Origin of the sequence: Prosthecobacter algae, from assembly GCF_039542385.1 — a bacterium.
Lineage (GTDB): Bacteria > Verrucomicrobiota > Verrucomicrobiia > Verrucomicrobiales > Verrucomicrobiaceae > Prosthecobacter > Prosthecobacter algae.
In genome coordinates this window covers 346,029-576,714 of sequence record NZ_BAABIA010000004.1, presented here as the reverse complement: position 1 = coordinate 576,714, position 230,686 = coordinate 346,029, and the positions used below count along the sequence as shown (strand labels likewise).

Here is a 230,686-nt window from a genome sequence, read left to right as displayed (position 1 = left end):
TTCGACATGCACGGCGGCCTGCTCCTGCAAGGCGGCGTCAAACTCGGGCGAAGACAGGTTTCCTTGAGCAGCGAGCTGGCCGATTTTTTTCCGTGCCGCCACCACTTTCATGCACAATGCCTCGCAGGTGGGCTTGTAGGCGAGGTGCTGGGCTTTGACCTTCTCAAACTGAGTGTCGTCGAGCTTGAGTTCCCGGTGCAGCCATTCCAGCTCGGGAAGCATTGTCTCGCCATCATGAGAGGTGGCGTCCAGACGGGTGCCGCACTGGCATTGGTTGCGCGTGATGAAAAAAGCCGCCGTGGAGGCTGCCACGGCAAGAATGAGGATGAGGAGTCCGCGTTTCATTCCTGGGTGGGCAGATGCGCTGGGTGCAGCGGATTGATGGAGGCGAAGTAGGCGGTGCGCTGGGCGGATGCGCTGCTCTCACTCACGGTAAAACCGCCGAGTCCTGCGCCTGCCGCGAGCATCACGGTGACTGCTGCAACGGCAGGGACGGGCTTGGCGATCCAGAGTAGCAGCGCATCCACGATCTCGCGCCATCCGCCGAGGGCGGGCACCGGAGAAGCCACGGAGACACGTTCCCAGACCTCGCGATTGAAAGAGGCAGGCAGTTCCATTTTGGGATGAGACTGGCGAATGAGGGAGTCGAGTTCGTGATCGTTCATGACACGGGAAGATGTCGGATGATGGATGGAAGATCAACCTGCCAGGTCATCCGTTCCTGGCGGGTTGCTGGTTTGGCGGCGGGTTAGTTCGCGCATTGCGTGCGCTCGGCGGCGGTGCAGTTCTTCCCGGCGTGTGGCGCGTCGCAGCCGGTGTTGCACACGATGCTCTTGTTCACCACGATGCCGTTCTTGATACCGTTGGTGGTGTAGCGCGTTTTGGTTTCGCAGCAGGACTTGAACGCGGGCTTGGCGGGTGCGCTGGCTTTGGCGGTGAAGCCCGGAGGCACTCCCTTCCAAGGGTTGGCGCTGGCGCTTGTGTAACTGAAGCCGACGAGGATCGTGACGGCGAGGAGGGCGAGTTTCGTTTTCATGGTTGGATTTGGTTTGGTTAGTTTGGTTGGACGCGATGTTGTGCGTTCATCCAGTGCAACTCCACCCCTCGCCAAACCCCTCCAAAAAATAAAGATCACTCGTCGCAGGTGCAGGCGTATTCGGGGTTTTTGCAGGGGCCGCCGCAGATGTGGAGCTGGAGCTTGATGCGGAAGTTCTTGGTCTTGGCGTCGGGGGTGGACTTCGCTTGGAGGACGACTTGATAGCCTTCGCCTTCGGGGAGCTTGGTGGTGGAGACGAGTTTGCCGTCTTTGACCTCGAAGGCCATCTTGGCCTTGCCGCTGGGGGCTTCGGCGGTGGCTGTGATGACTTCGGTGCTGGCGGGCTGGGCTTTCAGCGCGGCGTCATAGACGGCAATGCTGATGCTGCGGTCTTTTTCGACGAAGAACTCGGCTTGTTTGCCGCCGAGATCGAGGAGGAGGCCTTTGCGGGGACCGGCTTTGACTTTGGCGTCGGCAAAAGCGGACGTGGTAGCGAGGGCGGCGATGATGAGGATGTTGAGCAGTGTTTTCATGGTGTGTTTGTTTGGGCTTTGGTTTTGCGCTCAATCCAGTCGTAGAGCACAGGCACGACGAGCAGGGTGAGGAAAGTGGAGGTGATGATGCCGCCGATGACGACGGTGGCGATGGGGCGCTGGACTTCCGCACCGGCACCGGTGGCAATCGCCATGGGGACGAAGCCGAGGCTGGCGACGAGCGCGGTCATGAGCTTGGGCCGCAGACGAGTGAGGGTGCCTTCGACGACGGCCTCGCGCACCTCGCGGCCTTCGCCGCGCAGTTGGTTGATGTAGCTGATGAGCATGATGCCATTCAGCACGGCGATGCCGCTCAAAGCGATGAAGCCGACAGCGGCGCTGATGGTGAAGGGCATGTCGCGCAGATACAAAGCGAAGATGCCACCGGTGACGGCGAGCGGGACGCACATGAAGATGAGCGTGGCCTGCCGGAAAGAGCCGAAGCTCAGGAAGATGAGGACGAAGATCAACGCGAGCGCGAGCGGCACGACGATCATGAGGCGGGCTTTGGCTTCTTGCAGGTTCTTGAACTGGCCGCCGAACTCGAAGTAGTAGCCGTCGGGGAACTTCACTTTGTCATGGATGGCCTGGGTGGCCTCCTGCACGAAGCCTTCGGTGTCGCGTCCGCGCACGTTGATGAGGATGCTGACTCGGCGCTGGGCATCTTCGCGGGCGATCTGCACGGGCTGGGGGACGAGGACGATCTTGGCGACCTGGCCGAGGGCCAACATGCCGCCGCCTTCGGTGCGGAGGGCGAGGCGTTTGATGCCTTCGAGGTCGCTGCGGCGGTCTTCACCGAGGCGGACGACGATGGGGCTGCGTTTGTTGCCTTCGATGACGAGGCCGACTTCGGTTCCGGCAAGCGCGGTCTCGATGAGGCGGTTGAGTTCATCGGCGTGGACGTTGAACTTGCGCATGGCCTCGCGGTCGGGCTGGATTTCGATCATGGGGTTCTTGCCGATGCTGTCGAACTCGGTCTCGCCGCCGCCGGGGATGGCGGTGATCGCGGTGCGGACTTCTCCGGCGAGGCGTTCGAGTTCGTCGTAGCTGTCGCCAAAGATTTTGCACACGAGGTCGGCGCGTGCTCCGGCCATGATCTCGTTGAAGCGCATCTGGATGGGCTGGGTGACGAGGATGTTTTGCCCGGGCACTTGATCGAGCAGAGCTTTCCGCATGAGTTCGCCGAGGTGTTCTTTGCTGATGGGTTTGCCGTCTTCTTTGCGCCACTGATCACGCGGCGAGAGCATGAGGTAGGTGTCGGCCACGTTGGGGTTCATCGGGTCGGTGGCGATCTCGGCGGTGCCGATGCGGGAGAACATTTCTTTTACCTCGGGGAAGTCGCGGCGGATGACGGCCTCGCTCTGCTTTTGCAACTCCAGCGAGGAGGACAAACCGGCGCTGCTGCTGCGGATGAGCTGGAAGGCGAAGTCGCCCTCGTCGAGCTGCGGGATGAACTCGGAGCCGAGACGTGTGAAGACCCAGAGCGAGGAGCCGAACATGATGAGCATAGGCAGCACGATGAGCGGCTTGAACCGCAGGCCGAAGCGGAGCAGCGGCGTGTAGAGACGTTTTGTTAGCGTGACGAGCCAGTTGTCCTTTTCCTGAATCTTCCCACCGAGCAGATACGAGCACAGCACGGGCATCAAGGTGACGGCGAGCACCAGCGAACCACCGAGCGCGAGCATGACGACGAGGGCCATGGGCTTGAACATCTTCCCCTCGATGCCTTGCAGCGCGAGGATGGGCACATAGACGACGGTGATGATGAGCACGCCGAAGAACATGGGGTTGGCGACTTCTTTGGCGGACTTGAGCACTTCGTCGGTGCGCTCGCGGAGGGTCAGGGTGCGACCGAGCGCGTGCTGCCGCTCGCCGAGATGACGCACGATGTTTTCCACCATGACGACCGCGCCATCAATGATGAGACCGAAGTCGATGGCTCCGAGGCTCATCAAGTTTCCGCTGATGTGATAGCGCACCATGCCGGTCATGGCGATGAGCATGGAAAGTGGGATGACGAGGGCGACGATGAACGCGGCGCGGAAGTTTCCCAGCAGCGCAAAGAGGACGACGACGACGAGCAGTGCGCCCTCGGCCAAGTTCTTCTCAACCGTGGCAATGGTGCGGCTGACGAGGTCACTGCGATCATACAAAGCGCGGATGACGATGCCTTGCGGGAGCTTGGGCTGGATTTCGGCGAGCTTGGCCCGCACAGCCTGGGCGACGAGGCGGGAGTTTTCACCGGCAAGCATGATGGTGGCTCCGATGAGGGCTTCCTGCCCATCATCGGTGGAGGCTCCGGTGCGGAAGGCGCTGCCGATGCTGACGGTGGCGACTTCGCTGAGCAAAATGGGCTTCACCCCGCCTGCGAACTTGAGCGGGATGCTGAGGATTTGCTCGATGTCATTCACGCGGCTGGTGGCGCGGACGATGAGCTGCTCGCCACCGATCTCGACGTAACCGCCGCCTGCGTTGCGGGTGTTTTGCTCCACGATCTCCGCCAGCATGTCGAGCGACATGCCGCGTGCGGCGAGGCGTGCGGGATCAGGCTGAATGACGATCTGCCGCTGATAACCGCCGCTGGTATTGACCTCCGCGACACCGGGCGTGCCGCGCAGCAATGGCTTCACTTGGTATTCCTGAATCTGCGCGAGGGCCATGAGCTGGGCCTCGCGGGTGGCGGGCTTGTGGGGTGCGTCGGCGCTGTAGTCGAGGCCATAATAAAAGATTTCGCCAAGGCCGGTGGCGACGGGTGCGAGCTTCGGCGTGAGGCCGGGCGGGAGTTCATCGAGCACGGCTTGCAGCCGCTCGGTGACGAGCTGGCGGGTGCGGTAGAGGTCCACATCGTCCTCAAAGATCATCGTGACCTGTGAGAGGCCGAACTTGGACAGAGAGCGCAGCTCCACCATCTGCGGCAGGCCCGCCATTTCGCTTTCAATGGGGAAGGAGACGAGCTTTTCGATCTCCTCGGGGGCGAGCGCATTGACGGCAGTGTTGATCTGCACCTGCGGGTTCGTGATGTCCGGCACGGCATCAATGGGCAGATGAATGGCCGACCACGAGCCGATTCCGATCAAGATGAGCGTGGCAAGCAGCACAGCGGCCCGCTGCCGCATGGCGAAGGTGATGAGGTGTGAGAGCATGACGTGCTAGTGGCCGCAGGTGCAGGCTTTGCCGCCGCGCAGGACTTGCAGCTCGGCGAGCCACAAGGACATGACAGGCGTGGTGACGATCTCGTCGCCGGTGTAGAGGCCGTCGGTGATTTCGACATGATCGCCACTGCGTGCGCCGACTTTGACGGGCGTGCGGAGGAAGAACTCGTCGTTCTTGGCATAGACGAAGGTGCCCTCGGCGGTGGTGAGCAGTGCATTCGCAGGAATGGCGGTGACGGCATCGCCAGCGGGAAAGCGGAAGGTGGCGTTGATGGCGCTGCCTGGCTCGATGGGAGCGGCGGTTTGCACAGTGACTTCAAAGTCGCCGAGCGTGGCATAGGCTGCTTTTTCAATGCGGAGCACGCTGCCTTTCGCGGTGCCAAGCCCGACCTCCATGCCGGGCTGCACACGCGCGGCTTGATCGGCAGTGAGCCATCCGCTGGCCTCGGTGCCACGCTGCATGGCCTGCACGTTGATGGTGAAGGCAGGGGCGATCTTTTCCTCCTGCACCTCGGCGGTTTGCAGGCTGATGGACTGCGCCATGAGCGCGGTGAGGGCCACGCCTTTGCCGTCCTTGAACTGTGCGCCGTTCTCCGGTGCGGTGGTGTGTTCGGTGGAAGGACTGGCGGCGGATTCGCTGCAACTGGTGAGCGCTGCGGCGGTGACGACGAGAGACAGGATGAGCAAGAGTTTCATGATAAGGTGAAGTTAGTTTTTGGTGGTGATGAGGCTGCCGGGTGCGCCGGTGAGTTCTTCGAGGGTGAGCGCGGCCTCCAGCGCCTCGGTCTGGGTGCTGTGGATGGCCTCGACGGCTTCGAGATACTTGTCCTGAAGCTCGACAAAGGTGCTCATGGGCACGGCACCGAGTCTGAAATGGCGGTCGGCAAGCGCGGCGGCATCGCTGAACTTCGTGACGGCATCGCCCTTCCACACGGCGAGGCGTGACTGCTGCGTCTGGTAGATGAGCATGCTCTCCGTGACCTGCCGTTCCACCTCGCGCTGTGCGGCGGCGAGCGTGGCCTGCGCCTGCATCTGGCGTGCCTCGGCATTGGTGACCTCTGCTTTGCCATTCTTCCAAAATGGCAGCGGGAAGGAGATGCCGATGCCTGCCACGGTCTGGTCATCGAGCGTGCGGGTGTTTTGCACCTCAACAAAGGGGCCGATGGTGAATGCGGGGTAGCGCTCGTTCTTCGCCAGCTCGACCTTGAAGCCCTGCTGCTCCAGCTCGGCACGGCGCAAGCGCAGCTCGTAGTGGTTCTTCATCGCGGAGCCGAGCAGGGAGAGCAGCGCAGGCGCGGGCCGTGCATCCAGCGGGCCGCGCTTCACGATCAGCGGCGCATCGGCGCGGCGACCCATGAGCTGGTTCAGCTCCAGCAGTGCCTTTTGCACCTCCACGCCTGCCTTTGATGCCCGTGACTCCGCCACGAGCGCCGCCGCCTCGATGGTGGCGATCTCAAGCTGCGGCGCGATGCCCGCAGGCTCACGCTGCACCATGACCTCACGCAGCGAGGCATAACGTGCGGCGACTTCATTCGCGGCATTAGCGAGATCTTGCTGCGCGGACAGCGTGAATGCCAGCACGCGGACACGGGCCGCGAGATGAAAGCGAAACCGCTCCAGCCCCAGCTCCGCCATGGCGATGTCGCGGTTAGCGATGGCCTTGCGCAAGCCAAGTCTGCCGGGCCACTCGATGGGCTGCGCCAGCTCGGCAGAGAAAGCGAGACCGTTCGAGCGGCTGTCGGCGTTGCGAATGCTGTTGTTGCCGACTTGCAGGCTCAGCTCCGGGTTCGACTGCCTGCCCGCCGTGCTGCGAGTCGCCTTCGCCGCCGCGACCTCCGCCTCATAAAAGCGGATTTCAGGATTCCCCGCGAGCGTGCGACCCACGAGACTGGAAATGGAGGACGGCTCCGGTTTGGAATCCGCCGCGAGAAGCTGCGGCACAGCGGCCAGCAAGAGAGATGATAGGATGAATGAACGCATGATGAGATGGGATTGGAGTTTCGACGGAGGCACGGCAAAGCCACGATGCCGCTAAGCGAGCGGTCGCGGTGGGAAGCTCCTGCGTGGATGTCACCGCCAACATGGGCGGACCAACGCACGGGACTTTAAGCCTGGATCGAAGGCGCACGCACAGGCAGTGCCGTGCGTTGTGTGAAATGCCACGTCGCTCGCAGTTCCGGCGGCGCGGTGGTCATCGGCAGCCCAGAAGACTCCGTGGCCGTGGCGAGATCGTCTTGAAGACGAATCATCGCCTGAATCAACTCCGCCAGCTCCACCATCTGCATCGCAGGAAGCATGACCGGCGCGGGAACTTGGCTGTGGGCAATCGTATCGCTCGGGCAGGAAACGGGAGCGGGATGTTCGCCGTCGTCGTTGGCATCATGGCATTCAGAGCAGCAAGCCTCGACCGTGCATCCACCTGCCCCATAACAGCACACCGAAGCCGGGACCATCAAGGCCAGCAGCAGAAGTGCGAGGATTTGCCAGAAGCGTTTCATTGAGGAAGCGGCGGCAAGACTCGCCGACATCATCAGATGGTCAAGGTGGGACTTTATTCCGACAGGGACTCGCTCCTGTCGCCGCACCACGGTCGCGTCCTTGCATCTGAGCGGCATTGATCAGTTTCTTTATCACGCAACTCTTGCCAAGATTGAATTCCCGGCACTCGAAGTTCCGGCCGCCCGTGCATGTGCCTGCCTGTTGCTGCCGAGTCGTGCAAGGAAATCTCTTTTCGAGATCGTTCGTGACCCTGGGTTCGGACACCACCACGCAAATTCCATGCAAACGCGAATTTCAGCTTTCCACTTTTTTCACCGCCGGATTCGCGTCTAGCGATTCAGAATCAACGATTTGCTGATTTTTGACCAAAGTGGATTCAGTGGAAAACCGCCTTATTTCGTCACGCACCTGTTCAGCCATGCGCTCCACGTTCTCCAACGTGATTTGATCCGGCCCGAATCGGAACACGCGCCAGCCAGCGAGTCCTGCGGCGAGGTATTTCTCCAGATCGGCATTGAACCCGGCAGCACGGTTGTGGCGACCATTCACCCAGATGCCGCCCTCGATCTCGATCAACACACGAGCGCCTACATGCGCAAAATCAGACCTCCAACGCCGTTCGTGGTGGAAGCGATACTCCTTCTCCAAGTCTGGCCCCTTGACGTGTTTCCAGAGCATCAGGAAGCGCGCCTCCAGACTAGAGGGAGATTTCGGGGCACGGTAGCGCAGGCGAGGCATGGCCTGCGCAGAGAGTCAACTTTACGCCTCGGGTGGAGACTGCTCTTTGAAGCGACGTTCCAGTTCTTCCAATCGCTTTTCCAAGCCTGTGTTGCGCACTCGGCGCTGCATATGCAGCTCGATCCAGCGCTCGATAGGGATGCACAGGGCGAGAACGACCCAGGCGAGGCCGAGGGCGAGCGCCCAAGCGATGATGTCTGCGGGTGTCATAATGATTTTCGGGGTGTGGGATGGTATTTGGGTTACAGCAGTTTCATCTGCTCCGGGTCGTCCACCTGGCTCTCGATCTCGTCGGTGATGGTTTTGCTGATGCTGCACTTCACCTTGAGCTTGGCGGGTGCGCCGTTGAGAACGGAGATGCGCAGGCCGATGGCGAACTTGCCGTCTTCGTCGGCGGAGTCCTTCGCTTCGCGCCAGTGGGTGGCGAGCAGTTCGCGGACGTGTTCGATGGCTTGATCTTGGAGGGGTTGGTCTGTGTCCATATCGTGGTGGGGTGGTTTAGTTGGAATCGAGTTCGCGGATGATCCGCACGACCATGCTGAGGTCGCGTTTGAGGGTTTCCTTCTGCTCGCGGGTCGCCCGCTTGAGCCAGCCGTTGTCCTTCATCTGCGCCCACCAGGCGTTCAGGCGGTTGAGGAACGGGATGTGATTGAGGCGGCCACGGTCGGCTGGATCGGAGGTCATCTCCTCGGCGGTGAGCAGGCGACCTGCGGTGATGCTCTTGCGCAGTCGTCGGGTGGACACTGCGCCGTGCTCGTCGTCGCCTTCAGCCCCGGCGATCTGGAGCCAGCGTTGTTGGTCTTCCTCCTTCAACTTCGCCACCGCCTTGTGATGCTCCCAGGAAAGCTGCTCGTTGCGCAACGAAGCGGGCACGCGTCGCGCCACATAGGCGTAGGTCACGAGGGTGCTGCGGTCCAGGCCAGTCAGACGCAGGGCTTCGTCATAGATCTCGGAGGACACTCTTCGGGTGCTGATGGATTCGTCTTCAAAGCCAGGAAGGCGTTTCTGGCCACGGAAGTGATCCTCGCCATACACGAGCCAGTCGCCGATGACGAAGGCCGCGCTGGACATGGCGGCTCCGAAACGGGAGGCCATGGACTGCCACTCCTCGAAGCTGAGGTCGGCTGTCACCTGCAACCCTGTGCGGGTGATGGTGATTTTCGGGTCGATGCGGGCGGGTTTCATGGATTCACGCGGAGATGATGGATGCGGGCTTTGCGGTAGCTCTCGCGGGCGAGCAGGGAGCGCATGGCACGGCTGGGTTTCAGATTGAGTGACTGCGTCAACTCGACGCAGCGTTTGGAGACGGCAGCGCGGGTCACGTCGTGGCGCTTGGCGATCTCGGTCATCGAGTCGCCGTCATAGGCAAGCCCGGTGACGAGGGCGAGGCAGTCGAGCGAAAGGCGAGCGTTGCTCTGGCTGACCATCTCGCCCACCAGGCGGCGCAGTAGATCGTGCAAGCCTTCAGTGTCCGCAGGCTGCGGATGATTTGAACATGGCTCAGTGGCGGAGGATGCCTGGTGGGCAGGTGCATCGGAGGCAGGTTCCTCAGGTTCTTCGTAGCTGTCCTCGCATCGGGCGCGGGAGGATTCGGCGGCGTCCTTGGTGGCACCACCGGAGCCTGAGGGGAGGTAGGCTTTGTCCAAGCCCATCTCCTTGACCTTGCGACGCTCCTCGGGCGGCAGGGATCTGATCCACTGCTGGTATTCCCGGCGGTAATCATCGTCCATGTCGCGCTGGCGGCTCTGGTACGAGCTTGGCGGCAGTTCTTCATCGTCATCGAAGTTCATGGGGGTGGCTCCTTTCATTTCTCGCCCCAGTTGGCACATGACCCCGCCTCGACCTCGATGGGCACCTGCGGGAACAGGGCGGCCATCGCTTCGATCATGGTGGCTTGGACCAGATCGCAGACTTCATTCGCCATCGCCTCGGGAGCCTCCACGAGCACTTCATCATGCACGGTGGAGATGATTCGGGCCTCGTTGGGCAGACGTTGGGCTAGGAGCACGAGCGCCTGCTTCATGCCATCGGCGCAACCGCCTTGAACGGGCGTGTTCACCAGGGCGGTGAAGCGTTCCCATTCGGAGGCCGTTTCCGGGATCAAGCGGCGGCGACCCAGCACGGTTCTAACTTCGCGGGCACCGGCGTCCGCCTGGTTGTGACTGACACCATGCCACTGGCGCAGGCGGTCGTAGGTGCGGAAGAACTGCCGGCGGATTTGCTCGGCCTGGTCCAGCTCCATCTGCACGCCGTAGCTCGATGCGGCGTAGCGCACGAGGCCCGGAGCGCTCTGACCGTACAGCAGGCCAAAATTTGCCGATTTGCTAATCTGCCGATCTTGCTTGGTGACGTCCTCCAAAGGCTTGTTCAAGACTTCGGAGGCGGTCTGCTTGTGCAGGTCCACGCCGTTCTTGTAGGCCTCGATCATCTTCTTCTCGCCAGCGATCACGGCAGCAGCGCGCAGCTCGATCTGCGAGTAGTCGGCGACGATGAGCTTGTTCCCAGGCTCAGGCACAAAGCAGGTGCGCAGTTCACCACGCCCCACGTTTTGCAGGTTCGGGTCCTTCGATGAGAACCGGCCTGTGGCCGTGCCCGTGGGATCGAAGCGGCCATGGATGCGTCCGTCCTGCTTCACACACTCCAGCAACGAAGCCGCCTGTTGAGCGAGCTTTTCAGCGCCCCGGTAGTCGAGGATCAGCGGGATGATCTCGCCATCGTCCGCCGCCTTGAGCGTTTCCTCGTTGGTGTTATCCAGCTCGATGCCTGCCGCCTTGAGCGCTTCGAGAAGCTGCTGAGGACTGCCAGGGTTGAGCTTGGGCAGGTTGAGCTTTTGGCGCAGCATCCCGGCATGATCGGAGGCAGAGGAGCGTGCCCTCGTTTCGATCTCCCGGAGCCTGGCTTTGTCCACGGCAATGCCGGCGGCTTCCATCTCGACGATGACGGGCACGAGATCGAATTCGAGCCGGCCCACCACATCGAGCTGATCGCTTTCCAGCAGGCTCCAGAGCTTGTTGGAAAGCGCCTGGAGATGGAGCACATCACGAGCGGCATAGGCGAGCTGATCTTCGGTGAGGAACATCGAACCCCAGTCGGAGCGGCTGTGATCAGGGGCGGGAGCAATGCCGAGGTAACGCTCCAGACACTTGTCGAGGTCGTTGCCTGGTTTGGTGCCAGCGCTGAACAGGCGCGCTGCCACCAGCGTGCAGAACACGCGCGTGGCACGGAGGCCACATTTCACGCGCAGCCAGAGCAGATCGAACTTGGCGTTGTGGGCGATGATCTCGACGGATTCGAGAGCTGTCTTCAGCTCACCGAGATCGTAGCCGATGGCGCGCAGATCCAAGATCCAGGGCTCCTGACCTTCCACGCAAAGGGAGAGCAGTCGGATGTCACCCGCCCATGGATCGAGACCATCGCCTTTGCGCGGGCCGTAGGTTTCCAGATCGAGCGCGACGGAGCGTGATTTACGGATCGCGGCAGCGATGGCCGGGAGGTCCGACGCGCTGCGCATTTGACGCATTTCACGCATTGGTTCCCCTGTGTGTGTACTGTACTCTCTTTTATTCTCCCTATTTTTATTATTTTCTTCTGATTTAAAGGTCTGGAGTTTTGGCAGAGCTACAGAATGCGATAAATGCGCCAAATGCGCCTGATTTACACCCTGGAGAGCGGTTTCAGAGGGCTGACGCATCCCGAATAGCTCACCCAGAACATCGTGACGTGAACTCTTCTGCTTGGTGAACCTGAAACGATGTTTCTGGGACTCTTTGGCGTGATCATCAATCATGAACAATATCCCGTCCAATTCGCGGTCCTTGAACTGCCGCAGGTCTTTGCCAATGCGGTGCTTGGCTCCCTTTTCGGCCAGATCACCGAACCATGAAAAGGCCTCCGTCTCCGCGTTGCTCTCGATGATTTCATAGATCTGAGCCTTACCGACCCACTTGTCAGGATGTGCGGCGTAGCCAATGACGAACAGCATCCGCATGGCCTCTGTTTGACGGTCGGCAGGCAGCCCGCCATCATCCAGATGCGGTTCGCATGGATCACCCAGGTTGTGGAACCCGAGCACTCCGCCCACGACGGTGGCCCACTCAGGAAAGCTGTTGAAGGGACGTTTGCCGGCGGGGCAGCCTGCCTCTACCCACATCGCGACCAGTGAGTCGATGGCTGACAAGATTTCACGGCGGTGCTGGCGCACCCAGTCATGCAGTTCCGGGTTGGGGAACTCGCGGCCATTGGCGTTGTCCTCGGGAAACTCCAGAGTGATGCGGCGTGTGCGCGGCTCGACATCGGGCCGGAACGTGAGGCCAATGTTAGCCGAGATGGAGAACTCGATCTCGTTGGGCAAGGTGAGGTCAGAGCGCGCGTCCGTGCTGCCGAGATTGCGAGCGCCAAAGGTCTTGCTGGTGATCGCGCCGATGAAGACAGCGTCTTGAATGTGGCCCTGGCAGTTGGCAAAATGCAACATCCGTCGCCCACTCATCAACGCGGCCGTGATGCGCTTGCGCGTTTCCTCGGACTCACGTTCCAGCGGAGCGTCTTCGATGCTGCGCCCCTCATAGACGATCTGAGTCACTCCTGCGAGGTAGTCCTTGCCTGCCCTGGGGCGGTTGCCTGAAAAGTGCCAGAGCGGGAACCGGCCATCCCAACCCATGAGACCTCGGCAGTAGGGCGTGATCAGACGAGCGATGGCATGGACCAGGCTTTGCTTGTCACGGAACCCAAACCCAACGTGCGCCTGCTTGATCCACTCAAAGGCCTCGTCCCGTGACATGCGCCTCAGTTCTGGAGCCGCAGGGTCCGTGTAGATGCGGAAGCGCGGATCGTAGCCAGATTTTGGCTGAGCGATCTCTCCGCCCGGCAGGCGGATGGGGAGCGGGAAATCCAGGATGCGGATGATCTCGGGCAGCTTCCGCCGGAGTTGTGGGGCGGCCAAAAGACCAGCCGCGCACTCACGCGTCATGGTGCGCGCTGAAAACACCGGCTGGCTGGTGTCTCGGTCCATTTGCACCAAGCCCGTCTGCACATGATCCTCAATGGCTGTGCGGGCTTCGATGGGTTCCAGCGCCTGAAACCCGAGTGACTGTGCCTTCTCTGAAAACCGCAGCAGGCGAACTGAGACGACACGCTCGGCCTTGTTGAACCAGACTTCCTTTGGCGCGATCACCTCGGCCACTTCGGTGGCGAACTCGGAGTCTTCACGATCAGGTCCAGGCAGAACGATGCGCGGGCGACCTTCGCGATCCTTTTGACCGTCCTTCCACACACGCTGCTCGCGACAGTGTTCATCCACGATCCCAGACTGCTGCGCTTCAAACCACTCCAGCACGTCTTTGATGCTGCGTTCGGCGCAGTGGGCGTGCAGGCATTTGAATCCAGGAGGCTCGGAGGCAAAGATGGCCGTGTCGGTGCCGATGCCGTCATGCTGCTTGGAGTGATCATGATCCCAGGGGCACCGCACTGCCCACTTCTGCTGATCTGGGTCGATGCAGTCGCCCAAACGGCCCGCACGACGAAACAACGCCACGATGTCCAATGTGGCGAGATCACCATTGAAGGCGGACCACCAGGTGGAATCCTTCTTCGGGCGGCCACGTTTGGCGGCCTCGGGAGTTTCAAAGCCGAACCAATGACACAACTGCTCCCAGCTCACCTCGGGAATGGTGCCAGTGATTTCCCAAACGTAGCGATGGCCGCTTTTGTGAACCGATGGACTCAGCACGATGTTGAGGCCGTCGAAGTAAAGCTCGGCACTCACCTTGTCATTGATCTGACAGGTGATGGCCTTCTTCGACTTGAGCACTGATTCAGGCAGGTCACGGCAGATGAAGGACAGATGCGCACCACCCCCGGTGCGCTCGCGTGGCGCATGATCAAGCTCGGGCTTGGTGGCAAGCCAAGCGCGGACGGATTCCCCAGCGTCGGGTTTGCTGTCCAGATCGACATGGATGAACGGTGGACGCACCACGCACCCCACATTGGTGTGAGAAGTGCCATTGAAATGTCGGCGGATGAAGTCCTGGGTGACTTCCTCGGCGCGGTGGTTGCGCCAGCCTTTGAGGATGGGCTTCTTGCCACGCTCCTGCTCATCACCACGGTCAGGTGGCATGAGCGGATGCACAGCCCAGCCAAGCTGGTCGTGGTAGAACTGAGCTGCCTGCAGGCGGTCGAGCTCGTTGATGTTGGACGGAATGGAAAAGCTCATGCAGCGACGGGTTTGGGCGTGATGGATTGGTAAAATTGGATGGCTGCCTGGCTGACGAAGATGCCGCTGAACCAGGCTTTGATGTTGAGGCCCGCTAGGGAGCGCACACGGGAGACGGCGACGTAGGCCTGGCCAGGTTCACGGGCGGCACGCACGTCGATGTAGGCACTGTCGAGAGTGAGGCCTTGGGACTTGTGGATAGTGAGCGACCAGGCCAGCCGCAGGGGGAACTGGGTGAAGGTGGCGCTGTGCTTGTCGCGCGAATCAAACCGCCATTCGTAGGGCGCGACACGGATCGGCATTCCATCGCAATCGACGAGCACTTCGTCACGCCCGCAGACGATCACGGTGCCGGTTTGACCGTTCACGAAACCCAGGTCAGGCTGATTCACCGTGAACATCACCCTGGCTCCCGGTTTGAGCACGAGCTGCTCAGGCGTGAGCAGGTTGGTGCGAAGGAACTGAACTTGATGATCTGGACCCGAAGTGCGTGCCGGGTAGATCGTCTCGTCAGACTCAATGCAGGCGAGACGATAGGCGTTCCATTTATCCACCTGGCTGTTGTGGGTGAACAGGCGTGGTGTGTCAGCGTCCGGAAAATGCACCACGCGTGAGGCAAGCAGTGCCGCACTGGCCGAGGAGATCTTGCCCACGCGGAACTCCCCGAAAGCGCGCAGGAGGTCAGGTTCGTCCTGTCGATGAACCTTGGTGAGGTGGATGGTGGCGAAGTCCGCCTCGATCCAGCTTTGAGTCAGGAAGGCCCAGTCATAGACCTCACGCGGATCAGTGCGAACCGGGGGCAGTTGCAGGAAGTCGCCTGTGGCAATGATCTGGATGCCACCAAACGGTGCCTGATCACGACGAACCGTGCGACACAGCAGATCGAAGAAGGCGAGTGTGATGCCCGAGAGCATCGACACCTCATCGAGGACCAGCAGACGACAGTTGCGGATGCGATCCAATCCCGCGCGAACCGAATGGCGATTGTCACGCATCAGTTCGCGGAGATAGCCACGCGGATCTTCACCACGTTTGGGGCCCAGCATCATGCCGCTCCAACGGTGGATGGTGCTACCACCGATGTTGAGCGCAGCAATGCCCGTGGAGGCAGTGATCGCCACCTCCTCGTCGTCAGCGTCGATCTCGTTGCGCAACAAGGTGCTCTTGCCAGTCCCAGCCTGACCGGTGAGCAGGACATTGCGGCCCTGCTTCACCAGCCGATGAAACCTCTCGGCGGTTGGATCAAAGCTCATGAGAGGTGTGGGTGAAGAATCCAGCCCAGGGCGAGCCCAAGCAGGAAGGTGATCCACGGCCATGCCCCGTGAGGCCAACGGCGATGGGTGGTGATCAACGGGCGGCGCTCATCGAGCAGTGTCATCAGGGTGGGCATGGGCTTGTCGGGTGAAAGGTTCATGCGCTGAGGAATGGCTCGGCGGGTTGCGGGCGGTAGCCCTTGATGAAGCACCACAGTTCGCGGGCGTTATTAAAAGCCTGCCAGAGAGACTCGTGGCCCTCTCGCGGCCAGACCTTCACCTGCACGGGCGTGGGTTCGACGGAGTTGATGACGACAGATGCGATGTCCTCCAGACGGCGCGAACATTCACCGGCGCTGTTGAGCGCCTTGAAGTAGGCCATCAATTGCAGCGGCCAGGTTTCGTAGTAGCTGGCCTGATAGACGCCCTTCTTGTCGGGCTTCATCTTCTGCGTCTTGAAATCAATGACCGCCCAGGTGCCCGTGCTCTTGAGCCTGGCCACCAGGTCGATGCGACCGGCGAATCCGAACTGCGTATGCACCGCCACGGTTTCGACCAGACCGATGCGCTCGACGTGCTCGTCGATCCACAGCTTCACTGGCGCGAATAGGCGCAGGATGTCAGGGTTTTCCGGGGATTCGCCGGTTTGCAGATAGACCTCAATGGCGGCGTGAACAGAGCTGCCGAGATCAGCAGCGGACCGGACCTGCTCGCCCATGTCTTCGACGACACGGCGGGCAAAGGCATCAAGGGGCTCGTCCTCACGCTTGGGCAGCGTCAGAGCAGCCATGATGGCCTGCTCCTGCTTCCAGGCATCAAGACCAGGCTTGGCCAGCACGCTGAGGACGTTGGTGACGGAGGGCAGGGCATTAACCTTGCGGGCGTCACGCAGGGTTACGGAACGCATGCCGTTGCCATCGGCCCGGACCACCTCGTGATACGGGGTGCCGTCTGGCAAATACCAGTGCGAGGGAGATTCGCGTTGAATGAGGATCATGGGATCGGATTCGAATGAAGGTTTGATCTCAGTAGGGGATGTTCTCGGAAGCCTCTGCCGGCTTGGCGAAGCCGAACTCGGCGGCGGCCTGCTCCACGGCGAACATCAGGTCGCGATCTGCCTTCAGTGGCTTTGGGAGCGCTTTGGCGATGGGCAGCCAGTTGTCGTAGAGCCCGCGCACCGCAGCCTGATCGAGTTCACAGATGTCCAGCCCCTGATGCTTGCCGACGTGAACCTTGGTGAAGTGCCAGTCATCCGCAGCTTGCGTAGCATCAGACGCGGGTTGGCTGACCCGGTTGTAGGAGGTGTCTTTGTCCTGGCGATCCTTGACTCGGATGTATTTGCCGGAAGGAGCCATCGTGCTGCCAGACTTGTCCGGACGGATCAGCCCGATGTTGGCATAGGTTTCGCCATTGCGTCCCTCCGTGTGGACGATGACGAGCTGAGCCATGCGACCGATGAGCGTGTCGGTGTCGAACTCCTTCTGCTCGGCGGCAGTCAGATCACGACCGAACCACTGCTTGAGAAAAGCCCGCAGTGCCGCCTTCTCGCCAAGGCTGGTGGTGAAGCCGCGAGACCAGACCAGATAGGGCCGACCGTCCTCGCGGAGCTGGGTGGTTTCAAAGACGAGACGGAACTGCTCCTTGGGACCGTAATCGGTCTGCACTGTTTTGGGTGGAGTGACATCCACACAGACGGCGAGGCCGTTGTATTCAGGATGAGTGTCGAAGGGTTTGTTGGCTTGAGCGCTGAGTTTCATGGTATTGATTTGAAGTGCGTTTGTGGATGTATTGGGATCGAAAGAGACTTGTTCATGGTTTTGAAGTGGCCGCGCCGGTGGACCGTTTGGGCTGTGCACTGCTTTTTTGTTGAGCGCCGAGCCAGCGCCTCACGGCTGCGAGATCGAATCTCACCATGTCGCCAATCACGATGGCTGGCAGGCCACGCTTGCGCAGGTTGTAGATGTGCCGCTGGGTGCAGCCGAGGTATTGGGAGAGCCGACCCGCGGTGAGAAGATCACCGTGGCGGTTACTTTGCGAATTGGGTTTGATTGGACTCATGGCTGTCGTGTGATTTTGATTCGGGTGCCGCGCTCACAATTTGTGGGTTGGCGACACAGGACGATGACCTGTCAATTAAGTCTGTATGCCGGGTAATTGATGGAAAGGGCATGTCCGTATGGGAACCCATGGCTTATCCTTTTATCACCCGTCCGACCCGCTGGTGGCCCATATGGGAACCGCATGGGAAACCATATGGGAAAAATTCAACCCGTATGGGAAAACGCCGCTATTCGGAGGCAAGGAGCGGGTAAGCTGAATAGAATGGAACTACTATGAAACGCCAGAAACCACGCACATTGCCTCACCACCGTATTCAGCGTCTCCGCATTGTCGGAGGATTCCTTGACGGGCTGGACATCAGCTTCGCCGACGGCCTCAATTGCATCATCGGCCCCCGAGGTGCCGGTAAAACCACGATCCTTGAAATCATCCGCTTCGCCCTCGACGCCATGCCAGGACGCGAGGGCGACCCACTTCGCAAGCGCATTGAATCCGTCGTCACATCGAACCTCGACGGCGGCCGTGTTGAACTGATGGTTGAAACCAAAGACGGGCAGATTTACAAAATCATCCGGTCACCGGGCGAACCGCCCATCGTGTTGGATGCTGGGGGTGAACCATTGCCAGGTGTGAAAGTGCGCGGCGGGCGTCTCTTCCAGGCGGACATTCTCAGTCAGAATCAGATGGAGAGCATTGCCGAGAACCCGCACTACCAACTCGACCTTATCGACAAGTTTAGCGATGGCGAACTGGTCGGAATTGATGGGGAGATTTCGGCCACCCAGGGGCAGCTTGAATCCAACGCGCGAGAGCTGCTGCCACTGCTGGCTAGGCAAGCGGCGCTGGTGACCGAAACGAAAGAGCTGCCTTCGGTGGAAGCTAAGCTCAAGGGCATGCAGCAGACTGCCGGACCCAATGCTGAGGCCATCAATGCTGGACATGCGCACAGAGCCCTTCGCGAACGCGAGGTTATGGCGATCGACGAGGTGCGCAGGATGTGCGCGGAAGCCGTCAAGTCCGTGACCAGTGCAAAAAACCGGCTGGGCACTGAGATTGACTCTCTGATCAATGCTGAAATCACGGGAGGGCCGAACGGGGCTAGAATGCAGCGTATTGCGGAGGCGATGCACGGAGCGATCCGGGAATTTGACCGCCTGCTCGACGAGGCCGTGATCGCGCTGAGAGTTGGCGGCAAGACACTGGTCGCTGAAAAGGAGGGGCTGGAACAGGATCATATCCGGCAGGAAACTGCCTTCCGGCAACTGCTCGACAAGCACAAGGAGGCGCAAACCTGTTCAACGGCGCGCACCATGGAGGAGAAGCGGCGCAACGAACTAATCTTCAAACAACGCGAACTCGCGGACGTGACCCGGCAGGTGGCGCAGCTTGATGATGAGCGCCGCTCACACCTTGGTCATCTTTCCAGTCTCTTTGACAAACGATTTCAAATTCGCCACGAAATAGCTACCACGCTGACCGATGATCTGGCACCGTCCATTCGCGTCACCGTGCGACAATGTGGGGATCGCGACGCCTACCGGGCTCACTTGGAGACTGTGTTCCGCGTTCCTACGATCAAGGGAGGCATCGTGGCCCGCAAGGTTGCCGAAGCACTCCCGCCGCAGGAGCTGGTGCAGATGGTGCGCAAAGGCGATGGCCAGGCCATCGCCGAGGCTTGCGGCCTGAACTCCAACCAGGCTGAGGCCGTGATTTCGATCCTGTCCCAGCCGCAGAATCTTTTCGCTCTGGAGCTGGTCGAGATGCATGACGCCCCTTCCATCGAGCTGTCGGACCGTGGGGAATTTCGGGACTCCTCGGCATTGTCCACCGGACAGAAATGCACAGCCATCCTGCCGATACTTCTGTTCGATAGCGTCAACCCGCTGCTAATTGACCAACCAGAGGACAACCTCGACAACAGCTACGTTTTCGAGACGGTGGTGCAATCTATCCGTAAAGTGAAAGCAGGCCGCCAGATGATTTTTATCACCCACAACCCAAACATTCCCGTCCTCGGCGAGGCGTCCATGGTGTTCGTCATGGATTCCAATCGCACCCAGGGCGGTGTGTCGCGCTCGGGTGATGTGGACAAGTGCAAACGCGACATCGTGACAATCCTTGAGGGTGGCGAGGAAGCGTTCATGGCCAGGAAAGAGCGCTACAATTATTGAACTCTGACATGGAAGCTTCAGCGGACGATCTCGATTCATGGCTAGGCAGGCTCCAGTCTGATGCCGGAGACGTGCCGTGGCAGCAGCGCCAGGAATGGGCGCAGACAGTTTCAGATTATGTATGCAACATGCCCGTCACTGCGCCAGTGCTGGATCTGATTCTGAGACTGGCGCAGGATGCCAAGTGGGATGTCAGGCTTGTGATCGCACGCCGCCTGTTTTCGTTTCCAGAGGAAATCTTTGAGTCGCTCGTCAGCTTGCTGGCACAGGACACCAATGCCTATGTGTCCGAGGCCGCCCGGCTAGCGATGGCGCGGCGCATTCCGCGCGACAAGAAACCCGCGCGCAACCGGCACAAGGGGCTCCAGTCTTTGGTGGCTGAGATCAGCCGCAGCCACGGTGCCATGGCTGCCAAAGCGGCCTCAGCATTTGCCGACCGACAGACAAACGAGGTGCTGCTGTCCGTGGCACACGACATCAAGACCATCCTCACCCCAGTGCTTTCAAACCTTGAATGCCTGACAGACACGGAAGCCCTTCCTAAAGCGGATGCAGCACGTCTTACGAAAATTCGCCGGGGGCTCGATGATCTCCAGGGATTGCTCACGGCCATTAATGCGTTTTCGCGCACAATCCGGATCGAACTGCGTGAAGAGGACATCGCCTCACTGGCCGCCGAGGCTGCGGAAAAGGCGCGCGATAACGTTTCTTCAGACCACAAGGACGCCACTGTGGTTGAAGTGCTCCTCGACATTGCTCCGGGACTGAGGGCACGGGTGTCACGTCCACACCTGATGATGGTGCTCACCAACACGATACAGAACGGCATCGAATGCCATGAGCAACGATTTAAGTTCCGACCGGGCTCAGTGAAGGTATCTGCAACCATTGATGCGGACACCCTTCGCATGACCATCGCAGACACGGGAGGCGGCGTCAGTGCGCGCGATCTGGAGAAGTTGTTGGATTTCATCCCCGGCCATAGCTCGAAATCCAAGGGCAACGGCTACGGATTGCCCATTGCCAGGCGCTATGTGGAGGACCACGGGGGCACGCTCATGCTGTCATCGGCAGAAGGAGTCGGGCTCACCGTTGATATTCAATTACCAATTCAGCCGTTCACCTGACTCGCATCATGCCGCACGCACTCGTAATCGAAGATGATGATGGAGTTCTCGATGTCGTTCGAGAAAAGATGATCTCGATGGGCCACTCCCACGATGTGGCATGCTGCCAAACGGAGGCGGAGGAGCACCTGCTCAAGACAGCCTATGATTACATCCTGCTGGATCTGGCTATCCCGGTAGCCTACAAAGGGCGGCCTGATCGCGAATACGGGCGCAATCTCCTCCACAAAATCAAAGGTGAGCTTGGCCATTCTCTGACGCCTGTTGTTGTCATGACCGCAAATGACATCGACTCCTACCACCTTGCCGTGGAGTTACTGAAGGAGGGAGCCGAGGATTTTGTTGGCAAGCCCTTTGGGGAAAAGCATCCGCTGGAAAAGAAGATACGGACTGCATTGGAGAAGCACCCGGCCAGGGATGCCTGTGCCGAGAAGAGTGATCCGGTCACAAAAAGCGACAGGCCTTGCCAACCCTTGCGAGAGGTGTTCCTCGATTTCTATCCTGACCGCGTCGAGTTATCCGGTCACAAGTTGTCGGGGCCGGCTAACTCGACGCAGACGCGCAAGGTTCTTGATTTGCTCAAGCACAAGACGCTGACCGCTGACCGGAAAGCCTACGACGGAAACTACATTGGAAAGCATGCTCTCGGAATTCATGACAACGGGCAGAAGGCGGCCGCTGACGCGGTGCGGCAGATTCGCGAGGCGGCTCAAAGGATTCTGAAAGAAAAGCAACACCTGGAATGCGGAGGAAGCGACATCATCACCAACCGCGACAAGGGCTACGCGTTCGGACCGAAAATCCGCGTCCGCGATGGAGGCCCTGATGCCGAGGAGGCAGAAAAGAAAAAGTTCACGCAGAAACAGATTGCCGCACTCCGTGAACTGCGACGGGACAGATTGCTGACCAGAAAAATGCTTGGGCAACGGCTCAATATCAGACTGGATGCCCTGGACAAGGAGATGGGACCTCTCGAACAAAAGGGGTTGGTGGGCAGAACCGGGGCAGGAGCCGCAATGAGGTTTGAACTGAAGCTCGATCCACTTGCGGTTGGCTCACCACAAAATGCTATGAAATGAAACTGCTCGCCCTTGTCATTGATGACAATGTCCGTGCTCGTGAAGTGGTGGAGGACTGCGTCGCAGAGCTTGGGCATTACTTTCATGCCGTCGGCTCCAAGAGCAAAGCTTGCGCTCATGTCGAAGTCGATCAAATCAAACGAGCAAGAATTTCACCTTGAATCAAAGCTTTGAAGTAAGTGCTCAGAGCCTTGGGCTCATAGGAACCGGAAAGTTCAATTCCCACTTCAATGTTCTTCTTCTGGGCGGCTTCGGTGAAATTGGCTGAGGTGACGAAGCAGCGCTCTTCGTCAGCGAGGACGAACTTGCAATGCATGGAAGCCCTGTCACTGGCTTTGAGGTGTAGGGATGCTGGGAAGTGATAAACTTTTGGGCGAATCTCCCATGGCCAATGCTTAGTCAGGAAATCTCGGCGGTAGGCTTCGATCACTTGCTCTGTGAGCGTGGTGTCTCCGTATTTCCGGGGCACGTTGAGGATCAGAGTCACGTTGAGTTTGGGGTTCTGAACCATCGCTTGGTAGATGGGTGCAAGGATCTGGTCCCCCTGGTAGAGCGCGAAAGTGGCCAGCATCAGCTCACGGCGGGCATGTTGCACCACTTCGATGAATCTTGAGCCCGTCTTGAGGATCTCTGTGTTTTCGATCTCGGGGCCGGTCACCACTAGGGTTTGTGCGAGAGCCAGATTACTCGCGCCTTCACGAGTTTGCAGGATCGCTTCAATGATCGCGATGGAGGCAGCAGGTGATAGCTCTCGCTCCTTCAGATACTTGTCCAAGTGCTGCGCTTGTTTGGCAGAGAGCGTTTGCTGACGGAGGCCTTCGGCATTGGCACCATATTTGAGCGCTCCATTCTGAAAGGCTGAACGGAGGGACTCCAACTGACTGAGGCTCAGTTCAACGAATGGGTTCATAATGCTTGGGAAGAAAAGAACTCACAGCCGAGGTCTTCCAGAGTGGGGATGACGAGCGCACGGTCGAGGTATTGATTCATCTGCTCACAACAAGTTTCCGGCAGGTGGGTGCAGCAATGGCAGGCGCTGCCCAGGAGCAGATGGTTGGGATTGTTCGGTTGGGGCTTGGCGTTGGAGCAGACCGGGTCAGCAGAGCATATGGCTGCGCTTTCGAGCGTGGAACGGAAGATGCCACGAATGCATTTCGCGGCTTCTACTAGGCCCCCCAGTGTGCCTTCGGCATCCGAAGTGCCGGTGTAAAGCAGGATGCCATAGTGCCCAAGCGCCTGGTTGCAGTAAATGCGCTCTTTGATGGAACTCGCCGGGTATCCGCATTCCAGGGAAATACGCTGAAGAATCAGGTGGGAGAAGGTGTGAAGGAAGTAATAGGCCACTCCATGAAACTGATTTGGATCGCGTTGTTTGGCCTCCGCGTGCAAAGCGTATCCGGCCCGCAGAATTTCTGCTCGTTCTTGGACAGGCTTCCGCGCCATCCAGGCGTTGATTCGTTCCGGAGAAAAGTGGAGGAAAAAGCCTTCACCTCGGTTCTCGAAGGCCGGGATGATATTGATCTTATCCTTCGCCAGCGGGGCCGGAGTGATGTTGAGATCCATGTCGAGTTCTCCATCCAGGCGTTTGCCTGCGGACTCGAAGCGGGTGAAGCCAACCTGCGCGACGACTTCGCGCAACCTGTCCACCAGCACCACCTGCTGAAGGCATTCTGCGAGCAAGGCATCATCCTGCCACAACTCAGGCGGCAGGTGGCGGATAAGGAAGTCACCGTCATGCTGGTCGTTTTCCATCGGCTCCACCGGTCCGGTGATGGCGGCGAACTCTAGGGTCTTTGCGCTCATATCCTGCTGGGAAGCATTGGACCGCAGCAGTTCGAGCGCTTCGAAGACCTCCTGATTGGATCTGCCTCCCAAGCTCGCGTTGAGCGCGCCGTTCATCAGCCTTGCCATCGCCAGGATTTCCACGCTCGTGACGATTTGGAGGTCGGCCTCAAACTTCCGCAACACTGTCGCCAAGGCTGATGACCGCTCGGGGATCGAGATCACCGAGTAGAGCTGAGGGAAGTAGGCGTTGCTGGCACTGCGCACGAGGAGCCTGGATACCCGTCCGCATTGTTCCCGGCTGAGCGGCCCGAGCCAGGGTCGCCTGCCGGTACAGCTTCCCAGGGAATGCTGGTCCTTCTGCGCGGCGGCCAGGGTCCGGCTCTCTCCGCATTCACAACTGATCACAATGTCCGACAGCGCGCCGGAGTTGCCCCGCTCCACGAGATACAATCCCTGCATGGCCTTCGGACAGTTCCGTGAGGTTTTGTGATGTACGAAGGCTAGCCAGTCGATGTCATCCACATGTCCGCTTTCACACGCCCGCACGAATCGTATGGGCACCACCTTGTGACTCTTCCCCTGTTGGTCGCGGTAGTCGCCGTTCCTCTCCAGCAGATGCTTGCCTACCAATCGTCTGCCCTTAGCTCCCTGGCGATCTTCGATTTTCTGCACCACATACCACTCTGGGAATTTCCAACCTGTCACCAGTGGCGTCGCCCCGGTGTATTGGAAGGATTCCCTCATGCGCGGTGGCCGGCGCAGTTCCACGTCAGACAGCGTGTGGCCGAAGGCTTGGTTGAGATACTCTGCCACGCGTTTGCTCAGCCGAGGTTCGCGGATCAAGTGATCGGCAATTTGATCCTCCCGGTAGGTCCAATGGTCAGGACCGCTGATGATGACCGCCGCATCTGGCAGGTCCACCATGGCCCCGGTGCCGAAGGTGGTGATGAGTTGGCTTGAGCGAAGTTGCTGAATGGACATGCGGGTTAAGCGTTTGGTTGGGCGGGAACGGGAGCGGCGTGGATGCCTCCCGTGATCGGCTCATTGAGTTCCTTCACGGAAAGCTCCGTGCTCGTCTCCACATCACGCATAGAGCGGTTAGCCCGGAACTTGCGGAACTGCTCTGGCAGGTTCTCCACCGCCGTATCCAGAAAGTCATGAAGCAGAGCCGCCGCACCGCTTTGGCGATCCTCACGCTGGTATTGAATGCTAGAGTTGTGCTGGTTACGCCATTCCGTTGCGATAGCCTTCCAGTCATCCACCATCACCCGGCAGCGGTTCAGGACATAATGATACACCTGGGAGGCGGGCATGGATGGCAGGTCGTCAGGTCGGTGATCACGCGCACGCTCCGCCATGAGCTGGCAGAATTGTTCCAGCCGGGCATTGAGCTCCGGGGAGAGGATGCGCTGCGCCCCGAGAGCCGGTGTCATGCTCTCCACCGCATGGCGGATCATACCCACCATTGCCGCCCCGAGAGCGCGGTCCAGTGCTCTGGGGGAAAAGGGCGTGACGCTCGTAGCTTCCACGGACCGATAGAACGACTGGTGATAAAGCTGGAACTGCTCAAAGTGAGATCTGTCCCTTGGCTTGTGCGGATTCAACAGGGTGATCACCAGGCCAGGGCGCGTCACCTCACGTCCCACGCGGCTGGTCGCCTGGATGTATTCGGAGCTGCCTTTCGGCTGCCCCAGAACCAGCATCAGGCCCAGACGGGTCACGTCCAGACCCACGGAAATCATGTTCGTCGCCAATACCACATCGCAGCCTTCTCCATCGGAGTGCGGCTTGCCCATTTTCTCCTTCGTCGCGGCGATGTCCTTGGTGGAGACTCGGGAGGTTAGCTCGCGGATCTGGCTCATGTCGATACTCCGGTTCGAGAAAATCGGATCAGCGGGCTCCAACCGCTGGCGGTTAGCGAAGCGGTCCAGTTGCATCAGCACTTCATCCTCCACGATGCGCCTGCTACCACCCAGCTCTCGCAGACTGTTGAAGTAGCCAAGCAGCGTCATGTAAGGATCGGCGCAGGCTTTCGCCTCGGGATCGCTGCCGGAATAAAGCGTCTGCGTCCGGCTCATGATCGCCAGCGCCACCCGCAGGAACACCTTCTTCAAGCTGCGTCCTTGGGCTGCCACTCCCAGATACAGCCGCCCGTTGGTCTGGCCGTCCTCGGGGTTGATTGCGACCGTCTTGGCGAAAAACGAATCGTGTCGGCTGGTCCCTGGCGAGGGGAAAATGCGCGTCGTTGGCCTGCCAAAGAGCGCCTGAATCTGCCGGTTCGCCCGTCGCACCGTGGCGGTGGAGGCGATGATCTTTGGCACCCGCACCTTCTGGCCGTCGATGGAGAAGCGCTCGCACAGCTTCTCGATGGCGACCTCATAGACCCCGGCGATGGTGCCCAGCGGACCGGAGATGAGGTGAAGTTCATCTTGGATGATCAGGTCCGGCCCTGGCAGCACGTCTTCCATTTTGGTGCCCTTGGGGGCGTCCATCGGGCCGTAGAAGCCAAGCGCGTCATAGTAGTTAACGCGTCCCAGTAGCGCCCCTGCACGCCCTTCCCAGGGCAGCGCGGCGAACTTATCCACCGTGGCGATCAGGAAGGCTGGTAGTCGTCGGTAGATTGTTTCGTCCACAGTCAGGATGGGCAATCCCGTGCCTTGGGAAAACTGACACTCATAGTTGTGGCAGGTGATTTGGAGGTTCGTTGGTGCTTTTTCGGTCGGCACCATGCGGAAGCTGGTTTTGCCAAATCGCGTCTCACACCACGGACAGCTTTCCAGCGGGATGGGCGCAGGATTGGCCAGGTCATTTTCACGGAAACGTTTGGTCTTGATGTAGGCCGTGTCATCCTTCCCTGGCCCGCTGTAGCCCTGGTGGCCCAGACGATTCGGGGTCGCGCCGGAGCCCACCCAGAGCCCGATCTCAAAGGGCCATGTGCCCAGAGTGGCGGGATCTTTCCGCCGTTCCAGTTCTAGGGCACAGATCAGTGCGGCGGCGCGGCCTAGCTGGTCCAGCGTTAGCAGCCGCAGCGTGTAGCGCATCAGCACACTCACTCCGGCGGAGCGGATGCCGGGGTAAGTCAGCCGCCGGTGCAGGAGTTGGAAGGCAGCTAGGCCCAGATACGCTTCCGTCTTGCCGCCCCCGGTTGGAAAGAATAGCAGTTCCACCATGCGCCGTTGATCGTTGTGCGGATCAGCCAAGCCCGGCAGGTTGAGCAGGATGAAAGCGAGCTGGAAGGGCCGCCACTTGATCTTCTCCCGTGGCACCTCCTTCAGGCGGCGCGCTGCGGCCTCCAACATGCAGTGGTTCGCCAGCGTGAACGCACGGAAAGCCTCAGCATTCGTTTCCAGCAGGGCGATCCCCTGCTCGATGCGGTCCGCCGCAGCACGGGCTTCATTGACCAAATTCAGCGCCACGTTCCGGCGCTTTTCCGTCGTCAGGCTTTGAGCCTCGGCCAGCCGAGCCTCAAGCCATTGACGGTATTGCACCACCAGCGGGCGCAAGGCAGCGCCCAGTAGGCCAGCATCCGTGAAGCTGGCCAGCGCCTGCATGGAGAACTCCACCTGCGGGATGTCACTCGCCACCACCCGTTCCACCTCGTAGCGCGGCACCCAGCTTGTCTCCACACTGTTCACCATCGCAGCGGGTCGGCTGTCATACACCACGCTCACGCCGTGACCGATGCCGTAGTCCAGCACATCGCGGAAATGCAGGTCCGCCAGATCATGATCCGGGTCCGAGTGCAGGGTCGTGGCCAGACCGCGCAAGTCGGGGCGTCCAACCAGTCCCTCGGCGCAGGTCACGCGCAACACCGCCTGGTAGGCGCAGGCGCGGTAGGAGTGGTCCTTGTCCGCCACCCGGTTGTTCACCAGAAACACCGTCACCGCCCGGCACCCTGGCGGGAGCGCCCCATGGCTTTGGGCGGGCCTGGCGATGCAGGTCAGCATCATACCGCCCGCGTCCCCAGTTTTGATCTTGCTGCCAGGGATCTCCAGCTCCTCAGCCTCACTGCTGTGCAGCGAAGGCAAGGCTATCGACATCGTCACCGCTCTAGGCAGCCGCCGGTAGCCATACAGCTCCTTCGGCTCGCCCTTCTCCCCCTTCGCTAGATATTTTTCCTCGATGTAGTCTCCCCACTCCACCGCCACCGAGATCTCTTTCGCGCCCGCAGGCACGATCACTGTCAGGCCCATGGAGGCGGGCAGGTAGTTCCCGCCGGAGGCGGAACGGTCCACGGGTGCATTGTCATCGTAGCCGCCGGAGACGGGCGCTTCGTCGATCTCATCCTGCACCGTGTCATCCAGCTTCGTGTCCATGTCCGCCTTCACCGGCACCAGGAACCCGGTGAGATACCACTGCGTGGGGGAGTCACTTAACAGCTCGTTGGCGCAGGCATGACTGTTGCGCGGGCCGATCAAGTCCAGTTCAAGGTTTTCGGCGAGGTCCGTGCGGGTTTGGCTGGGAGTCATGGTTTTCGAGAAGGCAAATGCATTCGTTCTTCAGCTTTCAGGCAACACCTCATAAAGCATTGGGCTACTCCAGATTTACCCCCAACAACCTTCCCTCGTCCGTCGAAGCGTCCAAGACTGGCGTGAGTCTCCACGGTGCGCGGTTAAGGTGATCAGGTGGAGCTTCAGTGGTAGTGATGATGTATTGAAATGGTGGCTCAGTGCCAAACAACTCCGCCCATTTTTGGACTGTGGTGAAAATCGACGAATAAATCCCTCGGGCGAGATCGGACTCGCGTGGGCTGTCGTGCATGAGGAACCGAGGATGATGGCAGTCCCGATTGGTGGTGCCAAACACCATGGCCGCTAAGTCGAAAGCTAACCATTTGCTTACCTTCAAGGCCGCACTTTCACGCTTCCCTCCAAACACAATTTCTGGATGGATGGATTTGCCAGCCTTGATTTCCACCTCGCCGGTCACTTGCCTCCCAAGCAACTCTTTGGCGAAGTAGTCATAAAGACGTTGGAAGGCACGCACTGCTGTGTCGTGTTGTTCAGACAGTTTTTGTAACGCGGCGGTCAGCTTTTGTTTTTGATCATGATGTTCATCAATCGCCGCATCCCATGTCTTCAAGTCTGCATACGACTGTTTGAAAGACGAAAGATACGTTTCGATTTGACCCGCCTGTAGGTTTGGAAAGTTGATCTGAGCAAGCTCCGCAGCGTGACGGGTTCTTAGTGCGTTCACTTTCGCCTGCGCAGTGTCTAGCAATGCTTTGCGTTCAGCCACCACTTTGTTGCGACGCGCTAGTTCCACCTTGTCGCGAGAGATCTCGTCTTCCTTCGGACTCTTGGGCGAAGCGGCAATCTGCTTCACAGCATCAACAACTTCGTCATCGTCAGTGGGCCGTTGTTTGGCGATTGGGCATTTGGCTCTCCATGCATCGTTCATATCATGCGAACAGTAGCCAGGGAATGGTCCCAGCCCTTTCATCATGTTGTTCATCACGTCCCGCCTTTTCGGCTCAATTCTCGGGGCAGCCGGAAGGGTTTCTCCTCTGAGTTCGGCCTCTTTTTTCGTGATCACATCTTCAAGTTCCCCAGCCCATTCATCTGCGAATGCCCACGCTGCCCGAGCCAAGTCGAGTTCCTTGATGAAGGGGGCAATTTCCTCCTCATGCCGAAGCTTGGCGGGCTCTAAGTTGACGCTTTCTCGGAGCTCTTTGACATGCTGATCCAGGTTCGCCTTCAGCAGGTCAGCTTCCACATCGTCTGGATTGGGAATCTTGGACCCTCCCAGAACCTGGGAGAGACGGGAGCGGTCATTCTCGACGATGCTTTCTTTTCGAGGGCGCTCACGGACCTTCTTTTCGTGCTGCTCGTATTCACGCGCGTATTTTTCCAGCAGTTCCTTCTCCTGACTGTTCAAAAGCCCCAACACCAGACGAAGGATGTGTCCTCGGTCATCATGCGACGGAACTGGGCTTTTGTGTTCACTGTCCTTATGTCGCCATTCCAACAGCCCACTGTAGTGGGCTTCTTGATCCCGTGAAAGCCATGGAATCAGGCGCTGCCAATCCAGTTCCTTTTGCGAATCAGGCAAACGCTTTTGAACCACCCCTCCAAGTGCAGCAGACTCCAGCGCTTCTTGATACTCCTTATATCCCTGGCGCGGCGGCTTTTCGGGGTAATCAAAGCTCAACGACTCACCTTTGAAGGCGAATGAGTGGTGCCCGTGATCACTGAGCGGGCGACCCACCAGCCAACGCTGGCCGCTGACCCAGACCTCGCCCACCAGCCATGGATTATCGAAACGCTGCCGCAAGCCTTCAAGGAACGCCGCTGTCCCAGCAGCGTCTTCGTTCAAGAGATGGCGTATGAGACGGCAAAAGGTTGATTTCCCCGCACCGTGGCCGCTGAGCCGATTCTCTTCTGGATTGGCCCCGTCTGGGTTCGCCCACAGAATGTTGAGCCCTCGGTGGAGGGTGAAGACTCGGAGCTGATTCTCCTCCACAGGTTTCCAATTTTTGAACACGCCAATCTTTGAAACCCAGATGGCAGGCTCTTCACGCCCTGGCAGAGGAACAAATGAAATGGGAGGCTCTTTCAGAGTCAGTTCCAGTGATGGCTGTGAAGTGTCGGTCTTCATGGGAATCAGGCGGCGAGAGCAAACACTTTTTGATCAAGTTGAGCCAGATCGAACTCCTCCAATTCAAGCTCCACTTCTTCTGCAAAGGGTTCGGAAATTCTAAGTGCTAACCAGGCATCATAGCAAACGTGTGGTTCGGGGTTCATGACGAATCCATCCTGAAGTTGGAAGACAGGCTCGCCCGACGGGCGTTCTTCCACTGCAAGTTTCCTCCCACCGAGGTTGATGAGCGCTTGCAGCAGGTGTTCTGGGCCAGCGACTTGATCCCAAGTCTTTCTCCAGGACTCTACTCGTTGCCTATCATCTGGCAGAGCATGACTCGCCATCAGTCTTGGGATTGTCGCCAGGATGTAGGAGTCACGAAGGCGCTTCCATGGCAATGGGCCTTGAGCTTCGTGAAGCAACGCCGCGACCAATGCTGTTGCATAGATGTTGGGATCACTCTCCTTGATACGAGGAGCCGAAGGCGGCCGGCGACCGTCTGGAACAACCGGTGCCTGGAAAAGAGCAAGATCCTCAGGTCCAAATTGCAAGGAGGCCTGCGCTAGGCGCGGGGTGTCTTCCTGGTTTGAAGCAGGTTGTTTGGGGACCTCTTTCTTCGCCGCCTTTTGGGTCGCTTTCTTGGCCGGGGTTTTCTGGGCGGCTTTCTGAGCGGTGCTGCTGTGGAGTCCTTGGCGGACTTCTTGGGCGTGGCGTTCGGCGTTGAGTTTCAGGAGGCGGGCCAGGACTTCGTCGCGGGTGGCGTCGGGCCAGCGGTAGCGGATGCTTTTGGGGACGGGGTCGCCGCCTTCTTCCTCGGGTTCGTCGTAGTAGTCGGGGATGAAATCGCACACGGTGCGGCCGGTTTCCATGAGGTCGCTCCAGCCGTAGGCGGTGAGGACGGCGTGGTCCATGGCCGTATGGAGTTCGCGCAGACGGAGGATGCCGGGGGCGGTTTCCTCGGGGTCGTGGAAGCGATTGTAGGTTGACGTCAACCCCTCGCTGTTCGTCACCAACAGCTCAGCACGGAACTCGTAGTACGCCTGACCCGCTGCCTCTAACGCCGAATCGGTCTCCCACCCTACTGGGAATGGAAAGGTTTCGAAGCAGTCGCTCGGGGTGTAGCGAAGGCCATCCTGGAATGATGAGCTCATCATTTGAACCCACGTCATGTGAACTCTCGATTGGAGACATGCAAACTGCGCGTTTCCTCTGTCCAGGATACACACATGAGGACCGCCAATTATGATGTTTGCGGGTATCCTACAGAAGGCGAGGTGTGTGAATGGTCCAAACGAATGAGCCAGTTGTGTTTTATAGGATGCCTTTGCTTCAAACATTTTGGTGGCCAACTCGCCGAACCTCCACCAATTCAACTTACGGGATTCCCGATTATTAGTCTCGCGCTCGGGCTTAACTCGTTCTTCGATGAGGGCGAACAAGTCACTAAACTGTCGTGCGCTCTCTTCAGACATTCCCCCGAAATAGATTACATGCCGGTGGGGGGTATGAGTTGGGTTGTTTAGCAATTCCGACCCTCCAATATACGGCAATACAACGGACCCATTGACAGGAGTCCTGTCCAGTAAGTGATGCATTAATGACACTGGCCAACTGCCTTTATCCACCTTTGTATCGTCAAAGAAAAAGCCGTTGCCTAAAGGGATTGCCCCCTGAAAACTGAGGGTAGAGTTTTCGATCAACGTTTCGGGAGAATTATGGCTCCCGCCGTGAAACAGATACGCACTGATGAAAGAAGTTTTTTTCCCATCCAAATATCTGTCCCCGGTGAAGATGCCTCTATGAAGGTGAACAGTTGAGACCGTGACTGCCGCAATTCCCGGCCATTTGATGCGGCGTTCAGCACTATAAATTTCTGCGTTGGGCGAAGCTTTCGTGCAAAGCCAAGCAAGACCACTCTCGCGAGTATCACCTTGTCCTATCGTATTTGTAGTGACAAAACCAACATTGCCATGCTCTCGAACATGGTTGTATGCCCTTCGAAAGAAGTGGGCGGCTAAGTCGGCGTTCCCGTGAGAGTTGAGGTGCTGGTGTTGCAGAAAAGGTGCATAGTTGTCTGCATTACCTGCCGATATTGTGTTTTTGCCGGCATAAGGCGGGTTTCCCACAAATGCGTCAAATCCAGCGTTCCCGCGTGCGAAGATTTCAGGGAACTCGATTTCCCAATGGAACGGGAGGACAGGATGCGGCGCGCCTTGGCGGAGCTGGGCGACGATGGCTTTGACTTCGTTGGTCTTGGTGAAGTTCTCTTTGGCATCCTTGGTGGAGGCGATCTCGATGAGGGTGTCCAGGTAGCGGTCCCGCAGCTCGGCGCGGGCGCGGGGTTTGTCGCCATTGAAGAAGGCGGCGACACAGAGGTCACCGGTGCGGCGTGCTTTTTCGAGTGCGGTATCTGCGGCCTGAAGGAGTTCGGCTTTGAAGCCGGGGAGCATGTGGTCGCCGCCCTCGAGAATGCCAATGCGCTTGTTGATGGCGACTTCAATGCTTTTCTCAAGCTGGTCTTCGCCGAGCTGGCGTTGTTTGGCCTGATCTGAGCTAAGATCCCAGTGGAAGGCGATGATTTGCTTCTTGCTCAATCCGACGAGAGCGTCGCCGGAGCGCAGGGAGTGATCCAGGAAGGTGAAGGGGTGATCCTTGGCCAAGGTGGCGAGCCAGAGGGAGAGCTTGGCGAGGTCGGTGGCCATGGGGTTACGATCCACGCCGTAGAGGCAGCGCTGGGCGACGAGGCGGCGGGCGTGTAGTAGCTCGTCCTCATCCGGCGGGATGACTGGCCTGTCACCGTAGTGCTGCCAAGCGGACACAAGGGCATCCCCGAGCTGGCGGCAGCCCTCTACAAGAAAAGCACCAGAACCGACGGCGGGGTCGCAGACTTTGAGGTCGAGGATTTGCTGAGGCGTGGGCTTGTCCCCCAACCGCGCGAGGATGGGCTCCAGGGTCTTTTTGACAATGGGGGCGGTGAGGGCGCGCGGAGTGTAGTGTGAGCCGGAGCGGCGGCGCTCATCGGTCGGCTGAAGGATGAGGGAGCCAGGCGGTGCCTTCTCCGGGGAAGCGGCGTGGGCGATCTTGCGCTCCAGTGCAGCAATGAGGTCGTCATGGCTTAGGGCGTCCTTCAGGGCGGTGGCGGCCTTGCCGGTGATTTTATGGTCAGTGGTCTTCTGGAGTTGCTCGGCGCGTTTGCCAGGCTCGGCAGCCAGCAGGGCGTCCAGATCCAGGAAGGCGGGTACGCCTTTACTCTTGGCAGGCTTCAAGGCGATGGAGGTGCCCTGGGCAATCTCCAAGGTGAAGCCGATCATGGTCTGATACACTGAGCCGATCTGCTCCACATCCAGCGTGCGGTAGGAGAGGCGCTCCCCCTGGAGGATGAGGAGCTTTTCCAAAACCCGGTAGAGCGTGCCATCGGATACAGTGGGCAGGCTGTGGGCGGGATCACGGACATCGCTGCGGTCATCGGAGCGACCTTCCAGGAAGGGGAAGCGCTGCGGATCAAAGAGGTGCCCCAGGCGGGCGGGCATGGCGAGGTCCCGGTGGTAACAGCCGCTGTGTATGAGGCGGGAGAGGGTGAGTATCTGCGGCCAGGAGCCGAAGCGCTGATCCATGGTGTCGTGATGCAGGGCGGCATCCCGGCGCAGGCGCTCAAAGAGGGCGTGGAGGGAGTAGTGCTGATTGAACAGGGAACTGGAGGGCAGCAGGCCGCGATCCTCCGCAAAGAGCAGGAAGACGAGGCGAAGGAGGACGGTGAGCAGGCCATGATATACCTCGTCAGGATCACGCGCCATCGGCCCACGCAGCAGATCACCATGGACACGGGCATCGGCAGCCTGGAAGCCGCGCACCAGTTCGTAGAGACTCTCCAAGACCTGCTCTGCCAAGGCGGTGGAGACGCTGGCCTGCATGGTGCGGCTGTGCTGGAGCAGTGCCGGGAGTTGGTTCCTAGCATCCCCCAGGAACAGCATGGGGCGGCCCAGCAGCAGGTCCAAGGCACCGAGGATAGGGCGGCCCATGGTGCTGAGCATGTCCGCGTAACGGAAGGTGAGGTGGCCGGGATTTTCCCCTTTAGGGGCATAGACCAAGCGAATGGCACTCTTGGAATACAGCAGCCCGATGGGGATGCCTGTCTCACGCAGCAGGCGCTCCAGACGCCGAGTGGCGGTGGTCTCCCAGGTGTTGGCCTGGTTTTCATAGACCTTATCAAACTCGCCCTCGGGATGGCCGGAAGGATAGAGCAGAAGCTGGAACGGTGACTGGTCTGCCGAGAGTTGCTCACGCTGGCTGCGAGGGAGATGCAAGGCGGCGAATGGCGCGAGAACCTCTGTGCTTTCCTTCAGCAGGATGTGGCAGGAGTCAGGCAGATCGGCGGCGTTCACCCACTCCTGGGCGGGCCATTGCAGGAAGTCGATGGCGAAGGCCTTGAAGTCGGTGACTTCCACGGTGCCGGTTTCTTCATCGTAACTCTGAGCGGTGCTGAGGTGATCAATGAGTTCGATCTGACGCTGGCGCTGGGCTTCCTGATAGTAGTGGCCTTTGTCCACCAGGGCAGCGGCGGAGACGACGAGGCCGTCCGGCTGGAGGTAGCCGAGCCAGCGCTTGTGGGCTTCAAGGGAACGAATGATCTCTGGGGCAGGCATGAGCGGGGGGATCAGGATTTCTGAGGCCAGAGATAAACGAGGCCCACGGGCTCGATGCGGGGTGTCTTGATCTCGTAGAACTCGCGGATGCGGGCGGGCTCCTCGACGATCTGGATGGCGTAGTCTTCCAGCCACTTGCGCTGAGCCTTGGCCTCGCGCTCCACCTGGGCAATATCATCAGCGGAGAAGCCGAGGGCGAGTTCGAGCTGGTCGGGGGGCAGGGTTTCGGAGAGCTTGGCTTCGACGCGCTTTTTCTGGGACTCTAACAGGTGGATCATGGCCTTGGCCTCGGCTTCGGCACGGTCCTGGAGCTTCCGGCGGGCGTCGGTCTCGGCCTCTTTGGCCCTTTCTTCCAACGCGGGAAGCAGCGCTTTGATGTCAGCGGGGATGGAATCTAGGAGGAGCTGCTGAGAGGCGTCCTGAATGGGTGCGGACTGACTAAGCAGGGAGCGCTCCAGGATCTCCATGGTGCGGGCCTCGGCATCGCGGCCATAGGGCTTCAGAGGAGCATCGCCACGCTTCGCAGGCGGCTCCCAGCGGGCGGTGACGGTGATGATTTCCTCATGCAGCCGGGTGGCGTGCTTTCCAAAAAGGCCAAGCCGCCCGAGAAGGACCACGCGGGGAACGGAATCGTCCGACTGCGCCAGGCAGGCGCGGGAGAGGTCGTGATTGACGAAGCCCTGGGAGAGGAAGCGGGAGAGCAGCCGCTTCGCGACGCGATGACCGAGATGAAGCTGGACGCTGGAGTCATCAATCGTGGGCGGCGCAGTGAAACGAATGGGCCGGACAGGGCAGTCCTTCCGCCACTGGTGATCCCGCCGACCTTTCTCTGGAGCGACGCGAAGGGTATCCAGCGTGGCGGTCCAACTGGGGTCAAGAGCCTGCTCAGTGGCGACATTGGGGAAGCGATAGCAGGTCGCGCCATCGGCGGCAGTGGTGTCCGCGACGAGTGGTGAGTAGCGGTTCAGCTTCAGGGAGGTGGAAAGCGCCTGCTCAAAGGCAGGGTGCGAGTAGTTGATCCAGCGGCGGGCCTGCTCGATGCGATTTTCCAGCATGGTCACCTGGGTTTGCAGGACATCCTGCCGCTCACGGGCGGCTTCGAGTTCCGCCTGGGATGCGGCCTGCTCTGCGGTGGCGTCTTCGGCGTCGATGCTGGCGACCAGCTTCGACACATCTGCCATGGTGATGCCGAGTTCGAGTTTCTGAGCGATGCGGCGGTCCAGCACCTGGGAGAGGCTGCCGAGTTCCTGCTGGATGCGGGCGGTTTTTTTCACCAAGGCCTCCAGCACGCGGTCTTCCTGGCGCTGCCGATAAACGAAGTAGTGGCAGTAAACCGTGGGCTCCGGTTGGAGCTTGCGATCAATGCGGCCATTGCGTTGCTCCAGGCGGCCCGGATTCCACGGGATGTCGTAGTGGAACAGGTGGTGGCAGTGGGATTGGAGGTTGATGCCTTCCCTTGCCGCGTCGGTGGCCAGCAGGATGCGAATGGGGTGCCTGTCCGGGGCGGCATTGAAGGCAGCTTTGATGGCCTCACGGACGTCAGATCCGGTGGAACCTCGGAAGATCTGGATGCGCTGATCCGAGCGGTCGGTCCCGCCGATGGCTGCCAGGAGCATGTTCCGCAGGTAGGTGAGGCTGGCCTCCCACTCGGTGAAAATGATCACCCGAATGTCTGTCCAAGCCGCGCCTGTCTGAACGGGCTGACCGCGACGGGCAATGCCGGGACACTGATGCTGGGCGATCCAGTCGAGGAGCTTGAGCACCTTCGCATCCGGCTGATAACGGGCTTCATTGGCGAGCCCGACCATGTCGCGGAGGAGGGTGGTGGCTTCTTTGTCGAGTGCGATGATGGGATCGGCTTTTTGCAACTCGGAGGCGAGCAGGTTTTCCTGTTCCTCTTCATCGAGCAGCGCTTCCTCGGAGTCGGGGTCGATGCCTTTGGCAAGGAAGGCGATGCTGGCCTTTGGCGAGAATTTCCGGTCGGCTGTCTCTGCGTGCTTGCCGATGGTGCGAGCGAAGGCTTCCGGGCTGGAAAGCAGGCGCTGCTGCAAATGGGAGAAGACGATGAGTGAGCGGTTGCGGATGTGCTGCTTCTCGTTTTTCACCTGCTCCTCCCGGATGGCCTGATAGCGGACCATCATTTCGCTCAGGCGCAGCTCGGGTGCATTGGCAGGCAGGCCATCAATATCAATCTGACGGACCACGCGGTCCGGGAAGCCGCCTTTGAGCGCACGCACATCGCCTTTGAGACGCCTGACCATGACATCGGTCAGATGGGACTTGGTAACGGGGACGCCACGGACAAAGCGCTGCGGGTCGAGAATCTCCAGGAGGGCTGAGAAGCTGTTGGAATGGCCGTTGTGCGGCGTGGCGCTCAAGAAAACGCGATGCTCGAAGCACTGGGCTAGATCCCGAATGACGCGGGTGAAGCGGGAGTCGATGGCGTATTTCGAGCCACTGGCCGGGGCTGCATGGTGCGCCTCATCCAGGATGAAGAGAGACTGAGCCTTGTGCCCACCGAGCCATTCCCGAAGCGGGGCGGCATAGGTGTCGTCAATCAGCAGGCGATGGGAGACGAGGAAATGCGGGTAGGTAGTCCAGGGATTGATGGCGAAGCCCTGCTGCTGGCGCACGTTTTCGATGTATTCCCGGTCGAGGATCTTGAACTCCAGGCCGAAGCGGGAGTCGAGCTCGGCGCGCCACTGGTGAAGCATGGAAGGCGGGCAGGAGACGACGACGTTTTGAACCCGCTTCCGCAACAGCAACTCGGACGCGATGAGGCCCGCCTCAATGGTCTTGCCCAAACCCACGTCGTCCGCGATAAAGAGATTCACACGAGGGAGGCGAAGAGCTTTGTGCAGTGGCTCAAGCTGGTATGCGTCCAGGTTGATGCCTGCACGGAAGGGAGACTGGAAGAGGTTGGGGTCCGTCGCGGTGACGCAATTCCAGCGGAGCGTGTTGTAGAACGAAGCGAAATACTCGCGTGAATCGAAGTCGCGGTTCCCATATTTCAGGCCAATGGATTCCCAGGCCTGCTGAGTGAGAATGCGGGTGTCTAGCTCTGCTTCCCAGAGGACGGAGGTCAGCTCCCCCTGCGAAGCGTCCTCCAAACAAGCCAGCTCCACCGTGGTGCCGTAGGGTGCCCATTGAGCAGACTCGACCACATGAACACGGGACCGGACGCGAACGATGTCACCTGTGGACGGTGCCTTCCGTGATTCGGTGTTATTAATGGGTGGGGAGGGCGGCATTCGATGCGTATCAGGTGGGTCTTAATGCGAATCTAGGCAGTTTTTCAAAGATTGTGGGGCTTTATTTTTCGCCTGTTCTTAAATGATGCCTATGCCGGTTTTCCCTCCGCCTGAGAGGATGGTCTGGGGCCGATTCGAGCCTCGAGACTGCGCAATCGTTTGTCTGCTGCTCTAGGGTAGCTTAGACAGGCAAATCGGATGCATTGGCACCTTGTAAAACCATGCGAATCACAGCGCTGGAAGCCCATTCGTGCATGACAAAACATGACAACCGAAGCTCAATACCTTGCGAAATGGTTCATTGGCACCCGCGATTACCCTTGAAGGAACGCCCGGAAATACGAACATTCACACATGGACCAAACACCCGCGCAAGCCCAACGGGATTCCGCACCCTAGCGAAGGGTTAGAGCGAGTCTCACGAGCTCAACCCTGGTCCCCGCAAATCGGACACCCCCTCCCGTCGAACCCCAACGGGGTTCCGTCCCTCCCATCATACGCCCCCGTCCACCTCGCCAGTGCCTCGAGAGGAGCGTGGACACTCCTGTCCGCATCTAAACCCACCGGATGCGCAGCATCCCACTCCCATCATCCGCCCCAAACACAACATCTACGCGCCCCATGCATCCCACATCCGCCCCCTTACCACACATCTTGTTAATCCTGTCATCCTGTTAATCCTGTAAAAAAAGCCCATCCCCACCCCCGAGTCCCGTCCGCCCCAAATCACCCCCTCCCAAAACTCCACCCTCAATACCCATCAATTTATCACTTTTAACATCGCTAAACATCATTTACAATGATCCAAAACCTGCTCTTCCGCCATGCACCCGCTCACCCTGCCAGATCCCCGCCACGAAGCCTTCGCCACTCATCTCGCCTCCGGCCACGATCCCGTCACCGCCTACCTCCAGGCCGGATTCAGCGCCAAAAATGCCAATCTCCGCAGCCGCCAGCTTGCCCGCTCACCGGAAATCGTCCTCCGCACTGCCCACCTCAGGACCTGCCTCCCCCAGATCGCCGAGCTCCGCGACCGTTTCGCGCCCTCGCTTCTCCTCATGCCCCAGACCCGCGAAGAAATGCTCGTCTGGCTCTGGCAGATCATGAATGGCAGCCGCCCCGCACTTCCCCTCCAGTTCCGCGCCGCCGCCCTCTACTGCCGCCTCCAGGGCTGGCATCTCAACCGCCCAAACCGCAGCAGCCAGACCGAGGCCATTTCCCCAGCCGAATCAGCCTCATCAGAACCCGCCCTCTCCGACACCCAGCGCGCCCTGCTCGCCAGCCTGAACCGCCAAACCCTCGCCAGCGACCTCACCGGCCTCCCACCCGCAGAGGAAGCCCTCACCCGGTTCACCTCCCTCATGGCCGACCTTCATGGATTAACCGCTCAGGCCCCCACACCGCAACCCGCCAACCCCTCGCTCACGGAAGCACCTCCTGCCAGCCTGGCCGACCACCCACCTCTCCCCATCTCGTCCCCATCCCAATCGCCTGATTCTCAGGCACTTGCCCCTACCCCATCCCCAAATGGGGAAAAATCCGCGCTTCCATTAAAGACTCCTCATCTCCCCACGGCAGCCCGGCCAAAGCCACCCATCCCCGCCCTACGCCTCATCGCACACCCATCCTCCTTCCCCGACCTCCACCAGCCGTCCAAGCTGCCTCCGCGCAAGCTTTGCTAAACACACTTATTGTTATAAAAAATCTAAAAATAGGGCGGATGGCAGACTCGCTCAGGCGCGAATCTTTGGTAAAAAGAGGGGAAAGAACAACGACCTCCATCTTTCACCAAAAATCTTTTTGCCATCCTTCTTCGTTAGGCTCAAGGCCACCAGAGGGAAACATTGCTGCTTTCAGGATCCGTGTCCCCCACGGCATTGCTGATGGAATGACCATGCGCTCCCTTGTAAGTACCTTTTTGGATCAGCAGGCCCGTGAATTTAGGCAGGGCTTTCGCAGGCTGGCTCCAGTTCGGCGCAAAGGTACCCTGCATCAGCCCCGTCTTGGCATTGAAAGTCAGCGTATAGGTCTCGTCGGCCGCATCCAGCTTCAAGAGCTTGTTGCCGTCCACATTCAGCCGCCACTCTTTCCCTGCGGAAAGCCGCCCGGACTCCACCCCCAAAATGGCATTGCCAGCCTCGTTCATCGCGTCCAGCCCCAGGGCAGATTGAAGGGTCAGCAAGGCATCATACCGCGCCCCCGCACCATCCAGGCTCACCCCTTCCGGCCAACCTGCCGTGTAGAGCTGGGTGGCCAGATTTTTCCCCTCAGTCACCGCCGGGCGGAACCATTGTGCATCGGTGCAGATGATATCGTCATCGGGCCGCCCTGCAGGTTTGAAGACCAGCGTCCCAGACAAGCTCCCCAGCTTTGTGGCGGCCCCCGGTGTCGGCTGTTGCAGGAAGAACGCGCTGCGCGTGGACGTCGTCAAAAAGCTGCTCGCCGTGATCTTGCTGCCATCAGCCAGCAGACCCGCCAACTTCACCGTGCCATTGGCAGAAAGCGTCAGGGTCACATAGCCCGTCCCCTGGGGATAGCTGGCAAGGCTGCGCGGAGGCTCCTGCCCCATCGCCGCCAGGGCCATCGTGTAGATCCCCGTTTTGCCCTTGGCATCCAGCAGGTCCGCCGTAGCCGCTTTCATCGGGCCCGCAGTGCCGGAACTTTCAGCCCCCGCCGGGCCGTTCAGCGCCAGGACCAGCCCCGTTTCAGTCCATTCCAGAAACAGCTCCTTGTCCTGAAAGCCAAAGCCCCGGGCATATCCCGCACCCTTTTTAAACCACACGCTGCCATCCCCCCGCATCACCGCCGTGAAAGGCACGATGGCACCCCCGGCATACACCTTTCCGCTCAGGCTACCGCTCGTCGGCGTCAGTGTGGCACTCACAAAACCCGTCGTCTGAATGTTGGCAGCCGTGCCTTCTTTAGGCCGCAACAGTCCCTGATGAACCGCCGCCTTGCTTCCAAACAAGGCTGGCAACGGGTTTTCCACAAACACTGCTTTCACACCCAGCACATCCCTCTCAGGCATGGTGAAAACCACCGTCTGCGCCACAGCCAACGCATCCTCCGGCAGCTCTTCCCAGTGGCTGAACAGATAGCCCGGCCGGGCCGTCGCAGTCACCTTCAGCACCGTTCCCGGCAGCACGGCCGCAGTCTGTGGCAGAGGCGCTTTGACCAGCGCCGTGGCAGCTTTGGCGGGCGTCGCCAGCAGGGCCACCGTCCCCACTTTGTCGGGTGTCTCAGATTGCGCAGCCGGGACCTCGCGGACCAGGCTCAGTTGGAAACGCCGCTCAAAGGTAAAGGTGTAACTCAGCGTGCCAATGTTGCCAGACGTGTCCTCCACCGTCAGGAGCAGCGTGTTGGCTCCGATGACGGGTACCAGACTCGCAGTGAATGGAACGGCGGTCGGTTTGGCACTCGTGCCCAGAGTCGCGGTCACGGCCTCAGCCCCGTTCAAGGAGATCTCCACCTTCGCCACACCCACATTGTCGCTGGCAGTCCCTGCCACCAGCAAGGGCGAAGTCTGGCTCACCACTTTACCCGTCGGCGTCGCCAGCCTCACGCTCGGCTTTTGCAGTTCCGGTTCTTTGAGGGTGCCATAGCCCTGAACATTGAAGGTGAAGGGGGCCTCATTGACATCAGAGCTGGTGATGGTCACTTGGGCGGTCCGCAACCCTTCAGCCGAGGGATTAAACAGAAGGCCAAAGCCCGTCCCCACCCCCGGCTGCACCGAGGCCGACGGCGGAGAGCTGACCGAGAAATCTCCCGCATGCTCTCCCGAAAAAAGGATCTGCGAGGCATTCCCCAGATTCAGCAGCATGGTCCCCTGATTGCTCAGCGTGAAGGCCCGGCCCGCGCTGCTGCCTTCCACTTTCACTCGGCCAAAATCGCGGTTGTCCGACACCAACGGCGGGTTGTTACCTCGGACGATGGGCACACCATTGCCGCTCACCGCAATCGCTGTGTAAAGATTCAGTCTGAAGACACTGCCACCACCCCGGCTGCCACCTTCCGAAGTCATGCCATAAAGATGGCCGTCAGCCCCCGTGATGAAGTGACCCTCCAACGGAACGGCCCCCTCCTCAGCCCCTTCCGCACGGCTGCTGCCTTTGAAATCGAGAAGCAGCGAGTAGCTGCCCGAAGTGGTCAACGCAAAGGCAACGCCCAGGTTCGATGTCCCCCCGGCCGAGGTCATGCCATAGAGACGGCCATCCGGCCCCTGGGTCAGGCTGCCGCGCGGCTCCGCTCCCTTTCGGCTTCCCGTCATTCCCGTGAACTCCACCAGCGTCGTAAACTGGCCCGTTGGGGTGATTCTAAACACCGTGCCCATATCCGACGCTCCTCCATACTGGGTCATGCCGTATCCATTGCCATCGCTCCCCAGGATCAGGCTGCCACAGGGACTGGCACCTTTGGCACCGGGCTCATCTCCGGTAAATTCCACCACCGTGGTGATCGCCCCAGTGGCCATCAGTTGGTAAATGGTTCCATAACCATAGCTGCCGCCAGCCGACGTCATCCCATACAGGTAACCGTCTGGGCCCACCCCCAGGCTCCCCACCGGATAGCGGCCATTGAGCCAGGTAAAATCGGCCAACTCCGTCACAGCTCCCCCTGCCGACATCTTGAACACCGTTCCCGAATCCGAAATGCCCCCCCGATAGGTCGTTCCATAGAAAAATCCGTCTGCCGCCAGCAGCAGGCTGCCAACCGGGGCATAACCGCGATAGGGCCCGCTGTAGGAGGAGAAGTTAACCAAATTTGTGGCAACGCCTTCAGGAGTCATTTTAAAAATGCTGCCATCGCCTCCGCCGCCTCCACTGGAGGTCATCCCATAAAAAGCCCCGTCATTTCCCCGCGTCAGATGACCTCGGGGGAAAGTTCCCGGAAGACCGGCCGTATCTCCAAAACGCACCAGGGTCGTCAGTTCGCCTTCAGACGTCAGCCGAAAGATGCTGCCCATACCATACTGCACTGTGCTCGAAGTCATCCCATACAGATCTCCGTCGGGCCCCAGGGTCAGACTGCCACGTGGTCCATAGTGGCCCACCCGGCCAAAGTCGATGACCGTCGCCTGGGCCCCCTGCGCGGAGATCGAATAAAAGCTGCCCAGATTGAGGTGCCCGCCTTGCGTCTTGATCCCATAATAAAGACCATTGTCCCCCTGGACAATCCCCGTGGAGGCATACGTAAGTCCCTCGAAAAACGTCGTGGCCGTTCCTTCCGGGCTGATCCTGTAAATGCCACTCTCCGTTACCAGACAAAGGTTCCCCGCATCATCCAGGGACAGGCCCTTGAATTCAGCGATGTTGCCGGGAACACGACTAGGCACGGAATAGTGATTGGTCAGGACCCCGGCGGGGGTAACCTTGAAGACATTTCCCCACCATCCCCCCTGGGCCAGGCCATAGAAGTTGCCATCCGGGCCCAGCAACAAATCTCCAAACGGACGCTGCCCGGCGCTGCCTCCATCAAAAGCGGCGATTCTGGTAAACAACCCCGAGGGCGTCATCCTGAACACCGAGCCTTGGTCATTCGGTACACCGCTGGTATTGCTCAGCCCATAAAAATTGCCATCAGGTCCCAGGGTCAGTTGTCCCCAGTAGCTTCTCCTGACCACTTGGCTGGCAAAGCTCGCCACCACACTGTGAACGCCCGCAGAGGTGACTTTGATCACACGCCCATATCCCTTGGTGCCACCCGCATCGCCCAGGGTGTAGAACTCCCCATCGGCACCTTCGGTGAGTTTGCCCACTGAATAGCCTCCACCAAAGCTGCCCAAAGAAGTGTACACGCCTTCAGGGCTCAATTTGTAAAAGCTGCCCACGCCCACCTCGTCCACAGGATTGATGACCCCGTAAAAATGACCATCACGCCCTATCGTCAGTTCCAAAGATGGAGCCGTGTTAAAATCCTGCGTGTCCTGAAACACATGAACCGGCTCAAACTCCCCGTTGAATCGAATTCGGAACATCACATAACGGCCAAGAAAGCGGCGTGTGGTGATGCCGTAAAACCAGCCGTTGCCAGGATGCTTCACCAATTTCCGCGCAATGTAATCCGCCCGTGGAATCGCCGGGAACGAGCATATCTCCTCAGCCTTCGGTTTGAGGGCGGCCAATGCCGTCTCCATCGAACCCACCAAGACGCTCAGCACAGCCAGCAAAGTCACAGAAAATGATTTCATCAAGATCCCCTGGAGATAAAGCGAGGGAACTTCCCCCGCAACTCAGATTAAGCATTGGCACTATTTTCCCTCCCATATTTCACTCCTCCCACCCCATCAATTCCTGACCCCTATCAGAATTGTGCTTTCGCCTGAGAAACAGAACGCATTGCAATCCACGCCCCAGGGTTTAAAGGGAAGGTTCGCTGTGACATTCGCCACTCAGATCACCCTCTTCCGTATCCTCCTCATCCCGGTTTTCATCGGGCTGGCGGTGTATTATGGGGAAAGCGTGGCCTCTGGAAAGGCCAATGAGACGCTGCGCTGGTGGACCATCGCGGTGTTTGCCATCGCGGCACTGAGCGACGCGGTGGACGGTTACGTGGCTCGGCATTTCAATCAGCGCAGCCGCCTGGGGGCCATTCTGGACCCGCTGGCAGACAAACTCCTGCTGCTCTCCGGTATCATCACCTTGAGCTTCACCGGCTGGCGGCAGCACTTCCCGCTGTGGTTCCCCACCCTGGTCATTTTCCGCGATCTGGCCAGCATCGGCGGGGCTTTCCTCATTGATTATCTCACCGGCAAGTGTGTGATCAAACCCCACTGGACGGGCAAGGTGGCCACCTTTGCCCAGTTCGCCGCCGTGCTGTGGCTGATGCTCGACATCCCTTTCCTCATCTGGCCCACGGCTCTCGCCGGAGCCTTCACCGCCATCTCAGGCTTCCTCAATCTTGCTGCTGGCGTACGCCAGGTGCAGGAGCATTCAGGCAAGCACGACTGACCCGGCCCCATCCCTTTTTAGAAAAACACATCCCATGCGTAAAACCGTCGCCATCGTAGGCCGCCCGAATGTGGGCAAATCCGCCCTCTTCAACCGCCTTGCCGGCATGAACATCTCCATCGTTCATGACCTTGCAGGGGTGACCCGTGACCGCATCACGGCCGAATGCCGCCGTGGCCCCCAGGTCTTCAACATCATGGACACAGGCGGCATCGGCGCCAATACGGAAGACGTCCTGACCGAGCAGGTGCAGGTGGAGGCCGCCATCGCCCTGGATGTTGCGGATCTGCTGCTCTTCGTGGTGGATGTGACGGCAGGCATCACCACCATTGACCAGTCCCTCGCCCAGATGCTGCGCCGGACAAACAAGCCTGTCATTCTCGTCGCCAACAAGTCCGACTCCGAAAAACGACGCCTCGGCTCCGGAGAGTTTGCCAAGATTGGTTTTGGCGATGCCGCCGAAGTCAGCGCCGTCCACGGCTACGGCATTGATGATCTGGTGGACTCTATTGTCGAGAAGCTGGAACTGACCGAAGAAGAGACGGAGGAAGCCCGTGAAGAACGCCTTTCCGCGCGGCCATTGAAGCTGGCCATCGTGGGCCGCCCAAACGCCGGCAAGTCCTCCCTGGTGAACGCCATCATGGGCCAGGAACGCGCCATCGTCAGCGACCTGCCCGGCACCACCCGCGACAGCCTGGACGTTCACTGCACGTATAACGGCAAGCATTACCAGCTCATCGACACCGCCGGCATCCGCAAGCAGGCGAAGGTGGAAGACGCCGTGGAAATCTTCAGCATCCAGCGCAGCTATGCCGCCATCAAGCGCGCCGACCTCTGCCTCCTCGTCATTGACTGCGCCGAAGGTGCCAAAATGCAGGACCGCAAGATCGCCCAGCTCATTGTTGAAGAACGCAAGCCCTGCATCCTGGTCATGAACAAGTTCGACCTCTTCCATCCCCATGCCCAGCAGAAGGATCGCCTGGAAGAACTGGCCGAAACCATGCGCCGCGAGTTCTTCTTCCTCAGTTACGCTCCGCTGGTGGCCACCTCTGCCAAGAACAACGACAACGTCGGCAAGCTCTTCGTCCAAATCGAGCGCGTGCGCAAAGGTGCCCAGGGCCGCATCGGCACCGGCGTGCTGAACCGCCTGATGCACGAGACCATCGAGAACACCCCCGGCCCGTTGGGACGCAGCCCGCAGACCTTCAAGCTGCTCTATGTCACTCAGGTGAACGAGACCGAAGACGTCTCCATCCCGGTGCCGCACTTTGTCATGTTCGCCAACCGCGCGGCCAAGATGACCGATGGTTATCTCCGCTTCCTGGAAAGCGTGATCCGCAAAGAATGGCCCGCCCCCGGCGTGCCCTTCCGCATGAGCGTGCGCGGCAAGCAGCCCAAAGAGAAGAAGCGCTAGTCTTCACCCAAAGAGCTGAGGGCAGGTGCCCTCAGCTCTGGATGGGCAAACGGCTTCACCCGTTATTTGCGCAGCACCTGATAGCCTTCTTTGCTGTCCTTGATGATCCAGCCAGCGGCATCGAGTTCCTTGCGCAGAACGTCAGCCGCCGCCCAGTCCTTGGACTGCTTGGCCTGCCAGCGCTTCTCCGCCAGTTCAGCGATGTCCGCAGGCACCTCGATGGCCGCTTCATCCGCCAAGACAGGAAGCTTCAAACCAAGGGCACGAAGCAGGAAGTGGAAGCCCTCGAGAGTCGCCGTGGCTTCGTCCTTGGACAAGGAAGCAGCCTTGGTCTTGTTGATCGTGCCGAAGATGTCGCCCAGGGCTCCGGGCACATTCAGGTCATCGTTCAGCGTTTCCCAGGCGGTCGCAAACGGGCCGGGCTCATTGCTTGTCACATCTCCTGTTAGGCCACTAACCTCCCGCAAAGCCTTGTCAAACTTGGCCATCTTTTGCAAAGCCTGACGGGCAGATTCCAAAGAGTGCACCGTAAAGCTGAGCGGTGTGCGGTAATGGCCGCTGATAAGGACGTAGCGCACCTCAACCGGAGTGAACCCACGGGCACCCAGATCCTCAAGCGTGTAGAGATTGCCGAGGCTCTTGCTCATCTTACCGCCGTCCACCATGAGATGGGTGACGTGGAACCAATGGCGGGCAAACTTGCCATGGGTGGCGCAGCAGCTTTGGGCGATCTCATTCTCATGATGCGGGAAGATGAGGTCCACACCGCCACCATGGACATCGAAGTCTTCGCCCAGATACTCCAGGGACATGGCACTACACTCCAAGTGCCAGCCAGGGCGGCCTTCGCCCCAGGGGCTCGGCCAATGGTTAGGCCCGTCTTCGGCCTTCTTGCCTTTCCAGAGGGCAAAGTCAGCGAGGGAGTCCTTAGTGTACTCATCGCTGTCTGTGGCGCTGGCTGCGCTCGATGCCCCCAGCTTGAGCTCGCGGTCCTCAAGATGGGAGAGACGGCCATAGTCAGCAAAGGAGGCGACCTTAAAATAGACGCTGCCGTCCGGGGTGGCATAGGCATGACCGCGCTCGATGAGCGTCTCGATCATGCGGATCTGATGCGGGATGTGGGCTACGGCGCTGGGCTCCACATGCGGGGGCAGCAGATTGAGGGCGGCGCAGTCGGCGTGAAACTTCTCCGTCCAGTGGCGGGTGAAGTCGGTGAGGGACTGGCCGGCCTTTTGAGAATCGCGGATGGTCTTGTCATCCACGTCGGTGAGGTTGCGCACATGCAGGGTGGCTAGGCCGCCCTGCTCGATCACGCGACGGAACACGTCCTGAGCGACAAAGGTGCGGAAGTTGCCGATGTGGGCCGGGCCATAAACGGTGGGGCCGCAGCAGTAGAAACGCAGGGTCTTGCCATCCAGAGGCGTGATCGCACGGGCGGTACGGGAAAGGGTGTCGTGAAGAGTCAGCGGCATGAAAAGGGAACGCGGGGGATAATGCGGAGCGGCGAGTTGTGCAACCGCTGGCGGAGCAAAAAACAGGACGAAAACATCCGTCCAGGGTCCGCATCAACAGTCAGCGGAGGCGGCTTCGCGCTGCTGTTCCTGCTCGGGCGTTTCTTCACCTTCCAGGTCTCTGGCGGCCCCGATCTTGAGGCTGACGCGGATGCCATGCTTCTCAGCCGCCGTTGTAAGCAAGGAGCGGATGGAGCTGGCCGTCATGCCGTTTTTGCCGAGGACGTGCTTGACGTCTTCCGGGGCGAGCTGGACTCTGAACGCCAAAACGCCATTGGCATTGTGGCCAATGGCGATGGAAGCTTGCTGTGGGTGGTCAATCAGATTGGCCACCACATAAGTCAGGAATTCGCGAAGAGCTTCGGGGGCGTCCATGACAAGCAATTAAAATGTTTCCGTCAGCCCGAGCAACAACGGAAACAAGAAATGTCTTTCGGCCAATTACTTGGCGGCAGCGACCTTTGCGACCTTTTTGATGAGGCTGCGAACGGTCTCAGTCGGCTGGGCACCCTTGGAGATCCAGGAGTTCACCTTGTCGAGGTCGATGTTGATGTTGCTTTCTTTTTTCTGGGGATCGTAGGTGCCCAGGATTTCGAGGAAGCGGCCATCGCGCTTGAAACGCTGGTCAGCGGCGACGACACGATAGAACAGACGGCCTTTGGAGCCTTCTTGACGGAGACGGATTGCTACTGCCATGAGATCAAATATATTTCGGACTTTCGGGGAGGCGGAGGGTGCTGGATAAACAGGGGAAATCAAGGTTTATTTTCAAGATTCTAAACATTCTTGAACAAATATTGGCTTCAAAGGGGCTTATCCGGGACCTGATGGGGTTTTAAGGCAGACAACCAGTGCTGCCGAAGGGAAGAAAAAAGCGGCCTCCCATTCAGGAGACCGCTTTTAAAAGAGGCCTAAAAGGCAGCCAGCTTACTTGCTGCTGGTGTAAGGAGCGGCCACTGGGGCCTCTTCCTGCACGTAAACGACCTTAGCGCGGTTCTGGCGGAAGGCCACCGGAAGGTGAGCCGTGCCCTGAAGGCGCTCCTGCCAGGTGTAGTCGTATTCACGGACTTCACCCTTTTTGTGGTAGCCAGCACCCGGGGTGCGATAGCGCTTGTAAAATTGTTCATTCACGCTGCCCACCATGTAGGGCTTCGTGGTGCAGGAGGAAAGAACAGCGAGGGTGATGAGGGAGAAAATCCATTTCATAGGAACAATGAGAGTTTGGCCAGAAACGAGTCCAGTTGTCAAAAAAAATTTCGTAAATGCTGCCTTTGCTGGTTGCCTCAAAATCAAACTCCTTTAACGCATAGGTCTTCATGAAGCTCTCCCGTAAAGCCGAGTATGCCATGCGTGCCTTGCTGGCGATGGCTCGCTCGCCTGAGACATCCACCTTTTCCATTCAAGACATCGCCGCGAGTGAGCGTATCCCGCTGAAGTTCCTGGAGCAGATTTTGCTGGTCCTGAAAAATGGAGGCCTGCTGCGCAGCAAGCGTGGCGTGGGCGGCGGTTACCAGTTTCAAAAAGCACCGCTGCGGATCAGCCTGGGGGAAATTGTGCAGCTCATTGACGGGCCGTTTGAGCCCATCCACTGCGCCACGATGACGGATCAGCCAGGGGCAGCCTGTGAATGTGGCATTCCTGGGGGATGCGGGCTGGGGCAGGTATTCGGTAGCCTGCGGGATGACGTCAATGAGTGGCTGCAGAAGACGACATTGGCGGATGTGCTGGAGCGCGACCGGCTGCGCCAGCCGCTGTCATTTGAGATCTGAGCTGGCCACGAGAAACTCGTCCAGGTTAGTCTCGGGTGAGTCGCCCAGCATGACATAAACATACTTGCGGCAGGACCAGGAGGCGACGGGGTAGCCTTCCACTCTTTCCACCTTTTCCGGGTTGAGCTGGTCAGGCGAGTCGCGAAGGGACTCTTTAAGCACGACAAAAAGGTGGGCTTCCTGATCACCCCGACCAAAACAGACCATGGCGACTTTCTGGCCGCGCCAAGTGACGGTGCGGCAGCCGAAGGGCCGGGCTTCCTTGGTGCAAGGCTTGACGACGTAGGGCTTGGGTGCGCCCTGGGTACCCAGCCAAGCGCTGACATTGGCTATCTCTCCGGTGACATGATCCAGGCCAAAGCCCTGGTTTTTCATGGAGTCAAAGATGTCCACGATCTCGGTCTCGAACTGAGCGAGTGTGGGGGTACCAGCTGAGGCAGGTTCGGAGAGAGTGAAAAAGATGCCCGTGAGGGCGATGGCGGCAGCGGCGGCCAGCCAGGGGAGGCGCTGCCAGCGGGGGACAGGAGCGGTCAGTTTGGCGGCGGCGAGGATCTCTGATCGCAGGGTATCCGGCACAGGCACATCGCAGGTGCATTTGCACATCTTGCGGTCGAACTCCTGCTCCTGGGCAAACCATTCCATGAGGGCTGGGCGCTGAGGCAGCGTCTCCAGGGCCTCTTTGAGGAGAGGATCATCATTGTCCTGGCCGTGGGGGCGGCAGGCACTCAGACGAAGCTGGATTTCAGAGTCATCCATGGCGGTTAGCACGTGGGGGTTCAGCAAAAGGAATCACTTTGGGTGAGGCGGGGGAATCGGTGTCTTCGCGGACGGAGGTGAGTTTCTGGCGGAGCTGGGCTTTCCCGCGAGAAAGGCGGGACATGACGGTGCCGATGGGGACATTCAGGATTTCGGCGATTTCTTGGTAGCTGTGCTGCTGAAGATAAAACAGGGTGAGCGGAGCGCGATAAGTTTCATCCAACTGACCGAGGGCATCCAGGGCGGACTGGCCATCCATCTCCTCCATCGTCCGATCCTGCACGGCAGGTAGTTCAGGTTCCGCATCGGAGAGTTCCACATGGGGAAAACGAACGGCGCGACGGCTGCCGGTGAGAAATTCGCGATAGAGGGTGGTGAAGAGCCAAGTCTTGGCCTTGCTGCGGTCCCGGAGCTGGAAGCCCCGAGTGGCCCAGCGAAGAAAGGTCTGCTGGGTGAGGTCTGCTGCGTCTGCCTCCCGCTGGGCAAGGCTCAGCGCGAAGCGATAAAGCCCCTGGTAGTGCTCTTGAACGAGGTGTTCGAACTCCATGACGCAGCAGATGAGGGCAACGGACGAGAAGGGCGGGAAAACCCAACGGGGCCATCCTACATCTTCTTGGTGTCACAGGACGCACATTTCGTGCAATCAGCCGGTTTCTTTTTGCAGCAGTTGGCGCAACTGGAGAGACCAAGGGTGAAGGCGGCGAGAGAAAGAAGAAGGAGAGCTTTCATGATGGGGTGGTAGAGAATTGAGTTTGAAAAAGCAGCCCCGGTATCGTGGCCGCCTATTGATCAGAGTACTCAGTGCGAGGGTTATTCCTTGCCCGATCCGATATTTTTAAGGCACCAGCGCCTCATCCCAAATCCACAAGGGTGTGAGAGCCCCGCCTTCCACCCAGCCGCGCAGGGTTTCGGTGCCGGAAGGAATCTCCACATAGGTCCAAGTGCTGCGCTTTTCCAAAACACGGACCTGGGAACCTGGAGGCAGATCCATGACGGTGCCGGAGGTGACGGTGGCGGCAGTGTAGGCCTTCACCTCGGGGACCGTGACGATGGAGATATCATGGACGCGCTCCACACCCTCGGGGCGGATCGCGGCCATGGAGGCAGCGGGGAGGAAGAGGAGCAAACCCAGAACAGAGAGGGTAATAGCCCCGCCGATGGCGCGACGCCCAGCGAGGATGCGCCAGAGAATGGCGAGGGCGACCAACCAGAATCCCACTGAGGCGAGGATAGCCCATTCATTGGGGGTGAGCCAGAGGCTCCACTCGGCCAAAGGCGATTTCACAGTAAAGGAGAGAAAACGGAGACGCTCATGGAGGTGCAGGAGATTCTGCCGAAGTTCAGGGCCGCGGGGGTCAAAGAGGTGGGCACGCTGATACCAGAGTACGGCACGGCCTAGATCATCCTGGCGGTAGCGCGCATGGCCGATGAGCTGGAAGACTTCCGGGCTGAGCTGTGGCGGCTTCTTTTTCACCAAGGATTCGGCGAGGTACTGGGCGCGAGCAAAGTTGCCTTTGTCCATTTCCGCTAGGGCCTCGCGATAAATATCGTCGGGAGAGGTGGCCGCTGGTGTGGCCGTCTGGGCCTGGATGCTGGAGCAAGCGAGGAGGCCGATGAGGGCAAGCAGGCTGACTTTGGCAATCACCTGTTTGAAAAGGCGGCTGAGGGCTTCGGTGATTTGGCGGCGTTCTGTCGCAGGGAGTGGCGTAGCCCCGGTGCCGGTAAAATTGGAGGTTTCGTATCGGTTTAGAATGGCCTTGAGGCCGGGATCCTCCACAGGGTGACCGGCCTCGGCCACATGGATGAACTGGGCGGCTTGGCGAAGGAAGTCTGCATCGGAGGAATGGCCGCTCTCAAAGGCAGCCCAGGCAGCGCGGATCTCCCCTGCCCTGCCCGCCATACGCGCCTGGCGACGTCGGTGGGTGATGGCAAGGATGCCGGCCAGAAGGACCAGGCCCACAGGCAGGGCCTGCAAGGTCCAGAAGGAGGAACTGCGAATGAGAAGGGTGCTGGTGGGGGCGAGCCAGCGGGACTGTGGGGAGGGCTTGATGACGATGTCCGTGATGTCGGGCTGGGGATCCAGCACGGGAGGTGGCACGGGAGCAGTAGCACCAGCAGTGCCGGTGGTAGCCTCCGTGGTGGCCGTGGGCGCAGCGGGCTTCATGTTCAGCGGGATGGCCTCGGTGCGGAGGGTGATGTACTGCTTTTTCGAAGAGCTGAAGTAGCTCATCTCAAAGGGAGGCAGGGCGGTGTGAACGGCCTCTGGTATGAAGACCTGAGAATAACCAATTTTGCGTTCAAGGGTGGGCACCTGGTTTTGATCGAGCTGCCCCTCGACGTTGTAGCGCTTGGGCGGATAGGTTTTCCAGCCACTGGGAAGTGTGAGGGCAGGCGTGGTGAGGGCATCGAAATTTCCGGTCCCCTCCACCAGGAGCTCCACGGCCACGGGATCGCCCACGGTCAATTCGGTAGGAGTGGCGGTTGCGCTGAGAGCGAAATCACCGACGGCACCGCTGAAGCTGGCGGGCTTGCCCTCAGTCGGGAGAGGCAGAACCTTGAGAGAGACCTGGGGGCTTTTTACGACCAACTTCCGAGGTTCCGTCTGCACGCCAAAGTACACCTGGGGAAACCCCGGGGGCAGACGGCGGTCCATCTGAGGGCCACCTTCGACGGGGACTTCCACCAGCATTTCGAGCGAGGCCGGGCCTACCTTGAGATCACCAGCGCGAAGGGAGGAAAGCGTGCTACGAAAGGTGTAGACGATGTAACCCACGCCATCAATGACGGTCATGGTCTGATCGCTCTGCTGAGGGAAACGAGCGATGGCGAAATCGCTCTTCACAATGTCAATGAGGCCGAGACGGCGGATCTGGGTCTGACGCGGGACGTAAAGACTGCAGGTCAGGGGCATGACCTCGCCCTGGTAGATTTCCTTTTTACCCAGTTCGATCTGGAGGATGGGCTGATTGGCATCTTCGCCACTGCCGGGGCCGCCGAGGCTGGAGCCGGCCTCGACGATGAGCTTGACCTCGTTGGTAGAGACCTCCTGGCCATCAATGCTGAGAATCTGCGAGGGAATGACAAACTCCCCTGGCTCTGAAGCTGCGACACCCCAAGTAAGCTGGGTAGAAAGACTGCGGCGGCCTGTGCTATCCAGGCTCATCTGCTGAGAGGGTGAGACATTCGTGCGCTGGACGATCTGCAGTGGCAGGCGAAGCTCTGGAACACTCTGGATGCTGCCGTCCTGAATGGCGATGACGTAAGTCACGATCTGGTTGGGCCGGGCCTTGTCTGGCTGAATGTAGGCACGCACAGTGGCGGCATGCGAAATGCCGGTGAGGGCCAGCCAACAGAAAGCCAGCAGCCGCAAGGCTGAAGACGATTCGCAAATCACTTTTGTCATGGGTCCCATCATGTTCGTTTCCAGTTACCAGTCCTTGCCATTCACTGCCGGATCACGCGGGCGCAAGATCAGGGCTCTTTTTTGGTCGTCGGCATATGAGCGGAGGAAGGAGCGGGCCTCATTGCGGCTGAAGCCAGTGGCATCGTCCTTCTCGTTTTCAGCAGCCTCGATCTCCTTGGCCAACAGGGCTTCTTTTTCCTTATCTTTGGGGTCACCTTCTTTAGCCGCTTTCAGCTCACCTTCAGGCAGTGCCACCTCTTTCTTTTCACCCTTCTGTTTGCCGAGGCTTTCCTTGCGGCTGAGGTCCTTGTCCTTCTTGCCTTCGCCGTCCTGATCGCCTTCCTCGCCAGAGTCGCCTTCTTCCTCCTCACCCTCTTCCCCTTCCTCGCCCTTCTGGCCTTTTTTGCCTTTCTTCTTGTCGCCTTTTTTACCTTTGTCGCCCTTTTGCTCCTCTTCCTCATCAAGTTTCTTTTGCAGCTCGACGACGCGCTTTTTGATGAACTCGCGGTTCTCAAGGACTGGCTTGTTTTCGGGGTCCATTTTCAGAATGGCATCAAAATGCTTCACGGCATCGCGCCAGGCCTTGAGGGTGAATTTGGGCTGCTTGGCGAGTGAGCGATCCCCCTGATCATAAAGGCTGTGAGCGAGGCCCTGGTGGGCCTGCTTTTGCACCTGGGGCTCGCCTGATTCCAAAGCCTGGCTGAAGGCGCCGACAGCGCGATCATAGTCCTTGAGCTGGTGGGTGGCATAACCCAAGGCTTGAGCATAACGATGACGCAAGTCGGGCGGGAGGCTGCCCTCCGCAAGCAACTTGCCAAAGAGTTCGGCAGCCTGTTTGTGGTTGCCCTTTTTCATGGCTTCCTCGGCGGCTTTGGGGTCGACCTCGGTGCGGTTAAACAGAGCGGCCCACAGGGGTGACTGCTGAGCAGCGGGGGCGCTTTCGGCAAAGAGGCCGAAGAGAACCAGGGAGAAGGCCAGCGCAGGCTGACGCCGAGCGGGGGAAGGACGGAGGAACCACGCGATCATAAGAAACAATACACCCATAGACAACGGCCACTGAAAACGTTCGATGGGTTTGACGAGTTGTTTGGCTTCATTAGCCTGGGCCTGGAGGGCGGAGAGGAGATCCCGCACGACCGTAGCGGCCAGGGGCTGAGAGCCAAGCTTTAGATATCGGCCTCGGGTGGCCGTGGCCACTTCCTGAAGCACAGCTCCCTGGAGGGTGGTCTTCACCACATTGCCGCTGCGGTCGCGCACGTAGTCGCCCTGGCGGTCAGGATCGGGATCAGGGATGAGCGAGCCAGCCTCCGTGCCGACGCCGACGGTGAGGATGAGGATGTTCTTTTTGGCCGCCTGCTGGGCGTATTCGCGCACCTGGGCATCGGGCTCGCCACCATCGCTGAAGAGGATGAGACCGTGATTGCGAGCGGGATTTTTTTCAAAGGTTTCCATGGCCAGTTTCAGGGCCTTGGAGATTTCGCTGCCGCCCCTGGGCACGGAGGTGAAGTCGAGCGACTGAATGGCCTCCACGACGGCCTCGTGATCCGTGGTGAGGGGGGCCTGGAGGTAGGCATTGCCCGAGAAGGCGATGAGGCCGACGCGGTCTGTTTTTAACGAATTGAGGACATCCTGGGCGGCCAGCTTGGCGCGGGTGATGCGATCAGGCGTGACGTCATTCGCCAGCATGGAGCGGGAGGTATCCAGAGCGATGATAATGTTTCTCCCGGACTCGATCTGGGTGACCTTGTCCTCGCCCCAGCGAGGCTGGGCGATGGCGAAGATGAAGCAGGCGAGGGCCAGGAGCTGAAGGGTGAAGATGATGCCAGCACGGGCGGCGGAAACTCCGACCAGCAACTGCGGACGCAGGCGGGGGGCAGTCATCTTTTCGACGATCCGCCCGGCACGCCAGCCTGACCAGAGGCGCAAGGCCACCAGCACGGGCAGCCCGAGCAGGTAGTAGAGCAGATCTGGAGAGGCAAAAGTCATGGAATGAAATCAGGTGGCCACCGCGACGGGGGCGGCATTCAGGAGGGTGAGGCGCAGGAGCAGGGCCAAGGCGAGGAGGACGGCGGCGAGGGCAGCAGGATAGAAAAACAGCTCTTCCGTTTCAGAGATGCTGCGGCGTTTGATCTCGGTCTTTTCAAGCGCATCGATGGTTTCAAAGATGCCTTTCAGGGCGGTGAGATCCTGGGCCATGTAAAAGCTGCCGCTGCCTATGCGGGCGACTTCCTGAAGGGTGCCTTCATCAAACTCCTGCCGGCCGCTGGTGATGACGCGGCCATCGGGAAGCGGAATGCGGTGAACGCCGGGGGTGCCGATGGCGATGGTGTAGATCTTCTGGTTCAGCGTGGCGGCGAGCTTGGCAGCATCGAGAGGGCTGAGCTTGCCACTGTTGTTTGCCCCATCGGTGAGAAGGATGATGACCTTGCTGGGCACGGTCTCCTTGTCCAGACGGCGGGAGGCGGCAGCGAGGCCGGAGCCGATGGCCGTGCCGTCTTCCATGACGCCAGTCTGGACGCGGTCGAGATTCGATTCGAGCCATTCGTGATCTAGGGTCAGCGGGCAGGGCTGATAGGGGGCCCCGGCAAAGGCGACGATGCCGACGCGGTCGCTCTTGCGGCCCCGGATGAAATCCCGCATCACGCGCTTGGCTGCCGTGAGGCGATTCACAGGTGAGCCGCCGATGTAAAAGTCCTCGATCAGCATGGAAAGGGATACGTCCACGGTGAGGCAGATGGCGATGCCTTCGGTATTGTCCTCCTCATGGGAAGTGACCTTCTGGGGCCGGGCCAGGGCGATGATAGCGGCAGCGAGGCTGAGAAGGACCAAGCCAAAGGTGAGGCCGCCGGAAGTGGACTTGGCCTTGAAACCGAGGTCCCGCAGGATGAAGGCGGTGGGGAAGGCCACGGCGGGCGCTTTGCCAATGCGACCGCGCCACCACATCATGAGAGGCAGGAGGAGCAGGGCCAGAAGCCACTCCCACCGGCCCAGGATGATGTCAGTCAGAAAAGGAATGTTCATTCAGACCGGGATGGTAGCTGCGGTTCAGCGGGCTGGGCGGGCCCATCTTCCTCAAGGGCGGTGATGGCCTTGGCCAGCAATTCCATGGACTCCTCCTCAGAGGCAGGGACGGGGGCAAAGGAAAGCTGATCCCACAGGGAGGCTAGGGCTGCGTATTTATGCACGCGCTGCTGGAGCGGAGTGCCGCTTTCCTGGAAGATCTCCTGGGTGGTGCGGAAGGGTGCGGGGATGCGGTAACGCGCCATGAAGTAAAGGCGCAGGATTTCGGAGACCTGGGCGCTGACCTCGGAGGGGGGCAGGCTGCGGGCCTTGGAAGACAGGGTCTTGAGGGCCTGCATGGCGTTTTTCCAAGGCCGTTTAGGCTCTGGCAATCCGGGCTGGCGGGGACGTAGAAGAAGCCAGAGAACCAGGGATAGCAAAGCGACAAGCGCGACCAGGGCCACGACATAGATCCAGAGTGGCGGGGGCACGGGCGGCAGAAAGACCTCCGGCAGATCCGGATGGGGAAGCGGCTGGGGCGGCGGGGCGGCGGGGGCCTGGGCTAACAAAAAGCGTGTCATCAGCGCTTCCTCCTTCTGCGGGCCCGGAAGTAGGCCTTCATGGCGGGTGCGTAGTCGTCATCCATGCGCACATCGATGCGCTCGACCCCGTTTTTGCGCAGCACGCGGGTCAGTGCGGCCTGGCGGTCGCTGATGGCCTGGGCGTACTTCTGGCGGACGGCGGGATGGGAGGTATTGACGATGAACTGCTCCCCGGATTCTGGATCTTCCAGGCAGATGCGGCCTGACTCTGGCAACTGCCATTCGCGGGGATCACTGATCTGCGCGGCGACGACGTCATGCTTGGCCGCCACGGAGCGGAGGCTGGCTTCCCAGGCGGTGTCAGTCGTCAAAAAGTCTGAGACCACCACGACGAGGGCGCGATGGGCCACGCGCTCCAGGGCAAGGTCCAGCGCCGGTGCGAGCTGGGTTTTCCGGCTTTTAGGCTGGATGGTCAGAATGTCACGCAGGATGCGCAAGGCGTGGGCGCTGCCTTTGCGGGCTGGCAGGTAATGCTCCACCCGGTCTGAGACGAGGATGAGGCCGACCTTGTCCTGATTTTGCACGGCGCTGAAGGCGAAGACGGCGGCGACCTCCGCTGCGCGTTCACGTTTGCTGTCCTCCTGGCTGCCGTAATCACCGGAGCCGCTGACATCCACGACGAGCATGACGGTGAGCTCGCGCTCCTCAATGTATTTGCGGACGAATGGCTCGTCCATGCGGGCGGTGACGTTCCAGTCCAGGAAGCGGACGTCGTCACCGGCCTGGTATTCGCGGAAGTCATCGAACTCGATCCCCTGCCCTTTGAAACGCGAGTGGTACTGGCCGCCGAGGGTCTCCTTAACCATGCCACGGGTGATCAGCTCAATGCGGCGCACCCGCTTGAGGATGCGGGTGAGCTGTTCATCGTTGTCAGGAGTGGTGGCAGACATGGGGGAGATCAGGCTGCGGATTTAGGCAGCGTGGCGGGGAGGTGAGTCACTGGGGCCGCATGCTCACGGCACGGGCAGCTTGTCGAGGAGCTGCCGGATGACATCCTCACTGCTGACGCCTTCGGCCTCGGCCTCATAGGAAAGGAGGATGCGATGGCGTAGGATGTCAGGGGCCAAGTCTTTGATGTCCTGAGGGGTGACGTAGTTGCGCCCGGCGAGGAAGGCATAGGCCTTGGCTGCGAGGGCGAGATTGATGGTGCCACGGGGGGAGGCGCCGCAGCGGATGAGCAGCTTCAGGTGCGGGGCGTAGGCCTCCGGCGAGCGGGTGGCCTGGATGATGGAGACGATGTAATCGCGGATCTTTTCATCCACGTAGATCGCATTCACCAGTGTGCGGCTGGCCACGATGTCTTCAGTCTTGGTGATCTGGTTCACTTCCAGCTTTGGCGCGCTGGTGGCCATGGCATCGAGCACGCGACGCTCCTCCGCCGGAGTGGGGTAGTCCACGCGAACCTTGAACAGGAAGCGGTCGAGCTGGGCCTCGGGGAGGGTGTAGGTGCCTTCCTGGTCGATGGGGTTTTGCGTGGCCAGCACCATGAAGGGATCTGGCAGCTTGTAGGTGTTTTCGCCGATGGTCACCTGACGCTCCTGCATGGCCTCCAGGAGGGCGCTCTGTACCTTGGCGGGGGCACGGTTGATTTCATCCGCCAGGACGAGGTTGGCAAAAATGGGCCCCAGGCGGGCGGTGAAGGTGCCTTCCTTCGGGTGATAGACCATGGTGCCGATGACATCGGCAGGGAGGAGATCGGGCGTGAACTGGATGCGCTTGAACTGGGCGTGGAGGGCGCTGGAAAGGGTGCGCACGGCGAGGGTCTTGGCCAGGCCGGGGACGCCTTCCAGAAGGACGTGGCCGTTGGTCAGCAGGGCGACCAGGAGGCGGTCCACCAAGGCCGTCTGGCCGACGAGCACCCGCCCGATCTCCTGGCGGAGGGGCTGCACCCATGTGGAGGCTTTCTCGATGGAACTGGCATCTGGGATGGCGGGCGAGGGGACGGGTTCAGACATGTGTGAAGGGAAAAGTCAACGGTGGCGTAGTGAGAGTCAAGACAGGACCTCTATGTTCAAAACGACATAGCAGGGTTTTTCTGCCGCAAAAGATTGCCTATTTTCCACCCTGGCGGCGTTCTCGAGGCTCTAGTTCGTGATCGGGGTCGCGGCGCTTTTCGTACTGGCGGACCTGGGCGCGGAGTTCGCGCTTGGAGCGACGCTCGACGGTCATCTGGCGTTTTTTGCGGCTGCGGCGCAGTTTTTCGATCTCATCGTCCAGTTTGAGGAAGCCTTCGTAGCGGCCGGGATCCAGCTTGCCGGCCTCCAAGGCGGCACGAATGGCGCATCCGGCGTCCTTGCTGTGCTTGCAGTCGCCAAACTTGCACTGGAGGGCGAGCTGCTCGATATCGGCAAAACCTTCCCGCAGGGTGATTTCATTGGTCCACATCTGGATCTCTTTGATCCCTGGATTGTCGATGAGGATGCCGCCTTTCGGCAGGATGATGAGCTCCCGCGCCGTGGTGGTATGGCGGCCTTTGCCGGTGAGTTCGTTGACATCATCGGTCCACTGGTATTCGTCCCCGAGAAGCTGATTGAGCACGGAGGATTTGCCCACGCCGCTGGAGCCGATGAGAGTCACGGTCTGGCCTTTTTTCAAGTACTGGCGCAGGACGGACAGGCTGCGTTTTTTGGTGGCGCAGGTGATGTGGACATCGGCCTCGGGATTGAGGGCGCGGATTTGTGCCGCCGCGTCTTCGTTGTCTTCCTTTTCGTAGAGGTCGGACTTGTTGACGAGGACGACGGCCTTGGCCCCGCTGCGCGCGATGATGGTGAAGTAGCGTTCCATGCGCCGCAGGCTGAAATCGGTGCCTGCATCCGTGACGACGACGACGACATCCACATTGGCGGCGATGACCTGCTCTTCGGTGCTTTTGCCGGCCATCTTGCGAGAGAAGCAGGTCTGGCGCGGCAGGCGGGCACGGATGACGTGCTCCTGGTCCTCATGGCCCACCTCCAGCGCCACCCAGTCGCCCACGGCAGGGAGGTCCGCATCGGTTTCGGCATCATGGTAAACTTTGCCGCACATGACGGCCTCGAACTCGTCTCCATCGCCGACGAGGGCCCCATAGGTGATCTTGTTGTCGCGGGTCAGGCGCGCGGGCACCCAGCCCTGTTTGAGGTAGGGAGCAAAGGCTTCTTCGAAGGCGGCATTCCAGCCGATGTCTTGCAACGTCATCGCCGCAGTGTAGGACGGGAAAACGAAAGGACAAATCCGCGATGCAGGAAGTACAGCATGGCGCTAGGCCAGGATTTCCTTGGCCACAGTGCCATAGACATCGGTGAGGCGGAAGTCGCGACCGGCATAGCGGTAGGTGAGTTTTTCGTGATCCAGGCCCATCAGGTGCAGGACGGTGGCGTGCCAGTCGTGGATGTGCATTTTGTTTTCGACCGCTTCGTAACCGTACTCGTCGGTCTTGCCGTAGTTCATGCCGCCCTTCACGCCGCCGCCGGCCATCCACATGGTGAAGCCCTTGTTGTTGTGGTCGCGGCCGTCCTCGCCCTGGCTGTGCGGGGTGCGGCCAAATTCACCACCCCAGATGACCAGGGTGTCCTTCAGCAGGCCACGCTGGCGGAGGTCCTGCAGCAGCCCGGCCACGGGTTTGTCGATGGCGTCGCAGTTGCGCTCCAGGGCGGCCTTGAGATTGAAATGCTGATCCCAGTTGCCATGGGTGATTTCGATGAAACGGACTCCTGCTTCGACCAGCTTGCGTGCCATGAGGCACTGCTTGCCAAAGGTGGCCGTGGTTTCGTTTTCGATGCCGTACAGCTCCTTAGTGGCGGTCGTTTCCTGACTGAGGTCGAGCACCTTGGGCACCTCCGCCTGCATGCGGAAGGCGAGTTCGTAAGATTCGATGACGCCTTCCACCTCGGCGCTGACGCCGCCATCCTGGGCCATGCGGGCCTTGTTCAGCGACTGCACCAGATCCATCTGCGTACGCTGGGCCTCGGTGGTGTAACGGTTGTTTTTGATGTTAGCGATGGAGGCCTGGTCCGCGCCACCGGCACCGAAACGGCGCGCCAAGGCACCACCGCCTGGGCCGGCATTGCCGCCGATCTTGGTGCCCTGATAAATGGCGGGCAGAAAGGCACTGCCGTAGCTGCGGGTGGCATTGCCCGGCGGATTGATGGTGATGAAGCCCGGCAGATTCTCATTCTGCGTGCCCAGGCCATACAAGGCCCATGAGCCCAACGAAGGCCTAACAAATTGCGTTGTACCTGTGTGCAACTGGGTGAAGGCCTGCGGGTGGGCTGGAAGGTCCGTGGCCATGGAGTTGATGACACAGAGGTCATCGGCCTGTTTGGCCAGATGCGGCAGCAGCTCAGAGACCCACAGGCCGCTCTTGCCATGCTGGCTAAATTTCCAGGGCGAGCCCATGAGCTTGGCCTGCCCGTAACGTCCGGCAATCGAGGGTGCGGCCTTGCCGTCATCGGTCGCCAGCTTGGGTTTGTAATCCAGAAGGTCCACATGCGAGGGAGCCCCCTGCATGCAGAGGAAGATCACATGCTTGGCCCTCGGGGCAAAATGCGGGCTCTTGGCGGCCAAGGGGGCGCTGGCGCGAAGGGCTTGCTGCTGAGCCAACGCGGCAAAGGCGAGGTAACCAAAACCGCTGGAGGTGGTCTTCAAAAACTGGCGACGGTTGAAAGGAGAGGTCATGGCGGCAAAGGGCTGGATTGACTAACCAACGATCAGTTTAAATAACGAAACTCGGCACTGGCGAAGAGGCTCTGGCAGAAAGCGGAGAGGGCGGCATACTGCGCCTGATCCCGGGCCTGCTGCGTGCTTTTGCCACCGGCCACCTGCGGGGGAAAGCGCATCCAGAAACTGCGGATGGCGGCGAGTTCAGGTTCCGTGGGGGCACGTGAAAAGACGAGTTGATACGCGTAGGCCAGACGGTCCATCGGGCTGCCCGGCTGCTTGGCGATGCGTGCCGCCAGCGCATCGGCAGCGCTGAGGACCTGGGGGTTGTTCATCAGGAAGAGGCTTTGGCTGGGTACATTGGTGCTGTCGCGCTCGCCATTGACCAGGCTGGCATCCGGGAAATCGAAGACGCTAAGCGCTTCCGGAATCAGGTCGCGGATGATGGGCAGGTAGATGCTGCGATAGTTGTAGGGCTTGCCCACAAGTTCGCGATTGAGCATCAGCAGCCCTTCCCTGCCCTCAGCCGCCCTGGCCACAGGAGAGCCGTCCACCGGATAGAGATTGAGGTTGCCGGAAACGGAGAGCATGGCATCGCGGACCGCCTCGGCCTCCAGTCGCCGCTGGTTCATGCGCCAGTGGAGCTTGTTGTCCGGATCCACCGCAAAGTTATGCGCATCATAGGTGGAGGCCATCTGATAGCTGCGGGTGAGCATGATCTCGCGAATGAGCTGCTTCACCGACCAGCCCTGCTGCATGAATGAGAGGGCCAGGAAGTCGAGAAGCTCAGGGTGTGAAGGCTTCTGCCCCATGATGCCGAAGTTGTCCGGGGTGCTGACGAGGCCGCTGCCCATGAGCTTCAGCCAGATGCGGTTGGCCATCACCCGGGCGGTCAGCGGATTTTCCTTGGAAGCAATAAACCAGGCCAGATCCAGACGACCGCTGCCCTCACTGATGTTGTGAGGTTCGCCCTCGGCACAAAGCACCTCCACGAGTCCGCGCGGCACGATGTCGGCAGGCTGTTTCAAATCACCGCGAACGAGCAGAGGGCTGTTTACCGGACGCGCGCGGTCCAGCATGCCCATGGCCAGTGTACGAGGAGTTCCATCGTCATGAAATTGGTCCAGATCAGCCTTCACGGATTCCGCCCGGTCGCGTGCTGCACGGATGCGTAGGAAGCTGGCAGCGCCATTTCGCTCCCGATCTTCTCGGCTCAGGCTGGTGATGTCGCGCTGGGCTTCTTCAGCCGCCTTTTGCGCCGTGTCATACCGCTGCTTCAGTTCGACGGCTTCCGCCGGTGCGATTTTGGCAAGGGCGGAGACCTGCTGGGCTGCGGGGTCCAGTTCGATGAGCGTACCTGGATTGTTATTCTGCAATTGCTGATGCGTCCCGTAGAGGGTTTCGCTGCTGAGGAAGATGCCTGCCAGGGCGTAATAGTCGCGCTGGGTCACGGGATCAAACTTGTGGTCATGACAGCGGGCGCAGGCCAGCGTGAGGCCTAACATGGATTGCGACAAAGCGTCAATCTGCTCATCCACCAGGTCCATATTGAACTGGCGGCGGTCGCGGTTGTTATGCCCCTTGGAGCCAATGGCGAGGAAGCCGGTGGCGACGATCTTTTCGGCCTGGTCGCGCTTGTTTTCAAAGCGCATCAAGTCCCCGGCGATCTGCTCCTTCAAAAACTGGTCGTAGGGTTTATCGCGATTGAAGGCATCAATGACGTAGTCGCGATAGCGCCAGGCATGGGGATAGAGGAGATTCACCTCCTTGCCGCTGCTCTCGCCATAACGCGCCACATCCAGCCAATGGCGGCCCCAGCGTTCGCCAAACCGGGGGGATTCCAGATACTGGTCCACCACGCGCTGGGTGGCCTGTGGAGAGGTGTCATTCACGTAGGCTTCCACTTCCTCTGGGGTGGGTGGCAGGCCGGTGAGGTCAAAGGCGATGCGGCGGATGAGGGTGCGGCGGTCGGCCTGGGCGGCAGGTTTCAGCCCGGCCTGCTCCAACCCCGCGAGCACCCACTGGTCAATCTTTGACATGGCCCAGTCTGGGGTCTTCAGTTCAGGCACTGGGGCCTCGGCAGGAGGCACAAAAGCCCAGTGCTTGCGGCCTTCGGCCATGTTGATCTCGCGCCTGCCGCCTGTTGCTCCGGCCACCTTTTGCTCGCGCGGGTCCGGGGCCCCCATCTCTATCCACTTTTTGAAGTTGGCGATGACTTCGTCCGGCAGCCTGTTTTTCGGTGGCATCTGCATGTCGTCATCCGCCCAGGTCATGGCGTGATAAAGACTGCTTTCCGAAAGGTTCCCTGGCGTGACGCCCGGGTGGCCGGATTCACCGCCGAGGACCGTTCCCTGCCGGGTGTCCAGCGTCAGGCCACCCTTCACCTTTTCAGACTCGGTGGAGTGGCACTTGTAGCAGTGCTCCACCAGCACAGGCCGGATGTGCTTTTCAAAGAACTGAAGTCGATCCGCCGGAATGTCCGCATGGGCGGCGGCCATCTCTTCCGCCGCCGGAACGGCGCGAAGTGACAGGCAAAAAAGTAAAACAAGACGGACAATGACCTTCATGACCTAGGGTGGGTTTCAGTGGTCTGAAACCCGGTTAGGCCATGAAGGTTGCGCAGCTTTTTAGATCAAGCCCAGCTTTGTCAGCGTGGCGCGCAGCTCTTCATTTTTGGCCTCTTCCATGGGCACCAGTGGCAGGCGCAGCTCATTGCTGCAATGGCCGGCCATGGCCATGGCGGTCTTGATCGGGATCGGGTTGGTGGCCAGCTTCAGGAAGGCGGCGAACAGCGGGTAATACTGCTGATGGATGCCCAACGCCCCGGCATAGTCGCCCTTCAGCGCCAGCTTCACCATGTCGCTGATCTGCTTTGGGATGAGGTTGGAGGCCACGCTGACGATGCCCACGCCGCCCACAGACATGAAGGGCAGAGTCAGACCGTCGTCACCGGAAAGGATTTCAAAATCAGCCGGCAGCACCTGCTTCATCTGGCTCACGCGCTCCGGATTGCCGCCCGCTTCCTTGATGGCGCGGATGTTGGGGCAGTTCTCAGCAAGACGCACCAGGACATCCAGACCGATCTCAATGCCGCAGCGGCCAGGGATGCTGTAAAGCATGATCGGCAGCTTGGTGTTATCGGCGATGGCCTTGAAGTGCTGATAGAGACCTTCAGGCGTGGGCTTGTTGTAATATGGAGCCACCTGCAGCGAGGCATTGGCCCCGGCAGCTTCGGCTTCCTGCGTCAGTTCGATGGCCTCACGGGTGCTATTGGAGCCCGTGCCAGCCATGACGATGCCGCGGCCTTTGGCGAATTCTACCGTCAGCTTCACCACCTTCTCATGCTCATCGTAGTCGAGCGTGGGCGATTCCCCGGTGGTGCCGCAAGGGACCACACCGGACACTCCGTTGTCGAACTGGAAGTCGATGAGCTTTTTGAGGGCTTCCTCATCGAGCTGACCGTTACGGAAGGGGGTGACAATGGCGGTGTGGGTTCCTGCGAACATGAGGGTGGGGATGAAAATATTTTAGAGAGCAACGGTGCCTTGGAAAACGAAATCCGCCGGGCCGAAAAGCGTGACGTCGGTGTATTCGTGGGGAGCGGTTTCGGTGAAGCCGACGTGCAGCGTGTCGCCACCCTTGACCAGAACGGTCACGGGGCTGGGTGCGCCGGTGAGTTCGTGGTGAAGCAGGGCGCAGGCGACCATGCCGGTGCCGCAGGCCAGGGTTTCATCTTCCACGCCGCGCTCATAGGTGCGGATGGAGATGCTGCCCGGAGCCAGCACTTTGGCGAAGTTGGCATTGGTGCCTTTGGGCTTGTAAGCCTCGTGGTATCGCAGACCGGCACCCCATTCACGGACGGGCACATTTTCCAAATCCTCGACAAACACGACGGCATGAGGCACGCCCGTGTTCACACTGTGGACGGTGAGAGTCTCTCCGGCGACAGGCAGGTCGGTGGAGAGCTTCAGGCTGTGAGGGGCGCTCATATTGATGCGCACCTGACCGTCTTCAAACTCGGCGGAGATCATGCCGGCCAGCGTTTCAAAACGGATCTTCGCCAGCTTGTCATCATGCAGGCGATTGACGAAGCGACCAAAGCAACGGGCACCATTGCCGCACATTTCAGCCTCGCCACCATCGGCATTGTAATAACGCATTTTGAAATCGCCGCCATCGGCCGCAGGCTCCACGCAGAGGAGGCCGTCCGCACCGATGCCGCGATGACGATCACAAAGCTGGGCGATTTGCTTCGTGGTGAGAGCCAGGGAGAGGTCGCGATTGTCCAGCATGACGAAGTCATTGCCGGCACCGTTCATTTTCCAGAAGTTAAGGGTCATGGGAGGAGAGGGAGAGGGGGACCGTGAGGAGGTCAAACGTCAACGGTCAAAGGTGGGGAGTGGCTGTGCGGAAGGAATCAAGAAAGGGCTTTAACAGCGGCGACCAGAGGCTTCACAAAGGCTTCCACCTGGGCGGCGAGATCAGGCGCAGCGCCGTTCTTTTCGATGAGCTTTACGATGGCACTGCCCACAACGACGCCATCGGCCATGCTGGCGACGGTCGCAGCCTGCTCAGGATTGGACACTCCGAACCCGACACAAACGGGGACTTCGGTGGACTGTTTGATCACGGCCACCTGTTCGGCGATGCCTGTAGCGATTTCCACCTGCGCCCCGGTGACGCCCAGGCGGGAGACATAATAGACAAAACCTTCCGCATTCTTGGCGATGAGCTCGATGCGCTCGGGCGGGGACGTGGGGGCGATGAGCTGAATGTGGGCCAGTTCCGGGGCGGGCTTCAGTTCGGCATTCTGCAGCGCCTCCTCAGGCGGGAGATCCAGCACCAGCACGCCATCCACACCGGCAGCAACCGCATCCGTATGGAAGCGTTCATAACCATAAGTGTAGATAGGATTCAGGTAGGTAAAGAGGACCAGAGGAATCTGGGACTTCGTCCGCAGGGTGCGGATCATTTCCAGCACCTTCGGAAAGGTGGCTCCGGCCTTCAGGGCGCGGTCAGCCGCCATCTGGTTCACCACGCCATCGGCGAGGGGATCTGAGAAGGGCACACCGAGCTCGACGATGTCCACCCCGGCTTTTTCAAGGGCCAAAACAACGTCAATGGTGGCGTCCAGAGTTGGGTCACCGGCGCAGATGTAGGCGACAAAGGCGCGCTTGCCGGAGGCGCGGAGCCCGGCGAAATGACGATCAATGCGGTTGGTGGGGTCGGACATGAAGGGCCTGTTATCTAGCGCGTCCTCTCCACGTGTGCAACCAAACGGCACAACTTCTGACGGACACAAAAAGCTGAATGCAGGCCACTCCTGAGCGCATAATGGCCCGCCTTGGCTTCGTTACCCCCCTACGATCCTTTATGAAATGCCCGCCTTTCTCCCTCCTCGCCGCCCTTTTGGCGCTCGCCACCCTGCCCCTTTCCGCCAACGAACCGACGCCACCGCCCGGATTTAAAGCCATCTTCAATGGCAAAGACCTCACTGGCTGGCATGGGCTGAACCCGCACTCGGTGGTGAAACTGAGCGGAGAGAAAAAAGACGTCGCCCTGAAAAAGATGCGCGAGGAATTCGCCCAGCACTGGCGGGTGGAAAACGGCGAGCTCGTCAACATCGGCACCGGCCCCTATGCCACCACGGATGCGGCCTTTGGGGACATGGAGTTCCTCATCGAATACAAAACGGTGGCCAAGGCCGACAGCGGCATCTACCTGCGCGGCAATCCCCAGGTGCAAATCTGGGACATCAACCAGCCCGACGATGCCAAAAAGCCGGACCGCCATCCCAAGCTGGGCTCAGGTGGCCTATTTAACAACACGCCCAAAACACCGGGTCGCGACCCGCTGGTGCTGGCGGACAAACCTTTTGGCGAATGGAACAGCTTTCGCATCCGTCAAGTCGGTGACATCACCTGGATCTGGCTGAACGACAAGCTGGTGGTGGATGGTGCCAAGATGGAAAACTTCTGGGACAAAACCCAGCCCCTGCCTGCTAGCGGTCCCCTCATGCTACAGACACACGGTGGTGAGATCCGCTGGAGAAATCTCTTCGTGCGAGAGATTGGCAAAGAGGAAGCGGCGAAGATTCTGGCCGAGAAAAAGTAACTGTGAATGACCAGCCGATGGCCTCCTCTTTAAAGAAGGTCATCGGCTGTTAAACACAGACTTAGCGGCGAATCGTCGCTGGCAGCGCCTTCTCGAGCGAGGCCAGAATGCGAGCGTGGACGGCATCCACCTCGGCGGTTTCCAGGGTCTTTTCCCCGGAACGGTAGGTCAGCGTCCAGGCCACGGATTTACGGTCGGCCGGCAGCTTGGTACCAGTGGGGTCCAGGAAGACATCGAAGAGATCAGCCTTGACCAAAAGAGGCTCTTTGAGGCCCGTGAAGAAGGCGTTGACCTTGGTATTGGCCAGATCCGCAGGAAGCTCGAAAGCGACATCGCGGGTGATGGCCGGGTAACGGGGCAGTTCCTCAAACTTGGCCGGGCCGCTGCTGCCCTGACGCAGGGCGCTGAGAAGGAGCTCAACCACGTACACCGGATGGCGGGCATCCAACTGGCGGGCACGGGACGGGTGCACCTGGGCGATCCAGCCAAGCACACGATTGCCGACCTTCAGCTCGCTGTGCAGGAGGAAGGTGCCGTTGTCGGCCAAGGGCTTGATGTCCAATGCCGTGACACCGGGCAGGGACTCGACGACCCCACGAAGATCAAAGACATCCGCAGCCTGAGGCTCGCGGCCATGCCAGGAGCTGGTGGCCACCGGACCGCTTAGCAGGATAGCGAGGCGATCTTCCTCACGGGTCTGGCCATTGGGCAGCTTCAGAAAAACGCGACCGGATTCAAAGAACCGCAGGCGCTGTAAACCCTGGCGATTGTTCAGCGCCGCCGTGGCCAGAAGGCCAGGGATGAGGCTGGGACGCAGGGTGGTGAGGTCCTCGCTGAGGGGATTCTTCAGGGCCACGCTGACGGCGGCCGGATTGACACTGCCCAGGCTGTCGCTGATCTGTGCGGTGGAGACGAGGCGCAGGGTCTGGGCCTCATTAAAACCACGATTGGCCAAAGCCTGACGAAGCTGCATGACGTGGTCATACTGGCGGTCCGTGGCATCGCCGCTGGCCATGACGGCGGTGAAGCGTGAAGGCACACGATCCAGGCCGACCACACGGGCCACCTCCTCCACGAGGTCCACGCTGCGGACGAGGTCCAGGCGGTAGCTGGGGATGGACCAGACGGTCTTTTCAGCATCGCCGCCTGTCTTGTTCAGCCCCAGCTTGGTGAGGATGCCGTGGGCTTCCTCCGTGCTGAGATCCGGGATGCCTAACAAACGATGCGCACGCCCTTCATCCAGCGTGACCTCCTGCAGGAGGACTGGCGCGGCACCGGCGGCGGCGAGGGTACCCTCCACCTTGCCACCAGCGATTTCGAGAATGAGCTTCACCGCCAGATCCGAGGCCCCCTGGACCTGCTGCGGATCGCAGCCGCGCTCAAAACGGTAGCTGGAATCCGAATGGATGCCGAGACGACGCGAGGTGCGGCGGATGCCTGAAGGTGTGAAGTAGGCGCTCTCCAGCAGCATGTTCACCGTGCTGTCGGTGACGCCGGTTTCTTCACCGCCCATGACACCTGCAATGGCGACCGGACGCTGGCTGTCGGCAATGACGAGGTCTTCTGGAAGCAGCGCTGGCTCTGTTCCATCGAGAGCGAGGATCTTTTCACCTTCGGCCGCACGACGCACGACAATGCCGCCATTGAGTTTGTCGAGGTCAAAGGCATGCAAAGGCTGGCCCATTTCCATGAGGACATAGTTGGTGATGTCCACGATGTTGTTGATCGGACGCAGACCGATGCTCTCCAGGCGGGCTTTGAGCCAATCCGGACTCGGCGCCACCTTGATACCTTTGATGACACGCGCCGTGTAATACGGGCAGCCATCGGTGGCCTGCATCGCGACTTCAGAATCTTGCGCAGGGCGCGACTGGGACGTAGCGGCAACATGATCGCGCTGTCCCTTCAAAGGAAGGCCAGTCAATGCGGACAGCTCGCGGGCGAGGCCCAGATGGCTGAGAAGGTCCGAACGGTTCGGGGTGATTTCCAGATCGAAAACCGTGTCCGAAGCGATGACTTCCTTGAGCGGTTTGCCGACCGGCAGCGATGCATCCAAGATCAGCAATCCGCCGGTGTCTTCGCCGAGGCCGATTTCCTTGCCGCTGCACATCATGCCGTTGGAGATGACATCGCGAAGCTTGCCTTCCTTGATGGTGAAGCCCCCTGGAAGCACCGCGCCCGGAAGCGCCAGGGGCACCTTGTCCCCGGCCTTGAAGTTCTTCGCCCCACAGACAATCTGGCGCAGGGTGCCGGAGCCGTCATCCACCTGGCAAACGCTCAGCTTGTCCGCATTCGGATGCTGCACAAAGGAGTCAATCTGCGCCACCACCACCTTGTCAGAAGCAACGCCTGTTTCCTCAATGCCTTCCACCTCAATGCCCGCAAAGGTCAGGAGGTCCGAAAGCTGGGCCGTGGAGTAAGCGCTGAGATCAAGATGGGTGCTGAGCCAGGAGAGGGAAACTTGCATGGGAGACGAGGGAGGAAAAGGGAGACTGAGATGAAGGGCGGGCCTATTTTACAGGATTAACAAGATTTCAGGATTAACAGGATTTTGGTTTTCTTGTTATTGGATATCGAAGGGGGCGATGCACGATTGGCTGGGGCGGTAGAGGCGGAATTTGCGCTTAAACTGGAGGCTGGGGGCACCGAAGTTGAGGATGAGGCCGTCATCAATGCCGGTGGCGGTGAGGTAGTTCACGGTCTGGGCTTCGTGGGCTTTGACGATGGTCTCGCAGGACTTGAGTTCAATGAGGAGCTTCTTGCCGATGGTGATGACCATATCCGCTTCAAATTTGCCGACGATTTTGCCTTTGTAGAAGACATTGATGGGCACCTCGGATTCAAAAGGAATTCCGGTAGCAGCGAGTTCCACTTCCAGGCTTCGATGATAGATGGATTCATTGTAACCAGGCCCCATGTGCCGATGAATCTCCATGGCCATGCCAATCACGCTTTCGGTGAGCTGGTCAATCGTCATAAGCCAAAAGATAAATCCTGTTAATCCTGAAATCTTGTCAATCCTGTAAAAGCGGGGTGCCCCTGTCCTTAAAACTGCTGCAAAAAGCGGGCGTCGTTTTCGATGAGGTGGCGGATGTCGGAGATGCCATGGAGGATCATGGCGAGGCGGTCCAGGCCCATGCCGAAGGCAAAGCCGGTGACCTTTTCGGGATCGAAGAGGTCATCGCCACGCTTCTTGCTGACTTCGGCAAACACGGCGGGGTCCACCATGCCGCAACCGGCGATCTCGATCCAGCGGGCTTCCTTGCCCTTGGCTTCCAGCTTCACGTCAATCTCGAAGCTCGGCTCCGTGAACGGGAAGAAATGCGGGCGGAAACGGACGACTGTTTTCGGGCCGAAGACTTCGCGGAAGAAGAACTCCAGCGTGCCTTTGAGGTCGGCCAAGCTTACGTCCTTGTCCACATAGAGGGCTTCGATCTGGTTGAAGACGCTCAGGTGCGTGGCGTCGATTTCATCGCGACGATAGGCGGCCCCGGGAGCGATGATGCGCACCGGGAGGGCTTTCACGGTTTCCATGGTGCGGATCTGCACGCTGGAGGTGTGGGTGCGCAGCAGGCGGCCATCTGGAAGATAGAAGGTGTCGCTCTCATTGCGGGCCGGGTGGTCCGCCGGGGTGTTCAACGCATCAAAGCAATGCCACTCGGTCTCGATCTCCGGGCCATCCGCAAGGGTAAAGCCGACGCGGCGCAAGGTGCGCACGGCGAGGTCGCGGATCTGGGTCAGCGGGTGCAGTGTGCCCACCCCTGCGCCAGGGCGACCAGGAAGGCTCAGATCAATGCCCGCCACAGAGGCGGCGTCCTTGGCCGCTTGCAGGGCTTCTTGACGGCTGGTGAGACCACCGGTGATCGCTTCGCGCACTTCGTTCAGCTTGGCACCCACTTCCTTTTTCAGGTCGGGGGCCACATCGCGCATGCCCGCGCTGAGGGCGGTCAGCTGGCCTTTTTTGCCCAGGTAATCAATGCGGAAGGCTTCCAGCGCAGCTTCATCGGACAGGGTATCGAGCGCGGCGAGGGCTTCGGTTTTGAGGGAGTCGAGTTGTGCGAGCATGGGAAAAGAAACGGCAAAGGGCCAAAGGGGGCCGCGATGATGGGCGCGAAACTGCCGTTGCGCAACCTGGAGCTGAGGGTCCGCGTGGCACAAAAAAGGCCGCCGGACCCACGCCAACACGCCCCAGGGGGCCGTGGACAAAAACTTCCCGTGTTTTTCTCGCTAGGTTTTGGGTTTTGCCGCTGTTCTTTGATGCCCTTTTGACTTTGTGAGTTTAAGGGCGAGGCGACAGTGAGGCGGTGAACAGCCCCTTTCCAAGTCTGAACGTTTTTTGACCCCGCAGTGAATCCCACCACCGAATCCACCCTCCGCTTTACCGGGGACTACCCTGCCCTGGCGGTCTGGGTGCTGGCCTTCGTGCTGGCTGCGGCCATGTGGTTTCTCTACCGCCGCGAATCCCGGCGTCTGGCTGGGGCGGCCTCATGGCTACCGGCGGCGCTCCGTTCCTTGGCTGTCTTCATTTTGGTCCTCGCCCTTTCGGGGCCGGTGCTGCGGCGCGAGACCACCCAGCGTCAACTGGGCCGGGTCGTCCTCGCCGTCGATACCTCCTCCAGCATGAAACTGGAGGATGAACGTCCGTCCGCACCGGGACAGGAGGCTCCCCGCTCCAGCGATTCCCGGCTCACCCGGGCCGAAAAGATGCTGCTCAGCGGCACCACCCCCCTGCTGAAAAAACTGACTGAGACCCAAGACGTGGAACTGGTGCTCCTGCGCGGCCAGCAGACCCAGCGCCTGTGGTGGCACCGGCAAAAGGGCAAGGACACCTCCGGTGACATGCCTTCGGAGTTTGACCTCCAGGCCGATGTGCCGATCACCAATCTCGACAGCACCCTGCGCGAGGCCCTCGGCCCGGCCAATCCCGGCACCGCACTGGTCGTGCTCACCGATGGCCAGCACAATGCCGCCGGTTCCCCGGAGGAGTTTGCCGCCACCATGAAGCAGGCAGGCACCCCCATCTTCACCATCGGCTTTGGCAGCGAGATTCCGCCGCCCGATCTCAGTGTGCTGAATGTCCTCACGGCGGAGTCCGTTTTCACGGAGGAGAATCTGCAGGGCCGGGTGATGGTCAGCGATTCCCTGCCCTCCGGCACCCCGGCCCAAGTGCGAATTTCCAGCGGTGGAAAAACAATGTGGGAGCAAAACTTCACGGCGGAGGGCAAAGGCGAACGCCGCTTTGACTTCACCTTTCCGGTCAAGCAACTGCCCGAGGCCGCGGCGGCTGAGCGCGACAAAACCCTGCGCCTTTTGCAAGTGCAAGTGGCCGTGCAGGGCGAGCGATCCGGCATTGAAAAAACACGCGCCAACAACACCCGCGAGGTGGCCTTGCATCTGCTGAGCCGGAAACGCAAGGTGCTCATCCTCGATGGCCGCCCGCGCTGGGAAACCCGCTACATCCACAACCATTTCGACCGCGATGACCGCTGGGAAGTCAGGCTGCTGCTGGATGATTATGCCGAGAAACCCCAGGACGGAGCCCTGCAAAAGGACTTCCCCAAAACGCGGGAAGATCTGCTCAGCTATGACCTGGTGCTGCTCGGGGACGTGCCGCCATCACGCTTCAGCCCGGCCCAAACGGACTGGTTGCTCGAGTTCGTCGAAAAACGCGGAGGCGGCCTCATCCTCATTGATGGTGTGCGGGGGCATCTGAAGCAATGGGCCCAGGGCAAAACAGCCTCCCTGCTGCCGGTGACCTGGGCTGCCACAGCCGCTCCGCCTAACCAAAAGATCGTCTGGAGCCTCAGCTCCGAAGGGGAGCGCGAATCGGCCCTCCGCCTGAGTGACAGCCCGAGCGCCAATAGCAGCCTCTGGCCCACTCTGCCAGACATGCGCTGGGCCTCCAGTGTGCAGGCACAGCCCGGCGCCACCACCCTGGCCTATTTCCAGACAGGCACCGCCCCATCTGCCAAGGCCGGCAGTCCCGCCGCCGTCTTCCGCCCGGTGGGTGCGGGCGCGGTGCTTTATCTCGGCACCGATGATCTCTGGCGTTGGCGCTATCAGGTGGGGGATCTTTACCATCAGCGCCTGTGGATGCAGCTCGCCGCCTGGATCGCCGCGCCGCCCTTTCAGGCCGAGGACAAGCAGATCTCCATCGGCACAGACAGGCTGCGTTACACCCCGGGAGAACAATCCGAACTCCGCGTGCGCATCCGCAATGCCGCCGGAGATCTCGTCAGCAATGCCGAACCCCGGGCCTTCCTGCTGCTGGATGGCAAGGAAGTGGCCACCCTGCAACTGGAGCCCGACCCCACCCACTTTGGCATCTACCGCACCCTCACCCCGCCGCTGAAGGCAGGAGCCTACGAGATCGCTGTCGCGGAAAGCCCGACCGCCACGCGCAGCAATCTCCGGTTGTCCCTTCGCGTCGCGGATGCGGGCAATCCCGAATGGGCCACCCTGACCATGAACCGCCCTCTTCTGGAAGCCATGGCCACAGCTTCCGGAGGCCGTTTCCTGCGTGAAGAACAGGCCGCCACCGAACTGCCCAATCTCCTCCAGTCCATTGACCGAAAACAAACCACCATTGCCGAAACCATCTTATGGTCTAGCTGGTGGTGGTTCGGGGCGGTGATCGCGCTCCTGAGCATCGAGTGGTTGCTGCGCAAAAAGATGCGACTGGTGTGATCCGTCTCCGGAAACTGAAGCTCTTCAACGCTCCGTGTTGAAGCGTCCCACCTCTTTTCCCGAAGCCACATTCCACACGTGCAGCACGCCTTCCTCGCCGCCTGCCACCAGCCACTCGCCCATCCGGCTTGAGGCCAGCGCATTCATGAAGTCCTTCACACCAGGAAGAGACTTCACCTCGGCCCCGGCACTGTTGATCAGCCGCACCTTGCCATCCCCCGAGGTCGTTGCCAGCACGTCGCTGCTGCCCAGGTAACCAATGGCCGTGATCTCCTTGTCCCAGCCGTCCACATTCTTGCGTCGGTCCCCCACGGTCCAGTCCCAAATTTTGACCACATTGTCTGCCCCCGCAGTGGCCAGCATCCGGCCATCGTAACGCCAGGACAGGCCTAACACATGATGCGTATGGCCTTCAAAGACCTTCACCACCTTGCGTGTCGCCAGATCGGTGATGCGCGCCACTTTGTCGGCCCCGCCGGAGGCCAGCAGCTTCCCATCGGGGGAAAAATCCAGGCATAACACGCTGTCCAGATGGTGCTCCGTGAAGTTGGCCATCACTTGATTTTTATCCAATGCCCAAAGGAGGATGTCGCCACTGCGCGAGGGTTCGCCGCTGCCAATCGCCAGCGTCTTGCCATCGGCTGAAAAGGCCAGGGCATTCACCCGGTCCGTGATCGCAGATTTGTCATCGCCGCTGCCCAGCGTGCGTTCCAGCTTCCACGCTGCCTGCGCCTCATCGGCATGCAGCACACTGGCATTGTCCCCGGTGATCACCCATCCGGCTGGCGTTGGCCATGATATCGTTTTTGTCTGCCCGACTTCAGTCACCGTTTGCTGGCTCACCGGCCCGCCTGTCTGGGTGGACCAGACGCGCACCTGCCCCCCAGCATCCAGCCCCGCGACCTGTAGGCCATCCGGTGAAAAACAAAGGGATGTCAGGGTTGGGATGGCACCGGCTTGCGCCTTGGTGGCTTCGTTCTTCGCTGCAGTGGCCGCCGCCGTTTCCTTCTTCGCGGTTTCCAGTGCCAGCTTGGCTGCTGCCACAGCCTCTGTGGCCTGGGCCATCGCTGTCGTCACCAGCTTGATTTCAGCCTCCGCATCTTTGATTCCTGCCTCGGCCCGCATCAGTGCCTCCTGCGCTTCCGCCAGTTGCATTGACGCCGTCTCAGACTTGGCTCCGGCCTCCTTGTTTTTCTGGATCAAGGCCACGTCAGGCTTTCCTTCAGGAACCTTGGCCAGCAGGCTTTCAGTTTCGGCCCGTGCCTTGTCTGCTGCCACCTTCGCCTCCTGTTTCGGTTTCAGCATCTTGGCTTTGTCTTCGTGTTCTTTTCTGGCGGCATCGGCCAACTCCTTAGCCTTCTTCAATCGAGCGGCGAGATCCGTGCCCTCCTTTTCAGCTTTGGCAATCGCCGAGGTTTGCCAGGCAGCTTCAGAGGTTGTTTTGGCAATGGCATCCGCCTTTTCCATCAGGGTCACCGCAGAAGCCAGATCCCCCTGAATGCCCAGCAGCAGCTTGCCCGTGGCCACCTCCCAAATCTTGACCTGGTGATCCGCCCCGGCTGTCGCCAGACGCTGGTTGTCCGCACTAAGCACAAAGGCGGAAACGGCCGCGCCATGCTTAAAATCACGCAGCTTTTGGCCCGTCGGTTTATCCATCAGAGCCACCGTATCTGCGACGGTGCTGGCCAAACTGAATTTCGTTTCCGCCAGAGCTGCCGGAGCATTTACAGGCTTCGGCTTCGACTCTTCACGCCGCCAGATCTTCACCTCACGGAAGCTGCCAGTCGCCAGATGGCTACCATCTGGGCTGAAGGTCATCGCAGGTACAATGTCGCGATGGGCCACTCCCGGCTTTTGATACAGGCCGGACTTCAGCAAGGCCTCATCCGTCAGGCGCGTCATGGCCGTGCCCGTCGGCAGATGATACAGCGTCACCTGATTGCCGCGTGCCGCCGCCGCATAACGGCCGTCCGCCGTGATGGCGGAGGCATAGATGGGCCGGTAGCTCTCAGGCAACGGCTCCCAGGCAATCACCTTTTCCTGCCGGGCCGAGTAAAGCGCCCCTTCATCAATCCATTGCTTCAGCAGGGCCAGCTCTCCTGAGGTCAGCTTCACCGCCCCCACCTTGTTGTTCTTCGGTGGCATCTCCGAATCCCATTCACCGACGGCGGCCAGATAGATCAGGCTCTTCTCACCTTGCCCGGCCTCGATGCCCTTGCCATTTTCCCCACCCTGAATCATCAGCGCAGGGGTCTCCATGTTCAGTTCCCCTTTGGTCGTGGTCTTGTTGTGACAGGCCAGACAATTGTCCTTGAGCACAGGCCAGAGCTGCTTTTCAAAGTTGATCGTCGCGCCCTGGATCAGCGGCCCGCAGGCCCAACAAAAAGTAAGACAAAACAGAACACGTTTCATTTCTTGGCGGGCTCCTTCACTCGGATGCGGATCGGGTTGGAATACACGATGAAGGTCGTGTCCTTGGCGGGATTTTTCGCAGCGAGATCTTTCGCGGCCTTCTCCGCCGTCACCTTCATTTGATCGGCCTGGGCCAGCTTCTTGGCCGCTGCATCGGCCTTGGCCTGGGCGGCAGCCAGCCCTGGTTTGTCCTCAGGCTTGATGGCCTTCAGGGCAGCTTTGGCAGCCTCCAGTTCCTTCTTCGCCTCTGACTGCGCCTGGGCCGCTTTCTTGGCCGCCGTATCTGCGCCAGCCACCGCCGCAGCTTCCCGTCGGAACGGCATCTTGGCCGGTCCTTGAAGAATGAAACCATACTCTCCGGGAGTCAGCTTCAGGGCCTTCATATCCAGTGTCAGCTTGCCCTCGTTGGCTTTGGCGGGAATGGCCAGTTCCGGTGCCTTGGCCACATCCACCAGCCCCAGGACTTTCAGTTTCAGCGCATCTGTGAATGAGCCATGCCGCACGGCTTTGAAAGCCAGCTCCAGCGTGCCATCGGCAGCCACCTCCTGCACTCCCGTTGTCGCCGATTCAATGAGCACCGGTGCCTGCTCAGCCACCACGCCCAACGCAGGTGCACCGGCGATGCGAGTGTGCATGGCCTCCCGTCCTGTATCCTTCACCGCCCAGCTCAGGAAGGCCGTGCGTTTCAGCCCGCCCAAGATGGCCGCTCCCATCGGGGCATCTCCCGAAGCGCGAAAACCAATGTAACCCAGCGACTGTCCCGGGCCCACAAATCCGCCCAAACACGTCACTCCAGCAGGCAATTCCGAGACCGTCAGTTCAGCAGCCGCACTCTGCGGCGTGCGACCGGGCAAAACCACCTCCAGCGCCGTCATGCCTTGCCGCCAGACATTGGCGCTCGCCATTTCATAAGGGCCCACAGCGGCCACCGGAGGCAGGGTAGGATGAAGGGCGATGGCATGGTCCAGCCTGTTGTCCCCTGCCTTGGATATCCGCAGGCGATAAGGATAACGACGCCCATTCGCCGCGTTCAAAGGATCGCTCAATGAAAGGCGAAAAACACCATCGGCCTTGGCCTCATACGCATACAAAGGATCCAGCCTCATCATCCTTACCCCAGGCGCAGGCAGGCTGGCAGCCGGGTCATTGACATCCGCCTGCAAGGTCAGGGTCTCTTTGCCCGCCGCATCCTTCTTCACAGATTCGATGGCCAGGATCGGATCCGTCGGCAAGCCGGATTGCTGGGAGACGACCTCGATGGTGAAACGGTCCCCCGCCTTGAAGGCCAGATCAAACACACGCGCCGTCCCTCTTGCTGGAAACCAGCCGCTGAATTCTTCCCCCACCTGAACCGCTGTCACGCCGGCCTGCACTTCGGGTGATTCCGTTTCTTTCCCCAGCAGATAGGGATGAAACGGGCTGTCGGCCATGAGCCTGGACACCAGCGAAGCTTCGGCTTGAAGCCGCTGAAGAGGTTGGCCCTGGCTTACCTTCAGTCCCTCCACCACCTTGCCGCCGGGCAGATTCCATCCATAAACCATTTCCCCGGCGACACCCCACACCACCGCACCTGTGGTTAGGCTGAGCCGATAACCAAACTCATCCCCGCTGCCATACATCAGATCATTCACCCGCAGTTTGAACACGCCGTCCGCCGGTGCTGCAAAGTCCAGCAAACCGTCGCGCATCCTGGCCACCTCACGGCCAGCTCCATCCATCACGGTCCCGACCAAGGACACCCGTGAATTGAAAGCAGCTCCGACAAAGACCGCCAGCACCCGCTGCCCCTTTTTGGCATCAAAGGCAAACCAATGCGGCACACCGTCTTTGAAGACGCCTTGAATGGCCGAATCCAGCGGCACTTTCAAGGCCGTGGCCGCTTTGACATTCGTTCCCGGAGACTCCACGACTGCGAGGTTACTAACCTGGAAAACCCGTGGATTGGACACTCCATATCGCCCGGTCAGCCGCGCATCATAAAGGTCGTGAGGCAGATCATCCGGCAATTGAACCGTGAGCACGCCTTTCTTTCCCGCCTGCGCTTCCAGCGGAAGACTGCGCGAATAGGCACTCCTCAAACTGCTGAGCAGAAGCGTTTTGGCCCCGTCGAGATCAGCCCCTTTAAACTGCATCTCCACCTTGCTTCCAGGCTTGCCACCCAAAGGAGCCAGCGAGGTAAGTATCGGCGTGGGAAAAGTGGCCTGGGCCAGGAGAGCCATCACTGGGCACAGGAACAGCGCCGCAATGGCAAGGGCATGACGATGCATCATCGTCGGTCTTGGGAAACGCATCGGCTTAATGGTTAAACAGAAACTCTTTCGTGTTCATCAAGGCCCATAGAATGTCCTCGAAGGCTTCCTTGCGGCTGTTCAGCGCTTCTTGGTCCTTTTTTCCTGCCAGCTTTTTGGCCAGATGAGATTGGGCCAGTTGCAGCTCTTTCGCTGTCGGCTCCCGGCTGAGTGCCAGGTGATAGACATCGGTGATCTTGTCATCATCTGGCCGGGCATCTTTAGCCATTCGGTCAGCCCGGCCATCGCCACGGGCAAGCTGGGTCTGGATGTCCGCCGCGTTCAGCAGGTGCAGACTCTGTGCCAGGCTCGCCTCCTGCGTGCGTTCGCATTCACAGGCGCTCGATGAATCCGGCCGCCCAAACACCGTGAGGAAATACGTGCTTTGATTGTAGCTGTTGTCCGGCAGCGCCACCGCACGCGTGCCTGGGGCCTGCCCGGTAAACTTGCTTTCGTTTTCCAGCAGGTTGTTCACCGCATCATACAGCACTTCGGCATTCAGGCGTTTGGGGTAATAGCGGCTGAAGCTCTGGCGATCTTTGGCATTCCACTGGTTAGGCTGCGCACTGAGCTGGTAGGTGGAGGAGTTGGTGATCGTCCGTACCAGTTGTTTCAGGTCGTAGCCGCTCTTCACAAAATCAGCCGCCAGGGCATTCAGAAGCTCTGGGTTCACCGGGGGATTCGTTTCGCGCATGTCATCTTCCGGCTCCACCAGACCGCGATTGAAGAAATGCTTCCAGTAACGGTTCACCAGCGTGTGGGCAAAAAAGGGATTGTCCTCACGGCTCATCCAGTCGGCCAGGGCCAGACGCGGATCCTGCTCCGGCCGCAGCTTCATCGCCTCGCCCCCCAGGCTTGTGGGTGCCACAGGCTGCTTGGTGCGCAGGTTTGTCATCTGGGCCGTACCGCGCTTGCTGAAGACCAGTTCCTCATCCTTTGCCCCTGCTGCCTTGCGACTGACATTGGCAAAGAACGCCGCGAACCCATAGTAGTCCTGCTGGCTCCATTTTTCGAAAGGGTGATGATGGCACTGGGCACACTGCATGCGCGTGCCCAGGAAGAGCTGAGCCACATCCTCCATCTGCTGTTTCGGTTCCTTCACTTGCCGATACCAGGCCACGGGCGGATGCTGATCCAGACTGCCGGAGGCCGTCACCACCTCACGCGCAATTTGGTCGAACGGTTTGTTATCCGCCAAGCTGTCACGGATCCACGACCAGAACAGATAGCTGCCGCGTGCATAGGCCGGTTGCGTGCGCTGATTGCGCAGCAGGGCGCTCCACTTGTTGGCAAAGTATTCGGCATACTCAGGACTGTCCGTCAGCTCATTCACGCGCAGCGCACGTTTGTTGCTGTCTTTCGAGGCCAGGAAGTCTTTCATCTCCTCCGGCGTCGGCAGTCTTCCCGTGATGTCCAGGGTGGCACGGCGCAGGAAGGTGGCATCGTCACACACTTCAGATGGCGGCATGCCGATGGTCTTCAGTTTGGCGATCACCAGATCATCAATGTAGTTGCGTACCGGCGGCAGTTTTTCCACCGGAGCCCCCAGAGGAATCGTGGCCCGGAAGGTCGTCACCTTGCCCTGATAACGCACCATCACCGCCACATCACCCGGCAGGTCAAAGAGCGTCACCTTGCCAGTCTCACTCGTCTCGGCCATGGCCTTTTCATTTGGCTCATAAAGCGCGCGTTTCGTCACATCGCGGGTTGAACCATCGGTATAGTGAGCGGTGACTTTGAGCTGTTGGCTGCCTTTCAGTGGCATTGTCAGCACTGCCGGTTCCACACGGATGTGGGCCATCTTCGGGTCCGTGTCCTTGCCATAAGGCATGCCTTCGCGGATCCAGCGCACGAGGTCCTGGTAGTCTTCCGATTTGGGATCCAGCTTCTTGCCGCCGCCATGCGGCAGTTGTGCCGTTCCCTTGGTCAGCAGCAGGCTCTGTTCGGGCGCAGCAGGAAAAAGACGGCGGCCCCGCGCCTCCTTCACGATGTGCTCATAGTCCTCCTGCGGCTCAAAGCCCAGGAGTGAAAGTTTGAAACCGTTCTGTCCGCTGGCCTTGCCATGGCAGCCGCCGGAGTTGCAACCGCCCTTGGTCAAAATGGGCATGATGTCGTTGGCAAAATTCAGCTTGCGCGGTGCCTCGGCGGCCAGTCCAGAAGCCGTCGCACCCAGTCCCAGCATCAGCGACAAAAACAGGCGTTTGAGTGGCATACTCCCATGAGACATGACTGCCCGCCCACGGGCCACAGCTCGGCTTGTGCCGATGCCATCGTGGTAGAATGAGGAGTCTTGGATGAGGAACATGTGTGCGGTGTTATTTCGAACCCAAAACAATACGGCCACCTGCAGGCCATTTATATCAACGACCTGCCTCAGATCAGCCCGGCGATGGGACTTCCCATATAAAGCGTGTGCGGCCTGCCGGTGAAATCATGCCACATTTGCTCACGCGGCAGCCCCAGGGCCTCATAGATCGTCGCGGCCAGATTTTCCGGTGTCTGCGGATCACTGTCCGGATAACCGCCGATTTTGTCGCTGGACCCAATCACACGGCCTCCTTTCACACCGCCGCCAGCGATGAGCAGGCTCTGCACACTTCCCCAGTGATCCCGCCCCGGGAGGGCCGTGGCGCTCAGTTTTGAAATTTTCGGCGTGCGACCGAACTCGCTTCCCACCACCACCATCGTCTCATCCAAAAGCCCGTTGGCATCCAGGTCTTCGATCAGGGCGCTCACCGCCTGATCCATGGGCGGTAACAAAAGGTTCTTCAAATTGGGAAAGGCCGACTGATGCGTGTCCCAGCTCTCATTGTTCCCCAGATTCACCTGCACCATCCGCACGCCGCTTTCCACCAGACGGCGCGCCATCAGCAGGCTCCACCCAAAGCTGTGGCGGCCATAGCGGTCCAGCCACTTCGGGTCCACCTTGTCCAGGCTGAAAGCCTCATGCACCTTCTTGTTGCCTAACAACGAGACGGCCGCCTGGCGGGTAGCATCAAAGGACACATCCCCGGCGATGGCCGTCAGGTCATCCGTCTGCTGCTCCAGCGCATTGCGCAGGGAGACGCGGTCCATCACACGGTCCAGGCTGAGGCCCTGTGGCAAAGACAGATGCGGAGCCTGGAAACGCAGGCTCTCATCCACTTCAAACCCGCGCTCATGATGAAACAGGTACTGCGGGAAGGCCCCATAGTGTTTGGGATGGTAAGGTGACATCTCCAAAAACCACGGGTCATGCTTGGCCCCCAAGGTGGCACCAAACTGGCCGGGCAACACACTGCCCGTGCGGTGGATCAGCTTGTCCGGCAGCACGATCGCCGGAGGCAGGTTGTTCGTTCGTGGCAGCAGCGCTGTCGCCAGCGAGGCCATGCTCGGGTGGTCGGACTTCTGCGGCTTCGTGCGGTCAATGCCCACCGGCAGTTCGCTGCGCCCCGTCAGCATGACATGATGGCTGAACGAGTGGTCATTGCTGCCATGCGTCAGCGAACGCACCAGCGACCACTTGTTGGAGATCTTCGCCAGCCGGGGCAGATGCTCGCAGATGTGCAGGCCCGGCGTGCGGGTGCGGATGGGTTTGAACTCCCCGCGAATCTCCATCGGCGCATCGGGCTTCAGGTCAAAGCTTTCATGCTGGGCCAGCCCTCCTGAAAGGAAGATGTAGATCACCGACTTGGCCCTTGGCGGTTTGGCCGGAGCCGCTAGTGATTGAAGGGCTGCCAGATGATTCATCCCAAGCCCCAGGAGGCCGACTGCCCCCGCCTGGATCACCTCCCGGCGTGTGTGCCTGCGTGTTGGATGCAGTGACGACATGCGCATTGATACGCATGTCTTCCTCAGACTCTTGCTGATTTGTCTCTACACCAGTTCCGGCATCGCCTGCCAGCCATCCACCAGATACTGAGGACGGCCCGAAAGATCATCCAGGGTGTTCTTGTGCGGATCAATGCCCATGAACTGATACAGCGAGGCAAACACCTCGCCGAAGTGGACCCCGCGCTCCGTCGGCTCACCGCCCAGGCGGTCTGTCGCGCCGATCACCTGCCCGGTCTTGAACCCGCCGCCTGCCAGCATCGCCCCGCCCACGCGTGGCCAGTGGTCGCGACCACCTTGGGCATTTACAGTTGGCGTGCGGCCAAACTCACCCCAGGCCACCACGGCCACATCCTTGTCCAGGCCGCGGTCATGCAGATCCTGCACCAGCGCACTCATGCCCTGATCAAACAAAGGCAGGTGCCGTAGCAACTGCGGGTAATTGCGGTCATGGAAATCCCAGCGGCCAAAGTTCAGCGTCACCACACGTGCACCAGCTTCAACGAGGCGGCGCGCCATGAGGAAATGCTCCAGGTTCAGCGGTGCACCATCGCCGTAGTTTTTCGGGTCGCCCTTGCCATAACGTTCACGGATCTTGGGCGACTCCTTCTCCAGGTCCAAGGCATCCAGCAGCTTGCTGGAGGTGAGCACGTTAAAAGCCTGTTGGTTAAACGAATCCATGCCTTCCACGAGACCCGAGTGATCCAGGTCACGGCGGAACTGGTCAAACCCGGTCAGCAAAGCGCGGCGATCATCCAACCGGCTCATGGAGATGTTGTTCAACTTGAGGTCTTCCACCCCGGCCCCGTTCGGGCGGAAAGCGGAGTGCGAAGGTCCCAGATATCCAGGATGCCCAGGTGAGCCATAAGGCGGATGACCCGCTTTCGGTGACAGGCCGATGAAGGCAGGCATCGCGGGATCCCCCTGCCCTTTCAAACGTGACACCACGGAGCCTAGCGAGGGATGGTCGGCCTGCCGTCCTGTGGGTGCTGCACCGCCCGCCGGATTGGGCGCACGCCCGGTATAACAAATGAAGGAATCATGGGCTCCCGTGGGGGATCCGTACATGCTCCGGATGGGCACCAACTTGTCCATCATCTTGGCCAGCCGTGGCGCATGCTCAGAGATCTGAATGCCTGCCACATTGGTCGAGATGGGTTTATAAGGCCCGCGAATCTCCAGCGGTGCATCCATCTTCAGATCCCACATGTCCTGGTGCGGCGGTGCACCGCACAGGTAGATCATGATGATGGATTTGAAGCTGCGACCTGCCTTGGCCTCGACTTCGGCCTTCAAAAGGTCCGGCAGAGAAAGCCCACCCATGGCTAGGCCACCGATGCGCAGAAAGTCACGACGCGAGTAACCGTCGCAAAGTTTGCCATGGGAAGGACCGGAAAGAGTGAGCATATCCTGAATTACGCCGCTTGATGCAGGAATCTTGCCAGCCTCTCGACTTGTTGTTTTGAGTGGGGCACTCTCTCTGTTGAGAAGAGTGGTGCTCGGGAAGGGACTCGAACCCTTAAGCCTTTCGGCACAAGATCCTTAGTCTTGCGCGTATACCAATTCCGCCACCCGAGCAGGGCTGCTGATTTGCAGGGCTGGGAGTATAGCCAGCGGTTGAAACATGCAACAGATGTTTTGCTTTTTTGAGCAAAAAATTGAGAGCCGCTTCGCATGTCTTCACTCTTCCCAGGGCAGGTCCCAGGCTTTCACCCATTCAAGCTTTTCACGCCGGTAGCCCTGGGCCAGTAAACGCTTCTCCATGTCGGGCAAATGGGCGGCCCCGTAAAAGATGGCCAGGCGCTTTTTGCCTGCCTTGATTTCCTTCTCCAGGACTTCCAGGGCATGGCGGTTGCGCTCGCCAATGATGCTGGTGCCGCCATTGGATTCCATGCCCATGATCAGCTTCTCCATGCTGTCGAACTCCTGCCCCACGAGGCGCTTCAGATCCATGGAGGGATCTTCCTGACGCAGGATCATGAGCAGTTCCACCATGCTGGGTTGCGGACGGTCGCGGTCCAGCGCGCCCTGGGCCTGCATGGCTTTGAACCACAGGGTGATGAAGGTTTCCTTCTTCGCTTCCTGGGATTCAAAGAAGCCTTCCACGCTCATGTCAGCATGGACAAAGTTTTTGGCCTTGTAATCAATGCCCCGGAGCTGGCTTTCCAGCTTCAGGATCTTGCGCATCATCTCTTGTACTTGGCCCAGCCACTGGAGTTTTTCGGACCCGTCTCCCGGCTTCAGGTCTTCCCGCAGTTCGATGGGGCGGCCCACGAGTTCATAAAGCACGGCCTCGTAGGTTTTGAAGCGGGCGTTTAGCGCATCAAAGTACGCCTTGTCCGCAATGTGAACGGCCCCAACGAGGTCCACCTTCACCCCGGCGGGTGAAACATAGGTCACGATGGCCGTTTGCAGAGATTCGCCGTCGTCGTTTTCGACGAAGCGAAGGAAATCCGTGGCCTCCTCTTCCACCAAGCCGCCCAGCGGTGCGGGACTCGCAGGCGCGGGCTTGGTCTCAGCCGCAGGGGCTGAAACCGTGGCCGTCACTGCGACCAGGAGGGAGAGGAATCGCAGCGTTTTCATGGAAGCTTATTCAGCGAAGATGCGGCCAAAGAAGGCCTTCATTTCATCCCAGGAGGCTTTGTCCGCCGCCTCGTTGTAGGCGGCGCCTTTGCTGTTGTCATTGCCAGCTGCCTTTTGGGTGAAGCTGTGCACGGCACCTGGGTATTGCACCAGCTTGTAATCCACCCCGGAATCCTTCATCTCCTGCTCAAAGGCGGCCAGATCCTTGACTGCGACGAATGGATCATCGGCACCATGGAGGGCCAGCACCTTGGCCTTGATGTTCTTGCCATCCGCAGGATTTGGGGAGTCCAGGCTGCCATGGAAACTGACGATGCCTTTCACGGCGGCACCGCTACGGCCGAGCTCAATCGCGGCGGTGCCGCCAAAGCAGTAACCGATGCAGGCCACCTTGGAGGTGTCCGTCAACGCATCCTTGTTCAGCAGGGCCAAGGCAGCGTTCACGCGGTCGCGCAGCAGAGGGCGATTGGTTTTGTACTTGCCGGCCTCCTTGCCCGCCTCAGGCGGCTGGGGGCGGATGCCTTTGCCATAGACATCGGCCACGAGGACGTTGTAGCCCAGTTCCGCCAGCATCTTGGCGCGCATCTTTTCATTGTCGCTCACCCCGGTCCACTGGTGGACGATGAGGATGGAGGGGCGCTTGCCCTGGACGGCGTCGTCATAGGCCTGCCAGCCTTCGCAAACGACATCGCCCGCTTTGTATTCGACAGGTTTTTCGACGATGGCAGCTCCTGACATGGCGGTCATCAGGGTAAAGAGGGCGATCAAGGCGGGTTTCATAGAAGGTAGGTTCGACACGATATTAAGCAGAACGTTGGATGGTAACCAAAACACTCTTGGAAGTGGGGGTGAGACTGACGTCGGCGAAGCTGCCGATGGGGACCAATACGTTTGCTTCGGGGAAGTAGGCGGCGCAATTGCCGGGCGGCTGATCATAGGGCACGGCGAGGAAACGCGGGGCATGCCTTGTTTCGCCCTTGAAGTGGCTGGTGATGTCCACCGGCTCCAGCGGCCCGATGCCGCGGTTCTTCATGTCCTGAGGGTTCATGAAGATGATCCGGCGCTCATTGCCGATGCCACGATAACGGTCATTCAGACCATAGACTGTCGTATTGAACTGGTCATGGCTGCGGAAGGTCTGGAGGACAAGCTGGCCTGGTCCCGGCACCAGGACTTGAAGGTCGTGGGTGTGAATCTCGGCCTTGCCGCTGCGGGTTTTCCAGATGCGCTGGCGGGCAGTGTTGGGCAGATAAAAGCCGCCGGGTTCACGGATGCGGCTGTTGAAGTCCTCAAAGCCTGGGACCACGCGCTCAATGAGGTCGCGAATGCGGTCGTAATCTTCGGCCAGTGCGGCCCAGTCCACCTTCGATCTTGCGCCAAGAGTGGCCGCCGCCGTGCGGGCGACGATGACCGGTTCGCTCAGCAGATGCGGTGAAGCGGGCTCCAGATGACCATGCGAGGAGTGCACCACGCTCATGCTGTTTTCCACCGTGCAAAACTGGGTGAGGTCCCCGCGAACCTCCCACTCGCTGCGGCCGAGGCAGGGCAGAATCAAACCGATGCGCCCGGTGACCAAGTGGCTGCGGTTGAGCTTGGTACAAACATGGACCGTGAGCTGGCAGCGGCGCAGGGCCTCGCCGGTGAATTCGGTGTCCGGCGTGGCCTGGAGGAAGTTGCCTCCCAAGGCATAGAACACTTTGCCACGGCCTTCATGCATGGCCTGAATGGCCGCCACGGTATCCCAGCCATGATGACGGGGAACCGGGAACTGGAATACGTTTTCCAGGTTGTCCATGAACCATTCTGGCATCTTCTCAAAGACGCCCATGGTGCGGTCTCCCTGGACATTGCTATGGCCACGGACGGGGCAAAGGCCCGCGCTTTCACGGCCGATGGCCCCCAGCATGAGGTGGATGTTCACCACCTCCTGGATCGTGGCCACGGCGTTCTTGTGCTGGGTCAGCCCCATGGCCCAGCAGGTGATCAACTTGCGCTGACCGTTAGCGGCTTGGCGGGCCACCATCTGCATGACATCGCGCTGGATGCCAGACAGCTTTTCCAACTCCGCCCAATCAAGCCCGCGCAGATGCTCACGATAGGGCTCAAAACCTTGGACATGCTCGGCCAGGAATCCTTCATCCAGGCTGCCATCTTCCACGAGCGTCTTCGCGATGCCTTTGAGCAAGGCCTGGTCGCCATTCAAGTTCACTTGAAGAAAGTGTTTCGCCAGCGGGGTGGACATGCCCAGCACGCCCTTCACCTGCTGCGGGTGCATGAAGCCGGTGAGGCCCGCCTCCTTCATCGGGTTTACGGCGATGATGGTGGCCCCGTTTTCCACTGCACGCTGCAGGCTGCTGAGCATGCGCGGGTGGTTCGTCCCTGGGTTCTGGCCCATGATGAGGATGGTTTCGGCTGTCTCCAGGTCCTTCAGGGTCACCGTCCCCTTCCCCACACCCACGCTTTGGCCCAGGGCCGCGCCGCTGGATTCGTGGCACATGTTGGAGCAATCAGGAAGATTGTTCGTGCCGAAATGCCTAACAAAAAGCTGGTACAAAAACGCCGCTTCATTGGTGGCGCGGCCTGAGGTATAAAACACCGCCTCATCGGGCGAGGCCAGCGCGTTCAGCTCCTGCCCGATGAGGCTGAAGGCATCATCCCAGGAAATCTCCTCATAATGGGTCGCGCCTTCGCGCAAAATCATGGGATGGGTGATGCGCCCGGCCTGATCCATCTCGTAATCGCTCCACTCCGAAAGCTCGGCCACGCTGTTGTCCGCAAAGAACTGCGGAGTGACCCGGCTCTTGGTGGTTTCGGAGGCAATCGCCTTGGCCCCGTTTTCGCAAAACTCAAAAGCGCTGCGGTGATCTTCCGGGTCGGGCCAGGCGCAGCTCGGGCAGTCAAAGCCGCCAGTCTGGTTCAGCTTCAGCATTGCGGAGGTGCCGCGCAGTAGGCCGCTGCTGCCGTACACATGCTTCAAGGAATTTGCCACGGCCGGCACACCAGCAGCTGAGTGCTTGGTCTTGCCGATGTGAATGCCGGTGAGCTTTTCCGGTGGCTGGGCAGAAATGGGTGTCGCAGACATGGTCGCAAATGGAAGGAAAGAAACGAAAGCGGTTGGGGTAAGGAGGATACGTCTAAAAACAGGCCCGGCACTCAATCAACCGTGAGTGAATGCCATCGGCGGCCACGGCGCGAGAGGCTGGCTGAGCAGGCACCCGGGCCACAGCCCTCAACGCTCCTGGGAAGATCCCCCGCTGAACGTGGGGATGGGGAAGAATGCGTTTTTCTCCCCATTTGGGGATTTTCGGGGTTAAACGGTTGAAAACGAACGCCTTGCGATGGGGATGAAAATCCCCATCCCTTCCCCACATCCTCCCCATGGGGCGGACGGATCGAAAGAGAAAAAGGGCAGGCATGAACATGGCAAAAACCCGGTCAGAGGAAGGTTGGCCGACAGGTCTTCTCTATTATCAAGGAAAGCCCCCACCGATGCAAGAAAGCAAAACGGGGGTTTGGGGGATCAGGGCATGCATAAACGCTCGTATATATGTGAACATGGACGGCAAATTTGTGGCATATTATCGGGTTTCGACAGCCAAGCAGGGCGAGAGCGGTCTTGGACTGGAAGCACAGAAGGCAGCCGTGGAAGCCTATCTGAATGGCGGCAAGTGGAACCTCGTTGGCAAGTTTGTGGAAGTGGAGAGCGGCAAGCGCAAGAATCGCCCTCAGTTAAACGCCGCTCTCGCTCTTTGCAAAAAGCAGAAGGCAACGCTCGTGATTGCCAAGCTGGACAGGCTAGCCCGCAATCTTCACTTCATTTCCGGCCTGATGGAGTACCGCACTGAGTTTTTGGCAGTTGACAACCCGCCAGCCAACCGGCTCACGGTGCAAATCCTCGCCGCCGTCGCGGAAGAAGAAGCCCGTGCCATCTAATCTCGCACCAAAGCAGCTCTCTCAAGCGCCAAGGCAAGAGGAGTGATTTTAGCAAAGCATGGTGCGAAACTGGGCAAGGAGAATCATACCAAAGCCATGCAAACCGCATCCGACTTGAAGGCAACAATTGAAGCCTTCAAATTGCAGGGCATCAAAACCGTTCGCGATATAGCCACAGCTTTAAATGCGTCCAAAATCGCAACACCACAGGGCAAACAATGGCACAGCACTTCCGTTTACCGTTTACTCAAACGAATCGACACTCCTCTATAATTTTATGCAAAAAGTAGCTATTCACACATTGTCTCTAGCATTTTCTCCGCTTTCAAATCAGGAATGCGAGTGGTTAAAGGATGACCCAGACGTGCACGCCTTGCATAACGAAAGCAAGCTTTATATGATTGGCCAGAGGGTGGAGGTTAAGTTTGAAAAGTACATTTTAAATGAGGCCGAAGGATGTATCACCTTTGACCTGATATGTGGTTCTGACTCCATCAAAAACGTTCGTTTGCCCATGGAGCAGTTTATCCAAAAAGCATCATCAGACTCCCTGCTTGCAGAGATTGGCCCAAAGATGATTCGTATCCGCAAGGCCGAAGAGGGAAAAAATCTAGAAGAATGCAAAGTTGTTCATTGGCTCACGCCTGACAGGCTGTTTACGTTTTATGCGCAAGGTATTCTGGAGGTAGAAGGACTTGAAAATTATCGGAAATTCACAACGGTTGACCTCCACTACGTGGGGCTTTCGCGCAGAAATGACAGTTTTTCTCGTTTGTTTAGAACAGCGCATGAAAATAGGAGCCGCATCTTGGGCAATGAGACCCAGATCACTCCAACGGCTCGCTTAACAGACGAATTGATGATCTTCATGTTCAATGTCGAAGATATGCAAATAGTGTCAATGGGTATAGAAGACCTGAATGAGGCAGACCTGAATTATGAAATACATCCTTTACCACCTGCTCAACTTGCTGCCGATGCTGAAAAGGCGTTCATCAAGATTTTAAAGTCTGAATACAATCTTGAGAGATATGAAAAATACCCACGAAGTTCGGATGGCCTCTTCAACAGCGGGTTCGCAAGATACGGCTTCGTTTTAAATGAATGCTATTCATTTAAAACCGAGACGGCGACAATTAAAGGTGCGCGATACTATGACTTTAATCGAGCAGACCAACCGGACCTCATCCTGGTTGAAGGCGAGACAGTTCGGTTGATTAAAACCGGCTCAATGAATGCTGATATAGAGAATCATGAGGAGAAGTAATTTTAAGAGATCAAAAGGCAGTCATTGAAAAACCTCTTTTTGCCAAACTGGATCATATCTTAGTAAAAATATAAGGCAAATTTTGCCTTCCAAAACAACGGAGCAGAAGGCTTCTGGCTCTCACTGAGAATACTTCTTTTGGATCTTTGCAGGCTTACAGCACTTCTTGCAGGTGGCAGATTTAATATCTGGTCCTCTTCTTTCATCATGCGTGGCAACCACCGTAAAATCAGAAAAGCTGTCTAAATGCTCCCATGCTGGCCCGCCATATCCACCGCCGTAATCTTTTGCAGAGTTCTCCTCAGTGACCCCGCAATCATCGCATGAGATCGTGACTTCAAGTTTATCGCTGTATCCCATATTTTGATCAAACAAGGCTCAAAAAGATTTTATAGCAAGCTAATGAATAGCGTCGCAACCGATTAATTTTTTTCCTCGCGACTTTCACCATCGTTTTTCAACCCCTTGAGGAGTTGAGTCATTTGGTGACAAAGGCTATTCTATACGTGCATTGGTTGGCTTGGCTTTGAAGCATAATAGTTCCGGGCAGATTTTTAATATCCTCATGCCCCAGCCTGTTTACATCCCCAAGAAGCCAGCCAAAAAGCCAGGCAGACCTACGCTGTTGAACCCCACGCGGCAAGCTGCGCTATTGAAAGCTATTGAGCTGGGAATGCCACTTAAACAGGCCGCCGCGATGGCGGGCATGTCATACGACACACTCAACCACTGGCAGAAGCGGGGAGAGAACGAAAGTGCCCCGCCGGAATATCGCCAGTTTTGCCAGCTACTCCGGCGCTCGCAAGCCGTCGCCATGCAGGTGCATGTTTCCTCAATCTGCGAAGCGGCAAAGCGTGACTGGCGTGCCGCAGCATGGATGCTGGAGCGCCGTCACCCCGAAGACTTCGCTAGACCACAGCAATTTGAACACAGCGGGCCGGGAGGGAAACCACTCATGCCAGACCCCGAAGTGAACCATGAGGTTCTGGTTCGGATGAAGAAACAGCAAGGCATCGTTGAACTGCTCAAAAAGATGGGCGGCATCATCAAGGAGAAGCGATTCCAGTTGGACGAAAACGCAAAGGCTCAAAAAGAAGCCGCCACGCTGCAAAAGCCGTTCGTATTGAACACGTCGCAGTTCAAGCCAAAGCTTGCGCCTCTCCGTGAATGAGCCTCAAAAGAGTGGCAATTAACTGTGGCAGTGTGTCATCACGCCTTATTTACCAGATCAGTGAAGTAGCTCAGAAGCTCGTTGCGATGCGTTTGCATGGTCCCCATGTGTTCATTGCTATCGAGTATCCCCGCGCCAAAAAGGTCCACCAGCGAAGATGGTGTGAGTCGGCATTGTAGCAAGGTTACCTGTGCCGCCTCAGCAACGGACATGCTGGCTCGATTGGAAATGTAGATGTCTGTGATTTGTTTGGGAGTCATCGCTCAGCATACGGCGAAAGCGAAACGAAGCCACATGATTAGCTCTTGCAAATGTCACACCAAAGCGGCACACTAAGGCGCGATGTCACTGGCGTAAGCCCTTGATTACCAAGGAAAATCTGACCGAAGGGCATTCTCCAATCCTCTCCGCCATTCGGGAAAATTTTTGCAGGAGGTTGTTCGATGTGGGGAAAAGGGATGAGCAAAGGAAGTTAGGGGACGGTTCCCCGCGAGAAGCGGAAAACGATAGGCGAGACGCACGCGCTTCAGGGGGCTAGCGGTCAGAGGGGCAGGCAAGAGTGCCCGCCTCACTTTGGGGGCGTCTTGCATGGGGAGAGAAAACGTTCCATTTTGGAGACAATTCTGCCCGCTGTGCCCGACCCCCGATCCAAACCTGACCTGATGGCGAAACTGCGTGATGTGCCCCACACGCCGGGGGTGTATGTGATGCGGGACCGGCTGAACAGCGTGATCTATGTGGGGAAGGCGCGGGACCTGCGGAAGCGGCTGTCGAACTACTTTACCCCGGCGCGATCCAAGCTGGTGGACCGGAAGACGCGGGCGCTGATCGCCAGCATCTGGGATTTCGACATCCATGAGGTGCGCAATGAGCCGGAGTCGCTGCTGCTGGAGGGGAAGCTGATCAAGGAATTCCGGCCGAAGTACAACATCAGCTTCCGCGATGACAAGCGCTTCCTGATGGTGCGGGTAAATCTGCAGGACGACTTCCCCAAATTCACCCTGACGCGAATGAAGCGGGATGACGGGGCGCGCTACTTTGGGCCGTTTGCCCATTCGGGCGCGCTGCGCACGACGCTGAACTGGCTTAACAAGAAGTTTGGTCTGCGGGTCTGCCGGCCCATCCGCCCGGATGAGCAGGACTACAAGCATTGCTCCAACGACATCATCAAGAACTGCTGCGCGCCGTGCATCGGGCGGGTGAGCGTGGAAGAGTACCGGCAGCGCATGGAGCAGGCGTGTTCCTTCCTCGACGGGAAAGGGACGAAGGACCTAGTATCCCTGCTGGAGGAGGAGATGCAGAAGGCGGCAATGAAGCTGGACTTTGAAAAGGCGGCTGAACTGCGGGACATGGTGGAGGACCTGAAGAAGACGCTGAGCCCGACACGCAGCTTCCAGCGCGGGGCGCGGGCGAAGGTGATCTCCACCCTGGACCCGATGGCGGATGTGAAGGAGCTGCAGGAGGCCCTGGGCCTGGGCAAACCGCCGCTGGTGATGGAGTGCTTTGACATTGCGAACATCGGCACGGCGCACTGCGTGGCCAGCATGGTGCGCTTCAAGGATGGTACGCCGGACAATGCCAACTACCGCCGCTACCGCATCCGGGCGGTGACGGGGCAGAATGACTTCATCAGCATGGCGGAGGTGATCCGCCGCCGGTTCTCCCGCATCCTGCTGGAAGGCCGGGAGGTGATGGGCGAGGAGGCGGACTACTCCCAGGAAACGCCGCTGGAGATGATGCGCAGGCTGGAATCTGCGAAGCTGCCGGAGCTGCCGCCTGAGAAAAAGAAGAAGTTTGTCCGGCTACCGGACCTCGTCATCGTGGACGGTGGCAAGGGCCAACTGGGCATGGCCATGAAGGAGCTGCAGCGGCTGGGCCTTTCTGACCTGCCCATCATCGGCCTGGCGAAAGAGCGCGAAGAAATCTACCGGCCGCATGAGCCGGACCCGCTGGTACTGCCGCATGAGATGGGGGCGCTGAAGTTGCTGCAGCGCATCCGTGACGAGGCCCACCGATGGGCCAACGGATATCACCAACTTTTGTTAGGCAAACGGGTGGAGGAAAGCCTGCTGGATGATTGCCCAGGGGTGAGTCAAGCCCGCAAAGCGACGCTGCTGAAGAAATTTGGCTCGGTGGCGCGGCTGCGCAAGGCGACGCCGGAGGAGATCGCGAAGGTGCCGGGGATCAGCAGCACGCTGGCGGAGACCATCGTGGATTTCCTGGTCTCGCGGGGTGGGGAGTGAGGGGAGCGGCGGGCTTTGGCCGTTTCTCTTTTGCCAGACTGAATAGGTGGAAAGGGTGGGAGTTTGGGGCGTTCGAGGCTGCTGACCGCACAGGGACTGTGCGGGCTACCTTGAGCCTGACTCGCCAAGCGTTTTGAATGGAGGAAGGTGTGTTGGTTCGTTACCCTCATTGAATGGAGTGGCGGCTGCGCCGCCTCATTTTTCGGCTTGCGGAGAAGTGCGAAGCCGCGAAGCGAATCTCCGCGCTCCCCTCGGGCGGCTGCGCCGCAAGAGGACTGACCGCACAAGAGACTGTGCGGGCTACTTTGAATCACCAAGCGTTTTGAATGGAGGAAGATGTGTTGGTTCGTCACCTTCATTGACTGGAGTGGCGGCTACGCCGCAAGACCGCACAGGGGACTGTGCGGGCTACCTTGCGCCTTCGTTAGGACTCGTACTCGATGTGCTCGAACACCGCACCGCCTAACAAACGATCCTTTTCATAGAGGGCGCAGATCTGGCCGGGGGTGAGGGCGCGCTGAGGCTGGGCATAGACGAGCTCTGCCCGGCCATCGCCGAGGGGGCGGAATTCGGCATCGCCTGCTGGGCAGCGGTAGCGCGGCTGGGCCTGGAGGAGGCGGGGGGCATCGAAAGGCAGGCCGGTGGTGGAAAGGCCAGTGAGGGTGCATTTGCGCGCCCAGAGGAGCGGAGTATCCGGACGCTCGATGGCGATGACGAGTTCATTCTTCTCATGGCGTTTGGCGACCACGACATAAGCTTGTTTGTAGAGGTTACTCGCCACGCCGATGCCTTTGCGCTGACCGAGGGTGTAGAGATGCAGACCGCGATGTTCTCCGAGCACCTTGCCATCTAGATTGACGATGGGGCCGGGTTTATCGTCCACAAAGGTGCGCAGGAAGTCCTCCATCTTCACCTCGCCGATGAAGCAGATGCCTTGGCTATCTTTTTTATCGGCGGTCTTCAGCCCGAGCTTGCGGGCTTCTTCGCGGAGTTCGGGCTTCAGCAGATGGCCGATGGGAAAACGGGCAATTCGAACCTGCTCCGGTTTCATCATGGCCAGGAAATAGGTTTGGTCTTTGTTAGGGTCGGCCCCACGCAGGATGGACAGCCCATCTTCGCCTTTCTGGGCATAGTGGCCGGTGGCGATGGCATCAAATCCGCGCTCTTTCGCCCAGTCCCACAAAACACCAAATTTCATCTCGCGATTACACATCACATCAGGATTTGGCGTGATGCCATCCTGGTAACCTTCTAGAAGGTATTTGACCACGCGCTCGCGATATTCACGCATGAGATTCACGACATGGAACTCAATGCCGAGTTGATCCGCCACAGCACGTGCATCCACGATGTCTTCTTCCCATGGGCAATGCCCAACGATGTTTTCTTCATTGATCCAGTTTTTCATGTAGGCCCCGACCACCTCATGCCCCTGCTGGACGAGCAGTGCCGTGGCGACGCTGCTGTCCACACCTCCCGACATGGCTGCCAAAATCTTCATCTTTGCCCATCGCATAGGCTGGGGCGGGCCTCAATTCTCAAAATGAGGTTTGGAGAAATGGCGGTGCCAAACGGGTGGTGGGTGTGACTGGGGGAGATCACTTCTTGTTTGCAAAGATTTATAATTACCATAACTTAGGTTTCTTGTTCCCTGCCCTGGTGCTGGGGTGCATGAAGACTGCCTTTTATGAAGCATTTTGTTCTCTTTCTTCTGTCCGGTTTGCTATGGGTCCCTGCGATGCAGGGTGAAACGGCGCGTGTCGCGGGTCCGGTGCATGAGCAGATCCGGGGGGTGATCGACGAATACGAAACGAATGTGCGGGCGAATACGCAGAAGATCATCGCGGCGACGACCGAGGAGGAAAAGGCGCGGTACCGGGGCACCATCCCGAGCGCGGGCCCCTATGCCACGCGGGTGATGCAGATCGTGGAAAGCCACCCGGACGATGCGGGGAGTGTGACGGGGGTTTCCTGGCTGATCACCCAGGCGGCGGCGTTTCCAGAATCTGAAAAGGCCCTGCAGATGCTGGCGGGCAGTCTGGCGATGAAACCGGGCATTGCACCGGCGGTGAAGGCGCTGGAGTTCCGGCCCCTGGAGCAGGTGGAGCCCGTTTTGCAGGCGATCCGGGAGAAGAATCCGCATGCGGAGGAAAAGGCCGCTGCGCTGCACGCGCTGGGGATGCAGTATTTTCGCCGCTTTGAGGCCGCGCTTTCTCCCACGGAGGCGGAAGCCGCGAAGAGCCGGGCGATGGACTGCTTTCAAGAAATCGTGGCGAGTCATGGGCAGGTGACCATCCAGGGTTTCCCCATCGCCGAGCAGGCGGGACGGATGCTTTTTGAGATGGGCAATCTTTCTGTGGGCAGTCAGGTGCCGGAGATCGAGGGCAAGGACCTGGACGGCCAGTCCTTCAAGCTGAGTGACCATCGCGGCCAGCATGTGATGCTGATCTTCTGGGGTGGCTGGTGCCATGCCTGCCACGGCGTGCTGCCGATGGTGAACCAATTTGTCACGGAGATGAAGGGGAAACCGGTCACCGTGCTCGGCATCAACACGGACCTTCCTGAAGAGGCCCGCAAGGCCTATGCCGACTACCAGGTGAACTTCCGCAACTGGTCCGACGGCACCACCTCCGGCCCCATCACGACGCTTTTTAACCTGCGCAATTTTCCGACGTTTTATTTGGTCGGTCCTGATGGGAAGATCGTGCTCAAACAGACGAGCCTGGAGGCGGTGAGGGAGAAGGTGAAGGGGCTATAGTGGCTTGTTTTTTCGAGGAACGGGAAAGAGGATAGAGCGAAGACGAGCGACCTAACTTTGAGTGTGTTATTCACGGAGAGCCACGTTCTTGCGGACGCGGACGCAGCCGCAGCTACGCTAGACTATTCGCCGTAAACGTCTTTTTCCGAACGGAAGCCGTCTTTGACGACGGTTTCGCGGAGGTTTTCCTCGGTCACTGAGTAGATGGGCAGGAAGACGGAAGGGACTTTGACTTTGCCGTTGTCGCTTTCTTCTTTGGCAAAGATGGGGCGGCCGGAGGCGAGCTTGACGGCGAGATCGGCGGCCTGTTTGGCGAGGACGCTGAGGGGTTTGTAAACGGTCATCGTTTGGGTGCCTGCGACGATGCGCTGGCAGCCGGCGAGGTCGGCATCCTGGCCGGTGACGATGACTTTGCCTGCGAGGCCTTCTTCGATCAAAGCCTGGATGGCTCCGCCTGCGGTGCCGTCGTTGCTGGCGAGGATGGCATCGATCCCCTGCCCTGCTTTAGTGATGGCGGCGTTGGTGATCTTTTTGGCGTTCTCGGGTTTCCAGTCTTCGGCCCAGTCTTCAAAAACGACCTCGATGCGGCCGGACTGGATGAGAGGATTTAGGATGTTGTCCTGGCCCTGTTTGAAAAGCACGGCGTTGTTATCCGTCTTTGCCCCATAGATGCGGATGAGGCGAAGCTTGCCCTGGGGCGGAAGACGGTCGGCGATGAACTGGGCCTGGAGCTCGCCCACCTTGACGTTGTCAAAGGTGATGTAGAGGTCGGTATCGGCCCCGGTGATGAGGCGGTCGTAGGAGAGGACGGGGATGCCTTCGGCATGGGCCATTTCGACCGCACGGGCCATGGCGGCACCATTGTGAGGGATGATGACGAGGGCATCCACCCCGCGGGTGATGAGGCTTTCCACGTCGCGGAGCTGGCGGGTATCGTCGCTGTTGGCGGACTCGACCAGAACTTCGGCACCGAGCTCGCGGGCCTTGGCCACAAAGAGGTCGCGGTCGCCGATCCAGCGCTCTTCCTTCAAGGTATCCATGCTGAGGCCGATGACGAGGCCCCCGCTTTTTTTTGCCGTGGAGCCGCCTTTGCCCCGCGACAGGACCAGCCCGGTGGCGATGCTGAGGACGCAGGAGAGAAGGACCAGGGCGATGCGGGGATTCATGACAGGGACGGTTTAGTCAGAAACCAGGTAGCATGGCCAGCACGAAATGCGAAGAGGCTCAGACCCGAGGCTGCAACTGCCCTTGCACGTGTTTCAAGACACCGGCGCAGCCGTCTTCGAGGAGATCGAGCACTTTTTCGAAACCTTCCGGGCCGCCGTAGTAGGGGTCGGGCACTTCGGTTTCTTCGTGATCGGTGCAAAACTCGCAGAAGAGGCGCACTTTTGCCGCGTGATTTTTTTCGCGATCGAAGGCGCGGATGTCCTGGTGGTTGCTGCGGTCCATGACGAGGACGAGGTCGTATTCTGAGAGATCTGCATCCCTCACCTGGCGGGCAAAGCTGGTGAGTTCCAGCCCGCGAGACTGGGCTGCTACCCGCATGCGCTCATCGGCCCGCTTGCCGGTGTGCCAGCCAGCGGTGCCTGCTGAGTCGATGTGGATGGTTTCGGTCAGGCCGGCCTCCGCCACCACACGGCGCATGACGCCCTCTGCGGCGGGAGAGCGGCAGATGTTGCCGAGGCAGACGAAGAGAAGTTTGAAGGTGGGAGGCATGATTGAACTCTGCCACCCTGGCGCGGAGGGCGCTTTTACTCAAGCGACACAAATGTAGCTTCGAGATAAACAGCCACCAGCGAACAAACTCTTTCCAACATGATCAAGACACCCTGACCTGCTGTTTCAAATGTGACCAAGGTTTAGCATCAATACCCTTACGACGAAGAATGGGGGCCGTCATTTCCTGCAATCGAATCAGCATTTCGATTTTTTCTGCGAAACTGGCCTTCACCAAAGCTACCCGGCGTTCGGCCTTGGCATTCAGAAGGCTTTTCAGGAGTTCAGGGGATGTGTCCATGAGCTGAATCGTTGATCAAGTTGATGCTTGGCCAGAATAGACTCCAAACGCGTTTTGTCGAAGACTGCCTGCTCTAAAAAAGCAGTCAAACGCTGACGGTCCTTTGAACGCCCCGTCTGCACCATGATGGCTGCGAGGTATTCTGGCAACAGTACACGGGTGATTGTTTCGCCCAACTTAGTGTCCTGAGCCGCACTCAAAGCTTCCTCAACCAAGGGATTGTAGGCTGGCAAAAACTGCACCGGAACTCCTTCAATCACCACGCATTCCTTGTCCAATGAGTAACCCATTCCGTTTAGAGCCGCGTAAAGAGGCTCCAGGGTTATCAGCATTCCCTGGGTCGGCAAAATGACAAAGATATCCAGGTCAAAAGTGGCAAAAGGCTCCATGTAAAAAATGGCCGCCACAGCCCATCCAATGGCATAACGACCAAGAACGCCTTTGCGCTCCAGTTCGTTAAGCACTTGGAGAGTGGCTTCCATGGCACTTACAGCTTCCGTTCCTTCACCTCGGCGGTGACGTCGGTGAGGAATTCGGCCACGGATTTCACGCCGAGGTCGCCGCGCTTGCTGTGGCGGATGGCGACGCTGTTGGCAGCGGCTTCCTTTTCACCGAGCACGAGCATGTAGGGGATCTTGTCGAGCTGAGCCTTGCGGATCTTGGCACCGATCTTGTCGGCATCATTGTCGAGGGTCACGCGCAGGCCAGCCTCTTTGAGCTGGGCGAAGATCTCGGCAGCAAAAGCGTCGGTCTTCTCACTGATGGTGAGGATACGGACCTGCTCTGGGGCGAGCCAAGTCGGGAAGTGACCGGCGAAGTGCTCGATCAGCACGCCGCAGAAACGCTCCATGCTGCCGAAGGGCGCGCGGTGGATCATCACGGGGCGGTGAGGCTTGTTGTCCGGGCCGTTGTAGCTGAGATCGAAGCGGACAGGGAGGACGTAGTCCACCTGCACGGTGCCGAGCTGCCATTCGCGGCCAATGACGTCTTTGATGACGAAGTCAATCTTCGGCCCGTAGAAGGCGGCTTCGCCGGGTTCCTCGGTGAAGGGCACGCCGAGAGTGGCAGCGGCTTCGCGGCAAGCGGCTTCGGCCTTGTCCCACTGGGCGGGATTGCCGGTGAACTTGTTGTTATCCGGATCACGAAGACCCACACGCACGCGGTAGTCGGTCATGCCGAGGGTGTTGAGCACGATCTTGACGAGGCTAAGGCAGCCGAGGACTTCGGCGGCAACTTGGTCTTCGGTGCAGAAAAGGTGGGCATCATCCTGGGTGAAACCACGGACGCGGGTCATGCCATTGAGCTCACCGCTCTGCTCCCAGCGATAGACGGTGCCGAACTCGGCCAGACGCACAGGAAGGTCGCGGTAGCTATGGGGCTGGCTGGCGAAGATCTTGATGTGATGCGGGCAGTTCATCGGTTTCAGGAGGAAACCGTCGAGCAGCTTCTCCGGATCCATGATGCGGTCCTGACCGATGATTTCGCGGCCCGCGCGCTCATTGAGCTGGCTGGCAAACTGGGCAGAGACGGCATCCAGACGGGCGGTCATTTCGGCGCAGCCGCAGCCTTCATGAGCGATCTTTTCAAGCTGGTCCTGCTCGATGATAGCCGGGAACTGGGCATCCTTGTAATAAGGGAAGTGACCGCTGGTCTTGTAGAGGGCCAGCTTGCCGATGTGTGGAGTGAAGACCTGATGGTAACCCTGCTTGCGCAGCTCTTCGCCGATGAAATTTTGCAATTCCTGGCGGAGCACGGCCCCGTTTGGAGTCCAGAGGATGAGGCCCTGGCCCACGTCTTCATCGATGTGGAAAAGCTTCAACTCCTTGCCCAGCTTGCGGTGGTCGCGCTTTTTGGCTTCTTCCAGATTCACGAAGTAAGCGTCCAGTTCTTCTTTGGTCGGGAAGGCGGTACCGTAGAGGCGCTGGAGCTGGCCTTTGGACTCATCGCCGAGATAAAAGGAAGAGGAGACAGAGGTCAGCTTGACGTTTTTGCACTTACCGCTATAACCGACATGAGGGCCAGCGCAGAGGTCAATGAAGTCGCCGTTTTGAAAGCAGGAGATCTGCTCGCCTTCCGGGATTTTATCAATGAGGTCCAGCTTGAAGATACTCGGGTTACCGGGGCGCTCGGACAGGCCACCGAGGCGACCGCTTTCGGCCATGGCCTTGGCTTCTTCACGGGTGACGCCTTTCCATTCGAATTTCTGGTTCTCCTTGGAGATCTTCTTCATTTCGGCCTCGATCTTCTCGAAGTCATCCGGGGTCACCCGGTGGGCCATCTTGAAGTCGTAGTAGAAGCCGTTTTCAATCGGCGGGCCGTAGGCGAACTGGGCGTCTGGCCAGATGCGCAGGATCGCGGTGGCCATGATGTGGGCACAGGAGTGGCGCAGGCGCTCGATGTCGGACATCTGGGCGCGTTCTTCAAGGGTCTTGCGTTCGGTGGACATGGGAAAGGGGTGGGCAGTCTGGCGCATGTCGCGAAATTTGCGACATGAGATTTTAGGGAAGGTTCAGGAAGGGGCTGCTCAAAGCGACGGCGACGAGAGCTGCTCGGTCATCCAGTCGGCAAAGAGATTCGCATCCCACAGCATGGTGTACCAGCCGTGGCCTTTGCCGGGGCGGACGAGCACCTCGACCTTGCGGCCTACCTCGGCAGCGCGTTTCTGGAAACGCTGAGACTGATCCACCGGCACCAGGGTATCGGCATCGCCATGAATGATGAAGACGGGAGGCAGGGCGGGCGTGATGTGGAAGATGGGGGACATGTCCCTGCCAATGACCTTCCAGGCGGCCAAATTGGTGCCATGGGGGCCGAAGGACTGACGGAAGCTTTTGGGCGGGCCGCCATCGTGAAGGTTTTGGGTGGAGTCGCCGAGGTTGATCAGGTCCGTCACGGGATAAAAGACGGTGGCGGCCTGCACGGCGCTGCTTTCACGGTCCACCGGATCATTGGAAGCCGGGCTGCCAGGACCACCCCGGGTGGCGAGCATGAGGCCGAGGTGGCCACCTGAGCTGCCGCCAATAACGCCGAGGCGCAGGGGGTCCACTCCGTACTCCTTGGCATGGTGGCGAACAAAACGGACTGCCCGGTGCACATCCTCGACGATCTCCATAATGCTGGCCTCGGGCTGGGAGAGATGCGATACTGCGATGACGGTATGGCCTCGGCGGAGAAAGGAGGCCGCCATCCAGGGCTGAAATTTCTCTGGCGTTGACTGCCAGCCGCCGCTGACCATCATGAGAATGCCCGCTCCACTGGGTTCAGCGGGGCGGAAGATATCCAGCGTCAGATCATGGCCATTCCGTGTGGTGTAAAGGACGCCGCGAGTGGCGGTGACGGGAGGATGAAAGTACCACCAGGCGGCCCCGCCCAGCAGTGCGGCCAAAAGCACCAGTCCCAGGACCAGCTTCAGAAAAGGGCGGAGGAAAGACCGGGACTTGCCTCGGGATTTGCGGCGCGGTTTGGGCATGGGTCAGGAAAACGGGGGCTGATCAGCCTTCTTCAAGGATGCCTTGTTTGAGGATGAGACGGCGATCGCCACGTTTGGCCATCTGCTGATCGTGGGTCACCACGACGAGGGTCTTTTGGGATTCATTGACCACACTGATCAGCATGTCCATGACGCCTGTGCCCGTGCTGGCATCCAGGTTGCCCGTGGGTTCATCGGCGTAAAGAATGCCGGGGTCGTTGATCAGAGCACGGGCAATGGCCACACGCTGCTGCTCGCCCCCGGAAAGTTCGGTGGGCAGGTGGTCAATGCGGGGCGTGAGGCCGACGCGGTCCAGCAGTTCCCGGGCGCGGGCTTCGGCCCGCTTGCCACCGATCATGGAGGGGAGCAGGACGTTCTCCAACGCGGTGAGTTCTGGCAGCAGGAAGTAGTGCTGAAAGACGAAGCCCATGGTCTGGTTGCGCATCTTGGCACGGGCCTTGGCAGCACCATGGTAGAGCGACTGGCCATGGACGCGGACATCTCCCAAGGTGGGCTTTTCCAAGCCGCCCAGCACATAAAGCAGCGTGGTCTTCCCAGCACCCGACTGGCCGCAAAGAAAGACCTTTTCACCCGCAGCGACTTCCAGATTCACTCCTTGCAGTACGGGGAGCTGATGACCGCCCAGGGTGTAGGTGCGGTGGACATCGGTGGCGACCAAGGGGACGGCGCTGGCGGAGGCGTTCATGCGGGTGCTATTGGGGCATCCGATGGGCGGTTTGTCCACGTTTGATTCACGGATGGCGAGCAAAGGTTCTGGCGGAAATCACGGCGGTTGGGGGAATGGCCCCAAATAGTCACACTCAAGAATAGGCATGGTGCAGGAGGCATTCATCACTTGCCAAGCAGGGGGGCTGTTGTGCATATCCCGTCGTGACTTTCTTACTCGCTGCCGCTGCTCATACTGCTTCCCTGCCCCCGTATTGGACGGTGGCTCCCTTTGCCCTGCTGCTGCTTTGCATTGCACTGATGCCACTGTTTGCAGGTCATTTTTGGGAGCACCATTACCCCAAGGTAGCGGTGGGCCTGGGGCTAGTGACGGCCCTTTATTACGTGGCGGTGCAGCATGACTGGCATCCGCTACAGCATGCGGCGAATGAGTATGTCAGCTTCATGGCGCTGGTGGGATCGCTGTTTGTGATCTCCGGCGGCATCAATATCCGGGTGAAAGGCGAGGCCACCCCCTTCCGCAACACGGTGTTTTTGGCGATCGGTGCCGTGCTGGCGAATTTCATCGGCACCACGGGCGCCTCCATGCTGATGATCCGCCCCTGGATCAAAATGAACAAGTACCGCATCACGGGTTTTCACGTGGTGTTTTTCATCTTTGTGGTCAGCAATGTCGGCGGCTGCCTGACACCGATTGGCGATCCACCGCTGTTCCTGGGTTTCTTGCGTGGGGTGCCGTTCGGCTGGGTGCTGGAGCATTGCTGGAGCGGCTGGGGACTGGCCGTGGCGATGCTGCTGGCGGTCTTCTTTGCGGTGGATACGCTGAACTTCCGTCGGGCCCCCAAAGAAGTGCGCGACAAGGAAACGGGCGAGGAGCATTTTCACATCCGTGGTCTGCTGAACCTGGTGTTTCTGGGCGTGGTGCTGGGGGCCGTCTTCTTGCCGAAGAGCCTGCAAGAAACCGTCATTGGCGGGGTGCTCAGTGTACCTGCCATGGTGATGATCGCCGCAGCCGTCGCCTCCTATTTTGCCACCAAACCCGAGCTGCATGAGGCCAATGATTTCAATTTCGGCCCGGTGAAGGACGTGGGTTACCTTTTCGTGGGCATCTTCCTGACGATGATTCCGGCTTTGCAGATCCTGCAAAGCGGGGAGGCGGTGAAGATCACCACGCCCATTGGCTACTACTTTGCCACGGGCGCACTGTCCGCCTTCCTGGACAATGCACCGACTTACCTCAGCTTTCTCGCCGCAGCCATGGGCGCAGAGGGGCTTTCGGTGGACTCCCCCGCAGACGTGCTGGCCTTTGCCGGATCTCACCCTCACCTGCTGATGGCGATCTCCATGGGGGCGGTGTTCTTTGGCGCGGGAAGCTACATCGGCAACGGGCCGAATTTCATGGTCAAGGCCATCGCGGACAAGGCCAAGGTGCACACGCCGGATTTCTTGCGCTACATGTGGCAGTTCTCCATCCCGGTGTTGCTGCCCATTTTGGTCATCGTCGGCTTTTTGCTGCTGAAGGGCGGGCATTAAGAATCACAAGCGCGCACCGCCGTGCTCGCGAGGGCGGATGAGCAGGACAAGGAAGGCCGACACCACGCAGACGGCCGCGAAGACCCCAAAGATGACATTGAGGGCGACGCCTTTGTCCCTCATGAAACCAAAGCCCCAGTCAGCCACACCGCCGCACATCATGCTGACAAAGTTCATGATGCCATAGCCCGTCGCGCGGAGTTCTGGCCGGGCCACCTGGGAAAGGATGGGCATGTTGTTGCAATCAAAGAAGCCCCAGCCGACGCCGAAGAGGATGAGGGCCGCGACTGCCAGGGTGAAGGAACCGAGAGCCGGGGCATTGCCCACGCCAAAGAGGGCGGGAATGATGCAGAGCATGCCAATGGCACTGACATAGATGCGGCCACGCGGAGTCTTGCGCATCCAGCGATCCGCCAGCCAGCCGCCGAAGATGGCGGAGACAAGCGCGGCCCCCTGCCAATAGAGGGCGGCAGAGACGCCAGCCTTGCCCTGGCTGATGTTGAATTCCTTTTGCAGAATCGCTGGCATCCAGTCCCGCACCACCCAAGCGGCTAAAGCGGGCAGGGTGAAATAAAGCACGAGGAGGAGGAAGGAGGGATTGGTAAACAGCTCCGTGATGGCGGTGCCCACGGAGGGTTTTGCTACCGGGTTGGCGAGTTCCGCAGCCGAGCGCGGCGCATCCTTCAGCAAGAACAAAAGAGGGATGGCATACAGGATGCCCACCAGCCCCGTGATATCGAAAGCCCCGCGCCAGCCGAAGTCCGGCCAATCGGCGGCATACCCCGCAAAACCACCCACCATGACCCCGCAGTAGATGCCCATCTGGTGAACCCCTACGGCGCGCGAGCGAGTGGGACCGGTATGGAAATCAGCGATGAGGGCGAGGGCCGCTGGGATATAAAAGGCCTCGCTGATGCCCATAGCCGTGCGGGCCCAATACAGATCGTCAAAGCTGTTTACATGTCCGGTTAGGTAAGTGATGAGAGACCAGACAAAGAGGCTGCCGCAGATGGTGTACTTGCGGCTGAAACGATCCGCGATGTATCCACCGATGGGGCTGAAAATGGCATAGACCCATTTAAAGGAAGCCAGCATGTGGCCCCAGTTTTCCTCACTGCCAATGTCTTTAAGATCGCCCATCACCGAGACCTTCATCGAGGCGATCATCTGGCGGTCCAGGTAGTTCAGCAGGGCGACGGGAAAGAGCAGACCCACGATCAGCCAGGCGGTGCGCGAAACGGAAGAGGTACCGGAATCCAGCGGTTGGGAGGTGTTCATGGGGTTGAGAAGGCTGCCATTAATCACATCCAGCCCACCAGGCAAAGCCCAAAGGGATGCCAATGCTTGACCTGACGCTGCCTCTTTTTGCCCAACCTGCTCCTGCCTGACCAGAACGAACTGCCTGTTTTTTCTGGGAACGGGTGAAGGAAAAAGATTCCAGCGGACGCTTTGACCAGAGTATCAACAGCCACTCCATGATTCCCGAATCTCCCAGCCCGCAGGAAGCCGCCGTCTATCGCAAGGTGACCTGGAGGCTGATTCCCCTGCTCTTCAGCTGTTACATCCTGGCCTACATTGACCGAGTGAACGTGGGCTTTGCCAAGCTCTCCATGAAGACAGAGGCGTGGTTCACAGACGCTGTTTTTGCCACGGGCGCGGGCATCTTCTTCCTGGGGTACTTTTTCTTTGAGGTGCCGGGAAATGTCATCCTGCATCGCGTGGGCGCACGCATCTGGATCGCGCGCATCATGATCGGCTGGGGTTTTGTCTCCGGGGCGATGGCTTTCAGTTACAGCGAGACTTCGTTTTATGCACTGCGCTTTTTGTTAGGCGTGGCGGAGGCCGGGTTCTTTCCTGGCATCATTCTTTACCTCACCTACTGGTACCCGCGTCGCCGTCAGGCGCACATGGTGGCGCTGTTCATGACGGCCATCGCTGTCTCCGGGGTGATCGGCAGTCCCCTTTCCGGCTGGCTGCTGAAGATCACCGATGGCTGGCACGGCCTGCCTGCCTGGAAATGGCTTTTCATCCTGGAGGCCATCCCCACCGTACTGCTGGGCATCGCAGTACCGTTCCTTCTTTCAGATCGACCTGCCAAGGCCAAGTGGCTGACACCTCAGGAAAGGGATCTTCTTGAAAGCAACCTGGCTGCTGATGAGAAAGCCAAGGCCGCCGAGGGCCACGGCATCCAAGGACTGCTGGGTGCTTTCAAATCATCCAAGATCTGGATCTGCTGCGGCATCTATTTTGGGGCCATTGTCGGCCTTTATGGTACCTCCTTTTGGCTGCCACAGATCATCAAGGACACGCTGACTCAGGATGAATTTAAGGTGGGGCTGTATTCCATGATCCCCTGGGGCTGTGCCGCAATCGGCATGGTGTTGGTGGGGCGTCACAGCGACCGCACGGGCGAGCGCCGCTGGCACATCGGCCTGTCCTCCACGGTTGCTGCCATCGCCTTTTCCCTCAGCGGTCTTCCCGGCCTGCCTGCCCCGCTGGTACTGGCGATGATGGCCGTGGCCCTCACGGGGGTGATGAGCAGCATCTCGTGTTTCTGGACCCTGCCCACGGCCATGCTCTCCGGCACAGCCGCTGCGGTGGGCATCGCGGGCATCAACTCCATCGGCAATCTGGCGGGCTTTGTCGGACCCAAGCTGATTGACTGGCTGAAGACGCCGACGCCTAACTTCCTGCTGCCGAAAGGGCTGGTTCAATGGGCGCTGGAAAATGCAGGTCATCAACTGGCCATGAATGGCGTGGCCGCCTTCCTGGCCATGTCCGGCATCCTCGCCATCTTCTTCACCCGACCCATCAAGGCTCAGGCCCCGAGACCTTGATAGTAGGGGGCAATGCGGCGCGCATGCTCGTCATAAGCCGCCTCGAAAATTTCTGTGGCTTTCTGGGCTCCGACCAGCACCCCGGCCGTCAGCACCTTCGGTGGTTGGCCAGCCTGGGTGAGGCGCTGTGCGATCTCCGCCTTTACGGCATTGACGATGAGACAGCCGCCAATCGTACTGCCGGGAGCGACGGGTGTTTCCAGGCCTTCGATCTTCACCATGGCATCGCCAATCGGTGCCCCCGTATCCAAAATGATGTCGGCAAAGTCTTGCAGCTTTTTGCCTGCCGGGTGGCGGCTGGTGCTGGCCTCGGCGTGGTCTTTGGAAATGAGCGCCACCACCTTGACCCCGCGTCGCTGAAACTCCTCCGCCATCTCCACAGGCACCACATTGCAACCGCTGGAGGAAACGACGAGCGCGCTATCGCCTGCCTTCAGATCAAAGTTGCGCAGGATGCGACTGGCCAGGCCGGAGACGTTCTCCAGAAACATCGCCTGTCGCTGGCCATTGGCCCCGACGACCAGATTGTGGAAGGTGAGGCTGAGCTCGACAATGGGATTGAAGCCCGGAAAGGAGCCATAACGCGGCCACATTTCCTCCACCAAAATGCGGCTGTGGCCCGAGCCGAAGACATGCACCATCTGCCCGGCCAGGATTGTCTGGGCAAACAGGTCCGCCGTCTGCTGGATCGCAGGAAGCTGGGCACGGACGCGGTCAAGCAAGGCCGCAGAGCAGTCGAGAAAGGATTCGGCAGGAGTCATCCCGCATCGTGAATCAGAAAGGCCTCGCCCGCCTCCGAAAAGTCGTTTTGTCACGGTTCAGGGAGCGGGATGAGCAAGGGATGCTCAGCGAGGTGCCGGAGTTTGCTTTGCCCGATCATGAATGAACTGATGGATGCGAGGCGTCAAAATCCAGCGGCGTTTGTCATCTCCTGGCCCTTCCCTCGAATGGCGGTAAACGACTGTGCATAGATCATCTTTATAATTGAAGATTGCTCCGTCGGCGGACGGTTCTTTGTTCTTCTCATAGATCTCGTAGGGGTTCACATTCCAGGCGATGGAATAGTATTTCCGGATGAATCGAGTGGTATGAACGGGCAGCAGAAGGTCCTTATAATAGGGCTGAAGATCGTCCCAGGAAGAGGGCCAGCGGCCTTCATGCTTCTTCATGTATTTCACGATCGCTGGCTCCAGAGCCGTATTACCGTACCCCAAATATAGCCCATCCAAGTTGGCTTTGATGTAGTAGCCAAGGAACCCAAAAATGATGACCGTAGTCAAAAGACGTTTAATCTTCATGGTGCCGAGGATGTGCCGGGGTTTTCGACCTCAATGTCGAGAATTTTAATCACTGAAGTCGGATCATCCTTGAATCTGAGATAGCTAGGCAAATGCAGCAGACCGTTCTTCTCCTCAAGCTTAACAACCTCAACCGAGGCATCATTGCGACCAAGTATAATGGTGTTGCCTGGCCAACTGCGCCCCCGTTCCCAAGGTGGTGGCAATCTGCGGTCCGAAAACCATGATTTGGAAGAACTTGGCGTTTCTGTATAGGGCAACCACTTGGGCGGCCAGATCGCTTCAAATGCATTCTCCATGACCAAAAGAGAGTTGCTGGCAGAGGTGTTGTCCGAGCCCGCCATCATCATCCAATGGTTTTCGCCTGGCGTGAGCGCCTGCTTAAAGTCTGGAGCTTCCCCCAACTTTTTGTCAGCGATGAATGCTGAACGAGGACAACTGAAAATGGTTTCGTCGAGGGTAAATTCATCTACCACCACTGCCCGGATCAAATCACGAAAAGCCACGTTGGAAGTCATTTTGGAGGGATCCTTCCCGAAGTCAGGATAATGCCCCTCATGCTCGCTGGCGTAAAACAGCAAGAGTCCAATGATCTGGCGGGCATTGCTGCTGCCTTTCATTTGCAAAGCCTTGACCGTGGTGAGGCCATAGGTCGGAACAAAGTTAGAGGCGATAAGAGCAAGGACCACCAGCACCACACTCCATTGCAGGCAACCCCATCCCCCCTTGGGCTTCTCCGGTTCATTCTCGCTCATGCTTAATCATGCTCGAAATCATCCGAGCGAGACAAGAACTATTGTCGTATTTCAGGCACCTCGACGTCGAGAATTTTCAACGTTGGCAGCGGCTCCTTGCCTTCAGGTTTGAGGATGGTGGCGGGCAGATGAAGCTGATTGTTTTTTCGTTCCAGTATCACAGTCCGAACAGATGCATCGCAAAAGCCGATGATGATGGTATCGCCTTGCCAACTGCGTCCGCGAGGTGGCAGGATGCCCCGGATTATGGAGACCAGCCAGGATAGCTTGGACGACGAAGGCAACCAATGTGGAGGCCAGGAGGCTTCAATAGAGTTTTCCATGACCAGTGGATAATGGGCGGGACTCAGATTGTTTAAACCAGCGATCATCATCCAATGGTTTTCGCCAGGAGTCAGTGCCTCTGCATAATCAGGTGGCATGCCAATCTGCTGATCTGGATTAAAGCGGGATTCTGGGCAGCCAAAGATCATTTCGCTGGAGACGAACTCAGTCTCGTCGGCGGCAGTGGATCCAAGCAAGCCTTCTTTGAAGAAACTCCGGAAGGCTTCATTGGAAGTGAATTTTGCCAGATCTTTTCCATGATCGGGGAAATAGCCGTTGTACTCGCTCGCGTAAGTCAGCAACAACCCCAGAATGTCCCGTGGACTGTTAGCAGCCCTCATCTGATCACGCTTCACCCAGAGGTTGCATCCAACAGAAATGACGAAGCAGGCCAGCAAACCGAGGACGACAAGCACCACACTCCATTGCAGCCATCCCCATCTCCTCTTGGGTTTCTCCGGTTCGTTCTCGTTCATAACTAATTCTGGTAACCGACACCCACCCCAGCCCTACTTCCATGCCGCACGCCATTGATCCGACGTCCAGCGGCCTTCGTCCATTTCGATGAGGTCGAAATCGGTGATGATGCGACCGTCATCGGGGAAGCCGTATTGGCGGATCATCTCGGGGATGAACTCGTCGGTTTCATCATCGTGCCAGCCGCGCTTGCTCATGAAGCTGTTGAAAATGAGCACCTGCTCGTCATTGAGGGCGCGTCCGTTTGCGTAGCACCAGTCCAGGGTTTCCTCATCGGTCTTGCCCGCGAGAACCTGGGCGCGCAAATCGTCATAAGAGACCTCCATGTAACGGACCGTGCGGCCATCGAAACCTTGGCCCAGAAGCTCGTGATATTCTGCCGGAAGCTGGCCTGCGGCATGCAGCCGGATCTTGGAACAGAGCCGGGCAAAGTAGAACAGGCCACGGGTCTTGTCGTAACAGCTTTTGATGCCTTCAATTTTCATGGGGGGGGAGGAATGCAGAATGGAACAAAAGCAGGAGAACATCCCCTGCCCGGCTTTTACAGCAAACAGGAACCGACCTGGTTCACAAAACGCTCGATCTCCTTGTCGTGTTCAGCGAGGTCGCTTTCCTTGGTGGTGATGCGGATCTTGATGAACTTGCCTTTGCGAACCATGAGGAAGGTATCGGAGATGCGTTTGCCCAGGTAGATGACTTCGGAGCCGCCGATCTGGCGCAGGCTGTGGCGGGACCACAGAAATTTGAGGCCGGAGGGTTTGGTCACCTTTTCGCCCTGCTTCAATTCTTTGACGCCTTCATACTTGCCCATCTCCTCCATGGTGTGCAGGCCGCTGGCGACAGAGGCCATCTCCGCCTTCACCTCGGGGGAGGCGATGCCATCCTTCATGTTAGGCTGGCCGTTGTCATAGACGTAGATGTCGGCCTTGAGCAGCTTGTCATTTTCGTACCGCAAGCTGTAGCCCAGCTCTTTTTCTGGATAGTCCGTGCGCTCAAGAAACTCTAAGTTGCCGATGATTTGGCTGAAGTTGAATTCATCTGTCGCCACACTCTGGGCCATGGCTAGGCTGGTGATCCAGGCCAGCAGAAGAGGCAGAAAAAAGGAACGCGTGGATTTCATAAGATAAGCCATGCCACCATGAAAGCCTTACCGGAGTCAATGCTTTTCAAGGACTCATCACAGCTCAGAAAAACCGTCGCCCAAAACACGCGGGACGTAGCTTTAACCATTCATGCCCGCCTCCCAAGCCAAGACTCACACCCTCCATTCACCACGCACCGCCGGGGTGGATGTGGGCGGTGTCAAAAAAGGCTTCCACGCAGTCTTGCTGGAAGGGCTGGAGATAGTCGCCACCCTTCAGTCCACAAACGCCGAGGAAGTAGCAGCCTGGTGCCGAGAACAAGGAGCCATGGCCGTGGGTGTGGATGCTCCCTGTTGCTGGCGAGCCCCTGGAGGCAGCGCACGTGCGGCGGAACGACAACTGATGCGGGAAGGCATCTACTGCTTTTCCACACCCACGGAAGAAGACGCCCGCAATCACCCGCGAGGTTACTATGAATGGATGCTTCAAGGCATGGCCCTGCATCACGCTTTGAGACAAGATTTTGCGATCCTCAGTGATGAGAAACCGTTGAAAAATCCAGTCTGCTTCGAAACCTTCCCCCAGGCTGTGGCCTGTGTGCTGGCAGGTCGGGTGGTGAAGGCCGGAGATAAAAGAACGGTCCGGCGGGCTCTGCTCGAGGAGGTAGGCATCCAGACCTCTTCACTCCGCAGCATGGATCTTCTGGATGCAGCCCTGTGCGCATTCACCGCCCGGCAAGTCATCAAAGGCCGTTTCCGCATCGTGGGAGACTCTCTCAGTGGCTGCATGATCCTGCCCGTAAACCCTGATTTCACTCAGAGGCAGGCAAACCCGGAGATGAGTTTGGCCCAAAAGTGACTTTTTCTCGACAGGTCCGGCTCCCGCTGCGTTCTTACAGGGAACAACCATCATGATCCTTCGTCTTACCTGTGCCCTGTTCCTCCTCTGTTTCTCTGCGACCGCCCAGTGGCCGCAAGATACCAGCGACCTGAAAGCCGATCCGAAAGCGACGTTTGGCAGCCTGAAAAACGGGCTACGCTATGTCATCCTGCCGAATGTGGAGCCCCCAGGGCGTGCCAGCATCCGCATCTACATGGACGTGGGATCTCTGATGGAAGAGGACGACCAGCAGGGCATGGCGCACTACCTGGAGCACATGGCCTTCAATGGTAGCCGCCATTTCCCCGGCGGTGAGATGGTGGAGTACTTCCAGCGTCTGGGCATGGGCTTCGGTGCTGATACCAATGCGCACACCTCCTTCAAGGAAACAGTGTACATGCTGGAACTGCCCAAGGTGGAAACCAAGATGCTGGGCGAAGGCATGCAGCTTTTCCGCGATTACCTCGATGGCATGAGCCTGGGTGAAAAGGAGATCGACAAGGAACGCGGCATCATTTTGAGCGAGAAGCTGAGCCGAGACTCGATTGACTACCGCACGATGCTGGAAGGCTACAAGTTTGCCCTGCCAGATTCCTTGCTACCGAATCGCCTGCCCATTGGCACCGAAGAGACGATCAAGACGATGCAGAAGGCGCGTTTCGTCGAATTCTACAACAAGTGGTACACCCCTGAGCGCGCCGTGATCGTGGCCGTGGGTGACTTCAAGGACGTGGAAGCCGTGAAGGCCGAGATCGAGAAAAACTTTGCCGATGCCAAAGCCAAGTCTCCCAATCCGGCAGACCCTAGCCTGGGCAAAATCAGCACCGGTCGCGGGCTCATCGCCAAGCTGCACACCGAAATGGAAGCCAAGGCCGTGGACATCTCCGTGGAGATGCTGCGCCCCGCCAAAAACAAACCCGACACCGCCGCCAGCCGCCGCGAAAAAATGGTGCGCGATCTGGCCGATGAAATGATCAACCAGCGCCTGTCCAAGCTGGCCAAGGCCGAGGGTGCCCCCTTCCTCAGCGGAGAGTCCTACAGTTACGAGTATCTGGAGTTTGTCGAAGTGATCGGCATCATGGGCCAGTGCGCGCCAGACCAGTGGAAGGCAGCTTTGACCCTTCTGGAAACCGAGATCCGCCGCGCTGTGCAGCATGGTTTCACCGAAGCCGAATTCGAAGAGGCCAAGGCCTCCCTGCTGAAGACGGTGGAACTACGCGCCGCCCAGGCCGACTCCCGCAAGTCACGAGATCTGGCCAGCGGTGTCGTGAGCATCCTCGCTTCCAAGAAAGTCTTCACCCATCCGTCGGATGATCTCGCCCGTGTGAAGGAGGCCCTCGCCAGCCTAAAAAAAGAGGAGTGCCACACCGCCCTCGCCGAGACCTGGAAGGGCGACGATGTCCAAATCTTTGTCGGAGGCAACCTGAAGCTGGAAGGCGATTCCGCCGAGCAGATCAAGACCGTGTATCGCGACAGCCAGAGCAAGCCCGTGGAAGCTCCGAAGCAGGAGGAAACCGCCGCCTTTGCCTACACCAGCTTCGGCACACCGGGCAAGGTCGTCCAAGAGTCCATCGTGAAGGAGCTCGAGCTCACTCAGGCCACCTTTGAAAACAACGTGCGCGTGAACATCAAACCCACGCCTTTTGAAAAGGGCACCGTCCGCGTGACCATCAACTTTGGCGGCGGCAAGCTCAGCACTCCGGCAGACCAACAGGGCATCATCCCCTTTGCCCAGAGCACCTTCATCATGGGCGGTCTCAAGGAACACAGCGTGGATGACATCCGCCGCATCTTCGCCAGCAAAAGTGTCGGCACCGATTTTGCGGTCGGCGATGAAGCCTTCATGCTCAGCGGACGCACCACCCCGGGCGATCTCGATGCCCAGTTGCAGCTCCTCACCGCTTACATGACGGCCCCCGGCTATCGTGAAGAGGCCGCACGTCAGTTCCAAAAGAACCTGGAGCCGATGTATGTCCAGCTTCAGCACACGGCTGAAGGCATCATGGCAGACAAAGTCGTGGCCTACATCCACAGCGACGATCCACGCTTTGGCTTCCCGCCGATCACCACCATGCAGAAGCGCAATCTGGCCGAGCTGGAAGCCTGGTTGAAGAAGCCCCTCACCGAAGACTACGTGGAAGTTTCCATCGTGGGCGATGTGGAGCCCAAAGCCGTTCTGGAATCCCTCGCCAAGACCCTGGGTGCGCTGCCAAAACGTGCCGACAAACCGAAGTATGAAAAAGAGCGTGTCGTCCCCTTCCCTCAGGGCCCCGTCACCAAGGACATCGCCTTTGATACCGAGATCCCCAAAGCCATCGCAGCCCTGTATTGGCCCACTAGCGACATGCTGGACATCCAGCGCACCCGCCGCCTGACCCTCCTCGGTTCCGTCTTGGATGACCGCCTCCGCATCAAGGTGCGTGAGGAACTGGGCGAAACCTACAGCCCCGCCTGCTACCACGTCGCCAGCGACACCTTCACCGGTTACGGCTACATGACCGCCATGATCGAGTGCAAGCCCGAGCAGGCCGCGCCCATCACCGAACTGGTGGTGAAAATCGCCGCCGAAGTCGCTGCCGGCCCCATCAGCGACGATGAGTTCGAGCGCGCCCAAAAGCCCCTCATGACCCAGCTTGAGCAGATGCGCCGCGACAACCGTTACTGGTCGCAAAACGTCGTGCGCAACTGCCAGGAGCATCCTGAGCGGATCGAGTGGGCGAAGAACCTGCTCAGCGACTTCGAAGGCATCAAAAAAGAAGAGATCCAGGCTCTCGCCAAAGAGTTCCTTCAGGCGAATCGTGCCGTGGCCGTGAAAGTGCTTCCCAAGGAGAAGAAGTGATGCCTAGTTCCCCTAGGTCTCCTTCTTTCCGCCCCTGATCCTGCGCCGCACACGCCATGAATGACTTTGCCCCGGACTCTGCCTACGCACCGCCACCTCAGTTCCCCGTTTCCGAATCACCCGCATTGCCTCCTGAGTTCCCGCCCGCGATGCCCGAAGCCTCGCGCACACCGGAACTCCTGAAGCAGATCCGCCTCGCGGTGGAGCAGGTCTTTGTCGGCCAGACGGAGGTCATTCATCAGGTTCTGGCGGCGCTTTTGGCCGGTGGCCACGTGCTGCTGGAGGGCAAACCCGGCCTGGGCAAAACCCACCTCGTCCTCGCCCTCTCACGCACCTTTGGGGCCACCTTCCGCCGCATCCAGTTCACCCCGGACATGATGCCCTCGGACGTCACCGGGCACACCCTTTATGATCTCGGCAGCCAGAGCTTCCGCGTGCGTTTCGGGCCCGTCTTCACCCAGTTGCTCCTGGCCGATGAAATCAACCGCGCCCCCGCAAAGACGCAGTCCGCCCTCCTCGAAGTCATGCAGGAGGCCCAGGTGACCATCGATGGCGAAACTCACGCGCTCACCCCGCCATTCATGACTTTCGCCACGCAAAACCCCATCGAGCAGGAAGGCACCTACCCCCTGCCCGAGGCCCAGCTTGACCGCTTTCTCGTCAAGGTGCTCATCGACTACCCCAGTGCCCAGCAGGAGGCCACCATCGTCAAATCCGTATCCTCAGCCGCCGCTGGCCGTGGCCTGTCCGCAGAGCAAGTCCAGCCCGTCTGCACCATTGAGGACATCCTCCACGCCCAGGCAGAAACCGCCGCCGTCGAGGCCGTCGAGGCCGTCGTCACCTACGCGGTGAATCTCACCCGCGCCACCCGCAGCCACGGGGCCATCGCCCTCGGTGCCGGCACCCGTGGGGCCATCAGCCTTGTGCGTGTGGCCAAAGCATACGCCCTGATGGAAGGCCGCCGCTACATCACCCCGGGCGATGTCAAACGCGCCGCCCTCCCCGTCCTACGCCATCGCGTCGCCCTGACACCCGAAGTCGCCATCTCCGGCCAGACCGTTGATCAGGTCCTCGATGCCGTGATCCGCAGCGTGGAAGCCCCCCGCGCGTGAGTGCCCCTCCGCAGCAGGCTGGGAAACCACCTTCCTCATGCGCCCCTCCCTCCTCACCCTCCGCCTCGTGGCTGCATGGACCGTGCTCGGTCTCGCCGCCTCCATCTGGCCGGTGATGCAGCCCGTCTGGGTCGGCGCGGGCATCCTGTTTATCATTATCGCCCTGGCAGATCTCCTCAGCCTGCCGCGCAAACAGCGCCTGTCTGTGCAGCGCAGCCTGCCAGGCCGCTTCGCCCTCGGTGTCAAGTCCCCCATCACCCTCACCCTGCGCCATTCCCTGGGCCGCCCCCTCACCGTCCAGGTGCATGACGGCCTGCCTCCCCAGGCCCTCGCCGAAGGCCTCCCCTGGCAGGGCACCCTGCCTGCCCTGGAGCATGTGGACCTCGTTTACGATGCCCACTTCACCAGGCGCGGACTCCACACCTTCAGCCCCGCCCACCTTTTAATACACTCCCGGTTAGGCCTCTGGCGCAGGCTCTACCGCACCGGCCCCGCTAGCGAGACCCGCTGCTACCCGAACTACGAGCCCGTCGTCCGCTTTGCCCTCCTCGCCACCGCCAACCGCGAAGAGCAGATGGGCATCGTCAAACGCCGCCGCAGCGGCGCCACGCTGGATTTCCACCAGCTCCGCGAATACCAGGACGGCGATGTCCTCTCCCGCGTGGACTGGAAGGCCACCTCCCGCCGCCAGGTCCTCGTCAGCCGCGAGTATGAGGAACAGCGCAACCAGAGCATCATCCTCGTCCCCGACTGCGGCCGCCGCATGCGCGCCATGGATGGCGAGCTCACCCAGTTCGATCACTGCCTCAATGCCATGCTCCTCATCGCCTACATCGCCCTCCGTCAGGGGGATGAAGTCGGCGTCACCGGCTTCGGCGGCAGCCAGCGCTGGCTCAAGCCCGTCAAGGGCGCACCCGCCATGCCCACCCTGCTGAATCATCTCTACGATTACGAGACCACCACGGAGCCCAGCGACTTCATCGAGGCTGCCGAGCGCGTCATGGCCCTGCAAAAACGCCGCGCCCTCATCCTCCTCCTCACCAATCTCCGCACCGAGGACACCACCCACCTCACCAAAGCCGTCGCCCTCCTGCAAAAGCGCCACCTCGTCCTCGTCGCCACCCTCCGCGAGGCCGAAATGGAGGCCCGCCTGCACCAGCCCATCGCCAGCCTCCAGGAGGCCCTCTCCTACGGCGCCCAGTGCCACTACCAGCAGCAACGCGCCCACCTCCTCGATTCCCTGCGGGCAAACCGCATCGTCACCGTGGATGAGACCGCGCAAAATCTCCCCATCGCGCTGGCCAATCGTTACCTCGATCTCAAGGCCGCAGGCCGAATCTGAAGCGCCTCCCTCACCCGGATTGCCTGGAAGTCCTCAACCTCAGTTCCCCGTGCGGATCAGCGTCTGCGACTTGCCCTGGATCCTCTCCACCTCGCTCATCTGTAGGCGCTCCTCCACCGTCGTTTTCTCGCTCTTCTGGCGGTCATGGTAAGAGGCCCCCCAGAGGAAAAAACCCACATCCGCCACCAGGAAAAACATCGAAATCAGAATCCCGTACTTCTTCAGGTTCTCATCGATCACCTTGTTCCGGTTCACCGAAAAATCCTCCGCCCGGCAAAACTTCGACTGATACAGCCGCCGCCACTGCCGCGGCTCCCGCGAAACCACAAATGACCACACAAACAGCGCCGTCAGGACGATGCAGATGATTTGGTAAATGAGAGGAAAGCGCTCGTCCATGGACGGGGGGGAGTTTTTTGGACTCCCCTCCGTTACCGCCACTGCCGAAAAAAGGCAATAAAGGATATCTTTACACCGCCAGGAATCGGTCCTCCGCAGGGCTCCCGCCCTCCGCCAGCTTCGCCTTGCCATTCGCAGCCAGATGGCTCGCCATGTGCCACGCATCCTCCGCATCGATGCCCAGCGGCCCCGCGATCTCATCCGCCGTCGCCCCTGCGCCTGCCGCAGGCAGCGCCGCCAGCACTTGGCCCATCTGCTTCAGGAAATCCGTCGCCGCCTTCTTGCCCGCCTCCACACCCGGCTGGTGGTAGGCATTCACGTTGATCAGCGTCGCATAGAAACCGACCGCCCGCTCGAACAGGCCCACCAGCATCCCCAGGCTAAAGGCATTCACCTCGCTGATGGTCAGCGTGATGGACTCACGCCCTTTCTCAGCCAGCGCCGTCCGCGTACCGCGCAGGAAACCCTGCAAGTAGTCCCCGCTCGTGTAGCCCGGCTCCACTTCAAATCCGGCCGTATCCCGCGACTTAGAGACCTGGATGAAGACCGCAAAGAAATTGTTCACCCCATCGCGGAGCTGCTGCACATACGCATGCTGGTCGGTCGATCCCTTGTTGCCATAGACCGCGATCCCCTGGTTCACCACCTTGCCATCCAGGTCATGCTCCTTGCCCAGAGACTCCATCAGGAGCTGCTGCAGGTATTTGCTGAAAAGCACCAGCCGGTCCTTGTAAGGCAGCACCACCATGTCCTTCGCGCCCTTGCCCTTGCCCGCGCTGTACCACATCAGGGCCAGCAGCATCGCCGCGTTCTCACGGGTCGGGCGATTGCGCGTCTCCGCATCCATCGCCGCCGCCCCCGCCAGGAACTGGCGCACATCCACCCCCTGCAGCGCCGCTGCGATGGTGCCCACCGCACTCATCACGCTCGTCCGCCCGCCCACCCAGTCCCACATCGGGAAACGGGCCAGCCAACCCTGCGCGATCGCATACTTGTCCAGTTCACTGCCCACGCCCGTCACCGCCACCACATGCTTGGTGAAGTCCACCCCCTGCGCCTGGTACGCCGCCTGCGCCTCCAGCATCCCGTTACGCGTCTCCTTCGTGCCACCGGATTTCGAAATCACCAGCGTCAGCGTCGTCGCGATCTCCGCGCCGATCTGCGCCGCGATCCGGTCCATCCCGTCCGGGTCCGTGTTGTCAAAAAAATCAATCGCCATCGGCGGCGTCGCTGGGGTGATCGCCTGCGCCACAAGCTGCGGTCCCAGGGCCGAACCGCCGATGCCCACGATCAGCGCCCGGGTAAACTTCTTCCCGTTCGCCGCCAAAATCTTGCCCGCATGCACATCCGCCGCGAACTGCAGCGTCGCTTCTAGGGTCGCGTCAATCTCCGCCTTCAGCTCCGCCGTCGGTGCCAGGTCCGAATTGCGCAGCCAGTAGTGCCCCACCATGCGCCCCTCATCCGGATTCGCGATCGCACCGCCCTCCAGCGCCTTCATGTCCGCATACGCCTTCTCAATGGAAGCCGCCTGCGAATCAAACAACCCCTCCTCAAAAGCCATGCGGCTGATATCAATCGAAAAACCGATCTGCGGGTAACGGACGAAGAATTTTTGAAAACGATCCCAGTGACTGCTTGTGGTGCTCATGCGTGACCTAAGGAGCATCTCCCCCGCCAGCGCGCAACTGTCATGTGCCAGCCCGGGCTATGAATTCCCTGCATGCGATGGATGAATGGGAAAAGTACTCATTACTCTCCGAGGCATGCCCACCCGACTCCGCAGCCCTCACCCTTCCCTCATCCAATACAAAGCCCCGCAAACGGAGCCCGAGCACCCTAATCGCCTAGCTCTCCCAGCGGACCGTAGTCCATTCCGCCCTTCTCGCTCCTCCGTCCTTCAATCTAGCCGGAATCCGCCGCATCTCGCCTGCCCATTCCCCAGGCAGCCGCTTTGATAGGAAACGAAGCAGACCTCTCTTCCAAAAATATCCTTCTCCGTCCTATAAAATCCAGTTGGATTCATTTCCTGACGTCACCAAGATGATCCCGCACGGAATCGCCCTGCCCATGCCATGACCGATCTGATCCTTTACACCACCGAAGACGGCAAAAGCCGCATCCAGCTCCGGACCAAAGATCAAACGGTGTGGCTTACTCAACGGGAAATCGGGAAGCTTTTTGACGTTAGCACGGACAATGTCGGCCTGCACCTGAAGAACCTGTATGAGACGGCGAACTCGACCGGCAGGCAACTACCGAGGAATCCTCGGTAGTTCAATCGGAAGGCGTCCGCGAGGTGCAGCGCCCGGTCACGCTCTACAACCTCGACGCCATCCTTGCCGTGGGCTACCGGGTGCGCTCACCCCGTGGCGTGCAGTTCCGCCGTTGGGCCAGCACCGTCCTGAAGGAGTACCTCCTCAAGGGCTTCGTGATGGACGATGAGCGAATGAAGAACCCGGACGGCCACCCGGATTATTTCGACGAGATGCTGGAGCGCATCCGGGACATCCGCGCCTCGGAGAAGCGCTTTTACCAGAAGGTACGGGACCTTTTGGCCCTGAGCAGCGACTAAGACAAGACGGACGCGGCCACACAGGTCTTCTTCGCCACGGTGCAAAATCTCCTGCTCTACGCCGTAACCCAGAAGACCGCAGCCGAACTCATCACCGCCCGGTCCGACCACAAGGATCCCAATTTCGACCTCCTGCACTGGAAGGGGTCTCAGGTCCGCAAGCAGGACATCCTAATCGCCAAAAACTACCTGACCGAGGACGAGATAGACACCCTCAACCGACTGGTGGTCATCTTCCTGGAAACCGCCGAACTGCGGACCAAAAACAAACAGGAGATCCGCATGACCTTCTGGAAAGACAACGTGGATCAGATCATCACCTCCAACGGCTTCCCATTGCTGGCCAATGCGGGTTCCATCAGCCATGAGCAGATGGAACAGCGGACAGCGGAGCTTTATCTCGAATTCGACCAGCACCGCAAAAAGCAGCAAGCCATCAAAGCTGACGAACAGGACGAAGCCGACCTCAAGGCACTGGAAATCAAGATCAAACGACGCCCCAAAAACTAACCGGCACTCGTTAAAAACAACTCGGCAAGCCCCTCTGAAACATCGCCGACCAAAGGCGGGGAGCGATGAATCAGGAAAGTATTCATCACTCTCCGAGTGATGTCCCTCCGACTCCGCTGCCCCAGCCACTTTCCCCATCTCGCACAAAGCCCCGCAGCCGAAGCGCGAGTATCCTACTCGCCTAACGCTCCTCCCGGCTTCGAGGCCAAAAGTGCATAGGCAGCCTCTTCAACGCCGCGCCCATAAAGGTCATGATGTACCCGCCAGCCCCATGAATTCCCTGCATGTGATGGATGAATCCTCCCGTCACACCACTCCCCTCCACCTCTCGCAAAGCGTCCCGGAGTGCGGTGGCAGAGAAGCCAGAGCCAACGGCTTCGGCGACACCGCTCTCGCCCGCCAGACCAAGGCACCCCAACCATCTTCCCGACAGCCGCCATCACTCGACCCACTCCAAAGTAAGGCGCATCTGGTAAAATAACAGAACCCCGAAGGGTGCCACCAAAGTACTCCAGAGCTTTAGCTCGTCAAAACCCCGCGTCAGATTCGACTCCTTATTTCAACAGGTTGGTATTCGTGGATCACGAAACAGACTCTCTAAACACAGCGCATCCGCCGATGAGGCTTGGCGAAAAGTAGCCCGCACAGTCCCTTGTGCGGACAGCACCTCGAAGCCCCAACCCCCATCTAAAATTTCCAGAACCACTCCGTAACAGCCCCCCAATAAAGCCCCATCCTAAGACCGACGTCGAGTCCGGTAATACAGGCTCCCCAACTCCATCACCCCTTCCCGCTGAGGTTTGAGGTTCCGGTCAAAGACCAAGTTGTGTACATCCAGATCTTCCAAATCAAGCAGGTTGTCCCCACCACTCCTGAAGACATCCTGCGCTTCATAGCCACAGAGCGCCCTCCGAATTCCAACCTCAGAGGCAATCAACTCGTAGAGACGATCCTCCAGCAGAGCCACCGTCTCCGGTTCGTTCAATCCTTCGCCATAACCAAAAGGCGAATATCCCGGCCCTTTAGGATTCGCATAGACATACCACAGCTCGCCCTCCGGTTCCACCAACACACGCGCCATCGAAATCTCCCTCCCATGAACTTCCGTCGTCCAAGCCCGCAGCTTGTCATGAATGCGCACCGCATCCTGCTCCTGATAGCATTCGATGTAAAAACTATAATAGACTGCCATATGTCACGAACGCTGAAGTTGGAGAGGACCGCGATATTCACCTGAATAAGTTAGTTTATCATTATCGTGAGAGATGTTCGAGGGTGTCGGCGAAATGATGAACTATTTCCGATAGCCTGAGACTGGGCCCGCCCGGCTGCGGGTGACAGAGCCAGACAATTCCGAACCCAAACTTTTTCGCCACTTAGCCCAAGTGGGGGTCCCAGGCACTTGCACGGGCGGGGGGATGGCCGGACAGTATTCCAGGCCCATGCCCAGACCCCATGCCAGCGGTTCCCCATCATCCGGCATCCCGGCCCAAACCCGGCGCAGCCGAGGCAGGTTTCCTAGGCCCCAATCCCGCATTCGGGTCCCCTTCCCAGCGCCCACCCAGCCACGGCAAACAACGCCAACGCAAAGTGCCCACTCCCAATTCCCCCTCCGGCTCCCCGTCCCCTCAAACAACCGCTCAACCACTGCTCACCCACCGCCAACGCGCGCAGCGCAAACCTCCCCAAATTCCCCAAATTCCCCAGATCTCCCCAAATTCCCCAGATCTCCCCAACTTCCCCATCTCCTCCCCAAACAATCCCCATCCCAACCCCTTCAACGACAACGTCTTACCCACCCAAATCCCCAAATGGGGAAAAAACAAAACCATCCCCATCCAGCCAATTCCCCGTTCCCCCAAACAACCGCGCAACCACTGCTCAGCCACCGCCAACGCGCGCAGCGCAAACTGCGCCGTCCTTCCCCAGCCACCGCCAACGAGCAGCCCCAACTTCCCCGCCCCCAAACAACCGCTCAACCACGGCTCAGCCACCGCCAACGCGCGCAGCGCAAACTCCCCCTGAGCAACTTCCTTCGAAAGACCCACACTCCAGCGCCTGTTTTTCATTGCTCCCTTGGGGGGACACTCGTAACCCTCCCGTTCCCTGACTTTTAACCATCTCCCATGTCTTCCATTCCTCACCTCCCCGCTCTTCGCAAAGGCCGCCCGTACGAATCTCTGGATAAAGTCCCGGTGAAAGACCACAAGACTGGAGAAATCTGCGCCGAAGTCAGCCAGGTGAATGCCGGCATCATCCGCAAGGACCTGGGCAAAATCAGCGAGGCACGCAAGGCCCTGAAGAAGTTCACCGTCGCCCAGCTCATCGAGATCACCGCCAAGGCGGGCGACCTTTTCCTCAATGGCACCCTGCCCCTGGGCGACAAAGGCCACACCCAAAGCCCGGAAGAATACATCGCCACCCTCTCCCGCACCAGCGGCCTGCCTCACATCATGGTGAAGCGCAACATGGCCAAGCTGCACTACGCGCTCACCCACATGGATGTCATCCTCAACGGCCTCTCCCGTGGCCTCGACATGAGCGTCATTGACAAAGGTTTCGGCACCCAGTCCGGCTGCCCTGTGGCCTACTTCCCCACCACCGATGCCCTCGGCCTCGTGATGCCCAGCAACTCCCCAGCGGTGAACTCCCTGTGGCTGCCATCCATCGCCCTGAAGATCCCGGTGGTCATCAAACCAGGCCGCGAAGAGCCCTGGACCCCCTTCCGTCTCATCCAGGCCTTCATCGCCGCCGGAGCACCAGCAGAAGCCTTTGGCTTTTACCCCACCGACCATGAAGGCAGTGGCGAAGTGGTGAAACTCAGCGGTCGCAACCTCGTCTTTGGCGATGTGGCCATGGCCAAAATGTACGAAGGGAACCCCCGCGTGCAGGTCCACGGCCCAGGCTGGAGCAAGATCATCATCGGCGAAGACAAGATCGAAAACTGGAAGGAATACATCGACGTCATCGTCAGCTCCATCAGCGACAACGGCGGCCGTTCCTGCATCAATGCCTCCGCCGTCATCGTGCCGAAATACGGCAAGGAAATCGCCGATGCCATCGCCCAGCGCCTCGGCCCCGTGGAGCCCCTGCCAGCGGATGATGAAAACGCCCGCCTCTCCGGCTTCGCCAACACCAAGATGGCCGACTACATTGACGGCGTCATCGACTCCGACCTCGCCGACAAGCCCGGTGCCGAAGACGTGACCGCGAAGTACCGCAACGGCCCCCGCAAGGTGGAGTTCCAGGGCGGGACCTTCCTGCGCCCCACGATCATCCATTGCAATAGCTGGGACCACCCCCTGGCCAACCGCGAATTCCTCTGCCCCTACGCCAGCGTGGTCGAGGTGAAGCAGTCCGAAGTGCTCAGCAAAATTGGTTATTCCCTCATCGTCACCGCGATCACCGAAGACCCCGAATTCACCGATCAGCTCCTCGAGTGCCCCACCATTGACCGCCTGAACCTCGGCCCCATCAGCACCATGAAAATCAGTTGGGACCAGCCCCATGAAGGAAACATGTTCGAGTTCCTCTACAAGCGCCGCTCCATTGACCGGGCTTGAACTGGCACGGCGATTGCGCCCGTGTTTCACTTCCTCCCAGCCCGTCGGTTTGCTCAGAGTACTTTCATCATGCCTTTTTCCCCCTTCGACTATCAGCCGCGCACTCGCCTCATCTTTGGAAACGGAACCCTCTCCCAGGTCGGCGAACTGACCCGGGAACTGGGCGGCAAGCGGGCGCTGATCGTCAGTGATCCAGGCATCGTGAAGGCAGGGTACGTGACACGGGCCGCCTCCTACCTCCTGGCAGCAGGCGTGCTGACTCGCGTCTTCGGAGACGTCCGCGAAAACCCCAGCACGGAGGATGTGGATCGCTGTGTGGATGCGGCCCGCGAATTCCGTGCCGACTTCATCATCGGCCTCGGCGGTGGCAGCAGCATGGATACCGCTAAGGGCTGCAACTTCATCTACACCAATGGTGGCCAGATGCAGGACTACTGGGGCACGGGCAAGGCCACCAAGCCCATGCTGCCCATGATCGCCATCCCCACCACGGCAGGCACCGGCAGCGAGTGCCAGAGCTACGCTCTCATCTCCGATGCGGTGACGCATGTGAAGATGGCCTGTGGCGATGTGAAGGCCGCCGCCAAGGTGGCCATCCTCGATCCCGAGCTCACTGTCTCGCAGCCTCACCGCGTCACCGTTTGCACCGGCGTGGATGCCCTCTCCCATTCCCTGGAGGCCGCCGTCACCAACAAAGGCAACGCCTACTCGACCGTCTTTGCCCGCGAGTCCTTCCGCCTCTGCCACGAAGGATTCACCCGCATCCTGGCCGAGCCCAAGGACCTGGAAGCCCGGGGCCAGATGCTGCTCGGCGCGGCCTATGCAGGCATTGCCATCGAGAACTCCATGCTCGGTGCCGCCCACTCCTGCGCCAACCCCCTCACCGCCAAGTTCCACGTCGTCCATGGCGAAGCGGTGGGCGTGATGCTGCCGCACGTGATCCGCTTCAATGCCGCCCTGCCCGAATGCGCTGCCGTGTATGCCAGCTACTATGCAGGCGACCTCGCCGCCCGCATTCAGGAACTCCTAGCCCTGGCCCAGATGCCCGTCAAAATCTCCCACCACGGCGTGACCGAGGCCGACCTGCCCGCCCTCGCCGAAATGGCGCTGAAACAATGGACCGCCCAGTTCAACCCAAGGCCCCTGACACTCGAGGACTTCGTCAACCTCTACCGCGCCGCCCTTTAATTCCCTCTCAATATGGCCCCCTCACTTGACATGCGTCAGCATCCAGGAGGCCAGGGTGGCATAGACCGGGAATTCAGTGATGAGCACATTGTGATGATCCGCCGAAGGGATCTCGACCCATTGTTTCTCGATCCCCTCCGGCAGCGCGGCGTAGAGCTTGCGGCCAGATTCGATGGGCACGACCTTGTCATCGGTGCCATGGAAGATGAGTGTGGGGATCTTCAACCGGGCGGCGTATTCATGCGGCTGGATGGCCCCCAAAGCGAGGCCAGTCTTCCACTCATAAATCCACCCCGCCCCGGCGGCCCACGGACGGCCCAACCACGAACCCGCAAGGCGGGAGGCCTGGAGCTCCATCGCAGGCTGAAACGCATGAAAGCTGGAGATGATGGCGAGAGCCTTCCAGGGAGCCTCAGGCTGCCCTGCGGAGTGCATGGCGACAGAGCCACCCATGGACATGCCCAGCAGCCCCGCCGGCTGCGGAGCAAAGGCATACTTGTCCGCAGCCTCCTTCAGAACTTGGGCAGGCAGCCCTGCCTCGCGAACTCCATAGTAGATGAGCGATGAAGGATGGTCGCCATGCGAGGGCATGTCTGGCAGCAGACAGCGGAAGCCGACCGCACAGAGGCGCTCCGCTATCGGCAGGTAGTCTTCCTTTCGCCCCTTGCGGCCATGGGTCAGCACCAGCGTCCCATGCACCTGGCCCACAGGTGACAGGGGCAGCTTGCGGGCGGCAAACTGTTCGCGGATGGTTTGCCCCCGTGTGCCAAGTTTCCCGCCGGGCTCCGGTAGGCACATCAGGCAGGGGGTGCCATCGGCCAACGCGAACTTTTCGATCTGCATGCCATGAGCCGCAGGATGGGCCAGGAACTCGAGATGGTAATCATGCAAAGGCCGACGCGATGGGCTGGCCAGCTCACTCCCCGCCCACCAAGTCACGGCAGCGCCGATCACCACAAGGAGAAGAAGAAAGAGACAGAACAAGCGGCGAAAGAGGCGGAACACAGGCAGGATTCTGCAACAGCCATCCAGCTCCCGCAAGACAGGCTGGCGAATGTTTGAGACGCGACTCAAACCCCTCAAATCACCTCTTTCTCGCCTTCACAATCTGCATGCATTCGTCGCCAAATGCGCTTATAATTAGGCGAACGGAATGGGTGAAATGGAGGAGAAAAGCTTGTTTTTGGCACGTTGGCTGTCACACCTGCCCCATATCTCCAGTTGAGACGGGAGCGTTTCTTGCTATCGAAACGCTTCAAACGTGGATTCTCAGAACCCCGCTTGCAAAAATCCCGAAGCTTAAGCATACTTAATTAAATCAAAACATGGACGACCTTACCATTGTAGAAGTCATCGCACGTGAAGTCCTGGACTCACGTGGCAATCCAACCGTTGAAGTGGACGTCCTTCTGGACGGCGGTGCCATCGGACGCGCGGCGGTGCCAAGCGGTGCCAGCACTGGCGAACACGAAGCCCTGGAACTGCGCGATGGCGACAAGAAGCGCTACCTCGGCAAAGGCGTGCTCAAGGCCGTGGACGCCGTGAACAACGAGATCGCCGACGCGATCATCGGCAGTAACGCCGCAGACCAGGTCTCCATTGACAAGGCCATGCTGGAAGTGGACGGCACTCCGACCAAGTCCAAGCTGGGTGCCAACGCCATCCTGGGTGCCTCCCTGGCTGTCGCTAAAGCCGCTGCTGCCGCCATGGGCCAGCCCCTCTACAAGTACATCGGCGGTCCAAACGCCAAGGTGCTGCCCGTGCCGATGATGAACATCATCAACGGTGGTGCTCACTCGGACGCCCCGATTGACTTCCAGGAATTCATGATCATGCCGAAAGGCGCACCGACGTTCTCCGAAGCTCTCCGCTACGGTGCCGAAGTGTTCCACGCGCTGAAGAAGATCCTTCACGACCTGGGCCTGAACACAGCCGTGGGTGACGAAGGCGGTTTTGCCCCGACCCTGAAGAGCGCCCACCACGCCCTCGAAGTCATCGCCCAGGCGATCGACAAGGCTGGCTACAAAATGGGTGAAGACATCTTCATCGCCCTGGACGTCGCCTCCTCCGAATTCTACGACAAGGCCAAGAACAAGTACGTCTTCAAGAAGAGCGACAAGTCTGAGCGCACCGCTGCTGAGCTGGTGGCCTACTACGCCGAGCTGAAGAAGGACTTCCCGATCATCTCCATCGAAGACGGCTGCGCCGAAAACGACTGGGACGGATGGGCCATCCTCTCCAAAGAACTGGGCGGCAGCACGCAGCTCGTCGGTGACGACCTCTTCGTCACGAACACCAAGTTCCTCCAGAAGGGCATTGATCAGGGCATCGCCAACTCCATCCTCGTGAAGGTGAACCAGATCGGTTCCCTGACCGAGACTCTGGACGCTGTGGACCTGGCCCACCGCCACGGCTACACAGCCGTGATGAGCCACCGCTCCGGTGAGACCGAAGACTACACCATCGCCGACCTCGCCGTCGCCACGAATTGCGGCCAGATCAAGACCGGTTCCCTTTCCCGCAGCGACCGTATCGCCAAGTACAACCAGTTGCTCCGCATCGAGCAGGAACTGGGTGAAAACGCGATCTTCGGTGGCCGCATGAAGGTCTAACCAACAACGTCGCACGACGGCACCGCCATGGAATACCGCGAATTTCAAATCGAACACGAGAGACCGCAGCAGATGGAACGCTGGCTGCGGGCCCTCGTGCGCCTTGGGAAATTCTGCCTCCTGCTCCTGGCGGTGCCAGTCGTCATCGCGATCTATAAGAAACCGCTGGCGGAACAAAACGCCATGCGTGCCAAGCTGGCCGTCATGGAGAGCCAGCGCGACACTTTGAAAAACGAGCGCGACAAGCTGTTGCGCCAGGTGGACTGGATCAAGACCGATCCCAACTACCTTGAGATCCGTGCCCGTGATCATGAAAACATGCACAAAAAGGGCGAATACGTGATCCGCTTTGTGGAGTAGCCCACCGCAGGGCTGAAGCCACAGCATATACGCGAACACGCAGTCACAAGGACCTTGTCCTGCTGCCGCGTGCATTCATTCCTGGCCGCCACACCGAGCAATCCGCTGCGGGTTACTTTTTGTTAGGCAACGAGCCTGCCATGGATTGCCGCTGTCATTTGGCCCAAGCCTGGACAATCTCAGACCACTCCTCTTCCGCGAACTTTTGCAATGCGGGCTAAGTTCGGATTGGCCCCAATCCAGGCCATTTCATCAAGGGTTTTTAAGGGTGAGTTCTTTGAGCCAGATGTCGTGGGCACCGGACCAGAGGGACTGGAAGCCGGCGTATTCTGAGGCGGGGTGGTTTCCGGGGTTGGTGGTGAACTCAAACTGGAGGCCGGAATCGGTCTTCATTTCCCAGCGGCCAAAGGCTGATTCGTTTTGGCGTTTCATCGCGGTCAAAGAATCGGGCAAGACGGAAAGCGATTTGTCCCAGGTGACCGTACTGCGGAAAGTGAAGGGCATGTTCCAGCGGAAGGGGGTCTGGCGATCCTTGATGAAGGGGATGCGCAGGTAATCGGTCTCCCAGGCATTGGGCAGGCGGAGCTTGGTGGCATCGCCGCGTTTTTCGACTGCGTTTGGCAAACTGTAGGTTAGGCGAAGGACGGCGGGTTGGGAGAGATCGGTAAGGTTGTCAAAAACGAAGTCCTCGAGCCGATAGCTGCCCATGTCATCGAGCAGATCCTGGGCATGCTGAAAACGGGCCTTGGGCTCCTGGCGGGCAAAGGCGCTCCTCATGCCGCTGGCGTAGTAGCCGTGCAGGGTCAGCTCTTCCTCCACACGAATGCTATCGGGTGGGAGCAGGGTGAGCTTGCGGCGGGATGAAACATCGCCGCTGCTTTTGAGAGGTCCGGGGACTTTTTTGATGGTGGGGCCTTCTGGATCCAGGACAAAGGCCGGGAATCCCCACAGGCCATAGGGGCTGTGGTCTGCCACCGAGAGATAGGACGCGGTGGTATCCATGAACTGGGTGTCCTTGAGCGCAGGAACATGGACAATGACGTGGTTGAAGGCATCCAGCGTGGGCTGGTTCAGTTCCAGCTCCCACTGGGTATTGATGAGGGCCAGATGGGAGGTGATGCCGCAGGCCCGGAGCATGTGATGGAGGAGGAGGGCCTGATCCTTGCAGTCGCCATAGCGTTGCTGAAGGGTCAGGCCCGGGGCATTGGGGGTCTGCCCGCGCACTCCGAATTCGATGGCCTTGTAACGGACGGACTTTTGCACAAAGGAGGCCAGAGCCCGAGCTTTTTCCTTGGTGCTCACGAGCCCCGCAGTGAGTTCCTTGGCTTCCTTCTCGATGGCAGGGTCGGGCTTCAGACGATCCGCAATGTTTTTCAGGTATCGCTGGCCCACCTCGGCCCAGGTTTCCTTTTTGCCCGAGAGGACAATTACGGGCGCCCAGGTTTCGATGGGCTGCTGGTAGGATTCCGATGCTGATGAGAGAGGCGCATTGGCGACGGCATAGATCACGCTGCCGGGTTCACGGGTAACCGTGATCCGGTCCTTCATGAGGAGGTCTTCGGAGAGGGAGTCCGTGTCGCCCGTGACGCTGATCAGTTCCGAGTAAGTGGGGATGCTGGCAGCAAACAGGTGGCGGGTGAGAGGGAAACTTTCAGCAATGGAAAGCCGCTCGACGGTGACTTCGCAATCCAAGGTTAGACCTGCCTTCATGCCTGGAACCTGGATATGCACGGTGCGTTCCGTGGTGGCCATGGAGCGGTCATCCGAATCGAGGACGTAAGAATCATCAATGCCGGCACGGGCGATCACCTTGCCCTCAGCATCCAGGACTTCGGCCTTGTTGACATGAAGGCGCTCCATGAGGGGATCGTAGGTGTACTCCATGGAACTGAAGGCATCGGCCCCTTCCTCGTTGAGGATGCGGATGACACGACGGGTGGTGCTGCGCATGGGTTTGTCCTTGGTGTAGTGGATGGAGCGCGCCCAAAGCAGCATGGCGGCATTGTGCCCCTCGCCAAAAGTAGGCGGCAGGGCGCGGAGCTTGTCCAGGCTGGCGGCGACGGATTTTGGCAGAGGGACGGCCTCGATGGGTGTCTTGATCTCGGTATTGCTCCCCTGCCCCAGGTAGGCGTCAGCATCCTTCAGCGCGGATTTCACGTCTTCATCATTGGGGGCCTTGCTGGCGGCTTTTTCAAAGCTGGACTTGGCATCGCGATACCATTTCCGGCCCATGTGGGCCCAGCCGCGCAGGAGATCCAGGCGGACCGTTTCCTGCTTCTTTTGCTCCAGCAGAGCGGCGATTTCCAAGGCCCGGTCGTGATTGCCCTGGCGGTTAGAATACTCTCCGAGCGCATAGAAGGCCTCGACATAATCGGGCTCTGTTTTGACCAAGGCCTCCAGCAGTTCGGCCGCACGTTTAGGGTCGCCTGCCTGGTCCGCCACCTGGGCCTGCCACAGGCGGGGGCGAGCTTCAGGATAGGCCTTGGCATAGGCATCGGCCACGGTGCGGGCTTCGTCGTGATGGTCTCCCTTGAGGAGTTCATTGATGAAGCTCAACACGGCCTCGTGCTGCTGGTAGCCTTCCTTGATGAGGGTGTGCAGCTTGGCGGTGCCCTCCTGGGTCTTGCCGGCTTTCAGCATCAGCCATGCGTGGCGCATCTGGTGGCCGTGATCACTGGCAAAGGAGCGAGCGCTGGCTACATCCATCACGGCGAGCGCATCTTCAAATTTGCTTTGGGACTCGAGCACATGAGTGATGTTCTCGTAGTAGGTGCGGTCATCAGGATTGATGGAGCTGGCCTCGCGGAAGTAGCTGATGGCGGCGGGCCATTCTTCACGGTCGTGGTACCAAAGGCCGACCTGGTTGACGAACTTGGACAGGCTTTCGGTCCGGGTCTCGCTGTTCAGGGAAACGGGAGGCTGAGTGGTGGGCTCGAAAAGTTCGATGCCGTCCATGGCTGTGCGCACGGTGGCCAGGGTGATGCCGGGAGTTTTGCGAGTCCAGCCAGCGAGCATCCAGGCGTGTTTGCCGGACTGGTGAATGCGAAAGAGGTAGAGGTAACGGTTGCCATCATCGGACTCCCTTTCGGTGGTGATCTCCAGCCCTGGAAAGGGCTTCTCAATCGTCCGCGTGGTGTAGTCGCTGCTGTCACGCCGATAGGTGAAATCATATTCGGCGAGGCAGGCCCGTGCGAGCGCCTCTGCGGCGGGGACGGGGGCCTCATCCATCTGGTGATGATAGGGCATGACCAGGACGACACTGGAGAGGGTCTGCGCGCCAAAATCCGCGAGGGTGGGCAAAGGATCGGCCCCTTTCTCAGCCGACCAGGATTGCCAGCCCATTTTGGAGATGGCGGTTTTGTAGCCGTGAGCGGGACGGTTCACATCGAGCTTGGCATCCAGACCAGGGGCCTGCCGTGTCATGTTCAGGACGCGAAAGCCCTCCACGAGGGCGCGGGCGGAATCGGCCACAGTCGTCCTTTTATCGGAATCGCCCCACACCATGATCTGCCAGGCGAAGCCCTGATGGGTAGCGATCCAATGCTCATAGGCGATGTCTTTTTTTACGGCCTCCGTGAAGGCGATGGAACTGAGATTGATGAAGTCGAGGCCGTTGAGTGTGACCCGCTTTTCCTGCTGCTGACGGACTTTGCTTTTGGAGGCGAGGCTGGTCTTCACGGAATGGAGCATGGCATCCAGGCCATTGTCCAAAAGGGCGGCGCTGTGCTCGGCAATGACCATGGCATAGACCTGGTCTGCCGGTTTGTGAAAGGCGGTGCAGGCGAGAGGCGAGAAGGCGGAGGGAGCCTGGGGCAGCCAGCTTTTGTCCGGAGGGGTGAGGGAAAAATTCCACTCTTCCTTGATGGCGGGGCCACCGGCAGCCTGGGCATTGGCTTGATCGGCCACTTTTCGGGCCAGTTGACCGAGAGGCTCGGCCAGGTGGATCGCGGCGATGCCGGCCATGGCCATGAGGGTGAGCACCAGGGCCCAGACAGCCTGCTTGCGCCCCTGATTGAAGCGCTGGCGGTCATACAAGGCGAGGCCGACGATGGCCAGCACCAGGGAGGTGAAGAGCATGGGCACGTTCACCAGCAAGATGGCCCAACTGAGGGTCGCAGGGATCCAGCCGCTTTCGATGACAAAGCTCCACACATAACCGCCCATGAAGACTGCCAGCAGCATGGCCAGGGGCAGCACACAGAGCGTGCTGGTGTGCGGGCGGCGCATGATGGCGATGCACTTGCAGATCCCGGCGAAAAGCATGACCAAAGCCAGGCTGGTGCCGATGTAGCGCCCTGACTCATATGCAGCGGAGGAGGTATCCGTGGCGAGCAGGAAGGCGAGGAAAATCATGGAGGGGTTTTAGCGGATGTTTTTATGCTCTGCAACGAGGATAGCAGGTGAGATTCTGAATCTGGCCGCGGCGGCTGCCTATGCCGATCTTCCCCTTGGCTTTCATGAAAGGAATGCGCTATTTTTCACCATGCGACGCCTGCTCCTCTGCTGCCTGCCCCTGGCCCTGACCCAATGTGTGGATCCTTATGGAAACCCCATGTCGCCTTTTGGCCCAGGAAATCCCCCGCCCTACACCGATGGGCGGGAACAATACCGCACGGACATGCGGGAGCAGGATCGCGGGCAGGCGCAGCAGGCCTATGACCGTGGTCAGCGGGATGGCCAGGACGATGCACGCGGCGGCATGGCGAGAAACTTGCAGCGCAATCCTTTTGGTTATTCCTCCACCCAAGCCACGGCCTACAATGATGGCTATGAGCAAGGTTACAGGACAGCGGCCCCTTCTGGAGGCGCACCCGGATATGGCCCGGCCCCCAGCTATCCAGGCACGGGGGGATACACGCCGCCTGAGCTGCCGCCGAGCCAGTCACAAAACGACCCTTCCTACAGCCAGGGCTATGAGTATGGCCTCCGCGACCGTGTGGCAGGGAGACAGGCGGATGCCGGGGCCCATGTGGGCCGCTATGATCCACGCTACAGGCGGAGCTTTGAGCGCGGGTATTACGATGCCTTTGAAGCGAGGCGTTAAGAGTATCCAGCAACTCCCCTTCGCTGACGCAACCTACAGACAGCGCATCCATGCACCCGTTGTTTATCACGAGGAGATCATGGATCGCCTGCACGGCGGGTGCTGGGCTGCACACGGCCTCCTCATGTCTGGTAGCCGAATCCAAAGAAGTAAAGGCCGCCAATGAATACAAGAGTGAACAACTGCTGCCCTACCTACAGGCCACGGAGTGGACCTTGTATTCGCTGTATCCAGACCCCTGGAGTACGCAGCAGAGCGGAGATCCCTTTGCCGAGCCGACTGGGGAATCCAAATCACGCGCTGATGCTAAACAGCTTGCCACACCCAAGGATGTCTTCCATGACCATGCGGTGCTGGGTCAGTTACAGCTCAAGGAAAATGAAAAGCTGCGCTATGTGGTGACCGCCCTCGATGTCTCCGGCAAAAACTGGCAGAGCGGTGTGGCGGGCTGCTTTTGGCCACGGCATGGCATCCGCATCGTTCATGAGGGCAAGCGCCATGATCTGCTGATTTGTTATGAATGCTCCAGGACGCTGCTGTTCATCGAAGACGCCGAAGCGGGAATGATTCATATGAATCCTGAGCCCCAGTTCCAAGCGACCCCCTACCCTCTGGATAGCCTTTTAAACAAGGCGAAGATCCCAAGGGCTTCGCGGTCCTGAGGCGGCTCACTTGCCGATGCAGAAGGAGGAGAAGATGACGTCGAGAATCTGCTCCACATCGACGACGCCGACGACTTCACCCACCGATTGAAGGGCCTCACGAAGATCGAGGGCGACGTATTCCGGGGCAGCACCATCTATGAGGGCAACGCGGGCAGCCTGGACCTGGGAAACGATGCGCTCGAAGCAAATCTTATGGCGGGCATTGATGGCGATGGGGTGGTCTGCCTGCATGGTCCCCGCGCTCATGATGAGGGTGCGGATGGCCTCGCGAAGCATTTCGACGCCAACATTGGCCGTGCAGGAAAGCGGGACGCCGCCTGTCCAGTCCGGATGGAGCCCCTGATCGGCCTTGTTTAAAATGAGGATGCGCCGGGCCTCGGCCTGAGGAGGTAGGGTGACGCGCAGGGCTGATGAAGGAGGGAGGCTGCCATCAACCACTTCCAAGATCAGATCTGCACGTTCCAGCTCGCGCTGAGTGCGCTCGATGCCGACGCGCTCAATCTCATCCTGGCTGCTGCGCAGGCCGGCGGTATCCACCAGGCGCAGAGGGATGCCGTGGACCTGGATGATTTCCTCGATGGTATCGCGGGTGGTGCCGGCCGTGGGGCTGACGATGGCGCGCTCGAAGCCTAACAAGAGATTTAGTAAGCTGGACTTGCCCACGTTGGGCTCGCCGCAGATGACGGTGCGGGCACCGTGGCGGAGGATGCGCCCCTGTTCGCTGGTGGCAATGAGGCGGCCTGCGCGCTGGAGCACCAGGTCCATTTTGGCGACGAGGGCGGCCCCGGTATCTGGCGAGATGTCCTCTTCCGGGAAATCAATGTAGGCCTCGACATGGGCGAGGACGGGGAGGAGCTCCTCCTTCAGGGCCAGGGCTTCGCGGCCGATGGCTCCGCCGAGCTGCTCATGCGCGGCCTTCAGTGCGAGGGTGCTTTGGGCATGGATGAGATCCATGACGGCCTCGGCCTGGGTGAGATCCATTTTGCCATTGAGAAAGGCACGCTGGGTGAACTCGCCCGGACCCGCCGCGCGGGCTCCCGCCGCGAGCAGAGATTCAAAAAGCTTTTGGGTGACCAACAAACCGCCGTGGCCATGGAACTCGACCACGTCTTCCCCCGTGTAGCTGGCAGGAGCGCGAAAGACGAGGAGAAGCCCCTGGTCCAGGGTGGAGCCATCGGCCTCCCTGGCGGTGACCAGATGGGCGTGCCTGGGCTGCAGAGCGGTGATGTCACGGCCTGCGCGGAAGACGGACTGGGCGACTTTGAGGGCCTCCGGTCCGGTGACCCTTAAAACGCTAATCGCCGCCTCTCCCAGTGCAGTGGAGATGGCGGCGATGGTATCTTGAAGCATTGAAAAGCAGGTTTGCGGTTGGGGAGGCTGATGAGGCGGGCAAGGGATCTCAGATCACCCTGACAAGGTGCCAGCAACAGCCTCTGCTTCCGGCCTTACTTGCTCTTTTTCTTTTCTCCGTCTTCCTTCTTAGCTCCATCGAGGGGAGTGATGATCGGACGGTCTTTCATTTCAGGCCAGATGAGCCACTTGTCGCCTTCCTTGACGAAGGAGATGAGGAACAGCTCTTCGATGCGGTCGCTAAGGGTTTCCTGGGAGGTGCGGACGGTGGCGTGGACGTAGTTCTTTTCTTTCTCTTCGACGAGACCGAGGACATCAATTTTCAAGGTGTCCTGCTTTTTCTTAGTCACCTCAGGAGCGGCGTTGACGCGCTTGTGCCAAGCGCTGCGGTCGGTGATGTAGAATTCCTGGGGGGTGAGGACTTCGAGATCGCGGATTTCTTTGACGCCGAAACGCTCAAGCATCTGGGCCTCTTCGGTCATCGTGGGGGCGGTCTTGATGATGGCGATGGTTTCCTTCTGCTTCCGCTCTAGGGAGCTGGGCAGAAGCATGACGGAAGCGGTTTTCCAGTCCTGGGCGACGACGCTCTCCAGGTATTTTTTCACCATGGTGGCGCAGGGATGATCCAGGGGCAGTTGAGCGCTCCAAGAGGAGCTTGCGAGAGCAAGGAAGCTCAGGGCCACAGAGAGGCGAAACAGAGGAAGGGCAGAATGCATAGAGTCAGCTTAGACCCGCGTGATCGCGGATTGTTCGGGGTTTTTAGCCCGCGCCATGAAGAACGTCAAATGGAGAAACCTTTCACGCTGCGGGGATTGTTGATAATCTCACACCTAACAGGAAGACCGGGCTGCACATTCTCAAAACAGTAGGACCGGTTCAAAGATCTGGACAGGGGCCATGGACGTGGATCGGATGCGATAAGGCAGCAAGCCTGCCTGGACCGGATGACACTCACAGCAGCAAGCTCTGAAAATCTCAGGGAGTTCCCCAAAGGTTGTGATTAATCCAGCGAGCGCTTCGGCGGTGCGATGCGCACAGGATCTGGTTCGCCTGGCTTGCGAGGTGCAGCGGCGGCCACTTGGGCAAAGCGCTGAACTTCGAAATCCTTGACGTTCACGGTGAGATCGAGCTTGGCCAGGAATTCCCAGGTGGCTGGCACGCCGATGTCGTCGGCGATCTTGCGGGATTCGAGGTAGGAATCGAAGGCATCGGCCATGACCTGGAAAACGGCCACACCATTGGGGTCCCCTTTGATCTGGCGCATGAGCCGCTGGTAATTGGAGCCTTCGGCGCGCATTTGTTCCAGAGTTTCCCCGCCGCCAGCGCGCGGAGTGAGGGTGAGCACCACCTGGGTGCTGCCAGGCCGGACGGTAGGCTTGATGACGTAGGCCCCGCTCAAAGTTGGGCTGGAGGCTGCACGCTCCAGCATGGCCTGAATCTTGAAGGCATCGTAGATGACCTTGCTGCGGCTTTTGTTTTTGATACTATCGAGATCTGCGAGGTCTTTGACGAAGTAACCGAGGACATCCCGGGGAGTGGTCTTGACTTCGACAGGTTTACCAGAGCCATAGGTAAAAGAGATTTTTCCGCCGACCAAAGTGGCCTTGAATGTGGGTTTCAATGGGTCTTTGGAAGGATCCAGAGCGGTCCATTTGGCAAGATCTCCTTTGGTGGCGGCGACCACGGCCTCAGCCAGGGCTGGCAAGGTGCTGCGGATGACGACGGAGACATCTCCGAGAGAAGTGAGGATGTTTTTGTTAGGCTGGAGGCCTGCGGTGGCGAGGGTTTTGTAAGCCTCGGCCACTTGGTCCATCTGGAAAGTATTGACCAGGGGAGCAATTTCCGGCCAGACCTGCTGGGCTGCCTGGGCAGTGCCAAAAATCTTGGTCAGCATGGGCAGGAAGGGGTCAATTTTGACGTCCTTGTACTCAAGCTGGCTTTTGACCTTTTCGAGGCCGTCCATGATGGGCTTGATGAATTCGACCTCGTTGAGAGTCAGCACACCCTGCTTGGCCACCAGGATACGAGTTTCGTTAGGCTTGGCCGGATAGGGGCGAGGGTTGGGCAGGCGGACGAATTTGGGCGGCGGCGGTTGATAGACGGGAGTTTGATCCAGCAGGCCTTTCAGGCGCTCCAGTTCCGTGAGAAGCTTTTCGATTTCGGCCTTTTTCTTTTCGCGGTCCGCCTTGGCATCATCCAGCTTTTTGCGGAAGCTGTCGAGATCCAGAAACTTCATTTCTGCCTGGACCGAGGTGGTGTCGATCTTGCTAAGCTCGTCCTCCGTTTTCTTGAGTTCGAGTTCGGCGATGCGTTTCTTTTCATCAAGATCTTTGGGATCTTCGGCAATCGGAGGCAGCTTTTTCATCTGCTCGACCATTCGCTGGTGCTCCTCTTTGGTCACCGGGGGGAGATCCGAGAGGATCTTGTTGACGGCACTGGCAAGACTGATGCCAACCATGACCATGACGATGATGAGCACCCCGACGACGTTCGTCATGGTGTCCATCAAAGCGACGAAGGGCAATTCCTGCTCTTCATGTTTGTGTTTGGACATAAGGAATGGGCTGGTTACGATTTTTTAGTTTCCGGCGCCGGTGCGGGGGCGGGCGCTGGGGCCCCTGCGGCTGGAGGAGGGGAGATTTTCCCACGATACTTGTCAAAGAGGGCGAGATCCAACTGACCACGGCCAGGAATAGGCAGCTTGCCGATGCGGATGCTGTAATCGGACTCGGCACGGCCAGCACCCGTGTTGAAAGCGGCCTGACCGTCATCACGGATGAGGAAGAGGATGAGCGAGTTTTTATCCTTCGCTGCCTCGGCGAGCAGGTGATTAAACGAAACATCGGACACCACGACGCTGGGGGTGGCGGCCAAACGATAGTCTTCGCCCCAAGCCCCAAGAACCCGGAGAGAGCCAGAAGAGCATTCAACGAAGTACACTTTGGTCGCATCGGCCATGCCTGATCCAGAGGGCTGAACAATGACTGGCGGCACCTTTTTCTCTGGTGGCACCTGGCGCTTTTTCAGTTCGGCAGCGAGCAGTTCGATCTCCTTTTGGGTTTCCTTCTGCTGGCGGCCAATGCCGTCGATCTCGGTCAAAAGATCGTCGAGTTCCTTTTGGAGTTTCTGGCTGATCTCTTTGTTTTGCTCCTTCAGTTCCTTGGAGGTGTCGAGCAGCTTGCGCAGTTTGACAAAACGCTGCTGCTTGTCGTCCAGGTTCTTTTGCACTTCCTTCAGTTTGGCCAGTTTTTCGGCAATCAAGGTCTGTAGTTTCTCCCTCTCCTTGATCTCCTTGAGCATGTCTTTGTACTCCTGGGCCATCTTGATCTCTTCTGGCGTGCGTCCCTTGGTCTGCTGAGACTGGGAGACGCAGAGCACGACGATGATCAGGATCAGAACGCCGATCAAGGAACATAGAATGTCCAGGAAAGGGATGAGAAGAATCTCATCTGTTCCTTTATGACGTCGTTTGGCCATGGGGGATCAAAGAAAGAAGACGCAGAGAGGGTGGGGAAAAAAGAGCGCGGATCAGTCCTGTTTGCTGAACCAACCCTTCTTTTTGACCTGATGAATGATGACCTGCTTGCCACCCAGTTCGGTCAGCACATTATTGAGGCCCTGAATGCCGGAAGCGAGAGCGCGGGTGTATTCGGAGGTGGTCTTGACGCTGTCTTTGATGGCACCGGTAAGGTCTTCGCGCATGCGGTTCATGGCCATGGTGAATTCGGCATCCACACGCTCCTGATGGGCAGTGGCGCGCTTGTCCAGATTGGCTGCCTGCTCATTGATGCGGGCGGAGAGGGAGTTGAGGTCCACGAGGAACTCTTTCTGGGCCTGGGCGACGGCGCGGACGAGGGTATCCATGACGCCATTGGTATCGCCACCGGCGATGCTGCCACCATCATTGAGACGGGGGAGGAGGATTTCGTTGCAGAAGGCGTCGATGTCGTTCAGGCAGTCGTCCTCACTCTTCATCATAGAGTTCATGGGGAAGTTCAAGAGCATGGCGAGAACCAGGCCGAGGAGGGTGGCATCGAAGGCGGTACCCAGACCGCTGGTGACGCTGTTGATCGAGGACATAATGGCATTGACGTCTTCAACGTTGGAGAAGTTCATGCCGCCGATGGCGTGGGAGAGACCAAGCACGGTACCGATGAATCCGAGAATCGGGATGGCCCACAGGAAAGCTTTCAGGAGGGTGAAGCTTCCGCCGATGCGCATGCTGTCGATGTCAGACTGGCTGGAGAGCATGTTGGTGACGTCACCGACGTTCTGCTTGACCTCAAAGAGTTCGAGAGCCTTGCGGATGCGGTTCACCATCATGCTGTCGCGAAGACGGACAGGCAGCTTGTAGAGGTTATCGATGAAGGAACTGACGTTCTGGGCATTGATCTCACTGCCGAGTTCCCAAGGCAGCACGTCCAGAAGCAGGGCCTCGCGCTGGTGGCGGAGCTTTTTGAACTTGAGGTAAAGGATGGCCATCGCCCAGGTGAAGAACAGCGTGTTGGTGAAACTCACCAGCATGTGCTTGTAAAACAGGGAGGCAATGAACTGCATGCCGGTGTAGTCGGCAGGCGAGGTGCCCTCAGGCGCCTGGAACGGAAAAAGGATGCCAACCCAGGCGAGGAAAAGAACCACGCCCATGCCAAAACTGAGCATCGGGTTTGGGTTTGATGGGTCTGTTTCTTCCCAACCACCACGCTCCTGGCGATGCTGCTGGAGCTCATCTGCCGGGGGGGCAGGCTCACCGGATGATTCATACGGAGCGGCCGCATCTGGCGGGGGGGTGTACCCCGTGGGAGAAGGCAGGCCAGAGGGAGGAGGCAGATCCCCGCCGACGCTGGCAGGGATGGAAAGCTTGCTGTTGCAACCGGGGCAGCGGACGACTTTGCCAGCCATGTCGGGCTCGGCTTTCAACTGCATGTCACAAGAGGGGCACTTAAATTTCACAGTTTGATTCTCCTTCGTTCCTGATGGTTTATGGGGGTGGGCAAGTGGGATGTTATGAAAGCGTTTGTAGGCGCATCAACAAGTTCTTTTCTGTCGTGAATCGGCGCTTTTTGAACATTTGCCCGGCTTTGGTCAATTCCGGTTCATTGCAAGTGCAAAAAGCACACCACAAACACTGGGCGGTGAATCCCAGCGGAAGAGTGTTTGAGGTGGACTGCTGCCACCGCTCAATTGTTCGATTTTGGCCGGACTTTCTGGGCGATCTTGTGAAGGATGCCGTTCACAAAGGAGCCTGACTCCCCTGCCCCGAGGGCCTTGGCGATCTCGATGGCTTCATTGATGATAACGGGTGCGGGCACTTCCGGCACATGCAGCATTTCATAGACGGCGAGGCGCAGGACATTGCGGTCCACGTAGGCGAGACGCTGGATGCGGAAGTTTTCCAGCACGGGCTCAATCAGCCCATCAATCTCGGTGACATGGGCCTGGACGCCCTGGATGAGCGATTCGGCGTAGGTGCGGACGGAATTTTTGGCGTTGTGAATGGTCCAAAAAGCTTCCTGCTCCTCGGGGGTGTGTTCACCATGGAGCTCACTGGCAAACAGAAACTGGACGGCGGCTTCGCGTCCTTCGCGGCGTTTTCCCATATAGATCAGGCGGTCTCCAGTTCAGGTTGACCGGCAAAGCTGGCGCGCATTTTGCGGAAGAGGGCGATCATGTTCACGGCGACCTGGGCAGCCTCGGTGCCCCGGTTGATTTTGACGCCGAGGCAGCGCTCTTCGGCCTGTTCTTCGGAACTGACGAGCAGTACCTCATGGACGACCGGGAGGGTGTGGCGGACGGCCATCTGCTGGAGGGCATCGGTAACGGAAGCGCCAACCAGGTCTGCATGCTCAGTGGAGCCACGGATGATGACGCCGAAGGCGATGACGGCATCTGGGCGGGTGTTTTTGATCACCAGCTCGGTGCAGACGGGGATCTCAAAAGCGCCTGGCACGCGATAAACGGTGATGGTGGCATTGGGTGCCAGCTCTTCCAGTTCTTCACGCCCGGCGTCAATGAGACCCTGGACGAACTGGTTGTTATAAAGACTGGCCACAATCGCGATGGAGACGCGATCCTGGATGGGACGGGGACGACTGGGACCGTATTGAGACATGAGGGAGGGATAAAGGGCCTGAAAAGGAAGCGGAGCGAATCAGAGCTTGTGGCCGAGTTTTTTCTTTTTGGTTTCGAGGTACTTTTTGTTGTGCGGATTCGGTTCGGAAATGACGGGAACCTGCTCCGTGATTTCCAGCTTGTGACCTTCCAGTCCCACGACCTTGCGGGGATTATTGGTCATGAGGCGGATTTTGCGCACGCCGAGGTCGGAGATGATCTGGGCACCGATGCCATAGTCCCGCAGGTCCATGGCGTAACCGAGCTTGAGATTGGCCTCGACGGTGTCGAGCCCTTCTTCCTGGAGCTTGTAGGCCATGATCTTGCCGTGGAGGCCGATGCCGCGCCCTTCATGACCACGCATGTAGATGATGATGCCGCGTCCGGCCTCGGCCACCTTGGTCATGGCGGCGTGGAGCTGGCTACCGCAATCGCAGCGGCGGGAGGCAAAGATATCGCCCGTGAGGCATTCGCTATGCACCCGGACGAGGGTGGGAGTTTCCGCATCAATGTCCCCCATGACGAGGGCGACGTGGTGGACGCTGTCGATGCTGCTCTTATATAGATGGAGCTTAAAGACACCAAAGTCGGTGGGCATGTCCACGACTTCGATCTTTTCCACCAGCTTTTCACTGCGACGGCGGTAGGCGATGAGCTCGGCGATGGAGCAAACCTTGAGCTTGTGCTTTTTGGCAAACTTTTGCAGGTCTGGCATGCGAGCCATGGTGCCATCGGGATTCATGATCTCGATGAGAACGCCCGCTTCGCGAAGGCCTGCAAGGCGGCAGAGGTCCACGGCGGCCTCCGTATGGCCAGCGCGGCGCAAGACCCCGCCGGGTTTGGCCACAAGGGGGTTGATATGCCCGGGCTGAACGAAGTCGGCAATGGTGCTTTGGGGCTCTCCCAGCAGGCGAATGGTGCGGGCGCGGTCCGCTGAACTAATCCCAGTGGAGATGCCTTCGGCGGCATCCACGGTCACGGTGAAATCGGTGCGGAAAGCCTCGCGGTTCTCCGGCACCATGCTTTCGAGATTGAGCTGTTTGGCAATGGCGAGGGACACGGGGACGCAAAGCATGCCGCCGCCTTCACGCACCATGAAGGTGACCATTTCAGGGGTGATGGCCTCAGCCGCGCAGATGAGGTCCCCCTCATTTTCACGGTCTTCATCATCAGTCACGATCACCATGCGGCCGGCACGGATGTCCGCGATGACGGATTCGACAGAGTCGCAGACGTGGGTCTTCTTGCTGGGCATAGGGAGGTAGGAAAGATCTGCGCCGAGACGAGAAAGCGCGGCGACTGGGGAGATACGAATCTAGACGCACCTTGGGGCAATTCCAGTGCGATTTGATCTTTTCAGCCCGTGACGCTCACACGCAGGTGGCGTTTAAAGACGTGGGCGATGCCAAGCCATAGCACCGGCACCATGAGGACAAAGTAGCGAGGTAGGCTGGGAGCGAGACTGCTGCCGCCCAAGTAAAAGGCGGCCATGGCCATCAAGAGCCAGATTTCCACTGGTACGGTGCGCCAGAAGCGCAGGCCGAGCAGACCTGCCAGCAAGGCCATGACAATCACGGGCCCATTGAAGGCGATGAGGACGATGGTGCGCAGCTCTTCCGGCTGGTGGGAACGAGGAAAACCGAAGGCCAAGCGAGTGAGATTGCAGACCCAGTTGTAGGCGACCCGGGCAGGATTGGCCTTGAAATTGGCGACGGCAGCGGCTTTCAGCCTTTCTTCCCGCTCCAAGATGGGGTGGGGTAACAGGTCCTGGTAAAACTCACGATGAGCGGGATTGATAAACTCCTGGGTTTGCACATCCTCTTTCCCAAACCAGTGGCCATTTTCCCCTTCATGATGGCTGCTAATCCAATAGAGAAGCTCACCGCTGTTGGTGGACCAACAAAGGAACTGGCCGGTTTTTGACTGGGTGTAGGCGAGATAAGGAGAGCAGAAAAGCAACGCCCCTACCAGGATGATGAGGGTGCGCAGCAGTGCCGGGCGCCATTCCTTGATGAGCAGAAGCATCACGCTGAGGGCCGCCGTAGCCATGAGGACGTGGCCAAAAAACACGCGTGTCAAAATGAGCCAGCCGAAGAAAACGATGGCGGCCAACATCCATTTCCACCCACGATCCCGCAAAGCATGGGTGAAAGCCCAGATAAATCCGGTGAAGGCAAAGGTGGACATGGGCTCCGTCATGAGGGAAAAGCCCATCCACAGCATGGTGGGATGAAAGGCTGTGATGAAGGCCCCAGCAAAAGCCCACCCCGCCCCAGCATAGTGGCGCACGGTGAGCCAGACAAAACCCACAGCCGCAGCCATGAAAAAGGCATTCAGGATGCGCGCCAGCCGCCATGCATCCGGCCCACCGCCGACAAACGGCATGAGCACTAGGGGATAGGCGGGGCCATTGACGATATCGGGCTCGTCGGAAGTGACATAGAAGCCTTGGGTGAGATTAGTGGCATAGTCGATATAGCGCTGCTCATCCCAAACGGTGCTTTCCGAATGCCGGACAAAGGACAGGACGCTGTAAATCAACAGGGTGGCGACGACCAAGAGGATTCCGGGTCGATGGGAGGGAGCAGGGACAACTGGCGACGATGACATCCGAGTACTGAACGGGGACTTCCAAAAAAGTGCCAGTGAAGATTTAATTTCTTCACAGAGCGCGCGCAAAGGCCCCACCATCCACCAGCAGAGCCTCGCCCGTGATGTAGCTGCCGGCTTCACTGGCCAGCATGAGGGCGGGACCAGCAAGCTCGCGAGGCTGGCCCCAGCGTTTAAGGGCAGTACGATTGGCAAAGGCCTCCTTTTCAGGATCGCTGAGGAGGCTCATGGGAAGATCGGTGAGAAAGGGGCCCGGGCAAAGGCAGTTGACGGTGATGTTGTAGGTACCGAGATCGATGGCACTGGCTTTGGCAAGGCCGATGAGCCCGGCCTTGCAGGCGGAGTAGGCATTGCGCTTTTCCTTGGAGCCGACGCCAAGCACGGAGGAAATGTGGATGACGCGGCCCCACTGCCTCTCCTTCATTCCGGGGACGAGGGCGCGCGTGAGAGCCATGCAGGAAGTGAGATCCAGCTCGACAATGCGATCCCAGGCTTCATCGGTGATTTCGTCAATGGCCTGGGGCTGATTAGAACCGGCGTTGTTGATGAGGATGTCCACCTTCCCGAGGCGTTTGACGGCTTCTGCCGCGAGGGCCTTGACTTGGGCACGGTCCACCATGTCGGCCACCATCCATTCGACACGCACGGGGAGCCCTTCGCCAATCTCGGCGGCTGCGGATTTGAGCTCCCCCTCGCTACGGCTGGAGATGAAGACATCTGCCCCTGCTTCGGCAAAGGCACGCGCCATGGCTTTGCCGAGGCCCTTGCTGCCTCCGGTGACGAGTGCTGCCCTGCCAGTGAGATCAAAGAGTGGGTGGATCATGAGGCAGTCATACAAGCCGGGCGCGCTGTTCTTGCAACCTTCTCACGGCTTCGGCATTCGATTCGAAGGCGAAGTCGGCCAAGGGAACTTCAGCCAGCGGCAGGGCGAATATTTCTGAGACCTCCTCAGGGCTGGGTGCGAGTGAATCGAACCCAGGCACACTGGCTGTAAAAAATAGATCAAGGGTGGGCCAGAGATAGTCCTGGTAATAGTACCAGTTAGGCAGGGAGGCAAAATAGCGAAAGGCAGAGGGTGGCAGGTCCAGCCCCACTTCCTCGCGGGTTTCACGTGCAGCGGCTTCCTCTCCAGTTTCGGCTGGCTCTATGACACCCCCAGGAAGTCCCAATTTACCCAGACCTGGCTCATGGGCGCGCCGAGTCACCAGCAAGCGACCGTCGGCATCCAAGATGAGGGCGCAGGCAGCCGGGAATGGGGTGATGAAGTGGCGGTAACCGCAGTCATCGCAGACATGCTCGCGGGAGCTGGCGGCCGCCATGGTGTCATGGCCGCAGCGGGAGCAGTATTGAAAGGGTGAACCTGTGATCATAAGAATGAAAGAATACGCCTAACCAAGTTTACTGCATGTATTTTCCCACCTGCTCGCAGAGACCCACGAAGGTCCTTTCCGCCAGATTGAGCGGGCGGCCCTTGAGATGCGAGGTGACCCAACGACGGCGGAGGCGGGCCTTGGGAAGGGGCACGGGGACGAGCTGGCCTGCGGCGATTTCGTTGCGAGCGATCCAGCGGGCCGCGATGGCAACCCCGAGGCCCAGTTTGGCCAGTTCCTTGATGGCCTCACTGCTGCCCAGCTCGATGAAATGATTGAGCCGGACGCCTTGCTTGAGGAAGAACTCCTGGATCATGGCAAAATTCAGGCTGCTGCGGCTGGAGACAATGAAGGTCTCCGAAGTAGCGTCCTTGATCCGCGGAGGCTTCGTCGCCCAACTATGAAGAGGGGAAACCAGGAACTCGAGTTCATCCTCAAAGATGGGGTGGCAGTCCAGGCGTGAGACATCCGGGGGCCGCAGGGTGACGGCGAGGTCCACTTCATTGCTCAGGAGTTTTTCGATGGTTTGCGGGGTTTCTCCCGGCACCACGCGGATCTCATACTGGGAGAAGCTTTCCTTAAACTCCCGCAAGACGGTGGGCAGGATGAACTGGGAGGCTGCCGGTGTACAACCAATGGTTAGGCGACCCCGAGGAGTCATGTCCAGCGCGCCTAGCATGGCACGGGCCTGGTTCATTTCCTGCATGATGGTTTCTGCATGGGGAAGGAGCTCGCGCCCGTGGTGGGTGAGGTGCACGCTTTTACCCTGGCGATGGAAAAGCTGGCAGGCGAGGTCGGTCTCCAGGGCCTTGATGGCATGGCTGATGGCGGACTGAGTGAGATGTAACTCACGGCCAGCCTGTGTGAAGCTACCAGTGCGGGCCAGGGAGATGAAAGCGCGAAGCTGTCGGGTATCGAGCGGTTGATCCATGAATTCCATTCATACTCCAAGTGAAAAAGATTGCGCATGGTTTCTGCATGAGGTTGGCACGCTGGCACCTCTGCTGCTGATGCAATGAAGAGTCATGCCAAAGTCAGCTCTTCTTTCCTCCACCCCTCTTGCCGGGGTCGTAAAGCCAGTCCGCATCGGATTCATTCCGCTGGCCGACTGTGCGCCGTTACTGGTGGCGAAGGAGAAAGAGCTGTTCCGCAAACATGGTGTCAAAGTCGAACTGAGTTGTGAGGTCGGGTGGGCCACCATCCGGGAGAAGCTGCTCTATGGCCAAGTGGACGCTGCGCACGCCATCGCCGGGCTGGCACTTGCGATGCGTCTGGGCCTGAGCACGCCCCCTTGTAGGGTGGTGGCCCCATTCGTCTTCAACCTGAACGGCGACGCCATCACGCTGAGCCGCGATCTGTGGAACCGGGGGGTGCGAGATGCCGCCAGCCTGAAGAAGCTGATCCGCAGCACCACCTCCCGCCGCCTGACCTTCGGCATGGTCTCACGCTACGCGGCCCATCACTTTCTGCTCCGCCGCTGGCTTATTTCGGGAGGCATTGATCCCAACCAGGATGTGCGCATCGTGGCGCTGCCACCCACCCAGATGGCGGCCAATCTGGCTGCGGGACTGATTGATGGCTACTGCGTGGGCGAACCCTGGAACTCCGTCGCGGTGGACAAGGGTGTGGGCTGGATCGCCGCGACGAGTGAAGAGCTTTCCCCAGGACACCCAGAAAAGGTGCTGCTGATGAACGAGGTTTTCATTGAGCAGCATAGCGACCAGGCCCATGCCATCCGTGAGGCTTTGCGCGAGTCCTGCGCTTTTTGTGATGTGAAGGGCAACCGCCCCGAAGTCGTGCGAATCCTGGCCGACAGCGGTTACTTTTCCCATGGTGAGGACATCCTCAGGCGCTCCTTGATCGGCCCTTTTGACCTGGGCACAGGCAAGAGCAGCGATGCGGCGAATTTCCACATCTTCCACCGCTATGAGGCGAACGAGACGACCAGCGAGCGTGGGCGCTGGCTGGTGGATGAATTCATTGCCCACGGCCTGATCCTTCCAAGCCAGCGCGCTGAGGCCAGCGATGCGCTACGCGAGTGCTGGAACTCAGATGCCCTCCCTTTCCCTGCACTGCAAGCCGCCGCCAAGAAAACCAGCAAAACCAACAAACGATCCACCCCTGCCAACGCATGAAATCACCTGTTTCCACCCTCTCCCGTCGCAGCCTTTTGCAGCGATCCACAGCGGCCAGTCTCGGCACGCTCCTAGCCGGCCTTCCCCAAGGCTGGGTGGGCAGCGCCTATGCCGATGATTCCCCTGAACGGCCCGATGTGAATCTGGGCATCATCGCGCTGACAGACTGCTCCAGCATCGTCATCGCGCATGAAAAGAGCCTGTTCAAAAAATATGGCATCAAATCCACGGTGACAAAAGGGGCGAGCTGGGCGGCCATCCGCGACTCGCTGAGCAATGGTGACATCCAAGCCACACACATGCTGATTGGCATGCCGATTGCCAGCACAATGGGACTGGGAGGTGCCCCCAAAAAGCCGATGATCATTCCCTGGCTGCTCAATCGCAACGGCCAGGCCATCACCCTGAAAAAGGAGCTGAAGGGCAAAGTTGCCGATGATCCGAAGGCGCTGAAACCTTTCGTGGATGAGGCCAAGGCGGCGGGCAAACCGATGGCCTTTGCCATGACTTTCCCCCCTGGCACCCATGCCATGTGGATGCGCTATTATCTGGCCGCAGGCGGCATCCACCCTGGCGATGCGAGCGGTGCGGGAGCCGATGTTTCCCTCATCACCATTCCGCCTCCGCAGATGGTGGCGAACATGAAGGTGGGGCAGATGGATGGCTTTTGCGTGGGGGAACCCTGGAATGCGCGCTCCATCTCCGATGACATCGGATTCACCGCCATCACCACCCAGGCTATCTGGAAGGACCATCCGGAAAAAGTCTGCGCTTTCACCGAAGAATTCGCCGAGAAAAATCCGAAGACGGTGAAGGCCGTGCTGAAGGCTCTGCATGAGGCCAGCGTGTGGCTGGACAAGATGGAAAACCGCGAAGAGCAGGCGAAAATTGTCAGCGCCCCGACTTACATTAACTGCCCGCCGGAAACCATCCTGGGTCGCCTCCAAGGCAAATACGACATGGGAGACGGGCGCCGCTTCCGTGACCCGAACTACATGATTTTCAGCGACCGCAACTGCAACTACCCACAGGCGAAGTATTCGCACTGGTGGCTGACGCAGCTTCGCCGCTGGGGCTTCACTGAGGGGGCACCGGACTATGCGGCTGTGGCCAAACAGGTGATGCGCGGTGACATTTATGAAGAAGCGATGAAGGAGATCGGCTACGCCCACGGCGGTGCTGATGACAAGCCGGAATCCTTCTTTGACGGAAGTGTTTTTGATCCCAAAAGCGACCTGGAGGCCTACGCAGCCAGCTTCGCTATCAAGAGCCTCAAAGCCTAACAAACTGTAACCCAATATCCGCCGGATGTGGCGCACGGATAGAGGTCTCCTCTGCGCCAGATCCGGCCTCATGCCCGGAGCTTCCCCCCTTTCCCTCCACCCCCACTCCTCCTATGAACCTGCTCCAACGCTACAAACTCGACACCCTGCTCCTGCCCCTGGGAGCCATCCTGGTCTGCTGCCTCCTCTGGTATGGCATTGCAGGCAAATCGGTCACGACTGTGAAGAAAGATGACTGGGGAGACACCGTCAAGGAAACCAAACGCTACGGCATCTCCAAGGACCTGCCCACACCGGCGGAAACCTGGACGGCGAGCCGTTTGTATGTGGTGGAACCCTTCGCCAAGCGGGGTGAGCTGGATCAGGGCATCCTCCGCTTTACTTGGCTGTCGCTGAAGCTCGTGGCGCAGGGTTATTTCCTGGCACTCGTCATCGGCACGCCCATCGGATTTTTCTTGGGCCTTTCCAAGAAGTTCACCATCGCCTTTGACCCCATTATCCAGGTGTTGCGACCGGTTTCGCCCCTGGCCTGGCTGCCCCTGGGCATGATTCTTTTCAGCGGAGTGAAGATCATGGACGAGGGCGGGCGCACCACTTTCGGTGCCTCGGATGCAGCGGCCCTTTTCACCATCGCCATCTGCGCCATGTGGCCCACGGTGATGAACACCGCCGTCGGAGTGCGTGCCGTGCCGCAGGATTACCTGAATGTGGCGAAGGTGCTGAAGCTCTCCAAAAACAAGACGCTGTGGAAGGTGCTCGTCCCGGCCACCCTGCCCTACATGTTTACCGGTTTCCGACTCAGCCTGGGCATTGCCTGGCTGGTCATTGTGGCGGTGGAGATGCTCACCGGGAGGCCCGGTGTGGGCGGCTTCCTGTGGCAGCAATACAACGCGAACAGCTTTGCCCACATCATTCTCTGCATCCTTACCATCGGCATCATCGGCTACGTCCTGGACCGCCTGATGAGTGTGATCGAAGGACGCTTCAAAACCGCCTAACCGGAGGAATTTCATTCGATATGCCGCTCATCGAAATCAAAAACGCATCCAAAGGCTTTGGCCGCACTGAGGTGCTGAAAGACATCAACCTCTCCGTCGAGGAGGGTGAGTTTGTCGTCATCGTTGGTTATTCCGGCTCCGGAAAAAGCACCCTGATCAATCTGATCTCCGGCCTGGTCAAACCCGACACCGGGGTGGCCTTGATCGAAGGGAAACCCATCACGGAGCCGGGACCGGATCGCGGTCTCGTCTTTCAAAACTACTCCTTGCTGCCTTGGCTGACCGTAGAGGAAAACATTGCGCTGGCTGTGGACGAAGTTTTCAAAGACTGGACCAAGGAGCAACGCAAGGCCCATGTGGCGAAGCACATCGCAATGGTGAAGCTGAGCCACGCGGCCCACAAACTGCCCAAGGAGCTTTCCGGCGGGATGAGGCAGCGTGTTTCTGTGGCCCGCACCCTGGCCATGAACCCCAAGGTCCTCCTGATGGATGAGCCGCTAAGTGCGCTGGATGCACTAACCCGCGCCACTTTGCAGGATGAGATCGCCGATATCTGGCTGAACAACAAGACCACCGTGGTCTGGATCACCAACGATCCCGACGAGGCCATCCTAGTGGCTGACCGGGTGATCCCGCTGCTGCCCACCTCACCCGCCACGCTGGGAGAATCCATCCTGGTGGACATCGAAAGGCCACGCGACCGCAAGGCGATCAACCATGATCCGAAGTTTAAAAAACTGAGGGCCCACCTCATCAGCATCCTGCTGGATGCGAAGGGCAAAAACAAAACGAAGTCGAGCGTCAAACTGACCCTTCCCGACATTCTTCCCGAGGATCTGAATCACGTGAACAGCTTTGAGTTCCTAAACCGCCGTGGTCCGAAACGCCGCAACGAAATCAAAAACGAAGAAGTGGAGGTGCCCGCATGAGTTTGCCGAATCCCAAAATGCTGGAGCTGGACCGCCTGTGGAAAATCTATGACACGCCTAAAGGTCCGGCGACGATCGTCAAAAACTTCAACCTGAAGCTGAAGGAAGGCGAGTTTGCGACGCTCATCGGCCATAGCGGCTGCGGCAAAAGCACTGTGCTGATGATGGTCGCCGGGCTCAGCGAAGTCAGCCAGGGGAACATGATTCTCGCCGGAAAAGAAGCCGTGGGTCCCGGCCCAGACCGCGGCATTGTTTTCCAGTCGCCCTGCCTACTGCCCTGGATGACGGCCTTTGAGAATGTCATGCTTGGCGTTAACCAAGTTTACTTCACCGCCAGCAAGACCGAGCGCCGCCAGATGGCGGAGTATTACCTCAGCATCGTGGGGCTGGCGGATGCCATGCACAAGTATCCGGCAGAGCTTTCCCAGGGCATGAGACAACGTGTCGGCATCGCCCGGGCCTTTGCCCTGCAGCCCAAGATGTTGCTGCTGGACGAACCCTTTGGTATGCTGGATTCCCTCACTCGTTATGAGTTGCAGGAGGTGCTGCTGGAACTCTGGCGGCGCAACCGCATCACGACGCTGATGGTCACCCACGATGTGGACGAGGCCATCTTTCTTTCGGATCGCGTGGTGATGATGACCGACGGCCCGGAGGCGGAAGTCGGCGACATCCTGAGCATCCCCTTCGAGCGCCCGCGCAACCGCAAGGAGATCATGGAAGACCCACGCTACTACGAGCTGCGCGAGCGCCTGATCACCTTCCTTAACGACCGCTCCCACATCCGTCCGAGCCGGGAGCCTGAGTTTCAGCCCTCCCCGGACATGGCCGCCGAAATGGCCGCCCATGCCATCCCTTTCCCGACAGCCGCCGCTTAGCCGAGAAAAAACAACAACGCACCAACACCCACCCAATACTGATGAAAAGGCTAGCACTCTTCCTGGCAACGGCCTCCCTGGCCCACGCCGGTACCCCCGCCCCCGTAAAACCAGTGCCTCCCGCACCCCTGCCCCCTCCCGGGTATGCTCCCATCACCCTCCTCGACGGCAAACTTACCGTGGACATCCAGGAGAAGATGCGTGTCGAAGTCCGTGAAAACAACTTCGACTTCAACAGTGCCGTCAACGGCCCTCAAGACGCCTCCTGGCTTCTTCAGCGCTTCCGGTTAGGCCTGGGATACAGCTTCACCCCCTGGTTCAAAATCTATGCCCAGGGACAGGACGTCCGCGAAATAGGCGGCAGTCGGCCCAATGAGATCGGCACGTTTGGCTCTGAAGGTGACGACACCTTCGACCTTCTGAAGGGTTACGTGCAACTGGGCGACATCAAAAAAGGTCCCAGCGCCACCATTGGCCGCCAGTTCCTCAGCTATGGAGACCAGCGTCTCGTCGGTCCCCTGGAATGGCTGAACCAGGCACGCACGTTTGACGCACTCAAACTGCGTTATGCGGCACCCAAGTGGTCCCTGGATCTCTTCAGCTCCAGCCCGGTGGTCTTCAAGGACCATGAGTGGAACAAGTCCACCTTGCTGGATGATGATGACAACCTGAACGAAATCTTCAGCGGCCTTTACTTCAGCACGCAGTTCGTGCCGATCAACACCACGACGGATTTCTACGTCTTCCACAAGATGGATGATGGAAATGCTAACTTCGGCCCCAAACTCGGCGATACCAATTTCCTCACCTTTGGCACCCTGTGGAAGGGCGATGCGAAGAAGCTGCGCGGCTGGGACTATGAGACCGAGATGGCTTTCCAAACGGGTGAAGTCAGCGGACGCGACCTGACCGCTTTTGCCGGCCACTGGGGAGCTGGTTACAACTGGTTGGGCCATCCATGGAAACCACGTCTGGGTCTGCAATACAACTATGCCACCGGCGACCAGAACCCTGCGGACGGTGACATTGAAACCTTCCAGAACCTGTATCCGACGAACCATCTGTTCTACGGCTACATGGACACCACCGGCTGGACTAACATGCACAATCCGCAGATCAACTTTAGCGTGACACCGACGCCCAAGCTGAAGCTGATGCTGGACTATCATCTCTACTGGAATGCCAGCAATGACGACGCCTGGCGCCGTGTGAACGGTGTCACGGGGGTCCGCCCAGTGAATGCCGCAGCCCGCAGTGCCAGCAGTTTCCGAGGCCAGGAAGTGGACCTCACCGCCATCTACAAACTCAACCCACATGTGGCCCTTCAGGCTGGTTACAGCCTGTTTATCGCAGGGGACTACCTCTCCGACACTGGAGCCGATGACAATGCCCACTTCGGCTACGTGCAGGTGCAGATTGATTTCTAGCCAAAGATAATACCACAATCTGCCGGCAAGCCACACGACAGGCATTGATGCGCGCAGCTTGACAGAAAGATGGGGGAGCGTGGCACCATCAGTGCCAAAGCACGCCGAAAAGCCCGGCTTACAGTGATCTGACACAGACTGGGCACGCTCCTCTCATTATGAATTATGTTCATGGATATCCAATAAAAGATTCACAGTGTCACTGAAAGCAGGAGACGCAATTGGCACGCAGGCGGCTCATTGAAAAGGGCATTAACCACCGCACTAAATGACATTATCCGATCTCAAAAGCTCCGACTGCTGGCTCAGGATTTGGGATACGATGCCAAACCATATTTTTCATCCTTTTGGTTATATCACTACTCCTCTTTTTCAAGCTGATGACCCTTTCCTGAATCTTCTCTTCACCTGAATCACCTCCATGTCCCGCGTTCCCCTCATCCCTGAATCTGCCCCTTTCTCCGCCGAGCAACGAGCCTGGCTCAATGGCTTTCTGGCCGGCCTGATCAGCCGCGGAGAGAGCCAGGGTGCATCCCTTTCCCCCGCAGCCGAAACAGCGAAAAAGCCCCTGCTCATTGCCTTTGGCAGCCAAAGCGGCAATGCGGAAAGTTTGGCCAAGCGGCTGGCCAGGGAAGCAGCGAGCCGGGGTTTTGCTGCACGCGCGGCAGGCCTCGACTCGCTGCAACCGGCCGACCTTGTCCGCGAACAAAATGTGCTTCTCATCACCAGCACCTGGGGTGAGGGCGACATGCCAGACAACGCCATCTCCTTTTGGGACAGCATCAATCAAAATGGCAGCAGCCCGAAACTGGATGGCGTGAAATACAGCGTCCTCGCCCTCGGTGACAAAAACTACGGTGAGACCTTTTGCCTGGCAGGCAAGAAGCTGGACTCACGATTCGCCGAGCTCGGAGCGACACGTGTGATCGAGCGTGTGGACTGCGATGTCGAATTCGACGAACAGGCTAAGACCTGGAGCAGCAGCGTCTTCAGCGCCCTGGAAACGGGCAGCGCTGCCTCCGTGGCAGTCGTGGCCGAGGTGGCACCTGTAGTAGTGGTCGAAGAAACCGGGTATAACAAAAAGAACCCCTTCCCTGCGCCGCTCATCGGCAATGTCGCGCTGAATGCCACCGGCAGCTCCAAGGACACACGTCACATCGCCTTTTCGCTCGCAGGCTCCGGCCTGGACTATGAGGTGGGCGATGCCCTGGGTGTGTATGTCAAAAACTGTCCGGAAGTGGTGGATGCCATCCTCTCCGCCCACAGCCTGGATCCGCAGTCTGAAGCCACGCTTCCTGACGGTGGTACGGCTTCCCTGCGCGAGGCGCTGATCTCCAGCTACGAAGTGCGCCACCTGCACGGCGTCACACCTAACCATTTATCGAACACGGCTGATTTCGTCACCAGCCTAAGGAAGCTTCAGCCCCGACTTTACTCCATTGCCTCCAGCATCAAGGCTCACCCGGAAGAGGTGCATCTCTGCGTGGGGGCGGTTCGCTATGATGTGCATGGCGTTCAGCACAAAGGTGTGGCCAGCACCTTCCTGGCGGATCGTCTCGCCCTGGGCGAGACGACGGGTGTGTTCTTCCATGTAGCGAAGCACTTCCGCCTGCCCACCGACCTTAGCAAACCTGTCATCATGGTCGGTCCCGGCACCGGCATCGCGCCTTTCCGCGCTTTCCTGGAAGAGCGGGAAGCCACGGGCGCTTCTGGAAAAAACTGGCTCTTCTTTGGCGACCAGCGCCGCGCCACGGACTTTCTCTACCATGACCAGATCATCGAGTGGGTGCAGACGGGCGTCCTAACTCGCCTGGACACGGCCTTCTCCCGTGACCAGGAAGAGAAGATCTACGTGCAGACCCGAATGCTGACCGCTGCGGCCGAGATGTGGCAGTGGCTGGAGGAAGGCGCCCACTTTTATGTCTGTGGCGATGCCAAGCGCATGGCCAAGGATGTGGACGCCGCGCTCCATGAAATCATCCAAACAGCAGGCGGCCGCACGGCTGAAGAGGCCATCGCCTATGTAGCCGACATGAAGAAATACAAGCGCTACCAGCGCGACGTGTATTGAAGCCCCTTCCAAGGCCGGCCCTCAGAAAACACCCTCCACTTTTTAAAGTCATGACCACTCTTGCCATCCCCTCAGCTTCGGCAGACAAAAACTTTTCCGCTGAGCAGCAGCGCTATCTCGAAGGCTTTTTTGCCGGTGTGACCGCAGGCGGTGTTTCCTTTGCAGACCTTTCTGGAGCCACCGCCGCCAAGCCTACGATTCCCGAAGGCCCTTCCCTGGATGACCTCACCAAGGAGGAGCGCATCAAACGCGAACTGCATCCCTTTGATGCCATCGAACAGCTGGTGATGGATGCACGCTGGAATGCCAAGCCCGAGCCCGAGTCCATCTTTCGTTACAAATGGAATGGCCTCTTTTGGCTAAACCCGGTGAAGGACGGCTACATGTGCCGCCTGCGCATCCCAGGCGGGGTGGTGAAAAGTTATCAGCTGCGCGAACTGGCCGCCATCACCAACGAACTGACCTCCGGCTACATCCAGATCACCACTCGCAACAACTTCCAGATCCGCCTCATTGAGCCGAAAAACTGCCCCGAGGTACTGCGGCGCATTCAGTCCTGCGGCCTGCATTTCAAAGGAGCTGGCGCGGACAACATCCGCAACATCACCATGAATCCGTGCGCAGGCTATGACCCCCACGAGATCATGGATGTGCGTGCCCTCGTGAATGAGCTGGCCACGCTGATCATCGCCTCCAAGGAGTTTTATGATCTGCCGCGCAAATTCAATATTGCCTATGATGGAGGCGGCCTGATCAGCGCCGTCGAAGACACCAATGACATCGGTGCCAGCGCCGTGAGAATCCTGGAAAACAGCGAGGGCATCGAACCTGGCGTGTACTTCCGCATCGCCCTGGGCGGCGTCACCGGACACCAGACCTTCGCCAGCGACTGGGGCGTGATTGTGAAGCCCGAGCAGCTCAACAACATCATGGTGGCCCTGCTGCGGGTGTTCATCAAACATGGCGACCGTACCAACCGGAAGAAGGCACGCTTCAAGTATGTGGTCGAGGGTATGGGACTGGACGGAGTGCTGGCGGAAACAGAAAAACTGCTGTCATTCAAACTGACCCGACTGGCACCGGAATCCCCCATCCAGGAAAAGCGTAACTTCACCCAGCAGGGACACTCCCATGTGGGCACCTTTCCCCAGAAGCAGGAAGGCCTCGTCTATGTGGGGGCCAGCGTGCCAGTCGGCCAGATGACCGCCAAGCAGATGGAGCGCATCGCCGATCTTGCTGAGAGCTACGGTTCAGGCGAAGTCCGCCTGACGGTCTGGCAAAACTTCATCATTCCAAACGTGAAGGCTGCCTATGCGGCCACCTTGGCAAAGTCCCTCCGGAAACTGGGCTTTCCCTGCGAACAGTCGAACCTCAAAAGCGGCTTCGTGGCCTGCACGGGTAACAAATATTGCAAATTCGCGGCCAGCGATACCAAGGGCCATGCGATCGCCATGATGGAGTATCTGGACAAGCGGGTGAAGCTGGACAAGCCGGTCAACATTCATTTCACCGGCTGCGCCCACTCCTGCGCGCAGCACTTCATGGGAGACATCGGCCTGCTGGGCACCAAGGTGAAGTCCGAGTCTGGAGAAGGCTACCACATCACGGTGGGTGGCGGCTTTGGTGAGAACCGCAAGATTGGCCGGCAGATCTTCAGCGGGGTGCCCTTTGAATCACTCGGCACCACTCTGGAGACCATGCTGAAAGGCTTCCTGAAGAAGCGCACGCCCGATGAAAGTTTCCACAGCTTTTGCAATCGACACACGGTGGGGCAACTGCAGGAAGCCTTCTGCGAAGAGTAACCGTTCTTAAACGAGAATTTAAGGCTTATGATTTATGATCTAGACCAACCCGGCAGCCATCAGGCAGCCAGCGTGGACGATGTTCGTGAATCCGCCCTCCTCGACAGTCTGTTGCTGGAGAACCTTCTGGAAGAGCAGCAGTGCCTGCGCACGCCTGTGGCCCTGTTTTCCGAAGCCTATGAACAGGACACACCAGCGAGGCGGTTCTCCCATCTCATTCCGCTCGGTAAGCCCCAGCCGGGCGAGCAGTATTCCTTTGAGGTCAATCTGAATTCCTGCACCGGCTGCAAAGCCTGCGTGGCGGCCTGCCACTCCCTGAACGGGCTGGATGACAATGAAAGCTGGCGGGATATCGGCCTGCTGGTGGGCACACGTAAAAAGCCCTATCTGCAGACGGTAACCACGGCCTGCCATCACTGTGCCGACCCGGCCTGCCTGTACGGATGCCCCGTGCTGGCCTATGACAAAGATCCTATCACCGGCATCGTCCGCCATCTGGATGACCAATGTATCGGCTGCAGCTATTGCATCCTGAAGTGCCCTTACGATGTGCCCAAGTTTAACCTCAAGCGTGGCATCGTGCGCAAGTGCGACATGTGCCAAGGCCGCCTGGCAGATGGTGAGGCCCCCGCCTGCGTGCAGGCCTGCCCGAACGAGGCGATCAAGATCAAGACCGTGAAGGTGGAATCCATCCCCGTCTTTGGCAGCATCCTCGCAGGAGCCCATGATTCCGGCTACACACGTCCTGCGACACGTTACATCAGCAGCAAGCCGCTGCCAGACCATGCACGCGCCGCAGATAGTGCGAGGCTGGAGCTGGACCATGGCCACGAGCCCCTGGCCTGGATGCTGGTGCTCACCCAGATGAGCGCAGGCGCTTTCATCGGCTGTGCAGCGGCCATGTGGGCCGATGTACTCTCGCCCGACCAAGCCGCCATCACTTCCGCCGCAGCCTTCTTTTTTGGACTCATCGGCATCGCCCTCAGCGTGCTGCATCTGGGGCAGCCTCTGAAAGCCTGGAGAGCCTTCATGGGGTGGAAAAAATCCTGGCTTTCACGCGAGATCCTCGCCTTCGGTGCCCTGCCTGCCGGTGGCAGTGCTATCGCCGCCACCTGGTGGCTGGGCAATCCTGAGTGGTTGCGGCTGGCCGTCACGGGTACAGCCGGGGCAGCCTTGGCAGCGGTGCTTTGCTCCGTCATGGTTTATGTGGACACGCGGCGTCCCTTCTGGGCTCTGCCGCTCACAGCGGGCAAGTTCCTGGGAACCATGCTGCTGCTGGGCGCGGGCCTTTGCGCCGTTACCTGGAGTTGGTTAGGCCATCCAGCGGTCACCTGGGCCATGGCAGCCACCTTGTTGTTACGGTGGTCGCTCTCCATTTGGGAAATCTCCCGCTACAGGCGGGCTTTGGAAGATGAAGAGTCCCCCTGGCATCGCTCGGCCTGCATTCTTCACAAACATTTGCGCATGCAGATCGAAATGCGAGGGATCCTTTTGATCCTGACGGGTCTTGTGATCCCGGTCACTATCGCCGCAGGCGCTTCTATGTCCTGGCTACTGCCCTTGTCTGTGCTGCTGACGTTTACCAGTCAGTTGATAGAGCGTCGCTATTTCTTCACTGCAGCGGCAGGCTCGAAAATGCCAGGAAACTGAAAGCCATGATCACCCTTCCTGCCCCCACTTTCCGTGAATGGAACGGCCCGCTGACCGAGGATCTCGTCCGCGAGCCGGCACGGTTTGGCCTGGGGCAGCTTCCGCGCCGTCTTCAGCCGAATGGCACCGCCAAATCCATCTGCGGCTTTTGCTCCACCGGTTGTGGCTTGAAGCTGCATCTCAAGGATGGTGTGGCCATCAATGCGACGCCAGATCCGGACTATCCCGTGAACCTGGGAACCGCCTGCCCGAAAGGGTGGGAGGCGCTCACGCCCCTGGATGCTGCGGACCGTGCCACCACGCCGCTGCTGCATGGCCAGCCAGTGGATTGGCAGACGGCGATGAACGTCTTTTGCGAAAAGATGAAGGGGGTGCTGGATCAGCACGGTCCTGGATCTGCCGCCTTCATCAGCACCGGTCAGATCATGTGCGAGGAGATGGCCTTTCTGGGCAGCCTGACGAAGTTCGGCATGGGCCTGATCCATGGCGATGGCAATACTCGCCAGTGCATGGCCACGGCAGTGACGGCGTACAAAGAGAGCTTCGGCTTTGATGCCCCGCCCTTCACCTATGCCGATTTTGAGGAAAGCGATGTCATGGTCTTCATCGGGGCCAATCCCTGCATCGCCCACCCCATCATGTGGCAGCGGGTGCTGCGCAACAAACGCCAGCCCCAGATCATCGTGGTGGATCCTCGCACCACGGAGACGGCCATGGCCGCCACCCAGCATTACGCCATCCTGCCGAAAAGCGATCTCACCATCCTCTACGGCATCGCCCACCTGCTGATTCGTGACGGGGCGGTGGATGCCAAGTTCGTGAGCGAAAGCACCACCGGCTTTGAGGAGTTTTCCACATTTGTCCAAGCTTACACGCCCGAATCAGTCGCAGCAGAAACAGGACTCACTGTAACCCAATTGCAGTGTTTTGCCGATACCATCCGCGCAGGCACGCCACGGGTTTCCTTCTGGTGGACCATGGGAGTGAACCAAAGCCATCAAGCCACCCGCACCGCCCAGGCCATCATCAATCTGGCCCTGATGACCGGCAACATTGGCAAGCCGGGCACTGGGGCGAATTCGATCACCGGCCAGTGCAATGCCATGGGATCGCGGCTGTTTTCAAACACCACCAACCTCATCGGCGGTCACGATTTCAAAAACCCCGCTCACCGGGCGAAAATTGCCGAGGCCATGGGCTTCCCCGTCGAACGCATACCCGACCAGCCGAGCCTGGCCTACGACCAGATTCTCGAGAGCATTGAGTCCGGAAAAATCAAGGCCCTGTGGATCATCGCCACCAACCCCAGCCACTCCTGGATTAACCAAAAACGTTTCAACGACCTGCTCTCCAAGCTGGATTTCCTCGTCGTTCAGGACATGTACGGCACCACGGAGACCGCCCGGCAGGCCCACCTTTTCCTGCCCGCCGCCGCCTGGGGAGAAAAGGATGGGACCTTCATCAATTCAGAACGCCGCATCGGCTTAAGCCGCCAGGTACGCCGTGCGCCAGGACAGGCCCTCAGCGACTTCCGCATCTTCCGGCTGATCGCCCACGCCTGGGGCCTGGGCGACCTGTTCTCCGAATGGACCTCCCCCGAGGCCGTATTCCAGATCCTCAAACGATGCACCCAGGATCAGCCCTGCGAAATTTCGGGAATCCAGGACTTTGCGATGATTGAGAAAAGCGGCGGCATTCAGTGGCCGCTGATAGCTGCGGATGCTTCGGCACCTGCTGTTGCCACCGAGCGTCGACTCTTTGCCGATGGCCGGTTTTTCACACCAGACCAGCGTGCACGATTCGTCTACGATCCCGCAGTCCCGCCCCCAGAACTGCCAGATGCCGACTACCCGCTCATCCTCATCACTGGCCGTGGCACCAGCGCCCAGTGGCATACGGAGACGCGCACTGCCAAATCTGAAGTCCTGCGCAAACTGGCCCCCGCAGAGCTGTTCCTGGACATCCATCCCGAGGATGCCCGTCAGTTAAACATCCGCGATATGGCGGTGGTGACGGTGGAGTCTCGCCGTGCTTCCCTGACTATGAAGGCACGCATTTCTCCCGGCGTCAGCCAGGGCCAGGTCTTTCTGCCCATGCATGATCCCCGTGTAAACCAACTCACCCATTGGGCTGTGGATCCATACAGCCGCCAGCCCAACTACAAGCACTGCGCCGTCAGGGTCGCGCCGAACGCCAACTGAGGGAAACATTCACACGTTCCGGCTTGCCCTGGCCTGGGTTGTGAGGCACAGACTGGAACCGTGAACGCATCTCTGTCCAGTCTTCGTGGGGCCCTCTGGGGCCAATTTATCGGCGATGCTGCTGCCCTGGGCACGCATTGGATTTATGACCTGGCGGACATGGGGCGCAAGTTTCCCCAAGGCGTCCATGGCTTTGAGACACCGCTCAAAGGCCACTACCATGAAGGTAAAAAAAGTGGCGATCAGACCCACTATGGCGATGCAGCCCTGCTGCTGCTGGAATCGTTGGCGGCCTGCGGCGGGCGCTTCCGCGAAAATGACTTTGGCATGCGCTTTCAAAGCTTCTTTGGCAGCGCCAACTGTCGCAGCTACAAAGACCATGCCACCCGTGAAACTCTGGAGCACCTGCAGCAGCAGCCGGGCAATTTTCAAAACGGGGCCGATGACGACCAGCTCGCCACCGTCAGTCGCCTGGCCCCAGTGGTGGTCGCCTACCAAAAAGAGGATTCCACCACCCTGGCGGATGCCATTCATCGGCTCACCCTCGTGACCCAAAATCACGCGACCGCTGAGGCCTGTGCGGCAGCATGCGCCGTGCTGCTTCGCACCCTCCTTCAGGGCACGCCCTTTCGCGAAGCCTTCGAGCTCACCCGCAAGTCACGGGAAGTGAGCTGCGATGGCTCCGACTACTTTGAGTTTGCCTACATGTTGCGTGAGCTGGATGTGGTGACCGCCACCGGGCGCTTCGGCCAAAGCTGCCCTCTCGCCCAGAGTTTCCCCTCCGCCCTACACGCCGCCTGGCGTCACCAGGATAGCTTTGAAGATGCAATCTTAAACACCGTCCGTGCCGGGGGAGACAATGCCGGGCGTGCCAGCATGGTCGGCGCGTGGCTGGGGGCTGTTCATGGTTATGAGGCCCTGCCTCAGGCTTGGCTGGAAAAGCTCACTGCGCACGAGCGCATCGCCAGCGCCATGGACCAGCTTCTCTCCCATCTCGGAGATTGAAGTCCGATGGGAAAAAGCAAGGTTGACGCCTGGTTCCCTCCATTCCAGTCTGCGCACCCTATGCGCTTTGCCATCTGCAACGAGACCTATCCCGACTGGCCTTTTGAAAAAGTATGTGAAGATGCCGCTGCTGCGGGCTATCACGCGCTGGAGCTGGCCCCCTTCACCCTGAAGGAAGATCCCCGCGAACTCACGGAAGCGGATGCACTGCGCCTTAGCCGCATCGCCTCCTCCTTTGGCCTGGAAATCCTGGGCCTTCACTGGCTGCTGACCAAACCTTCCTGGTTCCACATCACCACTCCGGATGCACTTCTGCGCAAGGAGACCGCCAAATTCGGCCAGCATCTCGCCCGCTTCTGTGCCATGACCGGCGGCCGTATCATGGTCTGGGGCAGCCCGAAAGCCCGCAACACCCTGCCTGAATGGCAGTATGATGATGCCTTCAAGCGCGCCGCAGATTCCGTGCGTGCTGTGGCCGAAGAGGCTGGCAAGTATGGCGTGGTCATCGCCATGGAACCCCTGGGCAAAAAGGAGACCAACTTTCTCAACACCGCCGAAGAAACCATCCGCCTCTGCCAGATGGTAGATCACCCGAGCTGCAAGCTGCACCTCGATGTGAAGGCCATGAGCGACGAATCGAAGTCCATCCCAGACATCATTCGCGACAGCAAGGAGTGGTTTGTTCACTTCCACGCCAATGATCCAAACCTTCTCGGCCCAGGCATGGGCGACGTGAAGTTTGAGCCCATCATCGGTGCCCTGCGCGAGGTGGATTACCAAGGTTACCTCTCGGTCGAAGTCTTCGATTACCGGCCCGGCCCACAGCACATTGCCCGCGAGAGCATCCGCTATCTGAAGGAAGTCATGGGCGCTTAATACTCCCCGCATCCAATCACTGAAGAACCACTCCTGGGTCCACCCGGAGTGGTTTTTTGTTTTCGGCGCGTGCCAGAATCGAAGCCTTCACAAGTCAAAATCCTTGATTGACACTTGGCCTCCGCTCAGGAACATATCAACGCATCTTGATGCGATGATTTGTTAATTTTCATCTCAAACCTGAACCACGACACACCACACATGTCCGACTATAAAGTAAAAGACATCGGCCTCGCCGATTTTGGCCGCAAGGAACTCGACATCGCTGAAAGCGAAATGCCCGGCCTCATGGCCACCCGCGAGAAGTACGGCCCGAAGAAGCCCCTCGCTGGCGTCCGCATCACCGGCTCCCTGCACATGACCATCCAGACGGGTGTGCTCATCGAAACACTGAAGGAACTGGGCGCAGATGTGCGCTGGGCCTCCTGCAACATTTTCTCCACCCAGGACCACGCTGCCGCAGGCATCGCCGCCACTGGCACCCCTGTTTTCGCCTGGAAGGGCGAGACTCTGGAAGAATACTGGTGGTGCACCTGGAAGGCCATCATCTTCCCAGGAGACAAAGGCCCGGAACTGATTGTGGACGATGGCGGCGACGTCACGCTCCTGATCCACAAGGGTTATGAAATGGAAAACGGTGACGATTGGGTCAACACCCCTTCGGACAACCACGAAGTGAAGGTCATCAAGGACCTCCTCAAGGACATCGCCAAGAACCAGCCTGGCATTTTCCACACGATCGTCAAAGACCTCAAAGGCGTCTCCGAAGAGACCACCACCGGTGTGCATCGCCTCTATGAAATGGCCAAGGCAGGCAAGCTGCTTTTCCCGGCCATCAACGTCAACGACAGCGTCACCAAGTCCAAGTTCGACAACCTCTATGGCTGCCGCGAGTCCCTTCTGGATGGCATCAAGCGCGCCACAGACGTGATGATCGCTGGCAAGGTCGGCGTGGTCTGCGGTTATGGCGACGTGGGTAAAGGCTGTGCCGCTGCCCTCCGCGGCATGGGCGCTCAGGTCATCGTGACGGAAATCGATCCTGTGTGTGCCCTTCAGGCCGCCATGGAAGGTCACCGCGTGATGCCAATCGAAGACACCCTCGGCTACGGCGACATCTACGTCACCACCACGGGCAACAAAGACATCATCACCCTGGAACACATGGAGAAGATGAAGGACCAGGCCATCGTGTGTAACATCGGCCACTTCGACAATGAGATCCAGGTGGACAAGCTCAATGAGCGCAAAGACGTGAAGCGCCTGAACATCAAGCCCCAGGTGGATAAGTACACCTTCCCGGCTGGCAACAGCATCTTCATGCTGGCTGAAGGCCGCCTCGTGAACCTGGGCTGCGCCACCGGCCACCCAAGCTTCGTGATGAGCAACAGCTTCACCAACCAAACGCTGGCCCAGATCGAGCTTTGGGAAACCAAGGACAGCCGCCCAATCGGCGTGACCGTGCTGCCGAAGAAGCTGGACGAAGAAGTCGCCCGTCTGCACTTGGCCAAGATCGGCGTCAAGCTGACCGTCCTCTCCAAAGACCAGGCCGATTACATCGGCGTGCCCGTCGATGGCCCTTACAAGACGGATCACTACCGGTATTAAAAGGAGCCCTGTACTGTAGGACAGGAGCCTTGTAGCACCGCAACAAAGCAATACTTACCCCCCAAAAAAAACCCAGAGCGCGGACGGTCGAAAGACCGGCCGCGTTTTGGTTTGTGGCCTGTCACTGATCGCTGCTGCCTCATCAGGGCCTCCGGCTATAGATCCCGCCTCAGCACCTGCAACTGCCCAGATGTGCTCATCTCCCAAGTCATCACCAGCGAGATGATGCAGTTAACAATCCGCTCTACAGGAATTGTCCACAGCTCTATGTGCCAGACATCTATCCTTGGCTGGCGAAACGATGGCATCCAAGCAATCAATACGTTCTTTCACTGATTTACTGGCAATCTCTTTTCATCTGTAGATTTTAGCTCCATACACTGTTTTAAATATCCTATATAATAGACTTTAGCAATACGCAAGATGAAATCGGGAGTCCAAAGGGCTTTATCGTAACCTCTGACAAAGACATCATCCTGTAGTTCCGCCCTAATGTATTCGGTAAGTTGCGATTCATTTTTACCAGCCTTTATGCCAGTGATAAACCAATCGGGCAATTTAGGCACGGAACTAGATTCTAAAGCTGTTGAGTCGTTCACATCAGGAGCAGTTTTCGCTCCGGGAAATGAAAGAACCTTAAATCTTTTCTCAATATCCCTTTGGGTTTCATCAGATGGATCGCCTTTTCCAGCAGCAATAACCTCCCCATACTTTGTCACATCCAAATTTTTAAATGATTCTTTTATAGCAGCTCGCATAGAAAAATAATTCTTGAACTTAATAAGTAAATAGTTGTATATTTTTTGATTGTTACTATTACGCCCGGAAAGAAAGATAACAACTTCCTCATCGCCATACTTTAACAATTCCATCTGCGTTGGTGGTCTTAATTTGAATTTTTCCATCGAAGCGGCAAATGAGCCAGCTTCATCATTACTTTTTAAGATAAAAGTCCGAGCCTGACCAATTCTCTCATTCAGCCTATTGTAAATGCCTTCATTATCCGATATATTTCTGAATTCGATAGAATACGCATAAGCATACCCAAGATGCCTAATTGCTTCATCTTTGCTTGTGGCCCGAGTCAATGTTGCTATGTCGACAGACAAATTTGCCATAAGCAAGATAGCGTTAGCTTTTTCTATCCCATTCAAACTCTGCGACAGTGCCTTCAACCTTTCAATCCGTTTTGAAATTTGTTCTGTATTCTCAGCCACATGCTTCCGATATTCAAAAACCAATCCACTAACCCTAGTGTCGTCGCTCGAGTGCAAATTACCGATAGCATTACCTACTTTCTGTAGATCCTTATAAGTATACAAGCCGAGAAGTTCTGTCGCAGAGTTTTTAAGGAGGTCGACAAAATCAATATTTTCTTTAAATGCAATTTCTTGAATTTTCTGAAAGTTTTCAAGAGTAGAAATTGGCAAATGCCATCCGAGTTCTTCAAAGGCAGAAAGCTGGTCTGACAGAGGCTTTTCGTCGGCTGGATAATTTTTAAATCTAAAACTAAACCGACGAGTTCCATTATGACCTTGGCATGGGATGATAACAGTAAAAGTATGTTTGTTGGCCTCAACTTCTCCAGCTAATTTTCTCAGTTCCTCCAACTCGCTTACGATACCAAATTGATCTAGCTTATCAGGCTTTTTCTGGCCATACAATTTAATGAATCCTTCAATGTAGTCATAAAGATATTTTTTTTCGAGATCACTATTTCCTTTTGCCTCATAAAATGAAGCTTGAACACGTTTTAAATTATTTTCTTGAATCCTCAAAAAATAGTGTGGTCGGACTCCTGTCCATTGCTTCAAGAAGAGTTCGATGTTTTCGGCCTCTGCAAGTGCCGTATCTAGTTGTCCATCCGCGAACAAAGATTTTGTGTATAGGCGCTTTATGGAAGCAACCTCTGCTGCACGCATTCTGTTTTCGGGCTTAACTAAGAGCCTCAAGGCTGCTTCAACTTGTGGAATAATTTCTGGTAGTATTTCTTGTGATTCGGCGGCATTCCCAAGTGCTTGCACTATTTCAACCAGGGATATCTGAAACCAATCGCTGCCCGACCATTCGGGCTCCTGCCCTCTTAATAGAGCTTTATCTAACCCTATTTTTGCAACTGCATACGCATCGCTACTCCTGTCGCTATTTTGAAGATGAGATGCATAACTAGAATAAATTGATAACATGTCACACCAATCATAAACATTAAATCTTACCGCATTCTCAGCTTCGGAGATTACATCCAAACTTAATTTGTAATACTCATCAAGTTCTGGGCTATCGATTTCAGCCATGAGCGTGACCACCTTCTGGTATCCAAAAATCGCAGAATTCCAGGATCGAATATTGTCCCTTCTCATGCGGGCCGATATCAAGTAATAATTTGCAGATTCAACAGCATGAAATATGTGTAATTGTGAAATAAATCTAGGGTCTCTTGGGTTGTGCAATATTTGGGAAAGAGCTTTGTGAGAATATGCAAGCAAGCTTACATATTTTCCAATTCCCGGATTCCTGGCTACCAATTGAGTAGAAATACGCAGTGATTCTTCCGCTAACAGTAATCCATTTTCTGGCTGGAGAGCAGCAAGGTAAAAGTCGGAGATGCACGAAAGGGCATGACTAGCCGCTTCATTTACTTCCGGGTAATCAGGGGAAACTATGACTGCCTCATTTACAGTTTTAACAGTATTTTCAACAATACTTTTGACTGTTGCTTGGAATTTATTTGGCACTCCAGTGACAAGGTCTTTGACCTTTCCGACTTGCAGTAAACTTCTAATTAAATTTACTCTTGGCGCAACGAATGCACGCAGAGTTTCCCCGTCAGTGAAAATATTTGGGTTGCTGTCGTCGACAGCCTTTATGGCTTCCAGGTAAAAGGCCTGGGCTTTTTCGGGGTCGGTTTCTAATGCAGCAAATGCATTGTTGTAATTGGCGACCACTGGCCCGATCACGGCAGTGTCCTTTTGCTTTTCCATGCACCTTACCAGTCGGCCTTTGTTGGCAGCAATAAATTCTTTCTGTAGTTCCTTGTTTTCATGGGCGAGGGCCGCTCGATATGATTTGTATCCTGTATTCAATGTGTAAATCTGGATTTCATACTCTTCTGGATTCTCATCTGAGAGTAATAGTAAATGAGAATAATTTTTCCGAATCATGAAGAGATTTTTAAGAGAAGGATTATAATCATACTCTGCGAGTAAACGCTCCATTTCCGCTCGATAGAATCCAAACTGAGCTTTCGAGTTTTCCGTAGCTTGATTGGCCAACTCATATGTTAGTACAGCCACTTCGTTCAAAAGATCTTTTCGTAAACTCTGCATTCCAGATCGGTAAGTCAACTTTGCTGACGTGCTTTCCATAGTTTTGTCAGCGATACGAATCGCGGAATCCAGGTTACGACTTGCCTGTCTCGCATTTTCGGTTGCTTGGTTTTTTTGCTTAACCGCCTCATTTGCAGATTGCAATGCCCAAATTGCTGCGGCTGCCGCAAAGAGTGTGAGTAGGCTGAGAGCGGTAAATGCTAAGCGTCGGCGTTTGATTGCTTGAGCAGTTTTTGTCTCAGCGGTTTTGATGGATTGTTTAATCCATGCAGTCTGACTAGATGAGAAGCCTTCCTCACGCGTTAGGAGATATGATTTTGACAATGGTAAAAGAGGATCTCCATCAAGAAGAAGACCTCCCTCTCTCATCCTTACTGTTATCCGGGCGCGGGCGCGGAGGAAGTCGCTGTTTTGATCTTTCCACGCGACTGCCTTTGGCCAGACGCGGAGGAGGGATTCATGAGCGACAGTGAATGTGGCTTCGTTGGAACCATCGAATTGAGCGGTTGTGAAGAGACGGGCCGCTATGAAAGCGTCTATGAGTTGGCGGGCAGGGCTGTTTTCAGGAAAGGTCGCAAGAGTTGCGCGAAGGCGGACAGGCTTATCCGATTCACCAGCTCTGTCAGATTCGTCCCCAAGAGTTACGAGGGCTTGTAGAACTTTCCCGAGAGTTTCCGCTGCCGCGCTGGGTAGATTATTATAGGTAGACTCCGCTTTACGACGAAGGGCACCATCCACTCCACCGAGTTCGTCATAGGCAGTGTGCGTGAGCTTGTTTTCATCGGCTTGATTGAAGAGTTCGAGCAGCACGAATTCGACGAGAGGGAGGAGTTCAGGACTGTGGGATGCATCCCGGAGGATACGGCTTGAGAGGGACTGGCCGTCTTTATTCTCGAATGTGAGGCCAGCAAGACGGGCCGGTTCTTCAATGAGGCGGGCGATCGCGTCGGGCTTAGGTGGAAGCACATCGAGCAGACCGCGGCCTTCCTTCATGCGTACGAGGGCGGGTTCGCTTTGGATTTCCTGATAGAAATCACTGCGGACGGTTGCGATGATCCAGAATCGTCCGCTGCGGGCGAAGGTTTCGAGCAGGGATAGTAAGGCGGAACGATTTTCGCTAGTGAGAGCGTCCTTGGTGAAGACTTCTTCGAGTTGGTCGATGACGAGAAGGAAGCGGGCGGTGCCGCCAAAACGGGTTTCGGCGGCTTGGAACGCTTTGATGAAGGCGTAGTCGAAAAAGCTGGAGGCGTCTTTGGCAAGGTCGGCGGCGAGTTTTTTGAGGTTGGAGACTTGATCGAGGAGTTCGGGGATGAGGGATTTTTCAGATAGGAGACTGAGCAGGCCAAAGATTGGATCAGGGCCGAGCTCGGCAGGCGTAATGATGAGAGATTTCCAGATCTCGGCGTGTTCGTTAGATTCGTGGGTAAGGATTTCTGGGAGTATCCCGGCGCGTGCGAGGGAGGATTTTCCGCTGCCGCTGGCTCCAGAGAGGAGCAGGAAGGCGCAGCCCTTTGTGGCTTTTTCCTTAAGGGCGTTGCGAGCTTCAAGAATTTCTTCTTCTCTTCCGAAGAAAACGTCGGCATGCTCGGGCTGGAAGGCATCGAGACCAAGGAAGGGCGGGCCTTGTTTTTCGATGTCCCAGATGACCTCGTCCATATCGCCAGCAAGTTCGTCTAGTATGGCTTGGAGGTGGGTGCGGAGGCGGTGGGAGAAATGGACGGGGCGGTCGAAGGGGTGATAGGCACCGATGTTGTCACCGGTTTCGGCGTCCTTGAAGGTTTCCTTCATGAAGGTCTCGACGAGTTCCTTCTGGGAAAGCATTTCCTTTTTCTCGGCGGTGGATTTGCCGCGCAGTTGAGCATCGAAGCTATAGTCGTCGCGTCGAGTGTAGATGACCATGCGTGGGCGAGCGATACCTTCGGCGGCACGCGATTGGGCGCGTGCTTGGATCATGAGGTCGTATTCGCGTTCGGTGCCGGAGCGGTAGGTGGAGCCGTCGGCCTTGCGGATGGAGGCTCCGAGGGGTGAGCCGAGCCGAGACCAAAGGATGAAGACGGCGACATCGACGCCGGGGTTCTTCAGAAAGAGGTCGATGCCTTGCTGGAAGGACATGTCCGGCTCCAGGGGAAGGTTTTCCCAGAACACGGGGGCAAGGTGGAATTTCCGTGAATATCGTCGCTGGAGGCTTTGGATGACTTGGCTGGCGCGTTCTCGTTCCTGCGAGACATCGCCGGGGCTGCTGATGAAGATGCGGACGGTTTTCATGGGAGGCGAAAAGATTCTTGTTCAATGCCCCGTCGTCGTCGCCGTGAGTTGCCATTCACGGAGTTCATCGAGGAGAATTTCTTCGGTCTGGGTCACAGTGTGGGCAATGGTGGCGCGGGTTTCGAGGCCTTTGAGATGGGTGCGGAGGGCGAGGAGGCGGGCGGCCATCTCGGGGTAGCGTTCTTTGCGGCGACCGGCATCCAGGGCCTGGCGGATGCCGCTGGCGACTCCGGCGATGAGCGGCAGGGCGATGGGCAGGAGAGTGACGACAATCCAGCCACCAAAGGGCTTTTGATAGCCCAGATGGAAGACCTTGTTGATGAGCGAAAGCAGCACAAAAACGGGAGCCAGTTGGGCGCTCCATTTGCTGACGAAACCCGTAGTGTTCCACCAGAGCATCGCTTTTGGCCTCTTCTTCAGGTAATGGCCGATCTGGCCCTCCTCATGCGTCTCGCTAAGGCGGGTGGTGATGTAATGGTCCCGCAGGACATCCGGCTGGAGAAGGGCGCGGCGCTCATTGACAAGCAGACCGACGCTGAGGGCAAAGCGCCGCCACTTTGGATCATGCACGCCAATGGATGGGTTTAAGGGATCGACCAATGGCACACTGGCACGGAGTCCGCGCACCAGTTCACAGGCAAAGCGGCAGCGAATCCACCGCTCCTGTGTGTGCTTGCGATGGAGACGTATGCTCAACCAGAGAGCATAACTTACCAGCAGCAGCTCTGTAGCAGTGAAAACCCATTTCCAGTGCTCCCAAAGGGTGTCTTTGGCGAGTTGAAAGGTTACGATGGCCGCCAGCAGCGCGGCGATCCCATGCAGCAGGATAATGATGACCAACGAGGGCCGAAAGCGAGATGCTTCGTCATTGGCGATGTCGTCTAGGCACTCTTGCAGATCATCCGCTGTGCCGGGTTCATTGACGCAGGTGGCACCGGCCTTGTGTGCGATTTTTTGCAGTTCTGCCAGCACGTCATCGGGGACAAAAACTTGCTCCAGACTGCTATCGTCTTCGATACGGGATTGACCGGTCTTTGAATGGATCAAAATCACTGGCATGCCGAGATTTTTCGCATGAACAATCACCTGGGCAGTGCCGCCGAGCCCTTGCTCAGGCAACCCGTCCCAGACGGCGACGAGCACATCAACGCCCTCCAAAATCCGGATGCCCTGGTCGAAGTAGCAGTCCGGGCGCTTCATCTCCCCAGGCAACACACGCATGCTGTCGCTGCCTGGTTTCTGTAGCGCGAGCTCAATCTGCTGACGCGAACGCTCCCAGGCTGGGGGGGAGGAAAAGTCTTTGGCAAATTCATCCTGCGGAAGCGGGAGCAGCAGGTGCACTGCCATGCCAAGCCCCCGCGCCACCTGTACGCAAAGCGTATCGGCGCCTTCTGCGACACTGGTATACAGATCAGCCTCCCCACCAATGGCGGCTGCACGTTTCTGCAAATCCTCTAACACCGCCTTCAAGGCGGGACGGATGAGGGCTTCATCATAACCCGTACGATGGCCGGTGAACCCAATCAGGAAGCGTGGTTTGAGCATGGAACCACCATCAGAGCAAGGAGCTGGCCAGATGACAAGCTTAAGATGAATGATATTGGTGACAATGAAGCCTATTTTGAACAACCTAGATAATCCCATCCAGTTGCTTGCCAGTGCAACGGAAGAAGCTGGACGAAGAAGTCGCCCGTCTGCACTTGGCCAAGATCGGCGTCAAGCTGACCGTGCTTTCCAAGGACCAAGCCGACTACATCGGCGTGGCTGTCGATGGCCCTTACAAGACGGATCACTACCGTTATTAATCCGGCATTCGCCTGATTTTCAAACCCCAAAACCGTGAAGCGCGGGTGGCTGAAAGGCCATCCGCGTTTTTTGTCTGTGGTGGTGTCCTGCTCGCATTTCATTTTATGAATCGAACTGAAACAGGATCCGGTGCTCCTGCGTTGCCGCGTTTTGGTTGATAAGGGACGGCACAGGCTCATTGTCGTGACACCGAAATGAGTTCCAGTCCCCCGTCCAAGGCACCCGTTCAACCTGCCCCAAAAGTCGCCTGGTGGCGTGTGCATGGGTTTCTTATTGGGCTGGGGGTGGCGGTGATCCTGGGGTTTATCATTCCCGGACCGGGGGCGCGCCATGGCATTCTGCAGCCTGACATCGCAAGCAATGCGGGCATCGCCCTCATCCTGTTTTTCCAAGGGCTGTCACTGGCTTTGGAAAAGATCAAAAGCGGTGCGGCCAACTGGCGGCTGCATCTGGTCATCCAGTGCTTCACTTTCGTCATCTTCCCCATTGTCGGCCTGTTGCTGAACAAGGTGGTGCCGCTGGTCTTTCCAAACCAGCCGGAAGCCGTGCGCGATGGTTTTCTTTATCTGTGCGTCCTGCCCTCCACCATCTCGACCTCCGTGGTGCTGACGGCCATTGCCCGTGGCAATACGGCGGGCGCGCTTTTTAACGCCGCTTTCTCAAACATCCTGGGCGTGTTGGTGACGCCTTTGCTGGTTCACCTGCTCATGCAGAAAACGGGGCAGACCGGGGACTTTGGTCCGCTGCTGCTGAAGATCACGATGCTCACCCTGCTGCCCTTTGGTCTCGGCATGGCCCTGCGCCCGTCGCTGAAGCCCGTGGTGGAGCAGTACAAACTCTGGATGGCCCGCATCAGCAATCTGGTCATCCTGTTCATCGTCTATGCCGCCTTTTGTGAATCCGTGGAGGAGCAGATCTGGGGTCGTTTTGGCAGCACTCTCACCGCGCAGATTTTGGGTCTGGTGGTGTTTCTTTTTACCTTGATGTCCTTGCTGGTCTGGGGCTCTTGCAAAGCCTTGCGCCTGAACCAGGAAGATGCTGTGGCGGCCTACTTTTGCTCGGTCAAAAAGACCCTCGCCATGGGGGTGCCCCTGGCCATGCTGATCTTCGGCGACCGCCCAGATCTCACCCTGATCCTGCTGCCCATCATGTTTTACCACCCCTTGCAACTGTTCGTGAACGGTCTGCTGGCGAACCGATGGGCGGCGAGAGCCTGAATTCGTTTCACTCGGCACCAACCTTCCCGGTCAGGACCGGCCGAGCATCCTTTGCCTTCGGGTTCATGGCGGTGATGCTGTTGAGGAAAGTCAGGCTCACGGTGTCTCCATCAAAGCGACAGGTCACCGTATCATGATGCGGGGTCTCATAGTAGCGCCACGTCATGACCAGCGTATTTTCATCGGTCCAGGTGGCACTGGCAGCAACCTTGGAGGTGATCTGCGTTGGCGGTTTCCCTCCTGAAATCAGGCGCGGGGGCGTTTCAGGAAAAGCCGTGATGCCCTTCTGCCAGCGCTCGATGCCGCAGGCAATGACGTGAGGCCCTTTGGACGAACGAGCCGTAAACACGCAGGTGTTGCCTTGGAAGACCAAGGTGACAGCCGTGAGTCCCATCGGGTTTTCCGCCAGAGTGAAGACCTTTCCGCTGACACGCTCCATGTTAGGCGATTCCGCGCTGCCTTTGTCAGGTGGCAGGTTCAGCGACTTGGTCTTTGTCGCCAGGGCAGCGTCAGTTGCAGGACTCGGGCCGCTCATCGCCGGCAGCAAATGCTCCCAGACAAGATCGAGCTGGCCCTGCATGTTCTTGTTTTCACTTGTCATCACGATGACGGCCTCCTGTTCCGGCAGCACGATGGTGAACTGGCCAAAGGCTCCGTCTCCGCGAAAGTTTCCATGCTGGCAGCGCCAGAACTGGTAACCATATCCCTGCAGCCAGTCGTTGTTTGCTTTGGGCCGATCCGGCTTGTCATCCCCGGGCTGCTGGATGTGAAAGGCGGCAGCTTCAGCGACCCAGGCCGCAGGCAAAATCCTTTTCCCATTCCACTCCCCTTTTTGCAGGTAAAGCTGGCCGAACTTGGCCAATGCTTCCGTCTGCACGCTCAATCCCCACCCGCCTGTATTGATGCCCTTGGGGCAGCTTTCCCAAGTCATGCCGGCAATGCCCAGAGGCACAAACAAACGCGGAGTGAGGTAGTCCAGGATCTTTTGCCCGGTGACCTTCTGCACAATGGCCGAGCACATGTAAGTGGCGGCACTGTTGTACATGAAGACGGTCCCAGGCTTATGACTGATCGGCTGAGCCAAAAAAGTGCGCACCCAGTTCTCCGATTTCACGACGGTCTGAGTCGGCTCCTTTTCATTGCCGACCGACATGGTCAGCAGGTCTTTCACCCGCAGCGCAGCGAGGTTCTCGCTCACCGTTACAGGAAGGTCATCTGGGAAGAACGACACCACCTTGTCTTCCACACTCAGCTTGCCCTCAGCCACAGCCAGACCCACCGCCGTGGAGGTGAAGCTTTTGCTCATCGAATACATCGTGTGGATGAAGTCCGGGCCGTAAGGATCCCACCAAGCTTCGGCGACCACCTCCCCTTGACGCAGCATCATGAAGCTGTGCAGTTCAAATCCCTGCTTATCGACGGCCTCCAAAAAACGCAGGATGGCTTCTGAGGAGACTCCCTTGTTGGCCGGGGCATTGCGTGGCAATTTCTCCACCGTTGCCGCCAACGTTTCTCCACATGCCGGAGACAGCCAGAGACTCAGGCCTCCCAGGCTGAGATGCTTGAAAAAGGTGCGGCGGGTGGGACTCATGTGCGCACGATATAGAGCCAGCGGAGAACCGGGCAAGCCCGATGTTCTGGCCGATCAAAATCCTTGAAGGTGGCAAAGCTTGCACTCTGCCTGTAGCCGATACTCGGCCAAGCCTAAATTAAGGCTTGCGAGCCGTCGGAGCGGGCTTCGGCTTTTCCTTCTTTGGCTTTTTGACTTCTTTTTTGTGAGCGTTGTTGCCTTTAGCCATAGTGGGGGAGGGATGGTTCTGAATCCAGGTTCCATCTATAAACTCGCTCAGGCAGAATGCAAGCGAACGCTCGTCTCCTAACAGACACTTTTCATTCAGGCCGGACAGATCACGCGATCACTTCCTGGATCACTTTGCCATAGCTGATGGGCACCGGCCGATTCGCCACATCATGAACTTCCGTGTCATGACGAATGCCTAACAAATGATACATCGTCGCCGCCAAGTCGTCAGGCTTCACCGGCTTTTCGGCGGGGTATTCCCCGTTCTTGTCGGAAGCACCATGGACAAAACCACGCTTCACGCCGCCACCGGCCAAGAGGGCCGTGTAGCACTGGGGCCAGTGGTCGCGGCTGATGTTTTTGTTAATCTTCGGCGTGCGGCCAAATTCCCCCACCCAGACCACCAGCGTCTCGTCCAGCAGGCCCCGGTCATCCATGTCATTGAGGAAGGTGGGCAGCGTCTGCTCCGTCATCGGCATGTGGTAGGCATCAATGATGGGGAACATGCGCGTGTCATTGAACCCGTGCGTGTCCCAGCCGCCCGCCGTGGTACTTTGGCCGCCAATGCTCGGGGCAAAATTGACCGTGACGAATTTGACCCCAGCTTCGACAAGACGGCGCGCCAGCAGGCAGCTCTGCCCATAGGCCGTACGGCCATAGGTATCGCGGATCTTGTCCGGCTCCTTGGAAAGATCGAAGGCCGCACGCAGCTTCTCGCTGTGCAGCATGGAAAGCGCCTTTTCATAGTAGCCTTCGATGCCCCGCGCCTCCGCCGAATGGTCCATGAGACGGGTCTGGGAATCCACCAGCTTCTGCAGCTCGCGCCGGGCGGTAAGCCGTTCATAACTGATCCCTGGCGGCAGGCTCAGCTCCGGCAGGGCAAAGTCTGGGGCGCTAGGATCGCGCAGCACAAAGAAGGGATCATGCTGCTTGCCCAGAAAGCTGGCCCGCTGCCCTGGCGTGAAGGAGCCATCACTGACGGTCCAGGGAAAGCTGGCTGCCGTGGGGATTTCTCCACGGCCAGGAGCCAGACGGTCCACCACGGAAGCATAGGAAGGGAAAAGATCCGGCGAATCCTTCAGCCGCTGATCATCACTCGGCGGTGCGTGACCACTCAACGCATAGTAACCGGCGCTGTTGTGGTTTTTCATCGTGTGATGCATGGACCGGATCAGCGTGACCTTGTCCATGATCTTCGCCGTTTTTGGCAGCCTGTCAGAGACATAAATTCCATCCGCACTGGACTTGATGGGCTTGTGAAATCCCCGGATGCCCTCCGGCGCATCCGGCTTCATGTCGAAGGTTTCCAGATGGCTCGGCCCGCCCCACTGAAACAGAAACACCACGGACTTCGCCCGGGCGATCATCTTCTCCGTCACTATGGCCTCACTGGCCCGGAGGATGCGTGGCATGGTCAGGCCCAGCATGCCCAGACCGCCAGCCGTCAGCAAACGGCGGCGCGACCAAGGTGCAGGGGAGCAGGAACCAATCAGATCAGATGCCATGGAAAGGATACGTGGAGAAACCAGCTTTGTTGCGCAGAAGCCGTTGGGCTAAATAACACATTTTAGCCAACGACGAAATGGCGGATCGCTGACTCCGGCCAAAAGGAGCTCTCCCGCTTTCCTTCAATATCCTCCGTGCAAACTCCCGTGATCCGTGGTTCAGAATGAGGACACCGAATGCCTGACCGACCCGCCAGCTCCAGCCGCCCAGCCGCCCAGTCGCTGTTTGACCTGGGGCTGCCGCGCCCGGACGGAGCGGCCTCCCCTGCCCTGGATGCAGCCCAACGGATCGCCCGCGTGCAGATCGAGACCGCAGCGGCCCTCGAACTGGACTACGCCATCCCCGAAAAGCTGGAACGCCAGATCGGCATCGGCACCCGCGTCATGGTCCCCCTCCAGCATCAGCGCGTCTCCGCCGTGGTGATTGAGCTGCTGGAGTCCACGGAGTACAACGCCAAGCTGAAGGAGATCGCCTCCCTGGTCGGTTCCCGCCCCATGTTCACCCCAGGCCTGCTTAAGCTGGCCAACTGGATCTCCGACTACTACGTGGTGCCGGTGAACCGTGTGCTGCGCACCATGCTGCCCCAGGCCGTGCGGGAAAAGCCAGAGACTTTCCTCACCGACAGCCACCTCAAGCTGGCCAAAGAACCACCGCCGGACGTCTTTGAAAAACTGCACAGTACCGCCCCCATGCAGGCGCGCATTTTGGAAAAACTGCGCAGCAACGGCGGCGAGGCCACCCTCAGCGAACTGCGGCGCGAGCTGCCACGTGCCACTGCCATCATCAAGCCCCTGCTAAAGGCTGGCTGGATCACCCGCAGTGAGGTGCGGGTGGAGCGCGATCCCTTTCAAACCGAGGAATTTTTGCCCAGCCAGCCGCTCACCTTTACCGAAGAGCAAAAGGTGGCCTACGAGGCCGTCATCGTCGCCATGAATGGCAAGGTCAAGGAGGACCCGGCAGCAGCAGAGACACCGGCACAGGACGCCCGCACTGCCGTGCGCACCCACCCCACGCTGCTGCTGCATGGGGTCACCGGCAGTGGCAAAACCGAGGTCTATCTCCAGGCCATCGCCGAGGTGCTGAAGCGAGGCCAAACTGCTCTGGTGCTGGTGCCAGAAATCAGCCTCACCCCGCAAACCATCGAGCGCTTCAAGGCCCGCTTTTCAGAACAGAAGGATGCCATCGCCGTCCTGCACAGCCACCTCAGCGATGGCGAGCGGCATGATGAGTGGTTTAAGATCCATGAAGGCAGGGCTAAGATCGTCATCGGTGCCCGCAGCGCCATTTTTGCCCCTCTGGAAGATCTCGGCCTCATCATTGTGGACGAGGAGCATGAGCCCTCCTACAAGCAGGAAGATGCCCCTCGCTACCATGCGCGAGATGTCGCCGTCGTCCGTGGGCGGATCGAGCGCTGCCCCGTCCTTTTAGGCTCCGCCACGCCCAGCCTGGAGTCGTTCCAAAATGCCAGCAACGGCAAGTACGAACTGCTGCATATGACCAAGCGCACGGACGGCAAATCCATGCCGCTCATCCGCATCGTGGACATGCGTTTGGAGCGGCGCAAAGGCACTGAAGTCTCCTTCACCAACACAGGCATCCTCTCCCAAAAACTGCGCAATGCCATCACCGACCGCCTCACGAAGAAGGAGCAGACCATCCTCTTCCTGAACCGCCGTGGTTTCAATACCAGCCTTGGCTGCGTCTCCTGTGGTGAGACCGTGCAATGCCAGGAATGCGCGATCCCCATGACACTGCATAAAAAGGACAATCGCCTTGTCTGCCACATTTGCGGCGCACGGCGCGTGCCTCCCTCCAAGTGCCCGAGTTGCAAGGAGCCCGGCCTGAAGTATTCCGGCTTTGGCACGGAGCGTGTGGAGCAGGCCGTGCGCGAGGTCTTCCCCCAGGCCCGCATGGCCCGCGTGGATACTGATACCATGCAGCGGAAAAACCAACTACGTGACACGCTGAAGGACTTCCGCGCGCAAAAGCTGGACATCCTTATCGGCACCCAGATGATCGCCAAAGGCCTAGACTTCCCCAATGTCACCCTGGTCGGGGTCTTGAATGCAGACTCCGCGCTGAATCTGCCCGATTTTCGCGCAGCCGAGCGTACCTTTCAGCTCCTGGTCCAAGTGGCAGGAAGAGCAGGCCGAGGTGAAGTCAAAGGGGAGGTCTTTGTTCAAACCCATGCCCCCCATAGCCCGGCCATCCAATTCAGCCGTCACAATGACTACGAGGGCTATGCCGCACAGGAACTAGAGCACCGCCTGGCTTTCAAGTATCCCCCCTATGCGCACATGGTGCTCATCAGCGCTCGCGGCAAACACGAGGCCCAAGCTGAATTCACCCTGCAAACGCTGCACAAGCGCCTAGAACAGGGCCTGCCCGAAGGCACCATCATGGGCGATCCCACCCCTGCCGCACTGGCCAAAGCCCATGGCCAGCACCGCTTTCAACTGCTGCTGCGCAGCGAGAAGATCCGGGTCCTCTGCGCCCACATCAAACGGGTCGTCGATGGGCTCAGCGTGCCTGCGGATATCTACGTGAGCTGGGATGTGGACCCGATGAACGTCGGTTAACCCCCTCAAGGCCGGGGACGACCTAACCAGTGATGCAGAAAATCATACGTCCCCACGCCATGGATCGTGTGAGGCCCGTCAAAGTGCTCAATCACGGTGCGATCGCCGATGCCTAACTGATTATAGAGCTGCCGGATCTTCGCATACTCGTAGTTCACCCACTCATCCACACCCACTCCGTCCCGGTGCCCACGCTCCACCATAAACGGTCGGGGAGCGATGAGGCCACCCATCTCGGCGTAGTTAAACGTGCGGCCGAGATTCCATTCCCAGATCTCATATTCACCGGTGAAGACATAGCTGAGTGGAAGATCCGTCGTGGCGCACTTCCTCACCCATTCATTGAAATCACCCGAGCAGATGCTCAGACAATAGTCCGTGAGCACAGCAGGCGTGCGCATGGCACTCTTCCCGCCATAGCTGAGACCGTAGAAGGCTATCTTTCCAGGCTCCACAAAAGGCTGCGACTTCAGCCATTCGAGGATCCGCTGGTGCTGCCCATTGATGACTGAGTAAATGGATTTGCCAAGGGGGTTCAGCTTGCGCTGCAGGGTGCGAAAGGCATCGCGCCCGCGATACGGGTTGTGCGGGGCAAAAACAATGTACCCCTGCTCGGCCAGCCTCAGCGCAAAGGCTTTGTAGGCTTTCCAGGGACCCGCCGTCTCATCGGTATCAAAGCAATGCTCGGGCAGGCCTTCCAAGCCATGCTGGCAGACGATCACCGGGCGTTTGTCTCCCGGTTTCATCCCCTTCGGCAGGGCCAGCCAACCCCAGGCAATCACATCCTGCCACACATCCAGCGTCACCTCATGGATCACCACCTGCCCCACCTCTTTCACCACGCGGCTGCGTGCATTCATAGGCAGATCTGGATCTGGGAAACGACCGATTACATCCGTCCAAAAACGCTCGCGCTCTGCTGCGGTGTGTTTCTCAAATTCCGCCACCGAGGTCAGCGGCAGCTTTTTCCAGAACTCACTTTTCCGTTCCGCTTCCGTCGTGACCAACAGCTTCTGCGTAAACTGCTCCAGTTCACGCACCTGCTCCCTCTGGGCAACGGAGCGGACAGGAACAACCGGCAACGGAGCCTTGGAGGCGGACGTCATGCCCTTCAGCATCGCCGCGCCCGTTTCTCCCGGAAAAAGGTGGGCCACGATGTCTGCATTCGAGCTGTTCATGTCAAACACCCGCGCCCAGTCCTTGAAGGCCGGGACCAGTTGCCGCGCCCGCTCCATTTCATCCTGCACGGCAGTCAGGGACGGCATGGTCACCACCCCTGGTGCGGCAATGTTCCGCTGTCCCTTGGCCGCAGCGGGTGGACCTTGAACCTTTGGAAATCCTGCATGCTGGATGGCGAGATGGCGCGGGGCAATCAGCGAAGCCAGCTCTGCATCCCCAAACTCGCGCAGCAGTCCAAACACATTTCGGTAGATCGGTTCCTGCCACAGTCCCTCACGAGGCCCGAAGTGTCCCCAGACATAGACCGAATCAATGCGGGCATCCAGCGCCCCCGCACAGAGGGCCAGCAGCCCGCCCTCGCCAAATCCGGCCACACTGACCGGGAGCTTATCTGGCTGGGCTTTGAACCAGTCCACCAGGGCCAGGGTCTTTTGCAGTTCATAACCTAGGATGTGTCTGCCAAGAATAAAGGACTGGCGGTATATCCATTCCCGATGCGGGAGATTGGTCAGGATGCCCAGTCGCTCACTTCCAGAATGTTCGGAATCTCGCGAGATCAGCATCGGGATCACCATCTGCGCCCCAGCATTCACCAACATCGCATCCAGCACTTTTTCCGGTGGCGTATCGGCATCGGGAAGACACACGATGCGCGAAAGCACTGGCCCCTTTGGCTGAATCAGCAGGCCTTCCCCATGCACGCCCTCAAAGACTGGCCAGCGCACCCGGGATACTGTGGCCGTCTCGGTTTCCAAGACCACTGCCGAGGTCTCTGTATCGCTCACCAATTCCAAGGCTCGAACGGGCAGGCGAGCGTCAATCACGCCCAAGATTTCGCTGAGACGCTTTCGGTTAGGCTGGACAGAAGCTTCATAAGCCTCAGACGAGGTGAAATCGCGTTTCCAAAACAAGCCTCGCCGGTCTTTGGCCACCTCCGTCTCTCGCAGCAAAAAGCGGTCAATCCCGGCCACCATCGTGGCGGAGAAATCAGGATTCGGCTCCAAAGGGGCCATGCCAGGAAGTTGCAGGGCGAGGGCGGTCAGAATCGGTAGCGTTTGCATGAGAGTCCGTTGGGTGAAGTGTCCTACGGAACAAACGCCACTCAAAAGACCAGACTCACAGACAAACGAAAATCTGGAGCCCTAGGTCTCCGCCCACGATCACTTCCATTCAGGCTGGCGGCGGTTCAGGCATTCGCTGAGCCAGCGCACCAGTTCATCCACGGACTCGTGCTTTTTCTTCAGCGCCGACAGCGCCTGCCAGTCAATGCGCTGACGAGGGGCCGGCACCGTGATCTTCTGGATACGCAACTTGCCCTGCACGATTTCAAACTCTGCGGCACTCATCGTGCGCAAGTCATTTGCACTGGGCAGTTCATCCAGTTGGCTGCCATTAATGCCCAGTGTGCTGATGCCAACGCCAAACTGGTTTCCCAGGCTGCGCAGCGCATCCACCAGAGCTTCATCATTGAGCGGCTCGGCAATCACCAGCTCGCTCAGCAAGGTCCAGCGGGTGGCGCTCAGTGCCTGGAAAAACTGGGCCGTGTAATTGTCCAAAGTGAGACCTATTTTAAGCTGAACGCCACTGAGGCCGACTTCAGGACCACCCAGATGACGTCGCAGATCCAGCATGCCGGAGTCAAACCGCGTCACTTCATCCGCGCCTGTTTCCAAATCCCACTCGGCCGTGATCAAGTCCGGGATATCCCACTGGCCTCTTTCATCCAGGGGCGTCTCTGCCCGCCCATTAAGGCGGAACGGATAATGGGAACGCAGCAGGCAGAGTCGTTCATAAATGGCCAGCAGCCGCTGAAAGCGTGACTGGGCGGAGTCCCCCTCTATCTCACCGCCAAACAAAAGCCGACCCGTGCCCTGTGCCTGGGCCGGTTTGCTGAGCCGCTGATAGTAGCCCTGCCCTTGGTCCACCTTCGCGATGGGCGACGTCGAATCGTAGCTGAGGATGGAAAAATGATAGCGCAGCGTGGCATCGCTGTAGTCATCACCCAGCCGGAGGCGCACCAGGCGGATCAGCTCAGTGCCTTTAATGGCCTCTTCGGGATCATCGGGAAGGATGTCCGGGAGGATATGTCGAAGTTGTTCGCGCAGGTTCATTCCAGCGAAGGGATCTGAAGAGGCTGGAGAATGCAGGAGGCGGACCACGTTGGTCAAGATGGAAAGCGAGAAAGAAAAAGTTATCGCCAAGACGGCAAGGCCTACCCTTTGATCTGATATCGGGTGCGGCGGCTGTTGAGCCAGCGCACGCCAAACATGTCGCAAGTGGCCCTCCAGGCCCGATTGCCAAAGCCGTACTTGCTCACGCCATGCACTCGTGGGCGATGGTTGACCGGCATTTCCGTTACCCGATAGTCCATATTGCGGATGAGGGCCGGAATGAAGCGATGCATCCCGTTAAACAAAAGCAGGGCCTCACGGCACTCCTTGCGCATCACCTTCAGCGTGCAGCCCGTGTCGCGCACATGGTCTCCGATAAAGCGTGAACGCACACCATTGGCGATGCGACTTTGCAGGCGCTTGAAAGGGGTGTCCTTGCGCTTAGCGCGATAACCACAGACTAGGTCATAGCCGCTGTCCAGCTTCGCAATCATCGCCGGAATGTCGGCAGGGTCATTCTGGAGATCTCCATCCAGAGTGACAATGATGTCGCCGTGAGCATTGTGGATGCCTGCATGCATGGCCGCGCTTTGGCCAGCATTTTTGGCAAATTCCAGCAGACGCACCCGCTCACCGCGCTGCACCCGCTTCACTGTGGCATCCGTGCTGCCATCATCCACCAGCACCAGTTCGTAGTCCATCCCCGCCAGGGCTGCGGCGATTTGGGTCTGGAGTTCGATGACGTTGTCCTCCTCATTGTACAAAGGAACGACGACTGAAATGGCTGGTGACGAAGGCATGGTGGCGGGCAGCCTTCATCCATCCCGCGCAGGCTTGGCGTGGCAAGCGGAGATTTGCATTCCCTGTCACGGAGCCAGTGGCACCCGGATGATATTAGGGGCACGTCGGCGCACCCCGATGAAAACGGGAGAAAGCTGCTGCTCAAACCACCGGTACCGAAGCTTCAGAAGGGTGTTCAGCGCCGCGAAATGCCAAGGCCCGTCCTCCGTGCGAATGCTGTATTGCAGGGCCCGCCCGCCATCCAGCAGGGTAGCGTGCTGCACCTCCAGCTTGCGAGCGATCTCCGTCACCTCGGCCACATTCATCACCCCGCCATCGCCAGAAACGATGAAAATGACGGACCCGTCCTTCTTCATCCCCGCCAGTGAACGGTAGCTGATCTTTGAACCGTCAAAAAACTGGTCCGGCTTCATCGAAACATAGGAGAATGTGGTGTGGTTCTTCATCACCGAGGGATATCCCTGGGTCCCTTCTTCGATCGGCCCCGGCACATCATCCAGCAGGGATTTTGGGCCAAAGTAGGGCCGGCCCGCCTTCACAAAAAAGCAGCCGCTCCATTCAGGAAAGGCACCGTTCACCAGTACGCCTTCATGCCACACCCAGCCCAGGGGCTTGCCCTTGGGGTCACGGAAATTCGCCGTGATCGAAAACCACAGGTTGTCTGCCTCCATCCGGGCAGCCGCGGTCGTTCCCGCAAATTTCGGCTGCTTTTCAAAGCTCGTCATGAACTCAAAATGTTCTGGGGCAAATGTGATCACGTGTACTTCGGCCCCCAGGATCTGATGGGCCACCTTGGCCAGGGCACCGCCTTCGCGCCGCACTTTCAGGGTGGACCAGCGCATGCCTAGCTCCGAATGCCGTTCGATCAAACCTTGGCTGATCTCAGCCGCTGTGATCTGCGGGGCGGCCTTCCACACGCCACGCCCGCTTTGGATCAGCAAGGGCTGCTTGGAATCCCGCACCGTCAGCGCCACCACGTTGCTGTCCACATTAAAAAAGGCAACTCCGCCCAGCCACAGCAAGAGGAACGCAGCCAGCAGGAGCAGCAGCAGCGTCTTGAGGCAGCCTTTGGATTTTGCAGCCTTTTTCTTCACGGGGGAGGCGCGCATCATGCCCTTAAATTCCGCTGAGTCAAAGATTCCGGCACATCTGCAAAAATGCTGTCCTCACTACTGCGGCGATGTCATCTCCGCTGGAGCCTCTGCCCAGTCTGTACTGTCTGAAAAATCATTCAGAAACAGCTCATCAAAAGGTCTCCTGTAGGCCTTGCTGGCAGGCGGCCAAAACACCCCGTCACGCAGACGGCGGACAACCTCCGCCGCACAAGCAAGGGCATGCTCCACCCACTCATCGCAGAAACCCTCCCAAAGCGCCACCTTGGTATCCTGCACACTCTTGGGCAGTGCAAAGTAGCCCACACTGTCCGGCCGCAACCCCTGCTCACTCAAGGCGGCCGCATAAAGCGGCAGTTGCAGGTCCTTCCACTGATAACGGACGCCATCCTTCAGGACAAAGCACTTCCATTCGTCCTCCTCACGCACCTGGCTGCGCCCCGTGATCTTGCGCACATGTGCAGCCACCGGCTGAGTCAGCTTGTCAGCCGTTTTGAAATCCAGCACCCGCAGATGCCCGCTATGGGCATGACGGTCAATGCGGTCCACCTTGCATGTCAGGCGGGCACCTTCGATGAGCAGCGGCTTTTCCAGAGATGGCTGCCACTCTGCCGCATAGATCTCCCAGCCCGCAGCCCTTTCGGCCGCCTCCGTCTCAGCCGCATATCTCAGCCGCTGTTTCAGACTCTCCAATTGCAACTGGATCAAGGGGGCCGGACGTCGGCCATAAAGCAAACGAGCCCGTTCCATCGCCATTTCGATGAGGAAACCGGCGAGTGCATCCGCATCGGCGCTTCGTTTCATCTGCGGGTCACTGGCCAGCTTTTGCATGGCGTGGTGGGCCAGCGTTCCAAACTCATTGGCAGCCAGCTCACGTTTGCCCGCTTCCGTCGCCTCCATCCGCAGTTCATGGCTGAGGTAGTCGCGAAATGGACATTCCAAATAGGATCGGATGCGCGAGGGCGAAAGCGTCTCCACCTTGGGCTGCACCACCCTGGGAGTTAGCTTCCAGGCCAGTGTCCGGGCAGGCTCCTGCACCTCTGCACCACTGGACTCTTCTTTGGGAAAGAGATGCCCCACACGCAGCGGCAGGGTGGCGTCATCGCATAGAAAAAGCAGCCGGGAAGGCCGCAGCGCGTCCCCTCGCTCGCTCCACTGACCGCACATCACGTGCAGGTTTCCTTGCGACACTCTTTGTTCGGCAAGGGCGGCGAGTGTGTAGGCGTCACGGGCAAAACGCGTCGCCTGACTGGGCAGGCCCAACTGCTGCCGCACCCGGTCCGGCAGAAACGGATGGGCGATCAGGATGCCCGGCACATGCTCTTCATTCAGGCCAGCCACCACCAAATTCGGTGCCGGTTCCCAAAGCAGCTCCAGCCAGCCCTGGAGCACCAGATCAATCTCCCCACGCGGCTCCGAGAGAGGCGAGCGCGAAAGCACCTCCAAAGACAGAGCAAAGGCCTCCTCCGGTTTCGGTGTCAGACCAAAACGCGCCGACTCCTCCTGAATCTCACGGCAGCAGCCCAACCACGCATCGGCCAATGACGTCGTCAGTTGATCCTGAGGAGCATCGGGAGAGAATTCACGCTCCCCGTAAAGTTCCACCAGCAAAGATCTCGCCGCCACAGGCAGGGGAGAATTTTGCAACTCTCTCACCGTGCCTAGGGCGGATTCCAGCACCGGTCGCAGCAGTTCACATTCCGCCGGCCACACCACACAAAGCTCCAACGCGTGATCCAGAGTGACCGGCATGTGCAACGCCGCAAAATCATCGGCTTGCCGCAGCAGTTTCATCCCATCCTTCCGCCCGCCCATCCAGGCGGCCCGCACCTCTGGCACCCGCAGCAAAGTCGCAAAGGCTTTCCATGAGCATGAACTCATCAGCACGCGCATCTGCACCAGCACATGCCACAACCCCACTTCCGCGGGAGCTACACCTCCAGGTTCAAACACCCGCACTCCTTCCAGGCCCAGTTTTTCCTGCAACACCGCCCCCACTTCAGGATCGCCCACGCCCACCGCCACCCGTGCCTGCGGGGCCAGATCACCCAGCAGCCGGATCGTGCGCGCAGCCTGCGAGGCCGCATCATGATGCAAGTGCAGCCGCTCATGCGTGATCGGCACGACCACCTGGGCATCCTCTCCCCAGCAAGATGGCAATGGACGTCCGATGTCATCAAAGGTGGCGGCCATGCTCGCCGGGGCCTGCACGGCCACCGTCACATCACCCCCGCAGGAAAGCACCCAGCGATGGAAAAGCGGCAGCAAATCGGGCGCGGCCAGCACCAGGACACGGCTCACTCCTTCCGGCAGCATCGGCTGGGCCGCACCCTTCAGCTTCAGGGACTGGGCATCGAATAGGTCCAGTCTGCTAAGTTCCTCGCGGTAAAGAGCTTCGATCACCGCCAGATCCCGCCAGCGTCCCGCATCATGCGCCGCCTGCTCCGCCACAGAGGCGAAATCCAGCCCTCCCGCACCTAACAAGGAGTTTAGATCTGCCAGCAGGCGCGCCATCTCCGTCTGCCACGCCCACTCCATGTCATCCGGCATCAGCGGGAACAGTGCCTGGAGCTGGCTAACCTCCACCTTCTTCACCGCCTGCTGCCAGGCCATTTGCGACTGTAGTTGGCTGGCGGCATTCTTGCGGGCAGCCACCGGCAGCAGCGCCTGCTCAGCCGTCCATACCCACGGCACCAGCGCTCCGGCCGGATTGGCCCGCGCCAGCGCCTCTTTCAGTCGCCGCCCGGCTTCTGTGGTTGGCACGATCAGCAGCGTATCCGCCAGATCCAGAGCAACCGCTCCCTCATGTCCGCGCATGAGATGCGCCACGGCATTCTCCAGCACCGGGACATTCCATCCCCAAAAGTGACGTGTCAGTGTCGCCATGCGGCCAGGCTTAGCGAGGGTTGGCCACGTCCAAAAGTGTCGGCAGCCGCTGGAGAGGATCATCCCCCGCTGCACCAGTCGCAGCCCCTGCTGCCGGGGCAGCCGGCACCGGTTTTTCAGACGATTTCAGATAACGCAGGAAATCACTGTCCGTGCTCAGGACCAAGCTCGTGTCCGGTGTCAGCACTTTTTTATAGGCCTCCATCGTTTTGAGAAATTCAAACAGCTCCCGTGCCTGCGGCGTCGCGTCATAGGCCTTGGCATAAATCTCCGTGGCCTTGGCATCTGCGGCCCCTTCAATCTCCTGTACCTTGCGATAGGCTTCGGACTGGATCAGCTTTAGGTCACGCTCGCGCTGGCCCAGAATCTTGGCCGCCTCCCCTGCCCCTTCGGATTTGAATCGTTCCGCAATCTGGGTTCGTTCGCTCTTCATCCGTTGATAGATGGTTTGGCTGACGGATTCATTGTAATTGATGCGCTTGAAGCGGAGGTCCATCAGCTCAATGCCAAAATCCTGGATCTTGGTTTTGGCGTTCATGAAAATCTCCTTCTCCAGTTCCGATCTCCCCTTCGTGATAGGAGGCAGGTTGCCGATGCGTGCATCCGCGATAGAGGTTCCCACATTTGCATCACGGGCCACTTTACGGTCTTTTGTCGAACGCACCGCCTCGATGAAGTCGTGCTTGGCAATGACATTGCGGGTCTCGCTGCCCAGGATGTCCGTGAGGCGAGATTGGGCACCACGTTCGTCCCGCAGATTCTCATAAAACACACGAGGATCCGTGATGCGCCAGCGGGCAAAATTGTCCACCACGATGTAAACCTTGTCCCTCGTGGGCATGTTCGCAGGCGGGCCGTCCCATTCGACGATGCGTTTTTCAAAACGGTTCACCTTCTGGATGAAGGGAACCTTCACATGCAGCCCGGCTTCAGTCACCGCTTCGCCCACAGGCTTGCCAAACTGAGTGATGATGACCTGCTCCGTCTCGCTGACGGTATAGAGGCTGGCCGTCCCCAGCACATAAAGCGCAAAGAGGGCGATGAGAATGAGAAGTGAAAAGAAAGGTTTCATCGTTCAGGGCGGGCAGGGGTTGTGGCAGGCTGGTTCTGCTGCAGATGCATGAGAGGAAGAAACTGCGGCACACGGTCATCCACGATGATCTTGCCAGGGATGGTCGGCAGCACCTCGCCCAGTGTTTCCAGGTAAATGCGCTTCTTCGTCACCTCGGGGGCCTTTTGATATTCGGTCAGCAGCGCTGTGAATCTTGAGGCGTCCCCTTCAGCTTCATTCACCCTCTGGGCGGCATAACCTTCAGACTGGGTGATGCTCTGCTCCGCCAGACCTCGGGCCTCAGGGATCACGCGATTGTATTCACCATTCGCCTGGTTGATCGAAGATTCCTTCTGCTGCTGGGCCCGGTTCACCTCGTCAAAGCTGTCCTTCACTTCCGCAGGCGGATTCACATTGCCAAGCTGGATCTGGTCAATGCGGATGCCCATTTTCAGCGCATGTACAATGACTTGCAGACGCTCCAAAGCCTTCACTTCGATCTCCTGACGCCCAACAGTCAGCACCTCATCGATCGAACGGTCACCAATGACCTCCCGCATCACCGCCTCTGACATGTCACGCAGCGTCGCCTGCGGCTCCAGGAAATTGAAGACGTAATCCCGTGCTTCTTCGATGTGAAACTGCACCACCCACTCCACCACGGCCGCATTCAGATCCCCCGTGACCATGTTCTTTTCATTCTCACGCTCGTTATAGTCTGGATTGAACTGGTATTCGTTCGTGGCACCCGGTGTCTCATAGCCAAATTCCAGCTTCAACTGGCGGAGTGTCTCCACCTGCGTGACCCTGTCCACACCGAAGGGCAGCTTAAAATTCAATCCTGGCGGCGTCGTATCCAGATACTTGCCAAATCTCTGCACCACCCCCACCGAGTTGGCAGGCACTTGATAAAAGCTCGTCAGCGCCCCAATGGCGACTAGCAGGGCCAGCACGCCCAGCAAAATGCGGCCTGGATTGATCCTGAGATTCGAAGGATTCGGGAACGGGAGACTGGGAGGTCTGGAAGCAGCCATGCCTCAGGTTAAAGGGGACCGCGCCCCAGGGCAAGCCCCCATGCAAGTATCGCACCCGGCCTCGGCCTCACTTCAGGCTGAGCAAATAGGCCACCAGATCCAAAAGCTCCTGCTCGGGCAGGGTCGCATCCAGCCCCATCGGCATCAGGCTCGTCGTCAAAGTCGTGTCGGAAATGATGAGGTCATGCGCCACGGTCTTCTCCTGCCCAGCCACATCCATGAGCAGCAGACCTTCGGCAGTGTGACTGCGAATCACCCCCAGTGTACTCTGCCCATCGCGGGTCTCGATGATGTGTGCCTCATAGTCCCTGGCCAGGGTGTTGCTCGGGAAAAGAATGCTCTCCAGCAAATCCCGCTCTGTGCGGATGGCGCCGATCTTGGACAGGTCCGGCCCCAGCGCCCGCCCCACTGCCCCGATCTTGTGGCAGGCAATGCAGGTGCCCTTGCCTAACTCAAAGTGTTTCCGTCCCTCTGTCACCCGTCCCTTTTCAGCCACTCGCTCTGCCAGCGGTCCCAGTTGGCGTTTCTTGGCCTCCATCGCCACCGTAGCCTTCTCATATGCCGGATGCAAAATGGTCTCAAAGACCTCCGGTGAGTGATCACTGAAAGCTGTGCGATAAAGGCTTTCCTGCTGACTGCCGATGGAGGGGTTCTTGGCAATCTCTCCCGCCAGCACCCGCCCGGCGTCCGCATCCTTCGTCTTCCGCGCCAAAGGCAGCAGCGACTTGAGTTCCACCGGTCCCACCGATGCCAGCAGCGGAGCTACAGCGATCAGTTGCTCCTTCGTCAAAGGTGCAGCCGCCATCATTCCTGCCGCCTGAATCCGTGCTGCCGGAGAAGAGGCCGCATCCGCCAGCACCCCCTTCACCATTTCAAACACGTCTCCCGTGAGCTTCACATTCCGCGCTGCATCCACCGCCTTCAGCCGGATGGAGACGGGCAGTTTCTCATTCGCCGCCAAGGCCTGCAAAGAAGCATCAAAGTAAGGTGACTTCTGCTTCTTGATCGCATCCAGCAACAGTGGCGTCGGTGCCGTGGCTAAACGCTGGCTCAAAGGTTCCAGCCAGGCCTCATGGGTCACCCAGGAAGTCTGGCCCGCCAGAAGGCGCAAAGCGCACTGCCGCAAAAGATCCTCATAAGAAACCAGCATCTGTGTCAGCAGTTCCCGAGCCGCCGGTTCGCCCAGGGCACTAGGAATGAAAACCTCAATTTGAGAAACCAGAACCGAAAGCTTTTTCTCAGTGACTCCGGCATCCTTGGCAGGCAGTTGCCCGGCCAGCTTGCCGATCACCTGACGGGTCAGCTCAGAATCACGGGCGGCCATGCCCATGGCTGTTTTAAAAAGGGCCGCTTCAGGGTGAACCGCCCCCCGGATGACGAGTGTTTGGAACACCTCATCCTTCACCCCGCAAAGGTCGGCGACCTTCAGCACACGCGCCAAAAACTCAGGACTGGCAAAGCGTCCCTCCTTGGCTTCAAGGCCCGCCTTGGCCTCGGCACTCAGTTTGGCAGCACCGATCTTCCGTGCTGCCTCATGACGCAGAATGGCACTGCGGAGAAAGGTCTTCGCACCCGATTCCAGGTGCAGCACCCGAGAGCAAGCCAAGATGGCCGCATGTTCCAAAGCGGGATCTGGCAAATCTCCAAGCACGGCAATCAGCTCCTCCGCAGAGAGATCGTGCTTGTCAGATTGGGCCAGCCATTCCAGCGCCTGACGCCGCACCCGCAGATCCCGCGATTTCAGATCCGCCACCTGCAGTTTGGGCAGCACCGTTTCATTCGATGCCACGACGCCCTTCTTCGTCCCACGGATCCGATAAACGCTGCCTAGCATGTCCGGCTTTGCCATCAGCGACGATGGACAGCCGATGCGAAACCAGCCCCCTGTATTGAGGACCAGCAGCGATCCGTCGCGGTCTTCGATCACATCGGTGAGATGCACGTCCGGATGGCTGATCTTGAGAAATTCATTCTCCGTCGCCTTGAAAGTGGAGCCGCTGGGGGTCAGTTCCATACGGACAAGGCGCTGCGTGTTGAAATGCGTCACATACAGTTGCAGGGCCTCCTGGCCGGCTCGTTGCCCTTCGATAGAGGCAAAAGCGCAACCGCTCACCGCCACGTGGCCAAAGTTATGGACCACGGGCATGGTGTCCAGCGTGCGCGGCAGTCCGGCAATGGCCTGCATCTGGTCCGCCCGCTCATACACGCCGCCATAGAGCCAGTGCATCAGGGTGTCTCCGCGCGGATTGCTGTAGTAGAGATTGCAGGTGCCCAGGATGTCCCCCTTCGGGGTGAAGGCCAGCCCCGTCGGATTGTCAGCGCAGCCCAGCGAGTGCCATTGCACATCGCTGCCATCAGGCTTGCAGGACCAGATGCCGCTGGCCTTGCCCTCATGCACCACCTTGCCATCCTTGCCAGCAGCCGCATGTCCTTTGCGCCCGTGGCACCAGTAAAGGCGACCGTTGGGATGCACCTTCGGGCCATGCACATCGGCCGCATTTCCCGTGTAGTCAAAGCCGCTGACGATCATCTCCCGCTCTTCGGCCACCCCATCCTTATCTTTGTCCGTCAGCTTCCACAGGCCCGGAGGGCTGCACACATACAGGCTGCCATCCAGCCAGGCCGCGCCTTGGGGGAAAGTCATCTTGTCCGCAAAGACCGTGCTCCGGTCATACACACCGTCTCGGTCCTCATCCTCCAGCAGCAAAACCCGGTTGGGCGGATTCTTCTCCAGTTGCGCCTTGTTCCAGTTCACCCCCACGGCATCCCCGATGTAAAGGCGACCCTGGTCGTCCACACAGCCCATGATGGGATGCGTGACCAAAGGAGCCGCTGCGACCGTGCTGAGGACAAACCCATCCGGCAACGCATGGGCAGGCGCTTCGGGCAGATTGGCAGCCCGCTTCACCACCGTCTCACGCAGCCCCTCAGGCGGGATTTTCTCCCCCTTATCAGGCGGCAGGTCAGCCGACTGGACAGACAGACTGGCCGTCAAAAAAAACAGCAGGAGGGCGGGAGTGTCCTTGAGCAACATGCAGGACATCACGCTCCGAAAGGCGGATTCCTGTCAGTATGCCCTCCACCTGCTCACAAGCGCATCACTTTTGGCAACTTTAGCATCTTCCTGCCACCGCCCGGCTTATCGGGACCGCGTCATCGCGCCCCGCAGGGCGGTGCGGTAGTTCACCACCGCATCAGCGATGGCACTCGTGACGGACTGACGATAGGTGTCCGAGGCGATAAGGCGGCACTCATTGCCATTGGTCACAAAGCCGCCTTCAAAAAGAATCCCAGGGCGCTTGCAGCCCGTCAGCACACTCCATTGGGCACGCTTGATGCCGCGGTCAACGAACTTGAACTTGCTGATCACCATCGCATGCACCGCCGTCGCCAGAGCGATATTGGCAGAATCATGGGAATTCCCAGTCAGCCCGCCCGCATTGTAGCCGCCACCACGCTCCAGGCTGGCCGAGCTACCTTGAGGTGTGAGGGCAAAGGTCTCGATCCCGCTGGCCACACTGTTAGGCCCCGAGTTGAAATGCAGGCTCAGGAAAATGCTGTTGGGCGTCGCATTGGCCACCGCCACACGCCCGCTCAGAGAAATAAAAGTATCGGTGCTGCGAGTCATGATCACTTTAAATCCGCGCCGGGTCAGCTCCCGTTTCAGCACCTCGGCCATTTTCAGGGCAAAGTCCTTTTCATAACCATAAATGCCACGCGCACCGGCATCATGGCCGCCATGTCCGGCATCCACCACCACGGTGTCAAAGGGCTCTGCATCCGTGATGTAGGTAGGCCGTAGGACGGGATCAATCAGCTTGCACAGGTCAATCCGGGAAAACAGGGCACGACCTCCGGATTCCTGCACCGGATAGCTGAGGATGAATTTGATGTTGTTGATCAGCAGTTCCTGACTGCCGATGGTGCCCTTTAGAATGAGGTTGTTCGAGCGGAACCACACATGTTTGCCTTCAACCTTGTAGGAACTGAAACGGTAGAAAAGATGCATGCTCTCGCCCGTGATGTAGTCACGGCCATTGATCTTCACAATCTGCCAGCCCGAGTTGGAAGGCAGCTTGGTCGCCACCTCCGGGCGGGCCGGGGCTGTGGGGGCTGTCGGCTTGGTCTCTTCAGGCTTGTCGTCATCCTTGGCATGGCCGAATTCGCCATCGCTGTCGTTATCTTTGCCCGCCATCGCCTTTTCCTCAGTCGCTGGCTTGGCGGCTGGCGTCTCAGTCTTTTTGGCCACCGCAGGAGCTGGGGTGGATTTCTTTGCCGGGGTGGTCTTTTTGGCAGCCGTGCCGGATGACTTGGAACTGCTGCTGCCAGACTTTGGCTTGATGGTGGTCACCTTTGGCTTTGGGCCGGGGGTGGCAGGCTTCGGCTTCTCCACCACCACAGGTGCAGGGGGAGGCGGCGGCGGTGCTTCTTCCTTCTTTTTCCCAAAGTTCAGCACTCGTCCGATGAAGCCCGGCTTGCCTTCTTCAGGCGCATTCACATCAGCCTGGGCAGTGGCAAAGGCGAGGGTCGTCAGCGCCAGAGCCAGAGAGCGGACAGTTCGGAAAGGTGCAGGCATATCAAATCTCATGGAAAGCAAAACAGCGTGGAGATACGCGGCCGGGCCGCCAGACAAGTCATCTAGATTAGGCATTTTCAGGCATTTGGCAAACCAGATGTCACCAGGGTATGTGATCTTGGCGCATCCGCGTTGACAGAGACGGGGTTTTACATGTGTTCTTACACGATGCGTTTCACCCTCCTCGCGTGCTTTTTTGTCACCCTTGTCCCCGCCTTTGCTCAACAAAAGGCCAAAAAAGCTGCGTCTCCCCCCAAAGCTCCGGCCATTCCTGCGGACACGCCCTGGGGGGACTTCGTGGAAAAAGACTTTCCGTTTTTCAGCAGCGTCCTCGACTGCCGCGACCTCGAAGGCTTCCCGAAAGACAACCTCACCCCCCGTGGCCTGATTCTCAATCTTGGCCATAATCTCTGGGCTTGTTTCGATACCGACCTCCTCCGCATTTCCGCCGTCTGGGAAGGCGAAGCTGGAAAACCGCCCGTCACTCCCGAGGCCCTCGCCCCCGGCTCCTACCACATCGCCGGGCAAAAGACCAAAGACGGCCAGGAATACCTGCCGAAACCCGTGGGCAAAGTGTGGCTGACCAATGGCATCTATCCCGGCTGGCAGATCGGCAGCCGACCCAGTTTTACGGATCCCCGCGAGCCCGGGCCGAGCCCTGAAGAAGTAGGCCGCGGTGCCCTCCCCGCCACCGGGGCCCGGTTCAAGTCCCTCCGGATGCACAGCTACCAGCACCTGGAAATCCGCGCCGCTCTCGGTGACCTGGAACTCATCGGTCACATCATGTTGGATGTGGCTAAGAAAACCCTGGCCCAGAATTGGGAAATCCCACCCCACACCCAGCCGCTGACCTTCCAGATCGGCCAGCTTCCCGCCCTGAAAAACCTCAGCTTCAGCCCGGAAAAGGTGGAGGCCTTCACCCTGGGTGCTGACAACGCCAAAGACAGTTATTTCGGCATTCATTGTTATTCCAGCAGTCGCATCCAGCTTCAGCACGACGACTCCCATCGCGTCTGGGTCTCCCTGCTTCCGGCCACGGAAGCCAGCACTCTGGACACGCTCCTCACCGTCGCCCTTCCCACCAACACTTCGGAACCCACCACTCCCTCAGCCGACAAGGCGGACCAGGCTCACTGGCCCGAGACCGTCTCCACCCAGGCCGTCCTCTCGAAATCCCCAGACGCCTACGTCATTGACGACATTCCCCTGCCCGTCCCCAATCCCTGGAAGCGCAACGTCCGACTCGCCGACATCGCTTTCCTCAATGACAAGGGCGATGCAGCAGCCGTGACCTTCGATGGCGATGTGTGGCTCATCTCCGGACTCAAGGGTGACCTGGAAAAAGTCACCTGGAAGCGTTTTGCCTCCGGCCTCCATGAGCCCATGAGCATCGTCTTCCGCAACAAGGAACTCTTCGTTTTCGACCGCAACGGCATCTGGAAACTGGCCGATACCAACGGCGACCATGAAGCCGACAAGTATGAAATGTTATGCAATCTATTCTCCCAGACGGCTGAGACGCGCGAGTTCCCAAACTCGATGAAGCTCGGTCCTGACGGCTCCCTTTACATCTCCAAAGGCGGCCAGGAAGGCACCACCTTTGGCAAGCACAACGGCACCGTCATCAAGGTGGCCCCCGATGGCAAATCCTTCGAGGTCATCGGCCACGGCCTGCGCCAGCCCTTCATTGGCGTGAACCCTAAAACCGGCCTCGTCACCGCCAGCGATCAGCAGGGTAACTACGTCCCTTCCACGCCCATCCAGATCATTCGGGATAACCAATTTTATGGTCACCTGCCCACCATCGCTCCCAAGGAAGCTTATCCCGCCCCCATTGCTGAGCCTCTGGTCTGGCTGCCGCATCCGGTGAACCCCAGCGGTGCCACTCAGACCTGGCTCATCGGTGCCAAAATGGGTCCGCTGAATGACGAGCTGATCCACGTCGGCTACAACCGCCCGGAACTCTTCCGCGTGCTGATGAATGACCGCTTCAAGCGTCCCCAGGCCACCGTCATGAGCTTTGAGCGCGAGTTCGACTTCGGCCCCTTGAATGCCATCGTGAACCCAGCCGACGGCCAGCTTTACGTCGTCGGTTTCCAGGTATGGGGCACCACGGCTAAGAAACTCAGCGGCCTCGTGCGCCTTCGCTACACGGACAAACCTCGTGTGCTTCTCAAAGAAGTCACCCCCATGGACAAAGGGCTGCTCCTCCGTTTCAACGCCCGGATGAGCGAAAAGCTGGCCACCGATCCTGCCAGCTACAGTGCCGAACGCTGGAACTACAAGCGCACCTTCGACTACGGCTCCCCACACCTGAAAATGGATGGCAGCACCGGCCAGGAATGGGTCACCGCCAGCAGCGCCTACCTCAGCAAGGATGGCATGAGTGTCTTTGTCGGCATCCCCGACATGAAGGCTGGCGTGCATCAAATGCGCATCGGCTGGGGACTGGAAAGTGCCGATGGCCTCAAGGCCGCGAACACCGCCTATTTCAGCCCTTGGGAACTCGCCCCGTTTGACCCGGCCAAAGAAGGCTTCGGCGACATCACCGTGGACCTCACTCCCCGCAAAACCGAAACGGTGGCCCTCGCCAAACCGACCGTGGAAGAAGGGGCCAAGCTCTATCAGATGATCGGCTGCATGGCCTGCCACAGCATTGACGGCAGCACCGTCGGCAAAGTCGGGCCAAGCTGGAAAGGCATCTACGGCACGGAGCGCATCCTTGGCAAAGGCGGCAAAACCGCGCTGGCCGATGAAGCCTACCTCCGAGAATCCATCACCAACCCCAGCGCCAAAGTCGTCAAAGGTTTCGAAAAATTCGATACTGGCATGCCCATCTACGCCGGCATCCTGAATGAATCCCAGATCGAAAGCCTCGTGATGTATATCAAGACCCTGAAGTAAAGATTGATAAAAATCAAAACGGTTCCATTATGGAACCATGACCGCTTTAACGTTAAAATCCTTGCCCGAATCTCTCATTGAGAGACTTCGGACTTCGGCTGAGCTCACGCACCGCAGCCTCAATAAAGAGATCATCCACCGCCTCGAGCGCTCTTTTGACCAGCCTGCGCCAACCCTGAAAACCGAAAACTGGGATGAATCCCGCGTGAATGAACAAGCGGATGCCTGGGATAAAATCGCAGGCACCTGGAAGTCCGATGTCAGCTTGGAGGCTGAAATTGAAGCCCTCTACGCCGCACGCACCCCTGGCCGTGAGGTCACTCTATGAGGATTCTGGATACCGACCACTGCATAGATATCCTGCGCGGTCGTGAGGAGGTCATCCTCAAGCGCCGTGGCATCTATGATGAAGTGGCCACCACCATCATCACCGCCTGCGAGCTGTATTACGGGGCGGCGAAATCTACCAAACCGCTGGAAAACAAACGCGCCGTGGATGCCTTCTTGAAAACTCTCCGCGTGCTGGGCATGGACCAGCACGCAGCGCAGTTTTTCGGCCTCTTCAAAGCCGAGTTGGAAAAAATGGGGCGCTGTCTGGCCGATGCCGACATGATGATTGGCTCCATCGCCCGCGCTCACAATGCCATCGTCATCACGGGCAACACACGTCATTTTGAGCGCATACCAGGGCTGACCCTTGAGAACTGGCGATAACCCCGCTTCACAGTCTTTTCTCCATCCGGAAGTCATCCATGACGTAACCGCTGCCAATGTCGCTGCACACATCCTCCACAAACCGGAAGCCCGCCCGCTGATACGCCCGGATCGCCGGGGCATTGCGCTTGTTCACCCGCAGTTGCACAGAGTGGCAGCCCAGTTCACGGGCACGTGCCTCCGTCCAGGCCAGGGCCGCAGCCCCCACCCCCAGACCATGCACCTCCGGCTGCACGTACAGCTTGTTGATGAACAGGACATTTTCAGGATAGCGCTCAAACGATAAGTAGCCCACAGGCCCGCGCGCCTCCACCTCGATCAAGGCAAACCACGCCCCGCGCATCTGCATCTCACGCGCCATCGCATCCGGCTGATACCAGACCGTCAGCATGTAATCGATCTGCCCTTCACTTATGATGCCCGGGTAATACTTGCGCCAGATTTCATGCCCCAAGCGCTGCACCACCCGCAGCTCATCCTCGGCAATCCGCCGCACCCTCATGGCCAGTGATGGCTTCTCGGCCCGGCCTAACTGCTGATGCGACCAGGACAACGCCAGTTGCCACTGCCCCAGATCATCCGCCGGGGACAGGCGTGTCAGTTGCTGCACGATGTCAGCATAGGTCGGCTCCACCACGCCCTCTTCGCGGATCTGCTCCAGATCTCCCGGAAATTCCGCCTCGGGCAAAATCTCCTTGGCCAGATACCAGCAGGCCCAGGCCCGCCAGGCCCGCACTTCCTTGTTGGGCTCCACCATGCGTGTGGCCAGATGCTGCCAGTGACGGCGCGGATTGCCGATGAACTGCCCTTCAGGCCGGTGCAGCAGCAGCCAGGCCATGGCCTGGTAAGGGAGCGGCCACTTGGCCAGCACCGGCTCACTGCCGGGCATCGGTGAGGACAGTGCACGGTTCAGCAGCAGGATGCACTTCGCCGGAAAACCGATCTGCCACAGGCTCTGCGCATACAGGTGGCAGGTCTCATAAAAAGCCGGGCCACGGTCCTTGCCAAAGGCATTGATCTCCTCCGCCCGGTACACCCGATCAATCGGCGGCAGCAGCGGGTGGGGTTCGTTCACAAAAGGCATCGGCATGCCCACAGAAAGAGCAGCACCGCCCCCGTTGCGCAAGCGTCCCCTCAAAAGACACACCTTGCTAGCCTCCATTTTTTGCTCGTCATCCGGTCCTGCCCCATGCCAGAATCAGAGTCCGGTCCACGTATCAACGGTGGACACATCTTTTGTTCGGCCAACCACCCTTCACCATCATGGACGCATTGCCCTTCTCCAGACGCCGGATGTTGCAGACCACCTCTTCGGGGATTGGATGGCTAGCCTTTTCGGCACTGGCGCAACAGGCCGCCGCCAGCGAAGGCAGCCTCTTCACACGCCCTGCCCCGCATTTCCCCGCACGGGCCAAGCGGGTGATCTTCCTCACCATGCGGGGCGGCCCCTCCCATGTGGACCTCTTTGACCACAAGCCTGAGCTCCTGCGCCGCAGTGGACAGGCCGCCAGCCTGGGCCGTGACTCCACCGGGGCCAAGCTGCTGGGCCCCATCCACCCCTTCCTCCAGCATGGCCAATCCGGCCAGTGGATCTCCAGCCAGTATCCGCTGCTGGCCCGTCATGCCGATGATCTGTGCATCATCAACTCCATGCACACGGACCTGCCCAACCATGCGCAGGCCTTTGGCCAGATGCACACCGGCAGCTTTCAGTTTGTTCGCCCATCCCTCGGGGCCTGGACCCTCTATGGCCTGGGCAGTGAAAACGAGAACCTTCCCGGCTTCATCACGCTGAACCCGCCTGCCGACAATGGCGGCTCCCAAAACTACGGCAGCGCCTTTCTCCCGCCCGCCTGCCAGGGCACCAAAATCGGCGGCAGCCAGCTCCCCGAACTTTACGCCGCCCTTCTGAAAAAGGACGAGACACCGGGACCGCCGATGAAAAACATCGCCAACCCCCAGATCTCCCCCCAGCTTCAGCGCGCCCAGCTTGATCTCATCCGGGGCATGAACCAGCACAAGCTGCAGCGTGAGGTCCATCATCCTGAAATCGAAGGGGCCATCCAGTCCTTCGAACTCGCCTTCCGCATGCAAAGCCAGGTCCCCGAAGTGCTCGATTTGCGGGATGAGCCTGAGTCCGTGCGCAAACTCTACGGCATCGGCCAGGGCAAGGACCAGTTTGCCCGCCAGTGCCTCCTCGCCCGTCGCCTGGCTGAGGCTGGCGTGCGCTTCATCGAAATCGCCTCTCCCACCCACTGGGACCATCACAACCTGCTCAAGGACAGCCTGGCCAAGAGCTGCGCCGCCACCGACCGCCCCATCGCGGCCCTGCTGACGGACCTGAAGGCCCGCGGCATGCTAAAAGACACCCTGGTCGTCTGGGCGGGCGAATTTGGCCGCACCCCTTATGCCCAGGGCACCGATGGCCGTGACCACAATCACAAAGGCTACTCCATCTGGATGGCTGGCGGCGGGGTCAAAGGTGGACTCACTTACGGAGCCACGGATGAGATAGGCCACAAGGCTGTGCAGGACCCTATGCACATCCACGACTGGCACGCCACCATGCTTCATTTCCTGGGGCTGGATCACACCCAACTCACCTACCGATATGGTGGCCGCAGCTTTCGCCTAACCAACGTTTCAGGAAAAGTGGCCTCCGGCATCTTGGCCTGAGAGCAGTCCTCGCATCCGGCAGGTTGCTGCGGCCTCATTTCATTTGCAGCCACCCGCCACTCCGTGCTTGCCCTCGGCCCTCTCCGCGCCACCATGCCGCATGCCCCAGCGCATTGCCCTCTTTGGAGGCAGCTTCAATCCCCCTGGCCTGCATCACCGCGTCATCGCCCAACGACTTGCGCGGGAGTTCGATCAGGTGCGCATCATCCCCTGCGGCCCCCGCCCGGACAAACCGGTCACCGGCTCCATCCCCGCTGTCTATCGCGCAGCCCTCGCCGACCTCACCTTTGGGGATCTCCCTGGCGTCACTGTGGATCTTTTTGATCTTGAGCAGGCCACCTTCACCCGCAATCACGAGCTGCAGACCCGCTTTGAAAACGAGGGCGAACTCTGGCATGTCGTCGGTGGGGATCTCGTCGCGGGCGGGGCTTTGGGCAAATCCCTCATCCAGCGTACCTGGGCCCAGGGAGAGCACCTGTGGAATCACGCCCATTTTGCCGTCCTCACCCGCCCCGGTTTTAGCCTCAACAAAGCCGATCTTCCGCCCCACTCCCTCATCTTTGAGATCGAAGAGCACGGCTCCAGCACCCTCATCCGGGATCACCTCAGCCACGGCCAGTCCGTCGCTGGCCTGCTCACCGCACGCGCTCAGGCCTACACCGAACGTTACGGCCTCTACCGCGCCCCAAACCCCGGCACCTGGGCCCGCAAAAGCCTCAGCGACAAAAGCTACGCCATCGAGGCTGATCCGCAAAATCCCAAGGCCCAGCAATGGCTGGCCGAAATCGGCCCCGGCACGGAAGATAAACCTGACTTCATAACCGTCCTCGGTGGCGATGGGGCCATGCTCCGCTGTATTCGCGAACACTGGCGCGAGCGCCGCCCCTTCTTCGGTATCAATGCCGGCCACCTCGGCTTCCTGATGAATGCGCCGGAGCAGGTTTTCAGTTCCCCCTTTCCTCCTCCGGATGTCATCCTTCGCCAGATGCCCATGCTCTACATTGAGGTGGAGGACAAAGACGGCCACATCCACAAGTCCTACGGCTTCAATGATGCCTGGCTCGAGCGCGCCACCAGCCAGAGTTCCTGGCTGCAGATCATCGTCAATGGCGTCGAGCGCATCCCCAAGCTCGTCAGCGACGGCGCCCTCGTCGCCACCGCTGCCGGTTCCACCGCCTATGCCCGCAGCATGGGGGCCAGCCCCCTCCTGGCGGATACCCCCGCTTGGCTCCTCGTCGGCTCCAATGTCATGGAGCCCGCCCATTGGCGCAGCGCCCTGTTATCGGTGGATACCACCGTCGAGATCCGCAGCCTCAGCCCGGAGCACCGCCCCGTGGAAGCCTTCGTGGATGGCCTCAGCCTGGGCGAAGTCGTCACCTTCCGTGCCCGCCTCAGCCGTGCAGCCAGCGCCGAAATCGCCTTCTGCGCCAGCCATGACATGGCGGATAAAATCGCCGCCATCCAATTTCACAAAGACAGCCTTTTATAAAGAGGCCTAGCGCAAGTCCCCCTCCACACCTCGGATCAAAACAGGCTGTAGATGAACGGCGCAATCGCGCTGCCTTTGGCAAAGACCAGCACCGTCCCCAGCAGCAGCAGCATCAGCACTAGCGGCATCAGCCACCACTTGCCCGACTGGGCCAGGAAGGACAGGAATTGGCGGATGATTTGGGTGCGTTTCATGCAGACAGGCGGCCCCACTGTAGGCCGTCTTCGTCGGGTTAAAATAACTTTTCGTGGTGCCCGCGCTCACGGGGTTTCTTTTTCACCCACAGGCTCTCCTTCTCCGCACCGCGTCGCATCTCCATGAAGGACAGCCCGCACACCCGCCCGATGACATGCGTGGGGATCACCACCAGCACAAACAGCAGGATCAGCACCACCCGCGACATCACCCAGCCCAGGCACAGCGACAGAAACATCCACGCCAAGTGCAGCTCCTTCAGCATCCGTGGAAAAACCAGCCCCGTCACCGCAAACACAGCCGCTCCACCACCCAGCCCCGCCGTCCAGGCCGTGACTACCCCATGCTTCCAAAACGACACCCCCGCCAGCACTGCCAGGGCAGTCGCCATGACCAAACCAAAGCTGCGCCATGCACGCGGCGTACGCTCCACCTCGCGCAGTTCTTGAAGAATGATGTTTTCGCGGGCCATATCAGTCAGGCTGAAATTGCTCCCTCCAGTTTTCCTTTTCCACCCATGCCGGCTGATCCTCTTTCAGCAGCAGCCACGGGCCGATCGCCAGCACATCCATGTCCGTGCGCATGAAGCAGGTATAAGCCTGCGCCGGAGACTCCACCACCGGCTCACCGCGCAGGTTAAAAGACGTGTTCACCACCAGCGGACAACCCGTCAGTTTATCAAAGCAACGGATCAGCGCGTGAAAGGCCGGATGCGTCTCCTCATGCACGCTCTGGATCCGTGCAGACCCATCCACATGCGTCACCGCCGCGATGGTGGAGCGCGGGATTCGTAGCTTGTCCAGTCCGCTCAGTTCTCCCTCCTGTGCCTCCGTCACCGCCAGCCGATGCTTCGCCGCCACCGGGGCCACCAGCAGCATGTAGGGACTCGGGCGGTCCAGGTCAAACCACTCTGCCTCCCTCCCCGCCAGGATCGCCGGGGCAAAGGGGCGGAAGCCCTCGCGAAACTTGATCTTCACATTCAGCCTCCGCTGCATGTCTGCCACCCGTGGGTCGCCCAGAATGGACCGTGACCCCAGCGCGCGCGGGCCGAACTCCATGCGCCCCTGAAACCAGCCCACCACCTTTCCCTCCGCGATCAGTTTCGCCGTCCGCTCCGCCATCGCCTCTAGAGAATCATAGCGCATCATCTTCGCGCCCCTGGCGGCCAAATCCGCCTCCACCTCTTCAGCCGTGTACTCGCTGCCCAGGTAGCTGCCACGCTGCCAGTCCCCGCCCGGTTTGAAAACCCGTGGCTGGTCCAGGAAATGATGCTGCACCGCCAGCGCCGCACCCAGCGCCCCACCCGCATCGCCAGAGGCCGGCTGGATGTAAAGGTCATCAAAGATCCCCTCCCGCAGCAGCCTGCCATTGGCCACGCAGTTCAGCGCCACCCCGCCCGCCAGGCACAGGTACCGCTCGCCCGTCTCACGGCGCACATGCCGCGCCATCCGCAGCACGATCTCCTCCGTCACCACCTGGATGGACCGCGCAATGTCCATCTCCCGCTGGGTCAGGGCCGATTCCGGCTGCCGGGGCGGCCCGCCTAACAAAGAGTTCATCTTCGCACTCGTCATCTTCAGCCCCGACGCATAGTCGAAGTACTCCAGGTTCATGGCAAACGACCCGTCCTCCTTCAGCGAGATCACGTGGTCCAGGATCGCCTGCACATACTTCGGCTCCCCATAGGGTGCCAGCCCCATCAGCTTATACTCCCCCGAGTTCACTTTGAAGCCCGTGAAGTACGTGAAGGCCGAATACAGCAGCCCCAGCGAGTGCGGAAAGCGCATCTCATGCAGGATCTCCACCTGGTTCCCCCGCCCCACCCCATAGGAGGCCGTCGCCCACTCCCCCACCCCGTCCAGCGTAAGCACCGCCGCGCTTTCAAATGGCGAAGGGAAAAAGGCCGAGGCCGCATGCGACTCATGATGCTCCGCAAACAGGATGCGCCCCTCCCAGCCCAGCTCATCCCCGATCACCTGCGGTAGCCACAGCTTCTCCCCCAGCCACGCTGGCATCGCCATCATGAAGCTCCTCAGCCCCTTCGGCGCAAACGCCAGATGCGTCTCCAGCAGCCTTTCAAACTTCAAAAACGGCTTCTCATAGTAGGCCACATGGTCCACGTCCTGCATCGTGATGCCCGCCTTTTTCAGGCAAAACTTCACCGCCTCGCGCGGGAATCTCTCATCATGCTTCTTTCGGGTAAACCGCTCCTCCTGGGCCGCCGCCACCACCTCGCCATTTTCGATCAGGCAGGCGGCAGAATCATGAAAATAGGCGGACAGGCCAAGGATGCGCATGGAATGGCCTAGCTCTGGCTCAGCATCTCCCCCCCGGCAAGGAAGAAGAACTTCTCAGTACCTGCTTTAAAGAGCTGTTCACCGCCCCTGAAAAAACATAAAATAATGCAGCAGCTTCCTCCCCGGCTTGTCACAGAGCTTGGCCCACGTTTCCCCTCCCGTTAGCATCCCCCATGTCATCGGCCTCCGCCACGCTCCTGCTGGCCCGCATCCACGGGCAGATGCTTCGGCATCGGATCCGGCATGGGCTCATGGAAAACCGCCTCCTCGTGCTCACCATCGGCAGCTTTCTCGGCCTCTACTGCGTCGCCGCTTATGTCCTGGTCTCGCGCGGGTTGGAATTCATCAGCCGCATGCCGCTCTTCGGCCCCCTGCTGCTGGAGAGGCTCATCTACATCCTCTTCTTTTTCTTCTTCGTCATGCTGGTCATCTCGAATGCCACCATCACCGGCATGGGCATGTTTCGGCGAAAGGATATGGACTGGCAGGTCGCCCTGCCCCTCCCCTACCGCAGCCTCGTCCTTTGGAAGACTCTTGAAGGCATGGCCCTCGCCAGTTGGGGCCTCCTTGTCCTCAGCGCCCCCATCCTCGTCGCCCTCGGCCGTCTTTATGATGCCGGACCCGGCTTTTACCTCCTCGGCGCCCCCGCCCTCCTCTGCCTCGTCACCATCTCGGCCAATCTCTCCTCCTGGCTCCTTCTCATCCTCGTCCGCCATGCCCGCCCCTGGTGGTGGAAGCCCGTCGCCGCACTCGGCCTCTACATCGTCCTCACCACCCTCTACAGCTTCTTTGCCAAGGCAGATCTCCAGGCCATGGATGGCAAAGACATCGTCTCCAGCCTCCACGGCGTCCTCCAGCACACGGAGATCTGCATGCATCCCCTCCTGCCCAGTTCCTGGGTGGCCGAGGTCATCTTTGCCTCCGGTCGTGGGCTTTATGATCAGGCCACCTTCTTCAGCTTCGCCCTCCTGGCCAATGCCCTCTTTGCCCTCACCCTCACGGCAAAGCTCGGCAACCATCTCTTCTACCCCGCCTGGCATCGCGTCATGTCCGCCGTCCCCATGGCCCGGGCCCAGGCCGCCCAGGATGCCTGGTTCAGACACCCGGAAAAATACCTCCGTCGCAGCCTCGCCGCCCGCCTCTCGGGCATGAAACGGGCCGAACACGCCGCCATCATCAAAGACATCCGCACGTTCCTGCGCGAGCCCACCCAATGGGGCCAAAGCCTCCTCATCTTTGGCCTCTTGCTGATGTACACCTCCAATCTCCGCCGCCTCGGCTACGATCTCCAGAGCCCCTTCTGGATCATCGTCATCAGCCACCTCAATCTCCTCGTCTGCTGCCTCGCCCTCTCCACCCTCACCACCCGCTTCATCTTCCCCCAGTTCAGCATGGAAGGGCAGCGCCTCTGGATCCTCGGCCTCTCCCCCCTCTCCCTCGCGCGCGTCCTCAGCCTGAAGCTCCGCCTCAGCGGCGGCATCATGGGCCTCCTCACCACCCTGCTCGTCTTCACCTCCAGCCTCTCCCTTTCCCTCCCCTGGCAGCGCACCGTCTTCTTCTGCGCCGCCGTTCTCATGATGAGCTACGGCCTCAATGCCCTCGCCCTCTCCCTCGGTGCCCTCCTGCCCAATTTTCGCGAGCCCAACCCCGCCCGCATCATCTCCGGCTTCGGCGGCACCCTCTGCCTCATCAGCAGCTTCCTCTACATCCTCTTCAGCTCCACCGCCCTCGCCCTGCCCGAGGCCATCCGCTGGAAGGCCCAGGCCGCCGGCCTCCCCCTTTCACCCAGCCTCATCCTCATTCAGGACCTCTCCGGCCTCGGGGCCGTCCTCTTCCTCTCCCTCGTTTTTGGGGCCATTCCCTATTGGTTAGCGAAAAAGCGCACGAAAAGTCTAGATTATTTAAAAGAGCTGTAATATTACTGTGTCTGAAATAAATCTCATGACAGCCATGGCCCGCCGCTCTCCCGCTCTCGCTTCGGTCCCCGCCTCTGAGGATAACAATATCCTCCGCTTCGACGAAGCCCCCGAATTCACCATCGGCCACGCCGAGGAATCGCAAATGGAGGACATGGATCAGCAGGTCCGTGAAGCCCAGCACCGCCTTTCCAAGCTGCGCGCCGAACAGGAAGAACTCGAGCACCAGCGCAAGATCCTCGAAAACCTCAAGCAGAAGCAGGAACGCTTCATCGCAGGCCGCAAGGACATCACCGAAAAGCTGGAGCGCAGCCTCCGCGCCATCACCGATGACCTGGAAGATGCCCGCCGTCGCGTCGAGGACATGGCCTCCACTCAGCAGGATTTCCGCGATCGCCTGGATGAGCTGAAACTCTTCCTGCCCGAGCGCTGGCACCGCAGCCAGCTCGATCAGGAGCTCGACAAAGCCATCTCCGCCCTCATTGAGGCCGAAACCAGCTTTGAAAAAGGCATCCGCCGCGTCACCGCCAATCGCCCCTCCGAAAGCTCCCCTCTGCATCTCAATGCCGACCGCGATGCCGAAGACGAAGGCGAATACAGCGCCAGCGGCCGCCTCGCCAATGCCCTTTCCGGTGCAGACGACCTCGGCACCTGGGTGCGCCGTGGGTTTGCCTTCACCCTGCCCCTCATGGCCACCATCTTGATCGCCCTGATCTTGGCCAAGCTCATGTTTTAATCCTGCTCCACCATGAACAAACGCGTCGCCTCCCGCCGTCCGAAATCTGTTCAGGCCCTCGCCCAGGAAGCCCGGCCCGCCCGGCTGAAGCAGATGAAATCCCGCTCCCTCGCCATCCAGGAAGAGATCCACTCCCTGGAGTGCGCCATCGTGGCCGCCCCCCACACCCTTCGCCGCCGCCGCATGGCCTCGAAGGACGTGCTACCCGCCCCGGAACCCATGTTTGCCAAAAAGGCCCTCCGCTCACCCCAGCGCGTGCCTTTACACCAGCTTCGCGCCGCCAAGCGCCGCCGCCTCGCCCTCCTCTTGGAGTTCGGCGTCGTCGCCACCTCCCTCGTCGCCGCCCTCGGCTGGATGAACCAGTGGTTCCACTGGTGGGACTAAAACAGGGGTCCAAGAACGGTAGATCAAGGCTTCGGCGACACCCGCGACACCCACAATTGCGGGCGGTGTTGGCAAAAGTGTTGGCAAATTTCGAAGCCTCTTTTGCCTGGGTTTAGACGATAACCTATGGCTACCCTGAGAAAACGAGGGAAGGCCGGCGCTTGGTATGCCCTCTATCGGGACGCCGAAGGTTGGTTGCGCCAAAAAGCAACCCGCACGCTTGACCGAAAACAGGCCCAAAAGATGGCGGACGAATGGGAGCGAGTTTCTCGGCCCACAGCCAAGCTATGGTTTGATAAGCTTGCTGGCCAAGACTTACTTTCTGCTCGTGGTCTCAAATGTGGAGAAAGTCGTGCGACGCTCTTGGCAAAAGTGGCATACACTCACAAGATTATACCGACGCTTGTAAATTTTCTTTACAGATAGGTCTTTAAAATTGATCGAATTGAGGATTTAATAGCAATACGTCAAGATCTTCTACCTTGGGCAATTTCTTATTACTTAGCGCCGCCCAAACTGTAAGTCGAAGCAAGTGAATAGCATCAAGCAGAGGTTCGACCGGACAATCCTCCGATGAATGAGCCGAAGCAGAACGAGCTGCGTACACTTTTTTCGCTGTGTTAAAATAGGAAATTCTGTCCTTTCCTGTATTTCCAAGATAGGCTGCAATAAAAAGTGCCAAACGAAAGCTGAGTTCGCTTCTGTTCTGTAAGTAAAATGATTCAAGCACTCCGCAGATTGCAACCAAGGCCATCCCGCGACTGTGAAAATGTTGAACTTTACCAAGTATTTCGACAGCAAGCTTATATTGTTTGTTCTCCCCTGCAAATAGCATCGAGGAATGCCAATTCTCTCGCATCCATACGGATTTACTTTCAGTCACTTTTTTTGATTCTGCGTTTGTAAACCGTGTGTATATCGATTCCGTTTCGTATGGATAAAATGTAACATCAGCTTTAACAGCATCTTCTGCATTTAGAAAAGGCCCGTTTGAAATAAATGGGCAGAGTATCTCTGGAGAGATTGAAATTCTTAAAAGTGCGACAAAGTGGCTAATTTGCTCATCTTCGGTGAGCTTCGATTTCGCCAGAATCTCAAACTCAGCTTGGGCATTGATAACGAAATTCAACCCGCCATTAGCTGCTTTCCAAGGTTCTCCGTACCGCTTACTTGCAGTAGGACGTGTAAAGGAGAGCATGAAGGGGGCAAATAAGCTTGCGTAAGTCTTAACCAAATAAGCTTGGTTACCTAAATCTAGCGATTCAAAGTCCAAAGGGGGGCATGTTAATCCTAAATACACTTTTTTCTTCATCAAATAATCATGCAAATTCTAATTTATTTTGTCACCCATTTTAGTTGTCTGCTTATTCATTTCAATGGAACCCGATATGGCCGACCAATAATAATCCATCCAATGGTGACACCGACAAATCATCGGCGCTGCCGACTGCCACTGCATAATTGAAACCTTTTTAATGACCGCTGAACAGGTCACAGGAACATCACCACAGATAGTCTATCAGACGATAAATTCCATATGGGATCAGAATCAGCAATCCAATCCAAATCGCCTGACACAGAATTAAGACTATGAGTGTGACCAACCACCGTGCCACTCCACCAAGAGCTGGACCGATCGCGACAGCGTAGAAGAATGCAGAGGGCACCCCGGACCTCTGGAAGCCGAACCAGGCACAGGCCAGCATGCCTAACAAAACCGAGATTGTCATGATAACGGTATCTCTCCGTCGACTATGCCCATCTGGCTGGATAATCTGTTCACATACCATGGTGCTCAGCAATCCGATCAATAAACCGCCAGCCCCTCCCAAAACCTTGGAAGTTTGGTCTGCATAATGCAGATACTCGACAAAATCTAAACCACATCGGATGCCGCAAGCCGATAAGAAGATACTGCCAATAATTATGAAGAGTTCCATGGTGGCAATGCAAAGCTCTGAAAGATTGCACGGTCTAAAATCAACATCTCACCTATGCAAGCATAAAGAGCCAAGGTGACAATCGCCCAAAACAGCATCGGACCTGCCAACCCTCACCACTAAAAAGCGACTTCTACCAAGACGTAAAAAATTCAGTTCCTTGGCGTCTTTGCGACTTTGCGTGAAACCTGCTTTTAAACTGGGCAGAAAAAGCCCTTCAAAGCCCTTCCCTCACCAAGCTCAAAACTCCGGGTACTTGGGCAGGCCGTTCCGGCGGATGTCGTCCACATCTTTGGGCAAAATGGTGCGCAGGGGCATCTCATAACGGGTTTTCGGCTGAAAGCCGGGCGTTTCCGCCATCTTCTTCAGCAGCACCCAGGCAAAGTCCACCAGCAGCGGCTGATAAACCGTCGCGTCAATCTCCCCGTCTCCCACCAGGGTCATGCCGCCTTCGCGCCCGCGAAAGCCGTCCGTCCCGATGATCATGACATTTTCCCGGCGATCCTTCAGGGTCGCAGCAGCCCCCAGGGCCATGAGATCATTGTGAGCATAGACGATGTCAAAACTCTGCTGCAGCCGCAGCGCATCTGCGGCCCGGTCGCGCCCACCGGCCAGGCTCCATTCCCCGGGCGCATCATGCACCAGGATGACCCCAGGTGCCGCTTTTAGGGCAGCTTCAAAGCCTTCATGCCGCTGCTGGCTGATCAGGCTTTCGTCGTCTCCGCGGATCTCGACCACGCGCCCCGCCGCCTCTCCCTGCCCCGCATCTGCCGCTTTGGCCTTCAGGGCCTTCACCACCAGCTCACCCGCCAGTTGCCCCAGCTTTTTTTGATCGGCCACCAGCACGGAGGTGCAGCCCAGGGGCACACTGCTTTCCCCCAGCCCGATCACCTGCACACCTTTCGCCACAGCAGCGCGCACATCGCTCTCCAGCCCGGCGGTTTCCAGCGCATCCAGCACAATGGCATACGGAGCCTGGGCCATGGCTTCCTGAAATTGCCGCCGCTGGGTCTCAGCGCTGAACCCGGCATCCAGGATCTGGATCTGATAACGGGCATCATTGGCCGTCAGCCGCGCCAGCAGATTCCGCTGCCCGGTTTCAAAAGGCCGCTCTCCGCGCGCCGAAAGAAAGACGACCTTGCGGGCCTCCTCGATCTGCGTCTTCACCGGCCCCTCGCCACCACAGCCAGCCAGCAGCACAGACGCAAGCCCACCCAAGGACAACCACAGACGAAGACGGTTTTTCATAGGCAGCACAGGGAAGTCTTAGCGGCGGCTCAGACGGTAAAAGAGCCAGCCGCCAATGCCCAGAAACAGAACGTTCGGTGCCCACATGATCAGGTGCGGCATGGCGGCAGGTTTGCTGTTCAGCGTATCCGCCAGAATGATGAAAACCAGATACACCGTGGCCGTGATCAGGCTCAGTGCAAAGCCCGTGGAGGTCTCGCGGCGCTGGGCCGTGACCCCCAGCGGAATCCCCACCAGCGCAAAGGTGAAGCACGCCAGCGAGAAGCTGTAGCGTTTGCTCAGCTCCGTCAGGGATTTGCTGTGCTCCTTGTCATCCATTTTTTTGCCCGTCACCCCATCCACCCAGCTTCCCACCTCGTCCCACAGGGTGCTGGTGGACTTCATGCTGGCATTCACCTTCACGGTGTCCTCCTTCAGGCGCGAAAGGGGAAACAGCATGGCCATCTTCCCGGCATGGACGAACTCGATCTTTTCCACCTTTTTGTCTTCGGTGTAGGTGATGCTTTCGATGTCCGCCCCTTCCAGCTTCATGATGAAATCCAGCACGCCGGGCTGCATTTCCAGCGTGGCCTGCCGGGCATGGATCACGCGCATCGGCAGCCGCCCTTCCACTTCCACAATCTCCAGGTCCTTCAGCACGTTCCCGTCCCGCTTGCCCGTGTGGATGCGAAAGCCCGGCACCTTGTCCAAAACGCGGCCTTCCTGGAAAAGCGCCGCCGGATTGTCCAGAGCCACCTCAAAAAACATGCGTTTGATCCTGTCCTTCGCCATCGGCGAGACACTCACATTCACCCAGTAACAAATGCTGGAGAGTCCGATGGCCAAAGCAAACACAGCCGCGCAGATACGCGACATGGACCAGCCCGTCATCCGCAGGGAGACCAGTTCATTGTCAGCCGAAAGCCGGCCAAACACCAGCAGGATGCCCGTCAGGAACGCCCAGGGAATCGTGAAAATCAGCGAAAACGGAATGATCAGGGCGACAAATTCCAGCACAAAGCCCAGGGGCAATTGCGTGTCTCCCAGCAGTTCATCCAGCTTCTTGTAAACGTTGCCCAGCACCATCACGCCACTGAGCAGCAGCACGCCCATCAGCGTCGCCGAGAGAACCTGCTTGCCCAGATAACGGTCAAAAATTCGCACCACCATGTATGCCCCCAGACTAGGCTGGGTTTTAAAGCTGGCAAGGCTGGCGTTGGAAAGTCGTGTTCATCACCCCCGGCCCCCTCCAAAATCATCCTTCCACAGTTGCTTGCAATCTCCGTCCCCTGGCCATCGTTCCTGCCCACCACCATGCTGACCCGACTCCTTTTCCTACTGGCCCTCGTTTTGCCCCTTTCCAGCCAGGCCCAGGACCGCCCGCCCAACATCATCTTCATGCTCATTGATGACATGGGCTGGACGGATCTGGGCTGCTACGGCAGCAAATATTACGAGACCCCTCACCTGGACCAACTGGCCAAGGACGGCATGCGCTTCACCCAGGCCTATTCCGCCTGCACCGTCTGCTCTCCCACCCGGGCCGCCGTCCTCACCGGCAAATCCCCCGCCCGCCTCCACATCACCGACTGGATCGCCGGCCACACCCGCCCTCACGCCCGTCTCACCATCCCGGAATGGACCAAGCACCTGCCCGAGGCTGAAGAAACCCTGGCCGAACGCCTGAAAACCCGAGGTTACGCCACCGCCAGCATCGGCAAATGGCACCTCGGCGGGGCCGATCACTACCCGGAAAAGCATGGCTTTGATGTCAACATCGGCGGCACTGATGCCGGCTCTCCCCCCAGCTACTTCTCCCCCTATAAAATCGCCACTCTGCCCGATGGCCCCGAAGGCGAGTTCCTGACCGACCGCCTCACCACGGAAGCCATCGGCTTCATCGAAAAGAACAAGGACCAGCCCTTCTTCATCTACCTCCCCCATTACGCCGTCCATACCCCCATCATGGGCAAGCCGGATGTCGTGGCCAAATACCAGGCCAAAAAGGCCGACGGCAGTCATAGCAATCCCGTCTATGCCGCCCTCGTGGAAAGTGTGGATGACGGCGTCGGCCGCCTGCGTGAGACCCTGCAAAAGCTGAACCTCAGCGAAAACACCATCTTTGTCTTCACCAGCGACAATGGCGGTCTCAGTGGCACCGTCGGCGCCCAGGGCTGGAAACCCGGCCCCACGGACAATAGCCCCTCCCGCCTCGGCAAAGGCAGCGCCTACGATGGCGGTGTACACATCCCCCTCATCATCGCTTGGCCAGGTACCATCGAGCCCGGAACCACCAACGATGCCCCCGTGATCAGCTATGACCACGTGCCCACTCTTCTCGAAGCCACCGGCACTCCCTTGAAAGAAGGCCAGGTGGTGGATGGCGAATCGCTGCTGCCCCTCCTCACTCAGAAAGACATCCTCAAACGCGAGGCCATCTACTGGCACTACCCCCACTACCACCCCGGCAGCGCCACCCCCTACAGCGCCATTCGCGCGGGCGACTGGAAGCTGGTTGAATTCTTCGACGACCAGCATGTCGAACTCTACAACATCCGCCGCGATGTGGGCGAGGCTGACAACGTCGCCGCCGTGGAACCCGACATTGCCCAAAAGATGCAGAAGCAGCTCAACGACTGGCGCACCCAGGTGGGAGCCCAGCTTCCAGTCGAAAACGAACTCTACGATTCCGAGCGCGCCTGGGAATCCGACCGCAAAAAGAAGGGCCCTAAAAAGTAACTTCCCCTCACGGCAGCAATCTCGCCTTGCCCAGGCCGCCCCTGGGCAGTGTGCGCGGAAAGTCAGGATTGATCTGCTGATCCTTCACGGAGACAAACCTCGACTCCGCATCTTCCACAGACTGCCCATTCACCATGACCTTGCCCAGACGAAGCCCCTTCACCGTCACATCACGATCAGGAGAAAAGATCTCCACCCACCGCGATGGATCGTTCCCAGGACGGTAAGTGGCCGACATGGGACCAATGGCGATGAGGCGATAAGCGGGCGCGGGAGTGAAGGCCAACCTCACATCCTCCACCCGCAGCCCCTCCACTTCAGCCGCCACCTGGATGACACCAGGCCGGGTGAACGTCAGACCTTGAAGTTGGATGTTACGCAGCGTCCCAACTTCCACACTGAAGTCGTTGTCCCTGCCCTTTTCCAGGTTCGGCTGATCATAGAATTTGAACTCGCGGATATCTGTGATGTCCCGAAGCACAATGTCATGAATCGGACAGTCCAGGGTTGAGCCATCGGCAAAACGTTTCACCCCAGGCAGCAGACGGATCGAATCCGTGCTGTGCTTCCCCTCCGGCGCTCCTCGAATGCCTTCGATGGTCACATGATGAATCGGGCCAAAGGTCGGCGCATAGTTCTCCCACTCCCAGGCATTGAGGGCCACCGGGTCATCATGAGAGTCCCCGGAAACATCACGAATGACACCCTCGCTGGCAGGACCATTCACATGCACCCCGTCCCGTTCCTGGCGATCAAGGATCACCCCCTCCACCAGAAACTCCCGCACATTGGCCAGATGCACTCCGAAGGCCTTGCTCTGGCGAATGGTCACATTCCGCACCGTGATGCGGCGGACATTGTGCAATAGGATAACGCCATGTGTGCCAGGTACTCCATCCTGGCTGGCCGACGAGCCGCGAAGGTTGCCATTGGCCCCTTTGACACCATTCGCCAGGGTCGTCCAGATCCCGCCTTCGACCCGAATGTCCGTGTCCGGCTGTAGGCCCGCTGGCACCGGCCCATCGCGAAAGCCCAGGACATGCTCGTTGCGAACCATGCAGGTATTGCTGCCAGGCCGCAGCCGGATCTCGGTCGTTAGATCGGCCGTCAGCGACTGGCCGGACTTCAGAACAATGGGTGAATCCAAATAGTAAGGCTCCGGCCGGGCGGGGAGATGCACCGTGTTCTGCTGAGCGAAGGCAGCCTGGATGGCCGCACTCCACAGCTCGCCTTTGACTTCATGAGGCTGCGACTTGCCCTCCACATCGACCCGGTTCTCTGTCCAAGTGCCAGTCTGGACCAAGGCCCCAAAGCTCTCGATCGGGTTCGCTGACATGCCTTGACCACAGAACAGGGCGCAGGCTCCTAACAGGATATGGACTCTCATGATATGACTTGAACAAGGTACGATCACTCCGCTGCCTTTCTATTTCCCCTGGCGAACCTCAGCTTTCCAGTTGGCAGAACTTGCCGGTCAATGCGATGGAGCAGCCATGCAATTCAACCGACGCCCCAAATTCCGCTCCACCCGCATCATCGGCGGCCAGGAAGTGACCCCTCGCAAGAGCATGGGGCAAAACTTCCTCGTGGATGAAGAGGTGGCGCGCTGGATCTCCGACCAGATCCAGCCGGATGGCGCTGCCTTTGTGGTGGAGCCCGGCCCTGGCCTCGGAGCCATGACGCAACATTTGGTTAGCCGCCCGCAAAAGCTCCTTCTGATTGAGAAGGACAACCAGCTCGCCCCACAACTGGAAAAGAAGTACGGCCATCAGGGCGTCGAAGTGATGCACGCCGATGCCACCCAGGTGGACCTGCGCGAATGGTACCAGCATGGCGACGTGCGCGTGATCGGCAACCTGCCCTATTCCGTCGGCGGTGAGATCATGAAGCACATGCTCACCCCGCCCACGCCGGTGAAGAGCGCCGTCTTCATGCTGCAAAAGGAAGTCTGCGAACGCCTGGCCGCCCAGCATGGCAAGGATGGCTACGGGGCGCTCTCCGTACTCGTCCAGCGGGACTGGGACGTGGAGCTGCTGCGCATCATCCCGCCGGAAGCCTTTTCGCCCAAGCCGAAGGTGGACAGCGCCATCGTGCGCTTCACCCCGCGCGATCCCTCCACCCTGCCTGTGTATGAGCGGCGCAACTTTGAGAAGCTGGTGCGCATGGGCTTCAGCCAGCGCCGCAAGCAGATGAAGAACCTGCTGCCCCCGCCTCCAGGCAGCTGGGAAGCTTTGACCGAATCTCTGCAAATGCCGGTGACCATGCGGGCGGAGGAGCTTTCCGTCCTCCAGTGGGTGAATCTCTCGCGCTGGTATGAAGGCCGCCAGTCCGCCGATGCAGGCCAGAAGGCCACCGAGATGTTCGACGTGGTGAATGAACGCAATGAAGTCATCGGCCAAAAGCCACGCGGTGAAGTGCATGCCCAGGGCCTGCTGCACCGGGCCGTACATGTCTTTGTCGTCAACCCTCGCGGCGATGTCTTCCTGCAGATGCGATCCCACCTCAAGGACGTGTCCCCGCTGAAATGGGACAGCAGCGCGGCCGGCCACCTGGACGTGGGCGAAAGCTACGCCGCCTGTGCCATCCGTGAAGTGCATGAGGAAGTGGGACTGGAAATCACCAGCACCGAGCTGGCAGCCCAACTGCCTGCCGGGGAGCATACGGACCACGAATTCGTGGAACTCCACATCGCCCGTCACAATGGACCCATGCGCTGCCTGCCTGAGGAGGTGCCTTATGGAGAGTGGTTTACTCCCGCCCAGATCACCGCCTGGGTGGAGGCCCGACCACAGGACTTTGCCAAAGGCTTTGTCACCTGCTGGAAAGCCTGGCTGAAGGCCTCAGCTCCCGCCGTCTAGACGGGAGAGTCTGGTCAATCCATCATGCTGGCTGGCGGAAGACGGTCACCACGTCTTCATAGAGGCCGGTCTGGTGGGTCACGCCTGCGTGGGTGAACTCCTTGAAGGAGGCCACGATCTCAAAGCCACGCTTCTTCAGCAGGTCCAGCATGGCCTCATGGGTGAGGTTGCTGCGCCAGCCGCCCAGGCCACCGCCCACGCTGCCGTGATGGATGATGCCCACGGCCCCAGGCTTGAACACCCGGCGAAACTCGTCCGCATAGCGTTCCACCTCGGCCTGGTTGATGTGGACGAAGACGTCAAAGCTCCAGAGCGCATCCATGCTGCGGTCCGGCACGCCGGAAAGGTCGTTGCCGGAGCCGACCATGAACTTGGCCTTGCCCGTGCTGGCAAATTTTTCCGAGCAGACTTCCACGCATGAGGCGGAGATGTCCACGCCCAGCAGGCCATCGGAACGCTGGATGAGTTCACCCGTCCAGCGGCCACCGCCAGGGCCGATCTCCAGCACCTGTCCGCCCTGGGGCATGTAGCCGCGAAGCACGTGCTCAATGATGCCCGTCTTCCAGGCCTCGTTCGGTGTCCATTCTTCGCCGCCAGCCTGCCAGTCCCAGGCTTCCCAGATGGCTTTGTTAAGCGCGCGGCTGTTCATTCCGGGCACGCCATCACGGCGGCGGATGTGATCCATGAGCTTGAAGGCACGGGCCCCCACAGCGCTGGCGAGATAGTAGGTGGCAAAGGCGGCGCACCAGATGAGGCCGTTCTCCTTGACGATGAGCCAGGCGAGGCTCATTTTTTTTCCTAACGAGATGTGGCGGCGGTTATCGACGATGTCCTTCATTGCAGAGTGCGCGGTGTTTCGCACGGTTCCAGGCAACGGTCAACGCATGATCAGCCTCCTTGAACAGGTGGCATCAGGGCCACCTCACATTGAGGGTGCAAAAGTTCGGTCCTTTTCACATAAGTTTGGTTCACGGCCACCAGCAGGCTGGCATCCCACTCTCCCAGCTTGGGCCAGCGGCGATAGAGGTTTTCCAGCAGATCTGCCACGGTGGCACCCTCGGGCATCTGCCAGTTGATCTCTTCGCTGCCGGTGATGTCCCGAAGGACGGAGAAGAAAAGCACGCGTGTAATCATGGTTTTAGGATGCCGATGCACGGCAGGTTGCGGAAACGGCCCTGATAGTCCATGCCGTAGCCGACGACAAATTCGTCCTCGATCTCAAAGCCACAGTAGTTCAGGGGCACGTCATTCTCACGAGGGCGTTTCTTATCCAGCAGGACGGCGGTTCGCAGGGAGGCTGGATTTTCGCTCAACAGGCGTTCGCGCAGGGCCCTGAGGGTGAGCCCGGTATCCAGAATGTCATCGAGGAGCAAAATGTCCTGGCCGCCGAACTCGACGCCCGCAGGCCAATTGATCTTCACCTGCCCGGTGGATTCGGTACCGCCGTGGTAGCTGCTGGCACCGAGGGTGACGATGCGCATTGGCAGGTCAATCTGACGTAGCAGATCCGCGACGAAGAACAGCGCGCCGTCCATCAGCACCACCACGGTGATCACCTGACCGGTGTAGTCGCGCTGGATCTCTTGCGCCATTTCGGTGACGCGGGTGCGGATGGATTCCGCGCTGAGCAGCACGCGGTTTAGATCTCTTAAAACTCCGGTTAGGGCAGACATGGCAAGAATATTGGACAAAGGCGCAAACATGGGATTGCCGCAACGGCCTGACGCACGTTTCTTCCATCACTCACATGCTCGACTTCCCACCCACCAACCTGCGCGACCTCCGCGTGAGCTATGACCTGGACAGCCTCACGGAGGAAACGGCTCCGGCGGACCCGCACATACTTTTCAACCTCTGGCTGCAGGATGCCCTGGCCCATGCGCTGCCGGAGCCGAATGCGATGACGCTTTCCACCATTGGCAGCGATGGCGGGCCGAACAGCCGCACGGTGCTGCTGAAGGGGCTGGATGAGCGCGGCTTTCATTTCTTCACGAACTACGACAGTCGCAAGGGTCGTGACATCGCCGCGAATCCCCAGGCGGCGCTGACCTTTCTGTGGACGCAGCGGCATCACCAGGTGAGCGTGCGCGGCACGATCACCAAGCTGCCCCGCGAGGATGCGGAGAGTTACTTCAACAGCCGTCCCGTTGGCCACCAGATCGGTGCCTGGGTCTCGGATCAAAGCGCGGTGATTCCCGGACGTGAATGGCTGCATGAGCGCGAAGCCGAACTGGCGGTCCGCTTTGGCACCGGCCCCATCCCCTGCCCGCCGAACTGGGGCGGCTACACCCTGTTGGCCTCTGAGATTGAATTTTGGCAGGGTCGCGTGAGCCGACTGCATGACCGCCTGCGTTACACGCGCCAGGAAGGTGGCTGGAAAATGGAACGCCTGAGCCCGTGAATGCATAGGGGTGCCGGTGTCCGGCCTGTGAGCTGTGGGGATGAATTTCATTTTATCCCCATTTGGGGATTTTTGGTCTCAGCAGACTGATTTTCAATGGGTTAGGATGGGGATTTCATGGGGAAATAAGTCCCCATCTGGGGAAGAATGGGGACAGATGGGGAATTGTTCAACAAGGTTGCATGGGCTGCGCTGGCGGATGTTCATTGATGTTTTTGGATGTTATCCATCAGACGAAAGCGGATGCTTAATAACTGTGATGGGAATATCGAGGGAGCAGTCGGAGAGCGCAAGGCCAGACAGGCTTTTGGAGGCCAAGTGGCGTTTTTTGTGGGAAGCGCTCAGCCAGGTCACCCAATCACTGCCCAATGATGGGTGAGCCCCGTTTCCCAGATCTGCTTGAAGGCCCGGCCTTTGTTCGCATCCCTGGCCCCATGAATTTCGCCGCTGAAACACGCCTGCAAGGCGACTTGTCGTTGCTGGCACAGGCAGCCGACAAAGACCAGCCGCAGGTTGCGAATGCCCCGGTGCTAACGAGAAATGTCTGGGCTGGCCATCACGATTTGGGTTTCCGTTCTCATGGGTTGGCTGGCCAGGGTTTCTGCCAGCAGCGGAGACAGTTCGCAACGGCTGCGCTGATGAATGGCACGAACGAAATCCATGATGCGGGGGAAGTAATCGGTGGAGGTGAAGGCCAGTGCGCGATCTGGGCCGTGAATGACGAGGTAATGTAGCGGCTGGTTGAGCTGGATCCGACGGATCTCTGACCAAGGGTGAAAGGTGCTGTGACCCAGGCGACGGATGCGCAGGCCGTCTTCTTCCACGACAAACCGATTGATGCCGCTGCGAAGATACAGCCCTAGCACCAGCAGCGAAAGCAGGCCGCAACCACCCACCATGACGACACGCAGTGGGAACCCGCCACGGACGAAATGATCGACTGAAGAACGATAGGCCATCCAGCCAAAAAAGACGGTGAGTCCCAGGGCAAGAAGATGGATGAGCGGAGAGTGACTGAACTTGGTTTTCATGGGGGGGTAAGGTTAGCTAGGTAAGGGCCTGCCCCCAGCAGGCCAAAGGGAAGATGGTGACAGTTTGTCCATTCAACGTGGTTTTGAAACGGGGTGTGATGAGGAGCATCGCATGGTGTGGTATGGAGCGTGGCGAGTTGGGTCGCCCTTACAGGGCTCTGGCATCGGGGGCGGGCCTATACCCAGGGCGTTGCCCTGGGCTACGATAGGCTGCCCCTTTGGGGCGAAGAACCGGAACAAGCCCATTCCCAGATCAATAGCAGATCGTTACCTTTTCGGGAGTTAGGTCGCCCTTACAGGACTCTGGCATCAGGGGCGTGCCGATAACCAGGGAGTTGCCCTGGGCTACGATTGGCTGCCCCTTTGGGGCGCGGAACCGGACATCAAGGTCATCGTCTGATTCTAGCATCAATTGGACGGGATGACACCCCTTTGGGGCGAAGAATGGACATCAAGGTCCCGCTTATTCGTGGATGTCCAATCTCAAACCATTAATCAAGGCCAGAGGCATCACCCATCGCATCCTCACCAAATCATGCCGCGTCGGTAAAACAACGTCTCTAACCTCGTCCTTTTCATCAGCGCCAAAGGCGCGGCCTATCGTAGCCCAGAGTATCGCCCTGGGTAATGCGTGCGTGTGCCGATGCGGCGGGTTGTGAGCCCTGAAGGGGCGACCTAACGTTGCGCGTCCCGCACATTGTATTTCTCTGGTCGTCAGCGCAGAGGTCTTCGCCACAACCCGAACCGCCCACTTTTGATGAACTCTTCAAGCCAATTCGCCGAAGGATATCCCGGAGATGATGCCAAAACCCAGAGTCATCCAAGAAGACCGATGAGGGACTCAAGGGCAGCAGGCTATGACCGCCTGAAAATGAAAAATCACCAGATCGGCCTTGCTCCAGAACAAAGCAAAGGTGCCTTTGTTTTTGGCTTGTTCAAAGATAGTCATGATGTCGCTAGCTAGAAAGTAAAGCAGGTGGCCTTGCAGCAACTAAAAGCCTGTTAACCCAATGTTTTGGGACGCGGACACATGCAGCAAAACGAACCTGTTATGCTATGCAAAATACAACCCCATTAAATGTTAAACCAACCATCGTCCCCAAGGACGAAAATCGTGATCCCATCAGCGGCGCTCCTGGAGCGCATCCTGTGGGAGTCGGTGTCGGAGCTGCTGCGGGCGGTGCCACAGGCGCGGCTCTCGGAATGGCCGGTGGCCCCGTCGGTGTCGCTGTAGGCGCTGCCATCGGTGCCGTCGCTGGAGGTCTTGCCGGCAAAGGTGTGGCCGAAGCCGTGGATCCAACGGCCGAGGAAGCTTACTGGAATGACCGGTATCAAGCCGAACCCTATTATGAACGAGACCTAACCTATAACGATTATGGGCCGGCTTATCGCACCGGATTCACCGGCTACACGAACTACGGCCTCAACGGTCGTGACTTCGACAGCGCCCAGGCGGATCTCCAGCGGGACTATGAAAAGGACCGCGGTTCCTCCCGCCTTGATTGGGAGAAGGCCAAGGCAGCCTCCCGCGCAGCCTGGGATCGTGTGGACCGAAAACTCCCGGGTGACGCAGATCGAGATGGCAAATAAGGATCATCTTTCCTCCCTTCGCATGTGCCCTGAGCCATGCGAAGGGGCAAGGAAATAGGGGCTGGCTATTGCGACTTGGATGCTTAGAGCCTGTTCCGAAACACCCACTCAAACATCTCGCTGCGGCTGGGAGCGAAGGTGTCGGAGCACTTACTTCTTCACGCCTTTGGCAAAGAGCCATGTGTGCAGTTCGGCCTCTTCAAAGGCCTTGCCGACGATGCCGTGGCCGCCATCGGGATACTCCGTGTATTTGCAGTCTTTGTCGCGCTTCAATGCGTCGGCGAGGGCGCGGGAGCCCTCCACTTTGACGGTGGCGTCATCCACGGCGTGGAAGAGCCAGAGGGGGACTTTCTTGAAGGTGCCAGCAGTGTCTGGACCTGTACAACCGGCGACGGCGACTCCGGCGGCAAAGAGCTTGGGCTCCTGGTTGATCAGGTGGCAGGTGCCAAAGCCGCCCATGGAGTAGCCCGTGCAGTAAACGCGGTCCTTGTCCACTGGCAGGTTCTTGATCAGTTCTTTGACGAGATCCAGGGCCTGACTGCCGGGTTTGTCGCTCCAGCCGCCACCGGTGGCCCCATAGGGCTGGTAGCAGAGCGGAGCGACGATGATGCAAGGGTTCTTGGTGTAGCGATCTTCCTTGGCAAAACCCTTCATCCAGCCGCCCACCTGCTTACCATTCTCATTGTTAGGCGACTTGCCATGCAGGGCCAGGATGAGGGGGTAGGCCTGTGCGGCGTTCAGGTCCTTGGCCCCGTAGATGGCAAAGGGCAGCCCCTTGTACTCGGACAGGGCCCACTCGCCCGTCATCAGGGCTGCGAACGGGCCTTCCACCGGCTTCGCCGCCAGAGCGGGTTTGGCCACCTGCTCCTTGATGAAAGCCTGGTCCGCCGCCGAGAGACGGCTTTGCGGAAAGGTCAGTGTCTGCCCATCTGGCAGCCTCTTCAGCGTCACCTCTGTGGCCGTGGCGGAAACGAAATCCGCCTGGAGCTTACGCCCATCGGTGGCAGTCCATTCACGGGCATGCAGGGTGACGGAGAGCAATAGAAGGAGAGTGAAAGCAAGTCGGGTAGGAGCGTTCATGGCAGAGCGGGACGAGTCCATTCATCAACGATTTTCCTAGCGGGTTTCTTGGATATCAATGAGGGATTAATACGGTTTTTGGGCGAGTCGGCGCAGAGGAGAAGGGCCATGATTAATGAGGGTCTGACGCGGTAGATTACCTGGGGATGCTGGCGAGTTCGGGCGTCGCGCTGCGACGCGGTGAGGTGGGGGCGTGGAGGTCCAGGGGACCGCGCCATCAATGGCGCGGCTAATCCACGGACGTCGCGCTGCGACGCGATGGGGAAGGAGCGTGGTGGGTGTGCGGAACTGCGCCATCAATGGCGCGGCTAATAGACGGGTGTCGCGCTGCGACACGGGGGAAACATGGCGAGCCGAAAAATCGCTATCTTGGCAGGGTCGCCTGAGACATGACCGGTTCGCCGATCTCATCTCTGGGTTTTTGCCGCAGAACGGCTGCCGTTTATTAAGACCGGCCTTTCAAGGCCGGTCAGGATGCGCAGGCGGATTATCCCACATGGCGTCGCAGAGCGACGCGCGAAGGGTGGCAAGGAGGGGGCGTGCCGAAGGGGCAAGGCGCGATTTAGACTGTTCGTGCGCGGAGTTATTCCCTCCGAATCGCCTCAATCAACTTGCCTCTCACGGCGGCAGAGACGGCGATCCAGCAGATGAGGATGCCGAAGAGGATGATGGTGCTTATCAGGGCGGTGAGGAAGGGGATGGGGAGGGCGGTGCCGCCTTGCTGGAGGCTGGGCCAGACGGCGAGGATGGCGCTGAGGACGCCGAGCAGGACTCCGGCGATGAGGAGGACCACGTGCTCGCCGAGGACGAGGCGGCGGAGGGAGGCGGGCTGGAAGCCGACAGCCTGCATGAGGCCGAGCTCGCCACGGCGCTCGAGGACGTGACGGGCGACGAGGATGCCGAGACCGGCGGTGCCTAACAGAACGCCGAGGCCACCGAGGACGGTGAAGATGCCGATGTAGGTGTTCTGCACGCTCATGAAGGTTTCGAGTCGGTCCTTGGCAGGTTCGAGGGCGAGGCCGCGTTGCTCGAGCTGGCGGGTGAGGTGGGCGCTGACTTCGTCCATCTTATTGGCAGGGGCATCAATGAGGAAGGAGCGGTATCCGGCGACGTCGGGATAAGTAGTCAGGAAGGCTTGCTCGCTGATGATCATTTTCCCCTGGAGGACGGACCCGGCGAGCATGGCGTGGAGCTTCACCTGGATGGTGGCTCCGGAGGCATCCTGGTAATCGAGCGCACCGCCCACGCCGAGGCCGAGACCCCACATGGCGGTGGCTTGGTCGGCAATGGCCTGGAGGGGTTCGTTGAGACCGGACCAGCTCCCCTTCCCGGCGAAGCTGAAGCGGCCTTCGAGCTTGGCGGGATCGACTCCGACGATGACTGGCTTTTGGGCGCGATTAAGATTGAGGCAACTGGCGTCATCGCCCTGGCGGACGCGGAAAGGAACGATGGTGACGCCTTTCAAGATCTCTTCATCGAGGCCGAAGGCATCGCGGCCGGCGGGAGTGTTGAGGTCTTCATAGATGGGCAGGGAGGACTCGCCCATGAGGGCGAATCCGCCGGTGCCGGAGGTGGGTTTGGCGACATCGCCCGCGCTCATGCGGAAGGCATTGACGGCGGTGACGAGGAATATCCCGCCCGCCATCATGCCCATGACAGCGAGGCTGCGGGAGGGGCGGCGGGTGACATTGCGCAGGCCGATCTGCCAGAGGCTGTGGGCGAGGCCTAACGAACGATTCGTCCAGCGACGGGCGAGTGAGAGCCCACCCATGAGGAGGAGGAACCCGCTGCCAAAGAACATGCCGGCGACGGCCTCCGGCGCGGTGGCCTGGGTGCCTGCGGCCATGAGGGCGACGGCACCGCCGAGCCAGACGAAGGGCATGAGCTTCCTCCAGCCGGGCTGCCGGGTCCCCTGCCCTGCGGCGTCATCGGCACTCCAGGAACCGAGGAGGTCGCGAGCCTGCTGCTTGAAAAGACGGCGGCTTGCCCACCACAAAGTAAGCAGGACGACAATGACGGCACCGACGCCTGCTCCCGCCTTGGTGGCGGCGCTGCCGGAATAGATGAGGGGCAGTCCCTGGGAAGCGCCGGACCAGGCTCCGCTGAGCCCCTTGAGAGCCAGCTTGGTATAAAGCTCACCACCAAAGACACCGAGGACGGCCCCGATGATGGCGAGGACGCCAGCCTCACCTAACAAAGAGCGTCGCACCATTTTTGAAGTCCAGCCCATGGCCAGAAGCAGGCCCACCTGGGCGGAGCGTCGCTCCAGCGTGAAGAGGAAAAGCAGGGCGGCGAAGATGAGGGCGGCGGCGATGAGGAACATGCTGAGGCCGATGAAGAGACCACCGAAATCCACGCTGCCTTTGGCAGCGGCGGTGGCCTGGCCTTTCAGATCGGTGGCGGTGAGGCCGATATCGGCGAGGGCGAGGGAAGAGACGACATCTGCCTGGAGGGTGGCTTCTTCCTGGCCGGAATTGGGAAAGCGAATGGACGTCAAATTTCCGAAGCGGTTGGCCCAGAGTTTTTTGCCATCCTCCAGGCTGATGAACCCTTTGGGCGTGCCCTTGTAGTCGTCCCAGTACTTTTCGTCCTTGTCGCGGATCTTCTTGGTATCCATGGGGATGCCGGGATCCCAGTCGCGGCAGTTGTCCACATCGGACACGCCGGGGAAATCGGGCGTCCAGGCACGGGTAACATTGGGATCCTCCATGGGCAGGATGCCGCTGACAGTGAAGGTGGCGGTTTGTTCCTTCAGCTCGCGCCCGATGCCGACGACGTAATAGATGATGTCCAGTTTGTCCCCCACGACCAGGCCGTGATCCTCGGCCAGCCATTGGGTGATGATGATCTCGGATGACCTAACATTGAGTTTGTCCGTAGCGGTGACCATGGAGTAGGGCGTGGCACCTTTGGCGGATTTGAAGCCGTTCACCAAGTAGGTGAGGACGCCATAGCTCTCCGGACGGGCGAGCAGCTTGGTGGCGAGGGATCGGTCCATGAAGACGCGGTCGGTGCTGACTTCCCATTCTTCGCGGGGGGCTTCCACGCGTTTCATCTTGAGGGCGAAGTCACCCAGCGTTTTGGCTTTTTCCAAAGCGGCGGTGTCGCTGGCAAAGGTGGCGGATGAGGAAAGGAGGACATTCACCTTGGCGTCCATTTCGATCTGTGTCTGCAGATCGGCGAGGGGCACGAAGACGGAGTCCGGAGAGACCTGGGAGGCGACAAGCTGGAAAGCGCCGAAGTCCTCCGCGCTGACGATGGCCCCGACGGTGCGGCGGAGGGAGACATCCTCATTGGTGCTGCCAGAAAGAGGGGCATCGCGGGAGATGGCGCTGGGGCGCTCCAGGCGAACGAGGATGGTATCGCCGACCTTGGCGGAGAGCTTGCGAGCGAGGGGCTCATTGAGGGCGATTTGCCCCTGGGTCAGTTCGATGGCTTTGCCACTGGTGCTGAGTTTCCAGAAACCGGCCTCGACGCCAAGGACCTGCGTGCCATTGACCCGGACCTTGCCATTCGATGAGGCGGCGGAGCCGATGGCGATGATGGCGGGGGCCGCCTGGGATTTCGTCCCGAGTTCCTGAGTAAACCAGCGATCACCCCCGAGAATGCCCGCCTGGATTTTGCCAAGGCGGAGATCCGCGACACGGCGGAGGCTGGCGCGTACGGAATCACCCACGAGGAGGGAACCGCTCAAAATGGCGGAGGCCAAAAAGGCCCCAAGGAGGAGGCCGAGGTGTCCGCACCAATAGTGCCGGGCCGAGGAGAGGACGAAAGAGAACAAGGACATGTTCCCTATACGTGGCTGCGCCCGCGATGCTGCGCAAGGGCCACGCAAAAACTGCGCGGGTGCCGAAGCGCCAGCGCAGTTTTAACAACAAGAGGAAAAGCAGATCACAGAGCGCGGGCTTTGGCGCGGGTCTTTTTGACCGGCTTGGGAGCGGTGGTGGGGCGGAAGGCTTCGCCAAAGAGATACTGGCGGGCGCTGTCCAACTGGCCCATGACGCGGCCCATCCATTTGGTGAAGTCCTTGCCGAAGTGTTCGTCGGCCTGAGGGTCCATGAGGGCATCGTCCAGGCTGGCGTGGTGGGCGCGCAGTTCCATCTCCAGGTGCATGCCGATCTCCGGGATGTAGAGCTCGACGGCCTCAAACATGTCCATGACGCGGGCGGCGTAGCTGGTGTCCCAGACCTTGTCATCGTCTTCGTAGCTGCTGGTGATGAGGTGGGCGATGGTGTATTCGGCGTTGTCGGAATAGACTTCGGCGGCTTCCAAAACGGAGTCGAAGCTGTCGTGCTCACTGGTCACCGGGATGACCACGGAGAGGCTGACGCTGGCCTCAGGCAGGATGAGATCGAGCTGCTCATTCTGATAAAGTTTTTGAAAAAATTCACCCATGCCGGTGGCCATCTCCAGGATGGTGACCGGGCTTTCATCCAGTTTGTCCAGCAGGCTGTCAGCCGTGAGAGTGCTGGCATCGAAGACGCGACCCGAGGTGTCATTGCCCGCATCATCCACGAGGGAGAGGAGCTGGTGCGGGGCACCGTATTCCTGCAGATAACGGGCGCAGCAATGAGCCAGCGTGCTCTTGCCAGTGGAAGGATAGTCGTTCTGGATGAGGATCAGCTTTTTCATAATTTTGTTAGGCTTCGTTAACAATCTACAAATTATTAAAATTATTGCAAGCATAAATAATTTACTTTTCCATAATTTCTGTAAAAGCGTGATTTTTAACGGGTTGTTTTGTTTTTTCAGATCGAAGGGAATGTGGGGGAGAGACGTTTAGCTGGGGATGCATTGCCGCTTTCTCTCATTTCTGCTGCTGGCCCTGGGGCTGCAGGCCCAGACATCCGCGCCTCCACCTCCTTTGACGGAGTATCAGGGCCGAATAATCGCCCAAACGATGCACTGGCAGGGCGCGGGCTGGCTGATCCGGCACAAGCGGGACCGGGAGGAGGCGACGCTGCGGATGCGTGAGGAACTGAAACTGAAGCCCGGCATGGCCGTGTGCGACATGGGCAGCGGCAATGGCTACCACACGCTGCCGATGGCCGAGGCGGTGGGGAAGGACGGCAAGGTGTATGCCGTGGAGGTGCAGCCGGAGATGATCGAGATGCTGAAAAAAAGGGCGGAGGCCAAGGGCATCACGAACATCGTCAGCATCATCGGCGAAATGCACGATCCCATGCTGCCGGAGGCTTCATGCGATCTGGTGCTACTGGTGGATGTGTATCACGAGTTTTCCCACCCGGAGCAGATGCTCTCAGGCATTCGCAAGGCGCTGAAGCCGGACGGCGTGGTGGTGCTGGTGGAATTCCGAGCCGAGGACGACAGCGTGCCGATCAAGCCCGAGCACAAGATGACGAAGGCGCAGATCAACAAGGAGCTAGTGAGCAATGGCTTCAAGCTGGTGCGGGAATTCGATGAACTGCCCTGGCAGCACATGATGTTTTTTGGGCTGGCCAAGGAGTGACCGTGTTCCAGGGCAGCGGGTGGATTTGCTAAGCTTGCGGGCGGCGGCGCGTTTTGAGAGGATACCGACATGAATTCCCACCTGTTCATTCCTGGCGCGGCTGTCTTCCTGTGCAGTGCCCTGGGGGCGACAGCAGCGGAGACGGCTTTCTTTGAGAGCAAGATCCGGCCCGTGCTGGTGAAGCACTGCTATGAATGCCACTCGGCTGAATCTGGCAAAGCCAAAGGCGGGCTGCTGGTGGATACGAAACAGGGGCTGCTGAGCGGCGGTGATACGGGTCCGGCCATTGTGCCGGGAGAGCCGGGCAAGAGCCTGCTGCTGAAGGCGATGCGGCATGAAGATCCGGACCTGGCAATGCCGCCCAAAGGCCCGGCACTGGCCAAGGCGGTGGCGGCGGACTTTGAAACCTGGATCCGGGAGGGGGCCGCGGACCCACGGATCTCGTCGGCCCCAGTCGCTGAAAGACCTCCGGTGGATGTGGAATCGGGGAGGAAATTCTGGAGCTACCAAAAGCCGCAGACACCCCAGTCGCCGGAGGTGAAAAACCAGGACTGGCCACGAAGGGAGCTGGACCGCCACATCCTTGCGAAGCTGGAAAAGGAAGGCCTGTCCCCTTCCCCGGATGCGACCCCGGCCGTGCTGCTGCGGCGGCTGCACCTGGACCTGACCGGACTGCCGCCGACGCCTGGGGAGACGAACGCATTTGTCAAAGCCTGGGCGCAAGAAGAAGGACGCGAGGCCCTGCTGGCCACCACCGTGGACGGGCTGCTGAAGAGCCCACGATTCGCCGAGCGCTGGGCACGCCACTGGCTGGATGTGGCCCGGTTTGCCGAATCCAACGGGAGGGAGTCGAATCTCGTCTTTCCCCATGCGTGGCGTTACCGCGACTATGTGGTGGATGCCATCCAGGCCGACAAGCCGTATGACCGGTTCATCACCGAACAGATCGCCGGAGATCTGCTGCCAGCCAAGGATGACGCGGAACGGGCGCAGTTGCTCATTGCCACCGGTTTCCTGGCCATGGGTGCGAAGGGGCTGAATGAGATGAGCAAGGCCCAATTTGCGACGGATTTGGCGGATGAACAACTGGATACGGTGGCCCGTGCGGTAACGGCCAGTTCAGTCGCCTGCGCACGCTGTCATGATCATAAGAGCGAGCCCTTCAGCATGGAGGACTACTATGCGCTGGCGGGCATTTTCCAAAGCACGCGCACGCATTACGGCACCTGGATTGATTCGGAAAACAACAACGGCAGCAGCCTGATCCGCCTGCCGGATCTGCCAGGGCAATTGATACCGAACAAGTCCGTCACAGCAGCCCGAGTGGCGCAACTGAAGGCGGATCGTGCGAAGCTGGATGCCGAGGAAAAAGCGCAGAACGACTACATGGCCAAAGCGCGGCTGGAGGGCAAGGATATCAGCAGCGAGGGCTTCGAGCTTTTGCGCAACGTCATCCGCATCCTATGGTCACGCGGGGGCATAGACGGGCAACTGATGACCGTGGATGAGGATGGGAGCGCCCTGCCTTTGTGCATGGGGGTGGAAGAGGCGGCCAAGATCCGGGATGCGCAGTTGCTCAATCGCGGAGAAATCGGCCAGCCCGTGAAAGCGGTGAAGCGCGGATTTCCGGCGGTGTTTGAGGTGCCGCAAGCGGCCCCAGGGAGCGGCCGCAGTGGCCGCCTGGAACTGGCCCAATGGTTGACGAATCCGGCGCACCCGCTCACTTCCCGTGTCATCGCCAACCGCGTGTGGCGGCATCTTTTTGGCGTGGGGCTGGTGCGGACGGCGGACAACTTTGGCTACAGTGGCGAAAGGCCCTCACACCCTGAGCTGCTGGATGCGCTGGCCCAACAAATGATGCAACAAGGCTGGTCGCTCAAGGCCATGGTGCGTGAGATCGCCCTGTCACGCAGCTACCGGCAGTCATCGGATTTCCGGGAGGACTGTTTTGAAAAGGACCCGGACAACCGCCTGCTGTGGCGGGCGCACAAACGGCGGCTGGATGCCGAGGTGATCCGTGACTCCATGCTCGCTGTTTCCGGAGAGCTGGATCTCAGCCGCCGCCCGGGATCGCTGGTCACGGAATTTGCCGGCCAGTCCGTCTCCCTGATCGGCTTTAACCAGGCCCTGCCGGCCGATCTGGACGGCAGCGTGCGGAGGTCCATTTACCTGCCGGTGGTGCGCGATCATCTGCCGGATGTGCTGGAGCTTTTTGACTTTGCGGAGCCCACGCTGGTGACCGGACATCGAGATGTGACCAACGTGCCGATGCAGGCGCTCTACCTGATGAACGGGCCATGGGTGCAGCAGCGTGCTGCCGCGCTGGCGCGCAGGGTGATGCAGGAAAAACCGACCCTGGAAGAGCAGCAGCGGCGTGCTTTTGTGCTGTGCTACAACCGCCCGCCCGACCCGCAGGAGAAGAAGCTGACGGAGCGCTTTTTTCAAACGGTGCGAGGCAGCATCGAGGGCAGGCCGGAAGTGGACGCCCCCACACTGCTGGCGCTTTATT

At 59.1% G+C, this 230,686-nt stretch carries 175 protein-coding genes, 1 tRNA gene and 2 pseudogenes (2 of these 178 only partly in view); 60 read left to right on the top strand and 118 right to left on the bottom strand.

From position 1 onward, the window contains the following. From ABEB25_RS12210 to ABEB25_RS12120, 19 genes are all read right to left on the bottom strand, one after another. On the bottom strand, positions 1 to 345 hold the 5' portion of the coding sequence (locus tag ABEB25_RS12210) for a periplasmic heavy metal sensor (protein ID WP_345736690.1). Its footprint begins 135 nt before the window's first position; only the first 345 of its 480 coding nucleotides appear in the window; its start codon is at positions 343 to 345; its stop codon lies beyond the left edge, outside the window. Beyond that, the gene (locus ABEB25_RS12205) at positions 342 to 665 is read right to left on the bottom strand and encodes a hypothetical protein (RefSeq protein WP_345736689.1); all 324 of its coding nucleotides are present in this window, start codon (positions 663 to 665) and stop codon (positions 342 to 344) included. Before ABEB25_RS12205 ends, ABEB25_RS12210 begins: the two co-directional genes overlap by 4 nt. A gap of 83 nt (positions 666 to 748) precedes the next feature. Beyond that, positions 749 to 1,036, bottom strand: a complete 288-nt coding sequence (locus ABEB25_RS12200) for a hypothetical protein (protein WP_345736688.1) — start codon at positions 1,034 to 1,036, stop codon at positions 749 to 751. A 95-nt stretch (positions 1,037 to 1,131) separates the two neighbouring features. Further along, entirely contained in the window at positions 1,132 to 1,569 is a 438-nt protein-coding gene (locus ABEB25_RS12195; protein WP_345736687.1) for a hypothetical protein, read from the bottom strand. Then, entirely contained in the window at positions 1,566 to 4,712 is a 3,147-nt protein-coding gene (locus ABEB25_RS12190) for an efflux RND transporter permease subunit (RefSeq protein WP_345736686.1), read from the bottom strand. The genes ABEB25_RS12195 and ABEB25_RS12190 overlap by 4 nt, the downstream gene beginning before the upstream one ends. 6 nt (positions 4,713 to 4,718) lie before the next feature. Next, the gene (locus ABEB25_RS12185) at positions 4,719 to 5,417 is read right to left on the bottom strand and encodes a permuted SH3 domain-containing protein (RefSeq protein ID WP_345736685.1); all 699 of its coding nucleotides are present in this window, start codon (positions 5,415 to 5,417) and stop codon (positions 4,719 to 4,721) included. Between the two features lie 12 nt (positions 5,418 to 5,429). Further along, on the bottom strand, positions 5,430 to 6,701 hold the full coding sequence (locus ABEB25_RS12180; RefSeq protein WP_345736684.1) for a TolC family protein: 1,272 nt from the start codon (positions 6,699 to 6,701) through the stop codon (positions 5,430 to 5,432). A 125-nt stretch (positions 6,702 to 6,826) separates the two neighbouring features. Beyond that, positions 6,827 to 7,219: a hypothetical protein gene (locus tag ABEB25_RS12175; RefSeq protein WP_345736683.1), complete on the bottom strand. Its 393-nt coding sequence runs from the start codon at positions 7,217 to 7,219 to the stop codon at positions 6,827 to 6,829. Between the two features lie 295 nt (positions 7,220 to 7,514). Continuing rightward, positions 7,515 to 7,958, bottom strand: a complete 444-nt coding sequence (locus ABEB25_RS12170; RefSeq protein WP_345736682.1) for a DUF559 domain-containing protein — start codon at positions 7,956 to 7,958, stop codon at positions 7,515 to 7,517. Positions 7,959 to 7,979: 21 nt separating this feature from the next. Continuing rightward, on the bottom strand, positions 7,980 to 8,168 hold the full coding sequence (locus ABEB25_RS12165; protein ID WP_345736681.1) for a hypothetical protein: 189 nt from the start codon (positions 8,166 to 8,168) through the stop codon (positions 7,980 to 7,982). Between the two features lie 32 nt (positions 8,169 to 8,200). Beyond that, positions 8,201 to 8,440 (bottom strand): hypothetical protein, encoded by a 240-nt coding sequence (locus ABEB25_RS12160; RefSeq protein ID WP_345736680.1) that lies wholly within the window; start codon positions 8,438 to 8,440, stop codon positions 8,201 to 8,203. Positions 8,441 to 8,456: 16 nt separating this feature from the next. Next, entirely contained in the window at positions 8,457 to 9,143 is a 687-nt protein-coding gene (locus tag ABEB25_RS12155) for a hypothetical protein (protein WP_345736679.1), read from the bottom strand. Continuing rightward, positions 9,140 to 9,766, bottom strand: a complete 627-nt coding sequence (locus ABEB25_RS12150; protein ID WP_345736678.1) for an HMG-box domain-containing protein — start codon at positions 9,764 to 9,766, stop codon at positions 9,140 to 9,142. The genes ABEB25_RS12155 and ABEB25_RS12150 overlap by 4 nt, the downstream gene beginning before the upstream one ends. Further along, entirely contained in the window at positions 9,763 to 14,166 is a 4,404-nt protein-coding gene (locus ABEB25_RS12145) for a DNA polymerase (RefSeq protein ID WP_345736677.1), read from the bottom strand. Before ABEB25_RS12145 ends, ABEB25_RS12150 begins: the two co-directional genes overlap by 4 nt. Continuing rightward, positions 14,163 to 15,419, bottom strand: coding sequence for a DEAD/DEAH box helicase (locus ABEB25_RS12140; RefSeq protein WP_345736676.1), 1,257 nt, complete (start codon positions 15,417 to 15,419; stop codon positions 14,163 to 14,165). The genes ABEB25_RS12145 and ABEB25_RS12140 overlap by 4 nt, the downstream gene beginning before the upstream one ends. Further along, on the bottom strand, positions 15,416 to 15,580 hold the full coding sequence (locus ABEB25_RS12135; protein ID WP_345736675.1) for a hypothetical protein: 165 nt from the start codon (positions 15,578 to 15,580) through the stop codon (positions 15,416 to 15,418). The genes ABEB25_RS12140 and ABEB25_RS12135 overlap by 4 nt, the downstream gene beginning before the upstream one ends. Then, the gene (locus ABEB25_RS12130; RefSeq protein WP_345736674.1) at positions 15,577 to 16,416 is read right to left on the bottom strand and encodes a PD-(D/E)XK nuclease family protein; all 840 of its coding nucleotides are present in this window, start codon (positions 16,414 to 16,416) and stop codon (positions 15,577 to 15,579) included. Before ABEB25_RS12130 ends, ABEB25_RS12135 begins: the two co-directional genes overlap by 4 nt. 28 nt (positions 16,417 to 16,444) lie before the next feature. Then, positions 16,445 to 17,176 carry a phage replication initiation protein, NGO0469 family gene (locus ABEB25_RS12125; RefSeq protein WP_345736673.1) on the bottom strand — a complete coding sequence of 244 codons (732 nt, stop codon included), beginning with the start codon at positions 17,174 to 17,176 and terminating at the stop codon, positions 16,445 to 16,447. 52 nt (positions 17,177 to 17,228) lie between these two features. Then, positions 17,229 to 17,477: a helix-turn-helix domain-containing protein gene (locus ABEB25_RS12120; protein ID WP_345736672.1), complete on the bottom strand. Its 249-nt coding sequence runs from the start codon at positions 17,475 to 17,477 to the stop codon at positions 17,229 to 17,231. Between the two features lie 275 nt (positions 17,478 to 17,752). Here ABEB25_RS12120 and ABEB25_RS12115 point away from each other — a divergent pair, with 275 nt between their 5' ends. From ABEB25_RS12115 to ABEB25_RS12100, 4 genes are read left to right on the top strand one after another with little or no spacing between them, the layout of a single operon-like run. After that, entirely contained in the window at positions 17,753 to 19,651 is a 1,899-nt protein-coding gene (locus ABEB25_RS12115) for an AAA family ATPase (RefSeq protein ID WP_345736671.1), read from the top strand. An 8-nt stretch (positions 19,652 to 19,659) separates the two neighbouring features. After that, positions 19,660 to 20,778 (top strand): sensor histidine kinase, encoded by a 1,119-nt coding sequence (locus ABEB25_RS12110; RefSeq protein WP_345736670.1) that lies wholly within the window; start codon positions 19,660 to 19,662, stop codon positions 20,776 to 20,778. A gap of 8 nt (positions 20,779 to 20,786) precedes the next feature. Continuing rightward, positions 20,787 to 21,857 (top strand): response regulator, encoded by a 1,071-nt coding sequence (locus tag ABEB25_RS12105; RefSeq protein WP_345736669.1) that lies wholly within the window; start codon positions 20,787 to 20,789, stop codon positions 21,855 to 21,857. Beyond that, a complete protein-coding gene (locus ABEB25_RS12100; RefSeq protein ID WP_345736668.1) occupies positions 21,854 to 22,018 on the top strand; it encodes a hypothetical protein in 165 nt (54 codons plus the stop codon). The genes ABEB25_RS12105 and ABEB25_RS12100 overlap by 4 nt, the downstream gene beginning before the upstream one ends. On the opposite strand, the gene drmC is transcribed toward ABEB25_RS12100, so the two are convergent. From drmC to drmD, 6 genes are all read right to left on the bottom strand, one after another. Beyond that, positions 21,988 to 22,767, bottom strand: coding sequence for a DISARM system phospholipase D-like protein DrmC (gene drmC, locus ABEB25_RS12095; protein ID WP_345736667.1), 780 nt, complete (start codon positions 22,765 to 22,767; stop codon positions 21,988 to 21,990). The genes ABEB25_RS12100 and drmC overlap by 31 nt on opposite strands. Further along, complete coding sequence (gene drmB / locus ABEB25_RS12090) at positions 22,764 to 24,623, bottom strand: DrmB family protein (RefSeq protein WP_345736666.1); 1,860 nt, start codon at positions 24,621 to 24,623, stop codon at positions 22,764 to 22,766. Before drmB ends, drmC begins: the two co-directional genes overlap by 4 nt. A gap of 5 nt (positions 24,624 to 24,628) precedes the next feature. Beyond that, positions 24,629 to 28,111 (bottom strand): DISARM system helicase DrmA, encoded by a 3,483-nt coding sequence (drmA, locus tag ABEB25_RS12085; protein ID WP_345736665.1) that lies wholly within the window; start codon positions 28,109 to 28,111, stop codon positions 24,629 to 24,631. Between the two features lie 64 nt (positions 28,112 to 28,175). Beyond that, positions 28,176 to 30,239 carry a hypothetical protein gene (locus ABEB25_RS12080; RefSeq protein ID WP_345736664.1) on the bottom strand — a complete coding sequence of 688 codons (2,064 nt, stop codon included), beginning with the start codon at positions 30,237 to 30,239 and terminating at the stop codon, positions 28,176 to 28,178. Positions 30,240 to 30,244: 5 nt separating this feature from the next. Then, complete coding sequence (locus tag ABEB25_RS12075; protein ID WP_345736663.1) at positions 30,245 to 34,864, bottom strand: Eco57I restriction-modification methylase domain-containing protein; 4,620 nt, start codon at positions 34,862 to 34,864, stop codon at positions 30,245 to 30,247. A gap of 11 nt (positions 34,865 to 34,875) precedes the next feature. Beyond that, entirely contained in the window at positions 34,876 to 38,115 is a 3,240-nt protein-coding gene (drmD, locus tag ABEB25_RS12070) for a DISARM system SNF2-like helicase DrmD (protein WP_345736662.1), read from the bottom strand. Between the two features lie 824 nt (positions 38,116 to 38,939). Between drmD and ABEB25_RS12065 the strand changes: the two genes are divergently transcribed. Further along, positions 38,940 to 39,797, top strand: coding sequence for a hypothetical protein (locus ABEB25_RS12065; RefSeq protein WP_345736661.1), 858 nt, complete (start codon positions 38,940 to 38,942; stop codon positions 39,795 to 39,797). 140 nt (positions 39,798 to 39,937) lie between these two features. On the opposite strand, the gene ABEB25_RS12060 is transcribed toward ABEB25_RS12065, so the two are convergent. Next, positions 39,938 to 44,302 (bottom strand): choice-of-anchor tandem repeat GloVer-containing protein, encoded by a 4,365-nt coding sequence (locus ABEB25_RS12060; RefSeq protein ID WP_345736660.1) that lies wholly within the window; start codon positions 44,300 to 44,302, stop codon positions 39,938 to 39,940. 187 nt (positions 44,303 to 44,489) lie between these two features. Here ABEB25_RS12060 and ABEB25_RS12055 point away from each other — a divergent pair, with 187 nt between their 5' ends. Both ABEB25_RS12055 and der read left to right on the top strand, forming a co-directional pair. Continuing rightward, positions 44,490 to 45,062 carry a CDP-alcohol phosphatidyltransferase family protein gene (locus ABEB25_RS12055; protein ID WP_345736659.1) on the top strand — a complete coding sequence of 191 codons (573 nt, stop codon included), beginning with the start codon at positions 44,490 to 44,492 and terminating at the stop codon, positions 45,060 to 45,062. 34 nt (positions 45,063 to 45,096) lie between these two features. Then, the gene (gene der, locus ABEB25_RS12050; RefSeq protein WP_345736658.1) at positions 45,097 to 46,476 is read left to right on the top strand and encodes a ribosome biogenesis GTPase Der; all 1,380 of its coding nucleotides are present in this window, start codon (positions 45,097 to 45,099) and stop codon (positions 46,474 to 46,476) included. Between the two features lie 62 nt (positions 46,477 to 46,538). Here the strand turns inward: der and cysS are convergent, their stop codons facing one another. From cysS to ABEB25_RS12030, 4 genes are all read right to left on the bottom strand, one after another. After that, positions 46,539 to 47,948, bottom strand: a complete 1,410-nt coding sequence (cysS, locus tag ABEB25_RS12045) for a cysteine--tRNA ligase (protein ID WP_345736657.1) — start codon at positions 47,946 to 47,948, stop codon at positions 46,539 to 46,541. Positions 47,949 to 48,041: 93 nt separating this feature from the next. Then, positions 48,042 to 48,362 carry a KH domain-containing protein gene (locus tag ABEB25_RS12040; RefSeq protein WP_345736656.1) on the bottom strand — a complete coding sequence of 107 codons (321 nt, stop codon included), beginning with the start codon at positions 48,360 to 48,362 and terminating at the stop codon, positions 48,042 to 48,044. 66 nt (positions 48,363 to 48,428) lie between these two features. Then, the gene (gene rpsP, locus ABEB25_RS12035; RefSeq protein ID WP_345736655.1) at positions 48,429 to 48,683 is read right to left on the bottom strand and encodes a 30S ribosomal protein S16; all 255 of its coding nucleotides are present in this window, start codon (positions 48,681 to 48,683) and stop codon (positions 48,429 to 48,431) included. 231 nt (positions 48,684 to 48,914) lie between these two features. Further along, a complete protein-coding gene (locus ABEB25_RS12030) occupies positions 48,915 to 49,193 on the bottom strand; it encodes a hypothetical protein (protein ID WP_345736654.1) in 279 nt (92 codons plus the stop codon). A gap of 110 nt (positions 49,194 to 49,303) precedes the next feature. On the opposite strand from ABEB25_RS12030, the gene ABEB25_RS12025 reads away from it, so the two are divergent. Further along, positions 49,304 to 49,756: an RrF2 family transcriptional regulator gene (locus ABEB25_RS12025; protein WP_345736653.1), complete on the top strand. Its 453-nt coding sequence runs from the start codon at positions 49,304 to 49,306 to the stop codon at positions 49,754 to 49,756. On the opposite strand, the gene ABEB25_RS12020 is transcribed toward ABEB25_RS12025, so the two are convergent. The 14 genes from ABEB25_RS12020 to trpA form a co-directional block, all read right to left on the bottom strand. Then, positions 49,742 to 50,512 (bottom strand): hypothetical protein, encoded by a 771-nt coding sequence (locus tag ABEB25_RS12020; RefSeq protein ID WP_345736652.1) that lies wholly within the window; start codon positions 50,510 to 50,512, stop codon positions 49,742 to 49,744. The genes ABEB25_RS12025 and ABEB25_RS12020 overlap by 15 nt on opposite strands. Beyond that, positions 50,505 to 51,059, bottom strand: coding sequence for an RNA polymerase sigma factor (locus ABEB25_RS12015; RefSeq protein ID WP_345736651.1), 555 nt, complete (start codon positions 51,057 to 51,059; stop codon positions 50,505 to 50,507). The genes ABEB25_RS12020 and ABEB25_RS12015 overlap by 8 nt, the downstream gene beginning before the upstream one ends. Before the next feature lie 288 nt (positions 51,060 to 51,347). Next, complete coding sequence (locus ABEB25_RS12010; protein WP_345736650.1) at positions 51,348 to 53,915, bottom strand: hypothetical protein; 2,568 nt, start codon at positions 53,913 to 53,915, stop codon at positions 51,348 to 51,350. Between the two features lie 24 nt (positions 53,916 to 53,939). Beyond that, complete coding sequence (locus ABEB25_RS12005) at positions 53,940 to 55,901, bottom strand: VWA domain-containing protein (RefSeq protein ID WP_345736649.1); 1,962 nt, start codon at positions 55,899 to 55,901, stop codon at positions 53,940 to 53,942. 9 nt (positions 55,902 to 55,910) lie between these two features. Continuing rightward, entirely contained in the window at positions 55,911 to 56,936 is a 1,026-nt protein-coding gene (locus tag ABEB25_RS12000) for a VWA domain-containing protein (RefSeq protein ID WP_345736648.1), read from the bottom strand. After that, positions 56,933 to 57,496, bottom strand: coding sequence for a DUF4381 family protein (locus ABEB25_RS11995; protein ID WP_345736647.1), 564 nt, complete (start codon positions 57,494 to 57,496; stop codon positions 56,933 to 56,935). Before ABEB25_RS11995 ends, ABEB25_RS12000 begins: the two co-directional genes overlap by 4 nt. Continuing rightward, on the bottom strand, positions 57,496 to 58,407 hold the full coding sequence (locus tag ABEB25_RS11990; protein WP_345736646.1) for a DUF58 domain-containing protein: 912 nt from the start codon (positions 58,405 to 58,407) through the stop codon (positions 57,496 to 57,498). The genes ABEB25_RS11995 and ABEB25_RS11990 overlap by 1 nt, the downstream gene beginning before the upstream one ends. Positions 58,408 to 58,470: 63 nt before the next feature. Further along, the gene (locus ABEB25_RS11985) at positions 58,471 to 59,472 is read right to left on the bottom strand and encodes an AAA family ATPase (protein WP_345736645.1); all 1,002 of its coding nucleotides are present in this window, start codon (positions 59,470 to 59,472) and stop codon (positions 58,471 to 58,473) included. A gap of 97 nt (positions 59,473 to 59,569) precedes the next feature. After that, positions 59,570 to 60,691, bottom strand: coding sequence for a ribosome small subunit-dependent GTPase A (gene rsgA / locus ABEB25_RS11980; RefSeq protein WP_345736644.1), 1,122 nt, complete (start codon positions 60,689 to 60,691; stop codon positions 59,570 to 59,572). Between the two features lie 63 nt (positions 60,692 to 60,754). After that, positions 60,755 to 62,170 carry a DUF1501 domain-containing protein gene (locus ABEB25_RS11975; protein WP_345736643.1) on the bottom strand — a complete coding sequence of 472 codons (1,416 nt, stop codon included), beginning with the start codon at positions 62,168 to 62,170 and terminating at the stop codon, positions 60,755 to 60,757. Between the two features lie 32 nt (positions 62,171 to 62,202). Continuing rightward, positions 62,203 to 64,719 carry a PSD1 and planctomycete cytochrome C domain-containing protein gene (locus ABEB25_RS11970; RefSeq protein ID WP_345736642.1) on the bottom strand — a complete coding sequence of 839 codons (2,517 nt, stop codon included), beginning with the start codon at positions 64,717 to 64,719 and terminating at the stop codon, positions 62,203 to 62,205. Positions 64,720 to 64,779: 60 nt separating this feature from the next. Further along, positions 64,780 to 65,658, bottom strand: a complete 879-nt coding sequence (dapA, locus tag ABEB25_RS11965; protein ID WP_345736641.1) for a 4-hydroxy-tetrahydrodipicolinate synthase — start codon at positions 65,656 to 65,658, stop codon at positions 64,780 to 64,782. Between the two features lie 21 nt (positions 65,659 to 65,679). Continuing rightward, entirely contained in the window at positions 65,680 to 66,492 is an 813-nt protein-coding gene (gene dapF, locus ABEB25_RS11960; RefSeq protein ID WP_345736640.1) for a diaminopimelate epimerase, read from the bottom strand. Positions 66,493 to 66,569: 77 nt separating this feature from the next. After that, positions 66,570 to 67,385, bottom strand: coding sequence for a tryptophan synthase subunit alpha (trpA, locus tag ABEB25_RS11955; RefSeq protein WP_345736639.1), 816 nt, complete (start codon positions 67,383 to 67,385; stop codon positions 66,570 to 66,572). A 140-nt stretch (positions 67,386 to 67,525) separates the two neighbouring features. Here trpA and ABEB25_RS11950 point away from each other — a divergent pair, with 140 nt between their 5' ends. Continuing rightward, positions 67,526 to 68,266, top strand: a complete 741-nt coding sequence (locus tag ABEB25_RS11950) for a 3-keto-disaccharide hydrolase (RefSeq protein ID WP_345736638.1) — start codon at positions 67,526 to 67,528, stop codon at positions 68,264 to 68,266. 61 nt (positions 68,267 to 68,327) lie between these two features. Here ABEB25_RS11950 and pheT read toward each other — a convergent pair whose 3' ends face one another. The 3 genes from pheT to pheS all read right to left on the bottom strand — a co-directional run bounded on the left by pheT (position 68,328) and on the right by pheS (position 72,331). Continuing rightward, a complete protein-coding gene (gene pheT / locus ABEB25_RS11945; protein ID WP_345736637.1) occupies positions 68,328 to 70,733 on the bottom strand; it encodes a phenylalanine--tRNA ligase subunit beta in 2,406 nt (801 codons plus the stop codon). Between the two features lie 96 nt (positions 70,734 to 70,829). Beyond that, complete coding sequence (locus ABEB25_RS11940; RefSeq protein WP_345736636.1) at positions 70,830 to 71,243, bottom strand: GxxExxY protein; 414 nt, start codon at positions 71,241 to 71,243, stop codon at positions 70,830 to 70,832. A 68-nt stretch (positions 71,244 to 71,311) separates the two neighbouring features. Further along, complete coding sequence (gene pheS, locus ABEB25_RS11935; RefSeq protein WP_345736635.1) at positions 71,312 to 72,331, bottom strand: phenylalanine--tRNA ligase subunit alpha; 1,020 nt, start codon at positions 72,329 to 72,331, stop codon at positions 71,312 to 71,314. Between the two features lie 282 nt (positions 72,332 to 72,613). On the opposite strand from pheS, the gene ABEB25_RS11930 reads away from it, so the two are divergent. After that, positions 72,614 to 74,953, top strand: coding sequence for a vWA domain-containing protein (locus ABEB25_RS11930; protein WP_345736634.1), 2,340 nt, complete (start codon positions 72,614 to 72,616; stop codon positions 74,951 to 74,953). Positions 74,954 to 74,977: 24 nt separating this feature from the next. On the opposite strand, the gene ABEB25_RS11925 is transcribed toward ABEB25_RS11930, so the two are convergent. The 9 genes from ABEB25_RS11925 to ABEB25_RS11885 form a co-directional block, all read right to left on the bottom strand. Continuing rightward, the gene (locus ABEB25_RS11925; protein ID WP_345736633.1) at positions 74,978 to 77,365 is read right to left on the bottom strand and encodes a WD40 domain-containing protein; all 2,388 of its coding nucleotides are present in this window, start codon (positions 77,363 to 77,365) and stop codon (positions 74,978 to 74,980) included. Continuing rightward, positions 77,362 to 79,656 (bottom strand): hypothetical protein, encoded by a 2,295-nt coding sequence (locus tag ABEB25_RS11920; RefSeq protein ID WP_345736632.1) that lies wholly within the window; start codon positions 79,654 to 79,656, stop codon positions 77,362 to 77,364. The genes ABEB25_RS11925 and ABEB25_RS11920 overlap by 4 nt, the downstream gene beginning before the upstream one ends. Positions 79,657 to 79,660: 4 nt before the next feature. After that, the gene (locus ABEB25_RS11915) at positions 79,661 to 81,958 is read right to left on the bottom strand and encodes a DUF1549 domain-containing protein (protein ID WP_345736631.1); all 2,298 of its coding nucleotides are present in this window, start codon (positions 81,956 to 81,958) and stop codon (positions 79,661 to 79,663) included. Positions 81,959 to 82,026: 68 nt separating this feature from the next. Beyond that, positions 82,027 to 83,463, bottom strand: coding sequence for a DUF1501 domain-containing protein (locus tag ABEB25_RS11910; RefSeq protein ID WP_345736630.1), 1,437 nt, complete (start codon positions 83,461 to 83,463; stop codon positions 82,027 to 82,029). Positions 83,464 to 83,508: 45 nt separating this feature from the next. Continuing rightward, a complete protein-coding gene (locus tag ABEB25_RS11905; protein WP_345736629.1) occupies positions 83,509 to 84,870 on the bottom strand; it encodes a DUF1501 domain-containing protein in 1,362 nt (453 codons plus the stop codon). A gap of 86 nt (positions 84,871 to 84,956) precedes the next feature. After that, positions 84,957 to 85,041, bottom strand: a tRNA-Leu gene (locus ABEB25_RS11900). 102 nt (positions 85,042 to 85,143) lie between these two features. Beyond that, positions 85,144 to 86,046 (bottom strand): hypothetical protein, encoded by a 903-nt coding sequence (locus tag ABEB25_RS11895; protein WP_345736628.1) that lies wholly within the window; start codon positions 86,044 to 86,046, stop codon positions 85,144 to 85,146. Positions 86,047 to 86,052: 6 nt separating this feature from the next. After that, complete coding sequence (locus tag ABEB25_RS11890) at positions 86,053 to 86,826, bottom strand: dienelactone hydrolase family protein (RefSeq protein ID WP_345736627.1); 774 nt, start codon at positions 86,824 to 86,826, stop codon at positions 86,053 to 86,055. A 22-nt stretch (positions 86,827 to 86,848) separates the two neighbouring features. After that, the gene (locus tag ABEB25_RS11885) at positions 86,849 to 89,128 is read right to left on the bottom strand and encodes an FdhF/YdeP family oxidoreductase (RefSeq protein ID WP_345736626.1); all 2,280 of its coding nucleotides are present in this window, start codon (positions 89,126 to 89,128) and stop codon (positions 86,849 to 86,851) included. Between the two features lie 332 nt (positions 89,129 to 89,460). Here ABEB25_RS11885 and ABEB25_RS24500 point away from each other — a divergent pair, with 332 nt between their 5' ends. The 3 genes from ABEB25_RS24500 (at position 89,461) to ABEB25_RS11875 (ending at position 91,246) form a co-directional block, all read left to right on the top strand. Continuing rightward, positions 89,461 to 89,979: a recombinase family protein gene (locus ABEB25_RS24500; RefSeq protein WP_425572036.1), complete on the top strand. Its 519-nt coding sequence runs from the start codon at positions 89,461 to 89,463 to the stop codon at positions 89,977 to 89,979. 96 nt (positions 89,980 to 90,075) lie between these two features. Next, complete coding sequence (locus ABEB25_RS24495; protein WP_425572035.1) at positions 90,076 to 90,252, top strand: recombinase family protein; 177 nt, start codon at positions 90,076 to 90,078, stop codon at positions 90,250 to 90,252. 4 nt (positions 90,253 to 90,256) lie between these two features. Then, the gene (locus tag ABEB25_RS11875) at positions 90,257 to 91,246 is read left to right on the top strand and encodes a hypothetical protein (RefSeq protein ID WP_345736625.1); all 990 of its coding nucleotides are present in this window, start codon (positions 90,257 to 90,259) and stop codon (positions 91,244 to 91,246) included. 120 nt (positions 91,247 to 91,366) lie between these two features. Here the strand turns inward: ABEB25_RS11875 and ABEB25_RS11870 are convergent, their stop codons facing one another. Next, complete coding sequence (locus ABEB25_RS11870; RefSeq protein WP_345736624.1) at positions 91,367 to 91,621, bottom strand: hypothetical protein; 255 nt, start codon at positions 91,619 to 91,621, stop codon at positions 91,367 to 91,369. Positions 91,622 to 91,811: 190 nt separating this feature from the next. Between ABEB25_RS11870 and ABEB25_RS11865 the strand changes: the two genes are divergently transcribed. Then, positions 91,812 to 92,417, top strand: coding sequence for a hypothetical protein (locus ABEB25_RS11865; RefSeq protein ID WP_345736623.1), 606 nt, complete (start codon positions 91,812 to 91,814; stop codon positions 92,415 to 92,417). A 662-nt stretch (positions 92,418 to 93,079) separates the two neighbouring features. Next, positions 93,080 to 94,660, top strand: a complete 1,581-nt coding sequence (locus tag ABEB25_RS11860; RefSeq protein WP_425572042.1) for an excinuclease ABC subunit UvrC — start codon at positions 93,080 to 93,082, stop codon at positions 94,658 to 94,660. 424 nt (positions 94,661 to 95,084) lie between these two features. On the opposite strand, the gene mnmA is transcribed toward ABEB25_RS11860, so the two are convergent. Continuing rightward, on the bottom strand, positions 95,085 to 96,161 hold the full coding sequence (gene mnmA, locus ABEB25_RS11855; protein WP_345736621.1) for a tRNA 2-thiouridine(34) synthase MnmA: 1,077 nt from the start codon (positions 96,159 to 96,161) through the stop codon (positions 95,085 to 95,087). A 186-nt stretch (positions 96,162 to 96,347) separates the two neighbouring features. Between mnmA and ABEB25_RS11850 the strand changes: the two genes are divergently transcribed. Continuing rightward, complete coding sequence (locus tag ABEB25_RS11850) at positions 96,348 to 97,418, top strand: redoxin domain-containing protein (RefSeq protein ID WP_345736620.1); 1,071 nt, start codon at positions 96,348 to 96,350, stop codon at positions 97,416 to 97,418. Positions 97,419 to 97,540: 122 nt separating this feature from the next. On the opposite strand, the gene ABEB25_RS11845 is transcribed toward ABEB25_RS11850, so the two are convergent. The 7 genes from ABEB25_RS11845 to ABEB25_RS11815 form a co-directional block, all read right to left on the bottom strand. Further along, a complete protein-coding gene (locus ABEB25_RS11845) occupies positions 97,541 to 98,584 on the bottom strand; it encodes a sugar ABC transporter substrate-binding protein (RefSeq protein WP_345736619.1) in 1,044 nt (347 codons plus the stop codon). A 58-nt stretch (positions 98,585 to 98,642) separates the two neighbouring features. Further along, positions 98,643 to 99,134: a low molecular weight protein-tyrosine-phosphatase gene (locus ABEB25_RS11840; RefSeq protein WP_345736618.1), complete on the bottom strand. Its 492-nt coding sequence runs from the start codon at positions 99,132 to 99,134 to the stop codon at positions 98,643 to 98,645. 103 nt (positions 99,135 to 99,237) lie between these two features. Continuing rightward, positions 99,238 to 99,435 carry a hypothetical protein gene (locus ABEB25_RS11835; protein ID WP_345736617.1) on the bottom strand — a complete coding sequence of 66 codons (198 nt, stop codon included), beginning with the start codon at positions 99,433 to 99,435 and terminating at the stop codon, positions 99,238 to 99,240. Next, positions 99,411 to 99,917, bottom strand: coding sequence for a hypothetical protein (locus ABEB25_RS11830; RefSeq protein WP_345736616.1), 507 nt, complete (start codon positions 99,915 to 99,917; stop codon positions 99,411 to 99,413). The genes ABEB25_RS11835 and ABEB25_RS11830 overlap by 25 nt, the downstream gene beginning before the upstream one ends. 5 nt (positions 99,918 to 99,922) lie before the next feature. After that, positions 99,923 to 101,881, bottom strand: coding sequence for a threonine--tRNA ligase (gene thrS, locus ABEB25_RS11825; protein ID WP_345736615.1), 1,959 nt, complete (start codon positions 101,879 to 101,881; stop codon positions 99,923 to 99,925). A gap of 78 nt (positions 101,882 to 101,959) precedes the next feature. After that, entirely contained in the window at positions 101,960 to 102,904 is a 945-nt protein-coding gene (locus ABEB25_RS11820) for an alpha/beta hydrolase (RefSeq protein WP_345736614.1), read from the bottom strand. Positions 102,905 to 102,926: 22 nt separating this feature from the next. Then, a complete protein-coding gene (locus tag ABEB25_RS11815; protein WP_345736613.1) occupies positions 102,927 to 103,610 on the bottom strand; it encodes an ABC transporter ATP-binding protein in 684 nt (227 codons plus the stop codon). A gap of 185 nt (positions 103,611 to 103,795) precedes the next feature. Between ABEB25_RS11815 and ABEB25_RS11810 the strand changes: the two genes are divergently transcribed. Beyond that, positions 103,796 to 105,124 (top strand): sodium:proton antiporter, encoded by a 1,329-nt coding sequence (locus ABEB25_RS11810; RefSeq protein WP_345736612.1) that lies wholly within the window; start codon positions 103,796 to 103,798, stop codon positions 105,122 to 105,124. A gap of 3 nt (positions 105,125 to 105,127) precedes the next feature. Here ABEB25_RS11810 and ABEB25_RS11805 read toward each other — a convergent pair whose 3' ends face one another. Then, entirely contained in the window at positions 105,128 to 106,402 is a 1,275-nt protein-coding gene (locus ABEB25_RS11805) for an MFS transporter (RefSeq protein ID WP_345736611.1), read from the bottom strand. Between the two features lie 197 nt (positions 106,403 to 106,599). Here ABEB25_RS11805 and ABEB25_RS11800 point away from each other — a divergent pair, with 197 nt between their 5' ends. Continuing rightward, positions 106,600 to 107,961 carry an MFS transporter gene (locus tag ABEB25_RS11800; protein ID WP_345736610.1) on the top strand — a complete coding sequence of 454 codons (1,362 nt, stop codon included), beginning with the start codon at positions 106,600 to 106,602 and terminating at the stop codon, positions 107,959 to 107,961. On the opposite strand, the gene ABEB25_RS11795 is transcribed toward ABEB25_RS11800, so the two are convergent. The 6 genes from ABEB25_RS11795 to ABEB25_RS11770 form a co-directional block, all read right to left on the bottom strand. Beyond that, the gene (locus ABEB25_RS11795) at positions 107,943 to 108,722 is read right to left on the bottom strand and encodes a sugar isomerase domain-containing protein (protein WP_345736609.1); all 780 of its coding nucleotides are present in this window, start codon (positions 108,720 to 108,722) and stop codon (positions 107,943 to 107,945) included. The two genes, ABEB25_RS11800 and ABEB25_RS11795, sit on opposite strands and share 19 nt — an antisense overlap. 84 nt (positions 108,723 to 108,806) lie before the next feature. Further along, on the bottom strand, positions 108,807 to 109,259 hold the full coding sequence (locus ABEB25_RS11790) for a hypothetical protein (RefSeq protein ID WP_345736608.1): 453 nt from the start codon (positions 109,257 to 109,259) through the stop codon (positions 108,807 to 108,809). After that, positions 109,256 to 110,014 carry a hypothetical protein gene (locus ABEB25_RS11785; RefSeq protein WP_345736607.1) on the bottom strand — a complete coding sequence of 253 codons (759 nt, stop codon included), beginning with the start codon at positions 110,012 to 110,014 and terminating at the stop codon, positions 109,256 to 109,258. The genes ABEB25_RS11790 and ABEB25_RS11785 overlap by 4 nt, the downstream gene beginning before the upstream one ends. Positions 110,015 to 110,052: 38 nt before the next feature. Then, a complete protein-coding gene (locus tag ABEB25_RS11780) occupies positions 110,053 to 110,814 on the bottom strand; it encodes a hypothetical protein (protein ID WP_345736606.1) in 762 nt (253 codons plus the stop codon). 33 nt (positions 110,815 to 110,847) lie between these two features. Beyond that, the gene (locus tag ABEB25_RS11775) at positions 110,848 to 111,300 is read right to left on the bottom strand and encodes a DUF5069 domain-containing protein (protein ID WP_345736605.1); all 453 of its coding nucleotides are present in this window, start codon (positions 111,298 to 111,300) and stop codon (positions 110,848 to 110,850) included. A 56-nt stretch (positions 111,301 to 111,356) separates the two neighbouring features. Next, positions 111,357 to 111,935 carry a hypothetical protein gene (locus tag ABEB25_RS11770; RefSeq protein WP_345736604.1) on the bottom strand — a complete coding sequence of 193 codons (579 nt, stop codon included), beginning with the start codon at positions 111,933 to 111,935 and terminating at the stop codon, positions 111,357 to 111,359. Between the two features lie 112 nt (positions 111,936 to 112,047). Here ABEB25_RS11770 and ABEB25_RS11765 point away from each other — a divergent pair, with 112 nt between their 5' ends. From ABEB25_RS11765 to ABEB25_RS11750, 4 genes are all read left to right on the top strand, one after another. Further along, positions 112,048 to 112,755 carry a DUF429 domain-containing protein gene (locus tag ABEB25_RS11765; protein ID WP_345736603.1) on the top strand — a complete coding sequence of 236 codons (708 nt, stop codon included), beginning with the start codon at positions 112,048 to 112,050 and terminating at the stop codon, positions 112,753 to 112,755. Positions 112,756 to 112,807: 52 nt separating this feature from the next. After that, positions 112,808 to 115,615, top strand: a complete 2,808-nt coding sequence (locus ABEB25_RS11760; protein ID WP_345736602.1) for a M16 family metallopeptidase — start codon at positions 112,808 to 112,810, stop codon at positions 115,613 to 115,615. A 149-nt stretch (positions 115,616 to 115,764) separates the two neighbouring features. Continuing rightward, on the top strand, positions 115,765 to 116,727 hold the full coding sequence (locus tag ABEB25_RS11755; RefSeq protein WP_345736719.1) for an AAA family ATPase: 963 nt from the start codon (positions 115,765 to 115,767) through the stop codon (positions 116,725 to 116,727). 37 nt (positions 116,728 to 116,764) lie between these two features. Beyond that, positions 116,765 to 118,069 carry a DUF58 domain-containing protein gene (locus ABEB25_RS11750; protein ID WP_345736601.1) on the top strand — a complete coding sequence of 435 codons (1,305 nt, stop codon included), beginning with the start codon at positions 116,765 to 116,767 and terminating at the stop codon, positions 118,067 to 118,069. Between the two features lie 39 nt (positions 118,070 to 118,108). Here the strand turns inward: ABEB25_RS11750 and ABEB25_RS11745 are convergent, their stop codons facing one another. Both ABEB25_RS11745 and ABEB25_RS11740 read right to left on the bottom strand, forming a co-directional pair. Beyond that, positions 118,109 to 118,468, bottom strand: coding sequence for a hypothetical protein (locus ABEB25_RS11745; protein ID WP_345736600.1), 360 nt, complete (start codon positions 118,466 to 118,468; stop codon positions 118,109 to 118,111). Between the two features lie 70 nt (positions 118,469 to 118,538). After that, positions 118,539 to 120,116, bottom strand: coding sequence for a glucose-6-phosphate isomerase (locus tag ABEB25_RS11740; protein WP_345736599.1), 1,578 nt, complete (start codon positions 120,114 to 120,116; stop codon positions 118,539 to 118,541). A gap of 424 nt (positions 120,117 to 120,540) precedes the next feature. On the opposite strand from ABEB25_RS11740, the pseudogene ABEB25_RS11735 reads away from it, so the two are divergent. Continuing rightward, positions 120,541 to 121,550, top strand: a pseudogene (locus ABEB25_RS11735) (virulence RhuM family protein). Between the two features lie 736 nt (positions 121,551 to 122,286). Here ABEB25_RS11735 and ABEB25_RS11730 read toward each other — a convergent pair. Continuing rightward, complete coding sequence (locus ABEB25_RS11730) at positions 122,287 to 122,742, bottom strand: hypothetical protein (protein WP_345736598.1); 456 nt, start codon at positions 122,740 to 122,742, stop codon at positions 122,287 to 122,289. Positions 122,743 to 123,676: 934 nt separating this feature from the next. On the opposite strand from ABEB25_RS11730, the gene ABEB25_RS11725 reads away from it, so the two are divergent. Then, the gene (locus tag ABEB25_RS11725) at positions 123,677 to 125,113 is read left to right on the top strand and encodes an aldehyde dehydrogenase family protein (protein WP_345736597.1); all 1,437 of its coding nucleotides are present in this window, start codon (positions 123,677 to 123,679) and stop codon (positions 125,111 to 125,113) included. Between the two features lie 69 nt (positions 125,114 to 125,182). Next, positions 125,183 to 126,301 carry an iron-containing alcohol dehydrogenase gene (locus ABEB25_RS11720; RefSeq protein ID WP_345736596.1) on the top strand — a complete coding sequence of 373 codons (1,119 nt, stop codon included), beginning with the start codon at positions 125,183 to 125,185 and terminating at the stop codon, positions 126,299 to 126,301. 21 nt (positions 126,302 to 126,322) lie between these two features. Here ABEB25_RS11720 and ABEB25_RS11715 read toward each other — a convergent pair whose 3' ends face one another. Then, entirely contained in the window at positions 126,323 to 127,285 is a 963-nt protein-coding gene (locus ABEB25_RS11715) for an alpha/beta hydrolase family protein (protein ID WP_345736595.1), read from the bottom strand. 341 nt (positions 127,286 to 127,626) lie between these two features. Between ABEB25_RS11715 and eno the strand changes: the two genes are divergently transcribed. Then, complete coding sequence (gene eno, locus ABEB25_RS11710) at positions 127,627 to 128,913, top strand: phosphopyruvate hydratase (RefSeq protein ID WP_345736594.1); 1,287 nt, start codon at positions 127,627 to 127,629, stop codon at positions 128,911 to 128,913. Positions 128,914 to 128,940: 27 nt separating this feature from the next. Next, the gene (locus tag ABEB25_RS11705) at positions 128,941 to 129,273 is read left to right on the top strand and encodes an FtsB family cell division protein (RefSeq protein ID WP_345736593.1); all 333 of its coding nucleotides are present in this window, start codon (positions 128,941 to 128,943) and stop codon (positions 129,271 to 129,273) included. 252 nt (positions 129,274 to 129,525) lie between these two features. Here the strand turns inward: ABEB25_RS11705 and ABEB25_RS11700 are convergent, their stop codons facing one another. Beyond that, complete coding sequence (locus ABEB25_RS11700) at positions 129,526 to 133,626, bottom strand: DUF3857 domain-containing protein (RefSeq protein WP_345736592.1); 4,101 nt, start codon at positions 133,624 to 133,626, stop codon at positions 129,526 to 129,528. Between the two features lie 130 nt (positions 133,627 to 133,756). Here ABEB25_RS11700 and ABEB25_RS11695 point away from each other — a divergent pair, with 130 nt between their 5' ends. Then, the gene (locus ABEB25_RS11695) at positions 133,757 to 134,317 is read left to right on the top strand and encodes a hypothetical protein (RefSeq protein ID WP_345736591.1); all 561 of its coding nucleotides are present in this window, start codon (positions 133,757 to 133,759) and stop codon (positions 134,315 to 134,317) included. Between the two features lie 50 nt (positions 134,318 to 134,367). Further along, positions 134,368 to 134,979, top strand: a complete 612-nt coding sequence (locus tag ABEB25_RS11690; RefSeq protein ID WP_345736590.1) for a hypothetical protein — start codon at positions 134,368 to 134,370, stop codon at positions 134,977 to 134,979. 6 nt (positions 134,980 to 134,985) lie between these two features. Here the strand turns inward: ABEB25_RS11690 and mnmE are convergent, their stop codons facing one another. From mnmE to ABEB25_RS11630, 12 genes are all read right to left on the bottom strand, one after another. Further along, a complete protein-coding gene (gene mnmE, locus ABEB25_RS11685) occupies positions 134,986 to 136,332 on the bottom strand; it encodes a tRNA uridine-5-carboxymethylaminomethyl(34) synthesis GTPase MnmE (protein WP_345736589.1) in 1,347 nt (448 codons plus the stop codon). 95 nt (positions 136,333 to 136,427) lie between these two features. Then, the gene (locus tag ABEB25_RS11680; RefSeq protein WP_345736588.1) at positions 136,428 to 137,048 is read right to left on the bottom strand and encodes a hypothetical protein; all 621 of its coding nucleotides are present in this window, start codon (positions 137,046 to 137,048) and stop codon (positions 136,428 to 136,430) included. 284 nt (positions 137,049 to 137,332) lie between these two features. Then, positions 137,333 to 138,886 (bottom strand): hypothetical protein, encoded by a 1,554-nt coding sequence (locus ABEB25_RS11675; protein WP_345736587.1) that lies wholly within the window; start codon positions 138,884 to 138,886, stop codon positions 137,333 to 137,335. A 14-nt stretch (positions 138,887 to 138,900) separates the two neighbouring features. Further along, on the bottom strand, positions 138,901 to 139,809 hold the full coding sequence (locus ABEB25_RS11670; protein ID WP_345736586.1) for a hypothetical protein: 909 nt from the start codon (positions 139,807 to 139,809) through the stop codon (positions 138,901 to 138,903). A gap of 51 nt (positions 139,810 to 139,860) precedes the next feature. Next, positions 139,861 to 141,255: a MotA/TolQ/ExbB proton channel family protein gene (locus tag ABEB25_RS11665; RefSeq protein ID WP_345736585.1), complete on the bottom strand. Its 1,395-nt coding sequence runs from the start codon at positions 141,253 to 141,255 to the stop codon at positions 139,861 to 139,863. Positions 141,256 to 141,509: 254 nt separating this feature from the next. Continuing rightward, entirely contained in the window at positions 141,510 to 141,929 is a 420-nt protein-coding gene (gene nusB, locus ABEB25_RS11660) for a transcription antitermination factor NusB (protein ID WP_345736584.1), read from the bottom strand. Between the two features lie 5 nt (positions 141,930 to 141,934). Further along, complete coding sequence (ribH, locus tag ABEB25_RS11655; RefSeq protein ID WP_345736583.1) at positions 141,935 to 142,441, bottom strand: 6,7-dimethyl-8-ribityllumazine synthase; 507 nt, start codon at positions 142,439 to 142,441, stop codon at positions 141,935 to 141,937. A gap of 39 nt (positions 142,442 to 142,480) precedes the next feature. After that, positions 142,481 to 143,695 (bottom strand): bifunctional 3,4-dihydroxy-2-butanone-4-phosphate synthase/GTP cyclohydrolase II, encoded by a 1,215-nt coding sequence (locus tag ABEB25_RS11650; protein ID WP_345736582.1) that lies wholly within the window; start codon positions 143,693 to 143,695, stop codon positions 142,481 to 142,483. 101 nt (positions 143,696 to 143,796) lie between these two features. Continuing rightward, positions 143,797 to 144,999 (bottom strand): ArnT family glycosyltransferase, encoded by a 1,203-nt coding sequence (locus ABEB25_RS11645; protein WP_345736581.1) that lies wholly within the window; start codon positions 144,997 to 144,999, stop codon positions 143,797 to 143,799. Positions 145,000 to 145,102: 103 nt separating this feature from the next. Beyond that, complete coding sequence (locus tag ABEB25_RS11640) at positions 145,103 to 145,873, bottom strand: SDR family NAD(P)-dependent oxidoreductase (RefSeq protein ID WP_345736580.1); 771 nt, start codon at positions 145,871 to 145,873, stop codon at positions 145,103 to 145,105. A 7-nt stretch (positions 145,874 to 145,880) separates the two neighbouring features. After that, positions 145,881 to 146,420: an NUDIX hydrolase gene (locus ABEB25_RS11635; RefSeq protein ID WP_345736579.1), complete on the bottom strand. Its 540-nt coding sequence runs from the start codon at positions 146,418 to 146,420 to the stop codon at positions 145,881 to 145,883. 28 nt (positions 146,421 to 146,448) lie between these two features. Further along, positions 146,449 to 147,351 carry a LysR family transcriptional regulator gene (locus ABEB25_RS11630; RefSeq protein WP_345736578.1) on the bottom strand — a complete coding sequence of 301 codons (903 nt, stop codon included), beginning with the start codon at positions 147,349 to 147,351 and terminating at the stop codon, positions 146,449 to 146,451. 94 nt (positions 147,352 to 147,445) lie between these two features. Between ABEB25_RS11630 and ABEB25_RS11625 the strand changes: the two genes are divergently transcribed. From ABEB25_RS11625 to ahcY, 13 genes are all read left to right on the top strand, one after another. Further along, positions 147,446 to 148,555, top strand: a complete 1,110-nt coding sequence (locus ABEB25_RS11625) for a CmpA/NrtA family ABC transporter substrate-binding protein (protein ID WP_345736577.1) — start codon at positions 147,446 to 147,448, stop codon at positions 148,553 to 148,555. Continuing rightward, positions 148,552 to 149,838, top strand: a complete 1,287-nt coding sequence (locus tag ABEB25_RS11620; RefSeq protein WP_345736576.1) for a CmpA/NrtA family ABC transporter substrate-binding protein — start codon at positions 148,552 to 148,554, stop codon at positions 149,836 to 149,838. The genes ABEB25_RS11625 and ABEB25_RS11620 overlap by 4 nt, the downstream gene beginning before the upstream one ends. A gap of 113 nt (positions 149,839 to 149,951) precedes the next feature. Next, positions 149,952 to 150,836, top strand: a complete 885-nt coding sequence (gene ntrB / locus ABEB25_RS11615; protein ID WP_345736575.1) for a nitrate ABC transporter permease — start codon at positions 149,952 to 149,954, stop codon at positions 150,834 to 150,836. 20 nt (positions 150,837 to 150,856) lie between these two features. Continuing rightward, positions 150,857 to 151,765, top strand: a complete 909-nt coding sequence (locus tag ABEB25_RS11610) for an ABC transporter ATP-binding protein (RefSeq protein WP_345736574.1) — start codon at positions 150,857 to 150,859, stop codon at positions 151,763 to 151,765. Beyond that, the gene (locus ABEB25_RS11605; RefSeq protein ID WP_345736573.1) at positions 151,762 to 152,643 is read left to right on the top strand and encodes an ABC transporter ATP-binding protein; all 882 of its coding nucleotides are present in this window, start codon (positions 151,762 to 151,764) and stop codon (positions 152,641 to 152,643) included. Before ABEB25_RS11610 ends, ABEB25_RS11605 begins: the two co-directional genes overlap by 4 nt. Before the next feature lie 41 nt (positions 152,644 to 152,684). Then, on the top strand, positions 152,685 to 154,070 hold the full coding sequence (locus ABEB25_RS11600) for an alginate export family protein (protein ID WP_345736572.1): 1,386 nt from the start codon (positions 152,685 to 152,687) through the stop codon (positions 154,068 to 154,070). Between the two features lie 421 nt (positions 154,071 to 154,491). Beyond that, positions 154,492 to 156,141 carry a diflavin oxidoreductase gene (locus ABEB25_RS11595; protein ID WP_345736571.1) on the top strand — a complete coding sequence of 550 codons (1,650 nt, stop codon included), beginning with the start codon at positions 154,492 to 154,494 and terminating at the stop codon, positions 156,139 to 156,141. A gap of 50 nt (positions 156,142 to 156,191) precedes the next feature. Next, positions 156,192 to 157,943 carry a NirA family protein gene (locus ABEB25_RS11590; protein ID WP_345736570.1) on the top strand — a complete coding sequence of 584 codons (1,752 nt, stop codon included), beginning with the start codon at positions 156,192 to 156,194 and terminating at the stop codon, positions 157,941 to 157,943. A gap of 27 nt (positions 157,944 to 157,970) precedes the next feature. Further along, complete coding sequence (locus ABEB25_RS11585) at positions 157,971 to 159,593, top strand: DmsC/YnfH family molybdoenzyme membrane anchor subunit (protein ID WP_345736569.1); 1,623 nt, start codon at positions 157,971 to 157,973, stop codon at positions 159,591 to 159,593. A 5-nt stretch (positions 159,594 to 159,598) separates the two neighbouring features. After that, positions 159,599 to 161,794 (top strand): molybdopterin oxidoreductase family protein, encoded by a 2,196-nt coding sequence (locus tag ABEB25_RS11580; RefSeq protein ID WP_345736568.1) that lies wholly within the window; start codon positions 159,599 to 159,601, stop codon positions 161,792 to 161,794. Between the two features lie 60 nt (positions 161,795 to 161,854). Beyond that, positions 161,855 to 162,799 carry an ADP-ribosylglycohydrolase family protein gene (locus tag ABEB25_RS11575; protein ID WP_345736567.1) on the top strand — a complete coding sequence of 315 codons (945 nt, stop codon included), beginning with the start codon at positions 161,855 to 161,857 and terminating at the stop codon, positions 162,797 to 162,799. A 60-nt stretch (positions 162,800 to 162,859) separates the two neighbouring features. After that, positions 162,860 to 163,675: a sugar phosphate isomerase/epimerase family protein gene (locus tag ABEB25_RS11570; RefSeq protein ID WP_345736566.1), complete on the top strand. Its 816-nt coding sequence runs from the start codon at positions 162,860 to 162,862 to the stop codon at positions 163,673 to 163,675. Positions 163,676 to 163,876: 201 nt separating this feature from the next. Further along, complete coding sequence (gene ahcY, locus ABEB25_RS11565) at positions 163,877 to 165,280, top strand: adenosylhomocysteinase (protein WP_345736565.1); 1,404 nt, start codon at positions 163,877 to 163,879, stop codon at positions 165,278 to 165,280. Between the two features lie 329 nt (positions 165,281 to 165,609). On the opposite strand, the gene ABEB25_RS11560 is transcribed toward ahcY, so the two are convergent. Together ABEB25_RS11560 and ABEB25_RS11555 are read right to left on the bottom strand one after the other, a co-directional pair. Further along, complete coding sequence (locus ABEB25_RS11560; protein ID WP_345736564.1) at positions 165,610 to 170,871, bottom strand: nSTAND1 domain-containing NTPase; 5,262 nt, start codon at positions 170,869 to 170,871, stop codon at positions 165,610 to 165,612. Positions 170,872 to 170,892: 21 nt separating this feature from the next. Beyond that, positions 170,893 to 172,416 carry a hypothetical protein gene (locus ABEB25_RS11555; RefSeq protein WP_345736563.1) on the bottom strand — a complete coding sequence of 508 codons (1,524 nt, stop codon included), beginning with the start codon at positions 172,414 to 172,416 and terminating at the stop codon, positions 170,893 to 170,895. A gap of 122 nt (positions 172,417 to 172,538) precedes the next feature. Here ABEB25_RS11555 and ABEB25_RS11550 point away from each other — a divergent pair. Beyond that, positions 172,539 to 172,676, top strand: a pseudogene (locus ABEB25_RS11550) (adenosylhomocysteinase); the annotation flags it as partial. Between the two features lie 195 nt (positions 172,677 to 172,871). After that, positions 172,872 to 173,894, top strand: coding sequence for a bile acid:sodium symporter family protein (locus ABEB25_RS11545; RefSeq protein WP_345736562.1), 1,023 nt, complete (start codon positions 172,872 to 172,874; stop codon positions 173,892 to 173,894). 7 nt (positions 173,895 to 173,901) lie between these two features. On the opposite strand, the gene ABEB25_RS11540 is transcribed toward ABEB25_RS11545, so the two are convergent. Together ABEB25_RS11540 and ABEB25_RS11535 are read right to left on the bottom strand one after the other, a co-directional pair. After that, the gene (locus ABEB25_RS11540) at positions 173,902 to 175,485 is read right to left on the bottom strand and encodes a serine hydrolase domain-containing protein (protein WP_345736561.1); all 1,584 of its coding nucleotides are present in this window, start codon (positions 175,483 to 175,485) and stop codon (positions 173,902 to 173,904) included. A gap of 317 nt (positions 175,486 to 175,802) precedes the next feature. Continuing rightward, a complete protein-coding gene (locus tag ABEB25_RS11535; RefSeq protein WP_345736560.1) occupies positions 175,803 to 177,200 on the bottom strand; it encodes a DUF1501 domain-containing protein in 1,398 nt (465 codons plus the stop codon). A gap of 177 nt (positions 177,201 to 177,377) precedes the next feature. Between ABEB25_RS11535 and priA the strand changes: the two genes are divergently transcribed. Then, entirely contained in the window at positions 177,378 to 179,780 is a 2,403-nt protein-coding gene (gene priA / locus ABEB25_RS11530) for a replication restart helicase PriA (RefSeq protein ID WP_345736559.1), read from the top strand. 5 nt (positions 179,781 to 179,785) lie between these two features. Here the strand turns inward: priA and ABEB25_RS11525 are convergent, their stop codons facing one another. The 9 genes from ABEB25_RS11525 to ABEB25_RS11485 form a co-directional block, all read right to left on the bottom strand. Further along, positions 179,786 to 182,020, bottom strand: coding sequence for an alpha/beta hydrolase family protein (locus tag ABEB25_RS11525; protein WP_345736558.1), 2,235 nt, complete (start codon positions 182,018 to 182,020; stop codon positions 179,786 to 179,788). A 99-nt stretch (positions 182,021 to 182,119) separates the two neighbouring features. Continuing rightward, entirely contained in the window at positions 182,120 to 183,070 is a 951-nt protein-coding gene (locus tag ABEB25_RS11520; RefSeq protein WP_345736557.1) for a hypothetical protein, read from the bottom strand. A gap of 101 nt (positions 183,071 to 183,171) precedes the next feature. Next, positions 183,172 to 183,870 (bottom strand): glycosyltransferase family 2 protein, encoded by a 699-nt coding sequence (locus ABEB25_RS11515; protein ID WP_345736556.1) that lies wholly within the window; start codon positions 183,868 to 183,870, stop codon positions 183,172 to 183,174. Between the two features lie 66 nt (positions 183,871 to 183,936). Next, positions 183,937 to 184,983 (bottom strand): phosphodiester glycosidase family protein, encoded by a 1,047-nt coding sequence (locus tag ABEB25_RS11510; RefSeq protein WP_345736555.1) that lies wholly within the window; start codon positions 184,981 to 184,983, stop codon positions 183,937 to 183,939. Positions 184,984 to 185,040: 57 nt separating this feature from the next. Continuing rightward, complete coding sequence (locus tag ABEB25_RS11505; protein WP_345736554.1) at positions 185,041 to 187,869, bottom strand: PD-(D/E)XK nuclease family protein; 2,829 nt, start codon at positions 187,867 to 187,869, stop codon at positions 185,041 to 185,043. Between the two features lie 10 nt (positions 187,870 to 187,879). Then, positions 187,880 to 188,941 (bottom strand): protease modulator HflC, encoded by a 1,062-nt coding sequence (gene hflC / locus ABEB25_RS11500; protein WP_345736553.1) that lies wholly within the window; start codon positions 188,939 to 188,941, stop codon positions 187,880 to 187,882. After that, positions 188,938 to 189,954: an FtsH protease activity modulator HflK gene (gene hflK, locus ABEB25_RS11495; protein WP_345736552.1), complete on the bottom strand. Its 1,017-nt coding sequence runs from the start codon at positions 189,952 to 189,954 to the stop codon at positions 188,938 to 188,940. The genes hflC and hflK overlap by 4 nt, the downstream gene beginning before the upstream one ends. Positions 189,955 to 190,021: 67 nt before the next feature. Further along, the gene (locus ABEB25_RS11490; RefSeq protein ID WP_345736551.1) at positions 190,022 to 192,988 is read right to left on the bottom strand and encodes a PVC-type heme-binding CxxCH protein; all 2,967 of its coding nucleotides are present in this window, start codon (positions 192,986 to 192,988) and stop codon (positions 190,022 to 190,024) included. Positions 192,989 to 193,093: 105 nt separating this feature from the next. Next, positions 193,094 to 194,530, bottom strand: a complete 1,437-nt coding sequence (locus ABEB25_RS11485; protein WP_345736550.1) for an N-acetylmuramoyl-L-alanine amidase — start codon at positions 194,528 to 194,530, stop codon at positions 193,094 to 193,096. A gap of 168 nt (positions 194,531 to 194,698) precedes the next feature. Between ABEB25_RS11485 and ABEB25_RS11480 the strand changes: the two genes are divergently transcribed. The 3 genes from ABEB25_RS11480 to ABEB25_RS11470 all read left to right on the top strand — a co-directional run bounded on the left by ABEB25_RS11480 (position 194,699) and on the right by ABEB25_RS11470 (position 198,148). Beyond that, positions 194,699 to 197,434 (top strand): DUF6797 domain-containing protein, encoded by a 2,736-nt coding sequence (locus ABEB25_RS11480; protein ID WP_345736549.1) that lies wholly within the window; start codon positions 194,699 to 194,701, stop codon positions 197,432 to 197,434. A 61-nt stretch (positions 197,435 to 197,495) separates the two neighbouring features. Then, a complete protein-coding gene (locus ABEB25_RS11475; RefSeq protein ID WP_345736548.1) occupies positions 197,496 to 197,762 on the top strand; it encodes an Arc family DNA-binding protein in 267 nt (88 codons plus the stop codon). Beyond that, positions 197,759 to 198,148 carry a type II toxin-antitoxin system VapC family toxin gene (locus ABEB25_RS11470; RefSeq protein WP_345736547.1) on the top strand — a complete coding sequence of 130 codons (390 nt, stop codon included), beginning with the start codon at positions 197,759 to 197,761 and terminating at the stop codon, positions 198,146 to 198,148. Before ABEB25_RS11475 ends, ABEB25_RS11470 begins: the two co-directional genes overlap by 4 nt. 7 nt (positions 198,149 to 198,155) lie before the next feature. Here the strand turns inward: ABEB25_RS11470 and ABEB25_RS11465 are convergent, their stop codons facing one another. Continuing rightward, positions 198,156 to 199,223, bottom strand: coding sequence for a GNAT family N-acetyltransferase (locus tag ABEB25_RS11465; protein ID WP_345736546.1), 1,068 nt, complete (start codon positions 199,221 to 199,223; stop codon positions 198,156 to 198,158). A 188-nt stretch (positions 199,224 to 199,411) separates the two neighbouring features. On the opposite strand from ABEB25_RS11465, the gene ABEB25_RS11460 reads away from it, so the two are divergent. Together ABEB25_RS11460 and ABEB25_RS11455 are read left to right on the top strand one after the other, a co-directional pair. Next, positions 199,412 to 200,824: a DUF1501 domain-containing protein gene (locus ABEB25_RS11460; protein WP_345736545.1), complete on the top strand. Its 1,413-nt coding sequence runs from the start codon at positions 199,412 to 199,414 to the stop codon at positions 200,822 to 200,824. Positions 200,825 to 200,924: 100 nt separating this feature from the next. Further along, positions 200,925 to 202,313, top strand: a complete 1,389-nt coding sequence (locus ABEB25_RS11455) for an NAD(+)/NADH kinase (RefSeq protein ID WP_345736544.1) — start codon at positions 200,925 to 200,927, stop codon at positions 202,311 to 202,313. Positions 202,314 to 202,348: 35 nt separating this feature from the next. On the opposite strand, the gene ABEB25_RS11450 is transcribed toward ABEB25_RS11455, so the two are convergent. The 3 genes from ABEB25_RS11450 to ABEB25_RS11440 are packed head-to-tail and all read right to left on the bottom strand — an operon-like array spanning position 202,349 to position 204,805. Then, positions 202,349 to 202,507, bottom strand: coding sequence for a DUF5989 family protein (locus ABEB25_RS11450; protein ID WP_345736543.1), 159 nt, complete (start codon positions 202,505 to 202,507; stop codon positions 202,349 to 202,351). 38 nt (positions 202,508 to 202,545) lie between these two features. After that, positions 202,546 to 202,980 (bottom strand): SxtJ family membrane protein, encoded by a 435-nt coding sequence (locus ABEB25_RS11445; protein ID WP_345736542.1) that lies wholly within the window; start codon positions 202,978 to 202,980, stop codon positions 202,546 to 202,548. Between the two features lies 1 nt (position 202,981). Then, on the bottom strand, positions 202,982 to 204,805 hold the full coding sequence (locus tag ABEB25_RS11440; RefSeq protein ID WP_345736541.1) for a carbamoyltransferase family protein: 1,824 nt from the start codon (positions 204,803 to 204,805) through the stop codon (positions 202,982 to 202,984). A 173-nt stretch (positions 204,806 to 204,978) separates the two neighbouring features. On the opposite strand from ABEB25_RS11440, the gene ABEB25_RS11435 reads away from it, so the two are divergent. From ABEB25_RS11435 to ABEB25_RS11425, 3 genes are read left to right on the top strand one after another with little or no spacing between them, the layout of a single operon-like run. Beyond that, positions 204,979 to 206,721 carry a putative ABC transporter permease subunit gene (locus ABEB25_RS11435; RefSeq protein WP_345736540.1) on the top strand — a complete coding sequence of 581 codons (1,743 nt, stop codon included), beginning with the start codon at positions 204,979 to 204,981 and terminating at the stop codon, positions 206,719 to 206,721. Positions 206,722 to 206,755: 34 nt separating this feature from the next. Further along, positions 206,756 to 207,457: a hypothetical protein gene (locus ABEB25_RS11430; RefSeq protein ID WP_345736539.1), complete on the top strand. Its 702-nt coding sequence runs from the start codon at positions 206,756 to 206,758 to the stop codon at positions 207,455 to 207,457. A gap of 12 nt (positions 207,458 to 207,469) precedes the next feature. Then, positions 207,470 to 207,841, top strand: coding sequence for a hypothetical protein (locus ABEB25_RS11425; protein WP_345736538.1), 372 nt, complete (start codon positions 207,470 to 207,472; stop codon positions 207,839 to 207,841). Between the two features lie 430 nt (positions 207,842 to 208,271). Here the strand turns inward: ABEB25_RS11425 and ABEB25_RS11420 are convergent, their stop codons facing one another. The 4 genes from ABEB25_RS11420 to ABEB25_RS11405 form a co-directional block, all read right to left on the bottom strand. Next, positions 208,272 to 209,153 (bottom strand): hypothetical protein, encoded by an 882-nt coding sequence (locus ABEB25_RS11420; protein WP_345736537.1) that lies wholly within the window; start codon positions 209,151 to 209,153, stop codon positions 208,272 to 208,274. A gap of 190 nt (positions 209,154 to 209,343) precedes the next feature. Further along, entirely contained in the window at positions 209,344 to 209,781 is a 438-nt protein-coding gene (locus tag ABEB25_RS11415) for a hypothetical protein (protein WP_345736536.1), read from the bottom strand. Between the two features lie 240 nt (positions 209,782 to 210,021). Next, positions 210,022 to 211,029 (bottom strand): sugar ABC transporter substrate-binding protein, encoded by a 1,008-nt coding sequence (locus ABEB25_RS11410; protein WP_345736535.1) that lies wholly within the window; start codon positions 211,027 to 211,029, stop codon positions 210,022 to 210,024. Positions 211,030 to 211,047: 18 nt separating this feature from the next. After that, positions 211,048 to 212,178: an LptF/LptG family permease gene (locus tag ABEB25_RS11405; RefSeq protein ID WP_345736534.1), complete on the bottom strand. Its 1,131-nt coding sequence runs from the start codon at positions 212,176 to 212,178 to the stop codon at positions 211,048 to 211,050. A 144-nt stretch (positions 212,179 to 212,322) separates the two neighbouring features. Between ABEB25_RS11405 and ABEB25_RS11400 the strand changes: the two genes are divergently transcribed. After that, positions 212,323 to 213,747, top strand: coding sequence for a sulfatase (locus ABEB25_RS11400; protein WP_345736533.1), 1,425 nt, complete (start codon positions 212,323 to 212,325; stop codon positions 213,745 to 213,747). A 7-nt stretch (positions 213,748 to 213,754) separates the two neighbouring features. Here the strand turns inward: ABEB25_RS11400 and ABEB25_RS11395 are convergent, their stop codons facing one another. Continuing rightward, a complete protein-coding gene (locus ABEB25_RS11395) occupies positions 213,755 to 215,083 on the bottom strand; it encodes a hypothetical protein (RefSeq protein WP_345736532.1) in 1,329 nt (442 codons plus the stop codon). Positions 215,084 to 215,240: 157 nt separating this feature from the next. Here ABEB25_RS11395 and rsmA point away from each other — a divergent pair, with 157 nt between their 5' ends. Continuing rightward, positions 215,241 to 216,605 carry a 16S rRNA (adenine(1518)-N(6)/adenine(1519)-N(6))-dimethyltransferase RsmA gene (rsmA, locus tag ABEB25_RS11390; protein ID WP_345736531.1) on the top strand — a complete coding sequence of 455 codons (1,365 nt, stop codon included), beginning with the start codon at positions 215,241 to 215,243 and terminating at the stop codon, positions 216,603 to 216,605. A gap of 22 nt (positions 216,606 to 216,627) precedes the next feature. On the opposite strand, the gene ABEB25_RS11385 is transcribed toward rsmA, so the two are convergent. Genes ABEB25_RS11385 through hpt form a run of 3 tightly spaced genes read right to left on the bottom strand, consistent with a single transcriptional unit; the run spans position 216,628 to position 218,278 of the window. Beyond that, positions 216,628 to 217,443, bottom strand: a complete 816-nt coding sequence (locus tag ABEB25_RS11385) for a class I SAM-dependent methyltransferase (protein WP_345736530.1) — start codon at positions 217,441 to 217,443, stop codon at positions 216,628 to 216,630. 50 nt (positions 217,444 to 217,493) lie between these two features. After that, positions 217,494 to 217,739 carry a MoaD/ThiS family protein gene (locus ABEB25_RS11380; protein WP_345736529.1) on the bottom strand — a complete coding sequence of 82 codons (246 nt, stop codon included), beginning with the start codon at positions 217,737 to 217,739 and terminating at the stop codon, positions 217,494 to 217,496. Further along, on the bottom strand, positions 217,736 to 218,278 hold the full coding sequence (gene hpt / locus ABEB25_RS11375; protein ID WP_345736528.1) for a hypoxanthine phosphoribosyltransferase: 543 nt from the start codon (positions 218,276 to 218,278) through the stop codon (positions 217,736 to 217,738). The genes ABEB25_RS11380 and hpt overlap by 4 nt, the downstream gene beginning before the upstream one ends. A gap of 74 nt (positions 218,279 to 218,352) precedes the next feature. On the opposite strand from hpt, the gene pdxH reads away from it, so the two are divergent. Continuing rightward, positions 218,353 to 219,006 (top strand): pyridoxamine 5'-phosphate oxidase, encoded by a 654-nt coding sequence (gene pdxH, locus ABEB25_RS11370; RefSeq protein WP_345736527.1) that lies wholly within the window; start codon positions 218,353 to 218,355, stop codon positions 219,004 to 219,006. A gap of 530 nt (positions 219,007 to 219,536) precedes the next feature. On the opposite strand, the gene ABEB25_RS11365 is transcribed toward pdxH, so the two are convergent. After that, on the bottom strand, positions 219,537 to 220,037 hold the full coding sequence (locus tag ABEB25_RS11365; protein WP_345736526.1) for a PH domain-containing protein: 501 nt from the start codon (positions 220,035 to 220,037) through the stop codon (positions 219,537 to 219,539). Positions 220,038 to 220,794: 757 nt separating this feature from the next. Between ABEB25_RS11365 and ABEB25_RS11360 the strand changes: the two genes are divergently transcribed. Both ABEB25_RS11360 and ABEB25_RS11355 read left to right on the top strand, forming a co-directional pair. Further along, on the top strand, positions 220,795 to 221,001 hold the full coding sequence (locus tag ABEB25_RS11360; RefSeq protein WP_345736525.1) for a hypothetical protein: 207 nt from the start codon (positions 220,795 to 220,797) through the stop codon (positions 220,999 to 221,001). A 92-nt stretch (positions 221,002 to 221,093) separates the two neighbouring features. Continuing rightward, positions 221,094 to 221,627, top strand: coding sequence for a hypothetical protein (locus ABEB25_RS11355; RefSeq protein ID WP_345736524.1), 534 nt, complete (start codon positions 221,094 to 221,096; stop codon positions 221,625 to 221,627). A 150-nt stretch (positions 221,628 to 221,777) separates the two neighbouring features. Here the strand turns inward: ABEB25_RS11355 and ABEB25_RS11350 are convergent, their stop codons facing one another. From ABEB25_RS11350 to ABEB25_RS11340, 3 genes are all read right to left on the bottom strand, one after another. Continuing rightward, entirely contained in the window at positions 221,778 to 222,707 is a 930-nt protein-coding gene (locus ABEB25_RS11350; RefSeq protein WP_345736523.1) for a carboxylesterase family protein, read from the bottom strand. Positions 222,708 to 223,290: 583 nt separating this feature from the next. Then, positions 223,291 to 226,494, bottom strand: coding sequence for an FtsX-like permease family protein (locus ABEB25_RS11345; protein WP_345736522.1), 3,204 nt, complete (start codon positions 226,492 to 226,494; stop codon positions 223,291 to 223,293). Between the two features lie 104 nt (positions 226,495 to 226,598). Next, the gene (locus ABEB25_RS11340) at positions 226,599 to 227,339 is read right to left on the bottom strand and encodes an amidinotransferase domain-containing protein (RefSeq protein WP_345736521.1); all 741 of its coding nucleotides are present in this window, start codon (positions 227,337 to 227,339) and stop codon (positions 226,599 to 226,601) included. Positions 227,340 to 227,496: 157 nt separating this feature from the next. Here ABEB25_RS11340 and ABEB25_RS11335 point away from each other — a divergent pair, with 157 nt between their 5' ends. Then, positions 227,497 to 228,177 carry a class I SAM-dependent methyltransferase gene (locus ABEB25_RS11335; RefSeq protein WP_345736520.1) on the top strand — a complete coding sequence of 227 codons (681 nt, stop codon included), beginning with the start codon at positions 227,497 to 227,499 and terminating at the stop codon, positions 228,175 to 228,177. 69 nt (positions 228,178 to 228,246) lie between these two features. Then, positions 228,247 to 230,686, top strand: the 5' portion of a protein-coding gene (locus ABEB25_RS11330; protein WP_345736519.1) for a PSD1 and planctomycete cytochrome C domain-containing protein. Its footprint extends 44 nt past the window's final position; only the first 2,440 of its 2,484 coding nucleotides appear in the window; the start codon lies at positions 228,247 to 228,249; its stop codon lies off the right edge, out of view.

Excerpts from the sequence above, each read along its gene's own strand:
- ABEB25_RS12205 (WP_345736689.1), bottom strand. The coding sequence starts at position 665 with ATGAACGATCACGAACTCGACTCCCTCATTCGCCAGTCTCATCCCAAA.
- ABEB25_RS12200 (WP_345736688.1), bottom strand. The coding sequence starts at position 1,036 with ATGAAAACGAAACTCGCCCTCCTCGCCGTCACGATCCTCGTCGGCTTC.
- ABEB25_RS12195 (WP_345736687.1), bottom strand. The coding sequence starts at position 1,569 with ATGAAAACACTGCTCAACATCCTCATCATCGCCGCCCTCGCTACCACG.
- ABEB25_RS12190 (WP_345736686.1), bottom strand. The coding sequence starts at position 4,712 with ATGCTCTCACACCTCATCACCTTCGCCATGCGGCAGCGGGCCGCTGTG.
- ABEB25_RS12185 (WP_345736685.1), bottom strand. The coding sequence starts at position 5,417 with ATGAAACTCTTGCTCATCCTGTCTCTCGTCGTCACCGCCGCAGCGCTC.
- ABEB25_RS12180 (WP_345736684.1), bottom strand. The coding sequence starts at position 6,701 with ATGCGTTCATTCATCCTATCATCTCTCTTGCTGGCCGCTGTGCCGCAG.
- ABEB25_RS12175 (WP_345736683.1), bottom strand. The coding sequence starts at position 7,219 with ATGAAACGCTTCTGGCAAATCCTCGCACTTCTGCTGCTGGCCTTGATG.
- ABEB25_RS12170 (WP_345736682.1), bottom strand. The coding sequence starts at position 7,958 with ATGCCTCGCCTGCGCTACCGTGCCCCGAAATCTCCCTCTAGTCTGGAG.
- ABEB25_RS12165 (WP_345736681.1), bottom strand. The coding sequence starts at position 8,168 with ATGACACCCGCAGACATCATCGCTTGGGCGCTCGCCCTCGGCCTCGCC.
- ABEB25_RS12160 (WP_345736680.1), bottom strand. The coding sequence starts at position 8,440 with ATGGACACAGACCAACCCCTCCAAGATCAAGCCATCGAACACGTCCGC.
- ABEB25_RS12155 (WP_345736679.1), bottom strand. The coding sequence starts at position 9,143 with ATGAAACCCGCCCGCATCGACCCGAAAATCACCATCACCCGCACAGGG.
- ABEB25_RS12150 (WP_345736678.1), bottom strand. The coding sequence starts at position 9,766 with ATGAAAGGAGCCACCCCCATGAACTTCGATGACGATGAAGAACTGCCG.
- ABEB25_RS12145 (WP_345736677.1), bottom strand. The coding sequence starts at position 14,166 with ATGAGCTTTTCCATTCCGTCCAACATCAACGAGCTCGACCGCCTGCAG.
- ABEB25_RS12140 (WP_345736676.1), bottom strand. The coding sequence starts at position 15,419 with ATGAGCTTTGATCCAACCGCCGAGAGGTTTCATCGGCTGGTGAAGCAG.
- ABEB25_RS12135 (WP_345736675.1), bottom strand. The coding sequence starts at position 15,580 with ATGAACCTTTCACCCGACAAGCCCATGCCCACCCTGATGACACTGCTC.
- ABEB25_RS12130 (WP_345736674.1), bottom strand. The coding sequence starts at position 16,416 with ATGATCCTCATTCAACGCGAATCTCCCTCGCACTGGTATTTGCCAGAC.
- ABEB25_RS12125 (WP_345736673.1), bottom strand. The coding sequence starts at position 17,176 with ATGAAACTCAGCGCTCAAGCCAACAAACCCTTCGACACTCATCCTGAA.
- ABEB25_RS12120 (WP_345736672.1), bottom strand. The coding sequence starts at position 17,477 with ATGAGTCCAATCAAACCCAATTCGCAAAGTAACCGCCACGGTGATCTT.
- ABEB25_RS12115 (WP_345736671.1), top strand. The coding sequence starts at position 17,753 with ATGAAACGCCAGAAACCACGCACATTGCCTCACCACCGTATTCAGCGT.
- ABEB25_RS12110 (WP_345736670.1), top strand. The coding sequence starts at position 19,660 with ATGGAAGCTTCAGCGGACGATCTCGATTCATGGCTAGGCAGGCTCCAG.
- ABEB25_RS12105 (WP_345736669.1), top strand. The coding sequence starts at position 20,787 with ATGCCGCACGCACTCGTAATCGAAGATGATGATGGAGTTCTCGATGTC.
- ABEB25_RS12100 (WP_345736668.1), top strand. The coding sequence starts at position 21,854 with ATGAAACTGCTCGCCCTTGTCATTGATGACAATGTCCGTGCTCGTGAA.
- drmC (WP_345736667.1), bottom strand. The coding sequence starts at position 22,767 with ATGAACCCATTCGTTGAACTGAGCCTCAGTCAGTTGGAGTCCCTCCGT.
- drmB (WP_345736666.1), bottom strand. The coding sequence starts at position 24,623 with ATGTCCATTCAGCAACTTCGCTCAAGCCAACTCATCACCACCTTCGGC.
- drmA (WP_345736665.1), bottom strand. The coding sequence starts at position 28,111 with ATGACTCCCAGCCAAACCCGCACGGACCTCGCCGAAAACCTTGAACTG.
- ABEB25_RS12080 (WP_345736664.1), bottom strand. The coding sequence starts at position 30,239 with ATGAAGACCGACACTTCACAGCCATCACTGGAACTGACTCTGAAAGAG.
- ABEB25_RS12075 (WP_345736663.1), bottom strand. The coding sequence starts at position 34,864 with ATGCCTGCCCCAGAGATCATTCGTTCCCTTGAAGCCCACAAGCGCTGG.
- drmD (WP_345736662.1), bottom strand. The coding sequence starts at position 38,115 with ATGCCGCCCTCCCCACCCATTAATAACACCGAATCACGGAAGGCACCG.
- ABEB25_RS12065 (WP_345736661.1), top strand. The coding sequence starts at position 38,940 with ATGCACCCGCTCACCCTGCCAGATCCCCGCCACGAAGCCTTCGCCACT.
- ABEB25_RS12060 (WP_345736660.1), bottom strand. The coding sequence starts at position 44,302 with ATGAAATCATTTTCTGTGACTTTGCTGGCTGTGCTGAGCGTCTTGGTG.
- der (WP_345736658.1), top strand. The coding sequence starts at position 45,097 with ATGCGTAAAACCGTCGCCATCGTAGGCCGCCCGAATGTGGGCAAATCC.
- cysS (WP_345736657.1), bottom strand. The coding sequence starts at position 47,948 with ATGCCGCTGACTCTTCACGACACCCTTTCCCGTACCGCCCGTGCGATC.
- ABEB25_RS12040 (WP_345736656.1), bottom strand. The coding sequence starts at position 48,362 with ATGGACGCCCCCGAAGCTCTTCGCGAATTCCTGACTTATGTGGTGGCC.
- rpsP (WP_345736655.1), bottom strand. The coding sequence starts at position 48,683 with ATGGCAGTAGCAATCCGTCTCCGTCAAGAAGGCTCCAAAGGCCGTCTG.
- ABEB25_RS12030 (WP_345736654.1), bottom strand. The coding sequence starts at position 49,193 with ATGAAATGGATTTTCTCCCTCATCACCCTCGCTGTTCTTTCCTCCTGC.
- ABEB25_RS12025 (WP_345736653.1), top strand. The coding sequence starts at position 49,304 with ATGAAGCTCTCCCGTAAAGCCGAGTATGCCATGCGTGCCTTGCTGGCG.
- ABEB25_RS12020 (WP_345736652.1), bottom strand. The coding sequence starts at position 50,512 with ATGGATGACTCTGAAATCCAGCTTCGTCTGAGTGCCTGCCGCCCCCAC.
- ABEB25_RS12015 (WP_345736651.1), bottom strand. The coding sequence starts at position 51,059 with ATGGAGTTCGAACACCTCGTTCAAGAGCACTACCAGGGGCTTTATCGC.
- ABEB25_RS12010 (WP_345736650.1), bottom strand. The coding sequence starts at position 53,915 with ATGACAAAAGTGATTTGCGAATCGTCTTCAGCCTTGCGGCTGCTGGCT.
- ABEB25_RS12005 (WP_345736649.1), bottom strand. The coding sequence starts at position 55,901 with ATGACTTTTGCCTCTCCAGATCTGCTCTACTACCTGCTCGGGCTGCCC.
- ABEB25_RS12000 (WP_345736648.1), bottom strand. The coding sequence starts at position 56,936 with ATGAACATTCCTTTTCTGACTGACATCATCCTGGGCCGGTGGGAGTGG.
- ABEB25_RS11995 (WP_345736647.1), bottom strand. The coding sequence starts at position 57,496 with ATGACACGCTTTTTGTTAGCCCAGGCCCCCGCCGCCCCGCCGCCCCAG.
- ABEB25_RS11990 (WP_345736646.1), bottom strand. The coding sequence starts at position 58,407 with ATGTCTGCCACCACTCCTGACAACGATGAACAGCTCACCCGCATCCTC.
- ABEB25_RS11985 (WP_345736645.1), bottom strand. The coding sequence starts at position 59,472 with ATGTCTGAACCCGTCCCCTCGCCCGCCATCCCAGATGCCAGTTCCATC.
- rsgA (WP_345736644.1), bottom strand. The coding sequence starts at position 60,691 with ATGACGTTGCAAGACATCGGCTGGAATGCCGCCTTCGAAGAAGCCTTT.
- ABEB25_RS11975 (WP_345736643.1), bottom strand. The coding sequence starts at position 62,170 with ATGACCTCTCCTTTCAACCGTCGCCAGTTTTTGAAGACCACCTCCAGC.
- ABEB25_RS11970 (WP_345736642.1), bottom strand. The coding sequence starts at position 64,719 with ATGAAGGTCATTGTCCGTCTTGTTTTACTTTTTTGCCTGTCACTTCGC.
- dapA (WP_345736641.1), bottom strand. The coding sequence starts at position 65,658 with ATGTTCGCAGGAACCCACACCGCCATTGTCACCCCCTTCCGTAACGGT.
- dapF (WP_345736640.1), bottom strand. The coding sequence starts at position 66,492 with ATGACCCTTAACTTCTGGAAAATGAACGGTGCCGGCAATGACTTCGTC.
- trpA (WP_345736639.1), bottom strand. The coding sequence starts at position 67,385 with ATGTCCGACCCCACCAACCGCATTGATCGTCATTTCGCCGGGCTCCGC.
- ABEB25_RS11950 (WP_345736638.1), top strand. The coding sequence starts at position 67,526 with ATGAAATGCCCGCCTTTCTCCCTCCTCGCCGCCCTTTTGGCGCTCGCC.
- pheT (WP_345736637.1), bottom strand. The coding sequence starts at position 70,733 with ATGCAAGTTTCCCTCTCCTGGCTCAGCACCCATCTTGATCTCAGCGCT.
- ABEB25_RS11940 (WP_345736636.1), bottom strand. The coding sequence starts at position 71,243 with ATGACGATTGACCAGCTCACCGAAAGCGTGATTGGCATGGCCATGGAG.
- pheS (WP_345736635.1), bottom strand. The coding sequence starts at position 72,331 with ATGCTCGCACAACTCGACTCCCTCAAAACCGAAGCCCTCGCCGCGCTC.
- ABEB25_RS11925 (WP_345736633.1), bottom strand. The coding sequence starts at position 77,365 with ATGAAACGTGTTCTGTTTTGTCTTACTTTTTGTTGGGCCTGCGGGCCG.
- ABEB25_RS11920 (WP_345736632.1), bottom strand. The coding sequence starts at position 79,656 with ATGCGTTTCCCAAGACCGACGATGATGCATCGTCATGCCCTTGCCATT.
- ABEB25_RS11915 (WP_345736631.1), bottom strand. The coding sequence starts at position 81,958 with ATGTTCCTCATCCAAGACTCCTCATTCTACCACGATGGCATCGGCACA.
- ABEB25_RS11910 (WP_345736630.1), bottom strand. The coding sequence starts at position 83,463 with ATGTCGTCACTGCATCCAACACGCAGGCACACACGCCGGGAGGTGATC.
- ABEB25_RS11905 (WP_345736629.1), bottom strand. The coding sequence starts at position 84,870 with ATGCTCACTCTTTCCGGTCCTTCCCATGGCAAACTTTGCGACGGTTAC.
- ABEB25_RS11895 (WP_345736628.1), bottom strand. The coding sequence starts at position 86,046 with ATGAAAACGCTGCGATTCCTCTCCCTCCTGGTCGCAGTGACGGCCACG.
- ABEB25_RS11890 (WP_345736627.1), bottom strand. The coding sequence starts at position 86,826 with ATGAAACCCGCCTTGATCGCCCTCTTTACCCTGATGACCGCCATGTCA.
- ABEB25_RS11885 (WP_345736626.1), bottom strand. The coding sequence starts at position 89,128 with ATGTCTGCGACACCCATTTCTGCCCAGCCACCGGAAAAGCTCACCGGC.
- ABEB25_RS24500 (WP_425572036.1), top strand. The coding sequence starts at position 89,461 with ATGAACATGGCAAAAACCCGGTCAGAGGAAGGTTGGCCGACAGGTCTT.
- ABEB25_RS24495 (WP_425572035.1), top strand. The coding sequence starts at position 90,076 with ATGCAAACCGCATCCGACTTGAAGGCAACAATTGAAGCCTTCAAATTG.
- ABEB25_RS11875 (WP_345736625.1), top strand. The coding sequence starts at position 90,257 with ATGCAAAAAGTAGCTATTCACACATTGTCTCTAGCATTTTCTCCGCTT.
- ABEB25_RS11865 (WP_345736623.1), top strand. The coding sequence starts at position 91,812 with ATGCCCCAGCCTGTTTACATCCCCAAGAAGCCAGCCAAAAAGCCAGGC.
- ABEB25_RS11860 (WP_425572042.1), top strand. The coding sequence starts at position 93,080 with ATGGCGAAACTGCGTGATGTGCCCCACACGCCGGGGGTGTATGTGATG.
- mnmA (WP_345736621.1), bottom strand. The coding sequence starts at position 96,161 with ATGAAGATTTTGGCAGCCATGTCGGGAGGTGTGGACAGCAGCGTCGCC.
- ABEB25_RS11850 (WP_345736620.1), top strand. The coding sequence starts at position 96,348 with ATGAAGCATTTTGTTCTCTTTCTTCTGTCCGGTTTGCTATGGGTCCCT.
- ABEB25_RS11845 (WP_345736619.1), bottom strand. The coding sequence starts at position 98,584 with ATGAATCCCCGCATCGCCCTGGTCCTTCTCTCCTGCGTCCTCAGCATC.
- ABEB25_RS11840 (WP_345736618.1), bottom strand. The coding sequence starts at position 99,134 with ATGCCTCCCACCTTCAAACTTCTCTTCGTCTGCCTCGGCAACATCTGC.
- ABEB25_RS11835 (WP_345736617.1), bottom strand. The coding sequence starts at position 99,435 with ATGGACACATCCCCTGAACTCCTGAAAAGCCTTCTGAATGCCAAGGCC.
- ABEB25_RS11830 (WP_345736616.1), bottom strand. The coding sequence starts at position 99,917 with ATGGAAGCCACTCTCCAAGTGCTTAACGAACTGGAGCGCAAAGGCGTT.
- thrS (WP_345736615.1), bottom strand. The coding sequence starts at position 101,881 with ATGTCCACCGAACGCAAGACCCTTGAAGAACGCGCCCAGATGTCCGAC.
- ABEB25_RS11820 (WP_345736614.1), bottom strand. The coding sequence starts at position 102,904 with ATGCCCAAACCGCGCCGCAAATCCCGAGGCAAGTCCCGGTCTTTCCTC.
- ABEB25_RS11815 (WP_345736613.1), bottom strand. The coding sequence starts at position 103,610 with ATGAACGCCTCCGCCAGCGCCGTCCCCTTGGTCGCCACCGATGTCCAC.
- ABEB25_RS11805 (WP_345736611.1), bottom strand. The coding sequence starts at position 106,402 with ATGAACACCTCCCAACCGCTGGATTCCGGTACCTCTTCCGTTTCGCGC.
- ABEB25_RS11800 (WP_345736610.1), top strand. The coding sequence starts at position 106,600 with ATGATTCCCGAATCTCCCAGCCCGCAGGAAGCCGCCGTCTATCGCAAG.
- ABEB25_RS11795 (WP_345736609.1), bottom strand. The coding sequence starts at position 108,722 with ATGACTCCTGCCGAATCCTTTCTCGACTGCTCTGCGGCCTTGCTTGAC.
- ABEB25_RS11790 (WP_345736608.1), bottom strand. The coding sequence starts at position 109,259 with ATGAAGATTAAACGTCTTTTGACTACGGTCATCATTTTTGGGTTCCTT.
- ABEB25_RS11785 (WP_345736607.1), bottom strand. The coding sequence starts at position 110,014 with ATGAGCGAGAATGAACCGGAGAAGCCCAAGGGGGGATGGGGTTGCCTG.
- ABEB25_RS11780 (WP_345736606.1), bottom strand. The coding sequence starts at position 110,814 with ATGAACGAGAACGAACCGGAGAAACCCAAGAGGAGATGGGGATGGCTG.
- ABEB25_RS11775 (WP_345736605.1), bottom strand. The coding sequence starts at position 111,300 with ATGAAAATTGAAGGCATCAAAAGCTGTTACGACAAGACCCGTGGCCTG.
- ABEB25_RS11770 (WP_345736604.1), bottom strand. The coding sequence starts at position 111,935 with ATGAAATCCACGCGTTCCTTTTTTCTGCCTCTTCTGCTGGCCTGGATC.
- ABEB25_RS11765 (WP_345736603.1), top strand. The coding sequence starts at position 112,048 with ATGCCCGCCTCCCAAGCCAAGACTCACACCCTCCATTCACCACGCACC.
- ABEB25_RS11760 (WP_345736602.1), top strand. The coding sequence starts at position 112,808 with ATGATCCTTCGTCTTACCTGTGCCCTGTTCCTCCTCTGTTTCTCTGCG.
- ABEB25_RS11755 (WP_345736719.1), top strand. The coding sequence starts at position 115,765 with ATGCCCGAAGCCTCGCGCACACCGGAACTCCTGAAGCAGATCCGCCTC.
- ABEB25_RS11750 (WP_345736601.1), top strand. The coding sequence starts at position 116,765 with ATGCGCCCCTCCCTCCTCACCCTCCGCCTCGTGGCTGCATGGACCGTG.
- ABEB25_RS11745 (WP_345736600.1), bottom strand. The coding sequence starts at position 118,468 with ATGGACGAGCGCTTTCCTCTCATTTACCAAATCATCTGCATCGTCCTG.
- ABEB25_RS11740 (WP_345736599.1), bottom strand. The coding sequence starts at position 120,116 with ATGAGCACCACAAGCAGTCACTGGGATCGTTTTCAAAAATTCTTCGTC.
- ABEB25_RS11730 (WP_345736598.1), bottom strand. The coding sequence starts at position 122,742 with ATGGCAGTCTATTATAGTTTTTACATCGAATGCTATCAGGAGCAGGAT.
- ABEB25_RS11725 (WP_345736597.1), top strand. The coding sequence starts at position 123,677 with ATGTCTTCCATTCCTCACCTCCCCGCTCTTCGCAAAGGCCGCCCGTAC.
- ABEB25_RS11720 (WP_345736596.1), top strand. The coding sequence starts at position 125,183 with ATGCCTTTTTCCCCCTTCGACTATCAGCCGCGCACTCGCCTCATCTTT.
- eno (WP_345736594.1), top strand. The coding sequence starts at position 127,627 with ATGGACGACCTTACCATTGTAGAAGTCATCGCACGTGAAGTCCTGGAC.
- ABEB25_RS11705 (WP_345736593.1), top strand. The coding sequence starts at position 128,941 with ATGGAATACCGCGAATTTCAAATCGAACACGAGAGACCGCAGCAGATG.
- ABEB25_RS11700 (WP_345736592.1), bottom strand. The coding sequence starts at position 133,626 with ATGATTTTCCTCGCCTTCCTGCTCGCCACGGATACCTCCTCCGCTGCA.
- ABEB25_RS11695 (WP_345736591.1), top strand. The coding sequence starts at position 133,757 with ATGCGACGCCTGCTCCTCTGCTGCCTGCCCCTGGCCCTGACCCAATGT.
- ABEB25_RS11690 (WP_345736590.1), top strand. The coding sequence starts at position 134,368 with ATGCACCCGTTGTTTATCACGAGGAGATCATGGATCGCCTGCACGGCG.
- mnmE (WP_345736589.1), bottom strand. The coding sequence starts at position 136,332 with ATGCTTCAAGATACCATCGCCGCCATCTCCACTGCACTGGGAGAGGCG.
- ABEB25_RS11680 (WP_345736588.1), bottom strand. The coding sequence starts at position 137,048 with ATGCATTCTGCCCTTCCTCTGTTTCGCCTCTCTGTGGCCCTGAGCTTC.
- ABEB25_RS11675 (WP_345736587.1), bottom strand. The coding sequence starts at position 138,886 with ATGTCCAAACACAAACATGAAGAGCAGGAATTGCCCTTCGTCGCTTTG.
- ABEB25_RS11670 (WP_345736586.1), bottom strand. The coding sequence starts at position 139,809 with ATGGCCAAACGACGTCATAAAGGAACAGATGAGATTCTTCTCATCCCT.
- ABEB25_RS11665 (WP_345736585.1), bottom strand. The coding sequence starts at position 141,255 with ATGCAGTTGAAAGCCGAGCCCGACATGGCTGGCAAAGTCGTCCGCTGC.
- nusB (WP_345736584.1), bottom strand. The coding sequence starts at position 141,929 with ATGGGAAAACGCCGCGAAGGACGCGAAGCCGCCGTCCAGTTTCTGTTT.
- ribH (WP_345736583.1), bottom strand. The coding sequence starts at position 142,441 with ATGTCTCAATACGGTCCCAGTCGTCCCCGTCCCATCCAGGATCGCGTC.
- ABEB25_RS11650 (WP_345736582.1), bottom strand. The coding sequence starts at position 143,695 with ATGCCCAGCAAGAAGACCCACGTCTGCGACTCTGTCGAATCCGTCATC.
- ABEB25_RS11640 (WP_345736580.1), bottom strand. The coding sequence starts at position 145,873 with ATGATCCACCCACTCTTTGATCTCACTGGCAGGGCAGCACTCGTCACC.
- ABEB25_RS11635 (WP_345736579.1), bottom strand. The coding sequence starts at position 146,420 with ATGATCACAGGTTCACCCTTTCAATACTGCTCCCGCTGCGGCCATGAC.
- ABEB25_RS11630 (WP_345736578.1), bottom strand. The coding sequence starts at position 147,351 with ATGGATCAACCGCTCGATACCCGACAGCTTCGCGCTTTCATCTCCCTG.
- ABEB25_RS11625 (WP_345736577.1), top strand. The coding sequence starts at position 147,446 with ATGCCAAAGTCAGCTCTTCTTTCCTCCACCCCTCTTGCCGGGGTCGTA.
- ABEB25_RS11620 (WP_345736576.1), top strand. The coding sequence starts at position 148,552 with ATGAAATCACCTGTTTCCACCCTCTCCCGTCGCAGCCTTTTGCAGCGA.
- ntrB (WP_345736575.1), top strand. The coding sequence starts at position 149,952 with ATGAACCTGCTCCAACGCTACAAACTCGACACCCTGCTCCTGCCCCTG.
- ABEB25_RS11610 (WP_345736574.1), top strand. The coding sequence starts at position 150,857 with ATGCCGCTCATCGAAATCAAAAACGCATCCAAAGGCTTTGGCCGCACT.
- ABEB25_RS11605 (WP_345736573.1), top strand. The coding sequence starts at position 151,762 with ATGAGTTTGCCGAATCCCAAAATGCTGGAGCTGGACCGCCTGTGGAAA.
- ABEB25_RS11600 (WP_345736572.1), top strand. The coding sequence starts at position 152,685 with ATGAAAAGGCTAGCACTCTTCCTGGCAACGGCCTCCCTGGCCCACGCC.
- ABEB25_RS11595 (WP_345736571.1), top strand. The coding sequence starts at position 154,492 with ATGTCCCGCGTTCCCCTCATCCCTGAATCTGCCCCTTTCTCCGCCGAG.
- ABEB25_RS11590 (WP_345736570.1), top strand. The coding sequence starts at position 156,192 with ATGACCACTCTTGCCATCCCCTCAGCTTCGGCAGACAAAAACTTTTCC.
- ABEB25_RS11585 (WP_345736569.1), top strand. The coding sequence starts at position 157,971 with ATGATTTATGATCTAGACCAACCCGGCAGCCATCAGGCAGCCAGCGTG.
- ABEB25_RS11580 (WP_345736568.1), top strand. The coding sequence starts at position 159,599 with ATGATCACCCTTCCTGCCCCCACTTTCCGTGAATGGAACGGCCCGCTG.
- ABEB25_RS11570 (WP_345736566.1), top strand. The coding sequence starts at position 162,860 with ATGCGCTTTGCCATCTGCAACGAGACCTATCCCGACTGGCCTTTTGAA.
- ahcY (WP_345736565.1), top strand. The coding sequence starts at position 163,877 with ATGTCCGACTATAAAGTAAAAGACATCGGCCTCGCCGATTTTGGCCGC.
- ABEB25_RS11560 (WP_345736564.1), bottom strand. The coding sequence starts at position 170,871 with ATGAAAACCGTCCGCATCTTCATCAGCAGCCCCGGCGATGTCTCGCAG.
- ABEB25_RS11555 (WP_345736563.1), bottom strand. The coding sequence starts at position 172,416 with ATGCTCAAACCACGCTTCCTGATTGGGTTCACCGGCCATCGTACGGGT.
- ABEB25_RS11545 (WP_345736562.1), top strand. The coding sequence starts at position 172,872 with ATGAGTTCCAGTCCCCCGTCCAAGGCACCCGTTCAACCTGCCCCAAAA.
- ABEB25_RS11540 (WP_345736561.1), bottom strand. The coding sequence starts at position 175,485 with ATGAGTCCCACCCGCCGCACCTTTTTCAAGCATCTCAGCCTGGGAGGC.
- ABEB25_RS11535 (WP_345736560.1), bottom strand. The coding sequence starts at position 177,200 with ATGGCATCTGATCTGATTGGTTCCTGCTCCCCTGCACCTTGGTCGCGC.
- priA (WP_345736559.1), top strand. The coding sequence starts at position 177,378 with ATGCCTGACCGACCCGCCAGCTCCAGCCGCCCAGCCGCCCAGTCGCTG.
- ABEB25_RS11525 (WP_345736558.1), bottom strand. The coding sequence starts at position 182,020 with ATGCAAACGCTACCGATTCTGACCGCCCTCGCCCTGCAACTTCCTGGC.
- ABEB25_RS11520 (WP_345736557.1), bottom strand. The coding sequence starts at position 183,070 with ATGAACCTGCGCGAACAACTTCGACATATCCTCCCGGACATCCTTCCC.
- ABEB25_RS11515 (WP_345736556.1), bottom strand. The coding sequence starts at position 183,870 with ATGCCTTCGTCACCAGCCATTTCAGTCGTCGTTCCTTTGTACAATGAG.
- ABEB25_RS11510 (WP_345736555.1), bottom strand. The coding sequence starts at position 184,983 with ATGATGCGCGCCTCCCCCGTGAAGAAAAAGGCTGCAAAATCCAAAGGC.
- ABEB25_RS11505 (WP_345736554.1), bottom strand. The coding sequence starts at position 187,869 with ATGGCGACACTGACACGTCACTTTTGGGGATGGAATGTCCCGGTGCTG.
- hflC (WP_345736553.1), bottom strand. The coding sequence starts at position 188,941 with ATGAAACCTTTCTTTTCACTTCTCATTCTCATCGCCCTCTTTGCGCTT.
- hflK (WP_345736552.1), bottom strand. The coding sequence starts at position 189,954 with ATGGCTGCTTCCAGACCTCCCAGTCTCCCGTTCCCGAATCCTTCGAAT.
- ABEB25_RS11490 (WP_345736551.1), bottom strand. The coding sequence starts at position 192,988 with ATGTTGCTCAAGGACACTCCCGCCCTCCTGCTGTTTTTTTTGACGGCC.
- ABEB25_RS11485 (WP_345736550.1), bottom strand. The coding sequence starts at position 194,530 with ATGCCTGCACCTTTCCGAACTGTCCGCTCTCTGGCTCTGGCGCTGACG.
- ABEB25_RS11480 (WP_345736549.1), top strand. The coding sequence starts at position 194,699 with ATGCGTTTCACCCTCCTCGCGTGCTTTTTTGTCACCCTTGTCCCCGCC.
- ABEB25_RS11470 (WP_345736547.1), top strand. The coding sequence starts at position 197,759 with ATGAGGATTCTGGATACCGACCACTGCATAGATATCCTGCGCGGTCGT.
- ABEB25_RS11460 (WP_345736545.1), top strand. The coding sequence starts at position 199,412 with ATGGACGCATTGCCCTTCTCCAGACGCCGGATGTTGCAGACCACCTCT.
- ABEB25_RS11455 (WP_345736544.1), top strand. The coding sequence starts at position 200,925 with ATGCCCCAGCGCATTGCCCTCTTTGGAGGCAGCTTCAATCCCCCTGGC.
- ABEB25_RS11450 (WP_345736543.1), bottom strand. The coding sequence starts at position 202,507 with ATGAAACGCACCCAAATCATCCGCCAATTCCTGTCCTTCCTGGCCCAG.
- ABEB25_RS11445 (WP_345736542.1), bottom strand. The coding sequence starts at position 202,980 with ATGGCCCGCGAAAACATCATTCTTCAAGAACTGCGCGAGGTGGAGCGT.
- ABEB25_RS11440 (WP_345736541.1), bottom strand. The coding sequence starts at position 204,805 with ATGCGCATCCTTGGCCTGTCCGCCTATTTTCATGATTCTGCCGCCTGC.
- ABEB25_RS11435 (WP_345736540.1), top strand. The coding sequence starts at position 204,979 with ATGTCATCGGCCTCCGCCACGCTCCTGCTGGCCCGCATCCACGGGCAG.
- ABEB25_RS11430 (WP_345736539.1), top strand. The coding sequence starts at position 206,756 with ATGGCCCGCCGCTCTCCCGCTCTCGCTTCGGTCCCCGCCTCTGAGGAT.
- ABEB25_RS11425 (WP_345736538.1), top strand. The coding sequence starts at position 207,470 with ATGAACAAACGCGTCGCCTCCCGCCGTCCGAAATCTGTTCAGGCCCTC.
- ABEB25_RS11420 (WP_345736537.1), bottom strand. The coding sequence starts at position 209,153 with ATGAAGAAAAAAGTGTATTTAGGATTAACATGCCCCCCTTTGGACTTT.
- ABEB25_RS11415 (WP_345736536.1), bottom strand. The coding sequence starts at position 209,781 with ATGGAACTCTTCATAATTATTGGCAGTATCTTCTTATCGGCTTGCGGC.
- ABEB25_RS11410 (WP_345736535.1), bottom strand. The coding sequence starts at position 211,029 with ATGAAAAACCGTCTTCGTCTGTGGTTGTCCTTGGGTGGGCTTGCGTCT.
- ABEB25_RS11405 (WP_345736534.1), bottom strand. The coding sequence starts at position 212,178 with ATGGTGGTGCGAATTTTTGACCGTTATCTGGGCAAGCAGGTTCTCTCG.
- ABEB25_RS11400 (WP_345736533.1), top strand. The coding sequence starts at position 212,323 with ATGCTGACCCGACTCCTTTTCCTACTGGCCCTCGTTTTGCCCCTTTCC.
- ABEB25_RS11395 (WP_345736532.1), bottom strand. The coding sequence starts at position 215,083 with ATGTCAGCGAACCCGATCGAGAGCTTTGGGGCCTTGGTCCAGACTGGC.
- rsmA (WP_345736531.1), top strand. The coding sequence starts at position 215,241 with ATGCAATTCAACCGACGCCCCAAATTCCGCTCCACCCGCATCATCGGC.
- ABEB25_RS11385 (WP_345736530.1), bottom strand. The coding sequence starts at position 217,443 with ATGAAGGACATCGTCGATAACCGCCGCCACATCTCGTTAGGAAAAAAA.
- ABEB25_RS11380 (WP_345736529.1), bottom strand. The coding sequence starts at position 217,739 with ATGATTACACGCGTGCTTTTCTTCTCCGTCCTTCGGGACATCACCGGC.
- hpt (WP_345736528.1), bottom strand. The coding sequence starts at position 218,278 with ATGTCTGCCCTAACCGGAGTTTTAAGAGATCTAAACCGCGTGCTGCTC.
- pdxH (WP_345736527.1), top strand. The coding sequence starts at position 218,353 with ATGCTCGACTTCCCACCCACCAACCTGCGCGACCTCCGCGTGAGCTAT.
- ABEB25_RS11365 (WP_345736526.1), bottom strand. The coding sequence starts at position 220,037 with ATGAAAACCAAGTTCAGTCACTCTCCGCTCATCCATCTTCTTGCCCTG.
- ABEB25_RS11360 (WP_345736525.1), top strand. The coding sequence starts at position 220,795 with ATGAACTCTTCAAGCCAATTCGCCGAAGGATATCCCGGAGATGATGCC.
- ABEB25_RS11355 (WP_345736524.1), top strand. The coding sequence starts at position 221,094 with ATGCAAAATACAACCCCATTAAATGTTAAACCAACCATCGTCCCCAAG.
- ABEB25_RS11350 (WP_345736523.1), bottom strand. The coding sequence starts at position 222,707 with ATGAACGCTCCTACCCGACTTGCTTTCACTCTCCTTCTATTGCTCTCC.
- ABEB25_RS11345 (WP_345736522.1), bottom strand. The coding sequence starts at position 226,494 with ATGTCCTTGTTCTCTTTCGTCCTCTCCTCGGCCCGGCACTATTGGTGC.
- ABEB25_RS11340 (WP_345736521.1), bottom strand. The coding sequence starts at position 227,339 with ATGAAAAAGCTGATCCTCATCCAGAACGACTATCCTTCCACTGGCAAG.
- ABEB25_RS11335 (WP_345736520.1), top strand. The coding sequence starts at position 227,497 with ATGCATTGCCGCTTTCTCTCATTTCTGCTGCTGGCCCTGGGGCTGCAG.